223 protein-coding genes, 2 tRNA genes, 1 pseudogene and 1 riboswitch (2 of these 227 cut by a window edge) are annotated in these 223,468 nt (G+C 64.0%); of the genes and pseudogenes, 101 read left to right on the forward strand and 125 right to left on the reverse strand.

Going from position 1 to position 223,468, the window contains the following annotated elements; translation table 11 throughout:
* The 3 genes from pnp to truB form a co-directional block, all read right to left on the reverse strand.
* Positions 1–2,248: the 5' portion of a polyribonucleotide nucleotidyltransferase gene (pnp, locus tag LL253_RS01045; RefSeq protein WP_037543400.1), read on the reverse strand. Its footprint begins 68 nt before the window's first position; only the first 2,248 of its 2,316 coding nucleotides appear in the window; it begins with the start codon at positions 2,246–2,248; its stop codon lies beyond the left edge, outside the window.
* 213 nt (positions 2,249–2,461) lie between these two features.
* Positions 2,462–2,731 carry a 30S ribosomal protein S15 gene (rpsO, locus tag LL253_RS01050; protein ID WP_009822385.1) on the reverse strand — a complete coding sequence of 90 codons (270 nt, stop codon included), beginning with the start codon at positions 2,729–2,731 and terminating at the stop codon, positions 2,462–2,464.
* A 17-nt stretch (positions 2,732–2,748) separates the two neighbouring features.
* Positions 2,749–3,687 carry a tRNA pseudouridine(55) synthase TruB gene (gene truB, locus LL253_RS01055; protein WP_228225882.1) on the reverse strand — a complete coding sequence of 313 codons (939 nt, stop codon included), beginning with the start codon at positions 3,685–3,687 and terminating at the stop codon, positions 2,749–2,751.
* Positions 3,688–3,748: 61 nt separating this feature from the next.
* Between truB and LL253_RS01060 the strand changes: the two genes are divergently transcribed.
* On the forward strand, positions 3,749–4,444 hold the full coding sequence (locus tag LL253_RS01060; RefSeq protein WP_228225883.1) for an HAD family hydrolase: 696 nt from the start codon (positions 3,749–3,751) through the stop codon (positions 4,442–4,444).
* Positions 4,445–4,447: 3 nt separating this feature from the next.
* Here LL253_RS01060 and LL253_RS01065 read toward each other — a convergent pair whose 3' ends face one another.
* The 8 genes from LL253_RS01065 to rimP all read right to left on the reverse strand — a co-directional run bounded on the left by LL253_RS01065 (position 4,448) and on the right by rimP (position 12,235).
* On the reverse strand, positions 4,448–5,026 hold the full coding sequence (locus LL253_RS01065) for a thymidine kinase (RefSeq protein ID WP_228225884.1): 579 nt from the start codon (positions 5,024–5,026) through the stop codon (positions 4,448–4,450).
* Positions 5,027–5,036: 10 nt separating this feature from the next.
* Positions 5,037–5,906 carry an alpha/beta hydrolase family protein gene (locus LL253_RS01070; protein ID WP_228226086.1) on the reverse strand — a complete coding sequence of 290 codons (870 nt, stop codon included), beginning with the start codon at positions 5,904–5,906 and terminating at the stop codon, positions 5,037–5,039.
* A gap of 96 nt (positions 5,907–6,002) precedes the next feature.
* Positions 6,003–6,404, reverse strand: a complete 402-nt coding sequence (gene rbfA, locus LL253_RS01075) for a 30S ribosome-binding factor RbfA (protein ID WP_009822390.1) — start codon at positions 6,402–6,404, stop codon at positions 6,003–6,005.
* A gap of 122 nt (positions 6,405–6,526) precedes the next feature.
* Positions 6,527–9,097 (reverse strand): translation initiation factor IF-2, encoded by a 2,571-nt coding sequence (gene infB / locus LL253_RS01080; RefSeq protein ID WP_228225885.1) that lies wholly within the window; start codon positions 9,095–9,097, stop codon positions 6,527–6,529.
* Between the two features lie 68 nt (positions 9,098–9,165).
* A complete protein-coding gene (locus tag LL253_RS01085; protein WP_228225886.1) occupies positions 9,166–9,825 on the reverse strand; it encodes a DUF448 domain-containing protein in 660 nt (219 codons plus the stop codon).
* A 63-nt stretch (positions 9,826–9,888) separates the two neighbouring features.
* The gene (locus LL253_RS01090; protein ID WP_228220752.1) at positions 9,889–10,122 is read right to left on the reverse strand and encodes a tautomerase family protein; all 234 of its coding nucleotides are present in this window, start codon (positions 10,120–10,122) and stop codon (positions 9,889–9,891) included.
* A 5-nt stretch (positions 10,123–10,127) separates the two neighbouring features.
* Positions 10,128–11,696, reverse strand: a complete 1,569-nt coding sequence (gene nusA, locus LL253_RS01095; RefSeq protein WP_009822394.1) for a transcription termination factor NusA — start codon at positions 11,694–11,696, stop codon at positions 10,128–10,130.
* Positions 11,697–11,710: 14 nt separating this feature from the next.
* On the reverse strand, positions 11,711–12,235 hold the full coding sequence (gene rimP / locus LL253_RS01100; protein WP_228225887.1) for a ribosome maturation protein RimP: 525 nt from the start codon (positions 12,233–12,235) through the stop codon (positions 11,711–11,713).
* Positions 12,236–12,419: 184 nt separating this feature from the next.
* On the opposite strand from rimP, the gene LL253_RS01105 reads away from it, so the two are divergent.
* A complete protein-coding gene (locus LL253_RS01105; RefSeq protein WP_228226087.1) occupies positions 12,420–13,556 on the forward strand; it encodes a PQQ-dependent sugar dehydrogenase in 1,137 nt (378 codons plus the stop codon).
* A 63-nt stretch (positions 13,557–13,619) separates the two neighbouring features.
* Here the strand turns inward: LL253_RS01105 and LL253_RS01110 are convergent, their stop codons facing one another.
* The 3 genes from LL253_RS01110 to tpiA all read right to left on the reverse strand — a co-directional run bounded on the left by LL253_RS01110 (position 13,620) and on the right by tpiA (position 16,593).
* Positions 13,620–15,251, reverse strand: a complete 1,632-nt coding sequence (locus tag LL253_RS01110) for a CTP synthase (protein WP_228225888.1) — start codon at positions 15,249–15,251, stop codon at positions 13,620–13,622.
* 90 nt (positions 15,252–15,341) lie between these two features.
* Complete coding sequence (gene secG, locus LL253_RS01115) at positions 15,342–15,710, reverse strand: preprotein translocase subunit SecG (protein ID WP_009822399.1); 369 nt, start codon at positions 15,708–15,710, stop codon at positions 15,342–15,344.
* A gap of 121 nt (positions 15,711–15,831) precedes the next feature.
* Complete coding sequence (gene tpiA, locus LL253_RS01120) at positions 15,832–16,593, reverse strand: triose-phosphate isomerase (protein WP_228220750.1); 762 nt, start codon at positions 16,591–16,593, stop codon at positions 15,832–15,834.
* Positions 16,594–16,795: 202 nt separating this feature from the next.
* Between tpiA and LL253_RS01125 the strand changes: the two genes are divergently transcribed.
* On the forward strand, positions 16,796–18,748 hold the full coding sequence (locus tag LL253_RS01125; protein ID WP_228225889.1) for a peptidyl-prolyl cis-trans isomerase: 1,953 nt from the start codon (positions 16,796–16,798) through the stop codon (positions 18,746–18,748).
* A 2-nt stretch (positions 18,749–18,750) separates the two neighbouring features.
* Positions 18,751–20,268 carry an anthranilate synthase component I gene (gene trpE, locus LL253_RS01130; protein WP_228225890.1) on the forward strand — a complete coding sequence of 506 codons (1,518 nt, stop codon included), beginning with the start codon at positions 18,751–18,753 and terminating at the stop codon, positions 20,266–20,268.
* Positions 20,269–20,275: 7 nt separating this feature from the next.
* On the opposite strand, the gene LL253_RS01135 is transcribed toward trpE, so the two are convergent.
* The 3 genes from LL253_RS01135 to LL253_RS01145 all read right to left on the reverse strand — a co-directional run bounded on the left by LL253_RS01135 (position 20,276) and on the right by LL253_RS01145 (position 21,916).
* Entirely contained in the window at positions 20,276–21,001 is a 726-nt protein-coding gene (locus tag LL253_RS01135; protein WP_228225891.1) for an extensin-like domain-containing protein, read from the reverse strand.
* 3 nt (positions 21,002–21,004) lie between these two features.
* The gene (locus LL253_RS01140; protein WP_228225892.1) at positions 21,005–21,775 is read right to left on the reverse strand and encodes an NUDIX domain-containing protein; all 771 of its coding nucleotides are present in this window, start codon (positions 21,773–21,775) and stop codon (positions 21,005–21,007) included.
* Positions 21,776–21,840: 65 nt separating this feature from the next.
* Positions 21,841–21,916: transfer RNA gene (locus LL253_RS01145), tRNA-Ala, on the reverse strand.
* Positions 21,917–22,127: 211 nt separating this feature from the next.
* Between LL253_RS01145 and LL253_RS01150 the strand changes: the two genes are divergently transcribed.
* The 3 genes from LL253_RS01150 to LL253_RS01160 all read left to right on the forward strand — a co-directional run bounded on the left by LL253_RS01150 (position 22,128) and on the right by LL253_RS01160 (position 26,160).
* Positions 22,128–23,057, forward strand: coding sequence for a DUF2171 domain-containing protein (locus LL253_RS01150; RefSeq protein ID WP_228225893.1), 930 nt, complete (start codon positions 22,128–22,130; stop codon positions 23,055–23,057).
* A 129-nt stretch (positions 23,058–23,186) separates the two neighbouring features.
* Entirely contained in the window at positions 23,187–25,871 is a 2,685-nt protein-coding gene (locus LL253_RS01155; RefSeq protein ID WP_407696073.1) for a helicase-related protein, read from the forward strand.
* The gene (locus LL253_RS01160; RefSeq protein WP_009822407.1) at positions 25,864–26,160 is read left to right on the forward strand and encodes an RNA-binding S4 domain-containing protein; all 297 of its coding nucleotides are present in this window, start codon (positions 25,864–25,866) and stop codon (positions 26,158–26,160) included. The genes LL253_RS01155 and LL253_RS01160 overlap by 8 nt, the downstream gene beginning before the upstream one ends.
* An 18-nt stretch (positions 26,161–26,178) precedes the next feature.
* Here LL253_RS01160 and LL253_RS01165 read toward each other — a convergent pair whose 3' ends face one another.
* The 4 genes from LL253_RS01165 to LL253_RS01180 all read right to left on the reverse strand — a co-directional run bounded on the left by LL253_RS01165 (position 26,179) and on the right by LL253_RS01180 (position 28,007).
* On the reverse strand, positions 26,179–26,868 hold the full coding sequence (locus tag LL253_RS01165; RefSeq protein ID WP_228225895.1) for an aspartate/glutamate racemase family protein: 690 nt from the start codon (positions 26,866–26,868) through the stop codon (positions 26,179–26,181).
* 74 nt (positions 26,869–26,942) lie between these two features.
* Positions 26,943–27,566 (reverse strand): hypothetical protein, encoded by a 624-nt coding sequence (locus tag LL253_RS01170; RefSeq protein WP_228225896.1) that lies wholly within the window; start codon positions 27,564–27,566, stop codon positions 26,943–26,945.
* Positions 27,563–27,841, reverse strand: coding sequence for a hypothetical protein (locus LL253_RS01175; protein WP_228225897.1), 279 nt, complete (start codon positions 27,839–27,841; stop codon positions 27,563–27,565). The genes LL253_RS01170 and LL253_RS01175 overlap by 4 nt, the downstream gene beginning before the upstream one ends.
* A 40-nt stretch (positions 27,842–27,881) precedes the next feature.
* Positions 27,882–28,007: an aa3-type cytochrome c oxidase subunit IV gene (locus LL253_RS01180; RefSeq protein WP_009822411.1), complete on the reverse strand. Its 126-nt coding sequence runs from the start codon at positions 28,005–28,007 to the stop codon at positions 27,882–27,884.
* 160 nt (positions 28,008–28,167) lie between these two features.
* On the opposite strand from LL253_RS01180, the gene LL253_RS01185 reads away from it, so the two are divergent.
* Positions 28,168–29,616, forward strand: coding sequence for a sigma-54-dependent transcriptional regulator (locus LL253_RS01185; protein WP_228220741.1), 1,449 nt, complete (start codon positions 28,168–28,170; stop codon positions 29,614–29,616).
* Positions 29,617–29,682: 66 nt separating this feature from the next.
* Entirely contained in the window at positions 29,683–30,309 is a 627-nt protein-coding gene (locus LL253_RS01190) for a hypothetical protein (protein ID WP_228220740.1), read from the forward strand.
* Between the two features lie 6 nt (positions 30,310–30,315).
* On the opposite strand, the gene LL253_RS01195 is transcribed toward LL253_RS01190, so the two are convergent.
* Together LL253_RS01195 and LL253_RS01200 are read right to left on the reverse strand one after the other, a co-directional pair.
* On the reverse strand, positions 30,316–31,116 hold the full coding sequence (locus LL253_RS01195) for a hypothetical protein (protein ID WP_228225898.1): 801 nt from the start codon (positions 31,114–31,116) through the stop codon (positions 30,316–30,318).
* The gene (locus LL253_RS01200) at positions 31,113–32,141 is read right to left on the reverse strand and encodes a COX15/CtaA family protein (RefSeq protein WP_228225899.1); all 1,029 of its coding nucleotides are present in this window, start codon (positions 32,139–32,141) and stop codon (positions 31,113–31,115) included. Before LL253_RS01200 ends, LL253_RS01195 begins: the two co-directional genes overlap by 4 nt.
* Before the next feature lie 197 nt (positions 32,142–32,338).
* On the opposite strand from LL253_RS01200, the gene LL253_RS01205 reads away from it, so the two are divergent.
* From LL253_RS01205 to LL253_RS01260, 12 genes are all read left to right on the forward strand, one after another.
* Positions 32,339–34,141, forward strand: coding sequence for an IlvD/Edd family dehydratase (locus LL253_RS01205; RefSeq protein ID WP_228225900.1), 1,803 nt, complete (start codon positions 32,339–32,341; stop codon positions 34,139–34,141).
* A 122-nt stretch (positions 34,142–34,263) separates the two neighbouring features.
* Entirely contained in the window at positions 34,264–35,841 is a 1,578-nt protein-coding gene (locus tag LL253_RS01210; protein ID WP_228225901.1) for an aldehyde dehydrogenase (NADP(+)), read from the forward strand.
* The gene (locus LL253_RS01215) at positions 35,838–36,761 is read left to right on the forward strand and encodes a Gfo/Idh/MocA family protein (protein ID WP_037542983.1); all 924 of its coding nucleotides are present in this window, start codon (positions 35,838–35,840) and stop codon (positions 36,759–36,761) included. Before LL253_RS01210 ends, LL253_RS01215 begins: the two co-directional genes overlap by 4 nt.
* A 17-nt stretch (positions 36,762–36,778) precedes the next feature.
* Positions 36,779–37,513, forward strand: coding sequence for a FadR/GntR family transcriptional regulator (locus LL253_RS01220; RefSeq protein ID WP_228220736.1), 735 nt, complete (start codon positions 36,779–36,781; stop codon positions 37,511–37,513).
* An 87-nt stretch (positions 37,514–37,600) separates the two neighbouring features.
* On the forward strand, positions 37,601–38,512 hold the full coding sequence (locus LL253_RS01225) for a YihY/virulence factor BrkB family protein (protein ID WP_009822420.1): 912 nt from the start codon (positions 37,601–37,603) through the stop codon (positions 38,510–38,512).
* Positions 38,513–38,579: 67 nt separating this feature from the next.
* Positions 38,580–38,655 (forward strand) — tRNA-Trp (locus LL253_RS01230).
* A gap of 170 nt (positions 38,656–38,825) precedes the next feature.
* Positions 38,826–39,032, forward strand: a complete 207-nt coding sequence (gene secE, locus LL253_RS01235) for a preprotein translocase subunit SecE (RefSeq protein WP_009822421.1) — start codon at positions 38,826–38,828, stop codon at positions 39,030–39,032.
* A 21-nt stretch (positions 39,033–39,053) separates the two neighbouring features.
* Positions 39,054–39,590, forward strand: coding sequence for a transcription termination/antitermination protein NusG (gene nusG, locus LL253_RS01240; protein ID WP_009822422.1), 537 nt, complete (start codon positions 39,054–39,056; stop codon positions 39,588–39,590).
* A gap of 128 nt (positions 39,591–39,718) precedes the next feature.
* A complete protein-coding gene (gene rplK / locus LL253_RS01245) occupies positions 39,719–40,150 on the forward strand; it encodes a 50S ribosomal protein L11 (RefSeq protein ID WP_009822423.1) in 432 nt (143 codons plus the stop codon).
* 4 nt (positions 40,151–40,154) lie between these two features.
* Positions 40,155–40,853 (forward strand): 50S ribosomal protein L1, encoded by a 699-nt coding sequence (rplA, locus tag LL253_RS01250; protein WP_009822424.1) that lies wholly within the window; start codon positions 40,155–40,157, stop codon positions 40,851–40,853.
* Positions 40,854–41,141: 288 nt separating this feature from the next.
* Positions 41,142–42,884 carry a DEAD/DEAH box helicase gene (locus LL253_RS01255; protein WP_228225902.1) on the forward strand — a complete coding sequence of 581 codons (1,743 nt, stop codon included), beginning with the start codon at positions 41,142–41,144 and terminating at the stop codon, positions 42,882–42,884.
* Between the two features lie 66 nt (positions 42,885–42,950).
* A complete protein-coding gene (locus LL253_RS01260) occupies positions 42,951–44,486 on the forward strand; it encodes a cryptochrome/photolyase family protein (protein WP_228225903.1) in 1,536 nt (511 codons plus the stop codon).
* Between the two features lie 6 nt (positions 44,487–44,492).
* On the opposite strand, the gene ybaL is transcribed toward LL253_RS01260, so the two are convergent.
* The 3 genes from ybaL to LL253_RS01275 all read right to left on the reverse strand — a co-directional run bounded on the left by ybaL (position 44,493) and on the right by LL253_RS01275 (position 46,786).
* Positions 44,493–46,121 carry a YbaL family putative K(+) efflux transporter gene (ybaL, locus tag LL253_RS01265; protein WP_228225904.1) on the reverse strand — a complete coding sequence of 543 codons (1,629 nt, stop codon included), beginning with the start codon at positions 46,119–46,121 and terminating at the stop codon, positions 44,493–44,495.
* A gap of 67 nt (positions 46,122–46,188) precedes the next feature.
* Positions 46,189–46,326 (reverse strand): hypothetical protein, encoded by a 138-nt coding sequence (locus LL253_RS01270; protein WP_228225905.1) that lies wholly within the window; start codon positions 46,324–46,326, stop codon positions 46,189–46,191.
* A 61-nt stretch (positions 46,327–46,387) separates the two neighbouring features.
* A complete protein-coding gene (locus tag LL253_RS01275) occupies positions 46,388–46,786 on the reverse strand; it encodes a hypothetical protein (RefSeq protein ID WP_228226088.1) in 399 nt (132 codons plus the stop codon).
* Between the two features lie 186 nt (positions 46,787–46,972).
* Between LL253_RS01275 and rplU the strand changes: the two genes are divergently transcribed.
* From rplU to LL253_RS01290, 3 genes are all read left to right on the forward strand, one after another.
* Positions 46,973–47,272, forward strand: a complete 300-nt coding sequence (gene rplU / locus LL253_RS01280; protein WP_009822430.1) for a 50S ribosomal protein L21 — start codon at positions 46,973–46,975, stop codon at positions 47,270–47,272.
* A gap of 32 nt (positions 47,273–47,304) precedes the next feature.
* Entirely contained in the window at positions 47,305–47,574 is a 270-nt protein-coding gene (rpmA, locus tag LL253_RS01285) for a 50S ribosomal protein L27 (protein ID WP_009822431.1), read from the forward strand.
* Positions 47,575–47,847: 273 nt separating this feature from the next.
* Entirely contained in the window at positions 47,848–48,420 is a 573-nt protein-coding gene (locus tag LL253_RS01290) for a GNAT family N-acetyltransferase (RefSeq protein WP_009822432.1), read from the forward strand.
* Positions 48,421–48,472: 52 nt separating this feature from the next.
* Here LL253_RS01290 and LL253_RS01295 read toward each other — a convergent pair whose 3' ends face one another.
* Both LL253_RS01295 and LL253_RS01300 read right to left on the reverse strand, forming a co-directional pair.
* The gene (locus LL253_RS01295) at positions 48,473–49,006 is read right to left on the reverse strand and encodes a GNAT family N-acetyltransferase (RefSeq protein WP_228225906.1); all 534 of its coding nucleotides are present in this window, start codon (positions 49,004–49,006) and stop codon (positions 48,473–48,475) included.
* 32 nt (positions 49,007–49,038) lie between these two features.
* On the reverse strand, positions 49,039–49,902 hold the full coding sequence (locus LL253_RS01300; RefSeq protein ID WP_228225907.1) for a metal-dependent hydrolase: 864 nt from the start codon (positions 49,900–49,902) through the stop codon (positions 49,039–49,041).
* Positions 49,903–49,956: 54 nt separating this feature from the next.
* Between LL253_RS01300 and LL253_RS01305 the strand changes: the two genes are divergently transcribed.
* From LL253_RS01305 to LL253_RS01325, 5 genes are all read left to right on the forward strand, one after another.
* On the forward strand, positions 49,957–50,574 hold the full coding sequence (locus LL253_RS01305; protein WP_228225908.1) for a TetR/AcrR family transcriptional regulator: 618 nt from the start codon (positions 49,957–49,959) through the stop codon (positions 50,572–50,574).
* Positions 50,575–50,604: 30 nt separating this feature from the next.
* Positions 50,605–51,696, forward strand: a complete 1,092-nt coding sequence (obgE, locus tag LL253_RS01310; protein WP_009822436.1) for a GTPase ObgE — start codon at positions 50,605–50,607, stop codon at positions 51,694–51,696.
* Between the two features lie 99 nt (positions 51,697–51,795).
* Positions 51,796–52,923, forward strand: a complete 1,128-nt coding sequence (gene proB, locus LL253_RS01315; RefSeq protein ID WP_228225909.1) for a glutamate 5-kinase — start codon at positions 51,796–51,798, stop codon at positions 52,921–52,923.
* 24 nt (positions 52,924–52,947) lie between these two features.
* On the forward strand, positions 52,948–53,844 hold the full coding sequence (locus LL253_RS01320) for an NAD-dependent epimerase/dehydratase family protein (protein ID WP_228226089.1): 897 nt from the start codon (positions 52,948–52,950) through the stop codon (positions 53,842–53,844).
* 53 nt (positions 53,845–53,897) lie between these two features.
* Positions 53,898–54,098 (forward strand): hypothetical protein, encoded by a 201-nt coding sequence (locus LL253_RS01325; RefSeq protein ID WP_228220727.1) that lies wholly within the window; start codon positions 53,898–53,900, stop codon positions 54,096–54,098.
* Between the two features lie 4 nt (positions 54,099–54,102).
* On the opposite strand, the gene LL253_RS01330 is transcribed toward LL253_RS01325, so the two are convergent.
* Together LL253_RS01330 and radA are read right to left on the reverse strand one after the other, a co-directional pair.
* Positions 54,103–54,621 carry a CvpA family protein gene (locus LL253_RS01330; RefSeq protein WP_009822440.1) on the reverse strand — a complete coding sequence of 173 codons (519 nt, stop codon included), beginning with the start codon at positions 54,619–54,621 and terminating at the stop codon, positions 54,103–54,105.
* Between the two features lie 11 nt (positions 54,622–54,632).
* Positions 54,633–56,000: a DNA repair protein RadA gene (gene radA, locus LL253_RS01335; protein ID WP_009822441.1), complete on the reverse strand. Its 1,368-nt coding sequence runs from the start codon at positions 55,998–56,000 to the stop codon at positions 54,633–54,635.
* 87 nt (positions 56,001–56,087) lie between these two features.
* On the opposite strand from radA, the gene LL253_RS01340 reads away from it, so the two are divergent.
* The 3 genes from LL253_RS01340 to LL253_RS01350 all read left to right on the forward strand — a co-directional run bounded on the left by LL253_RS01340 (position 56,088) and on the right by LL253_RS01350 (position 59,722).
* Positions 56,088–56,786 (forward strand): endonuclease/exonuclease/phosphatase family protein, encoded by a 699-nt coding sequence (locus LL253_RS01340; RefSeq protein ID WP_228225910.1) that lies wholly within the window; start codon positions 56,088–56,090, stop codon positions 56,784–56,786.
* A gap of 69 nt (positions 56,787–56,855) precedes the next feature.
* On the forward strand, positions 56,856–59,189 hold the full coding sequence (locus LL253_RS01345) for a patatin-like protein (RefSeq protein ID WP_228225911.1): 2,334 nt from the start codon (positions 56,856–56,858) through the stop codon (positions 59,187–59,189).
* A 29-nt stretch (positions 59,190–59,218) separates the two neighbouring features.
* Positions 59,219–59,722 carry a hypothetical protein gene (locus tag LL253_RS01350; RefSeq protein WP_009822444.1) on the forward strand — a complete coding sequence of 168 codons (504 nt, stop codon included), beginning with the start codon at positions 59,219–59,221 and terminating at the stop codon, positions 59,720–59,722.
* On the opposite strand, the gene LL253_RS01355 is transcribed toward LL253_RS01350, so the two are convergent.
* Complete coding sequence (locus tag LL253_RS01355; RefSeq protein ID WP_228225912.1) at positions 59,723–60,013, reverse strand: 4a-hydroxytetrahydrobiopterin dehydratase; 291 nt, start codon at positions 60,011–60,013, stop codon at positions 59,723–59,725. It abuts the gene before it with no gap.
* A 41-nt stretch (positions 60,014–60,054) separates the two neighbouring features.
* On the opposite strand from LL253_RS01355, the gene LL253_RS01360 reads away from it, so the two are divergent.
* The 5 genes from LL253_RS01360 (at position 60,055) to LL253_RS01380 (ending at position 62,921) form a co-directional block, all read left to right on the forward strand.
* Positions 60,055–60,462 carry a metallopeptidase family protein gene (locus tag LL253_RS01360; RefSeq protein WP_228225913.1) on the forward strand — a complete coding sequence of 136 codons (408 nt, stop codon included), beginning with the start codon at positions 60,055–60,057 and terminating at the stop codon, positions 60,460–60,462.
* Positions 60,459–61,058: a heme ABC exporter ATP-binding protein CcmA gene (gene ccmA, locus LL253_RS01365; RefSeq protein ID WP_228225914.1), complete on the forward strand. Its 600-nt coding sequence runs from the start codon at positions 60,459–60,461 to the stop codon at positions 61,056–61,058. The genes LL253_RS01360 and ccmA overlap by 4 nt, the downstream gene beginning before the upstream one ends.
* Positions 61,055–61,702, forward strand: coding sequence for a heme exporter protein CcmB (locus LL253_RS01370; RefSeq protein ID WP_009822448.1), 648 nt, complete (start codon positions 61,055–61,057; stop codon positions 61,700–61,702). Before ccmA ends, LL253_RS01370 begins: the two co-directional genes overlap by 4 nt.
* A 115-nt stretch (positions 61,703–61,817) precedes the next feature.
* A complete protein-coding gene (fdxA, locus tag LL253_RS01375; protein WP_228220720.1) occupies positions 61,818–62,156 on the forward strand; it encodes a ferredoxin FdxA in 339 nt (112 codons plus the stop codon).
* 237 nt (positions 62,157–62,393) lie between these two features.
* Complete coding sequence (locus LL253_RS01380) at positions 62,394–62,921, forward strand: CarD family transcriptional regulator (RefSeq protein ID WP_009822450.1); 528 nt, start codon at positions 62,394–62,396, stop codon at positions 62,919–62,921.
* Positions 62,922–63,008: 87 nt separating this feature from the next.
* Here LL253_RS01380 and LL253_RS01385 read toward each other — a convergent pair whose 3' ends face one another.
* The 11 genes from LL253_RS01385 to LL253_RS01435 form a co-directional block, all read right to left on the reverse strand.
* Positions 63,009–63,263, reverse strand: coding sequence for a hypothetical protein (locus tag LL253_RS01385; RefSeq protein ID WP_009822451.1), 255 nt, complete (start codon positions 63,261–63,263; stop codon positions 63,009–63,011).
* Between the two features lie 79 nt (positions 63,264–63,342).
* Complete coding sequence (gene uraH, locus LL253_RS01390; protein ID WP_037543428.1) at positions 63,343–63,750, reverse strand: hydroxyisourate hydrolase; 408 nt, start codon at positions 63,748–63,750, stop codon at positions 63,343–63,345.
* 41 nt (positions 63,751–63,791) lie between these two features.
* Complete coding sequence (locus tag LL253_RS01395; RefSeq protein WP_228225915.1) at positions 63,792–64,304, reverse strand: asparaginase domain-containing protein; 513 nt, start codon at positions 64,302–64,304, stop codon at positions 63,792–63,794.
* 63 nt (positions 64,305–64,367) lie between these two features.
* Positions 64,368–65,180: a pyrroline-5-carboxylate reductase family protein gene (locus tag LL253_RS01400; protein WP_228225916.1), complete on the reverse strand. Its 813-nt coding sequence runs from the start codon at positions 65,178–65,180 to the stop codon at positions 64,368–64,370.
* A gap of 3 nt (positions 65,181–65,183) precedes the next feature.
* Positions 65,184–65,690: a type III secretion system chaperone family protein gene (locus LL253_RS01405; protein ID WP_009822455.1), complete on the reverse strand. Its 507-nt coding sequence runs from the start codon at positions 65,688–65,690 to the stop codon at positions 65,184–65,186.
* A 40-nt stretch (positions 65,691–65,730) separates the two neighbouring features.
* The gene (locus LL253_RS01410; RefSeq protein WP_009822456.1) at positions 65,731–66,075 is read right to left on the reverse strand and encodes an accessory factor UbiK family protein; all 345 of its coding nucleotides are present in this window, start codon (positions 66,073–66,075) and stop codon (positions 65,731–65,733) included.
* 38 nt (positions 66,076–66,113) lie between these two features.
* Complete coding sequence (locus LL253_RS01415; RefSeq protein ID WP_228220716.1) at positions 66,114–66,665, reverse strand: TspO/MBR family protein; 552 nt, start codon at positions 66,663–66,665, stop codon at positions 66,114–66,116.
* 27 nt (positions 66,666–66,692) lie between these two features.
* Positions 66,693–69,791 carry an efflux RND transporter permease subunit gene (locus LL253_RS01420; RefSeq protein ID WP_228225917.1) on the reverse strand — a complete coding sequence of 1,033 codons (3,099 nt, stop codon included), beginning with the start codon at positions 69,789–69,791 and terminating at the stop codon, positions 66,693–66,695.
* A 12-nt stretch (positions 69,792–69,803) separates the two neighbouring features.
* Positions 69,804–70,853, reverse strand: a complete 1,050-nt coding sequence (locus LL253_RS01425; protein ID WP_228225918.1) for an efflux RND transporter periplasmic adaptor subunit — start codon at positions 70,851–70,853, stop codon at positions 69,804–69,806.
* 96 nt (positions 70,854–70,949) lie between these two features.
* Positions 70,950–71,687, reverse strand: coding sequence for a TlyA family RNA methyltransferase (locus LL253_RS01430; RefSeq protein ID WP_228225919.1), 738 nt, complete (start codon positions 71,685–71,687; stop codon positions 70,950–70,952).
* Positions 71,687–73,714 carry a protein-disulfide reductase DsbD family protein gene (locus LL253_RS01435; protein ID WP_228225920.1) on the reverse strand — a complete coding sequence of 676 codons (2,028 nt, stop codon included), beginning with the start codon at positions 73,712–73,714 and terminating at the stop codon, positions 71,687–71,689. The genes LL253_RS01430 and LL253_RS01435 overlap by 1 nt, the downstream gene beginning before the upstream one ends.
* A gap of 77 nt (positions 73,715–73,791) precedes the next feature.
* Between LL253_RS01435 and LL253_RS01440 the strand changes: the two genes are divergently transcribed.
* Positions 73,792–75,453: an alkaline phosphatase family protein gene (locus tag LL253_RS01440; RefSeq protein WP_228225921.1), complete on the forward strand. Its 1,662-nt coding sequence runs from the start codon at positions 73,792–73,794 to the stop codon at positions 75,451–75,453.
* A 16-nt stretch (positions 75,454–75,469) separates the two neighbouring features.
* Here LL253_RS01440 and LL253_RS01445 read toward each other — a convergent pair whose 3' ends face one another.
* The 7 genes from LL253_RS01445 to LL253_RS01475 form a co-directional block, all read right to left on the reverse strand.
* On the reverse strand, positions 75,470–76,789 hold the full coding sequence (locus LL253_RS01445; protein WP_228220710.1) for an ATP-binding protein: 1,320 nt from the start codon (positions 76,787–76,789) through the stop codon (positions 75,470–75,472).
* A gap of 8 nt (positions 76,790–76,797) precedes the next feature.
* On the reverse strand, positions 76,798–77,508 hold the full coding sequence (locus tag LL253_RS01450; protein WP_009822464.1) for a response regulator: 711 nt from the start codon (positions 77,506–77,508) through the stop codon (positions 76,798–76,800).
* A 167-nt stretch (positions 77,509–77,675) separates the two neighbouring features.
* The gene (locus LL253_RS01455) at positions 77,676–78,509 is read right to left on the reverse strand and encodes a TorF family putative porin (protein WP_009822466.1); all 834 of its coding nucleotides are present in this window, start codon (positions 78,507–78,509) and stop codon (positions 77,676–77,678) included.
* Between the two features lie 254 nt (positions 78,510–78,763).
* Entirely contained in the window at positions 78,764–80,260 is a 1,497-nt protein-coding gene (locus LL253_RS01460; RefSeq protein WP_009822467.1) for a SulP family inorganic anion transporter, read from the reverse strand.
* A gap of 3 nt (positions 80,261–80,263) precedes the next feature.
* Positions 80,264–80,962 (reverse strand): carbonic anhydrase, encoded by a 699-nt coding sequence (locus LL253_RS01465; protein ID WP_009822468.1) that lies wholly within the window; start codon positions 80,960–80,962, stop codon positions 80,264–80,266.
* 122 nt (positions 80,963–81,084) lie between these two features.
* On the reverse strand, positions 81,085–81,792 hold the full coding sequence (locus LL253_RS01470; protein ID WP_228225922.1) for a winged helix-turn-helix domain-containing protein: 708 nt from the start codon (positions 81,790–81,792) through the stop codon (positions 81,085–81,087).
* A 122-nt stretch (positions 81,793–81,914) separates the two neighbouring features.
* Positions 81,915–82,451, reverse strand: coding sequence for a 3'-5' exonuclease family protein (locus LL253_RS01475; protein WP_228225923.1), 537 nt, complete (start codon positions 82,449–82,451; stop codon positions 81,915–81,917).
* A 204-nt stretch (positions 82,452–82,655) separates the two neighbouring features.
* Here LL253_RS01475 and LL253_RS01480 point away from each other — a divergent pair, with 204 nt between their 5' ends.
* From LL253_RS01480 to LL253_RS01490, 3 genes are all read left to right on the forward strand, one after another.
* Positions 82,656–83,624: a magnesium and cobalt transport protein CorA gene (locus tag LL253_RS01480; RefSeq protein WP_228225924.1), complete on the forward strand. Its 969-nt coding sequence runs from the start codon at positions 82,656–82,658 to the stop codon at positions 83,622–83,624.
* Between the two features lie 87 nt (positions 83,625–83,711).
* Positions 83,712–84,992: an oligogalacturonate lyase family protein gene (locus tag LL253_RS01485; RefSeq protein ID WP_228225925.1), complete on the forward strand. Its 1,281-nt coding sequence runs from the start codon at positions 83,712–83,714 to the stop codon at positions 84,990–84,992.
* Between the two features lie 57 nt (positions 84,993–85,049).
* Entirely contained in the window at positions 85,050–85,928 is an 879-nt protein-coding gene (locus tag LL253_RS01490; RefSeq protein WP_228225926.1) for a mechanosensitive ion channel family protein, read from the forward strand.
* Positions 85,929–85,993: 65 nt separating this feature from the next.
* Here the strand turns inward: LL253_RS01490 and LL253_RS01495 are convergent, their stop codons facing one another.
* A complete protein-coding gene (locus LL253_RS01495; RefSeq protein ID WP_228225927.1) occupies positions 85,994–86,731 on the reverse strand; it encodes an SDR family oxidoreductase in 738 nt (245 codons plus the stop codon).
* A gap of 98 nt (positions 86,732–86,829) precedes the next feature.
* Here LL253_RS01495 and LL253_RS01500 point away from each other — a divergent pair, with 98 nt between their 5' ends.
* Positions 86,830–87,264, forward strand: coding sequence for a winged helix-turn-helix transcriptional regulator (locus LL253_RS01500; protein ID WP_228225928.1), 435 nt, complete (start codon positions 86,830–86,832; stop codon positions 87,262–87,264).
* A gap of 5 nt (positions 87,265–87,269) precedes the next feature.
* On the opposite strand, the gene LL253_RS01505 is transcribed toward LL253_RS01500, so the two are convergent.
* From LL253_RS01505 to LL253_RS01515, 3 genes are all read right to left on the reverse strand, one after another.
* On the reverse strand, positions 87,270–88,250 hold the full coding sequence (locus LL253_RS01505; protein WP_228225929.1) for a hypothetical protein: 981 nt from the start codon (positions 88,248–88,250) through the stop codon (positions 87,270–87,272).
* Positions 88,251–88,336: 86 nt separating this feature from the next.
* Positions 88,337–89,350 (reverse strand): NAD(P)H-dependent flavin oxidoreductase, encoded by a 1,014-nt coding sequence (locus LL253_RS01510; protein WP_228225930.1) that lies wholly within the window; start codon positions 89,348–89,350, stop codon positions 88,337–88,339.
* Positions 89,351–89,476: 126 nt separating this feature from the next.
* On the reverse strand, positions 89,477–90,742 hold the full coding sequence (locus LL253_RS01515; RefSeq protein ID WP_009822478.1) for an aspartate kinase: 1,266 nt from the start codon (positions 90,740–90,742) through the stop codon (positions 89,477–89,479).
* Between the two features lie 220 nt (positions 90,743–90,962).
* On the opposite strand from LL253_RS01515, the gene ubiG reads away from it, so the two are divergent.
* Positions 90,963–91,697, forward strand: a complete 735-nt coding sequence (gene ubiG / locus LL253_RS01520) for a bifunctional 2-polyprenyl-6-hydroxyphenol methylase/3-demethylubiquinol 3-O-methyltransferase UbiG (protein WP_037543439.1) — start codon at positions 90,963–90,965, stop codon at positions 91,695–91,697.
* On the opposite strand, the gene LL253_RS01525 is transcribed toward ubiG, so the two are convergent.
* Together LL253_RS01525 and LL253_RS01530 are read right to left on the reverse strand one after the other, a co-directional pair.
* Positions 91,698–92,801 carry an NAD(P)/FAD-dependent oxidoreductase gene (locus LL253_RS01525; protein WP_228225931.1) on the reverse strand — a complete coding sequence of 368 codons (1,104 nt, stop codon included), beginning with the start codon at positions 92,799–92,801 and terminating at the stop codon, positions 91,698–91,700.
* The gene (locus LL253_RS01530) at positions 92,798–93,763 is read right to left on the reverse strand and encodes an alpha/beta fold hydrolase (protein ID WP_228226090.1); all 966 of its coding nucleotides are present in this window, start codon (positions 93,761–93,763) and stop codon (positions 92,798–92,800) included. Before LL253_RS01530 ends, LL253_RS01525 begins: the two co-directional genes overlap by 4 nt.
* Before the next feature lie 42 nt (positions 93,764–93,805).
* Between LL253_RS01530 and LL253_RS01535 the strand changes: the two genes are divergently transcribed.
* From LL253_RS01535 to LL253_RS01580, 10 genes are all read left to right on the forward strand, one after another.
* A complete protein-coding gene (locus LL253_RS01535; RefSeq protein WP_228225932.1) occupies positions 93,806–94,279 on the forward strand; it encodes an A24 family peptidase in 474 nt (157 codons plus the stop codon).
* 51 nt (positions 94,280–94,330) lie between these two features.
* Entirely contained in the window at positions 94,331–95,344 is a 1,014-nt protein-coding gene (cpaB, locus tag LL253_RS01540; RefSeq protein WP_228225933.1) for a Flp pilus assembly protein CpaB, read from the forward strand.
* A 10-nt stretch (positions 95,345–95,354) separates the two neighbouring features.
* Positions 95,355–96,827, forward strand: coding sequence for a type II and III secretion system protein family protein (locus LL253_RS01545; protein ID WP_228226091.1), 1,473 nt, complete (start codon positions 95,355–95,357; stop codon positions 96,825–96,827).
* Positions 96,828–96,843: 16 nt separating this feature from the next.
* Positions 96,844–97,491 carry a CpaD family pilus assembly protein gene (locus tag LL253_RS01550; protein ID WP_228225934.1) on the forward strand — a complete coding sequence of 216 codons (648 nt, stop codon included), beginning with the start codon at positions 96,844–96,846 and terminating at the stop codon, positions 97,489–97,491.
* A 1-nt stretch (position 97,492) separates the two neighbouring features.
* Positions 97,493–98,767 (forward strand): pilus assembly protein CpaE, encoded by a 1,275-nt coding sequence (locus LL253_RS01555; RefSeq protein WP_228225935.1) that lies wholly within the window; start codon positions 97,493–97,495, stop codon positions 98,765–98,767.
* A gap of 52 nt (positions 98,768–98,819) precedes the next feature.
* Positions 98,820–99,818 (forward strand): type II secretion system F family protein, encoded by a 999-nt coding sequence (locus LL253_RS01560; RefSeq protein WP_009822487.1) that lies wholly within the window; start codon positions 98,820–98,822, stop codon positions 99,816–99,818.
* Positions 99,819–99,835: 17 nt separating this feature from the next.
* Positions 99,836–100,825, forward strand: a complete 990-nt coding sequence (locus LL253_RS01565; protein WP_009822488.1) for a type II secretion system F family protein — start codon at positions 99,836–99,838, stop codon at positions 100,823–100,825.
* Positions 100,826–100,952: 127 nt separating this feature from the next.
* Positions 100,953–101,408, forward strand: a complete 456-nt coding sequence (locus tag LL253_RS01570) for a DUF2147 domain-containing protein (protein WP_228225936.1) — start codon at positions 100,953–100,955, stop codon at positions 101,406–101,408.
* A 60-nt stretch (positions 101,409–101,468) separates the two neighbouring features.
* Positions 101,469–102,377, forward strand: coding sequence for a DMT family transporter (locus tag LL253_RS01575; protein WP_228225937.1), 909 nt, complete (start codon positions 101,469–101,471; stop codon positions 102,375–102,377).
* A 60-nt stretch (positions 102,378–102,437) separates the two neighbouring features.
* On the forward strand, positions 102,438–103,415 hold the full coding sequence (locus LL253_RS01580) for a cupin-like domain-containing protein (protein WP_228225938.1): 978 nt from the start codon (positions 102,438–102,440) through the stop codon (positions 103,413–103,415).
* On the opposite strand, the gene LL253_RS01585 is transcribed toward LL253_RS01580, so the two are convergent.
* Positions 103,416–103,694, reverse strand: coding sequence for a chorismate mutase (locus LL253_RS01585; RefSeq protein WP_009822492.1), 279 nt, complete (start codon positions 103,692–103,694; stop codon positions 103,416–103,418).
* A 106-nt stretch (positions 103,695–103,800) separates the two neighbouring features.
* Here LL253_RS01585 and LL253_RS01590 point away from each other — a divergent pair, with 106 nt between their 5' ends.
* Positions 103,801–104,829: a polyprenyl synthetase family protein gene (locus LL253_RS01590; protein ID WP_037543445.1), complete on the forward strand. Its 1,029-nt coding sequence runs from the start codon at positions 103,801–103,803 to the stop codon at positions 104,827–104,829.
* A gap of 132 nt (positions 104,830–104,961) precedes the next feature.
* On the forward strand, positions 104,962–105,741 hold the full coding sequence (locus tag LL253_RS01595) for a TSUP family transporter (RefSeq protein ID WP_228225939.1): 780 nt from the start codon (positions 104,962–104,964) through the stop codon (positions 105,739–105,741).
* Positions 105,742–105,750: 9 nt separating this feature from the next.
* Here LL253_RS01595 and LL253_RS01600 read toward each other — a convergent pair whose 3' ends face one another.
* The gene (locus LL253_RS01600) at positions 105,751–107,361 is read right to left on the reverse strand and encodes an ATP-binding protein (protein ID WP_228220694.1); all 1,611 of its coding nucleotides are present in this window, start codon (positions 107,359–107,361) and stop codon (positions 105,751–105,753) included.
* Positions 107,362–107,517: 156 nt separating this feature from the next.
* Between LL253_RS01600 and hrpB the strand changes: the two genes are divergently transcribed.
* From hrpB to LL253_RS01625, 5 genes are all read left to right on the forward strand, one after another.
* Positions 107,518–110,010 carry an ATP-dependent helicase HrpB gene (gene hrpB / locus LL253_RS01605; RefSeq protein ID WP_228226092.1) on the forward strand — a complete coding sequence of 831 codons (2,493 nt, stop codon included), beginning with the start codon at positions 107,518–107,520 and terminating at the stop codon, positions 110,008–110,010.
* 55 nt (positions 110,011–110,065) lie between these two features.
* Complete coding sequence (locus LL253_RS01610) at positions 110,066–110,344, forward strand: ETC complex I subunit (RefSeq protein ID WP_228225940.1); 279 nt, start codon at positions 110,066–110,068, stop codon at positions 110,342–110,344.
* 119 nt (positions 110,345–110,463) lie between these two features.
* Positions 110,464–110,709, forward strand: coding sequence for an acyl carrier protein (locus tag LL253_RS01615; protein WP_021227036.1), 246 nt, complete (start codon positions 110,464–110,466; stop codon positions 110,707–110,709).
* A 137-nt stretch (positions 110,710–110,846) separates the two neighbouring features.
* Entirely contained in the window at positions 110,847–112,109 is a 1,263-nt protein-coding gene (gene spt / locus LL253_RS01620) for a serine palmitoyltransferase (protein ID WP_050763042.1), read from the forward strand.
* Between the two features lie 111 nt (positions 112,110–112,220).
* Positions 112,221–114,224 (forward strand): ATP-binding protein, encoded by a 2,004-nt coding sequence (locus LL253_RS01625; protein ID WP_228225941.1) that lies wholly within the window; start codon positions 112,221–112,223, stop codon positions 114,222–114,224.
* Here the strand turns inward: LL253_RS01625 and LL253_RS01630 are convergent.
* The 28 genes from LL253_RS01630 to LL253_RS01765 all read right to left on the reverse strand — a co-directional run bounded on the left by LL253_RS01630 (position 114,181) and on the right by LL253_RS01765 (position 145,580).
* Positions 114,181–115,104, reverse strand: coding sequence for a hypothetical protein (locus LL253_RS01630; RefSeq protein ID WP_228225942.1), 924 nt, complete (start codon positions 115,102–115,104; stop codon positions 114,181–114,183). The two genes, LL253_RS01625 and LL253_RS01630, sit on opposite strands and share 44 nt — an antisense overlap.
* Positions 115,105–115,270: 166 nt before the next feature.
* Complete coding sequence (locus tag LL253_RS01635) at positions 115,271–115,912, reverse strand: DUF938 domain-containing protein (RefSeq protein WP_228225943.1); 642 nt, start codon at positions 115,910–115,912, stop codon at positions 115,271–115,273.
* Positions 115,909–117,483, reverse strand: coding sequence for an aminomethyl-transferring glycine dehydrogenase subunit GcvPB (gene gcvPB, locus LL253_RS01640; protein ID WP_228220688.1), 1,575 nt, complete (start codon positions 117,481–117,483; stop codon positions 115,909–115,911). The genes LL253_RS01635 and gcvPB overlap by 4 nt, the downstream gene beginning before the upstream one ends.
* Positions 117,480–118,838 (reverse strand): aminomethyl-transferring glycine dehydrogenase subunit GcvPA, encoded by a 1,359-nt coding sequence (gcvPA, locus tag LL253_RS01645; RefSeq protein WP_228226093.1) that lies wholly within the window; start codon positions 118,836–118,838, stop codon positions 117,480–117,482. The genes gcvPB and gcvPA overlap by 4 nt, the downstream gene beginning before the upstream one ends.
* A 156-nt stretch (positions 118,839–118,994) precedes the next feature.
* Positions 118,995–119,366, reverse strand: coding sequence for a glycine cleavage system protein GcvH (gcvH, locus tag LL253_RS01650; protein ID WP_228225944.1), 372 nt, complete (start codon positions 119,364–119,366; stop codon positions 118,995–118,997).
* A gap of 31 nt (positions 119,367–119,397) precedes the next feature.
* Positions 119,398–120,549 carry a glycine cleavage system aminomethyltransferase GcvT gene (gene gcvT, locus LL253_RS01655; RefSeq protein ID WP_228225945.1) on the reverse strand — a complete coding sequence of 384 codons (1,152 nt, stop codon included), beginning with the start codon at positions 120,547–120,549 and terminating at the stop codon, positions 119,398–119,400.
* 175 nt (positions 120,550–120,724) lie between these two features.
* Positions 120,725–120,825: riboswitch (glycine riboswitch) on the reverse strand.
* Positions 120,826–120,879: 54 nt separating this feature from the next.
* Positions 120,880–122,040 (reverse strand): deoxyguanosinetriphosphate triphosphohydrolase, encoded by a 1,161-nt coding sequence (locus tag LL253_RS01660; protein WP_228225946.1) that lies wholly within the window; start codon positions 122,038–122,040, stop codon positions 120,880–120,882.
* A gap of 9 nt (positions 122,041–122,049) precedes the next feature.
* Positions 122,050–123,921 (reverse strand): tetratricopeptide repeat protein, encoded by a 1,872-nt coding sequence (locus LL253_RS01665; RefSeq protein WP_228225947.1) that lies wholly within the window; start codon positions 123,919–123,921, stop codon positions 122,050–122,052.
* A 124-nt stretch (positions 123,922–124,045) separates the two neighbouring features.
* A complete protein-coding gene (gene ftsZ / locus LL253_RS01670) occupies positions 124,046–125,515 on the reverse strand; it encodes a cell division protein FtsZ (RefSeq protein ID WP_228220683.1) in 1,470 nt (489 codons plus the stop codon).
* Between the two features lie 106 nt (positions 125,516–125,621).
* Positions 125,622–126,905, reverse strand: a complete 1,284-nt coding sequence (ftsA, locus tag LL253_RS01675) for a cell division protein FtsA (protein WP_009822518.1) — start codon at positions 126,903–126,905, stop codon at positions 125,622–125,624.
* Between the two features lie 5 nt (positions 126,906–126,910).
* Complete coding sequence (locus tag LL253_RS01680; RefSeq protein WP_228225948.1) at positions 126,911–127,852, reverse strand: cell division protein FtsQ/DivIB; 942 nt, start codon at positions 127,850–127,852, stop codon at positions 126,911–126,913.
* Positions 127,845–128,810: a D-alanine--D-alanine ligase gene (locus tag LL253_RS01685; protein WP_228225949.1), complete on the reverse strand. Its 966-nt coding sequence runs from the start codon at positions 128,808–128,810 to the stop codon at positions 127,845–127,847. The genes LL253_RS01680 and LL253_RS01685 overlap by 8 nt, the downstream gene beginning before the upstream one ends.
* Positions 128,807–129,733, reverse strand: coding sequence for a UDP-N-acetylmuramate dehydrogenase (murB, locus tag LL253_RS01690; RefSeq protein WP_228225950.1), 927 nt, complete (start codon positions 129,731–129,733; stop codon positions 128,807–128,809). The genes LL253_RS01685 and murB overlap by 4 nt, the downstream gene beginning before the upstream one ends.
* Positions 129,703–129,900 (reverse strand): hypothetical protein, encoded by a 198-nt coding sequence (locus tag LL253_RS01695; protein ID WP_228225951.1) that lies wholly within the window; start codon positions 129,898–129,900, stop codon positions 129,703–129,705. Before LL253_RS01695 ends, murB begins: the two co-directional genes overlap by 31 nt.
* On the reverse strand, positions 129,900–131,327 hold the full coding sequence (murC, locus tag LL253_RS01700; RefSeq protein WP_009822513.1) for a UDP-N-acetylmuramate--L-alanine ligase: 1,428 nt from the start codon (positions 131,325–131,327) through the stop codon (positions 129,900–129,902). Before murC ends, LL253_RS01695 begins: the two co-directional genes overlap by 1 nt.
* Complete coding sequence (murG, locus tag LL253_RS01705; protein ID WP_228220676.1) at positions 131,324–132,490, reverse strand: undecaprenyldiphospho-muramoylpentapeptide beta-N-acetylglucosaminyltransferase; 1,167 nt, start codon at positions 132,488–132,490, stop codon at positions 131,324–131,326. The genes murC and murG overlap by 4 nt, the downstream gene beginning before the upstream one ends.
* A complete protein-coding gene (locus LL253_RS01710) occupies positions 132,487–133,689 on the reverse strand; it encodes an FtsW/RodA/SpoVE family cell cycle protein (protein WP_228225952.1) in 1,203 nt (400 codons plus the stop codon). Before LL253_RS01710 ends, murG begins: the two co-directional genes overlap by 4 nt.
* 38 nt (positions 133,690–133,727) lie before the next feature.
* Positions 133,728–135,059, reverse strand: a complete 1,332-nt coding sequence (gene murD / locus LL253_RS01715; RefSeq protein ID WP_228225953.1) for a UDP-N-acetylmuramoyl-L-alanine--D-glutamate ligase — start codon at positions 135,057–135,059, stop codon at positions 133,728–133,730.
* A gap of 4 nt (positions 135,060–135,063) precedes the next feature.
* On the reverse strand, positions 135,064–136,137 hold the full coding sequence (mraY, locus tag LL253_RS01720) for a phospho-N-acetylmuramoyl-pentapeptide-transferase (protein ID WP_009822522.1): 1,074 nt from the start codon (positions 136,135–136,137) through the stop codon (positions 135,064–135,066).
* A complete protein-coding gene (locus LL253_RS01725; protein WP_228225954.1) occupies positions 136,137–137,528 on the reverse strand; it encodes a UDP-N-acetylmuramoyl-tripeptide--D-alanyl-D-alanine ligase in 1,392 nt (463 codons plus the stop codon). The genes mraY and LL253_RS01725 overlap by 1 nt, the downstream gene beginning before the upstream one ends.
* Positions 137,525–138,979: a UDP-N-acetylmuramoyl-L-alanyl-D-glutamate--2,6-diaminopimelate ligase gene (locus LL253_RS01730; RefSeq protein WP_228225955.1), complete on the reverse strand. Its 1,455-nt coding sequence runs from the start codon at positions 138,977–138,979 to the stop codon at positions 137,525–137,527. Before LL253_RS01730 ends, LL253_RS01725 begins: the two co-directional genes overlap by 4 nt.
* Entirely contained in the window at positions 138,979–140,682 is a 1,704-nt protein-coding gene (locus tag LL253_RS01735) for a peptidoglycan D,D-transpeptidase FtsI family protein (RefSeq protein WP_009822525.1), read from the reverse strand. The genes LL253_RS01730 and LL253_RS01735 overlap by 1 nt, the downstream gene beginning before the upstream one ends.
* Positions 140,682–141,332 carry a colicin transporter gene (locus tag LL253_RS01740; RefSeq protein WP_228225956.1) on the reverse strand — a complete coding sequence of 217 codons (651 nt, stop codon included), beginning with the start codon at positions 141,330–141,332 and terminating at the stop codon, positions 140,682–140,684. Before LL253_RS01740 ends, LL253_RS01735 begins: the two co-directional genes overlap by 1 nt.
* Positions 141,329–142,291 (reverse strand): 16S rRNA (cytosine(1402)-N(4))-methyltransferase RsmH, encoded by a 963-nt coding sequence (gene rsmH, locus LL253_RS01745; protein WP_228225957.1) that lies wholly within the window; start codon positions 142,289–142,291, stop codon positions 141,329–141,331. The genes LL253_RS01740 and rsmH overlap by 4 nt, the downstream gene beginning before the upstream one ends.
* Positions 142,288–142,785, reverse strand: coding sequence for a division/cell wall cluster transcriptional repressor MraZ (locus tag LL253_RS01750; RefSeq protein ID WP_228225958.1), 498 nt, complete (start codon positions 142,783–142,785; stop codon positions 142,288–142,290). Before LL253_RS01750 ends, rsmH begins: the two co-directional genes overlap by 4 nt.
* Positions 142,786–142,967: 182 nt before the next feature.
* Positions 142,968–144,137, reverse strand: coding sequence for a GldG family protein (locus LL253_RS01755; protein ID WP_228225959.1), 1,170 nt, complete (start codon positions 144,135–144,137; stop codon positions 142,968–142,970).
* 73 nt (positions 144,138–144,210) lie between these two features.
* Positions 144,211–144,540, reverse strand: coding sequence for a hypothetical protein (locus tag LL253_RS01760; RefSeq protein ID WP_050763043.1), 330 nt, complete (start codon positions 144,538–144,540; stop codon positions 144,211–144,213).
* 44 nt (positions 144,541–144,584) lie between these two features.
* Complete coding sequence (locus LL253_RS01765; protein ID WP_037543461.1) at positions 144,585–145,580, reverse strand: cysteine synthase A; 996 nt, start codon at positions 145,578–145,580, stop codon at positions 144,585–144,587.
* 195 nt (positions 145,581–145,775) lie between these two features.
* Here LL253_RS01765 and LL253_RS01770 point away from each other — a divergent pair, with 195 nt between their 5' ends.
* Together LL253_RS01770 and LL253_RS01775 are read left to right on the forward strand one after the other, a co-directional pair.
* Entirely contained in the window at positions 145,776–146,741 is a 966-nt protein-coding gene (locus LL253_RS01770; RefSeq protein WP_228225960.1) for a cell wall hydrolase, read from the forward strand.
* A gap of 337 nt (positions 146,742–147,078) precedes the next feature.
* Positions 147,079–147,207 carry an entericidin A/B family lipoprotein gene (locus LL253_RS01775; RefSeq protein WP_009822535.1) on the forward strand — a complete coding sequence of 43 codons (129 nt, stop codon included), beginning with the start codon at positions 147,079–147,081 and terminating at the stop codon, positions 147,205–147,207.
* Positions 147,208–147,351: 144 nt separating this feature from the next.
* Here the strand turns inward: LL253_RS01775 and LL253_RS01780 are convergent, their stop codons facing one another.
* Entirely contained in the window at positions 147,352–147,993 is a 642-nt protein-coding gene (locus LL253_RS01780; RefSeq protein WP_037543007.1) for a DUF4136 domain-containing protein, read from the reverse strand.
* A gap of 197 nt (positions 147,994–148,190) precedes the next feature.
* Here LL253_RS01780 and LL253_RS01785 point away from each other — a divergent pair, with 197 nt between their 5' ends.
* Positions 148,191–148,781 carry an energy transducer TonB gene (locus LL253_RS01785; RefSeq protein WP_228225961.1) on the forward strand — a complete coding sequence of 197 codons (591 nt, stop codon included), beginning with the start codon at positions 148,191–148,193 and terminating at the stop codon, positions 148,779–148,781.
* Between the two features lie 22 nt (positions 148,782–148,803).
* Here LL253_RS01785 and trpS read toward each other — a convergent pair whose 3' ends face one another.
* The 3 genes from trpS to secB all read right to left on the reverse strand — a co-directional run bounded on the left by trpS (position 148,804) and on the right by secB (position 152,028).
* Positions 148,804–149,808 (reverse strand): tryptophan--tRNA ligase, encoded by a 1,005-nt coding sequence (gene trpS, locus LL253_RS01790; protein ID WP_228225962.1) that lies wholly within the window; start codon positions 149,806–149,808, stop codon positions 148,804–148,806.
* Positions 149,809–149,827: 19 nt separating this feature from the next.
* Complete coding sequence (gene murJ / locus LL253_RS01795) at positions 149,828–151,402, reverse strand: murein biosynthesis integral membrane protein MurJ (protein WP_228225963.1); 1,575 nt, start codon at positions 151,400–151,402, stop codon at positions 149,828–149,830.
* Between the two features lie 119 nt (positions 151,403–151,521).
* Positions 151,522–152,028: a protein-export chaperone SecB gene (gene secB / locus LL253_RS01800; protein ID WP_009822540.1), complete on the reverse strand. Its 507-nt coding sequence runs from the start codon at positions 152,026–152,028 to the stop codon at positions 151,522–151,524.
* Between the two features lie 181 nt (positions 152,029–152,209).
* On the opposite strand from secB, the gene LL253_RS01805 reads away from it, so the two are divergent.
* The 4 genes from LL253_RS01805 (at position 152,210) to LL253_RS01820 (ending at position 156,479) form a co-directional block, all read left to right on the forward strand.
* Complete coding sequence (locus LL253_RS01805) at positions 152,210–152,863, forward strand: Tim44/TimA family putative adaptor protein (protein WP_009822541.1); 654 nt, start codon at positions 152,210–152,212, stop codon at positions 152,861–152,863.
* Between the two features lie 22 nt (positions 152,864–152,885).
* Positions 152,886–154,142 (forward strand): murein transglycosylase A, encoded by a 1,257-nt coding sequence (gene mltA / locus LL253_RS01810; protein WP_228226094.1) that lies wholly within the window; start codon positions 152,886–152,888, stop codon positions 154,140–154,142.
* A gap of 11 nt (positions 154,143–154,153) precedes the next feature.
* A complete protein-coding gene (locus LL253_RS01815; protein WP_228225964.1) occupies positions 154,154–154,693 on the forward strand; it encodes a Smr/MutS family protein in 540 nt (179 codons plus the stop codon).
* A 100-nt stretch (positions 154,694–154,793) separates the two neighbouring features.
* Positions 154,794–156,479, forward strand: a complete 1,686-nt coding sequence (locus tag LL253_RS01820) for a putative bifunctional diguanylate cyclase/phosphodiesterase (RefSeq protein WP_228225965.1) — start codon at positions 154,794–154,796, stop codon at positions 156,477–156,479.
* Positions 156,480–156,482: 3 nt separating this feature from the next.
* Here LL253_RS01820 and dapE read toward each other — a convergent pair whose 3' ends face one another.
* Entirely contained in the window at positions 156,483–157,628 is a 1,146-nt protein-coding gene (dapE, locus tag LL253_RS01825) for a succinyl-diaminopimelate desuccinylase (protein WP_228225966.1), read from the reverse strand.
* 57 nt (positions 157,629–157,685) lie between these two features.
* Between dapE and LL253_RS01830 the strand changes: the two genes are divergently transcribed.
* The gene (locus LL253_RS01830; protein ID WP_228225967.1) at positions 157,686–158,129 is read left to right on the forward strand and encodes a cupin domain-containing protein; all 444 of its coding nucleotides are present in this window, start codon (positions 157,686–157,688) and stop codon (positions 158,127–158,129) included.
* A gap of 47 nt (positions 158,130–158,176) precedes the next feature.
* Positions 158,177–159,172, forward strand: a complete 996-nt coding sequence (locus LL253_RS01835) for a S66 peptidase family protein (protein ID WP_228226095.1) — start codon at positions 158,177–158,179, stop codon at positions 159,170–159,172.
* Here LL253_RS01835 and LL253_RS01840 read toward each other — a convergent pair.
* The 4 genes from LL253_RS01840 to LL253_RS01855 form a co-directional block, all read right to left on the reverse strand.
* Positions 159,169–159,759 (reverse strand): histidine phosphatase family protein, encoded by a 591-nt coding sequence (locus LL253_RS01840; RefSeq protein ID WP_228225968.1) that lies wholly within the window; start codon positions 159,757–159,759, stop codon positions 159,169–159,171. The genes LL253_RS01835 and LL253_RS01840 overlap by 4 nt on opposite strands.
* A gap of 5 nt (positions 159,760–159,764) precedes the next feature.
* Positions 159,765–160,574, reverse strand: coding sequence for a 3-deoxy-manno-octulosonate cytidylyltransferase (locus tag LL253_RS01845; protein ID WP_228226096.1), 810 nt, complete (start codon positions 160,572–160,574; stop codon positions 159,765–159,767).
* Positions 160,571–161,647 (reverse strand): KpsF/GutQ family sugar-phosphate isomerase, encoded by a 1,077-nt coding sequence (locus tag LL253_RS01850; RefSeq protein ID WP_009822550.1) that lies wholly within the window; start codon positions 161,645–161,647, stop codon positions 160,571–160,573. The genes LL253_RS01845 and LL253_RS01850 overlap by 4 nt, the downstream gene beginning before the upstream one ends.
* A 224-nt stretch (positions 161,648–161,871) precedes the next feature.
* Entirely contained in the window at positions 161,872–162,873 is a 1,002-nt protein-coding gene (locus LL253_RS01855; RefSeq protein ID WP_228225969.1) for an NAD-dependent epimerase/dehydratase family protein, read from the reverse strand.
* A 132-nt stretch (positions 162,874–163,005) separates the two neighbouring features.
* On the opposite strand from LL253_RS01855, the gene LL253_RS01860 reads away from it, so the two are divergent.
* Together LL253_RS01860 and LL253_RS01865 are read left to right on the forward strand one after the other, a co-directional pair.
* Positions 163,006–164,136 (forward strand): GNAT family N-acetyltransferase, encoded by a 1,131-nt coding sequence (locus LL253_RS01860; protein ID WP_228225970.1) that lies wholly within the window; start codon positions 163,006–163,008, stop codon positions 164,134–164,136.
* Positions 164,133–164,987 carry a cupin-like domain-containing protein gene (locus tag LL253_RS01865; protein WP_228225971.1) on the forward strand — a complete coding sequence of 285 codons (855 nt, stop codon included), beginning with the start codon at positions 164,133–164,135 and terminating at the stop codon, positions 164,985–164,987. Before LL253_RS01860 ends, LL253_RS01865 begins: the two co-directional genes overlap by 4 nt.
* On the opposite strand, the gene LL253_RS01870 is transcribed toward LL253_RS01865, so the two are convergent.
* From LL253_RS01870 to bla, 3 genes are read right to left on the reverse strand one after another with little or no spacing between them, the layout of a single operon-like run.
* Positions 164,965–166,032, reverse strand: a complete 1,068-nt coding sequence (locus LL253_RS01870; RefSeq protein WP_228225972.1) for a GNAT family N-acetyltransferase — start codon at positions 166,030–166,032, stop codon at positions 164,965–164,967. The two genes, LL253_RS01865 and LL253_RS01870, sit on opposite strands and share 23 nt — an antisense overlap.
* Positions 166,033–166,075: 43 nt before the next feature.
* Positions 166,076–166,432 carry a DUF962 domain-containing protein gene (locus LL253_RS01875; RefSeq protein ID WP_228220651.1) on the reverse strand — a complete coding sequence of 119 codons (357 nt, stop codon included), beginning with the start codon at positions 166,430–166,432 and terminating at the stop codon, positions 166,076–166,078.
* Between the two features lie 53 nt (positions 166,433–166,485).
* Positions 166,486–167,634 carry a class A beta-lactamase gene (gene bla, locus LL253_RS01880; RefSeq protein WP_228226097.1) on the reverse strand — a complete coding sequence of 383 codons (1,149 nt, stop codon included), beginning with the start codon at positions 167,632–167,634 and terminating at the stop codon, positions 166,486–166,488.
* A gap of 64 nt (positions 167,635–167,698) precedes the next feature.
* On the opposite strand from bla, the gene ung reads away from it, so the two are divergent.
* Positions 167,699–168,409, forward strand: coding sequence for a uracil-DNA glycosylase (ung, locus tag LL253_RS01885; RefSeq protein ID WP_228225973.1), 711 nt, complete (start codon positions 167,699–167,701; stop codon positions 168,407–168,409).
* A gap of 563 nt (positions 168,410–168,972) precedes the next feature.
* Here ung and LL253_RS01890 read toward each other — a convergent pair.
* The 3 genes from LL253_RS01890 to LL253_RS01900 all read right to left on the reverse strand — a co-directional run bounded on the left by LL253_RS01890 (position 168,973) and on the right by LL253_RS01900 (position 172,105).
* Positions 168,973–169,413, reverse strand: coding sequence for a hypothetical protein (locus tag LL253_RS01890; RefSeq protein ID WP_228225974.1), 441 nt, complete (start codon positions 169,411–169,413; stop codon positions 168,973–168,975).
* 95 nt (positions 169,414–169,508) lie between these two features.
* The gene (locus LL253_RS01895; RefSeq protein WP_228225975.1) at positions 169,509–169,904 is read right to left on the reverse strand and encodes a hypothetical protein; all 396 of its coding nucleotides are present in this window, start codon (positions 169,902–169,904) and stop codon (positions 169,509–169,511) included.
* Positions 169,905–170,512: 608 nt separating this feature from the next.
* Positions 170,513–172,105: an isocitrate lyase gene (locus LL253_RS01900; protein WP_228225976.1), complete on the reverse strand. Its 1,593-nt coding sequence runs from the start codon at positions 172,103–172,105 to the stop codon at positions 170,513–170,515.
* 138 nt (positions 172,106–172,243) lie between these two features.
* On the opposite strand from LL253_RS01900, the gene LL253_RS01905 reads away from it, so the two are divergent.
* On the forward strand, positions 172,244–173,641 hold the full coding sequence (locus LL253_RS01905) for a helix-turn-helix domain-containing protein (RefSeq protein WP_228225977.1): 1,398 nt from the start codon (positions 172,244–172,246) through the stop codon (positions 173,639–173,641).
* Positions 173,642–173,653: 12 nt separating this feature from the next.
* Here LL253_RS01905 and LL253_RS01910 read toward each other — a convergent pair whose 3' ends face one another.
* From LL253_RS01910 to LL253_RS01925, 4 genes are all read right to left on the reverse strand, one after another.
* On the reverse strand, positions 173,654–174,298 hold the full coding sequence (locus LL253_RS01910; RefSeq protein WP_228225978.1) for a trimeric intracellular cation channel family protein: 645 nt from the start codon (positions 174,296–174,298) through the stop codon (positions 173,654–173,656).
* Between the two features lie 101 nt (positions 174,299–174,399).
* Positions 174,400–175,710: a M20/M25/M40 family metallo-hydrolase gene (locus tag LL253_RS01915; RefSeq protein WP_009822562.1), complete on the reverse strand. Its 1,311-nt coding sequence runs from the start codon at positions 175,708–175,710 to the stop codon at positions 174,400–174,402.
* Positions 175,707–176,252 (reverse strand): glutathione peroxidase, encoded by a 546-nt coding sequence (locus LL253_RS01920; protein ID WP_009822563.1) that lies wholly within the window; start codon positions 176,250–176,252, stop codon positions 175,707–175,709. Before LL253_RS01920 ends, LL253_RS01915 begins: the two co-directional genes overlap by 4 nt.
* Before the next feature lie 42 nt (positions 176,253–176,294).
* Complete coding sequence (locus LL253_RS01925; RefSeq protein ID WP_228220643.1) at positions 176,295–177,005, reverse strand: VIT1/CCC1 transporter family protein; 711 nt, start codon at positions 177,003–177,005, stop codon at positions 176,295–176,297.
* Between the two features lie 175 nt (positions 177,006–177,180).
* On the opposite strand from LL253_RS01925, the gene LL253_RS01930 reads away from it, so the two are divergent.
* Positions 177,181–177,960, forward strand: coding sequence for a ThuA domain-containing protein (locus LL253_RS01930; protein WP_228225979.1), 780 nt, complete (start codon positions 177,181–177,183; stop codon positions 177,958–177,960).
* Between the two features lie 10 nt (positions 177,961–177,970).
* Here the strand turns inward: LL253_RS01930 and LL253_RS01935 are convergent, their stop codons facing one another.
* On the reverse strand, positions 177,971–179,752 hold the full coding sequence (locus LL253_RS01935; protein WP_228225980.1) for an ABC-F family ATP-binding cassette domain-containing protein: 1,782 nt from the start codon (positions 179,750–179,752) through the stop codon (positions 177,971–177,973).
* Positions 179,753–179,894: 142 nt separating this feature from the next.
* Between LL253_RS01935 and LL253_RS01940 the strand changes: the two genes are divergently transcribed.
* Entirely contained in the window at positions 179,895–180,626 is a 732-nt protein-coding gene (locus LL253_RS01940; RefSeq protein WP_228225981.1) for an SIMPL domain-containing protein, read from the forward strand.
* Between the two features lie 16 nt (positions 180,627–180,642).
* Here the strand turns inward: LL253_RS01940 and LL253_RS01945 are convergent, their stop codons facing one another.
* Entirely contained in the window at positions 180,643–182,136 is a 1,494-nt protein-coding gene (locus LL253_RS01945; protein ID WP_228225982.1) for a DUF389 domain-containing protein, read from the reverse strand.
* A gap of 73 nt (positions 182,137–182,209) precedes the next feature.
* On the opposite strand from LL253_RS01945, the gene LL253_RS01950 reads away from it, so the two are divergent.
* From LL253_RS01950 to LL253_RS01970, 5 genes are all read left to right on the forward strand, one after another.
* On the forward strand, positions 182,210–182,548 hold the full coding sequence (locus LL253_RS01950; protein ID WP_228225983.1) for a hypothetical protein: 339 nt from the start codon (positions 182,210–182,212) through the stop codon (positions 182,546–182,548).
* A 45-nt stretch (positions 182,549–182,593) separates the two neighbouring features.
* Positions 182,594–183,259, forward strand: coding sequence for a response regulator transcription factor (locus LL253_RS01955; RefSeq protein WP_009822570.1), 666 nt, complete (start codon positions 182,594–182,596; stop codon positions 183,257–183,259).
* A 175-nt stretch (positions 183,260–183,434) separates the two neighbouring features.
* The gene (locus LL253_RS01960; RefSeq protein WP_228226098.1) at positions 183,435–184,739 is read left to right on the forward strand and encodes a sensor histidine kinase; all 1,305 of its coding nucleotides are present in this window, start codon (positions 183,435–183,437) and stop codon (positions 184,737–184,739) included.
* A gap of 89 nt (positions 184,740–184,828) precedes the next feature.
* A complete protein-coding gene (locus tag LL253_RS01965; protein WP_228225984.1) occupies positions 184,829–185,227 on the forward strand; it encodes an endonuclease domain-containing protein in 399 nt (132 codons plus the stop codon).
* A gap of 7 nt (positions 185,228–185,234) precedes the next feature.
* Positions 185,235–185,588, forward strand: a complete 354-nt coding sequence (locus tag LL253_RS01970) for a YbaN family protein (RefSeq protein ID WP_228225985.1) — start codon at positions 185,235–185,237, stop codon at positions 185,586–185,588.
* Positions 185,589–185,592: 4 nt separating this feature from the next.
* Here LL253_RS01970 and LL253_RS01975 read toward each other — a convergent pair whose 3' ends face one another.
* Positions 185,593–185,787 (reverse strand): hypothetical protein, encoded by a 195-nt coding sequence (locus tag LL253_RS01975; RefSeq protein WP_228225986.1) that lies wholly within the window; start codon positions 185,785–185,787, stop codon positions 185,593–185,595.
* A gap of 36 nt (positions 185,788–185,823) precedes the next feature.
* Positions 185,824–186,762, reverse strand: a complete 939-nt coding sequence (locus LL253_RS01980) for a right-handed parallel beta-helix repeat-containing protein (RefSeq protein WP_228225987.1) — start codon at positions 186,760–186,762, stop codon at positions 185,824–185,826.
* 164 nt (positions 186,763–186,926) lie between these two features.
* Between LL253_RS01980 and LL253_RS01985 the strand changes: the two genes are divergently transcribed.
* The 3 genes from LL253_RS01985 to LL253_RS01995 all read left to right on the forward strand — a co-directional run bounded on the left by LL253_RS01985 (position 186,927) and on the right by LL253_RS01995 (position 189,402).
* A complete protein-coding gene (locus tag LL253_RS01985) occupies positions 186,927–187,760 on the forward strand; it encodes a TIGR00266 family protein (RefSeq protein ID WP_228220633.1) in 834 nt (277 codons plus the stop codon).
* A 68-nt stretch (positions 187,761–187,828) separates the two neighbouring features.
* Entirely contained in the window at positions 187,829–188,707 is an 879-nt protein-coding gene (locus LL253_RS01990; protein WP_228225988.1) for an MBL fold metallo-hydrolase, read from the forward strand.
* Complete coding sequence (locus LL253_RS01995; protein WP_228225989.1) at positions 188,692–189,402, forward strand: DUF4230 domain-containing protein; 711 nt, start codon at positions 188,692–188,694, stop codon at positions 189,400–189,402. The genes LL253_RS01990 and LL253_RS01995 overlap by 16 nt, the downstream gene beginning before the upstream one ends.
* A 13-nt stretch (positions 189,403–189,415) precedes the next feature.
* On the opposite strand, the gene LL253_RS02000 is transcribed toward LL253_RS01995, so the two are convergent.
* A complete protein-coding gene (locus tag LL253_RS02000; protein ID WP_228225990.1) occupies positions 189,416–189,556 on the reverse strand; it encodes a hypothetical protein in 141 nt (46 codons plus the stop codon).
* Here LL253_RS02000 and LL253_RS02005 point away from each other — a divergent pair.
* The 5 genes from LL253_RS02005 to LL253_RS02025 all read left to right on the forward strand — a co-directional run bounded on the left by LL253_RS02005 (position 189,555) and on the right by LL253_RS02025 (position 194,322).
* Entirely contained in the window at positions 189,555–190,253 is a 699-nt protein-coding gene (locus LL253_RS02005) for a hypothetical protein (RefSeq protein WP_228225991.1), read from the forward strand. The two genes, LL253_RS02000 and LL253_RS02005, sit on opposite strands and share 2 nt — an antisense overlap.
* A 70-nt stretch (positions 190,254–190,323) precedes the next feature.
* Positions 190,324–191,322, forward strand: coding sequence for a quinolinate synthase NadA (nadA, locus tag LL253_RS02010; RefSeq protein WP_228220629.1), 999 nt, complete (start codon positions 190,324–190,326; stop codon positions 191,320–191,322).
* Positions 191,323–191,335: 13 nt separating this feature from the next.
* Positions 191,336–192,655 carry a DUF2254 domain-containing protein gene (locus LL253_RS02015; protein ID WP_228225992.1) on the forward strand — a complete coding sequence of 440 codons (1,320 nt, stop codon included), beginning with the start codon at positions 191,336–191,338 and terminating at the stop codon, positions 192,653–192,655.
* A complete protein-coding gene (nadC, locus tag LL253_RS02020) occupies positions 192,636–193,502 on the forward strand; it encodes a carboxylating nicotinate-nucleotide diphosphorylase (RefSeq protein WP_228225993.1) in 867 nt (288 codons plus the stop codon). The genes LL253_RS02015 and nadC overlap by 20 nt, the downstream gene beginning before the upstream one ends.
* Positions 193,495–194,322, forward strand: coding sequence for a ribonuclease T2 family protein (locus LL253_RS02025; protein WP_228225994.1), 828 nt, complete (start codon positions 193,495–193,497; stop codon positions 194,320–194,322). Before nadC ends, LL253_RS02025 begins: the two co-directional genes overlap by 8 nt.
* On the opposite strand, the gene LL253_RS02030 is transcribed toward LL253_RS02025, so the two are convergent.
* Together LL253_RS02030 and LL253_RS02035 are read right to left on the reverse strand one after the other, a co-directional pair.
* Complete coding sequence (locus LL253_RS02030; protein ID WP_009822584.1) at positions 194,323–194,745, reverse strand: DUF4112 domain-containing protein; 423 nt, start codon at positions 194,743–194,745, stop codon at positions 194,323–194,325. It lies immediately after the preceding gene.
* Between the two features lie 21 nt (positions 194,746–194,766).
* Positions 194,767–196,260, reverse strand: a complete 1,494-nt coding sequence (locus LL253_RS02035; RefSeq protein ID WP_228225995.1) for an ABC transporter substrate-binding protein — start codon at positions 196,258–196,260, stop codon at positions 194,767–194,769.
* A gap of 157 nt (positions 196,261–196,417) precedes the next feature.
* Between LL253_RS02035 and LL253_RS02040 the strand changes: the two genes are divergently transcribed.
* A complete protein-coding gene (locus LL253_RS02040) occupies positions 196,418–197,806 on the forward strand; it encodes an OprO/OprP family phosphate-selective porin (protein ID WP_228225996.1) in 1,389 nt (462 codons plus the stop codon).
* A gap of 45 nt (positions 197,807–197,851) precedes the next feature.
* Here the strand turns inward: LL253_RS02040 and metH are convergent, their stop codons facing one another.
* The 4 genes from metH to LL253_RS02060 all read right to left on the reverse strand — a co-directional run bounded on the left by metH (position 197,852) and on the right by LL253_RS02060 (position 203,550).
* Positions 197,852–200,551: a methionine synthase gene (gene metH, locus LL253_RS02045; RefSeq protein ID WP_228226099.1), complete on the reverse strand. Its 2,700-nt coding sequence runs from the start codon at positions 200,549–200,551 to the stop codon at positions 197,852–197,854.
* Entirely contained in the window at positions 200,538–201,584 is a 1,047-nt protein-coding gene (locus LL253_RS02050) for a homocysteine S-methyltransferase family protein (protein WP_228226100.1), read from the reverse strand. Before LL253_RS02050 ends, metH begins: the two co-directional genes overlap by 14 nt.
* A gap of 95 nt (positions 201,585–201,679) precedes the next feature.
* The gene (gene metF, locus LL253_RS02055; protein ID WP_228225997.1) at positions 201,680–202,582 is read right to left on the reverse strand and encodes a methylenetetrahydrofolate reductase; all 903 of its coding nucleotides are present in this window, start codon (positions 202,580–202,582) and stop codon (positions 201,680–201,682) included.
* Positions 202,579–203,550, reverse strand: coding sequence for an ArsR/SmtB family transcription factor (locus tag LL253_RS02060; RefSeq protein ID WP_009822590.1), 972 nt, complete (start codon positions 203,548–203,550; stop codon positions 202,579–202,581). Before LL253_RS02060 ends, metF begins: the two co-directional genes overlap by 4 nt.
* Positions 203,551–203,765: 215 nt before the next feature.
* Here LL253_RS02060 and LL253_RS02065 point away from each other — a divergent pair, with 215 nt between their 5' ends.
* Complete coding sequence (locus LL253_RS02065; RefSeq protein WP_009822591.1) at positions 203,766–203,984, forward strand: hypothetical protein; 219 nt, start codon at positions 203,766–203,768, stop codon at positions 203,982–203,984.
* A gap of 80 nt (positions 203,985–204,064) precedes the next feature.
* Entirely contained in the window at positions 204,065–204,301 is a 237-nt protein-coding gene (locus LL253_RS02070) for a hypothetical protein (RefSeq protein ID WP_228225998.1), read from the forward strand.
* Between the two features lie 46 nt (positions 204,302–204,347).
* On the opposite strand, the gene LL253_RS02075 is transcribed toward LL253_RS02070, so the two are convergent.
* A complete protein-coding gene (locus LL253_RS02075; protein WP_228225999.1) occupies positions 204,348–204,776 on the reverse strand; it encodes a glycine zipper 2TM domain-containing protein in 429 nt (142 codons plus the stop codon).
* A gap of 191 nt (positions 204,777–204,967) precedes the next feature.
* Here LL253_RS02075 and LL253_RS02080 point away from each other — a divergent pair, with 191 nt between their 5' ends.
* Positions 204,968–205,957 carry an esterase-like activity of phytase family protein gene (locus LL253_RS02080; protein WP_228226000.1) on the forward strand — a complete coding sequence of 330 codons (990 nt, stop codon included), beginning with the start codon at positions 204,968–204,970 and terminating at the stop codon, positions 205,955–205,957.
* Positions 205,958–206,035: 78 nt separating this feature from the next.
* Here LL253_RS02080 and rpmB read toward each other — a convergent pair whose 3' ends face one another.
* A complete protein-coding gene (gene rpmB, locus LL253_RS02085) occupies positions 206,036–206,329 on the reverse strand; it encodes a 50S ribosomal protein L28 (RefSeq protein ID WP_009822595.1) in 294 nt (97 codons plus the stop codon).
* A gap of 144 nt (positions 206,330–206,473) precedes the next feature.
* On the opposite strand from rpmB, the gene LL253_RS02090 reads away from it, so the two are divergent.
* Positions 206,474–206,695, forward strand: coding sequence for a hypothetical protein (locus tag LL253_RS02090; RefSeq protein WP_009822596.1), 222 nt, complete (start codon positions 206,474–206,476; stop codon positions 206,693–206,695).
* A 37-nt stretch (positions 206,696–206,732) separates the two neighbouring features.
* The gene (locus LL253_RS02095; RefSeq protein WP_228226001.1) at positions 206,733–207,191 is read left to right on the forward strand and encodes a nucleoside deaminase; all 459 of its coding nucleotides are present in this window, start codon (positions 206,733–206,735) and stop codon (positions 207,189–207,191) included.
* On the opposite strand, the gene LL253_RS02100 is transcribed toward LL253_RS02095, so the two are convergent.
* A complete protein-coding gene (locus LL253_RS02100; RefSeq protein ID WP_228226002.1) occupies positions 207,153–209,051 on the reverse strand; it encodes a Na+/H+ antiporter NhaC family protein in 1,899 nt (632 codons plus the stop codon). The two genes, LL253_RS02095 and LL253_RS02100, sit on opposite strands and share 39 nt — an antisense overlap.
* Positions 209,052–209,096: 45 nt before the next feature.
* On the opposite strand from LL253_RS02100, the gene LL253_RS02105 reads away from it, so the two are divergent.
* Positions 209,097–209,513 (forward strand): GtrA family protein, encoded by a 417-nt coding sequence (locus LL253_RS02105; protein ID WP_323133391.1) that lies wholly within the window; start codon positions 209,097–209,099, stop codon positions 209,511–209,513.
* Here the strand turns inward: LL253_RS02105 and fdhD are convergent.
* A complete protein-coding gene (gene fdhD / locus LL253_RS02110) occupies positions 209,510–210,310 on the reverse strand; it encodes a formate dehydrogenase accessory sulfurtransferase FdhD (RefSeq protein WP_228226004.1) in 801 nt (266 codons plus the stop codon). The two genes, LL253_RS02105 and fdhD, sit on opposite strands and share 4 nt — an antisense overlap.
* 99 nt (positions 210,311–210,409) lie before the next feature.
* On the opposite strand from fdhD, the gene mobA reads away from it, so the two are divergent.
* The 4 genes and pseudogenes from mobA to LL253_RS02130 form a co-directional block, all read left to right on the forward strand.
* Positions 210,410–210,940, forward strand: coding sequence for a molybdenum cofactor guanylyltransferase (mobA, locus tag LL253_RS02115; protein WP_228226005.1), 531 nt, complete (start codon positions 210,410–210,412; stop codon positions 210,938–210,940).
* Between the two features lie 40 nt (positions 210,941–210,980).
* On the forward strand, positions 210,981–211,517 hold the full coding sequence (locus tag LL253_RS02120) for a DUF192 domain-containing protein (protein WP_228226006.1): 537 nt from the start codon (positions 210,981–210,983) through the stop codon (positions 211,515–211,517).
* Between the two features lie 50 nt (positions 211,518–211,567).
* Positions 211,568–211,966: an NADH:ubiquinone oxidoreductase subunit NDUFA12 gene (locus tag LL253_RS02125; RefSeq protein ID WP_228226007.1), complete on the forward strand. Its 399-nt coding sequence runs from the start codon at positions 211,568–211,570 to the stop codon at positions 211,964–211,966.
* Between the two features lie 182 nt (positions 211,967–212,148).
* Positions 212,149–212,385: pseudogene (locus LL253_RS02130) on the forward strand (DUF2155 domain-containing protein); the annotation flags it as partial.
* 35 nt (positions 212,386–212,420) lie between these two features.
* Here LL253_RS02130 and aat read toward each other — a convergent pair.
* Positions 212,421–213,170 carry a leucyl/phenylalanyl-tRNA--protein transferase gene (gene aat / locus LL253_RS02135; protein ID WP_228226008.1) on the reverse strand — a complete coding sequence of 250 codons (750 nt, stop codon included), beginning with the start codon at positions 213,168–213,170 and terminating at the stop codon, positions 212,421–212,423.
* Positions 213,171–213,306: 136 nt separating this feature from the next.
* On the opposite strand from aat, the gene LL253_RS02140 reads away from it, so the two are divergent.
* Positions 213,307–214,581 carry a dipeptidase gene (locus LL253_RS02140; protein ID WP_228226009.1) on the forward strand — a complete coding sequence of 425 codons (1,275 nt, stop codon included), beginning with the start codon at positions 213,307–213,309 and terminating at the stop codon, positions 214,579–214,581.
* A 39-nt stretch (positions 214,582–214,620) separates the two neighbouring features.
* Here LL253_RS02140 and LL253_RS02145 read toward each other — a convergent pair whose 3' ends face one another.
* Positions 214,621–215,844 (reverse strand): dihydroorotase, encoded by a 1,224-nt coding sequence (locus tag LL253_RS02145; RefSeq protein WP_228226101.1) that lies wholly within the window; start codon positions 215,842–215,844, stop codon positions 214,621–214,623.
* A gap of 95 nt (positions 215,845–215,939) precedes the next feature.
* A complete protein-coding gene (locus tag LL253_RS02150; RefSeq protein ID WP_228226010.1) occupies positions 215,940–216,935 on the reverse strand; it encodes an aspartate carbamoyltransferase catalytic subunit in 996 nt (331 codons plus the stop codon).
* Between the two features lie 127 nt (positions 216,936–217,062).
* On the opposite strand from LL253_RS02150, the gene LL253_RS02155 reads away from it, so the two are divergent.
* Positions 217,063–218,418 carry a carboxylesterase/lipase family protein gene (locus LL253_RS02155; protein ID WP_228226011.1) on the forward strand — a complete coding sequence of 452 codons (1,356 nt, stop codon included), beginning with the start codon at positions 217,063–217,065 and terminating at the stop codon, positions 218,416–218,418.
* Between the two features lie 3 nt (positions 218,419–218,421).
* Here LL253_RS02155 and LL253_RS02160 read toward each other — a convergent pair whose 3' ends face one another.
* The 3 genes from LL253_RS02160 to LL253_RS02170 all read right to left on the reverse strand — a co-directional run.
* Positions 218,422–221,472, reverse strand: a complete 3,051-nt coding sequence (locus LL253_RS02160; RefSeq protein ID WP_228226012.1) for a galactose-binding domain-containing protein — start codon at positions 221,470–221,472, stop codon at positions 218,422–218,424.
* Positions 221,469–222,944 (reverse strand): glucoamylase family protein, encoded by a 1,476-nt coding sequence (locus LL253_RS02165; RefSeq protein ID WP_037543043.1) that lies wholly within the window; start codon positions 222,942–222,944, stop codon positions 221,469–221,471. Before LL253_RS02165 ends, LL253_RS02160 begins: the two co-directional genes overlap by 4 nt.
* 74 nt (positions 222,945–223,018) lie before the next feature.
* Positions 223,019–223,468, reverse strand: partial view of a TonB-dependent receptor gene (locus LL253_RS02170; RefSeq protein WP_228226013.1) — the end only. It continues 2,526 nt past the right edge of the window; the window shows 450 of its 2,976 coding nt (coding positions 2,527–2,976); the start codon falls outside the window, past its right edge — the gene reads right to left on this strand; its stop codon occupies positions 223,019–223,021.

Below are 223,468 nucleotides of genomic sequence, written 5' to 3' on the forward strand. Positions count from 1 at the left end.
CGCCACGGGGGCCACGGTCGCGACGGGGACCACGATCGCCACGACCGCCACGGTCGCCACCGCGATCACGACGGTTGCGGTCGCCACGGCCTTCCCCCCGGTCGCCGCGCGGTTCACGCGGTTCGCGGGCGGGACGGGTGTCCTCCAGTTCCTCGCCAGTTTCCTGATCGACGACGCGCATGGACAGGCGCACCTTGCCGCGCGGGTCGATTTCGAGAACCTTGACCTTCACTTCCTGGCCTTCCGACACGACGTCGGTCGGCTTTTCCACGCGCTCATTCTTCATTTCGGACACGTGGACAAGACCGTCCTTGCCGCCCATGAAGTTCACGAACGCGCCAAAGTCAACGATGTTGACTACCTTGCCGCTGTAGATCTTGCCGACTTCCGCTTCCTCGACGATGCCGAGAATCCACTTTTTCGCGGCTTCGATCTGGGCGGTATCGGACGAGGAAATCTTGATGATGCCTTCGTCGTCGATATCGACCTTCGCACCGGTTTCCGCGACGATCTCGCGGATGACCTTGCCGCCCGTGCCGATGACGTCGCGAATCTTCGACTTGTCGATCTGGATCGTTTCGATGCGCGGAGCATGCGCCGACAATTCGGTGCGGGTCGAGGACAGCGCCTTGCTCATCTCACCCAGGATATGCGCGCGGCCTTCCTTCGCCTGACGCAGGGCGACTTCGAAGATTTCCTGCGTGATGCCGGCGACCTTGATGTCCATCTGCATCGTGGTGATGCCGTTTTCCGTGCCCGCGACCTTGAAGTCCATGTCGCCCAGATGATCCTCATCACCCAGGATGTCGCTGATGACGGCATAGTCCTTGCCTTCCAGGATCAGGCCCATGGCGATGCCCGACACCGGACGCTTCAAGGGAACACCTGCGTCCATCATCGAAAGCGAACCGCCGCAGACGGTCGCCATCGACGACGAACCGTTGGACTCGGTGATGTCGGAGAGGACGCGGATGGTGTAGGGGAACTCATCCTTGCTTGGCAGCACGGGATGCAGCGCGCGCCAGGCGAGCTTGCCATGACCCACTTCACGACGACCCGGCGCACCGAAGCGGCCGACTTCACCGACCGAATAGGGCGGGAAGTTATAGTGCAGCATGAAGTTTTCATAATGCAGGCCAGTGAGGCCGTCGATCATCTGCTCGGCGTCCTTGGTGCCCAGCGTGGTGGTGCAGATCGCCTGCGTTTCACCGCGGGTGAACAAAGCCGAACCATGGGTGCGCGGCAGGAAGCCGACCATCGCCTCGATCGGACGGATCTGCGTCGTGGTGCGGCCATCGATGCGCTGGCCGTCCTTGAGGATCGCAGTGCGGACGATTTCGGCTTCCAGCTTCTTGGTCAGCTTGATCCCGGCCATGACGGTCTGGGCGTCCAGTTCTTCCTCAGCGAAGAAGGCCTTAGCCTTGGCGCGCGCTTCGTTGAGCGCATTGGAGCGCGCCGACTTGTCGGTCAGCTTGTAGGCGGCGGCGATATCCTTGCCGATCAGCTTGGTCAGCTTCTTTTTGAGGCCGCCAAGATCATCCTGCGCGGCCATTTCCCAAGGATCCTTGGCTGCCTGCTCGGCAAGGTCGATGATCGCATTGACGACCTTCTTGGCCGCGTCATGCGCAAACATGACAGCGCCCAGCATGACGTCTTCCGACAATTCCTTGGCTTCGGATTCGACCATCATCACGGCGTTACCCGTGGCGGCCACGACGAGGTCGAGGTCGCCTTCCTTCGCTTCTTCGAGCGAGGGATTCAGCTGATATTCGCCATCCTTGTAGCCCACGCGCGCAGCGCCGATCGGCCCCATGAAGGGCACGCCCGACAGGGTGAGCGCAGCCGAGGCAGCGATCATCGCCACGATGTCGGGTTCGCTTTCGCCGTCGAAGCTCAACACCTGAGCAATAACGTTGATTTCGTTGTAGAAACCTTCGGGGAACAGCGGGCGGATCGGACGGTCGATCAGACGGGAAACCAGTGTTTCCTTTTCCGTCGCGCCGCGCTCGCGCTTGAAGAAGCCGCCGGGGATGCGGCCGGCAGCGGAATATTTTTCCTGATAATGGACGGTGAGCGGGAAGAAATCCTGCCCGTCCTTCACCGACTTGGCGGCGGTCACGGCGCACAGGACCACCGTTTCGCCATAGGTCGCCAGCACGGCGGCGTCGGCCTGACGCGCAATGCGACCGGTTTCGAGAGTCAGGGTCTTGCCTGCCAGCTCGATCGAAACTTTCTTTACATCAAACATGCTTTTTCCTTCGCCCGCCATGGCCCTATTGCCCGGCGGGGCCTCATCTGCGGGCTAACCGGCCCGCTGCGGTGTCGGAGCATCGTGTGGCTCCGTATTCGGGGATCGCACCGGATTGCGCGATCTCCCTCTTGCATGTCCCCGCCACAGGCAGGGACGAAATCCCGGAATCGGAAACGGCCCCGTGGGGGGCCGTTCCTTTGTATAGCAGACTTACTTGCGCAGGCCCAGCTTGGCGATTAGGTCGCTGTAGCGGCCCTCATCCTTCTTCTTGAGATAATCCAGCAGCGAACGACGCTTGTTGACCAGCATCAGCAGGCCGCGACGGCTGTGGTTATCCTTGTGATGACCCTTGAAATGCTCGGTCAGGTTGGAAATGCGCTCCGACAGGATCGCAACCTGGACTTCGGGCGAACCGGTGTCGCCTTCGGCGCGGGCATGTTCCTTGATCAGCGCTTCCTTGCGCTCAGCAGTGATCGACATCGGGCTTCCTTTCGTATCTAGAGATTGAAGCCGCGCACCACCCGGATGTCCGGGCCACTGGACTCCACCAGCGCGATGGGCGTTTCGCCCAGCATAGCCAGCAGGAGACCGGTGTGCGGTTTCCCGATGAGCATCTTCCCCTGACGGAGAGCCAATGCTTCATCGGGGCTGACGGAAAGGGCCGGGATGTCGTCCAGCCCCGCCGTCAACGGCAGCATATACTGCGCGATGCCATGCCCCGTAGCAGCGTCATTCAAAATGTCCAGCGAAATTGCCGAGTCCAGCGTGAACGGCCCGGCCTTCACCCGGCGCAGCATGGTGACATGACCGACGGTGCCCAGCGCCAGCGCGATGTCGCGGGCCAGGGAGCGGATATAGGTGCCCTTGGAGACGTGGGCGGTGAGGGTAAGGGAGGCCAAAGCACCATCCTCCGTTCGGTTCGAACCTGTCGAGAACGATTCGCGAGGGCTCTCGACAGGATCGAACCTGACGGAAGTGAGGGAATGGATCGTCACCGCCCGCGTCTTCATCTCTACCGCCTCGCCCCGGCGAGCCAGATCATAGGCGCGCTGGCCGTCGATCAGGATGGCGCTATAGGCGGGCGGCACCTGCTCGATTGGGCCAGTGAAGCGTGGCAGGATCGCGTCCACCTGCGCCCGTGTTGGACGGTGGTCGCTGGTCGCGATCGGCTCCCCTTCCAGATCGAGCGTATCGGTCTGGACACCGAAAGCGACAGTGAACTCATAAACCTTGTCGCTGTCGAGCATGCGTCCGGCCAGCTTGGTCGCTTCGCCGATCGCAATCGGCAGCACGCCGGTCGCCAGCGGATCGAGCGTGCCGCCATGGCCGACCTTGACCTTGCCCGCCCCACTTTGGCGCAGGACGCGCTTGACCGCGCTGACCGCCTGGGTGGAGCCAAGACCATGGGGTTTATCGAGAATGATCCAGCCATGCATGGCGGCCGCCCTTATCTGCCTGATATTGTCCTGTCAGCCTTTAATCCGCTAACGCCCTGGCATGACGATAGACCTGATCTGCCTCGATGCCGACGACACGCTCTGGCATAATATGCGCCACTTCAACGCGACCGAAGACGCGCTGCTCGACATGCTGCGCCCCTTCGCGCAAGCGCAGGTCACGCGCGAGCGGCTGATCGCGTGCGAGACCCGCAACCTGCCGCTCTATGGCTATGGCGCAAAGGGCTTCACGCTCTCGATGATCGAAACCGCTGTAGACCTTGCCGGCGACGCGGTGACTGGCGCGATGATCGAAGAGATATTGGCGGCTGGCCGCGCGCTGCTGGCGCATCCGGTCGAATTGTTCGATGGGGTAGAGGATACGCTGCGCGCGCTGGCAGCTATGGCGCCTCTAGTGCTGGTGACGAAGGGCGACCTTCTGCATCAGGAAAGCAAGCTTGCCGCTTCAGGGCTGGGCGACCTGTTTTCCGGCATAGAAATCGTCAGCGACAAGAAAGCGGACACGTTCCGGGCGCTGTTCGAGCGGCACGGCATCGACGCGCATCGGACCGTCATGGCGGGCGATTCGATGCGATCCGATATCCTGCCCGCGCTGGAGGCAGGCGCATGGGCGGCGTTCATCCCGCAGGCAGGAGCCTGGTCGCATGAAGGCGCAGCGGCGCCGGAAGGTCATCCCCGGTTCGTGCAACTGGACCGACTTGGGCAGTTACCTGGCTGGATAGAGACGCTCGGCTGAAAATCAGCCGTTCAAAGCGGCGACAAAATGACGGCGACACAGCGCGACATAGCGGTCATTACCGCCGATGTCGGTCTGGTCGCCCTGCCGGACCGCCCTGCCCTGTGCATCGACACGCAGGTTCATCGTCGCCTTGCGTCCGCAGTCACACACCGTCTTGATCTCCGTCAGCGCGTCGGCGATGCCGAGCAAATGCGCGCTGCCGTCAAACAGGTTGCCCCGAAAGTCGGTGCGCAACCCATAACAGAGCACTGGAATGCCCAGGCTGTCGGCCACCGCCGCTAGCTGCCACACCTGATCACGGGTCAGGAACTGCGCCTCGTCCACAAGAACGCAGGATAGGGGCGTGGCGTCATGCTGCCGGGCGATCGCGGCGTACAGGTCGACACCCGGCTCGAACAAATGGGCCTGTGCCTCCAGCCCGATACGCGATGCGATGCGCCCGCTGCCGTAACGGGTATCGACAGCGGCGGTCCACAGCATCGTGTCCATGCCGCGCTCGCGATAGTTGAAATCGGATTGCAGCAGGGTAGTCGATTTCCCCGCATTCATCGAACTATAGTAGAAATAGAGCTTCGCCATCGCGCCGGATCTAGCGGATCGTGGGCGCAACGCCAGCCAGGAAGCGGACCAGCGCGTCGGCCAGCGCGATGCGTTTGTCGGAAAAGCTGTGGTCGGTGGGCCAGACCATCAGGCGCGCCGATGGATTGGCGCCTTGCGCGTCGGCGGTCGCCTTGCGCGCCATGTCGCCGATACCGCGTTCGGCGCCGATTATGCTGAGCGGCCGACGGCCATAGCCCGCCAGGCGACGGCCAAGGTCGAACTTGCCCGCATCCGCTTTGATCTCGCCGGTCAGGCTTTCATAGCTTGCCCCGGCAAGAGGCGGCAGGTCGCTTTCCACTTCGGCCTTCCAGGCTGCTTCGCCATCCGGGGTCGCCAACGCCGTGACCGTCTGTGCCGGATCCCATGGATCGATCAGGAACAGGCCCGCGACATGCGGTTCTGCTGCTGCCGCATCCGCCGCCATGAAGCCGCCCATGCTGTGGCCGGCCACGACGATCGCGCTGGTGTCGATGTGATAGCGGGCGACATTGGCGGGCTGTTGCAGGAATTGAAGCGCGGTGAAGGCATCTTCCGACGCATTGTTGAAGGAAAATACGCCGGGACTACCCCAACTGCCGCGGTAATGGAGGGTCAGCACGTTCCAGCCGGCCCGGCGCGCCGCCTGCGCCAGATCGAGATTCTGCTCGTTGCCGGGAAAGCCGTGCAACAGCAATAAGGTCGGGTGCAGCCCGCCGCCCTGGGCGGTGTACATCACCGCATTCATTGCGCCGTCCTGAGCGGGAATGACCAAGGCGCTCATGCCTGCGGGATGAGCCGCGTCAGGCTTGGGATCTGTCGTAACAGCAGAATGAATGGCGGCATCCCGCGCAAGGGCCTGACCCATGCCTGCAACCATCATGGCGGCGGCCGCCGCCCAAGCGATCTTCGTCACATGCCACCCCCTTATGCCTGCATTAAAAAATGATGCTAGCGACAGGAAGCCGTCCCGTCGAAGCTATTCCGCGTCCTCCTCCGGCGCATCCAAGTCACGCGCGACCTTGGGGTCGCGCAACAGCTTGTCGATATGACTGCCTTCGTCGAAACTTTCGTCGGAAAGGAATTTGAGCTTTGCGGCATATTTGAGGCGAATGCGATGCGCCACTTCGCGTTGAAGATAGGCCGTGTTAGTCCGCAGCGCTTTCAGCACCGCATCCTCATCCTGCCCCAGCAGCGACTTGATGAAGACTGTGGCGTGGCGCAGGTCCGGCGACATGCGCACCTCCGTCACGCTGACGACATGGCTGGAGAGCACGTCATCATGAACGTCGCCCCGTTGCAGGATTTCGGACAGGACATGACGCACTTGTTCACCGACGCGCAACAGGCGGACGGAGGGACCTTCGGGTTGGTTGGACATAAATCCTCCCCTCCCATTTGCGGGAGGGGCCGGGGGCGGGCTCGACCCACCGGCCGTTACACTTTCCGGAGAGGGCGAGCCCGCCCCCCTGCCCCTCCCATGTCCGGGAGGGGGAATGCGCGTTACAAGGTGCGCTGGCGCTCCTCGACCTCAAACAGTTCGAGCATGTCGCCCGGCTTGATGTCGTTGGTGTCCTGGAGCACCGCGCCACATTCCATACCGGCACGCACTTCGGACACATCGTCCTTGAAGCGACGCAGCGAGGCGATGTTGGTGCGCGATACGATAACATCGTCGCGGGTAAGGCGGGCGGCCAGACCCTTGCGAATGATGCCGTCGAGGACCAGCAGACCAGCCGCCTTGTCCTTCTTGCCTGCCGGGAACACCTGAAGCACTTCGGCGCGGCCAACGACCGTTTCGATGCGTTCCGGCGCCAACTGGCCCGCCATTTCTCCACGAACTTCCTCAAGAAGGTCATAGATCACGTCATAATAGCGCAGCGAGATTTTCTCGCGTTCCGCCAGCTGACGCGCCTTGGCATTGGGGCGGACGTTGAAGCCGATCAGCGGCGCGCGGCTGGCCGCGGCCAGCGTCACGTCGCTTTCAGTGATAGCGCCGACACCCGAATGCAGGATGCGAACCTTGATCTCGTCGGTCGAAATCTTGTTGAGCGACGAAACGATCGCTTCGACCGACCCCTGCACGTCGCCCTTCACCACCACCGGATATTCGATGACCTGCGTATTGAGCGCCGAGAACATATGCTCGAAGCTGGTCGGCGCGGCGGTCGTGCGCTTTTTGGTCGCCTGTTCCTGACGATAGGCAGCGACTTCGCGGGCGCGGGCTTCATTTTCGACGACCGTCATCTGGTCGCCGGCCATCGGAACGCCCGACAGGCCCAGCACTTCAACCGGGGTCGAGGGACCGGCCGATTTCACCTGCTGCCCCTGATCGTTGATCATCGCGCGGACCTTGCCGCTTTCAGCGCCGACGACGAACGTGTCGCCGACCTTGAGCGTGCCGCGACGGACGAGAATGGTCGCCACCGCGCCACGGCCCTTGTCGAGCTGTGCCTCGATCACATTGCCTTCGGCGGCGCGATCGGGGTTGGCGACAAGTTCGAGCAGTTCGGACTGCAACAGAATCTTGTCGATCAGCGTATCCAGGCCCTGCTTCTTGAGCGCGGACACTTCGACGTCCTGGGTTTCGCCACCCATATCCTCGACAATGACTTCATGCTCCAGCAGGCGCTCACGCACCTTCTGCGGATTGGCTTCGGGCTTGTCGCATTTGTTGATCGCAACGATCATCGGCACGCCGGCCGCCTTGGTATGATTGATCGCCTCGATCGTCTGCGGCATCAACCCGTCATCGGCCGCCACCACCAGGATGACGATGTCGGTGACGTTGGCGCCACGCGCGCGCATTTCCGAGAAAGCCTCGTGACCCGGCGTGTCAAGGAAGGTGATGAGGTCGCCGCCCTTCGTCTTGATCTGATAGGCGCCGATATGCTGCGTGATGCCGCCGCTTTCGCCCGACACCACGCTGGTGCCGCGCAGCGCGTCGAGCAGCGAGGTCTTGCCGTGATCGACATGGCCCATGATCGTAACGACCGGCGGACGTGCTTTCAGCGTTTCGGCCGCATCATCCTCGCCCTGCATGCCGATTTCGACGTCGGCATCGGACACGCGCTGAATGCGGTGGCCGAATTCCTCGACCAGCAGCTCTGCCGTATCCTGGTCGATCGGCTGGTTAAGCGTGACGGCGGTGCCCATCTTGAACAGGGCCTTGACCAGATCCGCGCCCTTTTCGGCCATGCGGTTGGCGAGTTCCTGGACCGTGATGCTTTCCGGCACGATGACATCGCGCGACTGTTTCTCGCGCGGCTGGCTGCCGCCCGAATAATGAGCGCGACGTTCCTTCTCCCGCGCGCGCTTCAGCGCGGCGAGGCTGCGGGCGCGGGCGCTGTCGTCGTCAGCGAGCGCGCGCGTAACGGTCAGCTTGCCAGACTGGCGCCGATTATCGTCGCCCCGCTTGGCACGCTCCGGCTTGGCTGGTTCGGGCCGCTTGGCCGGCGTCACCGGCGTGAAGCGGCGTGGCGGCGGCATCGCCGATGCAGGGGCGGCAGGCGTGGCAGGCGCAGCTGGCGCCGCTTCGGGAGCGGGCTCAGCAGCAGGCGCGGCTTCGGCCTTGGGCTCTTCGGCTGCCGGCTGGGCCGCAGGCGCGGACGCCTCCGCAGCTTCGCGCTCCGCCTCGGCTTCAGCGGCTTGGCGATTTTCCTCCGCCCTGCGCTTTTCTTCCTCACTCGCCGCCTGACGCGCAGCATCCTCACGGCGACGCGCGTCTTCCAGAGCGGTCATGCGGGCTTCTTCCGCCTCGCGCAGCAGCTTTTCCTGCAATTCCTTGCGGGACAGCATGGAGTTTTGCGCGACCGGACGGGGCGGCGGCGGAGGCGCGGGCCGCTGCGGCGCAGGCGCTGCGGGCTTGAGGTTCGCCTCGGGCGCAGCCGCAGGCGCAGCACCGGTCGTCTCACCAGGCTTGCCCATGGGGACGCGGCGCCGCTTCACTTCGACCACGACCGTATTCTTGCGGCCATGGCTGAACTGCTGCTGCACCTGACCGGATTCGACGGTCCGCTTGATGCCCAGCGGCTTGCGGCCCAGAACCGGCTTGTCTTCCTTGCTGTCACTCATATGTTCGAACTTAACCCTTCACTTCCGCTCCGGCCGGATAGGCCCGCCGGCGCCTTCAATCCCGATGCCTAACCGACGCCCGGCGCGTCGGTGGAGGCAGGCTCCCCATGCGCGGGCGCTTCGGTAGCGCAACCCAGATAGCTTTCCAAGCGGCCGATAGCGCCGCGAAGACGCGCCGCCGCACGCGAGTCGGTAATCGCGATGTGGACGACATTGTCGCGCCCCATTGCCATAGATAGTGCATCGCGGTCCACAGGCAAGGTGATACCCGCCAGATCCGTGCCTTCCGCATCCTGCCCCACCCGCAGCGCCTGGTCCAGTTTGCGATTGCCGTCTGCGGCCGCGTCGGACGCATGCAGCAGCAATTTGACGTCTCCCTTGCGACAGGCGACGTCGATCTTTTCCGAACCCGTCAGAAGCATGGACGCCCGCGCCTCCAGCCCCAGCCGGTCAAGCACCGCCTTGCGCAACCCCTGTTCGATGAGGTCGGGCAGCGTATCAGGGACCTGCAATTCGCCGGTCTTGAAAGCGCGCGCGAGGGCCGCCTTCAGCTTGCCCTTGGCCAAAGCGGATTCCAGTTCGGGTCGGCTGACGCCGATCCATGCGCCGCGCCCGGGCGCCTTGGCGCGCAGATCGGGCAAAATCTGTCCCTCCGGCCCGACGGCCAGACGGATCAGCATGGCGGGATCGGCGCGATCGCCGGTCAATATGCATTTGCGTTCAGTCATGCGCGCTCCTCCGTCAGAACGGAAAGCGGTGCAAGTCCAACGCTGTCGAGGGCGCTTATTCTCTCATCGGGGAGTGTCCGCGGCATTGGCGTCCTCCCTGGATGAAGGGGCCGCGCGGTCGGCGATCAACTGACCGCCGGCCGCATAATTTTCAGGCGACACTTCCGAAATGACGATCTGAACGGCAGCCGCCGGCTTACCCAGCCGCTCAACGAGCGACTGAGTGACGTCGGCAGCGATTGCGGCTTTCTGCTCGCGCGTAACGCTGCCGGCCAGGCGGATGTCGACAAATGGCATGGGTGTCAGGCTTCCTCTTCGAACCAATGCGCGCGGGCGGCCATGATGATCTCATTGCCCTGCTCTTCATTGAGGCCATAGGCCGACAGGATGCCGCCCTTGTCCTCGGTCGTTTCAGACTTGCGGCGACGCTGATCGACACGCTTCTTGGCGATCAGTTCGTCAGTGGCGAGATCGGCAAGATCGTCCAGCGTCTTGATGCCCGCCTTGCCCAGAGTGACGAGCATCGCCTCGGTCAAATGCGGCATATCGGCCAGCGCATCATCGACGCCGAGCGCCTGGCGCTCCTCGCGCGCGGCGGCTTCGCGGCGGTCCAGCGCTTCCTGCGCGCGGCTCTGCAACTCGGCGGCGAGATCCTCGTCAAAGCCCTCGATTCCGGCCAGTTCCTCGACGGTGACATAGGCGACCTCTTCCAGCTCGCCAAAGCCTTCGGCCACCAGCAGCTGCGAAAGCGTTTCGTCGACGTCCAGCTCGTTCTGGAACATTTCGGAACGGGCGACGAATTCCTTCTGGCGCTTTTCGGACGCGTCGGCTTCGGTCATGATGTCGATGGCCTTGCCGGTCAGCTGGCTGGCGAGGCGGACATTCTGGCCGCGACGACCAATGGCGAGCGAGAGCTGATCGTCGGGAACGACGACCTCGATACGTTCTTCTTCCTCATCGATCACCACGCGGGCGACCTGTGCGGGCTGGAGCGCGTTGACGACGAAGGTCGCGGTGTCTTCCGACCAGGGGATGATGTCGATCTTTTCACCCTGCATTTCCTGCACGACGGCCTGAACGCGGCTGCCCTTCATGCCGACGCAGGCGCCGACGGGATCGATGCTGCTGTCGCGGCTGATGACGCCAATCTTGGCGCGGCTGCCCGGATCGCGGGCGGCGGCCATGATGGTGATGACGCCATCGTAGATTTCGGGGACTTCCTGCGCGAACAGCTTCTTCATGAATTCGGGATGCGCGCGGCTGAGGAAAATCTGCGGCCCGCGATTTTCACGGCGGACGTTGAGCACGACCGAGCGGATGCGGTCGCCGACCCGGACGACTTCGCGCGGAATCTGCTGGTCGCGGCGGATCACGCCCTCGGCGCGGCCCAGATTGACGACGACATGGCCGAATTCGACGGATTTCACGACGCCGGTGATGATCTCACCCACGCGGTCCTTATATTCTTCATACTGACGCTCACGCTCAGCGTCGCGGACCTTCTGGAAGATGACCTGCTTGGCCGACTGGGCGTCGATGCGGCCAAGGTCGATCGCGGGTAGCGGATCAACGATGAAGTCGCCGATCACCGCGTCCTTCTTGAGCTTTTGCCCCTGCTTGAGATCGACCTGTTTAAAATAATCCTCGACCGTTTCGACGACTTCGACGACGCGCCACAGGCGCAGGTCACCGCTATCCGGGTCCAGCTTGGCGCGAATATCGTTTTCGGCACCATAACGAGCGCGCGCGGCGCGCTGAATCGCGTCCTCCATCGCCTCGATGACGATGGCCTTGTCGATCATCTTTTCGCTCGCCACCGAATTGGCGATGGCAATCAGTTCGGCCTTGTTGGCGGAAATGGCGTTGGCCATGACTTTATGAACCCTTATTCTTCGGTTTCAAATTCGTCCGCCCCATCAGAGGAGAGCGGCATACTAGCAGCAATCAGTGCGTCAGTCAGCAGCAGCTTGGCCTCGTCGACCAGCGCAAAAGGAATTCGGACGTCACCGGACTTGGCGTCGGTGAAGAGTATCTCATCACCGTCCACGCCGTTGACGACACCGCGGAAGCTCTTGCGGCCCGATACGATCTCGCTCGCGCTAATCTTCGCTTCATGGCCGGCCCATTCCTGGAAATCATGCAGGCGTGTCAACGGGCGGTCGATGCCAGGCGAGCTGACTTCCAGACGATAGGCCTCCTCGATCGGGTCGGCTTCATCCAGCACGTCCGACAGGCGGCGGGAAATGGTTGCGCAATCTTCGATGACCAGTTGCTTCGTCCTGGGATTTTCCGCCATGATCTGAAGCGTGTAGTCGTCACCCGATCCGAACAGCTTGATACGCACAAGATCAAAACCCAAGGCCTGGACCTCGGGTTCTATCAAAGCGGTCAGTGCGGCGATGTCCGCCATGCAATCTCCAGAAACTATCATGCGCGCTTCCGCGTCGCCGCGAGCATCTGCCCGCGACCCCGACATTTTTGACGATGTAAGGAAGCATTGCTGATATAGGCGGAGCGTCGAATATCTGCAACATTATTCGTGATGGCTCATTCTATCAGCCATATTGATTGCCCCGTCGACAATGGAGACGATGATGCGCCGCCTTCCGCTTGCCGCCCTGCCCTTCATCCTGATCGCCTGTTCGGCGGACAACGCCACGGGCCAGAATACGGCCAGTTCGGCCGACAAACCATTCAAGACATCGATCATCGCCGATTTCGATTCGCCCTGGGCGATGACCTTCCTGCCGGACGGACGCGCGCTGGTCACGGAAAAGGCGGGGGAAATGATCCTGTTCGATCCAAAAAACGGAACGAAAATTCCTGTGTCCGGCATTCCCGCGGTCGACAGCGCCGGGCAAGGCGGGCTGATGGATGTCGTCCTGTCGCCCGGCTTTGGGCAGGACAAAATCGTCTATTTCAGCTTTTCAGAAGCCCGTGACGGCGGCAAGGGCGTGGCATTGGCCAAGGGGAAATTCAATCAGGCTAGCGATGGGACGACCGCGCTCGATGATGTGGCGGTCATTTTCCGCGCCAGCCCTTATGTCGAAGGCAACGGCCATTATTCGGGGCGGATCGCCTTTTCACCCGACGGCAAATATCTGTTCTTCACCAATGGCGAACGGCAGAAATTCGATCCCGCCCAGGACCCCAAGGCTACGCTGGGCAAGGTGCTGCGCCTCAATCCGGACGGCACGCCGGCCGCCAGCAATCCGCTCGGCGCGCAGGGATTTGATCCCGCCATCTGGTCCTATGGCCATCGCAATCTCCTGGGGATCGCGTTCGACAAGGACGGGCGGCTGTGGGAACAGGAAATGGGGCCGAAGGGCGGCGACGAGGTTAACCTGATCAAGCCCGGCCTCAACTATGGCTATCCTAATGTGTCGAACGGCGACCATTATGACGGCAGGCCGATCCCCGATCATGCCCCCGGCGATGGTTTCGAAGCGCCGAAGGTCAGCTGGAACCCGGTCATTTCGCCGGCCGGATTACTCTATTATTCGGGCGATCTCTTCCCACAATGGAAGAACAGCCTGTTCATAGGCGGCCTGTCCAGCCAGAGCCTGGTCCGGGTCAGACTGGACGGCGAGAAGGCTTCAAAGGCCGACCAGTGGGACATGGGCGCACGCATTCGCGAAGTCGAACAGGGACCGGACGGCGCATTGTGGCTGCTGGAGGATGGCGGCCAGGGATCGCAGGGACGGATGCTGAAACTGACGCCGGCGGGATAAACCTGCTCGTTCGCGCTGGCCGTAACAAATGCTTCGACCAGCGCGAACGGAATTAGCGGTGCGTCATACCAATCGGCTCTGCTTGACCGCTGCTTCAATGAAGCTGGCGAACAGAGGATGCGGGTCGAAGGGCTTGGACTTGAGTTCCGGGTGGAACTGCACGCCGACGAACCAGGGATGATCCGGTCGCTCGACGATTTCGGGCAAAGTTCCATCGGGTGACATGCCCGAGAAGATGAGGCCGCCCTTTTCCAGCCGTTCGCGATAGCCGGCATTGACTTCATAGCGATGGCGATGCCGTTCGCTGATGTCATCGACGCCGTAAATGCCCGCGACGACGCTGTTGCCGGTCAGCTTGGCGGGATAGGCCCCCAGCCGCATCGTGCCACCCAGATCGGTCTCGGCGGTGCGCTTCTGCAAGCCTTCCGTGCTCATCCATTCGGTGATCAGGCCGACGACCGGTTCAGACGTCTCGCCAAATTCGGTGGTCGATGCGTCGGGAATGCCGGCCGTGTTCCGCGCCCCTTCGATGCAGGCCATCTGCATGCCAAGGCAAATGCCGAAGAATGGCACATTGCGTTCACGCGCGAACCTGACTGAGGCGATCTTGCCTTCCGATCCGCGTACGCCAAAGCCGCCGGGTACCAGGATACCGTGCATGGGCTCAAGACTGGCCGCAAGGTCGTCGCCCTTCTCGAACAACTCCGCGTCGATCCACTTGACGTTGACCTTCACCCGGTTGGCGAGGCCGCCATGGTTGAGCGCCTCATAGAGCGATTTGTAGGCGTCGAGCAGGCCGACATATTTGCCGACGACGCCGATTGTCACTTCCCCTTCGGGATTGAGCTGACGATCCATGATGTCCACCCAGCGGTCGAGCTTTGGCGGTGGCGCGTCGCCCATCCCAAAGGCGCGCAGGACTTCTCGGTCCAGCCCTTCGGCATGATATTGTTCAGGCACCGCATAGATGCTTTTGGCGTCGCGCGCGGGGATCACCGCCTCGGGGCGGACGTTGCAGAAGAGCGCGATCTTCCTGCGCTCGCTATCGGGCAGCGGATGCTCGCAGCGGCACAGCAATATATCGGGCTGAATGCCAAGCGAGGTGAGATCGCGCACGCTGCGCTGCGTCGGCTTGGTCTTCAATTCGCCTGCGGCGGCGATATAGGGCACCAGCGTTACGTGCACGAAGATCGACTGGCCGCGATCCAGATCATTATGCAGCTGGCGAATCGCTTCCATGAAGGGCAGCGATTCGATGTCGCCAACGGTGCCGCCAATCTCACACAGCACAAAGTCCAGGTCATCGGTGTCGGCCGTCGCGAACGCCTTGATCTCGTCAGTAACGTGCGGGATCACCTGCACCGTCGCGCCCAGATAATCGCCGCGCCGTTCGCGCTGGATGATCGTCTGATAGACGCGTCCCTGCGTCACATTGTCCGACTGGCGCGCCGACACGCCGGTGAAGCGCTCATAATGACCCAGGTCAAGATCGGTCTCGGCCCCGTCGTCGGTCACATAGACTTCGCCATGCTGGTAGGGGCTCATCGTGCCCGGATCGACGTTGAGATAGGGGTCGAATTTCCGGATTCGCACACGGAAACCTCGCGCTTGCAGAAGGGCTGCGAGCGAAGCGGCCATCAGGCCCTTGCCAAGCGAGGAGACCACGCCGCCGGTGATGAAAATATACCGCGTCATGGGAGGAGAGGCTTAGCCTTTCGGAACAACAAAGGGCAAGCGCGCGAATCCACGCGCGCTCAAAAAAAGATCAGAAGATCGGCGGAAGGTTTAGTTGGCGAGCGGAACCGCGTCGTTGGACGCGGGCGCGGACGCCGCATTGGCGGCAGCGCCAGCCAGCGGGTCAGTAGTCGCCGGCGCGCTCTGCGTTGCGGGCGCCTGCTTCACCAGCGAGGTGTCAATGTCGCTGGGCGCATGACGCACCGACGCGATCACCGCCATGACGATCGACAACAGGACGAAGACGCTGGCGAGGATCGTGGTCGATCGCGTCAGGAAATCCGCCGCACCGCGCGCCGACATGAAGCCGGCCGGGCTGCCGCCTACACCCAGACCGCCACCTTCCGATTTCTGCATGAGGATGACGGTGACCAGCAAGGCGGCGATGATCGCCTGCACGACGAGGAGGAAGGTGAACATGCGACAGGTGTCCGGGACAAGAAAAAAGCGTTGGCGCGCACATAGCGACGAAGGCGCGCGGGGGCAACCATGTCGGGCGCCCCCGCCCGGTCCTTTCCCGCCGAGCGCCTGCGCATGAGTTTTACGCCGCGGCTTTCATCCGCTGGTCGGCCGCTTCGATGATCGGCGCGAATTTGGCCGCAGAGAGGCTCGCGCCACCGACGAGGCCGCCATCGACATCCGCCAGCGCCATCAGGTCGGCCGCATTGTCGCCGTTCATCGATCCGCCATAAAGAATGCGCATCATGTCAGCTTCCGCGCCGATCCGGCTCGCCAGCGCCTTGCGCAGCGCCGCGTGCATGGTCGCAACCGCTTCCATGGTCGGGATTCGGCCGGTGCCGATCGCCCAGATCGGCTCATAGGCGACGGCGAGCCAATCCGCCGCCGCGCCTTCGGGCAGGGAGGCGAGCAGTTGATCCGCGACCACCTGTTCGGCGCGCCCGGCGTCTCGCACGGCCAGGGTTTCGCCGACGCAAAGAATGACGTTGATCCCCGCCTTGTGCGCCGCCACCGATTTGGCCGCGATATCGGCATTGGTTTCGCCCCGCGCCTCGCGTCGTTCGCTATGACCTGTGATGACCCAAGTCGCGCCGGCTTCGGCCAGCATGTCGGCCGATAGCGAACCGGTATAGGCCCCACTGATATCCATATGACAATTTTGCGCGCCGATGAAGGCCGCGCCGCGCCGTTCGGACCCCGCCATGATGAGCGTCGCGGGCAGGCATAGCCCCACTTCGACGTCTGGATGCGCCGCCGCGACCCGGCCGATCGCCTCCACTTCATCCAGATGCGCGCGCATCCCGTTCATCTTCCAGTTGCCGACAACCAGCTTGCGCCTGTTCATCCGCCAAGTCCCCTGTGATTATTGCTGCACGTAGCGCCCGCGCACGTCATCGCCGCTCCGGTAAGCGGCGCCTCCAAGACGCGCGTGGGTGCCAGGCAAATGCGATGGACGGGCATCGCGCATTTGTCCAGTCCAAGCCTTGCCGCCGCGCCGTTCCGCCCTTAAAGCGGGCCGCCATACCGCCTGTAGTTCGGACATTTTCATGCTTTCTGTCTTTCGCCGCATCATCCATTCCAAGTTCGGCGCGATCTTCGCGATCCTGTTCCTGGGCGTCATCGCCGCCGCCTTCATCCTGGGCGACGTGACCAGCGGTCAATTTGGCGGTGCAAGCCTGTCGGGCGGCGGCACTGCGGCCAAGGCGAAGGGATACAAGCTGACCGTCGCCGAATTGCAGGACCGGGTGCAGCGCGTGTTCGAAAATGCGCGCCGCTCAAGCCCCGAACTTCAGATCGGCGAATTTTTCGCACAGGGCGGCGGCGCGCAGGTGTTCGATCAACTGGTACAGTCGCTGACGCTGCGGGCCTATGCCGACGATCAGGGCATCCATATCTCCAAACGGCTGGTCGATGCGCAGATCGCGCAGATCCCGGCATTTCAGGATGCGGCGGGCAATTTCAGCAATGACAATTTCCGCGCCCTTCTGGCGCGCGAACGGCTGAGCGAACAGGCATTGCGCGACGATATCAGCCGCGAAATCCTGCAACGCCAGTTGCTGGCGCCTATCGGTATTGGCGCACGTCCATCGGAGAATCTGGTCCTGCCCTATGCCTCGCTGCTGCTGGAGGCGCGCCAGGGCCAGGTCGCCGCCATCCCGGCCGTCGCGTTCCTGGATGACAAGGACCCGACCGACGCCCAGCTCGCTGACTTCTACAAGAAGAACAGCGATCGCTTCACCATCCCCGAACAGCGTCGCATCCGCTACGCTGTCGTTGACGCTGAGCGCTTCGCGCAGGCGTCGATGCCAAGCGACGCGGAAATCAGCGCTTATTACAACCAGAACAAGGCGAACTACGCCGCCAGCGAAAACCGCAGCGTCGAACAGCTTGTGCTGCCGACCGAAGCGGGCGCCAAGGCGATCGCAGCGCAAGTGAAGGCCGGCAAGTCCTTGCCCCAGGCCGCGCAAGGCGCCGGCCTGTCAGTCTCCACGCTGGACGCGCAAAGCCGCGGCCAGCTGACCAGCGCGACGAGCAAGGCGGTGGCGGACGGGGTCTTCGCCGCCAGGCAAGGCGAACTGATCGGGCCGGTGCGCGGGCCGCTCGGCTGGCTGTTGCTGCGCGTCACCGCGGTGCAGGACAAGCCCGCCCGGCCGCTGGCCGCTGTGCGCGACGAGATCGTCAAGACGCTGCGCGTGCAGAAGGAAAAGCAGCTGCTCGGCGACTTTACCGCCAAGCTGGAGGACCAGATCGCCGATGGCGGGACGTTTGACGAAGTGGCAAAGGATAATGGCCTGAAGCTTGAGACCACGCCGCCGCTGCTGGCGACTGGCAAGCAGGTCAAGGACATGGCCTATGTCGCCCCTGCGGACGTTCAGCCGCTGCTGTCCCCGGCGTTCACCATGAGCGCGGATGATGACGCACAGCTGGTGCCGATCACGCCGGACAAGCGCTATGCGTTGATTGCGCCCGGGCAGATCATCGCCGCAGCCCCGCCTCCGCTGGCCGAGGTCAAGTCGCTGGTGCAGGCCCAGTATAAGTTGAACGCCGGCAACCAGAAGGCCAAGGCGCTGGCCGAGCAGATTCGCGCCAAGGTGGCGAAGGGCACTAAACTGGCGGACGCGATCAGCCAGGCGGGCGTCAAGCTGCCCGCGCCACAGACGCTGGGCGGCCGCCGTGCCGACATCATGCGGGCCGAACAGCGCCCGCCGGCCGAAGTGTCGATCCTGTTCGCCATGGCCGAAAACAGCGTCAAGACACTGCCGATCAGCGAAGGCCGCGGTTATTTCGTCGTCCAACTGACCAAGATCGAGCGCGGCGATGCCAAGGGCAATCCCCAATTGCTGGCACAGGTGCGCGACCAGATGGGTGAGGTGATCGGCCAGGAATATGGCGAGCAATTCGAACGTGCGGTCGAGAAGGAACTGGGCGTGACGCGCAACCCCAAGGCGGTGGAGCAGGTGCGCGCTGCGCTGGCTGCGAACAATAGCGGCGGCCAGTAAGCATGGCGGATGGGGGGAATGACGGTATCGCCGCTGCACGCGCGGCCCTGTCGCGCGGCGAATCAGCGCTGATCTGGCGGCGTCAGATTGCAGATACCGACACGCCAATTTCCGCCGCGCTCAAATTGTTCGAACCCGATCGCGGCGATTATCTACTGGAATCGGTCGAAGGCGGCGCGGTGCGTGGGCGGCACAGCCTGATCGGACTTGCCCCCGACCTCGTCTTCCGGGCCAATGGCCAGAAGGCAGAAATCAACCGGCACTGGGCAACGGACCGCAACGCCTTCCAAGCTGAAAGCGTCGGCGCGCTCGACGCGTTGCGAGCGTTGGTGGCCGAATGCCGGGCGGAGATGGACCCGGCCTTGCCCCCGGCGCTTGCCTGTCTGGTTGGGTATTTCGGCTATGAGACGGTGGGTCTGGTCGAAAAACTGCCCCGCCCGGCCCCGAACCCGATCGGCGTGCCTGACATGCTGTTCGTGCGGCCAACGGTAATCCTGGTCTTCGACCGGCTGGCTGACGCCCTTTATATCGTCGCGCCGGTTTGGAAGGGCAGCTTCACCGATATCGATCGCGCCATGTCCGACGCGTTGGAGCGGATTGACGCGACGGCCGCGCGGTTGGCGGGCCCGATCCCCGCAATGCCAGCCACGGACGAGATCGCGGACATCGCTGTAACCCCGGTGCTGGAGCCGGGACGCTATGCGCACATGGTGGAGACCGCGAAGGACTATATCGTGGCCGGCGACATCTTTCAGGTGGTCCTGGCGCAGCGCTTCACAAGTCCGTTCACACTGCCTCCGATCGCCCTGTATCGCGCGTTGCGGCGGATCAATCCGTCGCCTTTCCTCTATTATCTCGACCTCCCCGGATTTGCACTGATCGGGTCCAGCCCCGAAATATTGGTGCGCGCTCGGGACGGTGAAGTGACGATCCGGCCGATTGCCGGGACGCGCCCGCGCGGCAAAAATGCGGTCGAGGACGCGGCCAATCGGGAGAGCCTGCTCGCCGACCCCAAGGAGCGCGCCGAACATCTGATGCTGCTGGACCTGGGCCGCAACGATGTCGGTCGCGTGGCCGCCGCCGGGACAGTGACGGTGACAGAAAGCTACAGCGTCGAATTTTACAGCCATGTCATGCACATCGTCTCTAACGTCGTGGGCCGGCTGGCGGACGACAGGGATGCGATCGACGCGCTGTTCGCCGGATTCCCGGCAGGCACCGTATCGGGCGCGCCCAAGGTGCGCGCGTGCGAAATCATCGCGCAGCTGGAACCCGAAACGCGCGGCGCCTATGCCGGCGGGGTTGGTTATTTCGGGCCGGATGGCAATATGGACAGCTGTATCGTGCTGCGCACGGCCGTCCTGAGGGATGGCGTCATGCATGTGCAGGCGGGCGCTGGCATCGTCGCGGATTCTAACGCTGAATATGAGCAGCGCGAATGTGAAGCGAAAAGCGGGGCGTTGCTGGCGGCCGCGCGCGAAGCGGTCGCGCTGGCGCGTCAGCCGACCTTCGGCCAATGATCAATTGTCATCGGCAGGCGCGCCCGCCCATCGCGCCCCTTTCCGCCTGATCCAGATGAAAATGATCCTTGTGCGCGGCATTATAGTCGGGTGACAGCACGGTCGAAAAAAGATTGCAGGCGCCGTCCCGCACTTCGCGCAGGAAGAACGCATCTTTCCCCTCGCCTTTCCAGTCGCCCAGCACGCTGATCTGGCGGCCATCCTTCAATTGAAAAGCCGCAATATCAATCGCGTCGGCGGTTGCATGTTCGCTGAAATCCCCCTGGCTGCGCCCGTACAGCCGGCGGCAGCTATAGCTGCCAAAGTGCCGGATCGACCGGACCGGCTGGCCATAGATACGCTGCGCGGCAGGCTGCACCACCTGCCATTCCCACAGCTTCAAGGCCGCGACCACCGGGCAGGATGGCGCAACGGCGGCCGGGGCCAACAGGATTGCGTCCTCATCCGGGCGAAGCCGCACCGCATCGGCATAGGCGCACTGATCCGCGCCGCCCGGCTTCAGGGCGACATAATCGACACCCGCCCGATCCAGCAGAGCCTTGCAGGCGCCGGTGTCGCCGGTCAGCGCCGCCAGCTTCCTTCCAGTGAACAGGCCGATAGGCTGCGCAAGATCAAGGTCCGTCCAGGGCAGATCCTGCGGTCGCTGCCGCAGCCAGGCATAGGCCAGCAGCAACAAGGCAAGCAGCCCGCCGACGACAAGAAGGGAGCGCAGCGTCAGGTGAAGTTTTCGCATGCGCTAAGCACGCTGGACCGCAGCCATTGGTTCCGCCGTCACCGGATAGCCCAGATGGTCCGGGATGCACAGGTGCGGCACGCCGTCCCGATCCTCGCGCCAGGGTTGAATCTTCTCAATAGGAAAGGATGCCGCGTCAGCCACAAGGTCCGCGTGGCGATGATGGCGCGCGAGCCGTTCGAGATTTCGGCGGGTCGGGTAGATGACGCGCCCGTTTCCGCCATCGCACTGCGCGAGCGTATCTGTGGCGCTGCTCCAGAACAGGCGGACATTTTCGCTGCTGTCCACGGTCGCGACCTGCCCCTCGGGCGCGCGCGCCAGGTAGAAACGTGTGTCGAACACCCGTGTCGCATGATCGAACGGCGCTGGATGCCAGCGGGCGAAAGGCGTGAGCGCCTGGATATCGAGGGTCAAATTATGGCGTTCCAATAGATCGCCCAGCATCGCGCCATCATGCAACCCATCACGCAAGCGCAGGATCATGGCCTGATTCATTTCGCCCGTGATCGCGATGGCCAGACCCGCTTCCTCTATCGTCTCGCGAATGGCCGCGATACGCGCGGCCGCTTCGTCCAGTGGCAGGCCGGTATCGTACCGCGCGGCAAGCATTTTATCCGCTTCATCGACGGCCCCACCCGGAAAGACAAGCGCACCCGCCGCGAAGGACATGGTGGACGCACGCTCCATCATAAGCAGTTCGGCCGCCGCGCCTGGCCGATCACGCACGATCACGACGGTCGCCGCAGGCCGGGTCAGGCCATCATAGTCTCTCATGCGGATGCTCTAGGCCCATCGCCCGGCGCTAGTAAAGTCCTTCCAAAACAACCCGATTAAAGGGTTGGTGGAGCCTAGGGGGATCGAACCCCTGACCTCGTCATTGCGAACGACGCGCTCTCCCAGCTGAGCTAAGGCCCCTGAAGGAGCGCTGCCTATAAGCGAGCGATTTAAGCCGTGCAACGGTATTTTGTTTAAAACGACGGACCGGCCCAGCCGGCCTGCCCTGCGCCGGACCGCACTTGTTGCGGGACATTACCCGTCCGTAACGCCCGGAACATGGGTGTGGTCCATTCATTGATAGGATCGACGGCGCCCCACGCGTCGCCTGACACGCAAAAGGAGATGGACCATGGGTTACCAAGGCGGAGGCCGCTACGGTGATGATCGTTATTCCTCGAACTGGGACCGCGGCGAGCGCTATCGTGGACAGCGGGACTATCGCCGTGACGACAACAGCTATCGTTATGGCACGCGCGGCCAATTTGGCGGATCGGACATGCGCCGTCACCCCGACGATTATGACCCAGAGGAGCGGGGATTTTTCGACCGGGCGGGTGACGAGGTGCGCAGCTGGTTCGGCGATGAAGAGGCAGAGCGCCGGCGTGAATATGATGAATATTATAATCGCCCCTATGGCGATCCGCGCGACCAGTCGAGCCGGATCGGCTATGCGTCCGCCGGCCGGAGCGACTATTTGCCGGGCCGTGGCTATGCACCCTACACCAACGAACGCAGTGGCTTTGGCAGCGAAGATCATGGTTACCGCACGCGCGCCTTCGGGCCGCAACGCGACCAGAACGCCCATCATGACAGCAACTATCATGCCTGGCGTCAGCAGCGGATCGATGAGCTTGACCGCGATTATGCCGAATATCAGCGGGAGAATCGCGATCGCTTCAACAGCGAGTTCGGCACGTGGCGGACACGCAGGGGCGAGCAGCGTCAGGCGGTCACCCAGGTCAAGGAGCATATGGAAGTCGTCGGCAGCGACGGCGAGCATGTCGGCACTGTCGACAAATGCCGAGGTGACCGCATCATTCTGACCAAGAATGATGAAGACGCCGGTGGCGTGCATCATTCCATTCCGTCTAATTGGATCAAGTCCGTCGACGCGACCCGCGTGACGCTGGAAAAAACCGCTGAACAGGCGCAGGACGCATGGCGCACGGAACGCGAGCAAAGCGCGATGTTCAATGACCGACCGGAAGGTCGCGACGGCGGCTGGAGCAGTGAAGGCTTTGCCAGCAGCAATAGCAGCCATGGCAATCGCTATCGTTAAGCCACGATCCGTTTGAAGAAGGCCCGGTGTAATAGCCGGGCCTTTTTTTAGTCGGATCATCTCTGACATTGGAGCCAGAGAGGCTTAACCCTTGCCCCCAATGCCACGATGCCCGACATAGGCACCATCATGGTTTCCTTCGCCCGAGCGCCCGTCACTGCCGTCCTGGGGCCAACCAACACCGGCAAGACCCATCTGGCTGTAGAGCGGATGTGCGGCCATTCCAGCGGCATGATGGGTTTTCCCCTGCGTTTGCTGGCGCGCGAAGTTTATGATCGGGTGGTGGCCATCAAGGGCGAAAAGCTGGTCGCGCTGGTCACTGGCGAGGAAAAGATCATTCCGCCAGGCGCACGCTATTTTCTTTGCACCGCCGAATCCATGCCGATCTCCGGCAGCCGGGAAGCCGGCGCGAAAGAGGATTTTGCCTTCGTCGCGCTGGACGAGGCCCAATTGGGCGCCGATCCTGAACGCGGACATATTTTCACCGACAGGCTGCTGCGCGCGCGCGGCCGAGAAGAAACGATGATCCTTGGATCAGCCAGCATCAGCCGGATCGTAAAAGCCCTGATCCCGGACGTGGACATCATCAGCCGCCCGCGCTTTTCGACGTTGAGCTATGCCGGCGCGAAGAAACTGTCGCGCCTGCCCCGCCGGTCGGCGATCGTCGCTTTTTCAGCGGAAGAAGTCTACGCCGTTGCCGAAATGCTTCGTCGGTTCCGGGGCGGCGCGGCCGTCGTCATGGGCGCATTGTCGCCCCGCACCCGGAACGCGCAAGTGCAGATGTTCCTGAACGGCGACGTCGATTATCTGGTCGCGACCGATGCGATCGGCATGGGGCTTAACCTGGATGTGGCGCATGTGGCCTTTGCCTCTCTGCGCAAATTCGACGGACGGCGAAGCCGACGCCTGACCGTCAGCGAAATGGCGCAGATTGCCGGGCGTGCAGGCCGCCACCACAAGGACGGCACGTTCGGCAGCTTGGGCCATGAGGACGGCGATGCGGCCTTCACCCCGGAGGAAATTGAAGCGATCGAGGCGCATCGTTTCCCGCCGGTCGATCATCTATTCTGGCGCAACGGAACGCCGCGTACGGATCGCCTCGACCATCTGCTGAGCGATCTGGAGCAGAAGCCGGAACGACCGGAACTGCGCGCAGCCCCCGAGGCGGTGGACCTGGCGGTGCTCCGACGGCTGGCAGATGATCCGATCGTGATCGAACGCGTCCGGGGCAAGCGCCAGGTTGAACGGCTATGGGCGGCATGTGGCCTGCCTGATTTTCAGAAGCTGGGGGCGGACCATCACGCCCGGCTGGTGTCGCGGATATGGCGTTTCCTGTCGGAAGGCAGCGGCCACATCCCGCGCGACTGGTTTGCGCAACAGGTTGCGCGGCTCGATTCGGTGCAGGGGGACATCGACATATTGTCCGGCCGGATCGCGGCCGCACGGACCTGGTCCTATATCGCGCATCGCGCCGACTGGCTGACCCACCCGGGCGAAATGGCGGAACGCACGCGCGCCCTGGAGGAAAAGCTGTCCGATGCCCTGCATACGGCACTGACACAGCGTTTCGTCGATCGCCGCACGTCCGTCCTGTTGCGCGACATCGGCCAGAATGCGAGCAATCTGCCCGTCACGGTGGAAGCCGACGGCAGTGTCTGCGTCGATGGGGAAATGATCGGACGACTTGACGGCTTCCGATTCTCGGTCGATCCCGCTACGCGGCATCAGGACCGAAAGATGCTGTTGGCGGCCGCCGAGCGGCGCCTGGGAAAGGTATTGCGAGTGAAGGCTGACGAACTGATCGCTGCGACGGATGCGGATTTTGCCCTGCTGGACGAAGCGGGGCAGGCCCCCGGTATCGCCAGGGGCGAAACGCCGGTAGCGGTCCTGATGGCTGGCACCACATTGTTGACGCCGGAAATCCGGCTGGATCGCGCGCTGCTTGCCCTGGGCCAGGACGTACAGAAGCAGGTCATCGCGCGCCTGTCCGCATGGTTCGACGGGCAAAAACAGAAGCATCTTCTGCCACTGGTGAAAATGAACGAAAGCGCCGCCGACCCGCAGGTACCCGCCGTGGTGCGGGCGGTGTTCGCCCAGTTGGGAGACGCAGGCGGGGTTTTGGCGCGGACCGATCTCGATTCGGCGCTGGGCCACCTGGACAAGGAGCAACGGCACCTGTTGCGCAAGGCCGGCATCGATATCGGCGTACTCGACATCTATCATCCCGGCTTGCTGAAGCCGGGCGCGGCGCGTTGGCGGTCGGCGCTGCTGGCGGCACGAATCGCCAAGCCCTGCCTGCCTCTGCCGGGTCCCGGACTGACGCTGATCCCCGCTGGCGAACGCCCCGCGCAAATGGGCGCGCGCATAGCGGGATTTCGCGGCTTTGGCGATCAGATGCTGCGCATCGACATGGCCGAGCGCATGGCGCGCACCGCGCATGAAACCATCGCCAAGAATGAGGCATTTACCGCGCTCAGCCCCCAGGTCGTATCTCTGGGACTTAGCGAAGATGCCTTTCTACAATTGATGCGCGCGGCCGGCTTCCGGCCTGTGGATGTGCCTCCTCCACCGCCCGTCGAGGACGGGGCGGAGGCACCGGCCCCCGTCGCAGCGGCGAACTGGGCCTTCAAGGGCCGACAGAAGGCGCGGAGCGACAGGCCACAAGCCCAACGCGGTCGTGGAGGAAAGCCGGGTAGCGGCAAACCGCAACGCAGCGATGGCCAGCGCTCATCCAACACTGGCGGAAGCGCCAGTCCCGCGCCGGTCAATAACGCCTTTGCGGGCCTTGCGGACTTGCTGGGTCGCAATGGCTGACGCGGTCGCAGGCGCCGGTCATGGCCCAAGCTTGCGTATCGACAAATATCTCTGGTTCGCGCGTCTTTCGAAAAGCCGGTCGATTGCGCAGAAGCTGGCCGAAGAGGGGCATATCCGCCTTAACGGCAGGCGGATCGACCGCGCTCATGCCCCGGTGCGGGCTGGCGACCTGATCACCTTCCCGCACATAGAGAGCGTGCGCGTCGTTCGCGTACTCGCCCTGCCTGTCCGGCGCGGCCCTGCCCCCGAAGCGCAATCCTGTTATGAGGAACTGACCATAGGGAGCTAGGGCGTCAGCGCAGGCGCGCTATCCAAGGATGAAATCAACGCCAGCCAGGGCGTGGATGCTGGTGCAGTCGTAGATCGGCAGGACATTCGCCCTCACATCGACGATCATCTCCAGTTCGGTGCAGGCCAGCACGGCGGCCTGAACGTCCTGCTTGGCGATGTCGGTCAACGAAGACTTCATGAAGCGTTGCGATTCCCGGTTGACCTTGCCGAGCGTCAGTTCATCGTAAAAGATGCGATCTACCTGTTCCGCCAGTTCCATGTCCGGCGGCAGAAGCGACACGCCGTGCGCCACCAACCGCTGGCGATAGAATTTTTCGGTCATGACCCGGCGCGTGCCGATCAGGGCGGCTTTCTCGACCCCGTCGGCCTGCATCGCTTGTCCGACTTCGTCGGCAATGTGAAGGATCGGAATGGCGACCGCGCCCTGCACCTGATCATACACCCTGTGCATGGAATTGGCGCAAATCAGCAATGCGCCTGCCCCCGCCCGTTCCAGACGGCGGGCCGCTTCCATAAGCTGCGTTGCCGCGCAATCCCAGTCGTCATCGCTCACGCAACTGGCCACCGCCGCGAAATCAAGGCTTTCGATCAAGAGTTGCGCACTGTGCTGGCCACCCAGTCTGCGCTGAACCGTCTTGTTGATGATTTCGTAATAGCGAGCGGTCGATGTCCAGCTGAGACCGCCGATCAGGCCGAGCTTGCGCATGATATTCGCTTTAACCCCCAATTCGCATGTGACGGGTACAGGGTTAGGGGAAGCCGCCTCCTAGGGTCAAAGGCTTAATCGGCCTTGGCGTGTTGGGGCAGTGAACTCAGCGTCAGCCCGCTGGCGCCAACGATCGTGGCGATAACCGCCATAGCCGGCTCGTCCAGCAGCAGTGCGATCGCCAGACCACCCCAGCCGGCAAGCCCCCCGAGCGCGGCAAGCCATCGCTCAGCCCCTACCGCCCCCGCAGCCAAAGCCTTGCATAGCGGCAGAGCCGCTATCGCCATCAGGGCTCCGATCAGTTTCGCACCGGCGAGCAGCCACCAATTGGCCGGCGTCAGCGTGGCGTCATCAGGCTGAAGAATGTCGAAGGCAATGCGATTGCGATCAATCGCGAGCGCCGTCAGCAGCAGGCTCAGGCCGATGGGAAGCTGCAAGACGGCGAGGATCGGGAACACCGACCGAATGGCCGACGAGCGGACGACAAGATAGCCCAATGCCGACCCCAGCGCGGCCAGGCTGACCATTTCCGGCAGGTTGACCACATCATGGGTGTAGAGCGCGCCGCCGATCGCCAAGGCCATGCCCGCCGCCCCAAGGCGCGCCGCATATGGCGAGTCCGCCTTATGCAACCCGCACAACATCAGCAGCGCGGAACCAACCCAGGCGAGCGCGGCAACCCACGATACCGCCGTCAACGCGCATCCCCGGTTCTGGCGAATCGCTCCATCAGCCCGAAACCGGCGACCAGCGCGATGCCGCCCAGCAAAATCGCCAGCAGGCCAAGCAAGCGGGCGCTGGCACCGCCAACTTCCGCAGCGACGATCAGCGCGCCCAGGACCGGGAACGCAGCCAAAGCGCAAACCATCCCGATGACCGGGCGCGAATGACGACGCGCCGCAGCGCGCGTCACCAGCACGGCAACTAGCGTCAAGGGCGGTAACAGGGCGGCCAGCGCCGTCATATGGGCCATGATGTCGGCTCGTCCTCGCCGAAAAGACGGCCGGCAGGGATCACGTCGCGATCAGCAACACCACGACAGCTGCGACGGCCACGCTGGCGATCGTGCCCCATTTCATCAGCCCGACAAAGCTGTGATAGGTCTGGTTCGCGCTTTTCATATTGCCGTTCGACGCCATGCCATGTCCCCTTCCTGATATAGTGGTCCCGTCCTTATCCCGTCCCCGCGCAGCCCTCAACCTTCCAGACAGAAAATCGGCGCGGTTAAGTGAGCCTTTACCGCAGGCCGCTAGGGTCCAACGCCTGATCAAGAAATGCGGATCATGACAAGGGGTTGGAATGGCACGCGACGGCGTACCCATAATGATGCTGATCGATGACGAGCCGGCCCAGCGCCGCCTGGTATCCGCGCTCGCTTCACGCGCGGGATGGCGCACGATCTTCGCGGCCGATGCCGAAACGGCGCTGGCGATGCTGGGCACGCAGGACGGCATGCTGCTGGACGCTGTCATCCTGGATCAGTGGAGCCCGGACTATGAGCCGTCGGGACTGATTCGCGATTTGCGCGCAGAGCGCCCGGCCCTGCCAATCCTCGTCCTTACGGCGCACAACAACGTGGCTGTAGCGGTGGAGGCCATGCGGGCGGGCGCGAGCGACTATCTGTCAAAGCCGATCGCGCCCGAACGCTTGTTGGCCGCGCTCAACGCTACGCTGGCCGACGGCGCAGCCGCAGGCGAATTGCGGCCGCTGACCGAAAAGATCACCGCCCCCCTGTCGTTCGAGGATGTGGTCGGTTCCGCACCGCAATTCCGCGCCGCGCTGGCAATCGCGGCCAAGGCCGCGCGAGCGCGGGTGCCCGTTCTTATCGAAGGCGAAAGCGGGGTCGGCAAGGACGTTATCGCCCGCGCGGTGCATGCTGCGTCCCCGCGTCACAAACAGGCGATGGTAACGGTCAATTGCGGCGCCATTCCCGCCAATCTGGTCGAATCAGAACTGTTTGGGCATGAACGCGGCGCATTTACCGGGGCGTTTGACCGCCATGTCGGCAAGTTCGTTGCCGCCGACATGGGCACGATATTCCTGGATGAAGTCAGTGAAATGCCGCTCGACGCGCAGGTCAAGCTGCTGCGGGTGCTGCAGGATGGCGAGGTGCAGCCGATCGGCGCTCGCCGGCCCGTTCACGTCGATGTGCGCGTAATCGCAGCGACCAACAAGCGGCTGAGCGAAGAAATCGAAGCGGGGCGATTCCGCGAAGACCTTTATTATCGGCTCAACGTCGTCCAGTTGACCGTGCCGCCGTTGCGCGAACGGATGGGCGACATACCCGCGCTTTGCCGCCACTTGCTGGCGCGGATCGCCGGACAGCCGGGCCTTCGCAGTCTGGGGCTGACGGATGATGCGCTGTCTCTGCTGATGCAGCATCCCTGGCCCGGCAATGTGCGCCAGCTGCAAAACGCCCTCTTCCGCGCAGCGGTCTTGTGCGATGGCGACGCCTTGACGCCCCAGGATTTCCCGCAGATTGCGGCACAGATTCGCGCCGGCGGCATGATCGACCGGATGACGCCGCAGGTGCGTTCGATCAGCCAGCCGCATCGCGACGGGGCCGGCATCACCCTGTTCGAACTGGATGGCCATGTCCGCCAGCTCGCGGAGATCGAGGCGGACGTGATACGGCTGGCCATCGGCCATTATCGCGGACGCATGACGGAGGTTGCGCGTCGGCTGGGCATCGGCCGGTCGACCCTGTATCGCAAGCTCGCCGAACTGGGCATTGATAGCGCCGCCTGAACCAGCCATCGTCCGCTGCTTCCTTGCGGCGTTGAAATCCGCGCGTGGCTATGCTTTGGACGCAGGATGAAACATGCCCCGCTCATCGCCTGCCTGCCCATCCTCCTGCTCGCCGCCTGCGGCCGGACCGAGCCGGTCGCCGACATGCCGAGCCAGGAGGAATTAGCAGCAGCCGCCAATGCCGCAGCCGCCAACGCGCTCGAAAGCCAGCAGGCCGATGAAAGCGCGGACAGCCGCAATTATGTGAACCTGGATCGCGGCTTTTCCGTTACCCTTCCCGAAGGCTGGGTGATGGACAAGGGCGCGAGCAATGACGATGGCGTCGTTTATGAAGATCCGGGCGCGGGCGCTGACGTGCGCGTCTTCTGGCAGAAGAACGAGGGCGACGAGACGCTGCAGCAGACGGTCGAAGCGTTGAACAGCAGTGCCGAAGGCGTCGATGGCGATTTTGTCGGCGACAGTGAATATCGCGGCACGGCCAACGATGGCGAAGGCAATAATGTCGCTGTTCGCCTGTTGCGGCAACCAGACGGCGCGGTCGTAACGGCGACCTTCGTCTATCCCGAAATGCTGAGCGAACAATATCAGGGCATCGCGGAAAAACTGCTGGACAGTTTGCGCGTTTTTGCGCCGCGCGAAGCGAGCGATCAGACGCAAACCCCTGCGGCCGCCGCCAACGCCGCCCAACCCTGACAGGCGTCAGGGCGCGGGACGCAGCACCCTTTTCTCCGTTAATGTCCGGGTGCCGACCGTCAGTGTACGACCCTGTCGCGTGACGAGGCCGGTCACCGGCGACACATTATAGTCCATCTGAACGTCCACGCCCGGCCCGGCCAATGTTTCGGTCAGGGAAAGGCCATCGGCCACCCGACCCTGCAAGGTCAGGACGCCTTCGACTGGAACGGGCCGGCCCAATGGCGATCCCGCCATTGTCTTGACACCCCGGCCATGAGCGCCATCTTCGACCTCGCTCGCTGCGAACAGGAACAGCGGCTGATATTCGCCAGCCAGCAGGGCAAGCCGCCCGTCGCGAGCCAATCCGTCGAATAATGTCCTGACGCTTTGCGCGGCGCGATGGCGGGGCGTGTCAGGGGCGAACTGCGCCATCATCGTCTCCAGGCCATGCTCGACTGCGGACCACACCGCTTCATCATCGTCCAGGGCAATGATCTTTCCCTGTGAATCCAGGTGAAAGCGCATCTCGACCCCGATGAGCGGCGTCAGGGCGGCGCGGAAGGATGCAGCGGCGGCATCGCTCGCATCGCTGTCGAGTGAACGGAGAACGGCGTACAACTGATAGCCATCCCCCACCCGTTCAAATCGCACCGTGCGATGCGCGCTGAACCGGCTCTCCTGACCGGCGATGGGGCGATGCTGATCAATGTCATAGGCTAATTGCTGGCCGACAGGCGGCGCGAACGGGATCGCGATCCGCTCCGCCGCCACCGGCTGCGCCACTGCGGCCAGCAACAACGTCGCAAATCCGCGCGCCGGCGTCATGCGCGCGCCTGACCCGACGCGTGCGCAGCCCAGGCGGCCGCCGCCACGACCAGCGCGCCGACGGCCTGATGCAACACCGCGAGTGGCAGGGCTATGCCCGTCATCACCGTTGCAATTCCAAGCAAGATCTGCGTGCCGACGGCGGCATTGAGCGCCATCGAAGCGCCGCGCTGTCTCGCTAGCTTGGCGCGGCGCGCCAGCAGCATCAGCATAGCCGCGGCGATCCAGGCCCACCAGCGATGGATGAAATGGACAAGATAGGGATCAGACGACAGCGTCGCCCAAAGCGACCCTGACCAATTAATGCCCTGAGGCACCAGATGGTCATTCATAAGCGGCCAAGTGCTGGATACATAGCCCGCGTCGAGCCCGGCGGTGAAAGCGCCAAACATCAATTGCACGCCAAGCGTTACAAGAACCGCCAGCGCGAAAGGCCGCAGGCGCGCCGGCCGCGCCGCAGGACGCCGCGCCAGGACACGCAGGTCGAGCGCGGTCCAGATCAGCCCGCCCATGATGAAGAGGGCCGTCAGCAAATGCACTGCCAGCCGATAGTGGCTCACATCGGTGCGGACGGACAGGCCGGACTTCACCATCCACCAGCCAATCGCGCCCTGCAAACCGCCAAGCGCCAACAATGCGACCAGACGCCAGCCATAGCCTGTCGGGATCATCCGTTTCCAAGCGAACCACAGCAGCGGCAACGCAAAGGCAATGCCGATCAGCCGGCCGAGCAGACGATGCACCCATTCCCAGAAAAAAATGAACTGGAACTGCGACAGGGTCATGCCACGATTGATTTCCTGATATTCGGGAATTTGCTGATACAGGCGAAAAGCCTCCATCCATTGGTTGTGGGTCAGAGGCGGGATTGCCCCGGTGATCGGCTTCCATTGGGTGATGGACAAACCCGATTCGGTCAGGCGGGTAATTCCGCCCACCACCACCATGCAGAAGACCAGCGCCGCCACCATCAGCAGCCATCTGGCGATGGCGCGCGGCGCCGAACGGTGATCCATGATCGTCATGGCGCGATCCTTGCGCCCAACCCTTTTCCAATTCAAGACCGGTAGCAGAGACCGATCGTCCCAGGCGCCGTTGCCCAGCGATCCGCTGGCCCACATTTATCACCGTGTCGGGCGCGCCACCTTGATATTTAATTTGTATGAGTATATCAGGCAGCCAAGCGCGCGGAATGCGCCTCTTCTTTTTTCAGGATGCCCTCATGAGCGATTCGTTCAAGTCCGCCCCGAAGCTGCGTAGCCGCGCCTGGTTCGACAACCCCGACAATATCGACATGACCTCGCTCTATCTCGAGCGATACCTGAACTATGGTCTTTCCCTGGAGGAGTTGCGCAGCGGCAAGCCGATCATCGGCATCGCCCAGACCGGCAGCGACCTGTCACCGTGCAATCGCCATCATATCGTGCTGGCCGAACGCATGCGTGAGGGCATCCGCGAAATGGGGGGCATCGCCATCGAATTCCCGGTCCACCCCATTCAGGAAACGGGCAAGCGCCCTACGGCCGGGCTGGATCGCAACCTGACCTATCTGGGCCTGGTCGAAGCCCTCTATGGCTACCCCCTTGATGGCGTCATTTTGACCACCGGTTGCGACAAGACGACGCCGGCGCTGCTGATGGCTGCCGCTACCGTCAACATCCCCGCAATCGCCTTGTCCGTCGGGCCGATGCTCAATGGCTGGCACAAGGGCGAGCGTACCGGTTCGGGCACGATCGTCTGGCACGGCCGCCAGCTGCTTGCCGCCGGCAAGATTGACGATGAGGGCTTCATCAAGCTGGTCGCGTCTTCCGCCCCCTCAACGGGCTTTTGCAATACCATGGGCACGGCCAGCACGATGAACGCGCTGGCCGAGGCGCTGGGCATGATGCTGCCGGGCACGGCTGCAATCCCCGCGCCCTATCGCGATCGTCAGGAAGCGGCCTATCATACCGGCAAGCGCATCGTCGACATGGTGCATGAGGATCTCAAGCCCTCGGACATCATGACGCTGGACGCCTTCCATAACGCGATCGTCGCCAACTCGGCGATCGGCGGATCGACCAACGCGCCCATTCACCTGGCCGCGATCGCGCGGCACATGGGCGTCGACCTGCCGCTCAAGGATTGGGAGACAGTCGGGCACAAGGTGCCGTTGCTGGTCAACATGCAGCCGGCGGGCGAATATCTGGGCGAGGATTATTATCGCGCCGGTGGTTTGCCCGCGGTCATCAGCCAGCTGATCGACCAGGGGCTGATCCGGACAAACGCGATGACCGTCAACGGCAAGACCATGGGCGACAATTGCCGGGGCGTAGAGATTGAAGATGAGAAGGTCATCCGGCCTTTCCATCAGCCGCTTAAGGAAGAAGCCGGCTTCTTGGTCCTGACCGGCAATCTGTTCGACCAGGCCGTCATGAAGACCAGCGTCATCAGCGACGAATTCCGGGCGCGCTATCTTTCCAATCCCGACGATCCCGAAGCGTTTGAAGGCGCGGCGGTCGTGTTCGACGGCCCTGAGGATTATCATAACCGCATCGACGACCCGTCGCTCGGCATCACCGCCCAAACATTGTTGTTCATGCGCGGCGCAGGGCCGATCGGCTATCCGGGTGCTGCCGAAGTGGTGAACATGCGCCCCCCCTCCTATCTTATCACGGAAGGGATCAGCGCCTTGCCTTGTATCGGCGATGGCCGCCAGTCGGGCACGTCGGGCAGCCCATCCATCCTCAACGCCTCGCCCGAAGCCGCGGCGATGGGCGGCCTGGCATTGCTTGAAACGGGCGACCGCGTGCGCATGGACCTGAAGAGCGGCACCGTGAATGTCCTGATTTCCGATGAGGAACTGGAAGCGCGCCGCGCGAAATTGGTGGCGGCGGGCGGGTATAAATATCCCGCCTCGCAGACGCCCTGGCAGGAAATCCAGCGTTCTGTCGTGGGTCAGATGAACACCGGGGCCATATTGGAAGGCGCCGAAAAATATCAGCGGATCGCCCAGACCAAGGGCCTGCCGCGCGACAATCATTAAGCATTGAAAGCGGGGCGGCGGCTTTCCATCTGCGTCACCATCCCCCCGCCCCATCCGCATAACGGTCGCCGTCATATTCTGGCGGCGCAAAAGACCAGCAGCCCCTCTTTAAGGAGACAGCCATGTTCAACGGAGCCATCCTCATCGGCGCGAGCGAGCGCACCGGCGGCGAGCCCTTCCACGCCATCAATCCGGCGACCGGCGAAAAGGGCGATGTCGCCTTTTCCAGCGCCATGCCTGCCGACGTCGAGCAAGCCACCAAATTGGCCGACGAAGCCTTTGAAAGCTTTTCTACCCTGTCTCCTGACGCCCGCGCCACCTTCCTGGAAAGCGTGGCCGACAACATCATGGGTATCGGCGATCTGCTGATCGAAACCGCGATGGCCGAATCCGGCCTGCCGCGCGCGCGACTGGAGGGCGAACGCGGCCGGACGGTCGGCCAGTTGCGCCTGTTCGCCTCCTATGCCCGTCTGGGCGACTGGCTAGACGCCACGATCGACCGCGCCATGCCGGAACGGGCGCCGCTGCCCCGCGCCGACCTGCGCAGGGTCAATCATTCGGTCGGACCTGTTGCCGTCTTCGGCGCATCCAATTTCCCCCTGGCCTTTTCGGTCGCGGGTGGCGACACCGCAGCCGCCTTCGCGGCGGGTTCACCCGTCGTCGTCAAGGGGCATAGCGCGCATCCTGGCACCGGCGAACTGGTTGCCCGCGCCATCCAGGCGGCAGTGAAGAGCTGTGGCCTGCATGAAGGCGTCTTTTCCTACCTTCCGGGTGCTGATCGCGCCCTGGGCGGCGCTCTGGTCGCTGATCCGCGTATCAAGGCTGTCGGATTCACCGGTTCGCGCGGCGGCGGCACGGCGCTGATGAAGATCGCCGCCGAACGGCCCGAGCCGATCCCGGTCTACGCCGAAATGTCGTCGATCAACCCGGTGGTGCTGCTGCCCGGCGCGCTCGCCAGCCGCGGTGAAGCCATGGGCGCAGCCTTTGTTGGTTCGCTCACCATGGGTTCGGGCCAGTTCTGCACCAATCCCGGCCTTGTCATCGCGCTTGATGGCCCGGATCTCGATGCGTTCGTCGCGTCGGCCGCTGCCGCCATGTCGGGCGCGGCGCCGCAGGTGATGCTGACGCCGGGCATTCACGAAGCCTATGAGAAGGGCGTTGCCGCCCTGGCCGGCGCCGACGGCGTCACCACTGTTGCGCGCGGCACCGAACCCGAAGGCGTCAATCGTGGACAGGCTGCCTTTTTCTCGACCGACAGCGCGACGTTCACGTCGAACCCGGTTTTGGCGGAGGAAGTGTTCGGGTCTTCCTCGGTTCTCATCCGGTGCTCCAGCATCGATGAGGTCGTCGCGACGATCGCCGGTCTGGAAGGCCAGCTGACCGCCACGTTGCAAATTGGCGAGGGCGATCAGGATCACGCCGCCAAGCTGTTGCCGACGCTGTCGCGCAAGGTTGGGCGCATTCTCACCAATGGCTGGCCCACCGGCGTCGAAGTGACCCATGCCATGGTTCACGGCGGCCCCTTCCCTTCGACCGCCGATGGTCGTTCGACCTCGGTCGGCACGCTGGCGATGATGCGGTTCCTGCGCCCCGTCTGCTATCAGGACGTTCCTGATACGCTGCTGCCCGCCGCGTTGCAGGATGCCAATCCCTGGGGCCTTACGCGCCGCGTCGAAGGCAAGCTGGAGGTCGCAGCCTGATGATCCGGGCCGGTCTCGTCGGCCTTGGCAAGATTGCGCGCGACCAGCATTTGCCGGCGATCGATAAGGTCGACGGCATCGCGCTGGTCGCGGTCGCCAGCCGCAACGCGCAAGCGGAAGGGGTCCAGAATTATCCCGACCTCGGTGCGATGCTGGCAGGGGAACCTGATCTGGATGCCGTCATCCTGTGTCAGCCGCCACAGGTCCGCTACGCCACAGCCAGACAGGCGCTGCTGGCGGGCAAACATGTGTTCCTCGAAAAACCTCCCGGCGCGACCGTGTCCGAAGTGGAGGCGCTGACCGCGCTGGCCAGGCAAAAAAACGTCACGCTCTACGCCAGCTGGCATAGCCGCTATGCCGCTGCGGTGGCCCAGGCCAAGTCCTGGATAGCCGACCGCAAGGTGGAACGGATCGACATCCAATGGCGAGAGGATGTGCGCCATTGGCATCCGGGACAACCCTGGATCTGGGAGGCTGGCGGTTTCGGAGTCTTCGATCCTGGCATCAACGCCCTGTCGATCCTGACCGAAATCGTCGGGGAGCCGATCACCCTTTTGTCGGCGGAACTGGAAGTGCCGTCCAACAAGCAGGCACCGATCGGCGCGACGCTGGGCATGGCGACGGCATCGGGCGCGGCGATCGACACCGTGTTCGATTGGCGCCAAACCGGGCCGCAAACCTGGGACATAGCGGTCGAGACCGACAATGGCAGCCTTTTGCTATCAGAAGGTGGCAATACATTGCGGCTCGACGGCGAAGTCCAGATGAAGGCGCCGGATGAGGAATATCCCGCAATGTATCGGCGCTTCGTCGATTTGGTGGAACGGCGGGCCATCGACGTCGACACCGCGCCGTTGCGATTGGTGGCGGACGCCTTCCTTTGCGGGCGGCATTGTCCTACGGCAGCGTTCGAGGATTAATCTAAAAGGAAAACGCCATGGGGAGCGCGCGCAAGGAGGGCCATTTCGGAACCGACGAGGGCGCGCTCCGCATCCATCAGGCCATTGCCCGCGACCTGGGCACCGCCATTCTGACCGGCAAGCACAAGCCTGGCGATTTGTTCGAAGGCGAGATCGAGGCCGCCGAACGGCTTGGCGTATCGCGCACCGCCTATCGCGAAGCGGTCCGCATCCTCATCGCCAAGGGCATGCTTGAAAGCCGGCCGAAAGCGGGCACGCGCGTGCTTCCCCGCGCGCGCTGGAACGTGCTCGACCCCGAAATGCTCGCCTGGATGTTTGCAGGCGAACCCGATCGCGCCTTCATTCGCGACCTGTTTGAACTGCGTGGCGTGATCGAGCCGGCCGCCGCGGAATTCGCCGCCCGGCGGCGCACGGACGATCAACTCGCGGTCATGGATACGGCATTGGGCGAAATGCGCCGCTATGGCCTCTCCACGCCCGAAGGCCGCGCCGCCGACCAGCGCTTTCACCATGCCATATTGGCTGCGGCCCATAATGACGCCCTGGCTGCGCTTGCCAGTTCCGTCGGCGCGGCGGTCAGCTGGACCACCACGTTCAAGCATCGCAAAAAGCTGCTTCCGCGCGATCCGCTGCCCGATCACCAATCCGTGCATAAGGCCATAGCTGCACGCGACACCGCGGCGGCGCGCGATTCCATGGCTGAACTGCTTCGCCTCGCCTTGGCCGACATGGATATCGCGCTGTCGGAGTGACACCGACGCCCTGGGGCCCAGATCGACAGGGAACCCGCACTCCGGTTCGCGCGCTTGCTTCCCGATATCGGCAAGCAGGGGATTGGAATGACAGATATCGTAGCGCAGCAGGTCCATGCCCACGCACCATGGCAGATACCGGCGCGCGGCTGGTGGCAAATCCTCAAACGGGTTTACGGCAAATTGTCGACCAATCACATCAGCCTGTTGTCGGCGGGCGTCGCCTATTACGCCTTTTTGTCCATCGCTCCGCTGCTGCTGGCAGTGGTTCTGACCTATGGTCTGATCGGCGATCCTCAACTGGTGGCGGACAATGTCCGGTCGCTGATCACGGTCGTGCCACAGGAGGCCGCCAAGCTCATCTACGAACAGTTGATGGCCATTGTGACGACAACCAAGCCTGCCGTCGGCCTGGGCTTGATCTTTGCCCTCGCCTTTGCCGTTTATGGCGCCACCCGCGCGTCCTCGGCAACGATCGAGGCGCTCAATATCATTTATGAACAGACCGAAGCGCGGTCGATCTTCGCCTTTTACCGGGTGTCCCTGGGAATCACTTTCTCTGCGGTCCTCGTGGTCGTGGTGGGCGTGCTCACCGCGTCGGTGATCGGGTTTCTTGAAACATTGACCAATGGCTGGGGCCAGATCGCGATCTTCCTGACCAAGGCGATCACCTGGATCGTGGCGGGAATGTTCGCCAGCTTGATCTTCGCGCTCATCTACCGTTTCGGGCCGCATCGGCGCAAGGCGCGCTGGCGCTGGCTGACGGCGGGATCCGTCACCGCAACGGTGCTCTGGCTACTCTCGACGCTGGCCGTATCCTTCTACGTGTCGAAATTTGGCAATTACAACGAAACCTATGGCTCACTGGGCGCCGTGGTCGTCCTTCAACTGTGGCTTTATGTCTCCGCCTTCGTCGTTCTGCTGGGGGCACAGCTCAATCGGGAGGCCGAACGCCAGACAAGCGCCGACACGCAGATCGACGAGCCGCCGGCGCAATGACGGCGGCGCGATAATCGCGCTTGCCCTGCCCGCTTCGCCACGCTAAAGCGCCCTCCTTCGCCGGCACAGGAGTGTAGCTCAGCTGGTAGAGCGTCGGTCTCCAAAACCGAATGCCGGGGGTTCGAGTCCCTCCACTCCTGCCAAGCGAACTGGCCGCGATCCCTTGAATATCAATGGGCTCGCGGCTAAGTGCGCAGGCGAAACAAGGTCGCGGAGCAGGCGGCCGCACCCCCGGACGCTGGAACAGGCGGGATCGGGAGGGCGGACTGTTGCTTCGCGAATTGGCGTTGATACGAAGGTGAAAAGGCAGGCGATGGCGAAGGTTTCCCCCGGCGAATTCGTCAATCAGGTGAAGACCGAAGCGTCGAAAATCGTGTGGCCGACCGGTCGCGAAACGGTGATGACTGGCGTGATGGTCGTCATCATGACCACGCTGCTGGGGCTCTTCTTCTTCGGCATCGACACCTTCTTCGGCGCGATCGTCCAGTGGCTGCTCAGCCTCGCGGCCGGCCGGGCCTGATCGGGAGTATGAAAGAGTAACATGGCGCGCTGGTACATCATCCACGCCTATTCGGGCTTCGAAAGCAAGGTCAAGGAATCGATCCTGGCCGAAGCCGAGCGCATGGGCCTCTCCCAACTGGTCGAACAGGTCGAGGTGCCCACCGAAACGGTGACCGAAGTGAAGCGCGGCAAGAAGGTGCAGGTCGAGCGCAAGTTCATGCCCGGCTACGTCCTCGCCAAGCTCAGCATGAACGACGACATCTATCACCTGGTGAAGAATACGCCCAAGGTGACGGGCTTCCTTGGCTCGTCGGGCAAGCCCCAGGCGATCAGCGAGGGCGAGGCCGCCCGCTATTTCGGCGCCCAGAAGGAAGCCGAGGCCGCGCCCAAGCACAAGGTCAATGTCGATTACGAAATCGGCGACAGCGTCAAGGTGCTGGATGGCCCCTTTGCCAGCTTCAACGGCGTGGTCGAGGAACTGGATTTCGAAAAGAACCGGGTCAAGGTGTCGGTGTCGATCTTCGGCCGCGCGACCCCGGTCGAACTGGATTTCGAACAGGTCGAACTGTCAAAATAAAGACTATGCCCGTTCCCCAGGCGTAATCGCAGGGGGGCGAGCGACGTAATTTCCGGGCAACCGGAAATATCTGCGGGAGGGTTGCCTGGTGCAGCCTGCTTGACCGCTAAACTTGAAAGAGAGTGACAATGGCCAAGAAGATTACGGGCTATATCAAACTCCAGGTGCCCGCTGGAGCCGCCAACCCTTCACCGCCGATCGGCCCTGCCCTGGGTCAGCGCGGCGTGAACATCATGGAATTCTGCAAGGCGTTCAACGCCTCGACGGACAAGATGGACAAGGGCACGCCGCTGCCGACCATCATCACCGTCTATGCGGACCGTTCGTTCAGCTTCGTCACGAAGATGCCGCCGGCGACCTACCTGATCAAGAAGGCGATCAACCTGAAGTCGGGCTCGAAGGAGCCGGGCAAGGCCGTCGCTGGCAAGATCACCCGCGCACAGCTCGCCGAAATCGCGCAGGTCAAGATGCCTGATCTCAACGCGAACGACATCGACGCTGCAACGAAGATCATTGAAGGCTCCGCGCGCGCGATGGGCCTCGACGTGGTGGAGGGCTAAGACCATGGCAAAGCTGACCAAGAAGGCGAAGGCCCTGGCCGCTGCCGTTGACCGCGAAAAGCTGCACGGCGTCGATGAGGCGCTGGGCCTGATCAAGACCCACGCGACCGCCAAGTTCGACGAAAGCGTCGAAATCGCGATCAACCTGGGCGTCGATCCGCGTCACGCTGACCAGATGGTGCGCGGCGTCGTCACCCTGCCCGCTGGCACCGGCAAGGACGTGCGTGTCGCCGTGTTCGCCCGTGGCGACAAGGCCGAAGCCGCCAAGGCGGCCGGCGCCGAAGTCGTCGGCGCCGAAGACCTGCTGGAATCGATCCAGGGCGGCAACATCGATTTCGAACGCGTCATCGCCACCCCCGACATGATGGGCCTCGTCGGTCGTCTGGGTAAGGTGCTGGGTCCCAAGGGCCTGATGCCGAACCCGAAGCTGGGCACCGTGACCCCGAACGTCGCCGAAGCCGTGAAGGCCGCCAAGGGCGGACAGATCGAATTCCGCGTCGAAAAGGCGGGCATCATTCATGCCGGTCTTGGCAAGTCGAGCTTCTCGGCCGAAGACCTGCGCAAGAATTTCGACGCCTTCGTCGACGCGATCGTCAAGGCGAAGCCGTCGGGTTCGAAGGGCAAATATGTCCGCAAGATCGCCCTGTCGTCCTCGATGGGCCCGGGCGTGAAGGTCGATGTGGCGGAAGTCGCTTCCGTCTGATCGACTGAAAAGTGATAAAGGGGCCGCTTTCCCTCCCATGCGGGGGAAGGCGGCCTTCTTGTTTTCTTTGCCGCTGCTTCGACATCGAGGCGGCGTCGGACCGGAATGGTCCGCAAGAAGGGGGACACCCCTCCACCGGCATGGCCGGCCCCCCTCCCCAAATGCGGGAGGATTTGGAACCGAAGGACTGACCATCCTTCGGGCCTTCGCATCCCGCGAATGGCATGAACGGTCTTTCGTATCCGTCGGGAATGGCGGGTCGCTATTTTACCGATGGAACTTAGAAATATGGCTTTTGAAACTCTCCCCGCCCTGCTGTCTCAGGCGCTCGTCGCCAAGGGCTATGAAGCACTGACCCCCGTGCAGTCCGAAGTCACGCAGGAAGAAGCGCATGGCCGCGACCTGCTCGTTTCGGCGCAGACCGGATCGGGCAAGACGGTCGCTTTCGGGCTCGCCATGGCGGGCGAATTGCTGGGCGATGCGGAGCGCCTGCCGGTGGCCGGCCTGCCGCTGGCGCTGGTGATTGCACCGACGCGCGAACTGGCGTTGCAGGTCAGCCGCGAGCTGGAATGGCTCTACGGCGCGGCACGGGCGCGCATCGCGACCTGCGTCGGCGGGATGGACGCGGCCAAGGAGCGTCGGAACCTGAGCCATGGCGCACATATCGTGGTGGGTACGCCAGGGCGTCTGCGCGACCATCTGGAGCGTGGCGCGCTGGACCTGAGCGCGATGCGCACGGCCGTTCTGGACGAAGCCGACGAAATGCTGGACATGGGCTTTCGCGAGGATCTGGAGGCCATCCTCGACAGCGCGCCGCAGGAACGCCGCACGCTGCTGTTTTCGGCCACCATGCCCAAGCCGATCGTGACCATGGCCAAGCGCTACCAAAAGGACGCGCTGCGCATTTCGACCATGAGCGAGGAACGCGGCCATGGCGACATCAGCTATCAGGCGCTGACCGTCGCACCTTCCGACATTGAGAATGCAGTGGTGAACCTGCTGCGCTTTCATGAGGCGGAGACGGCGATCCTGTTTTGCGCCACCCGTGACAATGTGCGCCACCTTCACGCCAGCCTGACCGAGCGCGGCTTTGCCGTCGTGGCGCTGTCGGGCGAGCATAGCCAGAATGAGCGCAACCATGCGTTGCAGGCGCTGCGCGACAAACGGGCGCGGGTGTGCGTGGCGACCGATGTGGCCGCGCGCGGCATCGACCTGCCCTCGCTGTCCCTCGTCGTCCATGTCGAACTGCCCCGCGACGCCGAGACGATGCAGCATCGGTCGGGCCGCACGGGCCGCGCAGGCAAGAAGGGTACGGCCGTGCTGATCGTCCCCTATCCGCGCCGCCGTCGCGTCGAATCGATGCTGCGCGGGGCGAAGATTCCGGTGGAATGGGGCACCCCGCCGAGCAAGGAAGCGATTCTGGAGCAGGACAATGCTCGCCTGCGCGCCAGCCTGATGGAGCGCGCCGAACTGGACGAGGCGGACTGGGCGCTGGGCGCAGAAATCCTGGCCGAGAAGAGCGCCAAGGAAATCGCCGCGATGCTGGTGAAGAGCGCACGTGCCGCCTTGCCTGCGCCCGAGGAACTGCTCGACCGCAGCGAAGCGCCGACGCGCAATGACGGTCCGCGTCCAGGCTTTGAAGATACGCAATGGTTCCGCATGGACATTGGCCGCCGGCAGAATGCCGATCCGCGCTGGATCCTGCCGCTCATCTGCCGTCGGGGCCATGTGTCGCGTCAGGATATTGGTGCGATCCGCATCACCACCAACGAAACCATGTTCGAAATTCCCAAGACGATCGTCAGCCGCTTCACGTCCGCCTTGAAGCGCACGGGGGAAGCCAATGACGAGGGCGCCGATGTTGCCTTCGAGATGATCGAAGGCAGCCCGCGGGAGGAAGCGCGCCAGCACAAGCGCGCCGGTCGTCCCAATGATCGCGGACCGCGCGGCAATGATCGCGCCTCGCGTCCCGGCGGCCATGCACCGCGCCCCTTCAAAAGTGGGCGCAAGGGGCCACCGCGCGGTCGCTGAGCCGTTGGGCCACCTGCCCCTTCGGACAGGCTGGGATATTGAAGGGCCGTCGGTCATTCCATCGGGATGACCGACGGCCCTTTGCTCATTCCCGTGCTCGGCGACCAGTTGACCCCTGACATTGCCGCCCTGCGCGCTGCCCACAGGGATGACAGCATTGTCCTGATGATGGAGGTGGCGGACGAGACGGCCTATGTGAAGCATCACAAGGCCAAGATCGCGTTCATCCTGTCCGCCATGCGCCATCATGCCGAACGTCTGCACGCCCTGGGCTGGACGGTCGATTATGTGACTCTCGACGCGCCTGACAATAGGGGCTCTTTCACCAGCGAGGTTGCGCGGGCAGTTGAGCGGCATCAACCGCGCGCGATTCACGTGACCGAACCGGGCGAATGGCGCGTCCGGTCCATGATCGAAAGCTGGGAAACCCGGTTCGCCATCCCGGTCACCATCCATGAGGATGATCGCTTCCTCTGCTCCCATGCGGAGTTCGACAGCTGGGCAGCGGCGCGCAACCAGTTGCGCATGGAGTTTTTCTATCGCGACATGCGGCGCAAGACCGGCCTGCTGATGACGGACGCGGGCGAACCGGAGGGCGGGCAATGGAATTATGATGCCGACAATCGCAAGCCAGCCCCCGATCGCGACCTGCTGATGCCGCATCCGATCCGGTTTCGTCCCGATGACGTGACGCAGGCGGTGCTGGATATGGTTGCCGATCGCTTCGCCGACCATATTGGCAGCCTCGACTATTTTCATTTCGCGGTCACGCATGACGAAGCGCTGCGCCAGCGCAAGCGCTTCCTGGACGATGCCCTGCCACGCTTTGGCGATTATCAGGACGCAATGCTGACCGACGAGCCGTTCCTGTGGCACTCGATCCTGTCACCCTATATCAACGCCGGGCTGCTGGATCCGCTGGATCTGTGCCGGGAGGTCAAGGCGCGCTACCGGGCGGGCAAGGTGCCGCTCAATTGCGCCGAAGGCTTCATCCGCCAGATCATCGGCTGGCGCGAATATGTGCGCGGCGTCTATTGGCATGAAGGGCCTGATTATGGAAAGCGCAACGCGCTGGAGGCACAGCGGGACTTGCCCGACTTCTACTGGACCGGCGAGACAGACATGCATTGCCTGGCTCAGGCGATCGGCCAGACCATCGACCATGGCTATGCCCATCATATCCAGCGGTTGATGATCACCGGTAATTTCGCCCTGATCGCGGGGATCGACCCGCATCAGGTGCATGTCTGGTATCTGGAGGTCTATGCCGACGCCTATGAATGGGTGGAGATGCCCAACACCATCGGCATGGCGCTGTTCGCCGATGGCGGCTTGCTGGGCAGCAAGCCCTATGCGGCCGGGGGTGCCTATATCAATCGCATGTCAAACTATTGCGGCACATGCCGCTACGATGTGAAGAAGCGGGTGGGCGATGACGCCTGCCCTTTCAATGCGCTCTACTGGGACTTCATCGCGCGGAACGAGCGCAGGCTCGCACGCAACCCGCGCATGGCGATGCCCTATCGCAACTGGCAGAGGATGAAGGAAGAGGACCGCGCCGCCACCCGCAAGCAGGCAGCGCGATTCCTGGAGAGCCTCTGACTAACCCTATGCGCCGCAGAGCGTGAGCATGCGCGCCGCCAATTCGCGTTCCCCCATGACGATGTGTCCGACTCCCAAGGATTCCAGATGCGCAACTTCGGCGTCGCTGTGCGCGCGCGCGATGACATTGAGCGTCGGATTGAGATGGCGGGCATGTTCGTGGATTGCCCCACCCTCAAAGCCCTCCGGCACGGCGATCAGCATATGCCGCGCTTCCGCTATGCCCGCGGCGATAAGATAGCGATCATCCAATGCGTTGCCCCGAATGACATCATGCCCGTCCTCAGCCGCCTCGCCGGCCTTTTCGGAGTCATCCTCTATGACGACAAACTGGACTCCCCTGGTTGCAAGGTGAGCGGCGATCAGTTTGCCGACCCGGCCGTAGCCGACGACGATCATGTGGCCCATGGCCTGGGCGACCTGGCGGTCGGTTTCTGATGGCTCCTCCTCGTTCTGCCTATGCGCGCGGACGATCAGGGAGAAGAGGATGGGATTGAGGAAGATCGACGCCATCGCCCCTGCCAGGATCAAATCCCGCGCATCAGCAGGCAGGACGCCAAGACCCGTGCCCAGGGACGCGAGAATGAAGGAAAACTCTCCGATCTGCGCCAAACTGGCGGCGATGGTGATGGCCGTCACATTGGGATGGCCGAAGGCGCGAACAATGCCCCAGGCCGCGATGGATTTTCCGATGACGATGATCAGTATCGTCGCCAGCAACGGCAGCGGATGTTCGATCACCACGGCTGGATTGAACAACATGCCCACCGATACGAAGAACAACACCGCAAAGGCATCGCGCAGGGGAAGCGTCTCCTCGGTCGCGCGGCGGCTGAGCGGCGTTTCGCCCAGGATCATGCCGGCAAAGAAAGCGCCCAGCGCGAACGACACATCAAAGACATAGGCGGCGCCGAACGCAACGCCCAGCGCGATCGCCAGGACAGCCAGCCGGAACAGTTCGCGCGACCCGGTGTGCACGACCCAGTGCAGCGCCCAGGGGATGACGCGACGACCAACGACCAGCATCACGACAACGAAGCCGACAACTTTAAGCAGGGTGCCGAGCAAGGGCGCAAGCAAAGCTGACGCGCCCTCACCCTGGTCATTGTCCAGCACGGCGGCAAGCGCGGGCAACAGCACGAGGGCGAGCACCATCACCAGATCCTCCACGATCAGCCAGCCGACGGCGATGCGGCCTCTGCGCGTATCCACCAGATCAGCGCCCTGTAGCGCACGCAACAGAACCACGGTGCTGGCGACGGCAAGCGCGAGGCCAAAGACCAGGCCGCCCATCACCGTCCAGCCCATGACATGCGCCAGCCCCATGCCCAGTAGCGTGGCCACGGCAATCTGGACCAGGGCGCCTGGAACCGCGATGTGCCTGACCGACAGCAAATCCTTGAGCGAGAAATGCAGGCCGACGCCGAACATCAGCAGGATCACGCCGATTTCCGCCAATTCATTCGCCAGCCCTGCATCAGCGACAAAGCCGGGCGTGAACGGACCCACCAGAATGCCCGCGATCAGATATCCGACAAGTGGCGAAAGTTTCACGCGATGCGCGAGTGATCCCATGATGAATGCGACGACCAGTCCCGCGACGATCGTGCCAATCAACGGTGTATGATGCGGCATGTCTGCCTTTCCATTTTCTGCAAACCACCGGGCGTTGCACGAAGCGAGCGCCCGGCTTTGGTGGGGTTCAGTCCACTATGGTGATCATCACCCTGGACAGAATTGCGGCGGCAATGCCCAGACCGCCCATGGTCAGAGGCATAAACCACCAGGGTGGCCGCTGGCGACGCGAAGGGTCGCCCGACGGATCATCGAGACGCGACATATTCGCTCTCCCGCTGCTGTGGCGAAGCGTTCGTCACGAACGCCGTGGCATCCAAATGTCGTTACAGACCGGCCGGTGGCGCACGCGCACGATGTGCGCGGAGCAGATTGTGCCGACGCAGCACGGGGACTGCCGGCAAAGGCATCGCGGCCACACCTGCCGCCCCCGCAGCCAGGGTGAGCCATGCCGCCTTGCGGATGACCAGGAATGCATGTGACACCCCGTCCGCGTCCTTGCGCCGCGAAGGAGACATAGCCTGCATGGTGCTGGCGCGCGATTTCAGGACGACTTCGGTCGTGGCCGGATTGAATGCCGAACCCTTGAGGCGGGTGAGCGGCGCGCCTATGGGAGCAAGCGCCGACAGCAAGGTGATGAAAATAAGCGTCCAGAATGCCGCGCGCACCGACAGGCGCTCAACATGGCGCGCTGCCAATATGCTAATGCCGCTACCGGGCCGCATCGTCACTTCCGACTGCCATCACGGTCAAGATAGGCGGGCGCGAAGATGAAAGCCAGACCGGAAACAGCCCCGGATCGGTTGACAGCAGCGAGTCATTCCACTAACGGGCCACATTCCCGCGCGGGTCGACAGGATTTCCTCCTCGATGATCTGCGTAAAGCAGATTTGAACGAGAAGAGACAAGCCATGTTCGCTATCGTGCGCACGGGCGGCAAGCAGTATCGCGTCGCCGCCGGAGACAAGATCGTCGTTGAAAAGCTGGCTGGCGAAGCCGGCGACAAGGTCACGTTGGATGACGTGCTGCTGGCCGGTGACGGCGGCGACCTGAAGGACACCGCCAAGCTGACCGTCGCGGCCGAAATCATCGCGCAGGCGAAAGGCGAGAAGGTCATCGTCTTCAAGAAGCGCCGCCGCCACAATTATCGTCGCAAGAACGGCCACCGCCAGAATCACACGATCCTCAAGATCGTATCGATCGGCGCCTGAGCCACAGCGTAGAATTTCGAGGAGTTTAGGTCATGGCACATAAGAAAGCTGGCGGTTCGTCGCGCAACGGTCGCGATTCGGAGTCGAAGCGCCTTGGCGTGAAGAAGTTCGGCGGTCAGGACGTGATCGGCGGCAACATCATCATTCGCCAGCGCGGCACCCGCGTCTATCCCGGCCGCAATGTCGGCATGGGCAAGGATCACACCCTCTTCGCGCTCGGCGAAGGCAAGGTGGTATTCCACACCGGCAAGCTCGGCCGCAAATATGTGTCGGTTGACGCAATGGCCGAAGCGGCAGAATAACGGACGACTGATGACGGGTCGTCCTTGAACAAGGGGCGATCCTTCCGGTGTCGGGGCCATTGGTCTGACCCGGTGTCCAAGGGAATAAGGGGCGCTCCTCATAGGCAGGAAGCGCCCCTTTTCCGTGGGGCGAAACCTTCTTCAAAATTCCCTTAAACCTCTGGAACTCAACGCCTTCTCGCGCGTCATGCGGGCAAGGAAAATAACCGGAGGAGACCGTCGTCAAGCCGTCATCATCGCCGGCTAACGACGCGCACGAGAGGAGAGACAAGAATGTTCGCCCGCACCCCCCGGCTGTTGCTGCGGCCCGGCTGGATGGAAGATGCCCCGGCGTTGGCCGCGGCCATCAATGACCCTGCGGTCCTGCGCAATTTATCGCATGTGCCCAATCCGTATACGGCAGAGGATGCGCAGCGGTTTCTGGCCCTGCCCCATCATCCCCGGATGCCCCGGCTGCTCGCCTTTTCGCGCACGCGGGGTGCTCCGCGCTTGATCGGCGGTTGCGGCGTGCATCCTGGTGCTGATGGCGCGCCGGAACTGGGCTACTGGATTGCCCGCGCCTATTGGGGCCTGGGCTTCGCCACGGAAGCAGCCGGCGCCGTTATCGGCATGGCCCGCGCCAATGGCATACGCACCATCCGCGCCGCCCATTGCGCCGACAACCCGGCATCCGGCAATGTCCTGCGCAAACTTGGCTTCCGCTTCACCGGAGAAACGCAGAAGCGCCATAGCCTGGGCCGGAACGCAATCGTCGATTGCCTGATCTTCGAGGAAGGCGAAGGCGGCGGCATGAATGACGATCCAATGATGGACGCTTACGCAAACGACCTGCCGGTCGCCGCCTAACCCGGCCGATGCAGTCCTAAAGGGGTGGCGATTTCGACAGTCGCCATCCCGTTCAAGGGATCGCGCCCTTGGGACGATCAAAGACGCGCGTGGGGGTACCGGAAAGATCGGTATCAACCAGCGCGGAGAAGCCCAGTCTTTGCGCCACACTGATGGACGCAACATTGTCGGGATGAATGATGCAGCGAAGCGATGGCGACTCACCATGGGCGTCGGCCCATGTCAGCACCGCAGTCATTGCCTCAAGCGCGATCCCCTTGCCCCAGGCGTCGGGCGTCAGCACCCAGCCGGCTTCCGGCACGCCCTCCAGTTCAGGCAGTCCCCGCGCGGCACTGAGCAGTCCCGCTTCCCCCAGGAAGGCGCCGCTCTTTCGATCTTCGATCGCCCACATCCCATAGCCCAGTAACGACCACATGCCGGCGTAGCGTAGCAACCTGAACCACACCGCCTGCCCGTCCTGCGGCGCGCCACCAATATGCTTCACCACCCGCTCGTCCGCCCAAAGCGTCCGGCAGCTGGCATAGTCAGCCAGGCTATGCGGGCGAAGGATCAGGCGGGCGGTCTCCAATATCGGCGCGTTGGTCATCGCTCGATTAAAGAGCGGAGCCATTGGTCCGGTCAAGCCATTGAGGGCGACAATTCATCCTTCCGATCATCCGTCCGGGCCGCCGCATAGGGCGTGTCGGCACTGGCGATCAGATCCCGATCATCCACGGCCCAGGGATGGAAGTTGGGCCGGAAATAGCCGAGCCAAGGCAAAGCGACCCTCCGCAATATGCCGGGACGCAGTAGCGCATAGCGCAGCAGCCCGCCCCATGCAGCCGAGCCCGTCACCCCATCCTGCCGCAACAAATCCATCATGCCGCGGGCGCGATGGTGCATGAAATGGCGTGTCACGACCAGCATCATCATCGACCTGACCCACCAGCGTCGAAAGCGCGGCCAGTCGCGGGTTGCATGGACCCATGTGTCATGCGCCACCCCTTTATGCTCGATTTCCTCGACGGCGTGCCAGCGCCAGAGCGCGGCCACTTCGGGATCGGCCCCGTCCAGATACCGTGAATCGCGCAGCAACTGATGCGCAAGAATCGCGGTAAAATGCTCCAGCGCCATGGTGGCCGCCAGGCTGATGATCGGCGGCCGCTGCCTCGCGAGTTCCAGCACCATCGTCACGTCCGCATCCAAGCGCGACACGTCGTAACCGTGATCGGTCACTTGCCGGTTGAAGGCGACATGTTCGCGGCTATGCGCGACTTCCTGCCGCGTGAAGGCCGCAATCTCCCGCGCCAATTGGTCCGGCGCCCCATCGCGGAAGGCCCGTACGGACTCGATGAAAAAGGCTTCGCCGCGGGGAAAGGTGATCGACAGGGCATTGAAGAAAGCCGTGGCGGTCGGATCGCCATTCAGCCAATGTCGCTGTGCCCGGCGATCCCGACCGAAACGACGATCCCGGGGGATGATGGTGAGGTCGGTGGGGGTCATGAGGACGCCTCCGTTGCTTACTGACATTTATGTAAATAAGAGAAACTGACACCAATGTCAATAAAACGCGCACGCCTTAGCCCCGACCAGAGCCGCCTCGCCGCCATGGAGGCCGCGCGCGCGCTGTTGATCGAGGCGGGACCGCAGGCCGTGACGCTGAAGGCCGTGGCGAGCCGGATCGATCGTACCCATGCCAATCTTCTCCACCATTTCGGATCGGCGGCCGGGCTGCAAAAGGCGCTGGCGGCGCATTTGGCCGAAACCATCACCGCCAGCATCGGCGAGACGGTGGAGGCCGCCCGACGCGGCGAAGAGGGTCCGCGCGCTATCGTCGACATGACCTTCGACGCCTTTGACGCGCAGGGCGCGGGCGCGCTCGCCAGCTGGATGCTCGCATCAGGCAATGAGGATGCGCTCGACCCGGTGGTGGAAGCGATCCACCGCCTCGTCGATCGGCTCGCCGGCAGTGCGTTGAGCGCGGACCTTGCTGAACTGATCCGGGAAAATACGCTGATGCTGGTCCTGCTCGCACTGGGCGATTCGCAATTGGGTGGGCCGATGGCCGCCGCGATCGGATTGCCACGGGCCAAGGCGCGTGAAATCGCGACCCGCAGCCTCACCTTTGCCCTGATGCAGGAGGCCGCGACGATCGCCGCGCAAGCCGAGGTTTAACTTTGCCGTCAATGGGGCTATGGGCGCGCCATGCATTTCCTCGATCAAGCGAAAATCTTTATCAAGTCCGGCTGGGGCGGTCCTGGCGCGGTCAGCTTCCGGCGCGAAAAATATGTCGAATATGGCGGCCCGGACGGCGGCAATGGCGGCAAGGGCGGCGACATCATCTTTGAAGCGGTGGCCGGCCTCAACACACTGATCGATTTTCGCTACACCCAGCATTTCAAGGCGCAGCGCGGCCAGCCCGGCATGGGCAAGAATCGCTATGGCGCGGGCGGCGACGATCTGGTCGTCAAGGTGCCGGTCGGCACGCAGATTCTGTCCGATCCGACCCCGATTGAGGGGACGGAGGACGAAGACGGATCGATGGAATATGAGCAGGAACTACTTGCCGACTTCACCGAGGTAGGCCAGCGCATCGTCCTGCTGCGCGGCGGCGATGGCGGGCGGGGGAACCTCTCGTACAAGACGAGCACCAATCGCGCCCCGCGCCAGCATGGCACGGGCTGGCCGGGCCAGGAAATGTGGGTATGGCTGCGCCTCAAGCTGCTGGCTGATGTCGGCCTCGTCGGGATGCCCAATGCGGGCAAGTCGACGCTCATCAATCAAGTGACGAATACCAAGGCGAAGGTCGGCGCCTATGCCTTCACCACCACCAAACCGCAACTTGGCGTTGTACTGCACCGCGATCGCGAATTTGTGCTGGCGGACATTCCCGGCCTTATCGAAGGAGCCGCCGAGGGAGCAGGTATAGGCGATCGGTTCCTGGGGCATATCGAACGCTGCCGGGTGCTGTTGCACCTGATCGACGCGACCGGCGACGATCCGGTCGAAGCCTTTCGCATCGTGACCGACGAACTGGCGGCCTATGGCGGAGGGCTGGACGAAAAGCCCCAGCTGGTCGCTCTCAACAAGGGGGACTTGCTGGGTCAGGAACTGATGGAAGACATTGCCGACCAGTTACGCGAGGAAGCCGGCGTCGAGGATGTGTTCATCATTTCGGGCGCAACCGGCGAAGGCGTCGGCGCGCTGCTGGACGCGGTGCTGCCGATGCTGGACGCTCCGGCACCACGTGAGGAAGAGGACGCGCCTGAGGCCGAGAAGCCATGGTCGCCGATTTGACAACCCCATAGCCTGCCTCCGTTCGGTTCGAGCTTGTCGAGAACGATGCGCGAGGGTTCTCGACAAGCTCGAAGCGAACGGATTGTATTTTAGACCGCCATGAACCCCCTCTCCGGTTTCCCTCCTGCGCTCGTCCGCCGCCTCGTCATCAAGGTCGGCTCGGCCCTGCTGGTCGATCCTGCGGGAGAGGTGCGCGTTGACTGGCTGCGCACGCTGGTCGCGGACGTCGCTGCCCGCAAGGCGGCGGGACAGCAGGTCATCATCGTGTCTTCGGGCGCCATCGCGCTGGGGGCAAGGCGGCTCAAACTGCCCAAAGGCGGGCGAGGGTCGCTCGAAGATGCGCAGGCCGCCGCTGCCACCGGGCAGATCGCACTGTCGCAATGCTGGGCGGGCCTGCTCGATCAGCAAGGCATCACGGCCGCACAGATGCTGGTGACGCTGGACGATCTGGAAAACCGGCGGCGCTACCTCAACGCGTCGGCGACGCTCGAGCGGTTGATGACGCTCGACGTCGTGCCCGTCGTCAACGAAAATGACAGCGTAGCGACCGCTGAAATCCGGTTCGGCGACAATGATCGGCTGGCGGCGCGTATCGGACAGGCGGCACGGGCTGACGCGGTTGTCCTGCTTTCTGATGTTGACGGGCTTTACACCGCCAACCCGCAGGTCGATGCGACCGCGATGTTGATTGATACGATCGAGACGATCGACGCGCGGATCGCGGCGATGGCGGACGGCGGCTCCGCGTCGGGTATGGGGTCGGGGGGCATGGTGTCCAAGATACAGGCGGCCCGCATCGCCACCGGGGCAGGCGCGCATCTGGCGATTATATCTGGCAAGATTGACGCGCCGCTGTCGCATTGGGCCAATGGTGGGCGGGGCTCCATATTTCTGGCCGCGCAGGCCAAGGGCGCGCGCAAGGGCTGGCTCGCGGGTCGGTTGACGACTCAAGGGCGGATCATCGTGGACGCAGGCGCGGAACAGGCGCTGGCCAAGGGCAACAGCCTGTTACCCGCCGGTGTCGCCCGCGTCGAAGGTGTGTTCGATCGCGGCGATGTGATCGACATAGTGGCGCAGGACGGCCGCGTGATCGCGCGTGGCCTGATCGAATATGACAGCGTCGCCGCCGCCAGGATCGCAGGCCGCCGCAGCGAGGACATACCCGCCCTGCTGGGCGAAATGCCCCGGTCGGTATTGGTCCATCGCGACCATCTGGCAATGATCTGAGCCATGGCGCCGTTTCGCATCGCCATGACCGGCGCAACCGGTTTTGTGGGCACAGACGTGCTCGAACAGGCATTGGGAGAAGGTCTGCGCGTCAATGCGCTGACGCGGCGGGCGCAACCGCCCCGCGCCCGGCTGAAATGGGTGCCAGGGGCTCTGGAAGACGCCGCCGCGCTTGATACGCTGGTGCGCGACGCCGATGCCGTCATCCACATTGCCGGCGTCGTCAATGCGCCCGACCGCGCCGGTTTCGAGGCCGGCAATGCGCGCGGGACGGTGGCGGTCATCGACGCCATGCGCCGGCGCGGCATCCGTCGGCTGGTCCATGTCTCCTCGCTCGCCGCGCGCGAGCCCGAATTGTCGGATTATGGCTGGTCGAAGGCGCTGGCCGAACGCCACGTGAAGGCGAGCGCGCTTGATTGGACGATCGTGCGTCCCCCCGCCATTTACGGCCCCAATGATCGCGAAATGCTGGACCTGTTCCGCATGGCCAAGCGCGGGATCATGATGCTGCCCCCCGGCGGGCGGCTGTCGGTCATCCATGTCGGTGATCTTGCTCGGCTATTGCTGGCGGCGGCGAAGGAAACCGAAAATAGTCTCGCCCACACCTACGAAATTGATGACGGCACGCCGGGCGGCTGGGATCATCACGATTTCGGCGCCGCGATCGGCCGCGCCGTGGGGCGGCAGGTGCGAACATTGGCGACGCCGCGCTGGGCACTCGGCATGGCGGCGCGGGCAGACCGGATGATACGCGGCGGCAAGGCGAAGCTGACCCCCGACCGCGTGGACTATTTCTGCCATCCCGACTGGGTGGTCACGCCAGAGATGCAGCCGCCCCGGCGCTTGTGGATGCCCCAGATTCCGACCGAAGACGGTCTCAAAGCCACGGCGGCCGCCTATCGGGAAAAGGGCTGGATCTGATCCTGGGTTAGCGGATAACGGAACCCTTGTGGCCAGCCGGCGCTTGGGTTCCCATGACCGAACGCATGTCTCCTTCCGAACAGCCCAGCGCCCGCCGCCTGCAACGCGCAGGATGCTGGGTCGTTGGCCTTATTCTGGCGATCGTCATCGTCATCTTCCTGGCGCGCAACATCTGGCATGGCGAGGAATTGCAGGAGGATCAGGCCAGGGGCGGCGCCAATGTGACCCAGCATACCGGCAAAAGCTACGACTGAGCCCTCAGCGATCCTCGGGCGCGGGCTGCTTTGCCCGTTGCTCGGCCAGAAATGCGCTGATCGCCTGCCCGCTGGCATTGAGCAGCGGGTAGGTGCGTGCGTCGCTCAGCCAATCGGGCCGGCGTGCGCCGCTGCCGTAGAAAGTGTCGTAGACCAGGCTGAAGGCAAGGAAGATCAACGTCGCGCCGATCAGACCCTTCACCGCGCCAAAGCCCGCGCCCAAGACCCGGTCGACCGGTCCCAGGATCGACTGGCGCGTACGTCGGCCGATGGCATGGGCCAGCATCTTGCCCGCGCCGAATGTGACGCCGAACACAAGGACCAGCGCCAGCACCGCCGCACCGCTCGGCGAGCCGACAAAGGCGCTGAGCAGTTCGGCAGCCGATGCATGAAAGAGGCGGATGGCGAAGATCGCCAGCACCCAGGCGATGAGAGACAGGGTTTCCAGCACGAAACCGCGCAGCAGCCCCAGCACGGCACACCCGCCGATGGCGAGCAGAACGAGAATGTCGATGGCGTTCATCGCCTGCGTGGCTATCCGCGTCCCAGCATCTGGTCAACCAGCTGCGCGAGCGTGCGAAAACCACTCACCGCTATCCCGTTCACGCCATCGCTGGCGGACGCGGGCACGAAGGCCCGGTTGAAGCCCAATTTGGCCGCTTCCCGCAGCCGCAGCGGCGCATGCGCGACAGGCCGGATCTCGCTCGACAAGGCGACTTCGCCGAACAGCACGACGTCGGCGGGCACCGGCCGCTCCGATAACGCCGAGATCAGCGCGGCCGCGACGGCCAGATCGGCGGCGGGATCGGACAGGCGATACCCGCCCGCGACGTTGAGATATACCTCGGCCGTCGAAAAGCTGAGGCCACAGCGCGCCTCCAGCACGGCAAGGATCATCGCCAGCCGGCCATTGTCCCAGCCAACGACGGCCCGACGCGGCGTCGCGCCACTCGACAGGCGCACGACCAGCGCCTGTATCTCCACCAGCACGGGTCGCGTCCCTTCCAGCGCCGGGAAGACCGTTGCGCCTGTCACCGTCTCGTCCCGGTTGGTGAGGAACAAAGCCGACGGATTGGCGACCTCTTCCAACCCTTCGGCCACCATCGCGAAGACGCCGATCTCGTCGGTACCGCCAAAGCGGTTCTTGACCGCGCGCAGGATACGATATTGGTGGCTGCGTTCGCCTTCGAACGCCAGCACGGTATCGACCATATGTTCCAGCACGCGCGGCCCCGCGATGCTGCCATCCTTGGTGACGTGCCCCACGAGGATCAGCGCGGTGCCGCGCTGCTTGGCGAATTTGATGAGTTCCTGGGACGAGGCGCGCACCTGGCTGACGGTGCCGGGTGCGCCCTCGATCAGGTCGCTGTGCATCGTCTGGATCGAATCGATGATGAGCAGAGCAGGCGGTGGCCCCTCCCCCAGCGTGGTCAATATGTCGCGCACGGATGTCGCGCTCGCCAATTGCACCGGCGCGGTGCCAAGGCCCAGCCGCTGCGCCCGCAAACGCACTTGGTCGGCCGCCTCCTCACCGCTGATATAGGCGACTGAAAGGCCGCGCATCGCGATCCGCGCCGCCGCCTGGAGCAGCAGGGTCGATTTGCCGATACCCGGATCGCCGCCGATAAGGGTCGCCGAGCCATGAACGATGCCGCCCCCTAGCGCCCGGTCGAATTCGGCAATGCCGGTGCTCGTGCGCGGGGGCAGCTCGACCGCGCTGTCAAGACCCACCAGCGTGATCGCCCGGCCGCCATTTTGCAGGTCGTGCCGCGCGGAAAAGACCGTCTCCCCGGCTTCCTCGACAATGCTGTTCCATTCGCCGCAATCCTCACACTGCCCCTGCCATCGGCTGGTGACGGTGCCGCATTGCTGACAGACGAATTTTCGCTTTGCCTTGGCCATGACCTGTCATGGCGAAAGGCGAGGAACAATTCAAGAACGATCGCGGTCGCAGTGGAAACATCGTCCATGCTCGGGCATTGAAACGGCATGAAAACGATCCGCGTCGCCAGCTACAATATTCGCAAGGCCATCGGCACCGATCGGCGACGGATCCCGGAAAGGGTGCTAGAAGTCCTGGGGGAGGTCGACGCGGACATCATCGCCTTGCAGGAGGCAGACCGACGTTTCGGCGTACGCTCGGCCGCCATTCCGCCTCTGCTGCTCGACATGTTGAGCGGTTACAAGTCCGTGCCCCTCAATATCCAGACCGACTCGATGGGCTGGCATGGCAATGCGATCCTGGTTCGCAAGGAAGCCGAAATTGGCGTCCATGACGTGCTGCACCTGCCCTATCTGGAACCGCGCGGCGCGACCATGGCGGAAATCACGGCGAAGGACATCACTGTGCGCGTGTTTGGCATGCATCTTGACCTGTCGGGCCTGTGGCGTCGCCGGCAGGCGGCTGCGGTCATCCATGCTGCTGCGCAAGGCGAAAGCTTGCCCACCATCTTGATGGGCGATCTCAACGAATGGAGCGCAAATGGTGGGTGTCTGGCTGATTTTGGCCGTCATTACAGCTTTGCCCCCTGCGGCCGCAGCTTTCACGCTCGCCGGCCCGTCGCCCGGTTGGACCGTATCATGCATTGCAGCCAACTGACCCTGAAGGCCTGCGGCGTCCATGAAAGCGCCGCCGCGCGCAAGGCATCCGATCATCTGCCGATCTGGGCGGAATTCTCTGTTGATTGAGGTCGTCTTGCTGTTCGGCCACCTGTCATCGCCCTCGACAATGCGCTCTGCCTCTGCGACCCTGATACCATGAAGGAGCGGGAATTACGGCTCGCGCTGGTCTGCTACGGCGGCATCAGCCTGGCCATCTACATGCACGGCATCACCAAGGAAGTCTGGCGGCTCGCCCGCGCCAGCCGCGCCTATCATGACGATGCAGCGCCCAGCAGCAGCAGCGAAGCCGTCTATCGCGCGCTCATCGGCGCGATCGAGACGCAAAGCGGCATTCGCCTGCGCGTCATGCCCGACATCATCGCAGGAGCCAGCGCCGGCGGCATCAACGGCATCTTCCTGGCGCAAGCGATAGAAACCGGGCAATCTCTGGAACCACTGACCGACCTCTGGCTCGACAATGCCGATGTCGATCAATTGCTGGACCCCGACGCCCGACCAGCCCGCGCTTTCACCAAATTCTGGGCGACGCCGCTCGTCTGGATGGCGGCGCGCCATCCCGGCGATGCGGTGGAACGCACCGTGGCGCCCGGCACCCGGGAGGAGGTGCGGATGAAATTGTCGCGCTTCATCCGGTCGCGCTGGTTCGACCCGCCGTTCGGCGGAGAAATTTTCACCACCATGCTGCTCGACGCGTTCGATGCCATGGCGGCGGCCGACCGGGGACCGCCCTTGCTGCCTGAAGGCCATCCGCTCGACCTGTTCGTCACGGTCACGGATTTCGAAGGCCATCCCCAAAGCCTTAATCTCAACAGTCCGCCGCAGGTCATCGAAACCGAACATCGGCTCTCCATCGGCTTCCGCGCGCGCGGGCGGGGCGAAAGGCTGTTCGCTGACACTGCCGAACTGGTGTTCGCCGCCCGCGCGACGGCCAGTTTCCCCGGCGCCTTCCCGCCCTTTACCGCGCGGGAACTTGATAGGGTGCTGAAGCGAAAACACCGCAACTGGCCAACCCGCGACATTTTTCTCGCGCGTGCCCTGCCGCGTCATGCCGCGCGCGGCGCCGCCGAGGACGCTGTGCTGATCGACGGATCGGTCCTGGCCAACGCTCCCTTCGCCCAGGCGATCGGCGCGCTGCGTAACCGGCCATCCCGCCGCGAGGTGGACCGGCGCTTCGTCTACATCGATCCCAAGCCGGGGCACCGGTCCATCCGCCTTAACAAGGAGGGGCAGCAGGAAGATCTGCCGAGCGGAGCTACTCCGCCCCTTCCCGGCTTTTTCCGCACCATCTTCGGCGCGCTGTCCGACATTCCGCGCGAACAACCCATTCGCGACAATCTGGATGTCATCGACCGCCATTCCGCGCGAATCCGTCGCATGCGGCGGATTTTCGACGCGCTGCGCCCCGGCATTGAGGCGGATGTGGAGAGCGCGGTCGGCCGCATGCTGTTTCTGGACCGGCCAACGCCCGCGCGTCTGTCAGCCTGGCGCGCCAAGGCGCAGCAGCGCGCCGCCGGCGCTGCCGGCTTCGCCTATCCCGCTTATGGTCATCTCAAATTGTCGGGCATCGTCGAATCGCTTTGTGCGCTTCTGTTCCGGTTGAGCGGAGAGGATAGCGCCATGATGCGCGAAGCCTATCGCCAGGCAATATGGGCAGCGGTGCGCAATCAGGGCGCCGACCAATTAAGCGAAAGCAGCGGATCGGCCGCGGCACCCGTCGCCTTCTTCCGCGCCCATGATCTGGCGTTCCGCATCCGCCGTCTGCGATTTATGGCACGCCGTCTGGCCGAAACTCTGGAGATAGAGGCGCAAGCGGAGGATTCTGCGGTGCTCGCCATGCATGACGCGATTTATGGCGCGCTGTCTCTCTATGCCGAATGCGAAGACCATGACTTTTATGGCGACAGCGTCGTTGCCGCAGCCAAGGCCGTACCTGGCGACGCCGCTGCCGCGCTGGATGCGGTGGCGGCGGCGCGGGACCTCAAGGCCCGCGACGAGTCGGCCGACCGGATGCTGGCGGAGGCTCTGGCCGGGCTGCCCAAGGCAGGTCGCCGCACCATGTTGCTGGCCTATCTCGGCTTTCCCTTCACTGACATTGCCTCTCTACCGTTGCTCCAGGGCGACACTCTGGATGAATATGATCCGGTCAAGGTGGACCGGATTTCGCCGGAAGATTGCTCTGCCATTCGTCCGGGCGGCGCCGAAGCAACGCTGAAAGGGATAGAATTCAACAACTTCGGCGCATTTTTCAGCCGGGTCTATCGCGAGAATGATTATCTATGGGGGCGGCTGCACGGCATCGAACGGCTTCTAGACATCGTGAATTCGAGTGTTCCTGCGGCAAGTCGGCTTTCGCCAGACATGCTGGCCGACTATAGGCGGGCGGCGTTTCTGGCGATCCTCGACGAGGAAGAGTCGCGCTTGCCGCATGTTGCGGACTTGATCGCCAGCTTGCGGGAGGAAATCGGGTGAGCAGGCGTTTGGTGCTGGTTCCGATGGCTATGATGCTGGCGCTGACCGCCGGCTGCCGTGCGTCCGACGACAGCGCGCAGACGGACGATGTTGCCCAGCCGCTTCAGCCGGCAGCCGCTCAGGCTACCGCCCCGGAACCGCCCGCGCCTCAGCCCGCTGCGCCAACGAAGCCTACGCCGGCAGCAGCGGCCGCCGCTCCGACGCCCGCCAGTCCTGTCGTCACCGTGCGTACGCAACCCGCCCCTTACTTCCCGCTCGACTTACCCCCATCCGACGTCGCTGCCAGCGCCGCGCCCTTTCCGCGCGAGGTGACGGAATTCATGGTTTCGCGCGATGGCTGCGACCATTTTCGCGGCGAGGACCCCTATGACGCTGAACGCCGCGCCTTCATTCAGGAAAATATCGACGAGCTTTGCCGGGGCACGGACGCGCGCCTGGCTATGCTGCGGCGGCGCTATGCCGGCGACCCGTCGGTGATCGCCGCCCTGAAAGGCTATGACGACCGGATCGAAACGCAACTCAGCTATCGCTGATCACTCCAGCAAGGCATCGATCGCCCGCGCCAGGTCTACATCCCGCTGGGACAGGCCGCCTGCGTCATGCGTTGTCAGCACAATGTCGACGCGATTATAGACGTTGGACCATTCTGGATGATGGTCGGCCTTCTCCGCCAAAATGGCGACCCGCGTCATAAAACCGAAGGCGGCGTTAAAGTCGGCGAAGGTGAAGCGGCGGGACAGTCCGTCCGGGTCGGTAATCGCAGTCCAGTTCGATAGGTGCGCGAGCGCCTTGGCGCGTTCGTCTTCGTTCAACCTGGCGATCATGTCTCTATCCCTTGGCGGCGCTTTGCGCTTATGTGGCAGTCATGTCGCAGACCCGTCAACCGCCGCGCTTCGCGCCTACAGCGCAGGACATCGAAACGCTCGCGCTTGAAGCTCTGAGCCGCCTGCCCGATCCCTTTCGGGAACATCTGTTCAACGTCGTGCTGTTTGTCGAAGACTTCGCCGATTCCGACACGCTGCGGGCGATGGACATTGACGACCCCTTCGGCCTCACTGGGCTTTATACCGGGCGCCCGGTCGGGCAAGACGCGCAGACGGGCGATACGCCCCCTATGATCCACCTGTTTCGCCGTCCCCTGCTCGACGAATGGGTCGAAACCGGGGTGCCCCTCGACGCCCTCATCACCCATGTCGTCGTGCATGAGATTGGCCATCATTTCGGCCTGTCCGACATCGATATGCACGTGCTGGAGGATATGGTCGGATCATGATCGATGCGGCGCTGCGGCTCGACGACGTCGCCTGCGTGCGCGGCGGGCGGATGTTGTTCCGCGGCGTGCACCTGACATTGGCTCCAGGGAACGGCGCGATGCTCACCGGTCCCAATGGCGTGGGCAAATCCAGCCTATTGCGGCTTTGCGCCGGGCTGCTTCCGGCTTTCACCGGATCGGTAGCCCGGAGCGGGGGCGTGGCGCTATGCGACGAGAAGCTGGCGCTGGACAGCGATGCGACGCTTCATAAGGCGCTGTCCTTCTGGGCCGCGATCGACAAGGCGGACCCGGCGCAGGTCGATGCCGCAATCGACGTCATGGCCTTGGGCCCGCTTGCCTGCGTGCCGGTGCGAATGCTTTCGACGGGGCAACGAAAGCGCGCCATGCTTGCGCGGACCATCGCGAGCGGCGCAGCCATATGGCTGCTGGACGAGCCGGGCAATGGCCTCGACGCCGCCTCGCTCGAACTTCTGGGCTACGCCGTTGAGCGTCATCTGGCCAATGGGGGAATCTCCCTCGTCGCGTCCCACCAACCTCTTTCCATACCCGCGCCGGTGACGATCCACCTGCCAGACCATCAGGTCGCGCCGGAATGAGGCTGGTGTGGCTTCTCGTCCGCCGGGACTTGCGGCAAGCCTGGATATCGGCCGGGCTCTGGCTGCCTGTGGCGTTCCTGCTGCTCGTCGCCAGCCTCTACCCTTTCGCGGTCGGGCCCGACGCCCGGCTGCTCGCGCGTACCGGAGGAGGCATGCTCTGGATCGCCGCGCTGCTCGCCAGCCTGCTGCCGGTGGATCGCCTGATCGCCCCGGATGCGCAGGCCGGCGTGCTTGATCAGATGGCCGCGCGCGGCATTGGCGAAGAAATGATCGTTCTGGCCCGCCTGGTGGCGCACTGGATCGGCTTTGGACCGCCCTTGATGCTTGCGGCCCTGCCCGCGGCCGCCTTGCTGAAGCTAGACAGCGCGATGTTGGTCCGCCTCGAAATCGGCCTGCTCATCGGTACGCCGGCACTTGCTGCCCTTGGCCTGCTCGTAGCTACGCTCACTGCCGGTTTGCGCTCCAGCGGTGCGCTGGCGGGGCTCCTTGCGCTGCCGCTTGCCGTGCCGCTGCTGATTTTCGGCGCCGGCACATTGGGGGATGGCAGCGGAGCCGCGCTCAAATTTCTCGCGGCCGCGTCGCTGTTGCTAGTCGCGATCACGCCTTTCGCAGGCGGGGCAGCGCTGCGCGCCGGGCGCGAATAGCGACAGGCGGCCGCCAAACCGGCTCTAAACGCCGGTCAATAATATCCTCATTGACCTTCGCGCGCGGCGGGCATAGCAGGGCGGCGCTTTTCCCAAGGACAAGAGTGCCCGAACAATGACCTATGTCGTGACCGACAATTGCATCCGCTGCAAATTCATGGATTGCGTCGAGGTCTGCCCCGTGGATTGTTTCTACGAGGGGGAAAATATGCTGGTTATCAACCCTAGCGAGTGCATCGATTGCGGTGTGTGCGAGCCGGAATGTCCTGCCGAGGCGATCCTGCCCGACACCGAGAACGGCCTGGAAAAATGGCTGGAGCTCAACACCAAATATTCCGCCGAATGGCCCAACATCACGGTCAAGGGCGATGCGCCGGCTGATGCCGAAGCCATGAATGGCGTCGAGAACAAGCTTGACCAGTTCTTTTCTCCCGAACCGGGCAAGGGCGACTAAGCCAGCCTCGATCGCGTTGACGTCTCATATCGAGCCACGCTCCCAGCGATTATGTCTGGGGGTGGTAATTTTGTTACGAATCTGCTAAAAGCGGCCGCAACGGTCGGATTCCCCTAGATGCGGCCCTGGAGAATGAACTTCATGTCTTGACGGGTCGCGCCGGGCACATTGTGGCATTCCGCTTTGTTTCGCTGCTCCGCGACGGCCCGCCTCCCGCTAGAATTGGAAAGGTATCAAATGGCTGCCAAGGCGCTGTCCTTTGACGTTGGTGATTATGTCGTTTACCCCAAGCATGGCGTTGGCCGTGTGATCGAGCTTCAGAAGGAGCAGATTGCGGGCATGGAATTGGAGCTCTATGTGCTCCGGTTCGAAAAGGAGCGCATGACGCTCCGCGTGCCGACCAACAAGGCCGAAGGCGTAGGTATGCGCAAGCTCTCTTCCAACAAGACGTTGGAAGAGGCCATGGAAACGCTCAAGGGCAAGCCCAAGGTCAAGCGCACCATGTGGTCGCGCCGTGCGCAGGAATATGAAGCGAAAATCAATTCGGGCGATCTGGTGTCGATCGCCGAAGTGACCCGCGACTTGTTCCGCGCCGACGATCAGCCGGAACAAAGCTATTCGGAGCGTCAGATTTTCGAAGCCGCTTCGAGCCGCCTGGCGCGCGAACTGGCCGCTATGGAAGAGACGGACGAACCAAGTGCTCTGCAGAAAATCCTGCGCATCCTGAATGAGGCTGCGCCCAAATATGCGAAGGTCGAGGGCTGATCATTCGTCGTTTTTGAGACATAAAAAAGGAGCGCTTCGACCCTGTCGATGCGCTCCTTTTTTCGACCTTGTCGCGGCGACCAGAGCTTACTGATCCTTTACGGCGCCCGCGGCGTCCTGGGCCGCATCACCCACGCTGCTAGCTGCTTCGCCGACCTGAGAAGCCGCGCTGGACACGGCATTGTCCTTGCTGGTTTCACTGCTGATCAGGAAGAAGGCAGCGACCGCCACCACGACGACCAGCAACAAGATCGCCAGCGTCATGCCGCCGCCACTGCGACGCTCAATCACCGTGGTCGTCGTAGTTGCCGGTCGTTCCTGTTCGACCTGGTAATCGGCCATGATCTCGTCCTCCTCCTCATTGTTGTGCCACCCGGCAGGATCAATGCCGAATAGGATACGGAGGTTCCCGATCGGCCCTCTAATTGCCTCGATAGCTGCTATAGCCATAGGGGCTCATGACAACCGGCACATGATAGTGGGCGCTGTCGTCATCAGCGCGAAAAACAATGTCGATTTCAGGAAAAAAGGGCTTGGCCCCCGCGCCCGCATAGCGGCTGATGTCGAAGCGAATCCGGTAGATGCCCGGCGGCGTCACCACCTCCGACCCGAAGTTGCGCACACGGCCATTGGCATCGGTCGCCGCGCTGCCCACCGCAACCCAGTCGCCAGCGTCATTTTTCCGCTCCAGCGTGGCAGGGATGCCCGCGCCGCCGGTGCCCGTCGCCAAGTCCAGTACATGGGTCGAAATCTCCGATGCTGCCGCGGGCATCGGCAGGGCGGCAAGAGCGCCAAGGATTGAAATAGAAAATGCGTAAACGGCCTTCATGACGGCACCTTCCAACTTTGGACGATATGTAAAACGCATGTTCAGGCCGTCCCGTCCTCGACCGGGACGAAAGCACCCTTGGCGCGATCCTTTACCACCTTGTCCGCGCGGAAGACCGATCCGCTCATGGTGATATAGACGCCCGGCTCGGCCACCTGCGCCGTGGCGAATGCCATGCCCAGATTGAAGCTTGCGTCGCTCTCGCCGAAACGCGCAGGGGCCAGGGCGCCGACAAGCACGATCGTCTTGCCCTCTATGTCTTTCAGAACCTTCGCCGTTTCGGTCATGGTGTCGGTGCCATGGGTGATGACGATGTGCCGTTCCCGCGCCGCTGCGACCCGGGCCGCGACCAGCGCACGGTCCTTGTCGTCCAGTTCCAGACTGTCCTTGCGGGTGACTTCCTCGATCCGGAAAGGCCGCTTGACGCGGGCTACGTCGAGCAGCTTCGCCATCACGGTTTCACCAACCTGATAATCGGACAGGGCATCGAAATAGATTTTGTCGATGGTGCCGCCAGTCGTCAGCAGCAGAATCGGGGCGTCGGGGGACAGCATGGCATACTCCGAAGGATGTTTGCGGGGCCTCTAGCCTAACGCTTTTCGAAGGGGAACCGCCCATCAGTCCCCGCGCGCCATCGCCTCTCCGCGATCCCGCGCGGCTTCCAGCGTTTCGGTCATAAGCGTCAGCAGCCGATCGTCCGCGTCCAGGACGTTCAGGCCCTCACGCGTCATCCCGCCGGGGCTCGCCACCTGATCGGCCAATGTCGCCGGCGTCACCTGCGCCGCCGCCGCCATATTGGCCGCGCCCTGCACTGTCGCCATCGCCATTCGCGCGGCCTGATCTGCTGGAATACCGATCGCCTCCCCTGCTCGCGACAGCGCGTCGACAAAGCGGAAGAGAAAGGCCGGTCCACAACCCGACAGCGCCGTCACCCGGTTGAACAGCGCCTCGTCCGCCATCCATTCGGAAAGGCCCAGCGGTCCCAGCAAAGCTTCCATATTCGCCCTGCCGGACGGGGAAGTATGTGCATCGGTGTAGAGGGCTACAACGCCCTGCCCCATGCCGACTGGCAGGTTCGGCATCGCGCGCACGATGTCGCCCGTCGCCGGGAAACGCGCACGCAGGTCCCCCAACGTCGTCCCCGCCAGGATCGACAGCATCGAGACTTCGGCATGGCAAAGCGGTGCCAGTTGCGCTGCGACGTCGGCGACCTGATAGGGCTTCATGCCCAGAATCACGGTCGTACCGTGCGCCAGCGCCTGCGGATAGGTCGTCACCACATCGACCCCGTCCGCTACGGGCCCACCGCTTGGCCGCAGGACTGTGACGCGGCTGGGGTCAAGACCGCAGTCCAACCAACGGTTCAACATCTGTCCGGCCATATTGCCGCAACCGACGAGGAAGAGATGCTCGGGCCAGCCTTTGGCCATGGATCAGGCCTCGCCGCGGGTTTCGATCAGGCTGGCCGAAATCGCCTCTGACGGCGACTTGCCGCCCCACAGGACGAACTGGAATACCGGATAGAAGCGCTCGCATTCGTCAATCGCGGTTTCGACCAGCAATTGCGCCTGATCGAGCGTCAGCGTGCCGCCCGCACCCAGCAGGGCTCCATGGCGGAACAAAACTATGCCGCTGGACGACCATAATTCGAAATGGCCGATCCATAGCTGCTCGTTGATGAGGCCCAGCGTTTCATAGATCGCCGAACGCTTGTCTTCCGCCACGCGCACGTCAGGCAGCACCAGCAGTTGAAGCACCTGATCTTCGTCACGCCAGATGCCTCGCAATTCATATTGCGCCCAGGACCCTTGCGTATTGCCGACGATCTCATCCTCGCCGACCTGGTCGAAGCTCCAGCCATGCGCCTCAAAATAAGCGGCCAGCATGTCAATCGGCGCAGCTTCCTGCCCGCCCTGTTCAAATTCGTCGCTATCCATCATCGGCGCGCCTTAACACCGTAGGACGGCAAAGGACAGTCGTTCAGTTGGCGTCGTCCGGCAGCGGGGCAACGCCTTCGATGCTGCGATCGAGCGCTTCGTTCGCCTTGGGCTTGACGGTCTTGACGCTCTTGGCGACTGGTTCACCAGCCTTGCCTTCCAGCGCGTCGATGCGGGCTTTCAACGATTCCACCTCTTCACGCGCGGCCTGGGCCATCGCCTTGACCGTATCGAATTCCTCGCGCGATACGAAGTCTACACCGCCGATCCATTCCTTGGCACGTTCCCGCGCGTTGGATTCAAATTCGCGAGTCATCCCGGCCATGGTGCCGGCCGCGCCGTTGACCAGCTTGGCCAGATCGTCGAAAAAGCGATTCTCGCTCTGCATTGCTCTTGTCCTTCCTGCGGCGCGACCGGCGCCTTCCTTTATCTTACTTGGGCCCTGAGCGCCGGGGCCACAAGGGTTTCCGCATCAGGATTAAGGCGGCCGATCTCGTAATTGAGAACTGCGGCGAAACATAGCCAGGCCAAATAGGGCAGCATCAATATGCCAGCCAGTCGGCGAATGCGCCAGAAATAGCGGATGGTGAGCCCCACGGCGACGATCAGCGCCACAATCAGGATCAGCGCCGCGTCCACCTGATGCATTCGAAAGAAAAGCGGCGACCAGGCCAGGTTCATCACCAGTTGCAACAGGAATAGGCCGACCGCCACGCCGCGCGCTTGCGCCCCCCGCGCATGCAGCACGATCGCGAACGCCAGCGCCATCAGCACATACAGGATCGTCCAGGCGACGCCGAATGCCCAGCCCGGCGGCATCAATGCGGGCTTGTCCAGCGCGGCGAACCAGCGATTGCCGTAGCCGCTATTGGCGAGTTGGCCAGACAGGAAGCCCAGAAACACGATGGCGGGCACGGTCACGAGCGCCCACCGGAGATAGGACAGGCGCAACTGCCCCCGCGACGCGATTCCATTCATCGGCAACAACACCCCCGCGCTTGTCCCTCATTCGGCTGGTTCGGGCGAATCCTTGAGCGCCGATTCCAGCTTGCGGCTGACGGTTTGCGGAGAAACCGTGCGCTTGGCAACGCGCGAATAGAAGATGGGGATGAGGAACAGCGTGATCAGCGTCGCCAGGCTGACGCCGAACACCACGACGACGCCGATCGACTGGCGCGCCGCCGCCCCCGCACCGCCGCGGATCACCAGCGGCAGCGCGCCGATGACCGTGGCGATCGATGTCATGAGGATCGGGCGCAACCGGCGCTTCGCCGCTTCCCGGATGGCGCGGCCTATTTCCAGCCCTTCATCACGCAGCTGGTTGGCGAACTCGACGATCAGAATGCCGTTCTTCGCCGCCAGGCCGACCAGCATGACGATGCCGATCTGGCTGTAGAGGTTGACCGATCCGCCGGTCAACGCCAGCCCCAGCACGCCGCCCGCGACCGCAAGCGGCACGGTCGCGATGATGACGCCGGGATGGATGAAGCTTTCGAATTGCGCCGCCAGCAACAGGAACACCACCACGATGGTGAGGCCGAACACCAGCCAGATCGCACCGCCGGTTTCCCGCAGCGACTGGCTTTCGCCACGATAGCCCAGCGCGATGACTTCGGGCGACTGGCGCGCCTGCCCTTCCAGCCAGGTCAGCGCATCGCCCAGCGACGTGCCCGGCGCCAGCGCGGCGGTCAGCGTGATTGCCCGCAATTTGTTGAAGCGGTTGAGCTGGCGCGGGCCTGCCACTTCCTTGACCGTCACCAGCGATGACAGGGGCACCAGTGCGCCGGTCCGGCTGCGCACGTTGATCCGCTCCAGGTCAGCGACGGTTTCGCGCCCTTCATCCTCCGCCTGCACCAAAACGCGATATTCCTCGCCCCGGTCGACATAGGTGGTGACACGGCGGGACCCCAGCAGGCTTTGCAGCGCCTGGCTGACGTCATTGACCGATACGCCGAGGTCCCCCGCCCGTTGCAAATTGGTTTCGATCCGCATCTGCGGCTTGGATTCCTTGTAATCGCTGTCGAGGTTGATGAGGCCGGGATAGTTGGCCGCGGCCGCCATGATCCTGTCCCGCGCCGCCGCAAGACCCTCATAGGTCGCGCCCGCCAGCACCAGATTGACCGGCAGCCCCCGGCCCCGGCCCAGCCCCGATCGCGGCGCCGCATTGCCGCGCACGCCGGGCTGATCGGCAATCACCTTGTTGATGATGGTCGCCACTTCCGCGGTGGTGATGCTGCGATCTTCCCACGGGCGCAGGAAGGCGATGACATTGCCACTGTTGAAATCGTCGGTGGTCCCGAAACCACCGGGGGCGCGAACCACCAGATTTTGCAGCGTGCCATCCTTGCGCAGGAAATTGAGGTCCTTCTCGATCTTGAGCATATAGGCCAGCATCTGGTCATAGCCGGTGCCTTCGGGCGCGCTGATGCTGGATTCAACGACGCCGGTATCTTCGGCCGGCGCCAGTTCGGTCGGCAGGCGGGTGAAGAAGAGCCCGGCGACGCCCAGAAAAATCACCACTGCCAGAACCGGCAGCAAGGGCTTGCGCAGCACATGGTCGAGCCAGCGGGCATAGCCACTCTCGATCCGCTGGAACCGGTTATCGACCCACCGCGCCAATCGCCCGCGCTCGGCGGTCTTGAGCAGTTTGGAACAGAGCATCGGCGCAAGGCTGAGCGAGATGAAGCCGGAAAAGCCAATCGCCGCGATCATCGCGATGGCGAGTTCCCGGAACAGCAGGCCCGTCTGTCCGGCCAGGAACATGATCGGTACGAAGACCGCGCACACCACCAACGTCGTGGAGATGATCGCGAAGCCCACCTGCCGCGAGCCAAGATACGCCGCGACCAGCGGATCATCACCCTGCTCGACCCTGTGATAGACATTTTCGAGGACGACGATCGCGTCGTCGACCACAAGACCGATCGCCAGCACGAACGCCAGCAGCGTCAGCAGATTGATCGACAGGCCCAGCAACCACATCACGGCGCAAGTGGCGAGCAAACAGATCGGCACGGTGACAGCCGGAACCAGCGTCGCACGGACCGACCCCAGGAATAGGAAGATTACCATGATGACGAGCAGCGCCGCTTCCAGCAGCGTATCGTAGACATTCTCGATCGCGCGCTCGATAAACAGGCTTTCGTCAGTGCCGATGGCGATAGACATGCCCGCAGGCAGCTCCAGCTCCTTGATCAGCGCCTTGGCCTTTTGCGCAACTTCCAGCGTGTTGGCGCCCGACTGGCGAATGATGCCCAGGCCGATCGCGGTGCCGCCATTGGAGCGGAAACTGCTATAGGGATTTTCCGGCCCTTCCTCGATCCGCGCGACATCGCCCAGCTTCACCTGATAGCCGTCCGCCCCGCGTCCGATGACCAGATCGGCAAATTGTTGCGGCGTGGCGAAAGGGCGCTCGACGCGCAGGGTCTGGTTCTGCTGCTTTGATTCAAACCTGCCGGCGGGCAGTTCGACATTCTGCGTGCGCAGCGCATTTTCGACATCCGCCGGCGTCAGCCCGAACGCGGCCAGCTTCTCAGCGTTGAACCAGATACGGGTCGATGGCCGCGCCTCACCGCCAATGAACACGCGGGCAACCCCGTCGATCGCGGAGAAGCGGTCTACGATATTGCGGTCGACATAGTCGCTGATCTGGATGGAGCTCCAGCCCGGCCGCGATACGGAAAGGAACAGGATGGATCGGGCATCGGAATCCACCTTGCGAATTTCAGGCGCCAATGCGTCTTCGGGCAGATCCTCGACCACCGACCCGACCCGGTCGCGCACGTCATTGGCGGCGCTGTCGATATCGCGCGAGGGGTCGAATTCGATGTTGATGTCCGACTGGCCATCCTCCGACGTCGATGTGATCGTCTGAATGCCCTGCACGCCTGCGACTGCATCCTCGATCAACTGGGTGATGCGGGTTTCCACGACAGACGCTGCCGCGCCGGTATAGATGGTTTCCACCGAAACGATCGGCGGATCGGTGTCGGGATATTCGCGCACCGAAAGGCTGAGATAACCGACCACGCCGACGATGCAGAGCAGCACAGCGACAACCGCAGCGAATACGGGGCGGCGGACGGACAGGTCGGACAGCTGCATGGCGACGCGTCCTCAGCCCTTGGCCTTGGCGGCGCCGGATTGTGGCTTGTCGCCGGCCAGCCGCACCGTTGCGCCGTCGCTCAATTTGACGACACCTTCGGTCACGATCGGCTGGCCGGCCTTGAGGCCGCCCACAATTTCGACCATGCCATTCTGGCGCATGCCGGTATCGACCTTCACCCGCTTGGCGGTGCGCCCGTCCAGCGCGAAGACATAACGATCCTCGCCATCGCCCACCACCGCCAGTTCCGGCACCGCCAGCGACTCGCGCTGGCTCGCCTGAACGCTGACGGTCAGCAACATGCCGGGTTTCAGCGCCTTGTCCCCATTGGGCAGGATGGCGCGGACCCTGACGGCGCGCGTCGCCGGATCGATCACCGGGTCGATGGTCGCGATCGTCCCCTTGAACGGCCGATCGGGCCAGGCGGCAGATACCGCGTCGATCGGCATGCCTTCGCGGATCATCGACAGCTGGGTTTCGGGAATGGCGAAATCCAGCTTGATGCGACTGATGTCGCTCACTGTGGCGATCGCGGTCCCGGCCGGGATGATCGCGCCCGGCGATATGGTGCGCAGGCTGACCCAGCCGCCAAAGGTTGCACGGATCACCCGGTCGCTGATCGCGGCGCGCGACTGGTCAGCCGCCGCCTTGGCCGCGTTTGCAAGCGCAAGCTGCTGGTCGAGCGACGCGGCGGTGGCAAAGCCGCGCGTCTTGAGCGCTTGAATACGCTCCAGCTGCTGGCCGGCCTGCCGCGCCTGCGCCTGTGCGGCGGCGAGTTCCGCCTTTTCCTGCGCGACAGCCATGGTGGCGATCACCTGGCCCCGGCTGACGAAGCCGCCATCGGCGAAGTTCACGGTATCAATGCGCTCGGTCACGGGCGCGGACAACACGACCTGTTCATTGGCGAGCGCCGTGCCGACCGCTTCGACCCGGTCGGTAAAGGTCGCCGTCCCGATCGGCTTGACCGTCACCAGCGGCGCGGCGCGTTGCGGTTTCTGTTCCTCGCCGCTGCAACCGGCAAGACAAAGGGCGCTGAGAAATAGGGGCAAAATAAGGCGCATGATGAGGGGCTATCGGGCCTTTCCTCGCGACACAAGCTGACCCTTGGTCGCGGTCTGTATCATTATGTATCGACGGCGGGAACGAAGCTGGCGCGATTATCCGCCAAGCCGGGCGTGCAGAAGAAATTCGATATTGCCCTGCGGACCGGTAATGGGACTTTGCGTCAGTCCCGCGACGGTCCATCCCTGCGCCGCTACCCAGTCCTGCACCTCCATGCAGACGCGGTCATGGATGGCGGGATCGCGCACGACTCCATTTTTGCCAACCTCCTCCCGGCGCGCTTCGAACTGCGGCTTGATGAGCGCGACGAGGTGCGCGCCGGGTCGGGCGAAGCCGATCGGCTTTTCCAGCACCTTGGCCAGGCTGATGAAGCTGGCATCGCACACGATGATATCGACTGGCTCTGGTATATGGGCATCGGTCAGGATGCGGGCGCTGGTCTGTTCATGGACGATGACGCGGTCGTCGCTGCGCAACTTCCAGGCGAGCTGGTTGGTCCCGCTGTCGACGGCATAGACCTTCGCGGCGCCGTGCGTCAGCAGAACGTCGGTAAAGCCGCCGGTAGACGATCCGACATCCATGGCCACAAAGCCGGTAACGTCGATGGCGAACGCCTCCAGCGCGTGGGCCAATTTGATGCCGCCGCGCGATACCCAGGGATGATCGCGCCCGCGAAGGTCAAGCGCCGCGTCGGCCGGCACCTGCTGCCCCGCCTTTTCAACCTTGCGATCGCCCAGATAGACCAGGCCAGCCAGAATCAGCGCCTGCGCGCGCGCGCGGCTCTCGGCGAGCCCCGCATCCACAAGTAGCTGATCGGCCCGAACCTTGGCCATCAGCGCACCAGCGCGGTAAGCGTGGCGGGCGTCAGCAGCTGCGGCAGCACAACGGCCTCCTTGCCCGGCGCATACCAGAGATAGAGCGGCACGCCCGACCGCCCCTGGCTTTCCAGGAAGCGGGTGATGGCTGGATCAGCATTGGTCCAGTCGCCAACCATGACAGTGACGCCGGCCTTGTCGAACGCCGCGCGCACCTCCGCCCTGTCGATGGCGGCGGCCTCATTGGCCTTGCAGGTCAGGCACCAGTCGGCGGTGAAATAGAGGAAGACAGGCTTGTTCGCGGCCCGCAGCCCATCCAGTTTCTCGACAGCGAAAGCGACAGAAGTTGCGTTGTTTTCAGCCCGTACCGGGGCGGCTGAGGGCAAGGCGATCGCGGCCCCGGCCAGCAATGCCAGCGCGCCGATCCCGGCGATCAGACCGCCGCCCTTCCCGCCATGCTGGCGCGCGCCCAGCCACCAGAGCAGCAACGCCAGCAGCAACGCCGCGCCAAGGCCGATGGTCATGCCCGACACGCCGCGTTGCTGGCCCAGTAGCCAGGCAAGGCCCAGCGCCGTCAGGAACATCGGCACCGACAACAGCTTCTGGAACCGCCCCATCCAGGCGCCGGGGCGCGGCAGGCGGCTGCGCAGTGCCGGGATGTAGGCCAGCAGCAGGAAGGGGAGCGCAAGGCCGAGGCCAAGGCCTGCAAAGATGGCGAGCGCGGCGGCCAGCGGCAGCAGCAGAGCCGCGCCCATCGCAGCCGCCATGAATGGCCCGGTGCAAGGCGTCGCGACAAAGGCGACCAGCGCGCCGGTCCAGAACGCGCCCATCGTTCCGCCCTTGCCCGCCAGACCGTCTCCGCCGCCAAAAGGCCGCAGCTCGAAAAGGCCAGCAAGGTTGAAGGCAATGGCGCTGACGAGCAGTAGCAACGTCAGGATGATGCGCGGATCCTGTAACTGGAAGGCCCAGCCCACGGCATTGCCCGCAGCGCGCAGGGCCAGCAGCAGCCCTCCCAGCGCTAGACAGGTCAGGATTACACCCGCCGCATAGGCCAACGCCTCCCGCCGGACGCTGCGTTCGTCCCCGCCCGCCTTGGCCAAGCTCATCGCTTTGAGGCCCAGGATCGGGAAGACGCAAGGCATGATGTTGAGCAGCAGGCCGCCGAGCAAGGCGCCTCCCAAGGCCGCCAATATGGCGCCGGCTTGCCCTTCAGGTTGCGGTTCTTCGACTGGCCCTGGAACAGCCGTCAGCAGGAAACCGACATGGTCGCCCGTCCGCAGCACCGCCTGCACTGGACCATCCTTGACGCCTTCACCCGCCGTCGTATCGATAACCATCTGGTTATCCTTTCGGGTCACGCGTTGGTCGGCCGCATAGCGGATCAGTCCTTCGGTCAGCGCGAAGAGATGGACGTCCCGTGCCTCCGCCTCCATGGGCAAGGGGATTGCCATGCGCAGCCGGCCGTCCTTGACCGTATAGCGCGCCTGCGATCCCAGCGGCCGCGGCAAGTGCATCCGCCAGGCGTCGAACCGCGTCCGCGACGCTGGCGCGACCGCGCCGTTGCCCGCGACCAGATCGAGCCGCAACGTTCCGCTTTCGGGCACGCACACCTTGTCTGTGCAGGCCAGCCATTGCGCCTTTGCCACCACCGGCAGGCGCGTGCCCGGCGCCACATCGCCCGCGACCTTGAGGTTGGCGAGGATGGCATAAGGCCCTTCATAAACATGGTTCATCAGGCCCGAAATCAGCAGCGTTTCAGGCACCGGATAGCGCAGCGGGCCAACCGTCACACCCCTGGGCAAGGTCCATTCCACGCTCATGCCAAGGCCCGCGTCGCCGGGATTTTCCCAATAGCCATGCCACCCCGATTCGGGGGTCATGGCAAAGGCGATGGTCGTTGCCCCACCGGGCGCGGGGCTGTCGCTTTCACTGTCCAGTTGCGCCGCGATATGGGCCGGACCGCCGCCGAACGCCCCCTGCGCCCATGCGACAGGATGGAGCGCCAGCAGCGCGAGCGTCATGACGATGACTTGAAAAATCCGCATCGGGCCTCTGGTCGGGTGGATGCTTGGGGGCTAGGTCGCTCCCCATCCGCCGTCAAGGCAAGAGAAGGTTCTAGCATATGTTCAAAAGAGTCGCCGCCGCTTTGTTGCTCGCCACCGCCATGCCCGTGATGGCCCAAAGCCCTGCTCCGGCACCGGCAAGCACAGCCCCCGCGACTCCGCCCAAGCTGATCGTCGCCATATCCGTCGATCAGTTTTCTGCCGACCTGTTCAGCGAATATCGCCAATATTATGTCGGCGGCCTCAAGCGGCTGACCGAAGGCGCGGTTTTCCCGCGCGGCTATCAGAGCCATGCCGCGACAGAGACCTGCCCCGGCCATTCGACCATCCTGACCGGCAGCCGGCCTTCGCGCACCGGGATCATCGCCAATAATTGGATCGACCTGGGCACGGCGCGCGCCGACAAAACCGTCTATTGCGCGGAGGATGAAAGCCAGCCGGGCAGCAGCAGCGACAAATATGTCGCCTCGCCCATACACCTCAAGGTGCCGACACTGGGCGGCCGCATGAAGCTGGCCAATCCCGCGACCCGCGTCGTATCGATCGCCGGCAAGGATCGGGCCGCGATCATGATGGGCGGCCCGACGGCCGATCAGGTCTGGTGGCTGGGCGGTCCGCAGGGCTATGTCAGCTACAAGGGCATCGCGACGCCGCCGCTGGTCGCCAAGGTCAATGGCGCCATGGCGCAGCGGCTGGCGCAGGCCAATCCCGGCTTCGAATTGCCGCAACAATGCGTGTCGAAGGATTTCGCGGTCCGGGCCGGCGACCGCAGCGTGGGCACCGGCCGATTTGCGCGCGACGCCGGCGATTATAATGCATTCCGCATTTCGCCCGAACAGGACGCGATGACGCTGGCCTTTGCCGCCGCCGCAATCGAAAATATGGATCTTGGCAAGCAGGCGCAGACCGACATCATTTCGATCGGCCTGTCGGCGACCGACTATATCGGCCACAGCTATGGCACCGAGGGCACCGAAAGCTGCATCCAGGTGGCTCGGCTCGATCAGGAACTGGGCGCCTTCTTCGACCGGCTGGACAAGGACGGAATCGACTATGCGGTCGTGCTGACCGCCGATCATGGTGGCCACGACCTGCCAGAACGGCATCGGATGAACGCCATGCCGATGGAAAGCCGTGTCGATATCGCGCTGACTCCCAAGGCGCTGAATGCCACGATCGCGCAGCAGGTCGGCATGCCCGGTCGCACGCTGATCTGGGCCGATGGCGCGGCAGGCGACCTCTATTTCGACCGGGGACTGTCCGCTGCCGAGCGCGCTAAGGTCGAAGCCGCGACGCTGAGGCTGCTGCGCGCCCATCCGCAGGTGCAGGCGGTCTTCACCAAGGCCGAGATCGCCGCCACACCGTCACCCACCGGCCGCCCCGAAAATTGGAGCCTGATCCAGGAGGCGCGCGCCAGCTTTTATCCAGAGCGTTCCGGCGACCTGCTTGTGCTGCTCAAGCCCAATATCATGTCGATCCCCGAACGGGCGGTAATGGGCGCGGTGGCGACCCATGGATCGCCCTGGGACATGGACCGCCGCGTGCCAATCCTGTTCTGGCGCAAGGGGATGCGGCATTTCGAACAGCCGCTGGGCGTGGAGACGGTGGACATCATGCCCAGCCTTGCCGCGCTGATCGGCCTGCCCGTGCCGAAGACCGAAATTGACGGTCGATGCCTCGATCTGATCGCTGGCGACGGCGACAGCTGCGCGGCACACTGATTGATCTGTGGCCCGGTCAGCCGCCGCGCGCGGTCGACCGGGGCAGATGCAGGCAAATTTCCGCGCGCAGACCGCCGTCCGGCCGGTTCGCCAGCGTCAAATGGCCGCCCTCGACCGCCACCGCTTTCTGCACGATTGCCAGGCCCAGCCCCAGTCCACGCGTATTGCGCTGGCGCGCGTCATCCAGCCGGGAAAAAGGCCGCAACACTTCCTCCAGCCGCTCGCGCGGAATGCCCGGACCGTCATCATCGACGCGGATCAGAACCTCCTGCCCCTTGCGTAGCAGCGAAACGCGGGCGCGATCGCCATAATGGAGCGCGTTCTCGACAAGGTTGCGCACCGCCCGGCGCAAGGACAAGCCGCGCACCTCCATTTCCAGATGATCGGGGCCATCATAGCTGACGTCCTGACCATGGTCCTGAAAGGCATCGACCACCGTCGCGATGCTGACTGCGATGTCGGTGCGCACGACCGGTTCGGGGTCCTTTTCGCCCCCGAGGAACGCGAGCAGCGATTCCAGCATCGCTCCCATCTCCTCCAAGTCGTCGGCCATGGCATCGCGCGTCTCGTCATCCCGCACCCCTTCAAGCCGCAATTGCAGGCGCGCCAAGGGCGTGCGCAAGTCATGCCCAACCGCTGCCAGCGTTTCCGTCCGCTCGTTAATCAGGCGATGCATGCGCGCCTGCATGGCGTTGAACGCGCTGATGAGATTACGCACATCGGCGGTGCCCGCTTCCGGCACGATGACTTCGGACCCAAGGCCAATGCGATGAGTCGCATGCGTCAGGTCGCGCAGCGGTGCCAGCGTCCGGCGAATGAGGACCCATCCGGCAAGCAGCAGCGCCAGCACCGGGATCAGCGCCAGCCCCATGCGCCCAATGGTGAACGCCCATTTTCCGCCGCCATGCGGCATGCCGAAATAGAGCCAGCTGCCGTCGGCCAGCCGCAGCCCGCCATTAATTTCGGAATGGCGACCGGGAGTCAGGCGCAACCAGAGCTGCGATCGTTCCAGACTGGGTTCCCAGGCAATGATCTGCCGGCGCATCCGTTCCAGCTCGGGCGACAGTGGCGGCGGAGGCGGCGCAGCGGGCGACCAGTGGACGTCGTAGCGATCAGTCGTCAGCTGGATGCCCAGCAGGCGGCGATCCTCCGGCGGCTGTTCGGTCAGCAGCTTGCGCGCGATGACCAGATGTTCCGCCAGGCGTCGCGCTTCGTCGTCCTGGAGATAAAGCTGGCTGGTCCGTTCGTAGATCAGCGTGCCGACGGCAAATTCCAGCAGCACGGTCAGCAGCAGGATCGCAAAGAGCCGTCCCAGCAGCCCGAGCGATCCGCGCATATGGAGTTTCAAGCGCGGCTGACTTCGGCGTTGAACATATAGCCGACGCCGCGAACGGTGGTGATCGGCGCGCCCTTGTCCTGCGTGCTGAGCTTGCGCCGGAGCCGGCTGACCAGCACGTCGATGCTGCGGTCGCTGCTGTCGCCCATGCGGGTGCGCGACAGTTCGATCAGCCGTTCGCGCGCGATGACGCGCTGCGGATGGCTGAGAAAGCTGCACAGAAGGTCGAATTCAGCGCCGGTCAGGTCGACGATCGCCCCGGTCGGGGATCGCAGTTCGCGGCGGGGAAAGTTGACGGCCCAGCCGTCAAAATGCGCCTCGCTTTCGCGATGTTCGTCCGGCCCCCGCTCCACGCCCACGCGGCGCAGAATGGCGCGGATGCGCGCGATCAGTTCGCGGGTGCCAAAGGGCTTGGGCAGATAATCGTCAGCGCCCAGTTCAAGGCCGACGATACGGTCGGTTTCGCTGCCCCGGGCGCTGATGAAGATGATCGGCACGTCGCTCTTGCGCCGGATCTGGCGGCACAGGTCTATCCCGTTTGTGCCCGGCAACATGACGTCCAGCACGACGAGGTCTACCGGGCCGGCGTCGAACGCCACCCACATTTCAGGGCCGGACGAGGCCGGGCGCACCTGATAGCCATGTTCCTGAAGCGCGCGGGCGGTGAGCGTCCGCAGCGGCGGATCGTCCTCGACCAGGATGATCGACGGAGCGGTCATGGATGCGGCTGCTTGGGCAAGGACATGACCGGGAAATAAGCGGCGGCGGATCGGCGGTCAACTGGCCCAAAGGGCAAGCCATGGACGATCATGGCGGCAGCAACAATTTGTCACGTCCCGCACACCGCAAAGACCGGACCCGGCTGACCGGGCCCGGTCTTTTTACGTTAGAAGGCCGCCGTCAAGGAAAAGACGATCTTGCCACGGGCGATGGAGGACCCATCGGCGTCCTGGAAATTGGGACGCAGATAATTTTCCTCGACACGCGCGATGTCGGTATCGACATAGGCGACACCGGCGGTCAGCGGCGTGCCGGGAATGGCGACATCAGCACCCACCAGCCAGTCGAGATATTTGCCGGTCGGCGCAATCGACGTGCCATTGGGACCCAGGCCGCTATTGCCCTTCGACCAGCCCAGATGCGCCTTGAGCGTGACCGGCGTATTGGGAAGCGAGCCACTCACGTCGCCCCAGACGTAGAAATTGTCATTCTTCTTGCCGGGGCGGAAGACCGTGCAGGCCGCATCGCTGCAGACTTTGCCCAAAGCCTGCTGCTTGGGCGCATAGGCGACCCCGACCAGGCCCTTGATCGGCCCGATCTGATGCGACAGCTTCACATAGGGTTCGGCGAAATCGGTGTCGTCGGCGCCCGACGGATACATGTACCAGGTCAGCCCGACGTCAAGCGTCGTGCCTTCGCCCAGCGGCACGGCATATCCTGCAAACAGGTCAAGTTCCATGTTCGCGCCGCCAAAGGTGCCCCATCCCGAAAGGTTGGATGCCCATGTGCCGGCGTAAGCGCCGCTTTCGTGCGAGACCGTGATCCCGCCCTGTACCGCCATGCTCTTGTCGGTCTGCGACACGCCACGGAAGCGATAATCGGAAACCAGGCCGACGCTGCCGGATACGGTGACGGGGCTGGTGGGCTCTTCCTGCGCGAAAGCCGGGGCGCTGGAAAGGAGCGCGAGGGCGGCACAGGCGATCTTGTAATTCATGAACATTCCCCTTTTACGTTGGAATGTTCCGTCCTGCATCCGCCGGTCCGGGGGTCTGTTTGGCGCCCCCGATATCAGCGGATGACGCTTCCCATACGCAATGCTGCTAAAATATTAAACCCATTTTTGCCGCATCTGCGAAAGGAATGGTATTGCTGTTGCGCCGCTGCAACATTTTTAACGGCGCGCTCAACCAAAAAAGTCGCCGCGTTCGGGGAAGAACGCGGCGACCCGGGAGCGTCGCCTGAGGGGGTTCAAGCTCAGGCGGCGAACTGGCGCATCTTGCCGGTGGCGCCGAACAGTTCGACCGGCTCGCCGGCCTTGCGACGACGCTCGACCCATTCGCGCACCATTTCCGCGCAGGTATGGTCGATATGGGCCAGACGTTCGACATTGAGGATGATGAGGCCCGCGGCCGGCAGCGATTCCAGCCTGGCCGAAAGCCTGGGCAGGTTGAGGAAGGTCGCCGTACCGCGCAGGGCGATTTCATGCGCCTCGCCCCGACTTTCCTCTTCGACCTTGAGGCCCAGCTTGCGCGCCTGGGGCAGAAGTTCCAGCAACGACAGGCCGATGCCGACCAGAACGCCGGTGAGCAGGTCGGTCGCCACCACGCAGATCAGCGTCGCGGCCCACACGATGGCCGGCAGCGGGCCATACAGGTGGAAGAGATGCTTCACATGCGCGACGCTGACGAGCCTGACGCCGGTGATGACGAGGATGCCCGCCAGTGCCGCCATCGGAATTTCCCGCAGCAGCCAGGGCAGCAACGCAACGAAGGCCAGGATCCAGATGCCGTGCAAAATGGTCGACAGGCGAGTCTTGGCTCCGGCCTGCACATTGGCGGACGACCGAACGATCACGCCGGTCATCGGCAGCGCGCCGGCAAAACCGCAAAGCAAATTGCCAACGCCCTGCGCGCTCAGTTCCTTGTTATAATTGGTGCGCACGCCATCATGCATGCGGTCTACGGCGGCAGCTGACAGCAATGTTTCGGCGCTGGCGATGAAGGCGATGGCGATGGCCGTGGTGATTACGGCGGGGTTGAGCAGCTGCGCCATCAGCCCGGCTTCAGGCGGGGTGATGGCGGAAAGGATCGATTCGGGCACGACGACGCGGGCGACAGGAAGGCCGAGCGCAAAGGCCACCAGCGTCCCCAACACGACGCCGACCAGCGCGCCGGGCACCAGCTTCATCGACGCGGGGCGGAATTTTTCCCACCCGAGCATACCCAGGATAGTCACAAGACCTACAGCGAAGGCAGTGGCGGCATCCTGATTGGTGAGGCCCAGCAACTGGCCGGGCATCGCCATCAGGTTGGACAGACCGCTCGACAGCGGCTTGTCATCGAACAGGACATGGAACTGGCCAACAACGATGAGAACGCCGATGCCCGCCAGCATGCCATGGACGACAGCCGGCGAAATGGCCCGAAACCAGCCGCCGACCCGCGCGACGCCAGCGATAACCTGAATAGCGCCGGCCAGGATCAGGATCGGGCCGAGCGCGGACAGGCCTTGTTCGCGCACAATTTCGAACACGATGACGGCAAGGCCCGCCGCAGGCCCGCTGACCTGAAGTGGCGACCCGGCAAACAGGCCGACGATGATGCCGCCGATGATACCAGTGATCAGGCCCTTTTCCGGAGGCACGCCCGACGCGACGGCAATGCCCATGCAAAGCGGCATCGCCACGAGGAATACCACGATGGAAGCGGTGAAGTCGCGACTGAAAGAGCCGCCGGATAGAGCCTTGAGCATGGGTTACTCCGCAGCTTGCGCGAGGGGTTCGCCGCCGGCGAGGCGACGACCGTGCGGCAGCGCCACAGGCATTTTCTGCCCTTCGCGCAGCGGCATGAAGCGGTTGGTTTCGCCGTCAAGGCCGAGCACCTGGCCGGCATGGATGTCGACATACCAGCCATGCAGCGCGATATCGCCGCGCGCAATGCCCGACGCGACCGAAGGATGCGTGCGCAGATGGGCGAGTTGAACGATGACATTTTCCAGCGCCATGTTGCGCAGCTTTTCCGCATCGCTGATGTCGCCGGGATAGCTGTCGCGACAGACCTTCTGCGCGGCGTGGCTGTGACGCAGCCAAGCAGCCACATTGGGCATCGACGTCAGATCGGCGTCGGTCGCCAGCGCCTTCATCGCGCCGCAATCGCTATGGCCACAGACGATGATGTCGCGAACACCCAGCACCATCACGGCAAATTCGACAGTGGCGGTAACGCCGCCCAACTGGCTGGCATGGGGCGGGACAATGTTGCCGGCGTTGCGGCAAACGAACAGATCGCCGGGCTGCGCCTGCATGATATGTTCGGGAACGATGCGCGAATCAGCGCAGGAAATCATCAGCGCCTTGGGGCTTTGCCCATGGCTCGCCAGTTGATTATACAGCGCGCTTTCGTTGGGAAACACATGCGTTTCGAAGCTGAAAACGCGACCGATAAGCTCATTCATGGCGCTATCCTCTTATATTTCATGGGGCCGGCGGGGGACGGACCGGGATAGTGTGCAAAATAAAGACAGGATTTTGCTGCGTCGCAGCGGCTTTGTAAAAAACTGTGTCTGCCCTTTGCAGGTCAGTGCCGCTCGACGCTTGCGGCGAACATGTAGCCGACGCCCCGAACCGTGATGATCGGCGCGGGACGCCCGCCAATGCCGAGTTTGCGCCGCAATCGGCTGACCAGAACGTCGACGCTGCGATCCGAGGATGCACCATCGCGCACGCCAGCCAGTTCCATCAGGCGCCCGCGCGCGACAACGGTGCGGGGATGATCGAGGAAAATCGAGAGCAATGCGAATTCCGCAGCGGTCAACATAACCGGCTGCCCCCCAGGTTCCGTCACTTCGCGACGGGCAAAATCGATCATCCAGCCGTCGAATGTCGCCTGACTGTGACGACGCATGCCGCTGGTCCGTTCGCCTCCGCGCCGAAGCACCGCACGCAGGCGTGCCGCCAGTTCGCGTGCGGAATAGGGTTTGGCCATATAATCGTCCGCGCCCAGTTCCAGGCCGACGACGCGGTCCACTTCCGAACTATTGTCCCCGACCAGGATGATGGGAACATGGCTGCGTTCGCGCACGTCACGACACAGATCCAGCCCGTCGGGGCCGCGCAAGGCCGAATCGAGCACGACCGCACGCACCGGCGTGGTCGTCAGCGCGCTGAAAATGTCGTTGGCGGTCAGCGCGGGCAGTACCCGGAAGCCGCTATGTTCCAGATGATCGCGCGTCGCGCTCCGCAGATCCTGCCGGGTTTCGGCGATCAGGATGAGTGGTGAATTCATTCGTCCTGCACGGTCAGTTCGTCCGGCCCTACGGGCATCGATAACAATGAAGGCGGGCCTTACGTGCCGCGAATGTCTGTGTCGTGGGCCAGATGTGACAAAATGTTGCTGCGTTGCAAAAATTATGAAGGCGCCGCAAGCAGGGTAAGCGGTTGCGGCGGGCAACTGCGGATCCGCATCAGATCATCCGTCAGCGCCGCCAGCCACAGGGCATCCCCTGCGGCGCGATGCCGCGGGAGGCCGAACGAGTCAGCATAAGCGACAGCCGCCGCAATTCGGGCATCATCCGCCCGCTGCTCATCGAACAGCATCGCGATATGGTCTATGACAAAAGGCGTGGGCGCACTCGCGGCCGCCGCGAGCTCGTCAAGCCAATATTGGTCAAGAAGGCTGTCCGCGACGACCCGCCTGCCCTGGACATGATCGACCAGTTCGGCAAACACCCGGGCAGCGGGCAATCCTTCACGCGCGATCTGTTCAAGCGTGAGCCCATGCAAGGCCTCCGCCTCAATCGTCCAGTCCCAACCGGTCCAGCGATCGTGCGGCTGAATCACCCAGCTTCGGTACTGATCGCCCGCAGCCACGCCCACCTCGATCGGAAAAGACCGCCCATGGCGCGGCAGGCAGGATGCTTCAAAATCGATCGTCAGGATGGTCAAGGCACGGCTCCGTCATCAGTGTGCGACCCACCCCACCCCAAGCGAAGGGCCGCATCTTGCGGCCCTTTTCCACGTCTCTATGTCAGGCAAAAGTCAGCGGCGCATGCGACAGCGGCAGAAAGTGAGAAATGGCGGCCCGATGGCCGCACGGGACGCAGGTCCTGCTTTCTGCTAGGCGCGGGACAAAAGAGGAAACAGACGCCCATGACCGTGATAGCCGCCTTTCTCTACCGCAATGGTCAGCGCGTGCGCCCCGTGGCAATCGACGAACGGATCAATTGCGCCGCCGACAAGTCCGAATTTGTCTGGATTGGCGTAGCCGACCCCACGGTCGAAGAAATGCAGACGCTGGCGCGCACATATAATCTTCATCCGCTGGCGGTGGAGGACGCCATCAAGGCGAACCAACTGCCCAAGGTCGACCTGTATGGCGACCAGCTGTTCGTGGTCGCGCGCACGGCGCATCTGGAGGATGAGACGATCTGTTATGGCGAAACGGCGCTGTTCGTGGGGCATGATCATATCATCAGTGTGCGGCATGGCTCCACGCGGGGCCATGTCATGCTGCGCCAGGAGCTGGAGGCTGTGCCGCAACGGCTGGCGCAGGGCACCGACTATGTGCTGCACGCGATCCTCGACTTCATTGTCGATGGCTATCTGCCGATCATCGAGGGGATAGAGGACGAAGTGCTGACCATGGAGCAGCAGATGATCGACCATTTCCTGGGCCGCGATGACGTCACCCGCATCTTCAGCCTGCGCCGCCAATTGATCCGGTTCCAGCGTATATTGGTGCCTATGCAGGAAGTGGCGACCAAGTTCGTCAAGATCGACCTGCCTTGCATCGACGCGGATGCCCGCCCCTATTTCAGCGACGTGCGCGACCATGTCCGCCGCGTGCAGGTGATGGTGGAGGATTTGCGGGAGATATTGAGCAGCGTGTTCGAATCCTCCAACCTGCTGGAACAACAGCGCACCGGCGACATCACGCGCCAGCTTGCCGCGTGGGCCGCGATCCTGGCCGTACCGACCGCGATCGCGGGCATATATGGCATGAATTTCGAGCATATGCCCGAATTGCGCACTCGCTATGGCTATCCCGTCGTGCTGGTCGTGATCGCGTCGCTCTGTACCTTGCTCTATGCGCGGTTCAAGAAATTGAAATGGCTGTAAAGAGGCGTCGGCCGTCCGCCATTTAGCCTTGCGTTATTCCCTGTATATGATCCATCGTCCCGCCTGATGATAATCGAGGAGAGCGGGATGCAGAGAATATGGATGACGGGGCTAGCGCTGCTGATAGCAGGCACGCCGATCGCAGCCTCTGCCCTGCCAGCGCAATGGACCGACGCCACGACCGGGCACCGCATCGTGCGGGTGGATGACCGGCCGGGCAATTATGGCCTTTATTTCAATTACAACCCCTTCACGCCCGATGGCAGGCGGATGGTCTATTTGACGCCGGAAGGCATCCGCGTCGCCAGCGTCAGCGACTGGCGCACGAAGCTGGTGCTGAAGGAGAAGGTCGATCGGCTGTTGTTCGTGGGGAATCGCGAGCCGGTCGCATATTACACCACCAATCCGATGGGCGGGACCGAAAATGAAGGTCCTTCCATCGTCTGGTCCGTCAATCTCGACACCGGAAAGCGGAAGCGCATTGCCGACCTGCCGGGCGGGCGGATCGAATCGATCAACGCGAACGACACGCTTCTTGCCGGTCATGTCGAGCTGGAACCGCCGCCACCCGCCATCGCTCAGCAGGGGCGGCGCGACCCCAGAACCGGGTCGCCGAGCTACAGCGGCACGGGCCCTGATGGTCGTCCCCTCACCTTTGCCCAGGCTAAATCACAGTGGATGGCGGCGCGGCTTGCCGCCGGCGTGCCCATGGAAATCTTCACCATCGACATTCGCACGGGGGAGCGCCGCAGCGTCACCCGATCGAAGGACTGGCTCAACCATGTGCAATTTTCACCCAAGGATCCCAGCTTGCTGATGTATTGTCACGAAGGACCATGGGAAAAGGTGGATCGCATCTGGACCATTCGCACCGATGGCAGCGCAAAGACCAAGGTGCATCAGCGCCGCTTTCAGGGAGAGATCGCCGGGCACGAATATTGGGCGCCGGACGGCGGCACCATCTGGTACGACCTCATACAGCCGCAGGGTATACAATGGCTCGCAGGCCATGACGTGGTCAGCGGTGCGCGTCGCTGGCTGCGGATCGGCCCGGGACAGGGCAGTTATCACTATAGTTCGTCGCCCGATGGCGCCAGCTTTTCAGGCGACGGCAATGACCAGGGTAAATATATCAGCCTCTTCCATCCCCGAATGGATGATAGCGCGCGTGCTCGCGGGACGCTGGACGGCGCAGCGCTGATCGCCACGGGCGCGCTGGAAACCGAACGGCTCGCCGACCTGTCGCGACATGACTATACGCTGGAACCCAACCAGCATTTCACGCCCGACGGCAAATGGCTGGTCTACCGCAGCAACATGGAGGGAAGTCCGGCCATTTATGCGGTGGAGGTGGCCAAGCCCCGTTAAGGGATCAAAACCGCGCCTGACCCGTTCGCTCTCGATACGGGCCATTGGGGAAGCGAAATGACCGCCATCGATATCCTTGCCAAACAGCTATGGGGCATGTGGGCGGGCTTTGTCGCGCTGGTCCCCAATATGGTCATCGCGCTCGTCATTCTGGGCATAACCTGGGTGGTGTCGCGTGTAGCCCGCCGGATTGTGGATCGCGTCACTGGCAAGGCATCCATACGCGAAAGCCTGAAACAACTGATCCATACCGTCGTGTCGATCGGCGTCTGGGTGGTCGGCCTTGTCATTGCCGCAACCGTTGTGCTGCCCGGTCTGACGCCCGCCAGCCTGGTGGCGGGTCTGGGCGTCGGGACCATTGCGATCGGCTTTGCCTTCCAGGATTTCTTCCAGAATTTCCTGGCCGGCATCCTGATCATGGTCCGCAAGAAGATGCGCATTGGCGACATCATCGAATGCGAAGGAATTATCGGCAGGGTCGAGCATGTGTCGCTGCGTGAAACCCATGTCCGGAAATTGTCGAACGAATTGACCATCGTCCCCAACTCCACCCTGTTCAAAAATCCGGTGGAAATATTGACCGACGGCGCCCAGCGACGGCACGAAATTATCGTCGGCGTATCCTACGACACGGATCTGGAGCAGGCGCGCGACGTCATTCGCGCCGCCATGGAAGGCATAGACGTTATCGACCAGGATCGTCGCATCGATATTTTCGCCCGCGAATTCAACGCCAGCTCGATCGATTTTCTGGTGCGCTGGTGGGCAGGGTCAAAGCCCTACGACATGCACGATAGCCGCGATCGCGTCGTGCGTGCGATCAAGGCCGCGCTGGACGAGGCGGGAATCGAAATCCCCTTCCCTTATGTGACCAACATATTCAAAGGGCCCGTCCCGCTGCAAGGCCAGGTCAAAGACGACGTCGCCCAGGCATAAGCCCAGGCGACACGCCATATCGGCATTTGCCGCAGCAGGATGCGGCAGGCCCGGATATCTGACGATCAGTGAGGATTGAGCGTCCGAAACACGGACTCGAACTCGCCGCGTTGCGCCGCTTCGCTCAAATATTTGACCCGTTCGACATGGATTTCCGGCGGGGTGGGCTGTTGCCGCAGCAGCGCCATGGTTTCAGCGATATAGTCCGCCAGCGGCAGCGCGTTGGGGTTTTCCGCATGGCCGGGCATAAGGTCGGTCTGAACTGCCGGGGGCACGATTTCGATCACCTCGACGTTGCTGTCGTGCAGTTGCGCACGCAGAGACAGGGACCAGCTGTGAATGGCTGCCTTTGTGGCGCTATAGGTCGGGGTCGCCGCAAGAGGGACGAAGGCAAGGCCCGAAGATACCGTCAGAATCGCAGACGCAGGCTGGGCTTGCAGATGGGGCAGCAATGCGTGGGCAAGCCGGATCGGACCCAGCAGATTGGTGGCTATAGTCGCTTCCGCTATTTTGAGGTCGATGCGCTCCTCGACCACCATGATGCCCGCATTCAACACCACCGCGTTCAGTCCCGGGAAATCCGCAATCAGTTTTTGCGCAAAGGTGGGAATCGTCGCCGCATCTTCCACGTCCAGCGTCACCGCCGCCATGCCCGGATGATCGGCAACCACGGCATCGAGCGCGGCCTGACGACGACCGGCGATGATGACCTGATTGCCTGCCTCGTGAAATGCGTGCGCCAAGGCTGCGCCGATGCCCGATCCTCCGCCGGTGATCAGAATTGTGTTCCCTGTAGGTTGCATGACTGGCTCCTTCCGATTGGTGTGAAAACAGATTTAGCGCTATGCTCTCCTTTCGGAAGAGGGCACCGAAAAGTGAGGTAGTCACCGGAAGGTTAGAAATGGCAAAAGCGTTGGAAAATCGATTTGGCGCTGAAAATATTTCCGAAGCGGAGCAGTATCTGAATGCCGTGCCGCCCAGCGATATCGATCCGCGCGTGGAGCGACTCGTCAACGAATTAATCGGCCGGGTCGCCGACAAATGGACGATGCTGATCCTGGAACTGCTGGAAGAAAAAGGCACGTTGCGCTTCACGCAGATCGGACGGCAAGTGGAAGGCATCAGCCAGAAGATGCTCACCCAGACGCTGCGCCAGATGGAACGGGACGGACTGCTCACCCGCACCGTTCACCCGGTGGTGCCGCCGCGCGTCGATTATGCGCTAACGCCGCTCGGCAACAGCCTGAGCGCCGCCTTTTGCGGCGTGTGGGTCTGGGCCGAGCGCAACCTCGAAATAGTGGAAGCCGCGCGCGCCAGGTTCGACGCGCGCGGCTGACGGCCCTATTCGCCGGTCGTCGGCAGCGGCTGGACTTCCAGGCGCGGCGGCGCGCTATTGTCCGGCAATGTGCGGGCGGGTGCAGGCGGCCCGACGATCGCACCGGTCGAGGACGGCGGCAAAGGCTGTACGGTCGCAGAGGACGGGACGTTCGCGCCCATATCGCCCGGCAGCGATTGTACGGTCGTAGACGACGATGAGGTGGCGGTGCCTGCGGCATCTCCGGGCGGCGGAGCGTTTGCCTCCAAAGCACTGGAATAGCTTGGCTGCCATCCCGGCGGCGGCGCTTCGCCCGGCGGCTTTGGCGGCGGCGGCAAGGGCGTCGGCGACACGATGACCGTCACGGTCGCGCCGAAACGCGACTGCCATTCCGCCAGGCGGCGCAGATAATCTTCATAAGCGGCGTAAAATTCCTGGAACGGCTTTTCCAGTTCCTCAAGCCATTCCGGAGCCATCAGCAGCAATTGCGACGAGGGCGTGGAAAGCATCTTTGCGCCGACGGCGACGGCAACCGGACAGAAATGCTTGATGACCGGTGGCAAGGCGAAGAAATTATACACCACCGTATTCAGCCGTTCACGCGATCCGATAGCCGCATTGCCATAAGCGACCTTGTAGTTGCGATCGACGGCCGCGTTGGCGGCCTTGAGAACCGGACCATGGACTGCCAATAACTGGTTATACTGGTTGCGCGCGGTCGCGCCATATTTGTCGCAATTGAGTGCCGCGACGTTGAGCGCCATGCGCACATGCCACAGCGCGGTGTTGGACGTGACGCCCCGATTAGCGGTCAGATATTTGCCATCTTCATCCTTGGTCGGGATGGACATGCCTTCAGCGGCATTGTCCGGCGGCACAGGCCGTACGGTCGGCACCACGACAGGAGGCGGGGTGGGCGGCGGCGGTGGCGGCGGTGTCGAACAGGCAGCAAGAACCGCCAGCGAAACCAGGGAAATCCGGCCAGATAGTCGGCGCGAGACGAACATCAAATTCTCCGAGAGGATGATAGGCCGGTCATGCCGGGCAGTGGGCTCGAGGGGAATATGCCCAACACTCGGTTTACCGCAAGGTTTCAGGCGGCTCGCCGCGCCAACGCCTGCGCGGCCTCCTCCATCAGTTGTGCGATGATGGTGGCGACCGGCTCCTCCTTCGTCACCATGCCGACCGATTGACCGGCCATCAGCGAGCCGCCTTCGACATCGCCATCGATCACCGCGCGGCGCAAAGCGCCCGCCCAATAATGTTCGATCTGCAATTGCGCCTCCATCATTTCGATGGTTCCGCCATCAAGCAGAGTGGCAACCTCGCGCTGCTTGGCGGTAAAGCTTTCGGTCCCGGCATTTTTAAGTGCGCGGACCGGAATGACCGGCAATCGCGCGTCGATCTGCACGCTCGCCACCGCGTCGCGGGCCGAAGCACGGAAAAACGCCTTCTTGAAATTGGGGTGGGCGATGCTTTCGGTCGCGCAGGCGAAACGGGTGCCAAGCTGCACCCCGGCCGCGCCCATTTCCAGATAGGCCGCGATCGCTTCGCCCCGGCCGATGCCGCCCGCGACGAAGACGGGTACTTGCTCCGCCATGTCTGGCAGGATTTCCTGCGCCAGCACACTGGTGGAAACCGGGCCGATATGGCCGCCAGCCTCCATCCCTTCGACCACCAGCGCGTCGACGCCCGAGCGCACCAACTTCTTGGCCAGGCTGAGCGCGGGCGCAAAGCAGATCAGCTTGGCACCCTTCTGCTTGATCGCCTCGATGCTGCCCTTGGGCGGCAGGCCGCCGGCCAGCACGACATGCCCGACCTCATGGCGCGCGCACACGTCGATCAGGTCGAACAGCTGCGGGTGCATGGTGATGAGGTTGACGCCGAAGGGCCGGTCGGTCAGCGCTTTAGTCGCCGCGATCTCCCTATCCAGAAGTTCCGGCGTCATCGCCCCGCAGGCGATCACGCCAAAGCCGCCGGCGTTGGATATCGCCGCGACCAGATTGCGTTCGCTGACCCAGCTCATCGCGCCGCACAGGATCGCGGTTTCGCACCCTAGAAAATCCGTGCCGCGAGCCATGAGGGAGGCGAGTTTAGCGGTAGTCATGTATATGTACTTCTTGTCGTCATCCCCGCGCAGGCGGGGATCCACCTACCGGCGCTGCGACCGGCGATGGGGTGTGAGATGGATTCCCGCCTTCGCGGGAATGACGCGTTTAGTAAAGAGGGAAGATCAGACCGCCGGCGCATCGAGCCCATAGGCGGTGTGCAGGACACGCACCGCCAGTTCGGTTTCATCCTCGTCGATCAGCACGCTGACCTTGATCTCGCTGGTGGAGATCGCCTCGATATTGATGCCGCGATCGGCCAGCGTCTTGAACATGGTCGCCGCGACGCCCGCATGGCTGCGCATGCCCACGCCCACGACGCTGATCTTGGCGACTTCGGTATCCGTGATGATGCGGCGAAAACCGATCTCTTCCTGGCGCGCTTCCAAAATGTCGACGCTGCGCGCCAGGTCGGCGCGCGGCACGGTGAAGGTCACGTCCGTTTCTTCCGTGTCCTTGCTGTCATTCTGGATGATCATGTCGACGTTGATCGCCGCATCCGCCAGCGGCGTGAAGATGCTGGCCACCGCGCCCGGCTTGTCAGGAACGCGCGTGACGATGATCTTCGCCTCATTCTTGTCATGGGCGATGCCGGTGATGAGCTGACGTTCCATCTTCGTTTCCTTGAGCTTGGCTTCCAGGTCTCCGTCGCTCACGATCAGCGTGCCGGGAAGGTCATCCTGGGTGGGTTCATCGAAGGAAGAAAGCACCTGCACGACCACGCCTTCCTTCATGGCGAGGCCGACCGAGCGTGTTTGCAGCACCTTGGCGCCGACCGAGGCCAGTTCGAGCATCTCTTCATAGGTGACGAGGTCGAGCTTGCGGGCGCGTGCAACGATGCGCGGATCGGTGGTATAGACGCCGTCAACGTCGGTGTAGATGTCGCAGCGGTCGGCCTTGATCGCCGCCGCCACGGCGACCGCCGACGTGTCGGATCCGCCGCGTCCCAGCGTGGACACGCGGCCATCGTCCATCATGCCCTGAAAACCCGGGATGACCGCGACCTGCCCCGCCTGCATCGCGGCAACCAGCGTGTCGGTTTCAATCGTTGAAATGCGCGCCTTGGCATGGGCCTCAATCGTGCGGATCGGCAATTGCCAACCCAGCCAGCTGCGCGCGTTTACACCCATCGACTTCAATGTCATGGCGAGCAGACCGCTCGTCACCTGCTCCCCGGATGCGACGACGACGTCATATTCGGCCGGGTCGTAAAGGGCAGAGGCTTCCTTGCAAAAACCGACCAGCCGATCGGTTTCGCCAGCCATGGCGGAGACGACGACAGCGACTTCATGCCCTTGTCCCACGACATATTTGACGCGCGCGGCCACGTTGCGAATTCGCTCCATCCCCGCCATGGAGGTGCCGCCGAATTTCATCACGATGCGCGCCATTTCTGTGCCGAACCTTGCCGTTATTATGAAAGAATATGTCCCCAAGGGGCGAAACGGCGCTTCTATTAGCAGCCGCGGTGGATATGGCAAGCAATCCGGAACCATGTGCGCCCATGATGGATGCACCTGTTGAGGTGCTGCACGACGCTCTTGCTGAACCGTCTCTTTGCCCGTGGCATATCGGCTGCTAGAAGCGTGGAACCCACCGATGAAGGCACATATGGCTGATAACGCTCAAGCGACGATCGATCCCAAGGAAGCCGCGCATTTCGGCGCTATGGCCGCCGACTGGTGGGACCCGCAGGGGTCGAGCGCGATGCTGCACAAGCTCAACCCGGTGCGGCTGCGCTATATCCGCGCCGCCATCGACCAGCAGTGGCCGGGTCGGGAAAAGGCATTCCGGCCGCTGGAGGGCCGGCGCGCGCTGGATGTCGGGTGCGGCGCCGGGTTGCTGACGGAACCGCTCGCAAGACTGGGCGCGTCTGTCACCGGACTGGACGCCGCGCCGGAAAATATCGCTGCCGCGCTCAGCCACGCCGAAAGTCAGGGCCTCACCATAGACTATCGCGCAACCCCGGTGGAAGAAATGGCGGAAGGCGGCTTTGACCTGGTGACGTCGATGGAAGTGATCGAACATGTCGTCGATCCGGCGACCTTCGTGCGCGCGCTGGCAAGCAAAGTCTCGCCTGACGGCCTGCTGATCCTGTCCACGCCCAACCGGACGCCATTGTCGCGTATCGCGATGATCACCGTGGGCGAAAGCATTGGCGGCATTCCCAAAGGCACGCATGACTGGGGCAAATTCCTGACCCCCGAAGAACTCACGGCGTTGCTGGATGCGGCGGGAATGGACGTCATCGACAGCAGCGGGCTCAGTTTCGATCCCGCGCGCGGCTTTTGCCTGTCCGCGAACAAGGCGATCAACTATCTTCTGACCGCGCGGCCCAAGAGCTGATCAGCGCAATCGCTGCGGCCGATAGCAGTCGATTGGCAGGGCGGCAATCGCAGTCGGCAATGGCGATCGCGTGATCAGCGCGTGTCCCAGAAGCGCGGCGGCCGGCGCGGTCTGAATGCCAAAGCCCCCCTGCCCGGCAAACCAGAAGAAGCCCGGCTGCACAGGATCATGGCCATAGATGGGGGCGCGATCGGGCGCAAAGCTGCGCAGCCCCGCCCAGCGATGCTCGATCCGCTCGACCGGCCAATCCACCACGGCTTCAAACCGGGCGACCGCTTCCGCCACCGCCAGTTCCTCCGGGGCGGCATCACAGGGCGGCGATGGCGCTTCGTCATGCGGTGTCAACCAGACGCGCCCCGGCCCTTCCGGCTTGAAATAGAAGCCCGCACGCAGGTCCATGACCAGCGGCAGATCGGCCGACGGCAAAGTGGGAACGCGCAATTGCACCACGGTGCGCCGCAAAGGCGTGATGCCGATAGGTGCGACGCCGCTGCGGCGGGCAATTTCATCGGCCCATGCGCCCGCTGCATTGACCAGCAGGCCACACTGCACGGCGCCCTGGGACGTCTGGATATGCCAGTTGCCTGCATCCGCTCGCGCTGACTCGAGGCGCGCATTCACCCATATCTCCCCGCCTTTCGCGGCGAAGCGACGGAGATAGGCCTGATGCAGCGCCGCCACGTCGATGTCGCGACAGCTTTCCTCCATCACGCCGATGGTCCAGTCCGACCGGAGGCCCGGCACCAACGGCGCCGGATCCACGGGTTCGAGCGTCACGGTTCCCGCGAATCGCTGCAACAAGGCGTCGCGCAGCGGCGCATCGCCGCTACGCCCGACATGCAATGTGCGACGCGGCGAAAGGAACGTGCGATCGTGGAAATCAGGGTCGGGGGAGGCGAGCAGCGGCCCCGAGGCTGTCGTCAGCGGCTGCACCGCCGGGCCCCCATAGGTTTCTTCCCAGAATGCGACCGAACGACCCGTAGCGTGATAGCCCGGCTGTGGTTCCATTTCCAATATCAGGACCGAGGCATCGGCCGCGAGATGCGCGCCCAAACTAGCGCCCGCCATACCGCCGCCCACGATGACGATATCAAAAGTCTTCAACGGGCGGCCTCGTCCAGAAACGCTTCGATCCGGCCAAACGCATCACGCCGCACCGGATCGAGTTCGCGCAGTATCTCGTGCGCGGCCTCGCGACCATAGACATGCAGGCGCGCGTTCGGCAGGCGCGCTGCGACGCGGCGAATGGCCGCGGTCGAAACAAGCTGATCGGCCTGCGCCGCCAGGATCAGGATCGGGCATCGGACGCGCGACAGGTCGTCATCCTGTTGCAACGCATGCGTCGATTCGAGCGCCTGATTGACCCAGGCCCAGCTTGGTGGCCCCAGCGCAATCTCGCGGCTATGGTCGCGCCACCAGATTTCGTCGGCATAGCGTTCGGGGTCATGGGTCAATCGCTTCTGACGAATTCGGCGCTGACGCTCCGATTCCTCCTTTTGCGTCCAGGCGCGCCTGTCCCCCAGCCCCCGCCAGAGCATCATCCGCGCCACGGCGACCGCCAGCCAGCGCGGCATAGGCCCGGTGTGCACCCCCAGCATCGGCGCTGTCAGAATCGCAGCATCGGGCTGCGTCATGCCTTCGCTGAGCGCACGCAGCAGCATATGCCCGCCCATCGAATGTCCAAGCATCGCGGTCGGCCCTTCACCATCCGCGCGCCAGTCCCGTGCAAGGTCGCGCAAGTCCTTGATATAATTGGTAAAGTCCGGAATGTGCCCGCACAAAGGATCATCTGTCAGCCGTCCCGACCCGCCCTGCCCGCGCCAGTCGAACGCCGTGACGGCCCAGCCACGCCGCGCCATATGGTCGATCAGTTCAAGATATTTCTCGATCATGTCGCCGCGACCGTTGATGACCAGCAGTCGGCCCCGCGCGCCGTCGCCCAGACGATAGCGGCGGATTGGCCAGCCGTCCCGCGCCTGCCAGAAGTCCAGCCGCCCGTTCATCGGCCAGGCGCGCCGGTCGAACGGCTGGGAGGCGGGGAATAGCGGCGAATCCATCGCGCGCATGGTTACGGTTTGGTAAGCCATGCGGTCTAGGGAATAGTGCGCATGTCGGGGCAATATTTCCAGTGGGCGCTGATGATCGCTCTGTGCGCGCTGCTGATCGCCGCGGCGATTACCGACATGCGTTCCAGGATCATTTCCAACCGCCTGAATATGACCGTCGCCTTGCTGGCGCCGCTGTGGTGGCTGGCCTGCGGACTGGATGTCTGGCCGGCCATGGCGACGCAGCTGTTACTCGGCGCGATCGTCTTCGTGCTTTTCGCCGCCCTGTTCGCGCTGGGCATGATGGGCGGAGGCGACGTCAAGCTGCTTGGCGCACTGGCATTGTGGTTTCCCTGGCAGGTGCTGATGGTGCTGGTCATGCTGATGGCAGTGCTGGGAGGAGCGGTGACGCTGGTCGTCCTGATCCACCACCGAATCGCCAAAAAAGCCGGACAACCCGAGATTCCTTATGGTGTCGCCATCTCGCTCGCCGCTCTGTGGGTGATTGGCGAACGATATCTTAACCAATTTGCGTGATGAGTGGGGCAATGGGGGTATGGCACCCGCTCGAGGGAGGCGTTTTTCGTCATGGATGCTAAGAAGATCGTGCTGCTTGTTGGCGCGCTGATCATAGCCGTTACAACAGCGCTGCTCGCGCGCAACATGCTAAGTTCGTCGAGCACGCCATCTGTTAATGCCGCCAATATGCCGATCGAGGCTGACCAGCCGCATGTGCTGGTGGCCGTCAAGGCGTTGCCGGTCGGGACCATCCTCGATGCGGAAAGCTTCCGCTTCCAGCCCTGGCCCAAGGATCTTGTCGAGCAGGCCTATTATCTGCGCGGTCAGGCCGATCCGGCCAGACTGGCGGGCAGCGTCATCCGCACTGCCATCACGGCGGGGCAGCCGCTGACGCAAGGCTCTCTCGTGAAGCCCGGTGATCGCGGCTTCCTGGCGGCCGCACTGGCGCCGGGCATGCGCGCCGTGACGGTGCCCGTGTCGGCCCAGACGTCCGTTGCCGGCTTCGTCTTTCCGGGCGACCGCATCGACCTGGTCCTGACGCAAAGCGTCGCGGGCGGCGGCGATGGCGAACCGCTCAAGGTGTCGGAAACCATCCTGCGCAACCTGCGCGTGCTGGCGACCGATCAGCGGATGGATGCGCTTGGCCCCGACGGAAAGCCGGTCGTCCAGACCTATTCCAACGTCACCTTGGAAGTGACGCCCAAGATTGCCGAAAAGATCGCGGTGGCGCAGACCGTCGGATCACTGTCGATGTCGCTGCGGTCGATGGCGGACACGCCGTCTGACCTCGACGCCGCCATTGCCGGCGCTGACGTCGACCTGCCCGAAGGCGCAAGCCCGGCGGCGGAAAAGGCGATCCTCGCCAAGCTCGCCGCGCGGCCGGTCGACCGGGGCAGCACTTATTCCACCGGAGCGGACGTGTCGCGCTACCAGCGCAGCTCGGTCCCGGCCAAGGCAGAGGCACCCGTGCCGCCCGCCATGGCCGCCAACGGCGCGCCGGTCGGCACTGTCGCGTTCAAGGGGCCGACGATCCGGGTGGCGCGCGGCACCACTGTGACCGAAGTTCCGGTCGGGGGGAAGTAAGATGAAGCCTATGCACAAGCTTGCCGGTCCCGCGATTGCGATCGGCCTGGCGGTCGCCTGCGCCGCCGCACCCACCAGCGCGCTTAACGCCGCGACCTCCAGCATGCAGGACAATGCGATCCTGCTGTCCGTGGGCGGCAGCCGCGTCATCAACCTGCCGGCCAAGATGTCGGACGTGGTGATCGCCGACCCCGAAGTGGTCGACGTCCATGTCCGCTCGCAGAACCAGCTGTACCTGATTGCCAAGAAGGCGGGCGAAACCACGGTCTTCGCCACCGCCCCCAACGGCAAGGTGCTGTTTTCGGGCACGGTCCGGGTCGGCAACAATATCACCAGCATCGACGACATGCTGCGCATCGCCATGCCGGGCGCGAATATCGCCGTGAACACGATGAATGGGATGGTGCTACTGACCGGCACGATCCAGGCGCCCGAAGACGCGGCGGAGGTCGAACGGCTGACCCAGGCCTTTGTCGGCAAGGATGTGACCGTCGTCAGCCGCCTGCGCATGGCGACGCCCTTGCAAGTCATGCTGCAGGTCAAGATCGCCGAAGTCGCTAAGGATGTTGGCCACAAGATCGGCACTAATTTTGCGAGCGTCGACGGCAGCGGCGGGAAAGTCTTGGGCAATGTCGGTGGCGGCCTGCGCAACTTTGCAGACTATACGCGCGGCGACGCGACGACGCCGGGTTACTGGACGTTCAATAATCCGACCGATGGCACTTATTCGCTTGGCGGCGTAGCCCGCATTTTGGGCATGGACATTGCCGGGGCGCTGGACCTTGCCGAATCGAGCGGGCTTGCTTCCACGCTGGCGCAGCCGAATCTGACCGCATTGTCGGGCGAAACCGCCAGCTTCCTGGCGGGCGGCGAATATCCCTACACCGTTTCCAACGGGCTTCAGGGCAACAGCATCGAATTCAAGCAATATGGTGTGCAGCTGGCCTTCACGCCCACCGTGTTGGCCGATGGCCGCATTTCGCTGCGCGTCCGGCCAACGGTGTCCAGCCTCGACTTCTCGATCAACGCCAATGTGCCTGCGCTCAAGAGCCGCACCGCCGAAACGACGGTGGAACTGGGTTCGGGTCAGGCCTTCATGATCGCGGGCCTGCTGAACAATGAGGCATCGAACAACGTCAACAAGGTCCCGGGCCTTGGCAACCTGCCGATCCTGGGCAGCTTGTTCAAGTCGCGCCAGTTCCAACGCAATGAAACCGAACTGGTCATCGTCGTCACCCCCTATCTGGTGAAGCCGATGAATGCGTCTGACGTGCGCCTGCCCACAGATGGCTTCCGCAACGCCGATCTGGGCGAGGGCCTGTTCCTGCAACGCAGCCATAGCGGCACCAGCGGCGCGCGCCGCCCGATGCCCAGCCGCGCGCCAGGTGCGCCCATGCCGACACCCGGCCCCGAAGCATCAGCCGCATTGCCGCCGGTCGTCGCCCGCAAGGATGGCGATGCCGCTCCCGGCTTCAGTTTCTGACGGAAGGACCAAGGAAATGACCTCTCTGTCCCTCAAGACCCTGAGTGCTCTGGCCATGCTGGCCTTGCCTCTGGCAGCCTGCACGTCCGACAGCCCCAATCGGGGCGTCGAATCGGTGCATCAGCCGGTCGTGAGCCACGCCGCCTACACATTCGACGTGATGGCAGGCGCCGGCGACACGCTGCCGCCGGCCGAAGCCGCGCGGCTCAACGACTGGTTCGTGTCGATCGGCCTTGGCTATGGCGATCAGGTCGCCATTGTGAATGACGGCTATTATGGCCCCGCGCTGCGCGAAGGCATCGCCAATGTCGTGGCGCGTCACGGCCTGCTGGTCGCCGAAGACAGCTCGGCCGTCGCTGGCGCTGCGCCACAGGGCAGCGTCCGTCTGATCGTGCGCCGCGCCACCGCCAGCGTGCCGGGCTGCCCCGACTGGAGCGCCAAGCAGGAAAGCGAAATGACGCTGGGCACTTCATCCAACTTCGGGTGCGGCGTGAACAGCAACCTGGCCGCCATGGTCGCCAATCCGGAAGATCTGGTGCGTGGCCAGTCCAGCGACAGCGATCTGCGCACCGCGACGTCCAACCGCGCCATTTCCACCTATCGCGAAAAGGCGCCCACGGGCGCGGGTGATCTCAAGCAGCTTCAGGCGGGAGGCCAGCAATAACATGAACGCACCCTGGAAACCGGGCGGCGCCCTGCGCGATCCGTTTCATGCCTTTGTCTGCGACGATCACAGCTTCGACGTGCTGCGCGCCGTCGCTGCCGAAATGGGCTGGGCGCCTGAAAAGGTGAACAAGGGCGGGATGCGCAATGCCGTCCAGACATTGTCCATCACGGCCTCGCCGCAAATCCTGTTCGTCGATATGTCCGAAAGCGGCGACCCGCTCAACGACATCAACAGCCTGGCGGAAGTGTGCGAACCCGGCACGGTGGTTATCGCCGCCGGCCAGGTCAATGACGTCCGCCTCTACCGCGACCTCGTCGCCAGCGGCATTCAGGATTATCTGCTGAAACCCTTTGGCGCGGACCAGCTGCGCGATGCGCTGGCGCAGGCGCAGGCGGTGTTCATGGCGCCGCGCGACGCGGGGCCTGAACGGCCGCACTGCACGATGGCGGTCATCGGCACGCGCGGCGGCGTCGGCGCATCCAGCATCGCCACCTCGCTTGCCTGGATGCTGTCGGACAAGAAGAAGCGGGCGACCGCCCTGCTGGACCTTGACGTGCATTTCGGCACCAACGCGCTGGCGCTGGACCTGGAACCGGGCCGTGGCCTGACCGACGCGATCGAAAATCCCAGCCGCATCGACGGCCTGTTCATTGAACGCGCAATGGTGCGCGCCAGCGACACGCTGGCGATCCTGTCGGCCGAAGCGCCGATCAGCCAGCCGATGCTCACCGATGGCGGCGCTTTCTATCAGTTGTTGGAGGAATTCCACACCGCCTTCGAATGCAGCGTCATCGACCTGCCGCGCGGCATGTTGATCCAGCATCCGCATCTGATGGGGGACGTGAACACGGCGCTGGTCGTGACCGAACTCACACTGGCGGCCGCGCGCGACACCATTCGCATCCTGTCCTGGCTCAAGACCAATGCACCCCAGGCGCGCGCCATCGTCGTCGCCAACAAGGTGCAGACCGGCTCCCCGGAAATCAGCCGCAAGGATTTCGAGCAGTCGATCGAGCGCAAGGTCGATATCCTGATCCCGTTCGACCTGCGCGTCGCTTCGCAGGCGGCGAAGCTGGGCAAGACGCTGGCCGAAGTCGCAAAAGGCAGCAAGGTGGGCGCTGCCTGCGCCGCGCTGCTGAACGAGGCGCTGGGTTCCGAGGACAAGGACGGGGACGTGCGCCCATCAGGCAAGGGCGAATCCCTGCTCAACAAGATCGACCTCAAGGGCATGCTGGCGGCGCGCCGCAAGGACAAGGTCGCGAGCGAAGACTGAGGAATGCGCGCCGCCCATTGGACGGGCGGCCGATAGCGGACGGGGCGAATGCATGGACGGCAATGTCATCTTGATCGCAGTGCTATTGGCGGCGATGTTGGGGATGGTGGCGATGGCCTTTGCCGGTCCGTCGCCCGAAAAGGCGCGCAAGCGCCGCGTCGCCACGATCCGCGGCCGTCATGGCGAATCGGCCGAGGCCTTACTGGAAGCGCGCATGCGCCGGGCGATTTCCAATCGTCCCACCGGAGCCGAGGCCAAGATGCTGGTGTCTCTGGTGCCAAACCCGGACAATCTGACCAAGCGCATCAAGATGACCGGCAAGAAATGGACGCTCAGTCAGTATATGACGGCGTGCGCAATCATCTTTCTGCTGATCACCGCCTTGTTGGCCCTGCGCGGATTTCCATTTTTCTTTGCCATGCTGGTCGGCGCGGCGGCTGGCCTTGGCCTGCCGCACTGGTGGGTCGGGCGCCTGATCACGAAGCGGGTCAGCCAGTTCAATGCGAAATTTCCCGATGCGCTGGAATTGCTTACGCGCGGCCTGCGTTCGGGCCTGCCGATCGCCGAGACGCTGGGCGTGGTATCGAATGAGATTCCCGGCCCCGTGGGCGAGGAGTTCAAGCTCATCACTGAACGGATCAAGATCGGCCGGACGATGGAGCAAGCATTGCAGGAAACCGCCGACCGGCTGGGCACGGCGGAATTCCAGTTCTTCGTCATCACGCTGTCGATCCAGCGCGAAACAGGCGGCAACCTGGCCGAAACCTTGTCGAACCTGGCCACAGTGCTGCGCCAGCGATCGCAGATGAAGCTCAAGATTCGCGCCATGTCGTCGGAATCAAAAGCGTCGGCCTACATTATCGGCGTGCTGCCGTTCCTGGTGTTCGGCATGATCTGCTACATCAATTTCGACTATATGAAGCCCTTTTTCACGCCCGATCCAGTCGGGATTTTCGGGCTGAGCACGATGCAGGTCATTGGCATCGGCGGCATGTGCTGGATGGGCATTGGCGCATTCATCATGGCCCAGATGATCAATTTCGAAATTTGATGGCGAGGCATTAGGATATGGAAGCCCCTACCCCCGCCGGCACCTTGTTCGGCATGACCGCCACCGATTTCGGCACGCTGCTGGCTGGCCTTGCGACACTTGCCGTCCTGTTCGCGCTCTACGCCGTCATGACGGTGCGCGATCCCATGGCGAAGCGCGTGAAGGCGCTGAACGAACGGCGCGAACAACTGAAGGCCGGCATCACCGCCTCCACCGCCAAGCGCCGCGCCAAGCTGGTCAAGTCCAACCAGACGACGGACCAGATGCGGTCCTTCCTCTCCAGCCTCAAGGTGCTGCAGGACGACCAGCTCAAGGATGTGCAGGTGCGCCTGGCGCAGGCCGGCATTCGATCGAAGGATCTGGCGGTTGCGGTCATTTTCGGCCGCATGATCCTGCCGATCGCGATCGGCGGCATGGCCGCGATCCTGCTCTACGGCGTGGGCATCCTGCCTGAATGGGGTCCGATGAAGCGCTTCTTCGCCTTCGCGGTGGCTCTGCTCCTGTCCTACAAGGCGCCCGACCTGTTCATCGACAACAAGGTGCAGAAGCGATCGGCTGCGATCCGCAAGGGGTTGCCGGACGCGCTCGACCTGCTGGTCATCTGCGCCGAGGCGGGCTTGACCGTGGACGCCGCCTTTGCGCGTGTCGCCCGCGAACTGGGCAAGGCCTATCCCGAACTGGGCGACGAATTTCACCTGACTGCAATTGAGCTGAGCTTTCTGACCGAACGGCGCATGGCGTTCGAAAATCTTGCCTCTCGCGTGAAGCTGGATGCGGTCAAAGGCGTGGTCACGACCATGATCCAGACCGAGAAATATGGCACGCCCCTGGCGTCGGCGCTACGCGTCCTCTCCGCCGAATTTCGCCACGAACGCATGATGCGGGCAGAAGAAAAGGCCGCGCGCCTGCCGGCCATCATGACCGTTCCGCTGATTCTCTTCATTCTGCCGACCCTGTTCGTCGTCATCCTGGGTCCGGCAGCCTGTTCGATCAGCGCGGCTTTCTAAGGCGCCTGTCATGGGGCGGTTGCCGTAGCGTCGGTCGCGGCATCGCCCTCCCAAGGATAAAGCGCTGGCTCAAAGGGCTTTCCTTCTCTATTTTACGCTAACGTAAAAGGAAAGAAGAGAGGATCGCATGTCCATCATCCGCACCATTGCCCCTGTCGCTGCGCTGGCGTTCGGCGCTCTTGCCGCGCTCCCAGCGCAGGCGGCGCAGCCGGTAACGGGCCGCTGGGCCACCGTCGATGGCAAGGCGATCGTCAACATCGCGCCCTGCGGCAAGCATATGTGCGGCCGGATCGAAAAAATCGTGAAGCCCACGCCCGGCCGTCCGCAGACCGACATCAAGAATCCCGATCCGGCGCTGCGGTCCAAGCCATTGGTGGGTCTGGCACTGTTGTCGGGCTTCAAGGACGAGGGCGATCTCTGGAAGGGCACGATCTACGATCCGGAAAGCGGCAAGAGCTACAGCAGCAAGATCAGCCGCAACAAGGACGGGACGCTCAAGGTGCAGGGCTGCATCGCCTTTTTCTGCAAGACGCAGACCTGGACGCCGGTACGCTACCAGCGGACATCGGCAAAAGGGGATTAGACACGCGCGTCGAGGCCAGTGCGCCTCGACATAATCGGACAGTTGGGCCAAGGGCGAGCGATGATCGGCCTCGTCGCTTCGCTTTTATTCGTTCTCATCTGGTCGACCGGCTTCATCGTGGCGCGGGCGGTCGTGCCCCATGGCGCGCCAGAGCTGGTGCTGGCGATTCGGCTGGGCGCCACGACAGGTTTGCTCGCAGGCGCGGCCGCCTTTGCCGGACAAAGCTGGCCGCGTGGCCATCGGCTGGGATTGCATCTGGCGGCCGGTGCCATGCTGCACGGCCTTTATCTGACAGTCAGTTGGTGGTCAGTCAGCCGGGGCATGCCGGCGGGGATCATGTCGCTGTTGGGCGCGACGCAGCCGCTGATGGTGGCAGTGGCCAGTGTGGCGTTTCTGGGCGATCGTCTGCCCGGGCGGAGCTGGCTGGGCCTGTTCATCGCGATCACCGGCGTTGTTTGCGTCCTGATGCCCGCGATCGAAAGCAGCGGCACTACCGCAGTGTCAGTCATCCCGGTGCTGGCCGGCATCTTCGCCATCATCGCCATGACGGGAGGCACGCTCATCCAGCGCGGCCAGATTGCCAGCGACCCGATCCTGATGTCAGGCGCGGCGCAGAACCTGGGCGGCACCATCGTCGCGGTTTCAGCAACGCTGATCGTTGGCGAATGGCGGTGGGACAATGACCCGATTTTATGGATCGGCCTTGGCTGGTCCGTGCTGGGCCTGTCTGCCGGCGGTCTCAGCCTGTTGGTCTGGCTGGTACGGCATCAGGGGCCGACGGCCATGTCGATGCTGTTGCTGCTCGTGCCGCCGCTGGCCGCGATCGAGGCCTGGGCGCTGTTCGGCGAACAGCTGGGGCCGGTGCAGCTCATCGGCTTCGCCTTGGCGCTGGGCGGCGTGCTGCTCGGTCGCTCGCAGGGCCGCGCCAAGGTTCGCGACGCCGCTGCCGAACTGGTCGAGCCGGCTTGATCGTCACATAAACGTCATCACCTGCAACATCGTCGTCATGATCGCGCGCTATGCGGCGGCATGAGCAAGCGTCCGCCCTCCCTTCCCGCCCAGTCCGCCGACCTGGCGATGCAGATGGCGCTTCGCCAGATCGACTTCAGTCGCGCGCCGGCGTCGCGCCCGGCCGCGCCCGTCGCCAAGCAGGCTGCGCCCGCGCCCCTGTCCTCGCCCCCTTCCGACGAGCATCGGCTGGCGCTGCGCCGGCGCGACTGGCTGGCCGACGTGCAGGAGGCGCAGCGCGCACTGTCGCCCTATGCATCGGGCCTGCTGACGGCCGAAAACCTGTCGGGTGAGGAATTTCTCCACAGCTTCTACGCGCCGGGCCGCCCGGTACTGATCAAGGGCGCGATGACCGGCTGGCCGGCGCTGGAACGCTGGACGCCGGACTATCTCGCCGACCGGATCGGCGACGCGCAGATCGAATATCAGGGCGGTCGCTCCAATGCTGCCGACTATGAGTTGAAGAAGGAACGACACCGCAAGCTGGCGACCTTCCGCCACTTCATCGACCTGGTGCGGGCGGGCGGCAACGACGCCTATCTGACCGCGTCGAACAGCGCCACCAATGCGCCCGCGCTGGCGCCCCTGGATGAGGATCTCGGCCATCTCGACGCCTATCTGCGCCAGCCGCAGGGCATGTTGTGGATCGGCGGCGCGGGCGCCTTCACCCCGCTGCATTTCGACCTCACCAACAATTTGCTGGCGCAAGTCACCGGCACCAAGCGGCTGATCCTGATCCCGCCTTCGCAAACGCGGCGGCTCGCGCATCGCAGGCATGTGTTCAGCGACGTACGCGACGTAACGGACGAGGCCCAGCTAAAGCGGTTTCCGCAAGCGCGCGACGTGCTGCGTTATGAGGTGCAGCTGACGCCGGGCGACCTGCTCTTCATCCCGATCGGCTGGTGGCACCAGGTGCGGTCGGAAAGCTTCTCGACGATGCTCACCTATACCAGTTTTCACTGGCCCAATGCGGGCCATGAAAATTATCCCGCCGGCTGATCAGGCCTCGCGCAGTCGCTCATGATGGCGGATCACTTCATCGATGATGAAACGCAGAAACTTCTCGGTGAAGTCGGGGTCCAGCTTCGCGTCCGCCGCCAATTGCCGCAATCGCGCAATCTGTCGCTCTTCTCGGCCCGGATCGGCCGGCGGCAGATCATGGGTCGCCTTATATTCGCCGACCGCCTGCGTGACCTTGAACCGTTCGGCGAGCATGAACACCAGCGCCGCGTCGATATTGTCGATGCTTTCGCGGTAGCGTTTCAACGTCTCGTCCATGGGCCGGCTCCTTGGGTTGGTCGCGGCGCTTTTTGCTGCTCGCGGGCCGGCGTGCAAGCTATTCCCGCTTGCCTTTGCGCTTTTGCACCGCCACATGATCGCGGTCATGACAGCACCTGCACCCGGTAACGTCCATCCTATTGGCCGCGCTTCGAGCGCGCCGTCGCTTGACCCCATCATGAACCTGGTTGCCGACGGCATGAATCAGGTCAATGCCGTGATCCTGGATCGGATGCAGTCCCGCATCCCGCTGATCCCGGAACTGGCGGGACATCTTATCGCTGGCGGCGGCAAGAGGCTGCGGCCGATGCTGACGCTCGCCTGCGCCGACCTGGTCGGCTATGCAGGCGCGCGCCACTACAAGCTGGCCGCGGCTGTCGAGTTCATCCATACCGCGACGCTTCTTCATGACGATGTCGTCGATGGATCGGGCATGCGGCGTGGCCGCAAGACCGCCAACATCATCTGGGGCAACAGCGCCAGCGTCCTGGTCGGCGATTTTCTCTTTTCCCGCTCTTTCGAACTGATGGTCGAGGCGGAATCGCTCAAGGTGCTCAAGATCCTGTCCGGCGCGTCAGCCGTGATCGCCGAAGGAGAAGTCAACCAGCTGACCGCCCAGCGCAAGATCGACACGAGCGAGGAACAATATCTCGATATTATCGGCGCCAAGACCGCTGCCTTGTTCGCTGCTGCCTGCCGCATTTCCGCTGTCGTCGCCGATCGCAGCGAGGCTGAAGAACAGGCGCTCGACGTCTATGGCCGTAATTTGGGCATCGCCTTCCAGTTGATCGACGATGCGATCGACTATGAATCGGACGAAGCGACGATGGGTAAGGATGCGGGCGACGATTTCCGCGACGGCAAGGTGACGCTGCCTGTCATCCTCGCCTATGCGCGGGGAAGCGAGGCGGACCGCGCTTTCTGGAAGGCGGCGATTGCCGGCCACCGCGTCAGCGATGCGGACCTGGCCCACGCCACCGGCCTGCTGCGCCAGACCGGTGCTATTGCCGATACGCTGGCGCGCGCGCGTCATTATGGCCAGCGGGCGATCGATGCGCTGGGGATGTTTGATGCCGGCCGGGCCAAAGCGGCCCTTACCGAAGCGGTCGAATTTGCGATAGCGCGGGCCTATTGAGGGGAACGGCATCGCCGTTCTCCTCCCCAACCATCCACGCGGATTTGCCCATCATCGCGGGCCTTTTCCGTCCACGAATTTGCCCTTCGACATGCTTGACCCCAACGGGCGTTACGCTGAACCGGACATGCCATGATCCTTTCCCCCGAAACGCTCGCCTTCCTGGTCGCCGCTGCATTGATGGCGGGGTGCATCGACGCCATGGCGGGCGGCGGCGGGCTCATCACCTTGCCCGCGCTGATGGCGGCCGGCATTCCCCCTGTGCAGGCCGTGGCGGCGAACAAGCTGCAAAGCTGCTTTGGCACGTTCGGCGCATGCGTCGCCTATGCGCGGCGTGGGCATATGGATCTTAAAACCTATAAGGGGCCGGTAATGGCAGCCTTCATCGGGTCCGTGGCCGGCGCATGGTTGTTGCAACGGGTCGATCCGTCCATCCTCGCCGGCCTCATGCCCGCGCTGCTGATTGCAATGGCGGCATATTTCACCTTTTCGCCCAAGCTGGGCGACGCTGACCGCCATGCCCGGATCGGCATAGCAGGGCTATCCGGCCTGATCGGCGTCGTCGGCTTTTACGACGGCTTTTTCGGCCCCGGAGCGGGCGCTTTCTATACCACCATCTTCCTGGCGCTGGGCGGGCTTTCGATCCTGCGCGCAACAGCGCAGACCAAGGCGGCTAATTTCGCAAGCAATATCGCTGGCCTGCTGACGATGCTCGCGGGCGGCCATGTGATTTGGGTTGCGGGCCTGGCCATGGCCTGCGGTAGCATTATCGGCGGCCAGATCGGATCGCATCTGGCGATGCGCTTTGGATCGCGGCTCATCAAACCGCTACTGATCCTGATGTCGCTGGCGCTTACCGCCAAGATGTTGATCGATCCGAAAAACCCTATCCACCTTTATTTGTTCGGATAAAGCTGGCCCTCACTGCGACTGCAAAAGGGTCGCGACGCGCCGACGCAAGTCATCAACCGCGAAAGGCTTGGTCAGCACTTCCATGCCTGGTTCGATATGGCCATGGTTGAGCACGGCATTTTCCGCATAGCCCGTGATGAACAGAATACGCAAATCCGCCCGCAATCCGCGCGCCGCTTCCGCCACCTGACGGCCATTGAGGCCGCCAGGAAGGCCCACGTCCGTCACCAGCAGGTCGATCCGCGCCTCCGATTCCAGCAGGCGCAGTCCCGCTGGGCCGTCGCCCGCCTCCAGGCAGCGAAACCCCAGATCCGTCAGCGCGTCACTCACCAGCATCCGCACAGACGGTTCATCGTCAATGATCAGCACCGTTTCGCCGGCATCGACTGTCGCTGGCATATCGCCCGGCAGGATAATATCCTGTTCTTCCTCCCCGCGATGGCGCGGCAGGTAAATGCAGACCATCGTGCCCTGCCCGACCTCGGAATAAATACGGACATGGCCGTTACTCTGCCGCGCGAAGCCATAGACCATCGACAGGCCAAGCCCCGTCCCCTGCCCGATCGGCTTTGTCGTAAAGAAGGGATCGAACACCCGGTCCAGCATAGCCTTGTCGATGCCGGTGCCGGTATCGCTGACGCAGATGGTCACATATTGTCCAGCGGTCAGATTATGGTCCCGTGCGGTGCGATCGTCCAGCCAGCGATTGGCGGTTTCGATCGTGATCGTGCCGCCATCGGGCATCGCGTCCCGGGCGTTGATGCACAGATTGAGCAGCGCATTTTCAAGTTGGTTGACATCGACCATCGCCGGCCACAGGCCGGCTGCGGCGACGGTTTCTACATTGATTTGCGGTCCGACGGTACGCCGCACCAGTTCGGACAAATCTCCCAGCATACGGTTCACGACGACCGGCTTGGGCGTTAGCGTCTGCCGCCGTGAAAAGGCGAGCAGCCGATGCGTCAGTGCGGCGGCGCGGCGGGCCGCGCCCTGGCCTGCGGCCAGATATTTCTCCACATCGCCCACGCGCCCCTGCGCCAGACGCACACCGATCATCTCGAACGCGCCGGTAATACCGGCCAAAAGATTGTTGAAATCATGCGCAAGGCCGCCGGTCAGCTGACCCACCGCCTCCATCTTTTGCGCTTGGCGCAGCGCGAGTTCCACTTCCTCCCGCTCGGCCAATGCTTCGGTGATGCGCGCTTCCAGCGTCTCCTGAAGTTCGCGCTGGGCGCGCTCCGCCTGCACGCGGTCAGTTATGTCCTTGAACAGGACGGCGACCTGCCGGTCCTCGAAGGGGCCAACCCGGAAACTATGAACCTCCAGATGATGGCCGGTCGCCACCAGTTCGCGCTGGAACCGGATCGGATTTCCACTGTGAAGAACGCCGCCGTACAGCTCGACCCAGCCATCCGCCTCATCTGGCACCATCTCGCGGACTTTCTGACCTACGACGTTGGCAATGCCAGCGTGCCGTTCATAGGCGGCATTGGCCTCGACATGAATGTAATCGCTCAAGGGGCCATGTGGACTGTCCAGAAATTCGATGATGCAAAAGCCTTCATCCATCGATTCGAACAGGGTGCGATAGCGCTCCGCATTCCCCGTCAAATTGGGCATCGTCTCCACCACCTGTTCAATGTCACATATTGGCCGACCGCAGGTTCGAAAGAACCGCGTGCCGCAGCAACGATTGCGGGCGCAACTCTTTCCTTGGCCTCCAGAATTTTTGCGTGGCTTGCGCTGGCGCAATTTCGGCGCAACAGGGTGAGCGCAATGACAATGCTGCCGATCCACGCCGTGCTGCCTGACCTGCTCACCACCCTGCGCGCCAGCAGCAGCGCGGTGCTGGTGGCGCCCCCTGGCGCCGGCAAGACGACAGCCGTCGCCCCGGCGCTGCTGGCCGAACCATGGTGCACTGGCCAGGTGCTTTTATTGTCGCCGCGTCGGCTGGCGGCACGGGCAGCGGCAGAGCGGATCGCCGAAATGATAGGCGACGAGCCGGGCGGCATGGTCGGCTATGCCACGCGCATGGACAGTCGGCAGTCGACACGCACGCGCCTGCTGGTGCTGACCGAGGGGATATTCGTCCGCCGCATTCAGGACGATCCGGAACTGACGGGCATATCGGCGGTCCTGTTCGACGAGGTTCATGAACGCGGCCTCGACAGCGATTTTGGGCTTGCGCTAGCGCTGGATGCGCAGGCCGCGCTGCGACCCGACCTGCGCATCGTGCCGATGTCGGCGACGCTGGACGGCGCGCGCTTTGCCGCCTTGCTGGGCGACGCGCCGGTGATCGAAAGCGAAGGGCGCATTCAGCCGCTCGACCTGCGCCATATCGGCCGCGCGTCGGAAAAACGCATCGAGGACGACATGGCCGCTGCCATCCGCCGCGCGCTGACCGAGGAGGCGGAGGGCGACCTGCTCGCCTTCCTGCCGGGAGTGGCGGAAATCGATCGCACGGCCGAGCGCGTTGAGGGCCTGCCGGCAGAGATCCACAGGCTGCACGGCTCGCTCGATCCGGCAGCGCAACGCGCCGCCATCCGCCCGTCGCGCGAGGGGCGGCGCAAGGTCATCCTGGCGACGTCCATCGCCGAGACCAGCCTCACCATCGACGGGGTGCGCATCGTCGTGGACTCAGGATTGGCGCGCCGCCCCCGCTACGACCGGGCGGCGGGCGTGACCCGCCTTGTGACGGAAAGGGCCAGCCAGACTTCAGCGACCCAGCGCGCCGGCCGCGCGGCGCGACAGCGACCGGGCGTTGCCTATCGTTTGTGGGAGGCGGCCGCGACCGCCGGCATGCCGCCGTTCGATCCGCCTGAAATATTAGAGAGCGACCTATCCAGCCTGATGCTCGATTGCGCGCTATGGGGTGTCAGTGATCCAGCGACTTTGCGATGGCTCGATCCGCCGCCAGCCTCGGCGGTTGACGAAGCCCGCCGGCGTCTGATCGCGCTCGAAGCGCTGGACGACGATGGCCGCATCACCGCGCATGGCAAGGCACTGGCGAAATTGCCGCTGTCGCCGCGGATCGCCCATATGCTCGTGCGCGGGGGCGACATGGGGCTGGCCGATATCGCCGCCGACGTGGCCGTGCTTCTGGGCGAGCGCGGAATTGGCGGGCAGGACACCGACCTGACACTGCGACGACAACGCTGGCGCCGGGAAAGCGGCAAGCGAGCAGATGCCGCCCGCGCCATGGCACGCCGCTGGGCCAGGCTCGTCCCCGCCATCCATGGCGGAGGAGGTTCCAGCACGCGCCCAGCGGAGAGTCAGCGCTCCACCCTAGTCGCCGCGTCCGAACATCAGGTCGGCCTGTGCCTGGCCCTCGCCTTCCCCGACCGCGTGGCGAAACGCCGCTCCGCCGATGGCGCAGACTGGGTCAGCGTGGGCGGACGCGGCTTTCGGCTTGACCCGCTCTCCCCGCTTGCGCGCGAGGAATGGCTGGCGGTGGGCGAAGTGCAGGGCAGCGCCGCAGGCGCGCGCATCCTGTCGGCCGCGCCGATCGCGGAAGCCGATATTCTCTCCCTGTTCGGTCATCGCGTGCAGGAACATCGCACCGTGCGCTTTCGCAGCGCCAATGGCGGTATCGAGGCGCTGCGTGAACGGCGTCTGGGCGCAGTGCGCCTGTCATCCGGGTCCGATGATCGGCCCGATCCCGGCGCTGTCGCTGCCGCGCTGCGCGATGGCGTCAGGCAAGGCGGTCTGTCGCTGCTCCCCTGGTCGGACGCCGCAATATCGTTGCGGATGCGCGCCGCCTTTGCCGGCATCGAAGCCCTGTCGGACGAGGCGCTGATGGTGACGCTGGATGACTGGCTGCCGCCACTCCTTCAGGGCAAGCGCCGCTTGTCGGACATAGACCGGTCTTTATTGTCCGGCGTGCTGGAAGGGCTGATCGGCTGGGATGGCAAGCAGCAGCTGGACAGGCTCGCCCCTGCCGACTTCCGATCCCCCGCCGGCTCGTCCCATGCCATCGACTATGCGGCGGAGGGCGGCCCGCGCGTCGAATTGCGGGTGCAGGCGCTCTTTGGTCTCGCTGCCCATCCCACGATCGGCAACCAGCATATTCCGCTCGTGCTTTCGCTTACGTCGCCAGCGGGCCGGCCCATACAGACGACCCGCGACCTTCCCGGTTTCTGGGCGGGCAACTGGCGTGACGTGGCCAAAGAGATGCGCGGCCGTTACCCCCGCCACCCCTGGCCCGAAGATCCGGCCGCCGCCAGTGCGACTTTGCGCACCAAAAGGGCCGATGCCCGCGCCAAGTCTTGACTTGAACCGCGCGGCTGGTGCAACGCAGCAAGGTCTTGAACGGAGTTTCTACGCGATGAGCGCGCGCATCTATCAAATCCAGAAAAACGCTATGCAGTCGGGCAAGGCGCTGACCCATAAATGGGTGCTGGAATTCGCGCAGGTCGAAGCCAAGATGCCCGATCCGCTGACCGGCTGGGCAGGGTCAGGCGACACGCAGAGCCAGGTCAAGCTGACCTTCGCCACGCAGGATGCCGCGATCGCCTATGCCGACAAATATGGCATAGCCTACACGCTCATCCCCACACCGCCCAAGACGCTGAAAATTCAGGCCTACGCCGACAATTTCCGCTAAGCGATCGCATGTCGCTTGCACAATCGGGCGTGATGCTGCCCGATTGACGCCTTATTCGCTTGCCAAGGGGCGGACATAGGCGGCACAAGCCGCGTTTTGACGGAAAGATTTTCACGATAATGACGGATCGCACCGCAATCTTCGACAGCGTCGCCGCGCAGATCGAACCCTTCAACAAAAAGGGTATCGCGCTGACCGAGACCACCAGCTTTGCCGGCGATCTGGAGTGGGACAGCCTGACGGTTATGGATTTCGTCGCGGCGATCGAAGATGAATTCGACATCATCATCACCATGAACATGCAGGCCGAGATCGAAACCGTGGGCCAGCTGGTCGACGCGGTGCAGAAACTCAAGGCCGCCTGACGACAAAAGCAAGTCCGTTCGTTTCGAGCGTAGGTTCGAGCTCGTCGAGAACCGAAGTCGAGAGGGCGGCGAACCAGTTCTCGACCGACGCATCTCGACTTTGCTCGATGCTGCTCGAACCGAACGGAAGATTTGACATGACCGACGCAGCCGCTACCGCGAACGACGCGCGCACCCCTGTGGAAACACTCGCCGCACGCGACCTGTTTTCAAAATTCGATCCCCTGATCGCCGAGCGCGAGGCGCTGCTGGCGACAGGCGTGCGCGATCCGTTCGCGATCGTGATGGACGAAGTGAAGTCGCCGACCCAGGCCGTCATCAAGGGCAAGGACACGATCCTGCTGGGCACCTATAATTATATGGGCATGACGTTCGATCCCGATGTGGTGGCAGCGGGCAAGAAGGCGCTGGACGATTTCGGCGCTGGCACGACCGGCAGTCGCGTGCTCAACGGCACCTATCAGGGCCACAAGGAAGTCGAAGAGGCCCTCAAGGATTTCTACGGCACCAGCGGCGCCATGGTCTTTTCGACGGGCTACCAGGCCAATCTCGGCATTATTTCGACGCTCGCGGGCAAGGGCGACTATGTCGTGCTCGATGCCGACAGCCACGCGTCCATCTATGATGGCTGTTTTCTGGGTGACGCGGACATTGTCCGGTTCCGCCACAACAGTGTGGACGATCTGGACAAGCGCCTGGGTCGCCTGCCCGCCGACGCGCTGAAGCTCGTTGTGCTGGAAGGCGTATATTCGATGCTGGGCGACATCGCCCCCCTGCCCGACATGGTCGCCGCGATCCGCAAGCATCCCAATTGCATGATCCTGGTCGACGAAGCGCATGGCATGGGCTTTTTCGGCCCCAATGGCCGTGGCGTGTACGAGGAGCAGGGCGTTGAGAAGGACGTCGATTTCGTCGTCGGCACCTTTTCCAAGTCGGTCGGTACGGTCGGGGGCTTCTGCGTATCCAACCATCCCAAGTTCGAGGTGCTGCGCCTTGTGTGCCGCCCCTATGTCTTCACCGCCTCGCTGCCCCCCAGCGTCGTCGCCACCGCCGCCACCAGCATCCGCAAACTGATGCATGCGGGCGAGAAGCGCGCCCATCTGTGGAAAAACAGCAAGCGGCTGCATCAAGGGCTGACCGATCTTGGCTTCACGCTAGGCACGAAGACGCCGCAGTCGGCGATCATCGCGGTCATCCTGACCGATCAGACCCAGGCCGTCGCCATGTGGCAGGCGCTTTTGGAACTGGGCCTCTACGTCAACATGGCCCGCCCGCCGGCAACACCGGCAGGAACCTTCCTGCTGCGCTGTTCACTCTGCGCGGACCATAGCGACGATCAGGTCGAACAGATCATCACCATGTTCGAGGCGGCGGGCAAGGCAACTGGCGCCATCGGCTGACAAGGCCTTCCCCCCGGCGCCATATGTTCTTGCCGTGCGCAAAACGCTACGGTTGGAAGATGTAGCGCAGGATATTTCGCCTTCGACTCTGTTGGGCTAAGGTCGACCGCCATGGCGGATGGTGACATTCAGAACCAGCGATCGGATCAGCGCGGCATGATATGGCTTGCCGCGCTGCGTCGGGTCGTCCCGTGGCTGCTTATCGCGCTGCTCGTCGGCTCTTTGGGCACGTTGCTCTACACTGCCCGAACAGCATCGCGCGATCACGCGCAAGCGTTGGCGGAACAGCAACGCAGCTTCGAAATCATCGCCCTTGCACGCGGGTTCGAAGCACGGATCGCCCGGGCGGAAGTGACGCTCGCCCGTTATGTCATCAGCCTTGAGCCTGATACGGGGCGTCTGTTTCAGGATCAATGGCGCAGCGCCAATAGCCAGCTCCGCGCGCTCTTCTACGCCACGCGCGGCGCGGATTGGCAGCGCGGCAATGTCGAGGCGTTGCAGCACGCCTTTGCCGAACGGGGCAAGCGACTGAGCGAGATCGGGCTGCGCACCACCTATGACCAGAAGATGACGGCGCTCGCCAAATTCCATGAGGCTGGCAAGAGCGAGGATTTACAACAGATATCCGATCTGCTTGCCCGGGTGATCGCTGCGGAAAATGCGCGATTGCGCGAACGCAGCCTCGCAGTGTCGCTGGCCGGCGATCGCACGGAATGGATCGGAAAGACTTGGCGCCTGTTTGGCCTCGTCCTGCTGGTCTGCGTGTTGTTCGCCGCCTGGTTCGCCCATGTCGCCATTGCGGATCGACGCAATGCCAGGCGTCAGGCCGAACTGGAATCCGAACGGGCCGATTCGCTCGACGCGGCCGTGCGCGCCCGCACCGCCGAACTGTCCGCCGCCTATGACCAATTGAAGCTGGAGGCAACCGAACGTGCGGCCGCCGAGGACAGCCTGCGCCAGATGCAGAAGATGGACGCCATTGGTCAGCTGACAGGCGGCATCGCCCATGATTTCAACAATATGCTGGCGGTCGTCGTGGGCGGTCTGGAACTGGCGCGGCGCAAGATGCGACTGAAGCCAGAGGAGGCGCTGCGCCATATCGACAATGCGACGGAGGGCGCCAACCGTGCCGCCGCGCTGACCCGCCGCCTGCTGGCCTTCGCCCGGTCAGAGCCGCTGCTGCCCAGCGCCGTCGATCCAGACGTCCTGATCGCCGGGATGGCGGATCTCATCGATCGCACGATCGGCGATCAGATCACCGTCACCTTTCAGCATGAAGCGCAGGGCTGGCAGATTTTCGTCGACCAGCATCAGATGGAAAATGCGATCCTGAACCTGTGTGTCAATGCCCGCGACGCCATGGAGGGGCGCGGGCGGCTGATCCTTGCCACCGCGCGCGCCACCCTGGCGCAGGGCGAGGTCGCCGAATGCGCAGCGGGCGATTATGTCCGCATGAGCGTGACGGACGATGGCTGCGGCATGACGCCCGAAATATTGGCGCGCGTGTTCGAACCCTTTTTCACGACGAAGCCCGTGGGCAAGGGCACGGGCCTAGGCCTCAGCCAGATATTCGGCCTGGTCCGCCAGAGCGAAGGCGATATTCGCATCGAGTCCGAACCCGGAGGTGGCAGCACCGTGACCCTTTATCTGCCGCGCTGCATCACGGAAGCGGAACCGCTGGCCGAAGACAGCCTGTCGCTGTCCCGCGCACCGGTCGAGCACCCGCCCACCCGCATATTGGTGGTGGAGGATGATCCGCGCGTCCTGCGGCAAACGATGGCGGCGCTTAGCGAATTGGGGCATTTGCCGATCGCGTGCGATCACCCGGCAAAGGCCGCACGGTTGCTCGGCAACAACGGCGATGTCGGTCTGATCCTGAGCGATGTTCTGATGCCTGACATGACCGGGCCCGAAATGGTACGCGCGCTGCCGGCCGCCTTCCACCATTTGCCCATTCTGTTCGTCACCGGCTTTACTGGCGACGGCAATGATCAGGCGGATTTTGGCGGCCATCCCGTGCTGCGCAAGCCCTACACGCTCGCGGCCCTCGCCCAGGCCGTCGGCACGACGCTCAACGGATCGCGCCGCCCCGCAACAGCCGCGGCAGCAGAGTGATCGCGCCCAGCAGCGGCCAGCGCCGCTGCCAGGGCCTGATCATGATCTGCGTGCCGGCGTGGCGATTGATCTTCCAAGCTAGATAGTCGATGCCCCCGGCATAGGTGAAGCTCGCCTTGGCAAGCCGGATGACGGACAGGCGCTTGCCACGGCGCCGGAGCATGCGCCAATGCGCGGCGGCCTGCTCCGGTGACAAGGCGTTGGGCACCTCGCCCGCCTTCCCTGTCCCGCGCTGCTCGGCAATCTGCGTAAGGGCAGCGCGGCCGAACCGTTCATATCGATCGGGATCGACATCGACGATCGACAACGACCGACCCTTTTTCTCAGCGCGTAGCTCGGCATTGTAAGTCAGGGTGAAACCGGTCTTCCAAATGTCCAGCACGCCAATATCCGTGTCTGATGGCAGCATAGGCATGGTGAGCGCAAACAATGTCGGTGCAGCCTGCGCCACCGCCGCGATGGCGCGCTGCCGCGCCAGATCGTCCAAAGCCCAGAGCAGCCGCGCAGGCTGGGCAAAACGCGCCCACACCGATACATTGTCCGCGGCCGGGCTGTTCAGACGGGCAAAATCGGCTTCCGACAGCACGGCATATTTGGCGATCAGGCCATTATGTTCGAATGGAAAGACGTTAGGCGGAACGAGCGCATTTGCGCGGCCGAGCCAGCTTTTCCCATAGGTCGCCCGATAGTCGGACACGATGAGATAGAAATCGAGCATCAGCCCATCGAGATTGGCCTCCCGCAGGCAGGAACCGTAAAAAAGGACGGCGCGGGCAGTGTCGGGATACCGGGCCGCCAGCGCGCCCGCCATGGCGGCAGCGCGCGGATCAGCCGGGGCGGCGAGTTCGGCCGTGACGAGGGAAAGAAGTTGGCTGGGCATCGCGCACGGCCTAGACGATTATCCGGCGGGATGGAAAGTGGCTTCGAGCCACCCGCGGGTGCCGTCTGGCAGGAGGTGGCGGATGCCTCCTGCTTATCCTGCGCCGCGGGCGAACCGCCCCGCGCGGCCGCTCCCTGCGGATCGTAGGATGTGAGAGAGCCGGCAATCAGACGCGCCGGAACAAGAGCGATATGTTGTTGGCCGGCATTTCGATCAGCTTTTCGAAAGCCAGACCCTGCGCCTTTGCCGCCACGATCACTTCATCCACCGCGCGCAGACCCCAACGCGGATCACGGCCTTTGAGCGACGCGTCAAAGGCAAGGTTGCTCGGCGCGGTTTCGACGCCGTCCTTTGTATAGGGACCATAAAGATAGAGCAGGCCGCCGGATGACAGCGTGCCCCCTGCCCCTTTCATCAGGCCAAGCGTGGCTTCCCATGGCGATATATGCACCATGTTGATGCACAGGATCGCTGCGGCCTCCATTGCAGGCCAGTCGCCGACGGCATCCAGGCGAACGGGCTGCCGGAGGTTTGGGAGGCCTGCCTCGGCCCGCCACGCAGCGATCGAGGCGAGCGCGGCTGGATCGGGATCGCTGGGTTGCCAGCCAAGAGTGGGGAAAGCCCCGGCGAAGTGGACGGCATGCTCGCCGCTGCCGCTCGCCACTTCCAGCACGAGCCCGCAGGTCGGCAGCGCATCGCGCAGTACCGCCACGATGGCGTCACGGTTGCGTAAAGTGGCGGGAGCATGACGCTTATCCGCATCGCGGGCTCCGGAACCGGGTTCCCACGGTTCCGGCTCATTCGTCATTCGGCTGCTTCCGCCAGGTCCGGATCAATCCAGCTCAACACCGGCTTACGAGCAGCCAGCGTCTCGTCCAGGCGCCGGCGCGGCGCATGATAGGGTGCACCCTTCAGCGCCTCGTCCCCCGCCTTCGCCCGCTCGGCCAGGCTGCGCAGCGCCAGGATGAACTGGTCGAGGGCCGCCTTGCTTTCGGTTTCGGTGGGTTCGACCAGCATCGCGCCATGGACGACCAGAGGGAAATACATGGTCATCGGGTGGAAGCCTTCGTCGATCAGCCCCTTGGCGATGTCGAGCGTGGTGAAGCCTTCGGCCAACCCCTTGTCGCTGAACAGAGCCTCATGCATGCACGGGCCGCTTGCCCCGAAAGGCGCGTCGAGCACATCGTCGAGGCTGCGCAGCACATAATTGGCGTTGAGGACCGCGTCTTCCGCCACCTGCCGCAGCCCGTCCGCGCCGTGGGACAGGATATAGGCGAGCGCGCGGGTGAACATGCCCATCTGGCCATGGAAGGCGGACATGCGGCCAAAGCTCTGTGGCATTTCCGCGCCGACATTCTCCTCCTCGATCAGGTGGATCGATCCGTCCTCCATCCGAGCGGTGTAGGGGAGCGGGCCGAAGGGCGCGAGCGCTTCGGACAGGACCACCGGACCCGAGCCGGGACCGCCACCGCCATGGGGCGTGGAAAATGTCTTGTGCAGGTTGATGTGCATCGCGTCCACGCCCAGGTCGCCGGGGCGGACGCGGCCGACGATGGCGTTGAAGTTTGCGCCGTCGCAATAGACGAAGGCGCCGGCGGCATGGACCGCGTCGGAAATCACCTTCATGTCGCGCTCGAACAGGCCGCAGGTGTTGGGGTTGGTGATCATCACCGCCGCAACATCGGGACCGAGCCGTGCTTTCAATGCCTCAAGGTCGACGCGGCCATCTGGAGTCGCGGGGATATCTTCCACCTTGTAGCCGCAGAAGGCGGCGGTGGCCGGGTTGGTGCCATGGGCGCTTTCGGGCACAAGCACCACCTGCCGTGCATCGCCGCGTGCTTCGAGCGCCGCGCGGATGCAGAGCAGGCCGCACAGTTCGCCATGCGCGCCGGCCTTGGGCGTCATGGCGACGCCATGCATGCCCGTCAGCTTGATGAGCCAGACAGCGAGTTCATTGATGACGCCAAGCGCGCCCTGAACGGTCGATTGCGGCTGGAGCGGGTGGATATCGGCGAAACCGGGCATCCGCGCGACCTTTTCATTGAGGCGCGGGTTGTGCTTCATCGTGCAGGAGCCAAGCGGGAACAGGCCCAGGTCGATGGCGTAATTCTGTCGGCTAAGGCGCGTATAGTGGCGCACCGTTTCCTGTTCGGACAAGCCCGGCAGTCCGATCGCGTCGGTGCGGGCGAGGTTGCCAAGACGGCTGTCGACCGCTGGTGAGACAGCGAAGTCGACACCTGTCGTGTCGGTCGAGCCGATCTCGAAGATCAGCTTTTCCTCCAGCATCAGGGCGCGGTTTCCGGTGGCGGTGGCGGGGGCCATATGGGCTTCCTCGACGGGCGTGGGGGCGGTTGGGCGGCCTTCCTTGAGCATCGTCATGCCAGTTCCTCCGTGAGCGCAGCGGCAAAGGCTTCGATGTCCTCGGCCGTGACGGTTTCAGTGACGGCGACGACCAGCCCCTGCCCAAGCTGCGGCGCGTGGGGGAAGAGGCGGCCGAGCGAGACGCCGCCCAGCACGCCCTTGTCGGCCAGCGAACGGGTCACGTCGCGCGCGTCCTTCGACAGGACCAGCGTAAATTCGTTGAAGAATGCATCGTTGACCAGGGTCACGCCCGGCACATTCGCCAAACGATTGGCCGCCTGAACCGCAAGCGCGTGGTTGAGCGTGGCCAAGTCGCGCAGCCCCTTTTCGCCCAGCAATGTCATATGGATGCTGAACGCCAGCGCACACAGGCCTGAGTTGGTGCAGATGTTTGACGTCGCCTTTTCGCGACGGATATGCTGTTCGCGGGTGGAAAGCGTCAGCACGAAGCCGCGCTTCCCCGCAGCGTCCACCGTTTCGCCGCACAGGCGTCCCGGCATCTGGCGCACATATTTCTGCTTGCACGCGAACAGGCCGAGATAGGGGCCGCCAAATTGCAGGCCGACGCCGATCGACTGGCCTTCGCCCACGACGATGTCCGCCCCCATGGCGCCGGGCGACTTGATCGCGCCGAGCGCAACGGGTTCCGTCACTACCGCGACCAGCAGCGCGCCAACGGCATGCGCGGCGTCCGCCAACGCAGTAAGGTCTTCAATTCGACCGAGAATATCGGGATATTGGACAACAACGCAGCTTGTGTCCTTGTCGATCGCCGCGATCAGCTTCTGGCTGTCGGTTTTGCTGTCGAGTTCAGGCGTTTCATAGGCCAGATCGTCGCCAGTGAACTTGGCCATCGTCTGCGCGACCGAGACATAATGGGGGTGGAGCCCCGACGAAAGCAGCGCCTTGCCCCGCTTGGTGATACGCCGCGCCATGACGATCGCTTCCCAGCAGGCAGTCGATCCATCATACATGGACGCATTGGCGACGTCGCAGCCCAGCAGCCGCGCGACCTGCGTCTGGAATTCGAACAACACCTGGAGCGTGCCCTGCGCGATTTCCGGCTGATAAGGCGTATAGGCAGTCAGGAACTCGCCGCGCTGGATCAGATGATCGACGCTGGCGGGCACATGATGCTTGTACGCGCCCGCACCCAGAAAGAAGGGCGCTTCCCCTGCTGACAGATTTTTCCGGGCCAGCGCGGCCATGTGCCGCTCGACCGCCATTTCGCTGGCATGATCGGGCAGATCAGGGATCGTTCCGGCCAACCGAGCTTCGGCGGGCACATCGACAAACAGGTCGTCAATCGAAGTGACGCCAATCGTCGCCAGCATCGCCTGCCGGTCGCTGTCGGTAAGGGGTAGGTAGCGCAATTTCATTCTCCACTCCCCTCCCAGTCAGGGAGGGGCCGGGGGTGGGTGCGATTGCCCGGCAATCGCTGGCAATGCCTGTAAGGTCAGGTCGCAAGGCTTGCCTCGCTTGCCACCCACCCCTTCCCCCTCCCTGACTGGGAGGGGCTTATCCAGGCATCAAAGGCTGGCCACGAACTTCTTGTAGGCGGCTTCGTTCATCAGGCCTTCCAGTTCGCTGGCGTCGGTCAGCCGCAGCTTGAAGAACCAGCCATCTTCTTCGGCGTCGCTGTTGACCAGCGCAGGCTCGTCTTCCAGCGCGCTGTTGGTTTCGACAACTTCGCCGGAGATCGGCGCATAGACGTCGGACGCGGCCTTGACCGATTCGACGACGGCGGCATCATCGCCCTTTTCGAAGGTCGTGCCTTCGGCTGGCAGTTCGACGAAAACGATGTCGCCCAGCTGTTCTTGCGCATAGTCGGTGATGCCGACCGTGGCGATGTCGCCTTCGACATCGATCCATTCATGTTCGTCGGTGAAATAACGGCTCATATGCATGTTCCCCTTCGCAAAGATGATGAAATCAGGGCTTGCGGCGATACCGATGCGGAACGAACGGCATCGGCGCGACCACAGCGGCAATACGCTTGCCGCGCACATCTATTTCCAAAGCCGTGTCGATCGCCGAATAAGGTGTGCTAACCCAGCCCATGGCGATCGGCGCGCCAAGCGTCGGGGCAAAGCCGCCCGATGTGACTTCACCGACCTCGACCGATCCGGCGAAGATCTTGGCGCCTTCACGCGCGGGCCGACGCCCCTCGACCCGCAACCCGACCCGGCGCGCACCCGGCCCATCGGCCAGTTCCTTCATCACGCGTGCATGGCCGATAAAGCCGCCTTCCTCACGCCGGCGCTTCTGGATGGCAAAGCCCAGGTCCGCTGCGATGGTGCTGACGGCGTGCGTCAGATCATGACCGTAGAGCGGCAATCCCGCCTCCAGCCGCAGTGAATCACGCGCGCCTAGACCGATCGGCTTCACCTGCGGCAGCGCGCAGAGCGCGTCGGCCAACAGCCTCGCATCATCGCCCGGCAGGCTGATTTCAAAACCGTCCTCGCCAGTATAGCCCGACCGGCTGATCCACAGCGACACGCCGCGCCAGGTGAACAGGCCCGATTGCATGAACAGCAGATCGGCCGTTTCCGGGATCAGGCTGGCCAGCGCAGCGCCGGCTTCAGGCCCCTGAAGCGCCAGCAGGGCCTGCTCATCCATATGGTTCATGGTGACTTCGTCAGGGAGATGCTCGATCATCCAGCCAATATCGTCATATTTGGTCGCGCCATTGACGACCATGTAGATGTCTGCCCCGTCGAACGCGCCGTCACCCAGGCGCGACACCATCAGGTCGTCCAATATGCCGCCTTCGTCGTCCAGCAGCATCGAATAACGCTGGCGAAAGGGCTTCAATCCCCTGATGTCGCTGGGGAGCAGATGCTCCAGCGCGGCGTCGACGCCGTCGCCCGTAAAGGTCAACTGGCCCATGTGGCTGACATCGAACAGGCCGGCATGTTCGCGGGTCCAGCCATGTTCGGCCATGATGCCTTCATATTGGATCGGCATGTGGTAGCCGGCAAAGCCGACCATGCGCGCGCCCCTGTCGCGATGCCAGGCATCGAGCGGCAATGTCTGCAACGGCAGCTCTTCTTCGATATGGGTGACGTCGTCAGTGCCGGACATGGATGCGGCCTCCGTGCATGAGGATATGGCGACAGCGTCATCCTGCCTGATCGGCCGGATTGCTGCCACCCCCTCTGTCACGGAACCTGAGAGCTTTGACCAGCGGCCTTGTGGCCGACCAGCTTACCCCTTCGGTGGGACGGGCGAGAAGCGCGTCCGCTTTCCAGAGTGCCTTGCGCACGATGCGGTCCTTTGGCCTGAGAGATTCCGGGGCGGTTGCTCCTTCGGCGACGGGCTGTGCCTCAAAGGCCGCCCATGCTCTCCCGCATCATGCCCGGCGGACGAATCCGCCGGAGACAAACAGCGCATTGCGACAAAGGACGGGGCGCGTCAATCGATGAGCGCGAGCGCGCCGTAGATTTCCCGGTGCCGCTTTTCCGCGTAACGATCGGTCATGCCCGCGATGAAGTCGGCGATATGGCGGCTGCGGGTGGGTTCCTCCAGCGCGCACTCGTCGCGCCATTCGGCCGGCATCAACGCGGGGTCATCCTGATAGGCGCGAAACAGGCCGGTCACGATCACCCGCGCCCGATCCGCCGCCGCCAATTGGTCGGGATGATGATAGAGGGTCGCGTACATGAACCGCTTGAGCGCCCGTTCCTGCGCGGCGAGGTCAGGCGAGAAGCAGACCAGCGTGCGGCCGAGCGCGCGCACATCGTCGATGGTTTCGACACGTGCATCCGCGATATTATGCCGGGTCGTTTCCAGCAGATCGTTGGCCATCACGCCAATTTGTTCACGCACCAGTTCGCGCAGCAGCCGGTCCTGCGGGACGTCGGGATAGCGGGCACGGACCCTGTCCCAGCAGTCGTGCACGAACGGCACTTCGAGCAGTTGCTCCAGTGTCAGCAGGCCGGCGCGCAAGCCATCATCAATGTCGTGATTGTCATAGGCGATGTCGTCCGAAATCGCCGCGAGCTGCGCCTCGAGCGAGGCATGGCTTGTCAGGTCGAGCGGAAAGAGCGCGTCAAGATCCCGCATTGCCCATCCCGGGCGGGCGACCGGACCATTATGCTTGGCCAGACCCTCGAGCATTTCCCAGCTGAGGTTCAGCCCGCGAAAACGCGGATAGGGGCTTTCGAGGAGCATGAGCGTGCGCAGTGTATGAGCATTATGGTCGAACCCGCCATGCTGGTCCAATGCCGCCTCGAGCGCGTCCTCCCCGGCATGGCCGAAGGGCGGATGGCCGATGTCGTGCGCCAGGCACAAGGCTTCGGTCAGGTCTTCGTTAAGGCCCAGCGTTCGCGCGGTGGTACGCCCGATTTGCGCCACCTCCAAACTGTGCGTCAGGCGGACGCGATAATGGTCGCCATCGGGGGAGACGAACACCTGTGTCTTGTGGCGTAGGCGACGAAAGGCGATTGAATGGATGATGCGGTCGCGATCGCGCTGGAATACGTCGCGCGGTCCACGCATCTCCCCGCCCGGCTCGGCATGAAGGCGGCCGCGGCTTGCGGCGGGATGGCAGGCATAGGGGGCGAGCAGCGTCATGCCCGCCCCTTACTCGCCAGCCAGCTTCTCGACTACCTCTCCCGCATCGCTTTTCCACGCGAACACGTCAGCGCCGGCAGCCTTGAGCTTGGTTTCCAGTTCCCTGGCGCGGGTAAAGCTGGGGAATGGCCCGACCAGCAGGCGGTTGGTCTGACCCCAGCTGGCCGTCCAGGCATCCTGCGGCGCGATGCTGTCATATTTACCGCGCAACCGCTTCATCGTGAAGGCGAGCGCAGATTTGCTCTGCCCTACGCCGACTTGCAGCCAGTTGCGTGAGGGATTGGCGGCGAGGCGCTTTTTCTCCTCCGCCTCCTTCTTGGCCTTGGCATCGGCTTCGGCCTTTGCCTTGGCGGCCGCCTCCTTCTTGGCTTTTGCCGCAGCAGCCGCAGCGGCGGCCTGGCGTTCAGCGCGGCGCGCTGCCTGCATGGCGGCAATCTCGTTCAGATCCACGGCCGCGACGGTCGCCTGCCGCTCGGCCTCAGGCACGTCAATCGCGCGAATGATGTCGGCCAGGGTGCGCGTGGCTTGCGGGTCGGGTGCCGGGGGCGCGGGCTGGCTGGCGGCCGGCGTGGGCGCAGCAACTGACGGCTGCGTAACGGTCGGCGGCGATGCGGCCCCATCGACGGCAGTATCCTGCACGCCGGGCGTAGCGGCAGGCGCGGCGGCTGCGGGTGTCTTGTCTTCGATCGATGCGAACCCCGGCGCAGGCGGTCCCTGCACGCTGGGCGCGGCAGCGCGCGCCATCGACGGGGATTCGGAAGGAGAAGCGGCACTGGGCGTCCGAGGCAAGGGCTGCACGACAGGCTGGGCCGCACGGGCAGGCAGCGATTGGACGGTCTGCGCCTGCGCCACTTGGGTCGCAGCGCCAGAGTTGGCGGGACTCGCGGTCGGGGTCGGCGCAGGCTGGCTTGAAGCCGACGGACGAGGCGCAGGCATGGGCGTCTGACGCCCCTCGGCACGCGCCAGGCGCGCAGCCTCTCGCCGCTGCCGCCGCTGTTCCGCACGGCTGAGCGGACGGGACCGCGATGGCGCGGATTGCGTCGGGGCCTGCGCGATCTGCGTGGCAGGCGCAGATGCAGGCGTTGCCGACGTTGCTGCTGGGGGCGGCGTGGTCGGGGTGACTGCCGCAACGGTGGTGCCGACCTGCGAGGGGAATTGGCCAAAATGCACCGCCGCCGCCTTTTGCTGTGCGGTCAGATAGGGCATTTTCTGCATATAGGGGGTGATCGCCGCGGCAAGCCGCGCTGGCATCGCCTGCTCCGCCACTTTCTTGGCATCGGCCTGACGATTGTTCATGGCATAAATGAACGCCCGATACCGCCATGCAGCCCGATCGCTCTTGTAGAGCAGCGGCTCCAGCATGCTTTCCGCTGCGTCCACCTGACCCGATATGCCGAGCGAAGCGGCATAGCGGCGGCGCAGTTCGGCGTTGTCGGGAGAACGCGCCAAGGCGGCTTGATAATCACGCTGCGCACCCGCCTGGTCGCCCGTCAAGTCGCGCGCAAGGCCGCGTTCCATCAGGATGCTCGTATCAGGGAAACCCAGCCGCTGCGCCTGGTCGAACAATCGCACAGCTTCGGCGGGATTTTGCAGCTTGAGCATGACCCGCGCCAGCCCCGCCTTGATACGGCCATTGCCGCTGGCGATCGCATCGGCGCGGGCGAAGAATCCAGCGGCACCGTGCGGATCATCCAGCGCAAGCGCAGCTTCGCCAGCGCCGATCATCGCGTCGACATCGCGCGGGTTGGAGGCCAGCCGCGCAAGGTTGCGATTAAGGTCGGCAGCGCCCAGCGGCGGGACAAGATCGGCCTGATCGGTCTGGGCAAAAGCGGGAGGCGCAAGGAAGAGCGCGGCGAGAATCCAGGGAAGAGACTTAGTCACATTCCCCCCTTAGCCCATGCCATGGCGAATGGGAAATCAGCCGGACCAAAAAGCGCGCCGGGCCGATCCGGATGGCCGACGACGCGCTTTATGACATGAGGCGCGGCCATCGCCGCACCGGGCCTTATTGGTTATTCTGACGATTGAGGAACCGAGGGATATCAACACCCGGAGCGGCATCGTCGGAGCCTGCACCAGCCGTTTTTTCCGACCCACGCGTCAGGCCCGCCATCCGTTCGAACAGCGTACCTCCCGTGGCGACCCGCGGAGCAGGTTGCGCAGGGGCGGGAGCGGGCGCCGGAGCCGGTGCGGGAGGTTCCGCATTATCGGCGCCCAGAACCAGTTCGTCCTCGTCCGGACTTTCATCCGAGAATACCGCAGCCGGCTTGGGCGGCGAGAAAGGCGTCGCTGCCGGCGTCGGTGCGGCTTGGGGGGTTACGGACGCAGAGGGCGGGGCCGCCGGCACGTCCAGTTCCAGCGTTTCCGGCTCGCTCGGCGGCGTAGGTGCGGCCTGCGGCGCAGAGGCAGGAGCAGCGGCTGCCGGGCGCGCCGTCTGCTGGGGGACCGACACGGACGGGCGGCTGGCGAAACTGAAAGGCTGGGTCAGCGGTGCGGCCTGGCTGCCGACCTCATTATCAATGCCGGTCGCCACCACCGACACGCGGATCTTGCCGTTGAGATTGTCGTTGAAGGCGCTGCCCCAGATGATGTTCGCGTCGGGATCCACAAGCTCACGGATATGGTTCGCGGCCTCGTCCACTTCCATCAGGCGCATGTCGTCGCCGCCGACGATCGAGACGATGACGCCCTTGGCCCCGCGCATCGAAACGCCGTCAAGAAGCGGGTTGGCGATCGCCTTTTCGGCCGCCTGGAGCGCGCGGCCGTCACCCTCGGCTTCGCCGGTGCCCATCATGGCCTTGCCCATTTCACCCATCACCGACCGCACGTCTGCAAAGTCGAGGTTGATGAGGCCGGGCATGATCATGAGGTCGGTGATCGAACGCACGCCCTGTTGCAGCACTTCGTCTGCCATCTGGAACGCTTCCTTAAAGGTCGTGTTCGGATTGGCGATCAGGAACAGATTCTGGTTCGGAATGACGATCAGCGTATCGACATGCTTCTGCAATTCCTCGATACCGCTTTCCGCAGACTTCATCCGACGATTGCCTTCGAAGGTGAAGGGCTTGGTCACGACACCAACGGTCAGGATGCCGCGATCGCGCGCGGCCTTGGCGATAACTGGGGCAGCGCCCGTGCCGGTGCCGCCGCCCATGCCAGCGGTGATGAAGCACATATGCGCGCCATTGAGCGCCTCTTCGACCGAGGCGATGGTCTCTTCGGCCGCGGCCTTGCCGATTTCAGGGCGCGACCCCGCGCCCAGCCCTTCGGTGATCTGCGGGCCAAGCTGAATGCGGCGTTCGGCGGGTGAGCTGTTGAGCGCCTGCGCATCGGTATTGGCGACGATGAAATCGACCCCCTCGACCGACGCGGCAATCATGTTGGCGATGGCATTGCCACCCGCACCGCCGACACCGATCACCGCAATGCGCGGCTTCAGTTCGTCCACATGGGGCGGGCTGATTTCAATGCTCATATATTCTGCTCCCTCAGCTTCCTCGTCAGGAAGCGACACCGTCATCATTCGTTAACACCAGAAAATAGGGGATTCACCACCTAATTTCGTCTTTGCCAAAAATCGTTCAATAGTTCGCCTTGATCGCGCGCATCATGCGCTGCCACCAGAGCGGCGTTCCCAGCCGATGCACGGTCTGCGGCGCGGGCGCCATCGTGCGGAGATCAACCGGGTTGGAAGCACCGTAAAGCGCCAGGCCGGCCAAAGTTGCAAAGGCCGGGCCGCTATGTGCTTCGGGCATGGCGGACAGGCCCCGGGGTCGGCCGATCCGTACCGCGCGACCGAGCGCGCCCTGCGCGTAATCGGCGATGCCCTTCATTTCCGCGCCACCGCCGGTCAGCACCACCTGGCGGCCGGTCGAATTAAAGCCCATCCCGGCAAGCGCCGCATTCACTTCGGTCATGATCTGGTTCAGCCGCTCGCAAATCACGCCGACCAGCGCCGCGCGCGTGATCTTGCCGCCTTCCGCATTAGGGCCGGCCGCCTGTCCTGGCACCGCGACGTCGCCATGGGGCGGCGCGATCTCGATCATCTCGCGAAAATCACGCGGATTCTGCATCGCAGATCCGTAGAAGCATTTGATCCGTTCCGCCTGGCTGCGGCGAATGCCGAAGGAGGATGCAATGTCGTCAGTGATGTCGGACGCGCCCATCGGGATCGAATGCAAGCCCACCAGCATGCCCCCGGCATAGAGCGACACATTGGTCACGCCCGCGCCCATTTCCACCAGCGCGACGCCCAGGTCGCGCTCTTCCTCCGACAGGCAGGCAAGGCCCGTCGCGATGGGAGAGGCGACGATGGAATTGACGTTGAGATACGCCCCGCGCACGCACAGGTCGAGATTAGCGAGCGGTGCCCCGTCGGCCAGGACGACATGGATATCGACGCCCAGCAGGTCGGCATGCATGCCCAGCGGCTTTTTGACCGGCACCTTGCCATTGATGGTGAAGCAGGTCGGCTGCGCATGAAGAACGATGCGGCCATCGGGGTCGATGCCCTGTTGTCCGGTCGTCAGCAGATCGTCGATATCGGGTTGCTCGATGCGATAGCCGCCCATGTCGCGTTCAACCGTAACGACATCGCTGACCAGGCTGCCGCCCGAAAAGCTGACCCACACATCCTCGATATTGGTGCCCGCCACGCGCTCGGCCTGCTCGACGGTTTCCCGCACGGCCAGTTCGGTGCGCTCCATGTCGGCGATGAAGCCGCGGCGCACGCCGCGGCTTTCCCGCTGGCCTGTGCCCAGGATCGCCAGTTCACCCGTATCGGTGCGCCCGGCGATCAGCGCGGACACCTTCCAGGAGCCTATGTCGACGGCCGTGATGAGCTTTTCGACCTTGGGCTGCGGCATGGCTGTCAGCCTTCCTCACCGATAGGCTGCGCGGCAGCGCTCGTGGCGGCCTCGATCGGCTTTTCCTCCACGCGTCCCTGCGGCAGGCGCAGGACAAACCGATCAGGGTCGCGCATGTCGAAGCGAACGATGCCGCGTCCAAGCAGTCGGTTGACCCCGTCCATTCGTGCGAAATTCACCAGCGCGGACGCCGATTGTGTGTCGCCTTCCGGCAGGGACAGCGTCTCACCCGATTGGAAACGCAAATCCCAGCGCCGGTTGCCGACCCAGGTCGCCCCAGCCAGCATGGGTTTGAGCGCAGGCGCATTTTCCATCAGCTTGTTGAGGCCCGCAGTCTGCCGGTTCGCATTGGGGCCAACCACAAGCGGCAGGTCCGGCATGGCGCTGGCCGATACCGATTGCAGCACCACGCCCGACACGTCGATCAGGTGCAGTTGTCCGTCATGCTGCCACACGGCGACCGGGTCCCGCTCAACGATATCGACGACCAGCGTATCGGGCAGGCGACGGGAAATGCGCGCATCCTTGACCCAACCCAGTTTCAGCATTTGCTGGCGCACATGCGGAAGGTCAAGCGAGAGCATCGACCGGTCCACCTGTCCCAGCGCGATATTGTAGACCGGCAGTTCGTCCATGCGCTCGACACCGCGCACTTCGACCTTTTCAACTTCGAAACCGGCGCGCGCGGCCATGTCGGCCGCCTGCTGACGCGCGACCTCCGGCAGGCCCAGATAGATGGCGATGGCGACCAGGATCGCGCCGAAAATGCCCACGATGGTCCAGCTCGCCATGCGCTGGAGTGTCGCTTCGCTGACCGGAAGATGCTCGATCAGCTTGTCGACCCAGCTCTGCCGCTTGAGCGATCGTCCCCGACCGCCACGGCCGGCGGCATTGTCCTTGCTGCTCATGCGGGTAGTGCCGCCGCGCCTTATCCGTGCTTCAGCCATGCCCCTGCCCCGTCCTGTGTGCCGCCCCGGCGCGGTTCAGCGCCTCCTCCACGATCGTTTCGACCAGGCTCGCATAGTCGATGCCCAGCTTGGCCGCCTGTTCAGGCACCAGGCTGAGCGGCGTCATCCCCGGCTGCGTATTCACTTCCAGCAGAAAGAGGCCGTCCAGCCCGCGCGCATCATCCCAGCGGAAATCCGCGCGCGATGCGCCCTTGCAGCCTAGCAGCTGATGGGCGTGCAGCGCGATCACCTTGCAGGCTTCGCTGATCTCGATCGGAATATCGGCCGGGCAGACATGCTCTGTCATGCCATCGGTATATTTGGCGTCGAAGTCGTAAAAGCCGCTTTTGGGCCGTAGTTCGGTCACGAGCAGCGCTTCATCGCCCAGCACGGCGGTCGTCAGTTCGCGGCCGCGAATATAGGGTTCGGCCAGCAGTTCGGGGAAATCCTGCCACGGGCCGACGGCATCGCGGGCGATCGGATTACCGTAATTGCCCTCCGCCGTGACGATGGCCACACCGACCGAACTGCCTTCATTGACGGGTTTGAGCACATAGGGGCGCGGCAGTGGATCGGCGGTGAAAAGGCTTTCGCTTTCCACGACATGACCACCGGGCATGGGAATGCCGTGCGGGACCAGCGCCTGCTTGGTCAGTTGCTTGTCGATCGCGATGACGGAGGTGGCAAGGCCACTATGGGTATAGGTCAAGCCCATCAGGTCCATCATGCCCTGCACCGTGCCATCTTCGCCGGGGACGCCGTGCAGCGCGTTGAAGATGACGTCTGCCTTCGTTTCGGCAAGGCGCTGCGCCACGTTGCGGTCCATGTCGATGCGGGTGACTTTGTGGCCGCGCGACTCCAGCGCCTTGGCCACACCCTCCCCGCTTGACAGCGACACCGGCCGCTCCGCCGACCAGCCACCCATCAGGACGGCGACATGCCAGGGGCCGCGCGTCATTGGGCCATCCCCACGCGCTGAATTTCCCATTCCAGGTCTATCCCGCTCTTTTCCCGAACGCGGCGGCGAACCTCTTCGCCCAGCGCTTCGATGTCAGTGCTGGTCGCGCCACCGGTATTGAGCAGGAAATTGGTGTGTTTCTCGCTCACCTGCGCGCCGCCGATCTGGAGCCCGCGACAGCCGGCCTCGTCCACCAATTGCCAGGCCTTGTGACCATCCGGGTTCTTGAAGGTAGAACCGCCGGTTTTGCTGCGTAGTGGCTGGCTTTCCTCCCGCGCGGCTGCAATGCGGTCCATTTCGGCCTGGATCGCGGCCGATTCACCGGGATGCCCCCGAAAAGTCGCGCTGACCACGATCGCGCCGTCGGTGAGATTGGAGTGGCGATAGCTGTAGGCAAGGTCGCGGTTGAGCAAAGTGACCTGCTCGCCCGATCGCAGCACCAGCTCACACTCCAACAGGATATCCGCTGTCTCGCGGCCGTAAGCGCCGCCGTTCATGCGAACAAAGCCACCAACGGTGCCGGGAATGGAGCGCAGGAATTCGAGCCCGGCGATGCCCGCATCGCGCGCTGTCGATGAGACGAGAATGCCGGACGCGCCAGCGCCGCAAACCAGCGTAGTTTCGTCCTGCCGTTCGACCTTTGCGAACGGCTTGCCGAGCCGAACGACCACCCCCGGCACGCCGCCATCGCGCACGATCAGGTTGGAGCCAAGGCCAAGCGCCATGACCGGCATGTCGGGGTCAAGCTGCGCCAAAAAGTCAGACAGATCGTCCGCATCCTGCGGCTCGAACAGCCATTGCGCCGGACCGCCCGTCTTGAACCAGACAAGCGGAGCCAGCGACGCAGCGGGCTTGAGCACACCCCGAACGGCGGGAAGAGCATGCGTCCTTGTCAAGAGCGCAAGCCCCACAGGCTCATCCATTTTTGCATCGCGCTCATGCCGGACTCGTTCGCTTGAACAGCCGACATGCCGCCTTCAACCTGGCGTTGCGCGGCCTCGACCATGTCGCGCGCTGCTTCCACGCCGCGCATCTGAACGTCGATCATGCGCTTCTGCATTTCCAGGCCTACGGCAAAAAGCTCGAACATCAGGCGGTCTCCTTGCTCTTGGCCGAAATGGCGGCAGCCAGGCCGGCGGCCCATTTGGTGATGTCGCCCGCCCCGAGGCAGACGATCATGTCATCGGGCTGAAGATCGGCGGCGATCTGGGCGGCGAGATCGGCGGCATCGGCGACGGTCGCGGCATGGCGGTGGCCGCGCCGCTTCAAGCCCGCGACCAGCGCGGCGCTGTCGACGCCTTCGATGGGTTGTTCGCCCGCGGCATAGACGGGCGCGGCATAGACGATGTCGGCGTCGTTGAACGCCTGCTGGAATTCATCCATCAGGTCGCGCAGGCGGGTGAAACGGTGCGGCTGGACTATGGCGACGACGCGTCCGAGCGCCCCTTCGCGCGCGGCGGCGAGCACGGCCCTGATCTCGACCGGATGGTGACCATAATCGTCGATGACGGTTGCGACGCCGCCCTCAAGTTGAACCTCACCTACCTTCGTGAAGCGGCGTTTCACGCCGCCGAATTTTTCAAATCCCGTACAGATGACATCATGGGTGATGCCCAGTTGCAAGGCAACGCCGATGGCGGCGAGGCTGTTCGACACATTATGCCGGCCAGGCATCGGCAGCAGGATATCGCTGATCTTCTCGACATGGCCGTCACGATCGCGGATCAGCACGTCGAAGAGATTCCCGCCCGGCACTGGCCGGACATTTTCGCCCCTAATATCGGCCTGCGCCGAAAAACCGTAGGTGACAATGCGGCGGTCCTGCACGCGCGGCAGGATCGCCTGCACTTCGGGATGATCGAGACACAGCAGCGCCGCGCCATAGAAGGGCACATTGCCGACAAATTCGACGAAGGCGTCCTTCACCCTGTCGAAACTGCCATAATGGTCGAGATGCTCAGGATCGATATTGGTGACGACCGCGATGGTGCCGTCGAGCCGCAGGAAGCTGCCGTCGCTTTCGTCCGCTTCCACAACCATCCAGTCGCTATTGCCCAGACGTGCGTTGGAGCCATAGCTGTTGATGATGCCGCCGTTGATGACCGTCGGATCGACCCCGCCCGCATCGAGGAGCGCTGCGATCATCGACGTGGTCGTGGTCTTGCCATGCGTACCGGCTACCGCGACGGTCGATTTCAGCCGCATCAATTCGGCCAGCATCTCAGCGCGGCGGATCACAGGCACGCGGGTTTCGAGCGCCAGTTCCACTTCGGGATTGCCGCGCTTGATCGCGGTCGAGGTCACGACCACGGCGGCATCGCCCAGATTTTCGGCCTTGTGACCGATCATCACCTTGATGCCCTTGGCCCGCAGCCCTTCCACGACATAGCCTTCGGCCACGTCCGAGCCCTGCACGCTATAGCCCAGATTATGCATGACTTCGGCAATACCGGACATGCCGATGCCGCCGATGCCGATGAAATGGATCGTGCCGATGTCGGTGCCGACACCCTTCATGCGGGAACTCCCTGGAGATTAAGCGTTGTGGGCGTCGGACCGACCTTGACCGGATCATTCATGATCGGCGCACGGCCGATGCTTTCCAGCAGGTCTGCCATATCGCGCGCGGCATCCGGGCGACCGCAGTTCCAGGCACGCTTGGCCGCATTCTGGAGCGCGCCTGGCTCCATCGCCATCTTCTGCATCTGCTTGGCCAGTTCAACCGCGGTGAAGCGGCTTTGCGGGATCGTGCGCGCGCCACCGGACTGCGTCATTTCACGAGCATTGGCGGTCTGATGATCGTCCATCGCGCTGGGCAGCGGGACAAGGATGGCGGGGCGGCCAGCGCACGTCAGTTCCGCCAGCGTCGATGCGCCGGCTCGCGCGATCACCAGATGCGACCAGCCCAGCTTTTCGGGCACGTCGTTGAAATAGGTGGCAAGGTCAGCAGGGATTTCCATCTCCGCATAGGTTTTGCGCACGCGATCAATATCCTCGGCGCGGCACTGCTGCGTCACTTGCAGGCGACGGCGAAGCGCGACGGGCAGCATCGACAGGCCTTCGGGCACCACATTAGACAGAATGGATGCGCCCTGGCTGCCGCCGATGACGAGCAGGCGGAACACGCTTTCATCAGTGAGCGCCGGGAATTCCTCCTCGCGCAACTGCTTCACTTCCTCGCGCACGGGATTGCCGATCAGGTGCACCTTGCCGGCGTGGCGGGATTTCAGGCGCTCGACATCGGGATAGGCGGTGACGATTGCATCGACCCGGCCGGCGAGCAGGCGATTGACCCGTCCCAGCACGGCATTTTGTTCGTGGATCGCAGTCGGAATGCCGTCCGCCAAGGCTCCCAGCAGCGCCGGCATAGCGGGATAACCGCCAAAGCCGACCACGGCGGTCGGGCGAAAGGTTTCGTTGAGGCGGCGAGCCATGGCGCGCCCGGCAAGGATCGCCTTGACCGCACCCGGCCAGCTTGCCGGGTTCCTGGTCATGCGGCCCGCCGGCATGACATGGACCTGCGCGCTTTCGAAAATACCGGGAATCTTGGCGCCACGCTCATCGGTGACGAGCGCGACATGATGGCCGCGCGCCATCAGTTCCTGCGCCACCGCATGGGCGGGAATCATATGACCCCCCGTCCCGCCGGCGGCGAGGACGAAGTGACGGGAAATGCTCATCGACCACTCCATTTGACCACCGTATGCCGGCCCATGAAGGGATTGCGCCGCGTGAAGGCGAGCAGCAGGCCGACCCCGGTGCAAAGCGCCAGCATAGAGGAGCCGCCATAGCTGATAAAGGGGAGCGTCATGCCCTTGGACGGAAATATCTGCGCATTGACGCCCATGTTGATGATCGCCTGAAGCCCGAACTGGGTTGTGAGGCCGGCGGCCGCCAAAATGGTGAAGACATCTTCTTCATCAAGGAGGCGCAACAGCACGCGCACGATGATCGCGAGGTAGACGCACGCAATGGCGATGCAGGCGAGCAGGCCGAATTCTTCGCCGATTACGGAAAAAATATAGTCGGTATGGGCTTCGGGCAGGCGGAACTTGTTGAGGCCCCCGCCCGGCCCCACGCCGGTAAAGCCGCCATGGGTGATGGTGCGGAAGGCAAGATCGGTCTGATCCGGGCCCGCGTCCATCTGAACGCCGATGCCCAGGAAATCGTTGATACGTTGGCGGCCATTTTCATAGAACATGTAGACGGCGACCAAGCCCGCGAGGCCCGCGCCGCCCAGCATCGCGATCCAGCGCATCTCCAGGCCAGATAGCAACAGCAGCGCGCCCCAGCAGGCCATGAAGATCACAGTCTGCCCGAAGTCGGGCTGGCGCATCAGCACTGCCGAAATCAGCAGGGTCAGGGCGCCGGTCAGCTGGATGACGGGGAGGTTCTGCTCCTTCGTGCGCAGCGACAGCAGCCAGGCGAGCGTGACGACATAAGCGGGCTTCAGGAATTCCGAAGGCTGGAACCGGAAACCGGGCAGGTCTATCCAGCGCCGCGCGCCGTTCACGGTAGAACCCAATATGGGCACGAACAGCAGCATCAAGAAGAAGAAAGCGCACAGGAAGATGGCCAGCCGCCGCGCCTGCAGCCGGGGCAGCATGGAGATGATCAGCATGATCGGCAGGCCGATCATCACCCACATCAGCTGGCGATAGAAATAGATGAGTGGATTGACGGCGATGTCTGCGGTCGATCGGTCGATCGCCGCCACGGGGGACGCGGCGGCGACCGCCACCAGCCCGATCGCCATCAGCGCGACGATCAGCGACAGGAGAACGCGGTCGATTTCCCAGAACCAGATGGCGAGCGCGGTGCGCTCGCGCGGAACCGTGCGGGTGCGGAAACCCTTCACCAGTTCACCGGCCTTCGACATCCCTGTTCCCCTCTTGCTCATCGCCCCTGGGTCTTTCCCTATTCCAGCGCCGCGACCGCTGCGGCAAAGGCATCGCCACGTGCCTCGAAATCGCGAAACTGGTCGAAACTGGCGCACGCGGGCGACAACAGCACGACGTCGCCCGGTTGCGCGATACGCGCCGCGCGGCGGACGGCGGCGCTTAGCATTTCGCTGTCATCCACCGCCATATGCGGGCGCAGCAGATCGGCGAACATATGCCCCGCTTCGCCGATGGTGTAGGCGTGGGCGACATTGCCGAAATGCGGGGCGCATTCGTCCAGATTGTCGGACTTGGCGACGCCGCCTAATATCCAGTGGATGCGCGGCTTGCCGTCCTTGGCGGGCCAGGCGGCGAGCGCGGGCGCGGTGGACGCGGCGTTGGTCGCCTTGCTGTCATTGACGTAGAGGACGCCGTTAAGGGTGCGGACGGTCTGCATCCGGTGGGGGAGCGAGGCATAGCTGGCGAGGGCGGCTTTGGTCGTGACGGGATCGATGTCCAATACGGCGGCCGTTACCATTGCGACGGCGACATTTTGCGCATTGTGCGGCCCTTGGAGGGCGGGCCATGCAAGCTGCTCGGTGGTATCGACCTGGGTCGATGCTACCTCCACCACATCCTCTCCACTTCCCTTGGTGTCGCAGATTTGGGTCGATACAGACCGGCTCGGCTCATCCTCGGTCGCGATCACCGCCTTGTGCCCGGCCGATTGCATCGCAAACAGCCGCGCTTTCGACGCCACATAGCCCTCGAACCCGTCATAACGGTCCAGATGATCGGGCGTGATGTTGAGCAGCACCGCGACGTCGCAATCGAGGCTGTGAGTCAGGTCGATCTGGTAGCTGGACAGTTCCAGCACATAGACGCCAGCGCCTTTGAGGTTCGGCTCAAGAGGCGGCTGGGAGAGAATCGGGAGGCCGATATTGCCGCCCATCACCGTGGGATAGCCCGCCTGTTCGATGATATGATGGATCAGCGCCGTGGTGGTGGACTTGCCATTGGTGCCGGTGATGCCGACGACCTTATGCGGTGGCAGGGTCGGGCGGGCGAGCGCGAACAGTTCGATGTCACCGATGATCGGTACGCCAGCCAGCTTCGCGCGCATGTTGATGGGATGGCGATTGAGTGGCACGCCCGGCGACACGACGATACCGTCGAAGCCGGCAAGGTCGATCTCCATCGGATCGCCCAGCTCCGCCTTGCCAGCGACTTGGCTACGCGCTTCCTCCCGGCTGTCCCATGCGACGACCCGCGCGCCGCTTGCCACCAGCGTTTCGACTGTGGCGAGACCTGAACGGGCGAGGCCAAGAACCGCGTAGGTTTTCCCTGCAAAGGCGCTGGATACGATCATGCGCTTACCGCAGCTTCAGGGTGGCGAGGCCGGCGAGCGCCAGCACGAAGGCGATGATCCAGAAGCGGATCACCACGGTCGGCTCTGCCCAGCCCAGTTGCTCGAAATGATGGTGGATCGGCGCCATGCGAAAAATGCGCTTTCCGGTGCGCTTGTAGAAGAAGACCTGGATGATGACGCTAAGCGCTTCCACGACGAACAGCCCGCCGATGATGCCGAGCACGATTTCATGATGTGCGGTGACAGCGATCACGCCGATCGTGCCGCCCAGCGCCAGGCTGCCGGTGTCGCCCATGAATACGGCGGCCGGTGGCGCGTTGAACCAGAGGAAGGCGAGGCCCGCGCCGATGATCGCGCCGCACAGGATGGTAAGGTTGCCCGCACCCGGAACATGGGGGATGCCCAGATATTCGGCGAAGTCCGCGCGGCCGACCAGATAGACGATCAACAGGAAGGCCAGGCACGCGATGATGACCGGCATCGTCGCCAGGCCATCCAGGCCATCGGTCAGGTTCACCGCATTGCCGAACGCCACAATGACGAAGGCGGCAAAGCAGAAATAGAAAGGACCAAGCTCGATCGCGGGGCCATTGTAGAAAGGCACATAGAGCGCGGTATTGCCGTGCTGGTTGACGATCATCCAAGCCGCGACGCCCGCGATAAGGAATTCGAAGATCAGGCGCATCTTGCCCGACAGCCCCTTGTGGCTGGCCTTCGTCACCTTGTCATAATCGTCCAGAAAACCGATCGCGCCAAAACCCAGCGTCACGAACAGGCAGGCCCAGACATAGATGGACGACAGATCCATCCACAGCAGCACAGACGCCACCATGGAGGTCAGGATCATGAGGCCGCCCATGGTCGGCGTCCCCCGCTTGGCGAGGTGCGTCTGCGGCCCGTCGTCGCGGATCGGCTGTCCCTTGCCCTGGCGGACGCGCAGCCAGCCGATGAATTTGGGGCCGATCACCAGTCCGATGACAAGCGCGGTCGCAATCGCCGCGCCCGCACGGAAGGAGAGATAGCGGATGAGGTTGAACACGCCCGCGAAATCTAGGGTCTGGGCCAGCCAGTACAGCATCAGTTCGTTTCTCCGTCGCGGGCGGCCTGACCCAGGGCGGCGACCAGGCGCGACAGCCCGATGCCATTGGACCCTTTGACCAATATCGCGTCGCCCGCGCGCATTTCTTTTTCGATGAGGGGGATGGCGCTCGCGGCGTCGGGCACATGCGCATAGGCCATGGTGCCTTCGAGTGCGTCGGCCAGCGGCGCCATTTCAGCGCCAACCAGCACCGCGAAATCGATTGCGCCATCGGCCAGAGGCTTGGCCAGCCCGGCATGAAGATCAGCGCTCGCGCTGCCCAGTTCGCGCATGCCACCCAGCACCGCGATCCGGCGGTCGGCATGTTCACGGCCAAGCTGCTTCAATGTCGCGGCCATGGAAAGCGGATTGGCGTTATAGCTTTCGTCGATCAGCAAGGCTTCGCCACCCGCGACCGGCAGGATGCGGCGCTCCCCCCGGCCCGGCAGCCCCGGCATCTCGGCGAGCGCAAGCCCGGCCGCCGCCAGATCGCCGCCCACCGCCTCGACCGCCGCCAGCACGGCAAGCGCATTGGACACCCAATGATCGCCCGGCGCCGCGACAGTGAAGCAAAGTTCCGCATCGGGCAGCCGCGCTGTCACCAATGTGCCGCCATTTGGTGCTGGCACGGTTTCGAGCGCGTGGACATCAGCCTCCGCGCTCATGCCGAAAGTCAGGATGCGCGCCGCGTGGCGCTCCGCCTTGTTATAGAGCGTCGCGACATGCGGGCTGTCATAGGGAATGATCGCGGCGCCGCCCGGCTCCAGCCCCTCGAAAATCTCCGCCTTGGCCTCAGCAATCTTCGCCTCGGTCCCGAAAAATTCGATATGGGCAGGCGCGATCGCCGTGACGATCGCGGCATGGGGCCGTACCTGCCGAGTCAGCGCGGACAATTCGCCGGCATGGTTCATGCCCATTTCGAAAATGCCATAGGCGCTGTCGCGTGGCATGCGCGCCAGGCTGAGCGGCACGCCGACATGATTATTATAGCTTTTGACCGACCGATGCGCCTGCCCCGGCGCGGCGCGATCCAGCGCCAGATACAGCGCCTCCTTCGTGCCGGTCTTGCCGACCGATCCGGTGACGCCGATGACCTTGCCGCCCATGCGCCGGCGCGACGCGATGCCCAGCGCCTGGAGCGCGGCCGCGCTGTCGGTCACGCGAATATGGGGATGATCGACCGCGTCGCTGACGATCGCGCCCGCCGCCCCTTGCGCGAACGCCTGATCGACGAAGCGATGGCCGTCGGTCGCCTCCCCCTTCATCGCGACGAACACGTCGCCCGGTTTCACTTCGCGGCTGTCGAACGCAACGCCAGAAACGGCGAACGGCGCCGACGCGGCGCCGCCTGTGGCTTCAGCGATTTCAGCAGAGGTCCAAAGGTCGTTCACCCCGCACACTCCCGCGCGACGGTGACGTCATCGAACGGCAGGACGCGGTCGCCGATAATCTGGCCCTGCTCATGGCCCTTGCCGGCTAGCAGGACGATGTCGTCCGCGCCCGCCTGCGCGATGGCGGCGGCGATGGCGTCACGTCGGCCGCCAATTTCCTGCGCGTCGGGTGCGCCCGCTAGCACGGCGGCGCGAATGGCGCTGGGTTCTTCGGACCGGGGATTGTCGTCGGTCACGATCACATGATCGGACAGGTCCGCCGCGACCTTTCCCATTTGCGGCCGCTTGCCCGCATCGCGATCACCGCCCGCGCCGAACAGGGTGATGAGCCGGCCTTTTGTATGCGGACGCAGCGCTTCGATCGCAGCGCGCAGGCCATCGGGCGTGTGCGCATAGTCGACATAGACAGGGGCGCCCGTCTGGCTGATGACGGCGCGTTCCAGCCGGCCGCGCACGGGCTGCACCCGGCCAAGCAATTCCATAACCCGGGCGGCATCGCCGCCCGTCGCGATGACGAGACCCGCGGCGGTCAGAGCATTGGCGGCCTGATAAGCGCCAATCAGCGGAAGATTCACCTTGTAGCGTGTTCCCTCCGCCTCGATCTCCAGTGTCTGGCCCAACTGGGTCGGAGTGCGGTTGGCAAGCTGCAAAGCCCGCCCCTGCACCCCGACGCTCAGCACACGAAGCCCCCGCTTCGTAGCCCGCGCGATCGCCTTTTCCGACAAGCTGTCGTCCGCCCAGATGACAGCACTACCGTCCGGCGCGACGACTTCGTCGAACAGCCGCATCTTGGCGTCGAAATAGCTGTCCATGTCGCCATGATAATCGAGATGGTCGCGCGACAGATTGGTGAAGGCGCCGGCCACAACCGGCAGGCCCTCGGTGCGATACTGGTCGAGACCATGGCTCGACGCCTCGAACGCGGCATGGGTAATGCCTTCGCGGCGCAGGCCTGCCATATTGGCGAGGAAGGTGACGATATCGGGCGTGGTGAGGCCGGTCGACACCTGATCGACCGCGGTGGTGACGCCCAACGTCCCGATCGAGGCTGCATTATGGCCGAGCATGCGCCAGATCTGACGCGCAAGTTCGACCGTGCTGGTCTTTCCGTTGGTGCCGGTGACGGCGACCGTCACATCAGGGAACGGCGCAAAGAAACGCGCGGCAAGCTGCGCGAAAAGCTGGCGCGGATTGACGGCGGCGATGTGGATCGCTCCATCCACTTGAGCTTCAGGACGGGCAACGATAGCAATGGCACCGGCCCGCACCGCTTCGGGAATATAGTCTTCGCCGTTGACGCGCAGACCCTGAAAGGCGCCGAAAACGGTGCCCGGCGCGACCTTGCGATTGTCGATGGCAAAACCCGTGACGGACGTGTCGAGGCCGCCAGCGGCGCTTACCGCTTTGGCGACCTCGGCATCCAGCTCCTCGATTAGCGACCCGAGGCGCATTATTCTTTCTCCTTCTCGCCGTGCAGCAGCGGCATCAGATCGGAAATATCGACGTCGCGCCGCTCGTCCGGCATGATTCCCAGCATTGGCCCCGTTCGCTCGATCACCCGCTTTACCACGGGCGCGGCGGTCCAGGCGGCGGTGCGCAGGCCGAACTGGCCCGTCGCCTCATCCATGATGGCGACGACGACATAACGGGGATTGTCCATCGGGAAAGCAGAAGCGAAAGTCGTCACCAGCGAAGTCTTGTTATAGCGGCCTTCCTGGGGCTTTTCGGCCGAACCCGTCTTGCCGCCCACCCGGAATCCCTTGGCGTCGGCGCTTCGCCCCGTACCTGCTGACACGATCATCCGCAACAGTTGCCGCATCCGGGCGCTGGTTGCGGCGGAAAAGACGCGGCGGCCCTGCGGCACGTCCTGCGGGCGCAGCTTGCGCACGGTGGCGGGGCGCCACATGCCGCCATTGACCAGCGCTGCATAGGCGGTGGCGAGATGAAGCGGCGTCACGGCGATACCGTGGCCATAGGACACCGTCATGCTCGTGATGCGGCCCCAGCTGGAAGGCCAGAGCCCACCTGCGCGTTCGTTGAATTCGATCGGCGCGCGCTGATCGAAGTCGAGGCTGCGGAACAGTTTCTGAAGTGGCTCCGCACCCATCTCATCCGCGATCCGCGCGGTGCCGATGTTCGAGCTGTGCACCAGAATTTCAGGCACGTTGATCCAGCGGCCAAGCGAATGGTCATCCTTGATCCGGAACCCGGCAACGGCGAGCGGCGCGGTCGCGTCATAGCGCTTGCTCATCGACGTAACGACGCCTGCGTCCATAGCGGCGGCGATGGAGAGCGGCTTGAATGCAGAACCCAGTTCGTAGCGCGCCTGCACCATATGGTTGCAGAGCGGCGATTCCGAACAGCGCTTGCCAGCATAATTCTGAAGCTTGTTGGGATCGAAGACCGGGATCGACGCCATCGCGATGACTTCGCCGGTATTGACGTCCAGGATGATTCCCCCCGCCCCCTTGGCGCGGGTCTGCACCAATTGGGTGTAAAGCTCGCTTTCAAGCGCGCCCTGAACCCGGCTGTCGATGGAAAGGGCAAAGGGCTTGCCCCGCAGCGCAGGGTCGATCAACCGGTCGTTGAAGGCAGCCTCCGCACCCATGCCGCCCACACCTTTGCTGTTGGGGGCAAAACCCAGGACGTGGGCAGCCAGCGTGCGCTGCGGATAAAGACGTTCCTTCTCGCGCGGAAATTCGATCCCGATCTCGCCCAGCGCGTTGACCGCCGCCACCTGCTCGGGAAGAGCACGGCGACGCAGATAGGCCCAGCCCTTGCCGGTCAGCTTCTTGTAAAAGGTCGCCTCGGCTTCGTCGGGAAAGATTTCGTGTAATTTGCGGGCGAGTTCGGCGGGTTCGCCGATCAGCTTCGATGGGCGCACCGATACGGAGTAGGCGTCCATAGTGCGCGCCAGCGGCACGCCATTGCGATCGACGATATCGGCGCGCGCGGGAACGAAGGGTCCCAGCGGCCCATCGCCGCCCGTCCCATGCGCAAAAACGCCGACCCAAAAGAGCCGGCCGATCAGAATCGCTGTGATAGCAAGAAACAGGATGAGCAGGAGCATCAACCGGTTGTGCGCCATGGCGGTGAGGTTGACCCTCTGCCGCCCGGCGCGCGGGCCACCGGGCTGGACGATGATCGTGGCCATCAGCGCGCGCCGTTGCGTTTTTCGCGGTCAGCCCGCGCGGTCAGATCGCCCAATGTGCTGTCGTCCAGCAACTTTGCGTCGAGCATCGCCATCCGCTCCGCCTTGCGCGCGATCGGATTGGGCTTCGACACATCAGCGTCCGCCTTGGCCTGAACGACTGGTGGCTTGGGCGCAGGCTTGGGCAGCTTGTCGACATTATCGGCGGCGTGGGCTTCGCGAATAATCGCAATGTCGCTGCGAATCTGGGTCGCCGCTGGACTTTCCGGCGCCTTTTGCGGCGCGGAGGGAAGATCGGCGGGCGTTTCGACCATCGCCACCATCACGGGCGGTGCGACATAGTCCGGCCCGTTGGGCTGCACGCCGTCCAGCTGCGCCAGCGCCCGCTCGCCCTCCAGATATTGCTGCGCGGTCGGCGTCGCGTAGAGGAAGTCATGCTGGTTCCAGCTTTCCAGCTGACGCATGGAGGCGCGCGCGCTGAATTCCGTTTCCAGATAGCGAATATCGGCCTTCGTCGCGGCGATCTGCGATCGCACGCGCATCAACTCGTTCCGCTCGGTCGCGACCTTGAGAGAAACCATATAGGCGCCCAGGGCGCCCAGCGCGACGAGGATCACCCAGATCAAGCTTTGCAATCTCTTGACGGCGATCATGCACGGCTACTCCGGGGCAACGAGGGGGCAAGCGAAAGCCGCGACGGTGCTGCGGTGCGAACCGCGCTGCGCAGGGTGGCAGAGCGGGCGCGGGGGTTGCGCGCCAATTCTGCGTCGCCGGCGCGCACTGCCTTGGCGGGCCTGGCGAAGGTAGGCTGCGGCCCGGCCGTGCGTTCAGGCAGATGCCGCGAGCCCCCGCCCTCACCGCCGCTGCGATTGCGCAGGAACTGCTTGACGATGCGGTCCTCAAGACTGTGGAAGGTCACGATGGCAAGGCGCCCGCCCTCTTCCAGCAGCGCTTCGGCCGCCTCGAGCCCGCGCTCCAACTCTTCAAGTTCGCGATTCACATGGATGCGGATCGCCTGGAACGTGCGGGTGGCCGGGTCCTTTTTGTCATGCGGCTTGTATCCCAGCGCCTTGCGAACGACCGCCGCCAGTTGCGCGGTGCGCTCCAGCGGACGTGCATCCACGATAGCGCGTGCAACGCGCCGCGACCGAGGTTCTTCGCCATAACGATAGATGACGTCCGCGATATCCTCCTCCGGGGCGGAGTTGAGGAAATCGGCAGCGCTCATGCCGCCCTGACTCATCGTCATGTCCAGCGGGCCATCGGACTGAAACGAAAAACCGCGCTCGGGCCGATCAAGCTGCATCGAGGACACACCAATGTCGAGCGTGACGCCCGCCACGCGATCGACGCCTCGCTCCGCGAGGAGTTGCGCCATCCGTGAAAACTCGCCGGGGATAAGCGTGATGCCGTTCGCTTCGGCCACGGCCTCTCCTTCGCGGATCGCGTCGGGGTCGCGATCGAAGGCGAAGACGCGCGCGCCGGCCTGGGCCATGGCGCTGCTATAGCCACCCGCGCCGAAGGTGCCGTCGACATGAATTTCACCCGGCGCAATCGCCAAGGCGTCCAACACCTCGTCGAGCAGCACGGGGATATGAGGCGCGGCGCTCACTTGCCGCCTCCGGCCGCGCGCTGGTCCACCCAGCGACGGACCTTGTTGCGGATCAGCGCCGGACGATCGGGACTTTCGACAAGGGCTTCAGGCTTCCAGATCTGGAAATAGCGACCCACGCCGTAGAAAAACACCGCGTCCGTGATGCCGGCCTCTTCCTTGATATCGGGGTGCAGGAAGAATCGGCCGCCATCGTCGAAATTCACGTCCTCGATCGTGCCGAGTCGGTTTTCGCGCTCCAGGTCGGCATTGAAATCGCGGCCAGCCTCATAGGCCTGACGCTCCAGCTTCTCGACCTCATCGAACAGGAACTGCTTGTGGGACAGGCCAAAGCCGGTTGCACAGCCATTGTCGAAATGAACGGACAGGCACAGACGATTCTGGCCGCCGCTGGCCTGGGCCACCAGCTTGCGCATCTCCAGGGGCAGCACGAAACGGCCTTTGCCGTCCGCGACGCTGAACGCGTTGCCCGAATAGAGAATGACGTCCGACACCCTGAAAATGGCCCCTTTTCACCGGGACGCAGGCCGCCCTTTGCCGGAATCGCGAACCGACAATCCGACACATAGGACTGCACAAAGCCTGACGAACCCCAATGCTGGTTTTCCTACCAAGCATAGAGCCGACTGAAAAGGGAAAAGTCGGGAGGTGATGGGAAAAGCTGGTCAAAAGTGGGTCAGACTGATTTTCCTCGCGTTCCTTTGCTGGTTTTCACCTTTTGTTCTTCATCTCTATCCGTAAATCGAGCCCAGAGCAATGCCCCACCCACCATCGCCCAGCTCGTCCCAACCAGAATCGCCCATCGCAGCGCGAGCATCACATCTGCAGGCGTGCGCATCCATGGCCGCGGCGCCGGAGCGGCAGCGCCGAGCCAAAGGAGCAAAGCTGCCGGCGTATCGGCGATCCATGACCGCGGATTGAGCGGTTGCGCCGGGTCGGCAAGCCAGAGCCGATCGTCGATCAGGTCGGCATCTCCTATCAATAACAATGTCCCGCGCCCAATCGTCCGCGCCGTCATCGTCCGGCCATGCGACAGCCATGCGCCCGAGAGCGTAAGAAGCCGGCCATCGGCCAGGAATTGGCGAACTTCCCGCGATTCAAACCGGTCTGGCGCAACGCCCCAATGGGTCAGCAAGGGCTGAAGCAAGCTTGAAGTTGGTGCCCGGCGGCGATCCCCCAGCGCCAGGTCGGACGGCCAGCGAAGCAGGGGATCGGCAAGAACCAGAGCCGTGCCGCCGGCCCGCACCCATGTATCGATGGCGACAAGCTGCTCAGGCGCAAGCGCGCGCGGCTGCGCGATCAAAAGACGCCGTGCGCCCGTCCCGGGCAAGTCGCGCGGATCATCCAGCGGCAGAACCGTAAAGCGCGTACGAAGGACAGTGATGATGGGCGCATCGCGCGGGCCTGTCCCAGCCGGGCCCATTTCGTCCCAGAACAGAGGCAACCCTGTAAGCACGGCAAGCTTTGGACGGGCATCGGCAGCGGCCAGGGATGATGCGGGGCCGAAATAGAGAATTGCCCCTGCAGCAACGATCATCCCCATGGCCGCCATGCGCCCTCGCAATATGGGCGGGTGGCGCAACCAGGCGGCAGCGACGAGGGGCAACAGCGCCGTGAGCGCCAGACCCAAGCTCGGCAACAGCCGCAGCTGTCCTGAGGCCATCGCACAAAAGACGAGCACAGGCGCGACGACGCCAAGCGCGATCCAGATCAGCATGACGATAGTGCGATTCGCCAACAGAAAGCCGATCAGCGCCATCAATCCGGCGACAGCAATGCTCCAGTCCCACGGATCGGCTTGCCCGGTCTGCCACGCGCGCCACAATCCTGCCAACAGGACGGCCATAGCAGGCAGCCATAGCCCAAGAAACGCCTTCGCCCTCGCCATGGCACGACCTGCGCTGCCGCCGGGCATGGGATCAGTTGGGCTGACCGTCGGAGTCCGAATTGAGCGGCTGCGCAGGATCCTGATCCATTGGCTTTTTCAGATTGGGATCGGGCTGGAGGTCCGGAACGATCGGAGCCTGCTCCGCAGCAGGCTGAACCCCCAGTTCGGCAAGCGGCTCCTTGGGCGCGACTGCGTTGGTTTCCAGCGTTGGCACGGTGGGCGGCGCCAGGGCAGCATCGTCGACCCGCGCCTTTTCGATGACGATGTTGGCCAGTCCGACAAGCAGCACGACACCTGCCAGGCCGGTCAGTCCGATCTGGACACGCTGCAACCCTTCCTGGCGGCGGGGCGTATCGGCCATGTTCGCGCTCTTGTTCCCGTCATCGCCGCGACCCGTGTCGGCGATCATGCAGTGTGCGCGAGCCAGGGGAAGACCGTCAAGCCCTTCGATTCCAGCCACTGGCGGTTATAAAGCGTCGACAGATAGCGGAAGCCGGTGTCGCACAATATGGTAACGACGCGCTTTCCCGGCCCCAATTCCCTTGCCAGGGCCACTGCGCCGGCCACGTTAATGCCGGACGACAAGCCCAGACACAGGCCTTCCTCGCTAAGCAAGCGTCGAACCCAATAGAGCCCGTCCTCATCCGAGATGCGAAATTGCGTGTCGATCGGCGCACCATCCAGATTGGCGGTGATGCGCCCTTGTCCGATGCCTTCGGCGACCGACGACCCTTCCGCCTTTAGCTCACCATGGGCATAATAATTATATAGTGCCGCACCATGGGGGTCGCTGAGCGCGATGGTGATAGTCTCATCCCGCGCCTTCAACCCGAGGCCAACGCCAGCAATCGTGCCGCCCGTGCCCGCCGCGCAAGTGAAGCCGTCGACCCGGCCGTCCATCTGCGCCCAGATTTCTTCGGCCGTTCCAACGATATGCGCCTTGCGATTGGCGATATTATCGAACTGGTTTGCCCATATCGCATTGTTGGTCTCTTCCGCGATCCGGCGCGAGGTGTGGACGAAATGGCCAGGGTTCGAATAGGGCGCGGCCGGCACCGTCACCAGGTCCGCGCCCAATGCGCGCAGCGTGTCCATCTTCTCCCGGCTCTGCGTTTCAGGCATGACGATGATCGTTTTGTAGCCTTTCGCATTCGCCACGAGCGCAAGGCCGATGCCGGTGTTGCCCGCCGTCCCCTCGACGATCGTGCCGCCGGGTTTCAGCAGCCCTTTTTCCTCGGCATCATTGACGATGAACAGCGCCGCCCGGTCCTTGACCGAGGCGCCCGGATTGGCAAATTCGCATTTGGCGAAAATATCGCAGCCCGTTTCTTCAGAAGGGCCGGCAAGGCGCACGAGCGGCGTGTTGCCGATCAGCGCGAGACTGTTGGGGGAAAGCAGCATGGCGCCACGCATAGCGGAGCCTGCGCGACTTTGCCAAGCAAGCGAATGATGCGCGCGACAAAGGTCGGGTTTTGCCGCGCTGTTAACGTCTCCATCGCGCCCCGTCTCATTACGGCACGCGCCAAAATGGTGGAAGCCAAGCGCGGCGATTTCGCGTATGGGCGCGTCGTCGCGGCATCAGACGCGCGTTGAGGAATGAACAACATGCGGGCAGTGGGCAGAAAGGCGAAGGGCGGCATGGCGCTGCTGGCGCTATGCGCGCTGGTTGCTCCGCACCTGATCACGGCCGCTCCGCTCGACCTATTGGAGGGCAGCGCTGCGCCCGTCGATCCGGCCGAACAGCCTAGCGACAATTTCCCCGGCTCCGCCTTTTTCTATGCCGAGGGCGCGTTCGATCCGGTACCCGGGGTCGAGATCGTGCAAAGCAAGCACGTGCTGGGCCTCGATGCGGTCAAGGCGGCCCCGGCCGCCGTCTTTCGCGGTCTTACGGCTGTGGACGGATATCGGGCAGCCAATTGCCTCACCAACGCGATTTATTATGAGGCGGGCAACGAACCCGAGGAGGGCCAGCGTGCCGTCGCGCAGGTCGTCTTGAACCGCGTGCGCAGCCGTTTGTGGCCCGACAGCGTATGCGGCGTCGTCTATCAGGGGTCCGAGCGCGTCGACGCCAAGTGCCAGTTCACCTTCAGTTGCGATGGGTCCATGATGCGGGCGCCGGTCGCGATTGCCTGGGCCCGCGCGCGCCGCATCGCGCAGGAGGCGCTCGCCGGCGCGGTTTACGCGCCTGTGGGCCTTGCCACCCATTATCATACGCTGGCGGTGCGACCGGATTGGTCGGCATCCTTGCAGGCGGTCGCGGTCGTGGGCGCGCATATTTTCTATCGCAATCCCGGATTCAACGGCACGGTCGCAGCCTTCAATGTCCCTTATGCCGGTCGCGAACTGATATCTGGCCCGGCGCGCACGAGTTGGGCTGCAAAGCCGGTCACGGGTGCCGAGATGCAGGGGATATCTGTGCCCTTGGCAACAGGCGCCGTCGCGCCTCCCGACACGCCGTCCTGGCCGCCGCACGCGGCGCAGAGCGCCACGTCAGCCAACGATAGGTTGCCGCAATCGACCGTCAGGCCTGAATATCGCAACAGCGGCCGCCCGCTTATCTGATCTTTTTTAAGGTTAAGGCTCAAGCCACCATTCAGCCGCTTGAATTGTCGCGGAAATAAAAATTGCCTGCTGCGATAAAGCGCGGGAACCGAATGGCATTTTTGATGGTTCTGTATTCCGGATAGCAAATCTTTTGCCCCCCGCTCTTGCTATCCACAAAATATGAGCCCGGAACGTTTCTCCCCCCGACGCGTTCCGGGCTCTACTTTTCTGAGCCGTCGTTCCGCCTGAAATCTTTATTGTTTGGCCCCCGGAACGGATTTTCGGACTACGGGTTTTTCCCATCGTCGCCGCCCTGAACGATCAGGCGGCAACCGTTTTTTGAGGAGATTTTTCGATGGCGAAGAAAATCATTACCGCCTTGCTGCTCACCGGTTCGCTGATGGTCGCTGCGTGCAACACCGTCGAAGGCGCAGGCCGCGACGTGCAGAGCGCCGGTAAGGCCGTGGAAGATGCCGCTGATTAAAGTCTTCGCAACCTGATTGCCCCCTCCCTAGCATGGGCTCGCCGGGCAGACGGCGGGCCCCCTTTTTTTTTCGGGGCATGCGCAAACACAAAAAACCCGGCGCTCCCTTGGGAATGCCGGGTTTTTTTAGTTGTGAGCGATGGGTCAGCCCCGTCCCTCGGGCGGCAATGTGATCTTCACATTCTCACCATTCTGCCCGGGAAAATTGGTGAACATCGCATCGATCAGATTGGGCACAAGATAGGTCAGCTTATTCGAAAGCGACTGTGCACTAGCTGTTCCTTCGAACAGGCGGCGATTATCGGCCGCGCGATCAATCTTGAGCTTCAGATCGCTGGTATAGACTGTGTAACTCGACACGTCGGTATAGCCGCGCGGTCCGAACAGCCATGGGTCATAGAAGCCATAGCCCCAAGGACGGCCCCAGCGGCCACGCCAGCCCCATCCACCGTAAAAGGGATCGCCAAAGCCCGTCGATCGCACCTTTTCCCGACCATTGTCGACATCATAAGCGACGCGGACGATGAGATCGGCGCTCGCGGGGTCATTAGCGCGCACATAGCCGGTTTGCGCCATTCGCTGCCCGACCAGGTCGGCATAATGTGCAAATTCCAGGCCACCGGCGAGTCTTGGATCATCAGCGACAATCGTGAAACTCTGCCCAGCAGGCGCGGGCAATTGCTGGAAACGGGCGACATCGGCCTTGAACGATGTGGCGCAGCCCGACAGCGCCACCAGCGCCAGCGCGGGCGCCGCGAACAGACCGAACTTCTTGATACGGGTCATTTTTCTGCGTCCTGTGACAGGCACGAAGCCTGGGTTCATTCTTGCGCCCTGCATTAGCAAAAGGCAACTGAACATCGTTTGAACGCTTGAAGAGACCGAATGGGCGCAAACCATGTTCTCATCGCTTTGGACGGCAAGGGAGGCGTAAACCCGTCATCGCACTGGCAAATATCTGGAGCTTACGGCAAGGATGACCGATGATCCGTTTCTTCTGCATGTTCGCTTCGCTTGCCATTCCGGTGGCAGCCAGCGCCTCCGAGCCAGCACAGCCGGCAACGCCCGTGGGCAACCCCGGAACCTGGGTGACCAGCGACGATTATCCGATGGAGGCGATGCGTCAGGAAATCGAGGGGGCTACAAGTTTTCGATTGGACATCGATCGCGACGGCATACCCACGAATTGCAAGACAACATCCAGCAGCGGCGCGGCCATATTGGACGAAACGGCCTGTGCGAAGGCGATGGAGCGTGCTCGCTTCAGTCCGGCCAAGGATGCCAGCGGAAGCGCCGTCAGCGGCACCTTCACAGCACGGATCAACTGGCGTTTGCCCGACACCTCAGCTCTATTCTCATCTCCCAGCACCTCGGAGACGACGTTCACAATCAATCCGGACGGAACCCCGTCCGACTGCCGCACGATGATCGACGGAAATATAGCGCCCGACCAGTCAAGTTGCCTGCCGATAATGGGTAAGCGTTTTCCGATTCAGAAGGACGCATCAGGCAATCCTATCCGGCAGAAAATGCGCATCACAACGAAATTTGAAAGGGTCGAAGAAGGCGACTGAGGGCCGCCTCTTCCTAATCTTCTCAACGCATCAAGCCCATTGCGTCATAGGCGGCGCGCAGGGTTGGCTCGGCCGCCGCGGCCGCCCGCATCGCGCCCTTGTCCAATATCGCGTCGAGCGCGGCATCGTCCGTGCGCAACTCCAGAAAGCGCTCGCGGATCGGGCGTAGCGTTTCAACCAGCACTTCGCCCAGCGCGGGCTTGAAGGCGCCAAAACCCTTGCCGGCAAAGTCGGCGCAGACAGCATCGGGCGTCCTGCCGGTCAGCGTCGCGAATATGCCGACCAGATTGTTTGCTTCCGGGCGGCCCGCGAGACCCTCCGCCATTTCGGGCAGCGGTTCGGGATCAGTCTTTGCCTTCTTCACCTTCTGCATGATGGCATCGTCGTCGTCGGTCAGGTTGATCCGGCTCATGTCAGACGGGTCGGACTTGGACATTTTCGCGCTGCCATCGCGCAGCGACATGATCCGCGCCGATTCCTTGGGGATGATCGGCGCGGGCATGGTGAAAAGGTCGATGCCGAAATCGGTATTGAACTTGGTCGCGATGTCGCGCGCCAGCTCCAGATGCTGTTTTTGGTCCTCGCCCACCGGGACATGTGTCGCATTGTAGAGCAGGATATCGGCCGCCTGGAGCACGGGATAGACGAAAAGGCCGATTGAGGCACCCTCGCGATCCTTGCCGACCTTGTCCTTGAACTGAGTCATGCGGTTCAGCCAGCCGATCCGGGCTGTGCCGTTCAGCAACCAGCACAGCTCGGCATGGGCCGGCACGCGCGCCTGGTTGAACAGGACGGACCGATCCGGATCAATGCCAGCCGCGACCAGGGCGGCGGCCATGTCGCGAACATTGCGGATGCGCGCCTCCCGCCCTTCATGGACGGTGATGGAATGCATGTCGGCCAGGAAAAAGAAGCACTGGCTCTCACTGTCCATCTCATCCTGCATCCGCACCCAGTTGCGGATCGCGCCAAGATAATTGCCAAGATGCAGATTGCCGGTGGGCTGGATACCGGAAAGGACGCGCATTGTTGATCCGTTCTTGTCTTCAGTTTGCGTTTTTACGGCGCATCAGCGCCTTGATGTCGGACAGCCGATAGGCCCCTGTAACGAAGGACGCCAGCCCGTAAAGCGCCACGCCCGCGCCAACCAGCAGCGCCAGTGCGAGGTAACGTTGGAACATCGTGCCGGTCAGCCATGGGTCGAGCAGGTCCTCCCCCGCCCACAGCGCCGCGCCCATGATTAGCGCGGCCAGGGCAAGGCGCGGGATACGCCGGCGCAAACCCGCGTCCGCGGCGAAATGCCCGCGCTTGACCAGCGTGGTGTAAAGCATGGCGACATTGACGGTCGAGGACAGCGCGGTGGCGAGCGGCGGACCGATATGGCCCAGCGTCGGGATCATCGCCAGATTGCCCGCGATGTTGATAAGGATCGACAGCATGGCATAACGCACCGGCGTCTTCGTGTCGCCGCGCGCATAATAGCCGGGCGTCAGCACCTTCACCAGCACATAGCTCGGCAGGCCGATCGAGAAGGCCGACAGCGCCCATCCGCACCGCATCGCATCTTCGGCGGTGAAGCGGCCATATTGAAATAGGCCGCGCACGATCGGTTCCGCCACGACCAGGAAGGCGACAGTGGCCGGCAGGGTCAGGAACAGAGCCAGCTCGATGCCGCGATTCTGTGTCTCCATCGCCTGCGCGTCCTGCCCGTTCGAGAGCATGCGTGAAATGGTGGGCAGCAGGATAGTGCCAAGGCCGATTCCGATCAGGCCCAAAGGCAGTTGGTTCAGCCGATCAGCATAATAGATATAGGTGATCGATCCGGAGGCGAGCAGCCAACCCGACAAGGCGGTGGAAATGAGCAGATTGATCTGCGATGCGCCCGCGCCCGCAGCCGCAGGGATGACCCGGCGCAACAATTCGCGCACGTCGCTGTCGAAACGCGGACGCCTGAGCCGGATCGTGACGCCAGCCCGGCGGCAGGCAAGGACTAGCCACAGCAATTGCAGCGCACCGCCGATCGTCACGGAGATGGCCTGCACACGCGCGGTTTCATATTCATCGGCACCGTGGAAGAACCATAAGCCGACGATCATCGCGAGATTGAGGAGGATCGGCGCGGCCGCGTTGACCCAGAATTTGTCTAGCGAATTGAGGATGCCGCCCAGCAGGGAAGCGAGCGATATCAGCGCCAGATAGGGAATGGTGATCCGCGACAGCGCCACGGCATAGGCGAACTGGTCCGGAGTCGGATTCTGCCGCGCAAAACCGCCTGACAACGCCCATGTGATCGGCCATGCCGCCGCTATCAGGACCAGAGTGAAGAGGATGAGCACCGGCAGCAGGATGGCCAGCGCACGCTCGGCAAAATCATAGCCCGCCGGGAGCCCCCCCTCCCCCGCGGTCTTCTTGTTGAAGAGCGGGATGAAGGCCGCCGAAAAAGCCCCTTCGGCAAAGAGCGCGCGAAACATGTTGGGCAGGCGAAAGGCGACGCCATTGAAAGCATCGGACGCGAAACCAGCGCCGACATAGCGCGCCGCCAGCGAATCGCGCACCAACGCGAGCACCCGGCTGGCGAGCGTCAGCCCGCCAACCGATCCCAGAGCGCGGACAAGCCTCATATCATGCCGCCCCGTCCCGCCGGAAAGCCCCCTTCGCCCGCCCATCCCCGCCTGCGGCAGACAGGGGCAGGACTGCAAGCGGCTCAGCCCGAACGGGAGCGAGGCTCATCGACGGATGGTCAGGCGTGACCGGCCGGCTCGCCCGCGGTCGCCTGCATCTGCTGGGCCTGCTGCATATAGAGCGAACCGAAATCGATCGGATCCAGCAGCAGCGGCGGGAAACCGCCGTCGCGAATGGCGTCGGCCAACACGCGGCGCGCGAAGGGGAAGATGAGGCGCGGTGCTTCGGCCAGCATGAAAGGTTGAATCTGGTCTTCGGGAACATTGCGCATGCCGAAGATAGCCGCATAAAGCAGTTCGACGGCAAATGCCGTGCCCTGCGGGGCGGTCGCCTTCACCTCGATCTTGAGCGAGACTTCCAGCACTTCCTCACCCACCTTGTCGGCGCCGATGTTGAACTGAACGTCGATCTGCGGCTGGTCCGGCCATTGATACACGGCCGGCGCGTTAGGGTTTTCGAAGGACAGGTCCTTCACATATTGACTGATGAGCGCGATCTGCGGCCCTGTGTCGGCGCCGTTGGGCTGGACGTTGATGGTGCTGTTGAAGTCGGCTTCGTCGGCCATATCCCTACCTTGACTTTCCCAGTTGGCCGGCGGCCGCTGGCCCCCGGAATATCAGTGCCCGCGCGCTTAGCAGGGCCGCGGAACAAGGGCAATGGCGGGTCGGGCACAGTCTATTTGAAGTTGGGGGGAAACATGCCTATGTTGTCGGGAACATCGTCCCGAACAAAGGGTATTTGCTTCCGTGTATGTGATCGTCATCCTCGCCATGATCGCCGGCTTTCTGGCGCTTCGGCTCTACTCCGTGCTCGGCAAGCGCACGGGCCACGAGCAGGAGCCCGCGCTGCGTCCTGCCGAGGATCGCGCGAAGGTCACGGTGTTGCAGCCCGGTCCTACCAACCATGGCGGAGGCGATACCGTTCGCCTGGCCGAAGGGCTGATTGCCCCCGGCGCGGAAACCGGCGTTCGGACGCTGATTGCAACCGATCGCAATTTCGATGTTCCCCAGTTCGTCGAAGGTGCCCGGAGCGCCTATAAGATGGTGCTGGAGGCGTTCTGGCGTGGCGACCGGGAAGAATTGGCGTGGCTTTGCGATGCCGATGTCTTGGCATCTTTCGAAGACGCCATCGCCGCACGCGAAGCGGACGGCCATGTGCTCGACAACCGTCTGGTGCGCATCGAAAAGGCGCAAATCATCGAAGCGACCGTCCGCGATGGCACCGCGGAAATCGCCATGCGCTTCGAAGCAGACATCGCTGCCGTTACGCGCGATCGCGACGGCAATGTCATCGCCGGATCGATGACCGACGCAATCGACACGAAGGATATCTGGACCTTCACGCGTGATATTCGCAGCGCCGATCCCAACTGGAAGCTCAGCGAAACCGACGAAGCGTGATCGCGGATCTGTTCGTAGCATGATGGGGCATCGCAAGGGGGGCGCTCTGCTGGCGGCGTTGTTGCTGTCGGCCTGCGCTGGCAGTGTCATTCCGCCATCACCAGGTGGCCCGGCGTCAGATCGCCCCAGCCCCACAGCGGCTGGCGATACCGCCGCCCGTCCCACGCCAGCCACTCCGCGTCCCACTCTTTCGGTAGACATGCCTGCGCAGCCCGGCATCGACACGACCACGGCGGCGGGTCTGGGCATCACCCGCGGGCCAGCAATCGCCGACCTGCTGCCTTCAGGCGAACGGTCGCGTCGGGCGCTACTTGCCTTTCGCTTGTCCTGCCCCGGCTTGATGCGGCGCGCGGACCAGAGCGGCCTGACGCGGGGATCGGATTGGAACAACGCCTGCGCGGCCGCCTCCAGTTGGCCGGAATCTTCGGCGAGCGAGTTTTTTTCCCGCTATTTCGAAGCGGTTCAGATCGGTGACGGCGCGGCCTTCGTCACTGGCTATTATGAACCCGAAATCGCAGGATCCCGAAGCCGTCAGCCGGGCTATGACGTGCCGATTTACCGCCGCCCGTCTGACCTGATCGACGTCGATTTGGGCCAGTTCAGCGACAGCCTGAAAGGCCGTTCGATTCGCGGCAAGGTGCAAGGCACCAAATTCGTCCCTTATGATGCCCGCAGCCAGATCGTGGCGGGATCGTTAGCGGGCCGGGGACTGGAACTGGCATGGGCTGCGGACCCGGTGGAATTTTTCTTTCTTCAGATTCAGGGAAGCGGCCGCCTGCTGCTGCCCGATGGCGGCGTGATGCGTATCGGCTATGATGGGCAGAATGGGCGCGACTATACCGGTATCGGCAAGCTGATGAAGGATCGCGGACTGATTCAGGCCGGGTCGATGCAGGACATCATGCGTTATTTGCGCGCCAACCCGGCCGAGGGCGCGGCCATCATGAATGAAAATAAGAGTTTCGTGTTCTTCCGCGAGATCACGGGGCCGGGACCGCTGGGGGCGATGGGCGTGCCGGTGACGCCTGAAGCCTCCGTGGCCGCCGATCCTAAATATATTCCTATGGGCGCTCCGGTTCTACTGTCGCTTGATCGCGCCGAGCCCAACGGCATCTGGATCGCGCAGGATACAGGTGGAGCCATCAAGGGCGCGAACCGCTTTGACAGTTTCTGGGGTGCAGGCGCACAAGCGCGCGCAATCGCCGGGGGCATGTCCGCGCGCGGGAGTGCCCTTATCCTGCTGCCGATCGGGTCGACGGCCCGCCTCATTGGGCGCTGATTGGCCCCGCCATGATCCGGCGGCGGCTGAATGCAGAGGATGAAGCGCTCTGGGTGGCACTGATACGGTCGGTTCGGCCTTTGCGACCGCAACCAGCCCCGCCCGCGCGTCCCGCCGCGCCAACAACGGTCGAGCATCGTCCTCCAAGCCGTTCAGGGCCGCTTCCATCCCCTGTGCCACCAGCTTCATCGCAACCTTCACCAGCTGCAAAATTGGACGGGACCTGGGAAAAGCGCATTCGCGGAGGCAACATCAGCCCGGACATGAGCATCGATTTGCACGGGCACAGCCTAGCGTCGGCGCATGCGCGGTTGAATCAGGCCATGGCCTCCGCCGTGACGAACAATGCGCGCATATTGTTGGTCGTGACGGGAAAACCCCCAAAAATGACGGAAAAAGCCGGCGCGTCGCGCCGCGGGGCAATCCGCGGCGAAATCGGTCATTGGCTGGAAACCGGGCCGCACGCGCATCAGATAGCCAGCGTGCGGATCGCCCATCCGCGCCATGGCGGCGACGGCGCGCTCTATGTGATTTTGCGTCGCAAAAAATAATCGAACTGCGCTTGCGAATGCTGACCGTTTCTTAACCACCGTCCGTCATATGCAACGGATTGGTGCTCCTTGACCGGAGCGTAAAGCGGGCGGGAGATATATGCGGGGGGTGACGTTGAAAAGCCGCGCCACAGCCTTCGCCTGCGCCGCAGGGGCTTTGGTGTTCACGCTGTCGCTGGTGCTGGGTTACTCGCCGGACCAGCAGGACGACCTGAACCAGGTCGGCCGCGCATTGATCATCGCTATTCTGTGCGGGACATTGAGCTGGGCCTCGACCAGCCGATCCATGGCAGCGACCGCAGCCGCCGTGGATACCGCGACCGAGCGGCTGTTATCTGCGGCTCATGGCGATCTGCAATCTCCCGTGTCACCCAATATCAGCGCCGAACTGCCGGACCTGTCCGTCGCGATGCAAAGCCTGTTCAGCCAGGTGCGCACCAATCTGGATCATGTGCAGAGTCTGGCGCTGTTCGACCAGGTTACTGGCCTCGCCAACCGAACCAGCTTTTGTCGGCAGGTCGAGCGGCACCTGACCGGTCGAAATACGGACGCCATGGCCGCCCTGTTCTTCATCGATCTTGACGGGTTCAAGGGCGTGAACGACAGTCTGGGCCATGCGGCGGGCGATCAGCTGCTTGCCCGCGTCGCAGGGCGGTTACGCGAAGTTGTTATGGCACAGGTCAGCGCCGGCACAGGCGACGCCGTGATCGGTCGTCTGGCCGGCGACGAATTCACCATGTTCTTCCCCTTCCTGCCGGGCCCCAGCGCCGCAGCCCGCATCGCGCGCGCCGTGCAGTTTGCGCTCAGCGAACGATTCGATCTTGGCAGCCAGCATGTCGAACTTGGCGCATCAATCGGCATCGCCTGCTATCCCGACCACGGCGACACCTTGTCGGCCCTGCTGCGCGCGGCCGACGTCGCTATGTATCACGCCAAGCATCAGGGGCGGGGACGAGCGGAAATCTACAGCTCTGAGCTGGCGCTGGAGGCGGCCGATCGCGCCGAGCTGGAGCGAGACCTGTTGCTTGCGCTGCAACGCGACGAGTTTTTGCTGGAGTTTCAACCTCAGATAGACGTCATCAGCGGTCAGGCGGTCGCGGCTGAGGCATTGGTAAGATGGGCGCACCCGGAGCGCGATCTGGTCATGCCCGGCACGTTCGTCCCGGTCGCCGAGGAAAGCGGCACCATCGTCGCGCTGGGCGACTGGGTGATGAGCCGCGTTTGCGAGACGGCCGCGCGCTGGGCAGAGGCCGGGCAACGACAGCGAATCGCCATCAACATCAGCACCCGCGAACTGGCTCAGGCGGATTTCTTCCTGCGATTGCGTCACGCGATGGCGACACACCGGACGCCGGCGTCAATGCTGGCACTGGAAATTACCGAATCTGTCGCGATGAATATGGAGCCCCGCATCCTCGACCAATTGGCCGCCATGCGGACCGAAGGCCTGCACATCGCCATAGACGATTTCGGGACCGGCTATTCCAACCTTGCCCGCCTGCGCGAACTGCCTGTCGACCGTGTCAAGATCGACCGTAGTCTGGTGCGCGACATCGCCAGTTCCGCAGAAGCCCGCACCATCTGCTCCGCGGTGGTCGGCCTGATCCAGGGATTGGGCATGGAGGTGGTGATCGAAGGCGTGGAAAATGAAGCCCAAATGGATGTGCTGCGCGTTATCGGATGCACTCTGTTCCAGGGCTATCATCTTGCCCGGCCAATGGATGAGCAGAGCTATCTGACCCGCTTTGCCGTCCCCTTGATCGTGCAAGAACGCCATATCGGCTGAAGATCAGGAAAGCCGCAGCGCCCGTTCCACGATGTGCGCATAGATGCTTTGAAGATCACGCAAATCCTGCAGCGCGACGGCTTCGTCCAGCTTGTGCATGGTCGCATTGTTAAGGCCGAATTCGACGACCGGGCATAGGCGCGACAGGAAACGGGCGTCGGACGTGCCGCCCGTGGTCGACAGTTCAGCGTCGACGCCAGTCACATCCCTGATCGCCGCGCCGACGATGTCCGACAGCACGCCCGGCGCGGTCAGAAAGGATTCGCCACTGATCCGCGCGTCCACCGTTCCGCCCTCCTGCGCCGCCAGCCCCGTGATCCGATCAATCAGCGATGCGCCGCTATGCTGATCATTGAATCGGATCGAGATACGCGCGGTGGCTCTTCCGGGAATGACATTATGAGCGGCGTTTCCGACTTCGATGTCGGTGATTTCGATATTGCTGGGCTGAAACCATTCCGTGCCCTCGTCCAATATCTCCGCCTCCACCGCCGTCAGGATGCGGACCAATCGCGGGATGGGGTTATCAGCCAGATGCGGATAGGCGACATGCCCTTGCGACCCGGCAACGCTGATCCACATATTGACCGAACCCCGCCGGCCAATCTTCATCACGTCACCCAGGCGTTGTGACGAGGTGGGCTCTCCAACCAGGCACAGGTCCGGCCGCAGGCCGCGGGTCGCCATCCGCTCCATCAGGGCCAGCGTCCCAAAAATGGCAGGGCCTTCCTCATCGCCCGTGATGATCAGACTGATCGTTCCGGGCAAATCGTCTGGCAGATCGGCGAGCGCGGCAACAAACGCTGCAATCGCGCCCTTCATGTCGACCGCTCCGCGCCCATAAAGCAGGTCGCCGCGAATGTCCGGAGCGAAGGGATCGCTGCTCCATCCCGCGCCCGGAGGAACGACATCGAGATGACCAGCGAAGGCAAAATGCGGCCCAGCCCCGGTCGTGCGCCACGCCAGCAGATTTTCCACAGGTCCGTCGGGCGCCTCCCCCACGATAAATCGATCGACGGTAAAACCCAGCGGGGCCAGCATCGCTTCCAGCTCGGCAAACACCGCGCCGGTTGCGGGAGTCACCGATGGACAGGCCAGCAAGCGCTGGGCCAGGGCCACGACATCATCATTGGTGCTGGTCATGCTCATGGCGACGCGTTAGCGAATGCCCCGGCCCTTGGCCAGCCGCACGGAAAGGAGGACGCCATGCCCCGCATCGATCTGGAGGATATCGTCCAGAGCAATGGCACAGGCTATCCGGCTGATCATGCCGCCCTCGTCCAGCAACGATGGGTGCGGCGGATCGCGCCGGCGGTGGGCCTTGCCGATTTTGGCGTCAGTCACGTCGTGCTGAAGCCCGGGGCCGCGTCGTCCCAGCGGCATTGGCATGAGGACGAGGATGAATTTATCGTGATGCTGGCCGGGGAGGCCGTGCTCGTGGAAGACGAGGGGCGAACGCTGTTGCACGCTGGCGACCTGGCTGCATTCGTCAAAGGAGAGCCCAATGGCCATCAGCTGGTAAATGAAAGCGATGCCGACTGCGCTTTCATGGCGTTTGGACGACCTCCGTCGGGCGACTGCCATTATCCCGACATAGACCTGCTGTGGTCGAACGGGGCATACCGTCACAAGGATGGGAGACGATATTGACGATCGAGATTAACCGCCGCGCCTTGGTCACCGGCGCGGGAAGCCTGATGCTTGCCGCACATACCCCCTCCGCCATGGCGGCGACCGCTCCAGGCCCGATCAAGCCACGCCGGCTGCGGGAAGGCGACACGGTAGGCCTGATCGAACCCGCCGGTTTTACAGACGACGCATTCGACCTCGATCTCGTCGAAGACACGATCAGGGCCATGGGCCTGAAGCCCAAGCGCGCGCCACATCTCATTGATCGCTACGGCTATCTGGCCGGAAAGGATGCGGACCGAGCGTCGGACGTGAACGCGATGTTCGCCGACCCTGCGATCAGCGCGATATTTGCCGTGCGCGGAGGCTGGGGGTGCGCGCGTATCCTGCCATTGCTCGACTGGAAGAAGATTCGGAGCAACCCCAAGCTGCTGATCGGCTTTTCCGACATTACCGCCTTGCATCTGGCCTTTGCCGCCAAGGCCGGCTTCACAACGATCCACGGCCCTAATGCATCGAGCAGCTGGGGCCAGTATAGCTGGGATGCGTTCCGGGCGGTCGCGTTCGACGCGGGCACGCCGACGCTGACCAATCCACAGGGGCATGAAGACCGGCTGGCGCAACGGATCGGCCGCGTTCGCTCCTTTGGCACGGGCGTAGCGCGCGGGCGGCTGCTGGGCGGCAATCTGACCGTCCTGGCTGCATTGATGGGCACGCCCTGGCTGCCCGATTTTGCAGGCGCGATCCTCTTCATCGAGGATATCGGCGAAGCGCCATATCGGATCGATCGGATGCTGACACAGCTTAAGCTTGGCGGAATTCTGGATAAGCTGGCTGGCGTCGCATTTGGCCAGTGCACCGATTGCGGGGCGGCAGGTCCGAGCTATGGCGGCTTCACCGTGTCGGAAGTGCTGCAACAGCATCTTGCGCCCTTGGGCATCCCTGCTTTCCAGGGCGGGCAATTTGGCCATGTCGCCAATCAATATAGCCTGCCGCTAGGCATACAGGCGGAAATGGACGCGACGACGGGAACGATCCGGCTGCTGGAGCCAGCGGTCAGTTAGCCGCCAGCGTGCGGGCGCACGTTCCAGCGCGCGCATCGCACCGAGCCATCGGCATCGACGGCGAATTCACCGAACGCGCCGGTGCGCAGTTTTGCGGGGGGAAGGCCAAGCGCAATCAGCGCGAAGCGGGCGGCCCCATTGCTGGTGATCAGCAGATCCGCCCCTTCCCCCGCATCGGCGAAAAAAGCGCGCCACGCCGCGATCCGGGCGGGCGCGTCTATCCGCCAGCCGTCTGGTGCGACGGCCTCGTCCTCCCATCGCGCGAGGGCCGCGGCGCCGATGCGCGCGACGACGGCATCCTCAGTCTTGCCTTCATCCGGGCCGTGGTCGATTTCGCCCAGCCATTCTCGTGTTCCGTCCAGTTCGTGGCCGGTCGCGACCGCAATTGGCGCTACGGTCTGACGCGCACGCAGGAGCGGGCTCGTTAGCAAAAGGCGAACGTTGGTTCCCGCGAACCATTGTCCAAGTGCGGCCGCCTGGGCATGGCCGCTGTCGACCAGCGGAATATCAGTGGCAGAGCCTATCCGCCGGGGCGCTTCGTTGCTGGCGAATGTATTGCCGTGGCGGATGACAAAGATGCGGCGCACAGATGTCAAAGCGCCGGCGTCGGGTCGCCATGTTCAGCGATCAGGCGCTCAACCTTGCTGATGTCGGCTTCGGTATCGATGCCTGAACTGTCGAAACGCGGCGCATCGACGGCAACAGTCATGATCTCGATACCCAGTTCGATTAGGCGCAGTTGCTCCAGCCCTTCCAGGCGCTCCAGCATCGTGGGCGCGCAGGCCTCAAACCGCCGCAGCGCTTCCAGTTGATAGCCGTACAGCCCCACATGCCGCCAAACGGGGGAAAGCCGATCGGTAGCACGCAAACGGTCTTCATCGCGGATTGCGGGCAAAATTGCCTTGGAAAACCAAAGAGCCCGCCCGTCGGGTGCTCTGACACAGGTCGTGCCGCTGAATGGCGATAGCAGCTTGTGCTCCCGCAAGGCATCAAGCGACTCCCAGTCCAGCGCAATCACCGGAGTCGCAACTTCCGCCCCGCTTTCCAATGCGGCCAGTACGGCACCAAGAGCGCCTTCGGGTTGGAAAGGCGAATCGCCCTGAAGATTGACGACGAAGCGCGGCCCCTCGGCGAACGACAGAGCCGCGGCCAATGCGCGGCCCGAACCGGTTGCAAGTGCGCTGTCGGTCATTACGGCCGGACATCCCGCCTCGCGGGCATGGGCCGCAATATCCTCATCGTCGGTCGCGACGACAAGAGCCACGTCATCCCTGTCCGAGATCGCCGCGCGCGCCATTGCGATCGTGCGATGCAACAGGGTCCGCCCTGCGATCAGCCGCAGCGGCTTGCGCGGTAACCGGGTGGACCCGGCACGCGCAGGAATGACGACAAGATGATTCAGGCGACCCCTGCGTGCAGCAGATCATGCATGTGCAGCGCCCCGGTCAGCCGGCCATTTTCGCACACGAACAACAGCATGATATTGCGCTCATGCATCATATGCAGCGCCTCGGACGCCAATTCATCGGGTCCGACCGCTTGCGGCGTGACCGTCATGAAACGGCCGACCGGTTCCGTCAGATTCTGCTTGCCGGTCACGGTACGCCGCAGATCGCCGTCCGTGAACGCGCCGATCAGACGACCATTACGATCAACCACCGCCGTGCCGCCCAGCCGGGCGCGCGTCATTTCAATCGTTGCGTCGAGTAGCGATGCGTCCTCCCGCACCATGGGAACCTGATCATCGCTTGCCATGAGTTCCCGGACCTTGAGCAACTGCGCGCCCAACCGGCCATTGGGGTGGAACTTGTGGAAATCATCGGCGGAAAAGCCGCGCATTTCCATCAAAGACACCGCCAGCGCGTCGCCGAAGGCCATCTGGACCGTGGTCGAAGTTGTGGGCGCAAGCGCATTCGGGCAAGCTTCCTGGACATCCGGCATCAATATGCAAACGTCCGCAGCCTGAGCGACGGTGCTTTGCGGCTGGGCCGTCATGCCCATCAGAGGCACCGCGAACCGCTTGCAATATTGAATGATCGGACCAAGCTCGGTCGATTCACCGGAATGCGAGAGCATCAGCACGACATCGTCCGGCGTGACCATACCCAGATCGCCATGGCCAGCGTCCGCCGGGTGCAGGAAGATGGCAGGCGTTCCGGTCGATGTCAGCGTCGCCGTCATCTTCCGCGCAACAATACCGCTCTTGCCAATCCCCGTCACGATGACACGGCCCCGCACCTTCATAAGCATGCCAACCATGCGCAGGAAGGTGGCGGCAAATTCCCGGTCGCTGAACTGCGCTTCGAGCGCCTGCAAACCACCAGCGGCGATGGACAGGGTTCGGCAAGCAGTATCCACGATACGGCTACCCGAGCCAAATGGCACAATCTTGGATGCTAATGTCGACACGCGCTCGCCCTTTAGTTTCGCCCGATGCCGCGAGCCCTGTCCCGCCGGCACAAAGACGCCGATCATCCGCCGATTTCGGTCAGTGATCTTTCCTCGTTCCGCGACCCTTTTGCCGATCAGCTATCGGCATGACACGACTGTCTACGCCGTTTCAGCGACTTATGGCAATCTATTTTGCAGCTGCGAAGAGATTAGAGGAAAGAAAAATATCGGTATCAAAATGATTGGTGAGACAAGACGAAGATAAATAGCGACGAACAGCGCAACCTTTTCAGGATCCTTGCGTGCACTTAATCTAGATCATTGTAACGCCGATACCAGTTCACGAATCGGGGCACGCCAGTTTCGATCGCGGTGCGGGGAAAGAAGCCGATATCCTGGACGATGGCGCTGATGTCGGCAAATGTGGCATGAACGTCACCCGGCTGCATCGGTTGGAAGTCGACCTGTGCTTTCATGCCGATCGCATCTTCCAGCACAGCGATCAGGTGCATCAGTTCCTCAGGCCGGTTGTTGCCGATATTGTACAGCCGGTGCGGCGCCCGGCTGCCGCCCGCCTTCAACGCGCCATCATCTGTGGGGGGATGATCGAGACAGCCTATGACGCCGTCTACGATATCGTCGATATAGGTGAAATCGCGCTGCATTCTGCCATGGTTGAACACCGGGATCGGCTCACCCGCCAATATCCTGGACGTGAATATCCACATCGCCATATCCGGCCGGCCCCAAGGCCCATAGACCGTGAAAAAGCGCAGCCCGGTCATCGGAATGCGAAACAGATGAGCGTAGGTTTCGCTCATCAGCTCGTCCGCCCGCTTGGTCGCGGCGTAGAGAGATACCGGATGATCCACCCTGTCCTCCACCCTAAACGGCAAGCTTTCATTGCCGCCATAGACGGAGGAAGAGGATGCGTAGACGAGGTGACGGACATGGCGTTCGCGCGCCAGCTCCAGCATGTTGACATGCCCTGACAGATTGGACCGAACATAGGCATGGGGATTGACCAGCGAGTAGCGAACTCCCGCCTGAGCGCCGAGATGAACGATCGCCTCGATCACTTGGTCGGCCAGCGCCGCCTGAACCGCCGCCATGTCGGCGAAATCCAGTTCGTGAAAGGTGAAAAGCTTGCCATGGCGTTCGCGCAGACGGTTCAATCGCGCCTGCTTCAAGGCGACCGGGTAATAGTCGTTGAGATTGTCGATGCCGACCACGGCATGGCCCTGCCCCATCAGCCGGTCCGCAACATGCATGCCGATGAACCCCGCTGCGCCAGTGACCAATATCGTCATGCCATTTTCTCCGCCAAGGGCATCTACGACCCCCGTTTTTGCCCTGCAGGCTGCTTTACAGCGCCGCGCCGCCCCTGCCCATAGAAGATCGGGTTTAGCCATTCCCTAATGATTCGCCGCTATCGCACCATCATGCCCATGGCTTTCCATCCCAGCGGTCCCGATGCCAACGGACAATGCTCGGCGCAGCGCGCGCGGTGGGCGGCGCTGGCATTGGATGCGGCCGAGCCCAATGCCTTCTATGCGCCGGATATGCTGACGACGGCGCTTAATCATCTCGACGGCAACGGTCGGGTGCAGTTGATCGAAGCGGAAGCAAATGGAAACCTGATCGGCCTGTTGCCGGTCGTGACCCATGCGCGCCACGGACGACTGCCGGTCGCGTGCGTCGGCAACTGGATGCATGACCATTGCTTCATGGGCGCGGCGCTCATCCGGCGGGGCGCGGAACAAGCCGCATGGCGGGCCTTTCTGGCACAATTGGATGACGCCCCATGGGCGCCAGGATTTCTGCATCTTCAGGGGATCGACGCTGCGGGGGCCAATGCCGCGGCCATCGCAGCGATTTGCACAGAACAGCATCGGGACTGGCGCGAGGTGCATCGTTATGACCGAGCCATGCTGCATTCCGACCTTGGGGCGGACAGCTATTGGGATACCCATGTGCGAGCCAAGAAGCGCAAGGAATTGCGCCGTCTTCAAAAGAGGCTGGGGGATCTTGGCGCGGTCGCCCAACGTTTGCTGACGGAGGCGTCGCAACTTTCCGAATGGGTCGAATCCTTTCTCGCGCTCGAAGCGGCGGGGTGGAAAGGCAAGCAAGGGACGGCGCTCGCCTGTTCGCACGCCGACAGCGCCTTTTTCCGTGCGGCTTGCGCCAGCGCGTTTCAAGCCGGCCGGCTGCATATGCTGCGGCTCGACCTCAATGGTCGGCCGATCGCGATGCTGGTCAATTTCCGCCATGGCGAGGGCGCCTTTTCCTTCAAGATTGCAATCGACGAGGAATTTGGCCGCTTTTCGCCGGGTGTGCTGATCGAAATCGCCAATCTGCACGCGGTGCAAGGCGATCCGGACATCGCCTGGATGGACAGCTGCGCGGCCCCCGGTCATCCCATGATCGACAGCCTCTGGGTGGAGCGGCGGACGATCGTCCAATATCGGATCGCGCTGCGCGGGGCGGGCACCAGACGGCTGCAACGAAGCGCGGCATTTGCGATCGCCAATGCAAGCGAGGCGATCGCCAGAAAGTTGAAAGGACGGGCATGACCATCGTGGACACCGCCGCCATATTCGCCGAATCTGCGCGCAGGGCTTTTGCCGCCGCCTATCCCGATCGGCCCGCGAAGCTGGACCATGGGCTGGTCGGCCACAGCTTGCTGACGCTGGACGCATTGGCGGCACTGGCGGAGCGGATGCCGGCTGGGTCGGTGGAATATAATCTGGGGAAGCTTCCGCTGGGCGTCCGGCCGGAAGATACGCCGACAAACGGGCTGACGCTGGGCGAAACGATCCGAACGATCGAAACCAATGGCAGCTGGGCGGTGCTCAAGAATGTCGAGCGCGACCCGGCCTATGACGCGCTGCTTGACGCGGCGCTGGCGGAGCTGGAGCCGGTCGTGACGGCACGGACCGGGCCGATGCTGCACCGGGAAGCCTTCATCTTTTTGAGTTCACCGGGCAGCGTCACGCCGTTCCATATGGACCCGGAGCATAATATCCTGCTTCAGATCATCGGCACCAAGACGATGACGGTCTTTCCGGCGCGGGACGAAGAGTTGGTCCCAGCACAGAAGAGCGAGGATTTCCACGGCGGCGGTCATCGCAACCTGGAATGGCAAGATGGGTTTCAAACACGGGGCAAGGCCTTTCCGCTGGCGCCGGGCGAAGCCGTGCATGTGCCGGTAAAGGCGCCGCATTTCGTGGAAAATGGCCCGGCGGTATCTGTCAGCCTGTCGGTGACCTGGCGGTCGGACCGGTCGGTGGCAGAGGGCGAATTGCACAGTTTCAATGCGCTGCTGCGCAAGCGGGGATTGCCCATTGGCGCGGTTAGCGAACGGCCCGAGCGGCAGGGCATGCGCCGGCTGGTCTATCGCATCATGCGGAAGCTGGGCGCCTGAGCAGACGGCGCAGCAACGCTTCGAGTTCCAGTCGGGGCGAGAAACGCTCGACCATCCACCATTCCAGCCGTTCCTCGCAGGTGGCGAGGCTTTGCTTGTAGCGATCCTTGCCGGCGAGGAAAGAATAGCGGGACAGCGCGCGCGCGGCATAATGATCGACCGCTGCGGCGTGGCAGAGAAGGCCGGGCTTGTCCTTGGCCCCACGCGGCGGAGCGAAGGCGGACTGGTAGTTCATCGCGACGCCGGCGTGGACGAAGGTCACAAGCAGGCCGACAAGGTCCGGACCGTCGGTAAGGCGCAGCAGCTCCACCTCCCCGCCGGCAAGGCCCCGCGCCGTCAGCGTCTCGACAAAGGCCCGGAAAGCGGGATCGTCCCAGGCATTGTCGGCATGGCGGCCCTGATTATGGCGGGCCATCTCACCAATCCAGGGGCCGATATCGTCCAGCGTGGCGAGCGCGACCTGGGGCAGCGCACCGCCGCGATCCTTGAGCGCGCGGCGGATCTGGCTACGGCTGTTGGCGCTGAGCAGCGACAGATAATCGCCGTCAGCAGCGCGGACCGCGTTTAGATCGACTTGGTAGACCGGCGAGGCGTCGCGGCACATGCGGCGGCGGGCGGGGAGATCGAGCAGCGGGCTGCCCGGTTCCATGCCGCTGAGGCGCAGCGCCCGCCAGTCCCGGCGGGAAGCGAGCGCGGCGATGGCGGCAATGGTGGCTTCGGGGGCGAAATCCCGGTCGGTCAGCAGGCCGTTATATTCGATATAGGGCCGGTCAGCGGCAGGATCGCCGGACTGGTTGAGGCTGAGCGTCGCGACCGGTCCCAGCAGACGCGGCTGCATGGCATGGCCCACCAGCGCCAGCGCAATGTCTCGGCCCTCATCATCGACCACGGCCAGCAATTCAGGTTCAACCCTGTAGCTGTCGAGCCAGGCGCCGATCCAGGTCCAGCGCAGGAAGAAGGATGCGTCCGAGCGCGCCTCCAGCGCCTGCCAGCGCCGGGCCAGCGCAGCCCGGTCGGGCCGGGAAAAACTCGCTTGATAGGACATGGCGCTCCTTGTGGCAGAGCGCGCCCCTGGGTCAAGCGGCCGATCAGGCCGTGATGCGGCGGGCGGGATCGACGGTCCCGTCGCTGCGCACGCCCGCGCGGGCAAGGTCGCCGCGCATATGGCCGGTAAGGAAGCGCACCCACATCAGGAAATCGGCGCGTAGCGACCAGAGCGGATAGCGAAAGGTCGCAGGACGGTTGCGTTCGACGAGGCCATGGCCTGCCCAGGCAAAGCCATAGCCCGCAACCGGCAATGCCAGCGCCAGCCACCAGCCCCCGATAAGCGGCGCGCTGGCCACCATGGCGACGACCAGGCTGGTGCCCGCATAATGGAGCGCGCGCGTGCCCGGACGCGCATGCTCCTGAAGATAATAGGGCCAGAAATCGCGAAAATGACGCATCACTCTCCCCCGAATTTTATCCGTTCCCCTGTAACGTGCGGGGGCGCGCGCGATTAAGTCTTTTGCGCCGATCCGTGCGCCCTTTCCGGGGCATAGAGAAAATAATCATAGGCCGCGCGCGCGGCTTCGGCGATAATACGGTCGCGCGACTTGTGCCCCTTGCTGTCCTTCATGACGAAGGCGACGACGGCGAAGCGGCGGCCATCGGGCAGGCGCACGACGCCGACATCATTGCCGGTGCCGTTGAGCGAGCCGGTCTTGTGCGCGACGGCGGTGCCGGGCGGCAACATGCCGATGATCCGCCCCTTGCCGGTTTCGCAATGCGCCATGATGGTGAAGAGCCGCTGAGTGCTGTCGGCCGACAGCGCCTTGCCCGATTCATAGGCGGTGAGCAGGTCGAGCATCGCCCGCGGGGTGGAGGTATCCTCAATTTCCGTCGCGAAAGCGAGATTGGGAAGGTCGCGCAGGTCGCGGCTGACAAGCATGGGATCGGCGCGGCGGGCGGCGTCGGCATTCTGGCGGAAACGGCCCGACAGTGGATGGATGCCCATGGCACGATAGAGAAGATGCGCGGTATCGCTGTCGACACGCAACCCGTCGACGCCAAGCCCCTTGACGAAATGCGTGATCGCGGCCGGCCCGCCGGCGCGCGCGACAAGCACGTCGGTGGCGTTGTTGTCGCTTTTTTGCAGCATCAGTTCGAGTAGCCGCTGGACCGACAGTGACGCGCCGGGGCGGGAAAACATCCACGCGATACCGCCCTCGCTCGCCAGCGCGGGGTCCAGCGCCAGTTGATCGTCCAGCCGCACATCGCCCGCGTCGATCAGTGCGAAGATGCGGCCGGCGACCGCCACCTTGTAGGCGCTGGCCATGGGAAAGAGCGTGTCGCCATTGATCGCCTGCGTTTCGCCGGTCTGAAGATCGCGCACGGCAATACCAACTGTCCCGTCCGACAAGGTGGCGAAGCGTTCAAATTCGCCCAGCAGCTTGGCCTGCGCCGACTGTTCGACCAGCTTGCGCGGCGGCGGGCCAAAAGCGTCGGCGCTGGGCAAAGGCGCGAAGAAGAGGCCAAGGCCCGCGAGCGCCGCGCCGCAGCGGGCAAGATGGGCGCGCGAAACCTGCGCGCGGACGGCGGTGAGGCCGGAGAGCGAAAAGCGGGAGGCGGAGGGCATGACCCTGTCCTTGCGCAAGCCGGCGCGCATGGCAAGCCCCTGCACAGCCTCCAGCGGTTGACGCGCCGCAATTGGCCGACCATCACCCCACGACATGAGCCCCCCTCTCCTGCTGCCCGGCGCCTGGGCCACCGCCCTGTCCGGCCGGATCGACGACACCGACCTGACCGCAATCGCGCAATTTGTGGAGGACGAAATGGCGGCGGGAAAGCGCGTCTTTCCAGCGCAGGACGATATCTTTCGCGCCCTTACCCTTACCCCGCCGGAGGCCGTCAAGGTCGTGATATTGGGCCAGGACCCCTATCATGGCGAGGGACAGGCGCATGGATTGTCCTTTTCCGTGCAGCCGGGCGTGCGCACGCCGCCGTCGCTGCGCAACATCTACAAGGAGTTGCACGCGGACCTGGGGATCGCACCGGCCGGTCACGGGCATCTGGACCATTGGGCGCGGCAGGGCGTACTCCTGCTCAACAGCGTGCTGACGGTGGAGATGGGCAAGGCCGCGTCGCACCAAGGCAAGGGCTGGGAAAAGCTGACCGACGCGATCGTGGCGCAGGTGGCGGAGCGGGTGGTTCCGAGCGTGTTCCTGCTGTGGGGCGCCCATGCGCAGCGCAAGGCTGGCGCGATCGACGAAGCGCGCCATCTGGTGATCCGGTCCGCCCACCCTTCCCCTTTGTCGGCGCACGGAGGCTTTCTGGGATCGCGGCCCTTTTCGCAGGCCAACGCCTTTCTGGAGGTGCAGGGGCGTGGCGGCATCGACTGGGCGCTGCCGCCAATGGAAACGGACATGCCCCGATTACTGTGACACCGGGCCGGCGGGAGCGAACGGCGAACCGGCAGGGCGACAGGAGCGAAGTTCACAATGTCGTGGGGCTTTTTCGGCCCGAAGCGACCACTACGCGCCTGCGAAGCGACCACGAAGCGACACCCAAGCGACAGGGCTGAAAGCGCCGAGGCCCTGTGCGATTGGCCGATATCGGGCGGATTGGTGCTGATGCCGAGGATGGCCGCGACTTCCCTATCGAAGGCGCGAGCCGGAGATGAATCCCCGCCTGCGCGGGAATGACGGGATGAGACGCGTTGGTTCACCGCAAAGGATAGATCAGACGAAATCCTATATGGGAAGGCTTTTTATCGGCGCGGCGAAGAGACCAGCGCGCGGGAAGCGAGAATGTGGCAGGTAACAGCGACCGTTCCTTATCATCGTCCTCGCGAGGGCGGATAGCCGCCTCTCCTGCGCCGCATTTGCGCTAACGTTCGCCGATGGGTTTTCGCTTTGTCCTGCCGCCGTTCTTAAGGTGGTGGAAATGACGGAAAGGGTGGGTTGCGGACCGTCTGCTATCAGCGAAAAAGTCAGCGTAGCCGCCGCTACCGTCCGATCAAGATCGCTTCTTCGACCTCTCGGTCCATTAAGCGAGCGATGCTGATACGGAATAGGTCAAGGTCGGGGTAGTTCGTAGTGAACCACCCGCGTGTGCGACAGTTAGGCTTATCTTCGTCAGCAATCTCATATCGAACCGCGAGGTCGCCGCGATTGTTCGCAGGCGCAATCTCAAGGCGCAGGATCAAGTCCTCGCCTTCCTGCATTTCATAGCCCCATTGCGCTGCGATTGGATTTTCTACCGTAATGGGGAAGGCACTCAGAGCCTCGCCAAACTCCCTCACGTCCTGCCATTGAACCCAAAAGCCCCCTTTGCCTGAAAAGTGATCAGTTTCCACGTCTATGGACAGGCGGCCGAAATCATCTGTCGGCTTCTTGGAATTGAAGAAGCTGGAATCATATTGATAGCGAAGAGAGAGCTTGCTCATGGAACTATACTTCGCACTTCACCGCAACGTCTGCAATCGGGCGTGGAGAAACTCCAGAGGAACGGCGATGTTTGGTCGCCTTCAGACCAGTAGCTTCATTCTGAGTGCCAATGGATGAAAGCCCAACCTGATAAGAAGAGGCCGAACGATAATATCGCAAGGCCCCACCATTCCAGAGTTTCAGGAACGACATGAAATGAGAGCGCCATCAGTGGTGCTTCAATCAAAAGAAGGGCGGCGATGGTCAACCACGCCGTCAGATTAAGAGGCAGGTAATTATATCCGAGCCAACGCCGAAAGCGGGGTTTGTTCATGGGTGTATAGTAGCAGCACATCCAACGTCCGCAATCGGGGCGCTGCGTCGAGCAACTGAACGGCAAAAACTGGTCGTTAGCGCTAGCCCCCCGCCAATTGAGCAATGCCCCCAACGGCAAGGCCAGCCAGAACCGCTCCAACAAAAACAGCGTATCCGACCATAGCTTTTCGGCCATACCCTTCGTGTTGTGGCTTCCTTCTAAAGCCCGAAGCCCACATTGGTAAGAAATAACGGCTGGCATAAAGGTGGGCTGATACCCCCACGAACCAAAAGGCTATGAACAGCCATTCCAAAATCTGCACCAGTGCGCTCATTGTGGGCCTGTATCATGAAATTCAATGTCCGCTAACAGGCCGATATCAAGGCTGGCTGAGAGGCAAGAATTGGTCGAAACGCGAACGTCACGTTCACTCCGAGATCAGGTAACGCATTGGACCGCGGCATTCGCACAAAGAGGAAGAGTGGCGCACGCTCAGCCGGCGACGGGGGAAAGCCGCCATCTGGCCTTTGGCCGACCATCTTCCCTTCCGGGGGCGGAAGCCGTGATGGTGGCGGCATCGGATGGCGAAAAAAACGGCCCGGCATGGTGGCCGGGCCGTCCAGTGCTTCCACCCACGCGCGCGGAGGAAGTATATGTGTCTCCGCGCGATGGCTGTTGTCGCGGGCCAGCGGCCGCGAATGGGGGGGCCTGTCGATCGGGGCATCCACCGTCCCGCCATGCCATCGGGAACAGACAGGGCGAAACGGTGGACGCCGGCGCGGCTTGTCCGCGCCGGGGACGAATCAGGCCGCGAACTGGTTCATCGTATTGTGCGCGCCGCCGGCCTTGAGCGCGGCTTCGCCGGCGAAATAATCCTTGTGATCATCGCCAATGTCGGAACCGGCCATATTCTGGTGCTTGACGCAGGCGATGCCCTGCCGGATTTCCTCGCGCTGGACCTGCTTGACATAGCCCAGCATGCCTTCCTCCCCGAAATAACGCCGGGCCAGATTATCGGTGCTGAGCGCGGCGGTGTGATAGGTTGGCAGGGTGATGAGGTGATGGAAGATGCCCGCTTCGCGCGCGGCATCCCGCTGGAAGGTGCGGATGCGCTCGTCCGCTTCGCGGCCAAGATCGGTGTCGTCATAGTCGATGCTCATCAGGCGCGCGCGATCATAGGCGGTCATATCGCGCCCATCCTGCGCCCAGGCGTCATAGACCTGCTGGCGGAAATTCAACGTCCAGTTGAAGCTGGGCGAGTTGTTGTAGACCAGCTTGGCGTTGGGGATGACCTCCCTTATGCGGCTGACCATGCCGCCGATCTGGCCGATATGCGGCTTTTCGGTCTCGATCCACAGCAGGTCCGCGCCATTTTGCAGGGCTGTGATGCAGTCGAGCACGCAGCGGTCCTCGCCCGTGCCGGGGCGGAACTGGTAGAGGTTGCTGGGCAGGCGCTTGGGCCGCAGCAGCTGGCCGTCGCGGGTGATGAGCACGTCGCCATGGCCCAGCGTGGCGGCATCGACCGGTTCGCAGTCGAGGAAGCCATTATACTGGTCGGCAATGTCGCCGGCTTCGCGGACATAGGCGATTTGCTTGGTGAGGCCCGCGCCCAGACTGTCGGTGCGCGCGACGATGATGCCGTCATCGACGCCCAGTTCCAGGAAGGCGTAGCGGACCGCGCGAATCTTCGCGAGGAAGTCCTCATGCGGAACGGTGACCTTCCCGTCCTGATGCCCGCACTGCTTTTCGTCCGAAACCTGATTTTCGATCTGGATGCAGCAGGCGCCCGCTTCGATGAATTTCTTGGCCAGCAGATAGGTCGCCTCTGCATTGCCGAAACCCGCGTCAATATCGGCGATGATGGGGACGACGTGGGTTTCATAGGCGTCGATGTCATGGCTGATCTTGGCCGCACGGACTTCATCGCCGGCATCGCGCGCGGCGTCGAGATCGCGGAACATCATGCCCAGCTCGCGCGCATCGGCTTGCTTGAGGAAGGTGTAGAGTTCCTCGATCAGCGCGGGGACGCTGGTTTTTTCGTGCATGGACTGGTCGGGCAGCGGGCCGAATTCGGACCGCAGCGCGGCGACCATCCAGCCCGACAGGTAGAGGTAACGGCCCTTGGTGCTGCCGAAATGCTTCTTGATGGAGATCATCTTCTGTTGGCCGATGAAGCCGTGCCAGCAGCCCAGCGACTGGGTGTAGGCGGCCGGGTCCGCGTCATAGGCGGCCATGTCGCGCCGCATGATCCCCGCCGTGTAGCGGGCGATGTCGAGCCCGGTGTTGAACCGGTTTTGCAGTCGCATGCGCGCGACGGATTCGGGGGCGATGCCATCCCACCCCGCCTGGCCGCTGATCAGGCCGTCCGCTTTCGCAATCTCGCTTTGATAGGTCATGTCCGCATCCCTCTGTCTGAACGATATGGACGACGACTTAGACAGGTGCGCGAGTGTGAGGGATGGGGCATGGCGTTCAGTTGTCGATCTTTACAGATTTTCGATGTAAAGTTGTAAGGTCTGTTATGAGGAGGCCTTATGGCGAAGGACAGGCCCGTCTATATGGGGCCGCGATTGCGGCGGTTGCGCCGTGAACTGGGGCTGACCCAGGCCGACATGGCGGCCGACCTGGAGATCAGCGCCTCCTATGTCGCGCTCCTGGAGCGCAACCAGCGGCCATTGACCGCCGACATGCTGCTGCGGCTGGCGCGCACCTACAAGCTCGACATGGCGCAGGTGGCGGGCGATGGCGGCGCGGAACAGACGGCGCGGCTGGGCGCGGTGCTCAAAGACCCGATGTTCGCGGACATCGACCTGCCGCCGCTCGCCAGCGAGGATGTGGCGGTCAATTATCCCGGCGTTACCGAGGCCCTGCTGCGGCTCTACACCGCCTATCGCGAGGAGCATCTGGCGCTGGCCGACCGCAGCGTGGCGCGGGCGGATGCGGCCGAGGCGCCCGACCCGGTTGCGGAATCGCGCCGGTTTCTGGCGGCGCGGCGCAACAGCTTTCCGCCGCTGGACGATGCGAGCGAGCGGCTGGCGGGCGAGGCGGAGGCGGAAGGCGGTCTGGCGGCCTGGCTGAAGGCGCGGCATGGTTTGCGCGTGCGGCGGCTGCCGTCGGACGTGATGGCGGGATCGGTCCGGCGGCTGGACCGGCATCGCGACGCGGTGCTGCTGGACGATGCGCTGGACGGGGCGAGCGCGCAGTTCCAGTTGGCGTTGCAGATCGCCTATCTGGAAATGCGCAAGAGTTTCGACGCATTGTTGAAGGACGGCCAGTTCAGCGGGGACAGCGGGCGGCGGCTGGCGCGGCGGGCGCTGGCGAGCTACGGCGCGGCGGCAATATTGATGCCCTACAGCGCGTTCGCCAAGGCGGCGGAGGCGCGCGCCTATGATGTCGAGGCGCTCGGCCGCCAGTTCGGCACCAGTTTCGAGCAGACCGCGCATCGGCTCACAACCTTGCAGAAGCCGGGGCAGGAGCGCGTGCCCTTCTTCTTCCTGCGGGTCGATCCGGCGGGCAATGTCAGCAAAAGGCTGGACGGGGCGGGGTTTCCCTTCGCGCGGCATGGTGGGTCCTGCCCGCTCTGGTCGGTGCATCGCGCCTTCGAGCGGCCGCGCGAGGTGATCACCCAATGGCTGGAACTGCCCGACGGGCAGCGCTTCTTTTCGATCGCACGGACGGTCACGGCGGGCGGGGGCGGCTGGGGTGCGCCCAAGGCCGAACGTGCGATCGCGCTGGCCTGCGCGGCCGAGCATGCGCATCGGCTGGTTTATGCGCGGGACATGGGAAGCAGCGATCCCACGCCGATCGGCGTCACCTGCCGCCTGTGCCACCGCACCCAATGCATGGCGCGATCCGCCCCGCCGATCGGGCGCGAGATGATGCCTGACGATTATCGCCGCACCCGCGCGCCATTTGGGTTTGGTGAGGGGTGAGGTTCTGCGCGTTCAGTCGGCTGGCTGGCGGTAGATGGGGAGGCCGAGGCCGCGGGCGATCGCCATGGCGCGCAGGGCGAAGCCCAGCGTCGCGGCGATGAGGCCGGCGACCGGCACGTCGAGGCCGATCCAGCGCAAGGCCACGAACAGGCCCGAAGCGAAAGCGGCGGCGGTGACATAGAGTTCGGGACGCAGCAGGATGGACGGCTCGCCCGCCAGCAGGTCGCGCATGATGCCGCCGACGCAGCCAGTGACGACGCCCATCATGCCCGCAACGAAGGGTGGAACGCCGAAGCTCAACGCCTTGGCCGCGCCGAACACGGCAAAGGCGGCGAGGCCGATGGCGTCGAGCCAGTCGAGCGCGCGGTCGCTCCACCAGCGGCGCGGCGTGAACCAGACGATGACCGCCGCGCTCATGCAGGCCATGGCCGGCACCGCGTCCACGACCCAGAAGACGGGCGCGCCGATCAGGAAGTCGCGCACCGTGCCGCCCCCTACCCCCGTCACCAGTGCGAAGAAGGCGAAGGTGACGAGCGTCTGTTGCAGCCGCGCGGCCGCCAACGCGCCGGACGCGCCGAAGACGAAGGTGCCGACGATGCTGAGCGTTTCGAGCACCGGGCCGATGGACGTGGCGAGCGAGGGGGTTGGCGGGAGCATGGATGCTTTCAACTAGGTCCGGTCGGGCTGATGGCTTGGCTGGTGCCCGTTTCAAAGAGAGGCAGGGCTTCGACCTCGATCAGCCCGATCGGGAATGGCGTTTATCGTCCGCCCTTTTCGCTCGCCAGCCGGCTCATCAGGATGGCGGCGCGCTTGGCCTGGCGTTTCATGCTGGCAAGGTCGACACGCTCGGCCGGGCTGTGATCGCCAGTGGAGGCGGGGCCAAGGCCGACAAGGCCGTCCACATCCTGCGCGACGAAGGCGATGTCGCCTGCGCCACGTTTCAGCGGATCGAGCGCAGGCATTTCGGCAAGGCCAAGATCGCGGTTGACGGCGTTCAGCCGGTCGAGCAGCGCGCGATTGCCCGGCGTCGGCGCCATGGAGGGATAGCCAAGGTCAAAGGCGATGGTGGCCGACGTCCCGGGCAGATGATCCTGCCCGACAATCTGCTGCATCCTGGCCTGCACGCGTTTCGTCTGCTCTTCGCTCAAGGTGCGGAAATCCCCCTTGGCGACGGCGATGGGCGGGATGATGTTGGTCTTGCCGGTGACGGCGATGCGCACCCCGTCCTTGTCGACCTCCGCGCTCTGGCCGCCGCCGATCAGACCGACATTGAAAGTCAGATTGGGTTCGGGCAAATCCTGGCGAAAGCGGGTGATGATGCGAGCGATTTCATAGATCGCGCCATCGCCCGCCTTTTCCGAAAAAATGCCGGAACTGTGACCCGATTTGCCGGTGGCGGTCAGCGTCCAGCTGTTCGAGGAGCGGCGGGCGATGGCGCCCATATCCTTGCCATCCTCCTGCGAGAGGCCTTCGAAATCGAGCGCGACATCGGCGCGCTTGCCCGCTGCGATGAGGTCGGCGCGGGCGACCGAGAGAGGTTCGCCCGAATCCTCCTCGTCGCCGGTGAGCACCACCTCTATATTCGCATTTTTGAGCGTCCCTGCGGCTTGCATCGCCTGGAGCGCGAGCAGCATGGTGGCGACCCCGCCCTTATTGTCGGCCGCGCCGGGGCCAGTGGCGAAATCGCCATCGCGCGTGAAGCGCTGAAACGGCGAATCGGGTTCGAACACGGTGTCGAGATGGCCGATCAACAGCATCTTCGTCGTGCCCGGCCGCCCCTTGTGCGTGGCGATGAAATGGCCGGCGCGCTTGGCCGCATCCATGGGCTTCCACGCGACGGTGAAGCCCAGCGCTTCAAATTGCGGGCGGAGCATGTCGGCCACGGCCTTCACGCCCGCCATGTTCATCGATCCGCTATTCTGGTTGACCAGCTTTTCGAGCAAGGCGACGGTCGGCTCATAGCCCGCTTCGACACTCTCCCCCATCCTGCGTTCGGCGGGGCTGAGCGCGGCATGGGCGATCGGCGCGCCGCCCAGCAGCAGGGCGGCGCAGACGAGCGTGCGAATCATTTCGCCAGTTCCGCCTCGATCGCGGCGACCAGGGCGGGATCGTCGGGATTGGTGGTCGGCGCGAAGCGGGCGGCGACGCTGCCATCCTTTGCGATCAGGAATTTCTCGAAATTCCAGAGGACCTCAGGCGCGTCGCCGGGCGTGATGCCATAGCCGACCAGCTTTTCGCGGAACGCGTCCCCTTCCCCCTGGGCGGCCGGCTGCGCGCTGGTGAGCGCGGCATAGAGCGGATGCTTGTCCGGCCCGGTGACGACGATCTTTTCGAACATCGGGAAATCGACGCCGAAATTGGTGGTGCAGAAGGTCACGATCTCGTCATTGCTGCCCGGTTCCTGGGCGCCGAAATCATTGGCGGGAAAGCCGGTGACAACCAGCCCCTTGTCCTTGTAATCGCGATAGAGTTTCTCCAGCCCCTCATATTGCGGGGTAAGGCCGCATTTGGAGGCGACGTTGACCACCAGCACCACCTTGCCCGCATAGTCGGCGAGGCTGGCGTCATCGCCCTTGATGGTCTTGAGCGGAATTTGCTGGATATCGGCCATGTCGTGTCTCCCTGAAAAATCGCGATGGGCGCGACCTTGGCATCAAATGGCCGCGCCGAACAGATGCCCCGCGCCCGCGGTGACGGCCATGGCGAGCGCGCCCCACAGAAGCGTACGCAGCACCGAGCGCGGCGGACTGGCCCCGCCCAGCCGCGCGCCGACGAAGCCGAGCAGCGCCAGGCAAGCGAGGCAGATGGCGACGATGGCGGGAATCGCGGTGGCGGCGGGCGTCAGGGCGGCGGCGACCACCGGCGGAGTCGCGCCCGCGGCAAAGCTGGCGGCGGAAGCGAGCGCGGCCTGGACCGGACGCGCGGTCGCCAGGTCGGAAATGCCCAGTTCATCGCGGGCATGGGCGCCGAGCGCATCGGCATCCATCAATTGCTGCGCCACCTGCCCCGCGAGATCGGGGGTCAGGCCGCGGTCGACATAGATGTCGCGCAGTTCGATCCATTCGGCATGCGGCTGGATGCGCAGCGCCTTTTCTTCCTTGGCCAGGTCGGCGCGTTCGGTGTCCGACTGGGCGCTGACCGAGACATATTCGCCAGCCGCCATCGACATGGCGCCCGCGACCAGCGCGGCGATGCCCGACAACAGCACGGACTGGCCGGAGGCGCCCGACGCGGCGATGCCGGTCATCAGGCTGGCGGTCGAGACGATCCCGTCATTGGCCCCCAGCACGGCCGCCCGCAACCAACCGACGCGGTTGACATAGTGGACGGCATGATGTGGCGGGGCGGTGATGCTGCTTTCCATCGGCTTCCTTCCGGTTCCGATGGCACAGTGGCGCGACACGGTCGCGAAGTCGATCCCCGCGATGGCATGGGGCGCAAAGAGCATCCGACCATAGTCGTAGAAGAGGCCCGGGCCGATTGCGCGGGGCCGATGGGGCGCGATAAGCCCCGGACTTCGGGCAAAAGGGAGGACGGCGATGAGGATGATGATGCGGCTCCTGCTGGCAATCGCCGCCCTGTTCGTCGCGCCGGCCGCGATGGCCGAAAGCCAGTTCAAGCTGCTCGTCTTCGCCAAGGCGAACACCTACCATTATGAATATATCCCGATCGCGCGCGACAGCCTGGAGCAGATGGCGCGGCTGCACAGTTTCGAGCTGGTCTGGACGCGTCACCCGGAAAGTTTCGACGAAGACCTGAGCCAATATGCGGCGGTCATGTTCCTCAATTCGCCCGGTGAGGAATTGAATGCCGGGCAGCGCGCGAAGTTCGAAGCCTATATGCGCGCCGGCGGCAATGCGATGATCGTCCACCGCGCGGCGATCACTCCGCCGGGCGAATGGCCCTGGTATGAAAAGCTGGTCGGCCGGCGCGTCGGGGTGCATCCGATGGTGCAGACCGGCGTCGTGACCGTGGAGGACCGCAATTTCCCGGCGGCCTTCGCCCTGCCGGATCGGTGGGTATGGAGCGACGAATTCTACGTCACGGCCAATCCCTTTGACGTGCGGATCAACACCGTGCTGGGGGTGGATGAAAGCAGTTACGACCCGACCAAGATCTGGCCCGGCCAGGTGTCACGCCCGATGGGCAAGGACCATCCGATCGCCTGGTATCATATGTACGAAAAGGGACGCGTATTCGTGACCACGTTGGGGCATGAAGGGGCGATGTATCGCGATTACACCTATCTGACGCATTTGATGGGCGGCATCTACTGGACGGCGACCGGGCGCGGCCAGGCGGCGACCAGCAAGCCCTGAACAGGTTGCGTCAGCCCGCCAGCCCCTCCGCCTTTTCCGCGAGGTCGAGCCAGCGTTCCTCCGCCGCATCCTTGTCGGCGCGGGCCTGTTCTATGGCTTTGGTCAGCGCGGCGAATTTGTCGGGATCGCGGGTGTAGAGCGCCGGATCAGCGAGCGCGGCCTCATCGCGGGCGATCGCGGCTTCCAGTTCCTCGATCCGCCCCGGCAGCAGATCAAGATCACGCTGGTCCTTGTAGCTGAGCTTGGCGGAGACGGGCTTGGGCGGGGGCGGCGGCGCAGCCTCCTTCTTTTCCGCCTTCGCGGCCTTGCGCGGATCGCGCTTGGCAATCCAGTCGGCATAGCCGCCGACAATGACGTCGACCGTTCCCGACCCGTCGAGGCCGAGCGTCACCGTGACGGTGCGGTCGAGGAAATCGCGGTCGTGGCTGACGATCAGGACGGTGCCGTCATAATCGGCGATGACTTCCTGGAGCAGGTCGAGCGTTTCGAGGTCGAGGTCGTTGGTCGGCTCGTCAAGCACGAGCAGGTTCGATTCGCGGGCGAATTCGCGCGCGAACAGGAGCCGCGAGCGTTCGCCGCCCGACAGGGTGCCGACCTTCGCTTCGGCCAGACCGGGGTCGAACAGGAAGTCCTTCAAATAGCCATGGACGTGCTTTCGCACCCCGCGCACGTCGATCCAGTCGCCCCCTTCGGCCAGCACGTCGCGGACGGTCTTGTCGCCTTGCATCAGGCTGCGCTGCTGGTCGATGAAGATCATGTCGAGCGTCTTGGCGAGCGTCACCTCGCCGCTGTCGGGCGCAAGCTGGCCGGTCAGCAGCTTGAGCAATGTCGATTTGCCAGCGCCATTGCCGCCGACGATGCCGATGCGGTCGCCGCGCTGCACGCGCAGGGTGAAGTCGTTGATGATGGTGCGATCGCCGAACGCCTTCGTGACATGCTCGGCCTTGATGACGCTCTTGGTCTTGCTGTCGTCGCTGGCGACGGCGATCTTGGCGGTGCCCTGCGGCCCCTGCATCGCGGCGCGCTGGGCGCGCATCTCCCATAGCTTGGCGAGGCGGCCCTGGTTACGCTTGCGCCGGGCGGTGACGCCGCGTTCCAGCCAGTGCGCCTCGATCTTGAGCTTGGCGTCCAGCTTTTCGGCCGCCCGCGCCTCCTCGGCGTAGACCGCCTCCATCCATTGTTCAAAACCGCCAAAGCCGATCTCGTTGCGGCGCATCGACCCGCGGTCGAGCCAGAGCGTCTGGCGGGTAAGGCGCGTCAGGAAAGCGCGGTCGTGGCTGATGACGATGAAGGCGCCATTGTAGCGCGCCATCCAGTTTTCGATCCAGTCGATCGCCGCGATGTCGAGATGGTTGGTCGGTTCGTCGAGCAGCAGCAGGTCGGGTTCGCTGGCGAGCGCGCGGGCGATGGCGGCGCGGCGGCGCTCACCTCCACTCGCGGTCTTCGCTTCGCGCGACAGGTCGATGCCGAGCTGATCGGCAATCGCCTCCACCTCATGCGCGGGGGGCGCATAATCGCCGGCCAATGCGAAATCATGCAGCGTCGCAAAGGGCGTGACGTCAGGGTCCTGTTCCAGCGTGATGACGCGCGCGCCCGGCTGGACCGAGCGGGTGCCTTCGTCCGGTTCGATCTGACCGCCGATGAGCTTGAGCAGCGTCGTCTTGCCCGCGCCGTTGCGGCCGATGAGCGCCAGCCGGTCGCGCTGGCCGACATGAATGTCGATATTGCGGAACAGCCAGTGCGTACCCTGGCTGAGGCCGAGATTTTCGAAGGAGAGGATGGGAGCCGCCATGGCGGTGCAGCTAGGGGGTAAGGCGCGGCAGGGCAAGTGGGGAACCGGAAAGCTGTCGCACGGCTTTCAACGCTGCACAGCGTCCGTTCATCGCATCCCCGCCAATTGCGGATGCAGCGATTTCTGCAGAGGAGACCCATAGATGAAATCCGCCCTCGCCCTGATGGCGCTTGGCGCCGCCGCGATTCCCGCAGCCGGCTTCGCGCAGACCAGCGTCACCATCGCGGAGACCGCGCCGGTCGTGACGCTGAACGTCACCGAAAGCGTCGAAGCCGCGCCCGATATCGCGACCGTGGGCACCGGCGTCCAGACTCGCGCGCCGACCGCGCAGGCGGCGATGCAACAAAATGCCGCGCAAACGGAAAAGCTGATCGCGGCGCTGGCCAAGGCCGGGATCGCCAAGAAGGATATCCAGACCAGCGGCATCAATCTGAGCGCGCAATATGATTATAATAATCAGGATGGCCAGCCGCAGGGACCGCGCTTCATCGGTTATGAGGCGTCGAACCAGCTGACGGTAAAGCTGCGTGACATCAAGCGCGTGGGCGCATCGCTGGACGCCATGGTGGCGGCGGGCGCGACCAATATCAGCGGGCCGAACTTCTCGATCGACGACCCTTCGCCCATGCTGGTGCAGGCGCGCGGAGCAGCGCTCAAGAGCGCGAAGGCGCAGGCGGATTATTATGCGCAGGCGGCTGGCTATCGTTCCGCGCGGCTGGTGTCGATCAGCGAGAGCAACAACGGCGGGCAGCCGCCCATGCCGATGATGCAGAGTGCCCGGTTCAAGGCTGATGCCGCGCCGGTGACGCCGGTGGAGCCGGGACAGGTTAGCGCGTCCGTGACGCTGACCGTCCAATATGCGCTGGACAAATGACGCGCTGAACCCGCCGTCATTCCGCGATGCGCCAGCGCAGGGCCGCCCGGTCCGCGCTGGCGCCTTGGGTCAGGCGCACATCAATGCCGCGATCGGCGAAGGGTTGCGTCAGGGCGGCATGATCATCGCCGCCTATGGCCATGTCTATCGGCAGGCCGATACGCTGCGCGGCCCATAAAGCGAGCGCCAGCGTTTCGGCATTGGCCGGCGCGCCATCTTCGTTGAGCGCGATGCTAGGCAGCGGCAGCACGGGCGGTTCGACCTCTATCGTCCAGCCCGGCGCCATGGCGGCGGCGCGCTGTTCGAGCACGCGGTAGGTGGCAAGGCCCGCTTCAGGGAGTGGCCGCGCGCGCACCAGCGCCCGCTTGCGCCCGGTGTCGATGGTGACGGCGTCGGGATCGACCCCGGCGATGAGCGCAAGCCGGTCGGTCAGGCGATCGACCTGGCCCTGCACTTCGCGCCGCGCGGTCTGGACGGCGAGCAGCTGGGCGTTTTCGGTGTCGGTCCCTTCGCCAACGCGAATCTGTTCGATGTCGAGCGCGACCGGCTGGCCCAGCATGTCGCTGAGCACCCGGCTGGCGCGCGAGGTCGCGTTGCGTTCATAGCGGCTGGTCAGGACGCTGGCGGTAACGGACAGCGGCCGGGCGTCGAAATCTATGTCGAGCTGCGAGATACGGGCGTCATCGGCAAATTCGCGGCGGATGACGTCGCGCGCTTCGCGAGCGGCATTGGATTCCCAGGCGATCTGGCGCAGCGACAGGCCGAGCGGCACCGCGAGCGCGAAGAAGATCACGCCGATGAAGACGCTTTGCATCCAGCTTTGCCGGGGCGAGAGTTCCCGGCCAAAGCCATAGAGCCGCGCCATGATGCCCGCCGCCAGTGCAATCGTCACGAAGTTGGTGAAGAAGAGCAGAAACGCGCCGCCCGCCACGGTGGCGTTGAGCGTCGCGACACCAAAGCCGACGGTTGCGAGCGGCGGCATCAACGCGGTGGCGATGGCGACGCCGACGATCGTCCCCGCCTTGCCCCGGATCATCGCATAGGCGCCGGCGAGCGCGGAAAAGAGCGCGACCATGAGGTCGAACAGGTTGGGCCGGGTGCGCGCGGCGATTTCGGTCGTCACCGTCTGAAGCGGGGAGAGAAGAACGATGAAGGCGGTGAAAAGGATGGCGATGAGCGCGCCGACTGCGAGCGTGAAGAGGGTACGGCGAATTTCGCGCGAATCGACGGTGGCGAGCGCGAAGCCAAGGCCCACGATCGGCCCCATCAACGGTGAAATGAGCATCGCGCCGATGACGACGGCCGGCGAGGAGAGCAGCAGCCCCAGCACCGCGATGCCCGCCGACATGAGGATCATGAACGCGTAGCGCGGGCTCCACCCGTCATCCTCGCGCACCCGGTCCACCACCGCCTGATGGTCGATTTCGCGGATCACATGGCCGCGCCACCAGCGGGGCACGGCGCGCCAGAGTGGCGGATCGGCGACGGGCCTTTCGTCCTGCATCATCATGAGACAAGGCCATAATCGAGCATGGCGCGGCTTTCCAGCCACCTCCGCGCAGCCATCATTCACCACCTGTTCAATGGACCGCACCTATGGCATGCCCATGACGATGAAGTGGAAAAGCCTGACAGCCGGCACCGGCATGCTGGTGGCCGCCATTGTGACGATCCCCGCCGCCGACGCGGGCGGACGCCGGGACGAACAGGATGCCGCCCGCCGCGCGATGCTGGACGGGCATGTCATGCCCTTTTCCATGATCAAGCGCCGCGTCGACGCCGCGGTGGGGGGCGCGACCTATGTCGGGAGCGAGTTCAATCCGTCATCCAACCGCTATCGCCTCAAATATGTGAAGAACGGCAAGGTCATGTGGGTTGATGCCGACGGCCGGACGGGCGATATTATCGCGATGGCGCGCTGACCCCGCGCTGCACCCTGGTTATAACAGAAACGGAAATACACGCCCATGCGCCTGCTGATCGTCGAGGATGAACCGAGCCTGGGCCATCAGCTCAGAACCACGCTGGAAGGCGCGGGCTATGCCGTCGATCTGGCGACGGATGGCGAGGATGGGCATTTCCTGGGATCGACCGAAAGCTATGACGCGGTCGTGCTGGACCTGGGCCTGCCCACGATCGACGGGCTGACCGTGCTCGACCGGTGGCGCAAGGAAGGCAAGACCTTCCCGGTGCTTGTGCTGACCGCGCGCGACAGCTGGTCCGACAAGGTCGCGGGGCTGGACGCGGGAGCGGACGATTATCTGGCCAAGCCCTTCCAGAGCGAGGAACTGATCGCCCGGCTGCGCGCGCTTATCCGCCGGGCGTCGGGCAATGCGTCGAGCGAACTGACGGCGGGCGACGTGCGGCTGGACACGCGGTCGGGCAAGGTGACGCTGAAGGGCGATCCGGTAAAGCTGACGGCGCAGGAATATAAGCTGCTGAGCTACCTCCTCCACCACAAGGGCAAGGTGGTGAGCCGCACCGAGCTGATCGAGCATATCTACGATCAGGATTTCGACCGCGATTCCAATACGATCGAAGTGTTTGTGACGCGCATCCGCAAGAAGCTGGGCGCCGACGTCATCACCACCATCCGGGGTCTGGGGTACAGCCTGGACGAGCCGGGGCGGTAAAAATCACCGCCGCTCCAGCCCGTTCGGTTCGAGCTTGTCGAGAACAGGTCCTGGCGCTCTTGTTCTCGACGGGCGCTTTTCGGCTTCGCTCGAAGCTGCTCGAACCGAACGGTAGATAGTGACCGACGCGACAGCCCCTCCCCCCGTCCGGTCGACCGGCTCCATCAGCCGGCGCATGATCGGCATTGCCGCACTGTGGATCAGTGTGCTGCTGATCGGCGGCGGCGTGGCGCTGGACCGCGTGCTGTCGGACGCGATCACGCGCAATTTCGACGACGGCATGAATTATGTGCTGACCGCGATGATCGCCGCATCGGAAATCGGCCCGGACGGCGAGGTGCTGTTCAACCGGGAACTGGCCGACCAGCGATTCCTGGAGCCCAATAGCGGGCTCTATTACCAGATCAGTGCCAAGGGGCGTGAGGATTGGCGGTCGCGGTCCTTGTGGGACCGGGCGCTCAAGGCGCCGGCCGAACATAATGATCGCCAGCTGCACGTCTATAACAGCAAGCAGTTCCCCGGCGAGGACTTGCGCATCATGGAGCGCACGGTGGTGCTGCCCGGATCGGACACGCACTGGTTGTTCATGGTGGCGCAGGCGCGGTCGGGACTGGACGCGCAGATCAAGACATTGCGATCCACCCTGTTCAAGAGTTTCGCGCTGCTAGCGCTCGGGCTGTTCGTGCTGGCGACGTTGCAGACGATCTACGGTCTGCGCCCGCTGCGCAAGGTCCGGCTGGAAATCATCCGGATGCGGGCGGGCGAGAAAAGCCGGGTGACAGAACCGATGCCGGCCGAAGTATTGCCGATGGTGGAGGAATTGAACGCCCTCCTTGCCCATAATGAGCGGCAGGCGGAAGAAGCGCGCACTCATGCCGGCAACCTGGCCCACGCGCTCAAGACGCCGCTGACCGTCATCATGAACGCAGCGACCGCCAAGGCGCCGGACCTTGACGACGCGGTGATCCGCGAGGCGACGACGATGCGGCGGCAGGTCGATCATCATCTGGCCCGCGCCCGCGCGGTCGGCCGGCGCGGCGCGGCGCAGAGCCGGGCGGATGTGTGGAAAAGCCTGGGCGCGGTGGAGCGCGCCGTCCAGCGCCTCTATCCCGACGCGCGGATCGACATGGACGGCGACAAGACGGCCGCAGTCCGGGTGGAACGGCAGGACCTGGACGAGATGCTGGGCAACCTGATCGAGAATGCCGCGAAATATGGCGGCGGCAGCGTGTTCGCGACGGTGGGCCGCGCGGCCGGCATGATCGAGATAGCGGTCGAGGATGACGGCATGGGCATTCCCGAAGAGGAACGGGTGCGCATCTTCGACCGGGGCGTGCGGCTCGATTCGGGGAAGCCCGGGACCGGCCTTGGCCTGGCCATCGTGCGCGATGTGGCAGAGATTTACGGCGGCGCCGTCGCGCTGGAGGAAAGCGAGGATCTGGGCGGGCTGCTGGTGCGGTTGCGGCTGCCCGCGGCGTGATGCGGATGAGCAACAACCGTCCTCCCCTCCCTGAAAGGGAGGGGCCGGGGGTGGGTGGAGGCGCCAGACACGCGCGGCCATCCTGAAAGATGCGTCGCGTTCCTGATCATATGACCCGCCACGCCCGAGTTTTACGCAATGAGGCGATGGAGGCCGAACGCATGGTCTGGCGGCGCTTGTCCCGTTATCGCCCGCGGTTCACACGCCAACTGGTCATCGGCCCTTACATCGTCGACATCGCGTGTCGATCTGCCAAACTGGCGCTGGAGTTCGACGGCGCACAGCATCAGGATACAGTGGTTTACGATGCGGTGCGCACCGCTTTTCTGAAGGATAGAGGCTGGACCGTGCTACGTTTCTGGAATGGCGAGGTGTTCAGCAATCTGGAAGGCGTTTTGACGGTGATTCTCAATGCGACCGCCGAGTGCCTCGGCGGCACCCACCCCCAGCCCATCCCTTCCAGGGAGGGGAGAAGGAAGGCCCCATAAAAATCCCATGCGGCGGCATCTCTATCTTATCGCGGGGTTTCTTTCGATCGGTTTGGGCGCGATCGGGGCGTTTCTGCCGCTGTTGCCGACGGTGCCGTTCATGATCCTGGCCGCCTTCTGCTTTGCACGATCAAGTCCGCGGCTGGAGGCCAAGCTGCTCAATCATAGGCAGTTCGGTCCGCATATCCGCCGCTGGCGCGAACATGGGGCAATCAGCCGGCGGGGCAAGGTCGCGGCGGTGGCGGCGTTCGGGTTCAGCATCGCGCTGGCGCTGATCCTGTCGCCCTGGCCCTGGTTCCTGATCCCGGTCGCCGCCGCGCTGATCAGCGGGAGCTGGATCTGGACGCGGCCCGAAGCGTGACGCGCTATTCCGCGATCAGGTCGAGATAGGCGACGACGTCATTGTCGGTGGCGATGAAGAGGCCGTCCTGCATCTCGGCAGGCTGTTGGTCGGCGACGTGCAGCGCTTCGGTCAAGGGGCCATAGAGCAAGGTGGTGACGCCGCCGTCATCGCCCAGATGATAGAGGCGCACGGTCGCGCCGTCATAGGTGGTGCGCATCAGCGGCTTATCGCGCCAGAGCGACGACGGCGCAAGTCAGCGCCGGTCACTGACCTTCATCGAGGGCGCAAGCTGGTTGCGGCCGATGCGCACGGCATCGTCGGTGAAGTTGGCGACGAAGGTAGAGCCGCGCTCCAGCCCCGGCACGAAGCCAGCGCGATTGCCGTCGACGACAAGGCCCGCGCTGCTGTTCTCGCGGCCTTCGGGCGCGACGGTGATGAAGGCGGACCAGTTGTCCTTGTCCTTGCCCTGCACCATTTCATTGCCGCTGATCGTGCCGGTCGCGCCATTGGACAGGTCGATCATGTAATTGGTCAGGTGCCCGGCGCTGTCGTCGAAACTGTTGCCGGTGATGGTAACGCGCGGCGTGCGGGTTTTAAGATAATGACCGCCATTGCCTTCATCGAAGCGGCTGTTGGTGACGGAGAGGCTGGCGAGGCGGCCGATATAGATGCCATGGGCGCAATCGAGATCGCGGTCGCACCGGCCGAGCTTGCGGAAAGTGGACTTGTCGATGCTGACGCGGCCGCCGGCATAGTCGCCGGTCAAAATGCCTTCCTCGCTATTGCGAAACAGGCTGTTGGTGACGGTGAGGTCGCCCTTTTCGAGGCGGATGCCAGCGCCATTGCCGTCGGGCACGCGAATATTCTGGAAGACGATGCCATCGACGGTGGTGGCGCGGCCGCGCGCGACGAGCGCGCCCTTGCCTTCGCACGGCACGCCGTCGAAGATCGCGGTGCCGGGCTTTGCGGCGCGAACGGTGACGACGCCGGCCTGCTGCACCGCGCATTGGCGATAGGTGCCGGGTGCGACGATGATGGTGCCCTGCCCGTCGCCGATCGCGTTCAGGGCCTCGGACAGGGTGGCATAGCCACGCCCCGAGTCGCTGAGTGTGAAAGGCGCGGACTGGCCCTGTGCGAGCGCGGTCGCGGCGACGGCGACGGACAGGAGCAGGGCTGTGGACAGGATGCGCATGGCGCGCTGCATAGAGGCTTGCAGGCGTGCCGCCAAGCGCGCGCGAACACCCAGCGACGCACTGGCCTGAAATGGCACAGGCGCATGGGCAAGAGTGAACGGTTTTCGGGCATGACGCGATCCGGTAAGGAGGGGCATCCTTTGATCCGCAGGAGTGCATGTCCATGCCCAATTCCCCCTGGAGCCATCATCGCAGCGCCAGCCTGTCCGATGACATTGATTTCGAAATCAAGGGCCAGGAATTGCAGTTTCTGGAGATCGAACTGGATCCGGGCGAAAGCGCGGTCGCCGAAGCGGGCGCAATGGTGTGGAAGGACGGCGCGATCAGCATGACCACGGTGTTCGGCGACGGCAGCGGCGGCGCGGATGGCGGTTTCATGGGCAAGCTGCTGGGTGCGGGCAAGCGGCTGGTGACGGGCGAGAGCCTGTTCACCACGGTCTTCACCCATCAGGGCCACGGCAAGGCGCGGGTCGCCTTTGCATCGCCCACGCCGGGATCCATCCTGCCGCTCAAGCTGGACCAATATGGCGGCGCGCTGATTTGCCAGAAGGACAGTTTCCTGGCCGCCGCCAAGGGCGTGGCGATCGGCGTGCATTTCCAGAAGCGGATCATGACCGGGCTGTTCGGCGGCGAAGGCTTCATCATGCAGCGGCTGTCGGGCGATGGATGGGTGTTCGTGCAGATGGGCGGCACGCTGGTTGAAAAGGAACTGGCGCCGGGCGAGGAACTGCATGTGGACACCGGCTGCCTGGCGGCAATGACGCCCGGCGTCGATTTCGATCTGGTGGCGGCGGGCGGCGTCAAATCCATGATCTTCGGCGGCGAAGGCGCGTTCTTCGCGCGGTTGCGCGGGCCGGGCCATGTGTGGATCCAGTCCCTGCCCTTTTCGCGCCTTGCGGGACGAATGCTGGCGGCAGCCGGCAGCCGTGGCGGGCAAAACAGGGGCGAAGGTTCGGTGCTGGGCGAATTTGGCGACCTGATCGGGGGCAATCGCTGACGCGGGCACTGACAGTGGGGAAGGACAGGCGCTCTTGAAATTCGGGGCGAAAGAGGCACATGGGACATATGGCATCCCCTTTCGATCCGGCCGACCTGCCGACCGGCATCATGATGACGCTGTCGCCGCTGGTGCGCCGCGTGCTGGCGCCCAACCCTTCGCCCTTCACCTATACCGGTACGCAGACCTATGTCGTGGGCGGCGAGGCGGTGGCGGTGATCGATCCGGGGCCGGACCAGCCCGATCATCTGTCCGCGATCACGCGGGCGATTGGCGGGCGGCCGGTCGTCGCGATCCTGTGCACCCATACCCATCGCGACCATAGTCCCGGCGCGCGGCCATTGAGTGCGGCGACAGGCGCGCCGGTCATCGGCTGCGCGCCACTGACGCTGGAGGATGACGGACCACGCGCGGATGCAGCGTTCGACGCAGACTATCGGCCCGATAAGGTGCTGGCAGATGGCGAGACTGTCGAAGGGCCGGGCTGGACGCTGGAAGCGGTGGCGACTCCGGGCCACACGTCCAATCATCTGTGCTTTGCTCTGCGCGAAGAAAAGGCGCTGTTCACCGGCGATCATGTCATGGGCTGGTCGACCAGCGTGATTTCGCCCCCCGATGGCGACATGACCGCCTATATGCGGTCGATGCAGCGTCTGGCCGAGCGGGACGACGGGATCTACTACCCCGCCCATGGCGATCCGGTTGAAAACCCGCAGCGGTTGGTGCGCGGCATGATGGGGCACCGCAAGCAGCGCGAGGGCCAGATTTTGCGGTTCCTGGCGCGCCATGGCGACAGCGCTATCCCCGACATGGTCGCGGAGATGTACAAGGGCGTCGACCCGCGGCTTTATGGCGCGGCGGGCCGGTCGGTGCTGGCGCATCTGATCGACCTCAATGGCCGGGGGCTGGCCCATCCGGCGGAGGACGGGCTGTGGCGCGCGACCTGAAAGCCTATGTCGGGCCGGTCGCCGCTGCGTTGCTGATCCTGATCGTGGGGGCGGCGATGCTGGTGGGCTGGCAACGCTATAATCGCGACTATGTGGTGAGCGTCGAGGATGACGGATCGGCGGTGACGAAGATCATCGCCGAGCGGATCGCCGGCAGCAGCAGCCTGCGCGTGTCGCGCCTCAATGGCACGATCCAGAGCACCGCGCGCGATGTGCGCGGCTTTGGCTGGCTGAAGTCCGATCAGGTGGTGAAGATGCCCTATACGGTGGATTATTTCGTCGACCTGTCGGGCCTGTCCGCCAATGACCTGGAATGGGACGAGCAACGCCGCACGCTGATCGTCAACGCGCCCGATGTGAAGGCCGACACGCCCAATCTGGACGAGGCGCGCCGCACGCTGGTGCGCACCAGCGGCCTGTTCGTTACGCGCGAGGCGGGCGAGGCGCTCAGCCGCCGGGCGTCGGCCCATGCCGAAGCGCGGGCGAAAGCGTCGGCGCGGTCGCCCGAACGCATGGCGCAGGCGCGCGAATATGGGCGCACCGCGCTCGCCAAGCTGATGGGCGCGCCGCTCGCTGCCATGGGCTATGGCGATGCGCGCGTGATCGTCACCTTCCCGCCCGAAAGAAAGGGCGACAATCGCGAGCGATGGGACGTTACCACGCCGATCAACGAGGTGCTGGCCCGGAATCGATAGGACGATGATCGGGTCAAATTGACCGATCCCCCTCGGCAATGATATCATCACGTCCGTCAGGCATGTGTGGGGGCATCATGGCGACGAAGACAGTATCGGCTGCAACCGTTTTAAAGCGAGAGCATCGTTTTTTCTTCATCAGCGCCTGCATCATGGCTTTCGTGCTGGTCGCGGGTTTTTCCACCAACATCCTGTTCCAACGATCCAGCTTCGCGTCGCCGATCCTGTATCATGTCCATGCCGTCGCCTTTTTCGGCTGGGTTGTGCTCTACCTGCTTCAGACGGGATTGGTGGCGACCGGATCGACCAGGCTTCACAAGCAATTGGGCTGGCTGGCCCTGGCCTGGGTGCCTGCGATGGTCGTGCTGGGGATGGCGATCACGATTCACGTCATTCGCGCATATGGCGGCCCCTTCTTCTTTGCCCGTGACGAATTTCTGATCGGCAATCCGATCGGCATCCTTACCTTTGCCGCGATCGTCCTGTGGGCGATCCGCATGCGGCGCCGTACCGACTGGCACAGCCGGCTGATGCTGTGCGCGATGGCGTCGATCACGGGGCCGGGGTTCGGCCGACTATTGCCTCTACCGCTCATGATGCCGATGGCCTGGGTGATTTCCGCGGTGGTCTTTCCTGCGCTGTTCATCATTGCAGGGATGTGGCGGGACAAAGGGCGGGTCGGCGTGATCCATCCTGCCTATATTTGGGGCCTTGCCCTCCTCTTTGGCACGCAGATCGTTGCGGAGGTCATAGCCTTCAGCCCCATCGGCCGGGCGATCGGCGACGCCGTGACCGCAGGGACGCCGGGCGCGGCGCGGCCTTTATACGCCGACTGGCCCCGGCATCCCTGATCGCCGTCCTTGATCCTCCGCGCTTGCCCGCTTATCTGCCCGTCCAAATGCTTTAGACGGAGATGACAGGGTGGACGCACGCGGCGGCATAGGCGGATCATTGCAGGGACTGGACCTGCGCGCGGAAATCGACCGGCTGCGCAAGGAGCGCAACGCCGTCATCCTGGGACATTACTACCAGTCGCCCGAGATTCAGGACCTGTCCGATTTCGTCGGGGATTCGCTAGAGTTGTCGCGCAAGGCGGCGGAGACGGACGCGGATGTCATCGCCTTTTGCGGCGTGCGCTTCATGGCGGAAACGGCGAAAATTCTGTCCCCGGACAAGATCGTCGTGCTGCCGGACATGGACGCGGGATGCAGCCTGGAGGACAGCTGCCCCCCTGCCCAGTTCAAGGCGTTCCGCGAGGCGCATCCCGATCATATTGCGCTGAGCTACATCAACTGTTCGGCCGAGGTGAAGGCGCTGTCCGACATCATCGTGACGTCGTCCTCCGCCGAAAAGATACTGGCGCAGATCCCGGCCGATCAGAAGATCATCTTTGGCCCGGACAAGCATCTGGGCGGATATTTGAAGCGCAAGCTGGGCCGCGACATGCTGCTGTGGCCGGGCGTGTGCATCGTGCATGAGGCGTTCAGCGAAACCGAATTGCTCAAGCTCAAGGCGCAGCACCCCGACGCGCCCATCGCCGCGCATCCAGAATGCCCGCCCTATATCGTCGACCATGCCGATTATGTCGGATCCACCAGCGGCATCCTGGATTTCGCCAAGACGATGCCGGGCGACACGCTGATCGTCGCGACCGAACCGCATATCATCCACCAGATGGAAAAGGCGGTGCCGGACAAGAACTTCATCGGCGCACCGGGCGCGGACGGCAACTGCAACTGCAATATCTGCCCCTATATGGCGCTCAATACGATGGAGAAGCTGTATCTGGCCCTGCGCGACTTGCAGCCACGCATCGAAATGGACGAGACATTGCGGTTGCAGGCGAAAAAAAGCCTGGACCGGATGCTGGACATGGCGAGCGGCACGGTGGGCCAAGGCGATGTCGGCCCGCGTGGCTGAGGCCTGATCCGCGATGATCGCACGGCTGCGCGCGCTGTGGCAGGGGACGCGGGCCAGCTACTGGTTCTATCCCGCGCTGTTTACCACCAGCGCGGCGCTGTTGGCGATCCTGACCGTCTGGCTGGACCGCCATGGCGCGGCGCAATGGCTGACCAGCCATGAATGGGTGGACGAAGCCCGGCCCGAAGGCGCGCGCAACGTCCTGAACGTCATATCCGGGTCGATGATCGGCGTCGCGTCGACCGTGTTTTCGATCACCATCGCCGCGGTCGTCTATGCGTCGGGCAGCTATGGCCCGCGCCTGCTCGCCAATTTCATGGAGGATCGCGGCAACCAGCTGTCGCTTGCGACCTTCATCGCCACGTTCGTCTATTCGGTGCTGGTGCTGCGCGTGGTGCGCGACGCCTATGAAACGGCGGGCGACCCCGGCTTTGTGCCGCAGCTGTCGCTGCTGATCGCCACTGGCCTGATGGCGGCCTCCATCGTGGTGCTGGTCTATTTCCTGAACCATGTTCCCGCCTCCATCCGCATCAACGCCGTGCTGGAAGGGATTGGCGAGCGACTGCTTCGCAGCGTGCGCGATCGCTTTCCCAAAGAGTGCGCCGCCGAGCAGCAGGATCAGCCGCCGCAGGGGGCGCCGGTGGCGGCGACCGGCACGGGCTATATCCAGATCATCGATTTTGCCGGGCTGGACCGGATCGCGCGGGATGTGGAATGTCGGATCGAGTTGCGGCTGCGGCCGGGCGATTTCGTCCATCCCGACGTGGTGCTGCTGGCGGTCGTGGGCGCGGAGACGGATGCGGCGATGGCCGACCGGCTGCGCGGCTGTTTCTCGCTGGGGGCGATGCGATCGCCCTCGCAGGATATCGAATTCCTGATCGATGAACTGGTGGAAATCGCGCTGCGGGCGCTGTCGCCAGGCATCAATGATCCCTTCACCGCCGTCACCGCGCTGCACTGGCTGGGGGCGGCGACAGCGCAGATCGGGGCACGGGACTTGAGGGGCGGGCCGGACCGGGGCGATTATGACTGGAACCGGATCGTGCCCATGAACGATGATTTCGATCATTTCGTGCGGCGCGGCTTTGGCGGCATCCGCGCGGCGGCGGCGACCAGCCCGATCGCGGCGGCGCAGTTCCTCGATTGTTTGCTGGGCGCAGGATCGACCATCAGCCTGACCGGTCGGCGCGCGCGACTGCGCGAGGAGGGCGCATTGCTGATGGCGCAGGCGCGGCTGGAGCTGGCCGGGCCGTCGCTCGATGAAGTGGAGGCGCGCTATTGCGATTTCCTGGCAGCCATGAAAGACGGCACCCATGAACGGCTTTCTTCCTGACGCATTCGCGCTTCCCGGCTTCGACCTTGACGCCTTCGTCGCCGCCACCCTGGCCGAAGACCTTGGCCCCGATGGCCGGGACGTCACCAGCGAGGCGGTGATCCCCGCCGAGGCCATGTTCGACGGCGTGATGGACAGCCGCGACGCAGTGACGCTGGCGGGCCTGCCGATCGCGGTCGCCTTCTTCCGCGCGCTCGACCCGCAGGTGAAGATCGAGATGCTGCACCGGGACGGCGACCGGGTCGCGGCGGGCACTGACCTGATGCGCATCCGTGGCAAGGCGCGCGCGATGCTGACGGCCGAGCGGTCGGCGCTCAACACGGTGCAGCATCTGACCGGGATCGCGACGATGACCCGCGCCTATGTCGATGCGATCATGGGAACGGGCGCGACCTTGCTCGACACGCGCAAGACGATTCCGGGGCTGCGCGTCCTGGAGAAATATGCGACGCGGATGGGCGGCGCGACCAATCACCGCATGGGCCTGTGGGACGCGGCGATGATCAAGGACAATCATGTCGCGGTCGCCGGGTCGGTGGAGGAAGCGGTGCGTCGCGCCGTCACCGCCGGGGTGGAGCGCATCATCGTCGAAGTCGACCGGATCGACCAGATCGAACCGGCGCTGAGCGCCGGCGCCACGCATCTGCTGCTCGACAATATGGCCGCGCCCGTACTGCGCGGAGCGGTGACGCTGGTGGGCGGCCGGGTGCCGACCGAAGCGTCGGGCGGCGTGACGCTGGACACGATCCGCGCCAAGGCGGAGACGGGCGTTACTTATATCAGCGTCGGGCGGCTGACCCAGTCGGCGCCGGCGGCAGACATCGGACTGGATTTCGACTATGCCTAGGCTGATCCTTGCCCTACTGCTCATGCTCGCGCCTTCGGCGGCGCTGGCCCAGTCGGCGCAATGCCGGATGCCCGCCACCCTGCCCCGGCCCAAGGCCGAAGGGCCGACCGCCAAGGAGCCCAAGCGCGTGCTGCCGATCGGCAGCTACACGCTGGCGATCAGCTGGACGCCACAATATTGTTCGACCGCGCGGGATCGGGGCAGCCTGCAATGCGGCGGGCGCAACGGCAAATTCGGCTTCACCCTGCATGGCCTGTGGCCCGATGGCGTTGGCAAGGAATGGCCACAATATTGCCGGCCGGCCGACCTGGTGCCGCGCGATGTGGTGCGGGACAATCTCTGCGCGACGCCCTCAGTGCAATTGATCCAGCATGAATGGGCCAAACATGGCACCTGCATGACGACCAAGCCGGAGCTGTATTTCAACCTGTCGCGCGCCTTCTACCAGTCGCTGCGCTATCCCGACATGGCCGCGCTCGCCCAGCGCAAGACGCTGACGGTCGCGCAGTTCGCCGCCGCCTTCGCCGCCGCGAACAAGCGGCTGGAGCCGGAGATGCTGCGCGTCACCACGGTGCGCGGCAACTGGCTGAGCGAAGTGTGGATCTGCATGGACCGGGCGATGGAATATACGCGCTGTCCGGCGCATCAGGGCGGGGCGCCGGGACCCAGCTATTTGCGGATCGAGCCGGGGCCAAGCATCCCTGTCGCCCGGCCAGCGCGGCGCGGCGCATCCGGCTTGGCCCCCGCCCGCAAGCCCGGCCTTATCCTCGACCTTGACCCCAAGGTGCAGCCGCTCGCCAAGGATGGCAAAAAGGACTGATTACTGGTCGATCACCGCCGTCGCGGGATGATGGCGGTCCAGATGCTTGCGGATGATGCGCAGATTCTTGGTGTTGGACTTGTAGAGAAAGTCGAAGATATCGCCGGCGAACGGGATTGCGCCGACCAGCGTGTCGATCCCGACATTGGCGGCCATGCGCGTTAGATGCCATTTCGACATGCCAAGGCTGCGCGCTTCCCACACGATCCACGCCCCCATCGCGGCGGTGGCGATGTCACCCACCACGGGCACCAGGCCGACCAAACTGTCCAGCCCGACGCGGCGGTTGGTGCCGGGGATCACGAACAGCCCCTCCAGCATCGCCTCCATCGCCTCGATCCGGCGGCGGACCGAGGCCGGATCCCGGCCAAAGCCCGGCATGTCCCGCACGATATGGTCGAACTGGTCCTGCGATAACGCCATCAATTGTCTCCTCCACCTTCTCTAATTGGGGGAGGCGAGGAGATGGTTCAATGGGTGGCGCGCGCGCTGCGAAGGCATGAAGCCGCCGAGGCGGCGCGATACGAGCGACCAGCGCACCGGCGCGCCGAGCGCGATATAGCCATTATGCGCCTGAATCAGCGCTTCGGCTTCGGCGATGCGGGCCAGCCGCTCCTCCGTAGTGCTGGCAAGGCTGGCCGACTGCATCGCGGCGTCGGCGGCGGGGTTGCAATGCACTTTGCGCGCGCAGCCGACACGGCCGAGATACCATAGCGCGCTGTCATAGGGTGCGACTTCGTCGATCAGGCGCAGGTCGGCCGGATCGGTCATGGCGACTCGTTCGGCGGCAAGGCCGATCGCCCCCAGGTCCCGGCGCAGCATCCCGAACAGCAATGTCGCCCCGGGGCCTTCGGGCAGGGCGATGCGCAGCGCGGGCACATCCTCATGATCGGCGCGCCAGCGCGTGATGGTCGCGCTCGCCCGCGCCCGGCGATCGTCCATAGACTGGCTGGCCCAGACCGGCGCGGTCGGGGCGCGGCCAAGGTCGAGGTCGGACGGGACAATGCGATCGGTCGTGGTCCAGCCGCCGAGCGGGAAGAGATTGGGCAACTGACTGCGGTCGATCGCCATGTTGATCGCGGCGCGGACATTGTCATCGTCCAGCATCGCGCCGGTGCCGACCACGGCAAGGCCGAGCAGGCCCTGCACCGGATCAATCCGCACCGCGTCCCGGTCTATGCCGGCGGGCACGAGCAGCGGCACGTCCGCGAACCGACCGCCCAACATGAGCGCCGAGAGTCCTTCGCGAAAACGCACGATGCCCAGCGCCGCCCGCTCGGCACGCAGGACGCGCAGCATCGAGGGCGGAATCGGTTCTTCCTCTGCGTCATCGTCGCCCGTCGACCGGTCCACCGGCGTCAGCATCAACGCGCCGCCCTGCCGCCGCGCCCGGTAAGGCCCGGTGCCGCCATCGCGCGACAGGATACCCATTTGCGGCTGCGCCAGCATCTGGAGCATATAGGGGCGCGCGGCGACCATGCGGATTTCGATGACCTCACCTGTCATGGGCACGACCGCCTGAACCGCATCGAGCGGGCCATCGGGGTCAAGCTGGCGCAGGCTGGTGATGCGCGCCATCAGCATCCGCGCGACTGCGGTGGCGGTGACGCGCGACCCATCAGCCCAGAATGCGCGCCGCAGTCGGAAGATGTAGCTGCGTCCATCATCCTCGACGATCCAGCGCTGGGCGAGCCCCGGCACGATGTCCCCGCGCGCATCGAAAGCGACAAGGCCCTGCGCCGTGCTTTCCAGCAACAGCTTTGCGGCCGGGTCCGGCAATTGCTGCAATGGCTTTTTCAGGTCGTCCCGATCGCCAACGACACTGACGACGATCAGTCCGCTATCTTCTTTCGAACAGGCCGACAGCCCGAGCAGCATCGCGCCAAGCGGCGGCATTGCGAGGCGCAGGGCGCGCGGGAGGGAAAAGGCGATGCGCATGGGTCGGCAGGAGTAGCGAATGGACGCCCAATCACCAACCCCGGTTCCATCTGAACCACTGTCATATTTTAGCAATATTAAAGACCCTTATATGCAATAAATAGTTCATATTGGCTCCGCCCAGAGAAAGGGCGTGTCCATGCCAGCTTTGAAACCGATGACCGCGATCGCGCTGATCCTGACAACGGCGCACGTCCCTGCCGCGGCGCAGGCGATCAGCCAGCAGGAGGCCGCGGCGTTGCGGGCCGAAATCGCCGCGCTCAAGGCCCAGATAAACCGGCTGGAAGCGCGCATCGGCGGTGGTGATTCGGCGGCTGTGATGGCCGCGACGCAGGGCGGCACCCCTGCCCCGCCACCACTGGCGGCCGCCACCGAGCCCGCCCCGCCAGCCCAAACGCCCACGGCGGTTCGCTGGAAGGGAGGCCCGGTCTTTTCCCAGGGAGAGATGACCTTCCACCCCAAGGGTCGCATCCAATATGACGCCGGACTGCTGATGACGCCTGACAGCGTCGCGGACCGGGCGCGGGGCTATTCCAACGAATTGCGGCGACTGCGGCTAGGCGGCGAAGGCAGGATCGGCGGCGGCTTTGGCTACAAGCTGGAACTGGAACTGTCCGACAACAGCGTCGATCTGGTCGATTCCTTCATCACTTATGAAAAGGGCCCGTGGCTGGTGACGCTGGGCAATCATAATGGCTTCCAGTCGCTGGACGAACTGATCAGCGATACCGGCGGCGCGGTGATGGAGCGCGCGGCCTTTACCGACGCCTTCAATTTCGAGCGGCGGCTGGGGCTGTCCGTGCAATATCGCAAGGGCATAGTGCTGGCGCAGGCGGGCCTGTTTTCCGACAGTGCCGATTCGCTGACCAATGATGCGGACGGCGCCGATGGCGGGGACGAGAATAACAGCTACTCCCTCGACGGGCGCATCGTGCTGGCACCCAAATGGGGCGACACGCAATTGCATGTCGCGGCGTCGGGCCATTGGCGCGATTTCCAGCGGCTCTCGTCGGTCGGCCAACGCTATCGCCAGCGCGCCTATCTCCATTCCGCCAACAGCCGCTTCCTGGCGACGCCGCAGATCGTCGGGAAAAGCGAAAGCCATTATGGGCTGGAATTTGCGGGCGAACGCGGCCCCTTCTGGTGGGCAAGCGAGGCGCATTGGTTGCGGGTGTCGCAAGCTGGCGTTGCCGATCCGCTCTTTTTCGGCGGCTATGGCGAAGTCGGCTATGTGCTCACCGGCGAACAGCGGGGGTATAAGAACGGCATTTTCGGCACGGTGACGCCTGACAGCCCGGTCGGCAGCGGCGGATGGGGCGCGTTGCAGGCGACGCTGCGCTACGATTATCTGGACTTGAATGACAAGGGGATCGTGGGCGGCACGCAAAAGGCGGTGATCGCCGCGATGGTGTGGACGCCGGTCGACTTCCTGCGCTTCAACGTAAATTACGCCCATCTGCGCTTTGGCGACGCGGCGATATTGGCCGGGGACGACCGGGACTACAGCGTCGATGTCATTGGCTGGCGCGCCGAATTGGATTTCTGACCGGGGCGGGCGACGCGCGATGACGCGTCGCCCTGGAAGTCCGCCTCAGTCGAGATTGGGGCGCAAATAACGCTCGGCCGTTTCCAGGTCGATGCCGCGCCGCGCGGCATAATCCTCCAGCTGATCGCGGCCGACGCGGGCGACGCCGAAATATTCGGCCTGATCGTGGCCGAAATAGAAGCCGCTGACCGCCGCCGTCGGCAGCATGGCGAAGCTTTCGGTCAGCGAAACCCCGGTGGCGTGATGCGCGTCGAGCATGTCGAACAGCAGGGGTTTGAGGCTATGTTCCGGGCAGGCGGGATAGCCGGGCGCAGGGCGGATGCCGCGATATTGCTCCTTGATCAGCGCCTCGTTGGTCAGCTGCTCCCCTTCGGCATAGCCCCAAAGCGCGGTGCGGACATAATGGTGCAATCGCTCGGCAAAGGCTTCGGCCAGACGATCGGCCAGCGCTTTCAGAAGAATGTCCGAATAGTCATCGATCGCCGCCTTGAAGCGGGCAAGATGCGGTTCGATGCCGTGTATCGACACGGCAAAGCCGCCCATCCAGTCGCCATGGGGACTGATGAAGTCGGCCAGGCACATATTGGCCCGCCCTTCGCGCTTGGCGATCTGCTGCCGCAGCATGGGGAGGCGGACATGGCGTTCATCCTCCACATGCACGACGATGTCGTCGCCCACCCGGCGGCAGGGCCACAGGCCACATACGCCGCGCGCGGTCAGCCATTTTTCACTGACGATCCGGTCCAGCATCTTCTGCGCGTCGGCAAACAGGCTGCGCGCGCTTTCGCCGACAATCTCGTCGTCCAGAATCGCGGGATAATTGCCCGCCAGTTCCCATGCGCGGAAGAAAGGGGTCCAGTCGATATATTGGACCAGATCCTTCAAATCCCAGTCGGGAAAGCGATGCACGCCGGGCAGGCGCGGACGCGGGGCTTTCAAAGCCTCGTCCATCTCGAACCCGTTGGCGCGCGCGTCCTCGATCGAGAGAAGCTGGCTTTGCCCCTTCCCTTCCCGCGCCTTGCGGACATGATCATAATCGGCCTTCGTCCTGGCAACGAAATCGGTCTTTTGCGTGTCCGACACCAATGCGGTCGCGACGCCGACGGCGCGGCTGGCGTCGAGCACATGGACGACCGGGCCAGTGAAGGCTGGATCGATGCGCAGCGCGGTGTGGACCTTGGATGTGGTCGCGCCGCCGATCAGCAACGGCATCGTCATGTTGGCGCGCTGCATTTCGGCCGCCACCGTCACCATCTCGTCGAGCGAAGGGGTGATGAGGCCCGACAGGCCGATCATGTCGGCGTCATTCTCGTTCGCGGCCTTGAGAATGTCCTGCCAGGGCACCATCACGCCCATGTCGATGACGTCGAAGCCGTTGCACTGGAGCACGACGCCGACGATATTCTTGCCGATGTCGTGGACGTCGCCCTTGACCGTGGCCATGACGATCTTGCCCTTGCCCTTCGCGCCCGGCTCCTTCGCCGCCTCGATATAGGGCAGCAGATGCGCGACCGCCTTCTTCATGACGCGGGCGGACTTGACGACCTGGGGCAGGAACATCTTGCCCGCGCCGAACAGGTCGCCCACGACATTCATGCCGTCCATCAGCGGGCCTTCGATCACTTCAATGGGCCGGGCGGCGGCCAGGCGGGCTTCCTCCGTATCCTCGACCACATACATGTCGATGCCCTTGACCAGAGCATGTTCCAGCCGCTTGGCGACCGGCCAGCCACGCCATTCCTGCGCAGCTTTCTCCGACGCGGCATCCTTGCCCTTGAAGGATTCGGCGAGCGCGACGAGGCGGTCGCCCGCTTCGGGGTCGGTGTTGAGGAGGACGTCCTCGCACGCCTTGCGCAGCGCCGGGTCGATCGCGTCATAGACGTCGAGCTGCCCCGCATTGACGATCGCCATGTCCAGCCCCGCCGGAATGGCGTGGTAGAGGAAGACGCTGTGCATCGCCCGGCGTACCGGCTCGTTGCCCCGGAAGGAGAAGGAGAAGTTCGACAGGCCACCCGAAATATGGACATGCGGGCAGCGGGCCTTGATCTCCTTGCACGCCTCAATGAAGTCGACGCCGTAATTATTATGCTCCTCGATGCCGGTGGCGACCGCGAAGATATTGGGATCGAAGATGATGTCTTCCGGCGGGAAGCCGATGGTCATCAGCAGCTTGTAGGCGCGCTCGCAAATCTCGACCTTGCGCTCTTTCGTGTCGGCCTGCCCGGTTTCGTCGAAGGCCATGACCACCACGGCGGCGCCATAGGCCATGCAAAGCTTCGCATGGTGAAGGAACGCTTCCTCGCCCTCCTTCATGCTGATCGAGTTCACCACCGGCTTGCCGCTGACGCATTTGAGCCCAGCCTCGATCACCTCCCATTTGGAACTGTCGATCATGACGGGGACGCGGCTGATGTCCGGTTCGGCAGTCATCAGCTTGAGGAAGGTGGTCATCGCCTCGACCGCGTCGAGCAGCCCTTCGTCCATGTTCACGTCGACGATCTGCGCGCCGTTTTCGACCTGATCGCGCGCGATGTCGATGGCGGCGGCATAATCGCCGGCCATGATCAGCTTCTTGAATTTGGCGGAACCGGTGACGTTGGTGCGTTCGCCGATGTTGACGAAGTTGGCGGTGGATTGGGTGGTCATCTTATCAATATCCGTTCGCTTCGAGCGAAGTCGAGAAGCATCCGCGCCCGGTTCTCGACAAGCTCGAACCGAACGGATGTGGGTTTCAGGCCGCGATATGCATGGGTTCGAGGCCCGCGAGCCGCGTCACGACCGGCAGATCGGGCACCAGACGCGGCTTGTGACCGGCCAGCGCCTTCGCCACCGCGCCAATATGCGCAGGCGTCGTGCCACAGCAGCCGCCGACCATGTTGACGAGGCCTTCATCCACCCAGTCGCGGATCAGCTTCGCGGTGGTTTCGGGCAATTCGTCATATTGGCCCAGTTCGTTGGGCAGTCCGGCATTGGGATAGGCCAGGATCAGCGTGTCGGCATTTTTCGACAGTTCGCTGAGGTAAGGCCGCAGCAGATCCGCACCGAAGGCGCAGTTCACCCCTATAGTGAGCGGCTTCAAATGGCGCAACGAATACCAGAAGGCGTTGATCGTGTGGCCCGACAGGTTGCGGCCCGACATGTCGGTGATGGTGAAGCTGAGCATCAGCGGCACGGAGCGTCCGGCCGCCGCTTCCGCTTCGCGCGCGGCCATGCCCGCAGCCTTGGCATTGAGCGTATCAAAACAGGTTTCAACCAGCAGGAAATCCACCCCGCCCGCGATCAACGCGTCGCATTGCTCGCGATAATCGGCCTTGAGCGTATCATAGTCGACCTCACGATAGGCGGGGTCGTTGACGTCGGGCGAGATGGAGAGCGTCTTGTTGGTCGGCCCGATCGAACCGCAGACGAAGCGCGGCTTGCCGTCCTTCGCGCTTGCCTTCTCGCACGCCGAGCGGGCCAGCCTGGCCGCCGCGAGATTAATGTCCCAGACCAGATGTTCGCAGCCATAATCGGCCATGGCGATCTTGGTCGAACTAAACGTGTTGGTTTCGACCATGTCCGCGCCAGCGTCGAGATAGGCCGTGTGGATGCCCTCTACAATGTCGGGGCGGGTCAGACAGAGCAGGTCGTTATTGCCCTTCTGATCCTTCACCAGGTCGAGGTCGCCGCGATAATCGGCTTCGGTCAGGCCATGTTTCTGGATCGACGTGCCATAGCCGCCGTCAAAGATCAGGATCTTTTCGGCAGCCAGTTGGCGGAATTTCTGTTCGGCGGTCATTTGCTCCCTCTCCCCGTTCGGTTCGAGCTTGTCGAGAACCCCGCGCGTGATGGTTCTCGACAAGCTCGAACCGAACGGAGGGGGTTGATTGCGTGTCAGGCTTCCACCGTCACCCTGGGCCTTAAACCCAGCAGATGGCAGATCGCATAGCTATGTTCCGCCCGGTTGAGCGTGTAGAAATGAAAGTCGCGCACGCCCCCTTCATAGAGTTTGCGGCAGAGTTCGGCCGCGAGCGTCGCGGATATAAGCTGGCGAGCGGCGGGGTGGTCGTCCAGACCTTCGAACAGGCGCCCCATCCAGGCCGGGACATCGGTGTTGCACATCGCCGCCATGCGCTGAACCGCGGCGAAATTGCCGACCGGCATGATGCCGGGCACGATTTCCGCATCGATGCCGGCGGCACGCACCTTGTCCATGAAGCGGAAATAGGTGTCGGCCTCAAAGAAGAATTGCGTGATGGCTCGGGTCGCCCCTGCGTCAAGCTTGCGCTTGAGATTGTCGAGATCGCTTTGCGGATCACGGGCGTCGGGATGAACCTCGGGATAGGCGGACACGGAAATTTCGAACGGGTGGCGCTTCATCAGCCCTTCGACCAGATCGGCCGCGCCGGCATAGCCATCGGGATGCGCTTCGAACCGTCCACCCTGCTCAGGCGGATCGCCGCGTAGCGCGACGATGTGGCGCACGCCGGCCTGCCAATAGGCGTCGGCAATCTCGTCAATCTCGTCCGTGCTGGCAGCGACGCAGGTGAGGTGCGCGGCGGCGGCAAGCGGGGTTTCCCGCGCTATGCGAGCGACCGTATTGTGCGTGCGCTCGCGCGTCGAACCGCCCGCGCCATAGGTGACCGACACGAAACGAGGCGCAAGCGGCGCGAGCGTTTCGATCGCCGACCAGAGCTGCGCCTCCATCTTTTCGGTCTTAGGCGGAAAAAATTCGAAGCTGACGCGCGCGTCGCCAGCCAGATCCGCATAAAGAGGTACGCGATCATCAATGGTCATGCGGATATCCGTCGTTCGAGCGGCAGGACGTCAGCGCCTTTGCGCCGCCCCAGCCAGAGTTGCACCGTCAATTCCTGCCCCGGCAGGCTTTCGACCTGTTCGAGAACCAGGCCCGCATCCGCGAACCAGCCTTCGATCTGGGCATCGGCAAAGCCAAGCCGCGCATGCTGGTCGCGCATGCGCAGTTCTTCCCGCTGATGCGGGGCGAAATCAGCGATCAATACGCGGCCGTTCCGCGCGGTCACGCGCGCCGCTTCGGCAATGACGCTTTCGGGCGCCTGCGCATAATGGAGTACCTGATGGCACAGCACCGTGTCGATGCTGCCCGATTCCATCGGCAGGGACAGGAAATCGCCCAGCAGCAGCGCATATTTGTCGCCCGCATCCTGCGGCAGCTTGGCGCGGGCGAGGCGTAGCATGTCGGGGCTGCGGTCAAGCGCGGTAACCTGGCGCGCGTCGCAGCCGAACAATTCGATCATCCGGCCAGTGCCAGTGCCAATGTCGAGCATATGGCCGATCGGTTCGCGCGCCAGCAGCGCGGTCATCGCGGCTTCCACCTGCGCTTCGGGCACATGGAGCGAGCGGATCGCGTCCCATTCATTGGCATGATCGGCGAAATAGGCTTCGGCCGCGCGCGCCCGTTCGGCCCGGACCGCCGACAAGCGGGCCAGATCGGCCGCCTGCCACAGCACTTCAGACTGCGAAGGTTCGAGCCGATCGAACAACGTGAGGAAAGGCGCGATCCCCTGCCCGCGTGCCAGGCGAAGGAACACCCAGTTGCCCTCCTTGCGCCGTTCGACAAGGCCCGCTTCGGCAAGGATGCGCACATGGCGCGAGACGCGGGGCTGGCTTTGCCCGACGACCTGGGCGATTTCGCCCACAGCCAGTTCCATTGCGCGCAAAAGATGCACGATCCGCAGTCGCGTCGGGTCGCCAAGCGCCCGGAAAATGTCGAGAGCGGAGTGCATGAAGACGTCATATAAAGAAATCTTTATATACGTCAATGCCCGTCAATTCTGCGACGAACCAAGCGTAACGACCCCCACAAAGCCTTGCTTTGCGACGAATGGGATTGCCTTGCCTTGATCAAGGCATTACGAATCGCGGCGCAGGCGCAATGGGGGGTGAGCTTTTCTCCGAGAGTGGTCTGCATCTTTTTTTTCTCAGAGAGGGGTTGTTGCCCATGACCAAGTCGATTGCTCTTTCGCTCGTTCTCGCCGCTTCGCTCGGCCTGGCTGCCTGCAGTGGCAACCATGAAGACAATGCGGCCAACATGGCTGCCAATGCTGCCGAGAATGCGTCGAACGCTGCCGACAACGCCATGAACGCTGCGATGAACGCCGCTGACGACGCCGCCAATGCCGCGTCCAACGCGACGAACAACGTTGCGAACGCGATGTAATTGTCCCTGACCAGGGAAGATTTTGCGAAAGGGGTCGCTCCGGCAAACGGGGCGACCCCTTTTCTGTTGGGAGAGTGCCGATGCGGTATCTGTCGGGCCTGGTCGTTCTGGCGCTGCTGAATGCCTGCGGATCGTCAGATAGCGACGGCGTGGGCGGCGTGAGCGCCAGCGAAGCGGGCGCCCTCAATGAAGCGGCCGCCACGCTGGACGCACGCGTCGGCGTGACGGAGGATGGGGCGTCAGGGCTTAATCCCGCTGCGCGGATGGCGGCCGACCGTCAGCGTGGCGCTGCGCCAGCGGGCGAAACGACACGATAAGGGCCGCCCCAGCGGGACGGCCCTATGTGCATCCAGACGATGCGATTTAGCAGTTGCGATCGATCGCGCGCCCGGCCAGAGCGCCGACGCCTGCGCCGATGATCGCGCCGGCGGTGCCGTCGCCACGGCCGTAACGACCTGAATTGCGACCGACCTCATTACCGAGCAGGCCACCGGCGATCGCACCGATGATGGTGCCGCCCGTGCCATTGTCGCGGCAACGATAACCGCCGCGGTAGCCACCGCGATAACCACGGTAGGTGTTGCGATAATAGCGTTCGCCGCGATAGCCACGATGATGGTCGCCGCGATAGCCGCGATAGCCGCGATAGCCCCGGTTATATCCACGATAATGATCGCCACGATCATAGCCGCGATAATGATCGCGGGCCATGGCGGGCGTGGCGGTGACAGCAAGGGAGGCTGCGCCCATCGCAAGAGCGGCTCCCATATTTACAAGAAACTTCATCTTCATGGTGGTTGCTCCTCCAGAAAAACTGACTTTCATCGGCGAAGCGCGAAGACGGGATTCGCCATTGATGAATGCCTTTATGCCTTATCGGGCTTGAGCCATCGCTGAATGATGCTGTCAGGCGGCGTTCACCTGATGGCGGCCCGTCACTGCTTTGCTGCGTCCTGCCGCATATTGTCCTAAGCGGGGCGGCGATGACCCGAATCCTGATCGTCCTGACGCTGGCGATATTGTTATTGCCCGCGCCGCACCCCGGAAAGCCCGAGGCCGTGCGCGCCGGCACATTGCTGGTCAGCGCGCGAGCACTGCCGCTCGACCCCGCCGATCCGGCACGGCGCAGCATCGGCGCGCTCACATATCTCGGCGGGTGGGAATTGCAGAGCGCCAATCCGGGCTTCGGCGGCATCTCCGCGCTGCTGGCGGCAGGCCCCGGGGAAATGCTGGCGCTAAGCGATTCGGGCATTTTGATGGGGTTTCATGTCGGCGACGGGCCGCATCTGCGCCGTCCCTTTATCGCCCCCCTGCCCATTCGTCCGCAGGACCGGCATCGCCCATGGTGGGCGTGGGATTCAGAGTCGCTGACGCATGACCCAGCCACCGACCGATATTGGGTAGGCTTCGAGCTTCAACAGTCCATCTGCCGTTACGGCCCCGGTTTCGCGCGGGTGGAAGCGTGCCGAACCTGGCCGCAGATCGCCGCATGGCCCAAGACCGGATCGATCGAATCGCTTGCCCGGTTGCCCGGCGGACGCTTCATCGCCATCGGCGAAATGGGGATGACAGCGGAGGGACGGCACGAGGCGCTGCTCTTCCCCGGAGATCCGGCCGATGCCGCGACCGGCGATCCCGTCCCGCTGCGCTACACACCGCCCCGGGGATATAGGCCGACCGATGCAGTCGCGCTGGACGCACATCACCTGCTGGTACTTCATCGCCGCCTGACGTTGCAGGACCTGTTTACAGCAACGATCGCGATCGTCGACCTGCCCCCGGCCATGACCGCGGGCACGATCCTGAAAAGCCGCACGCTCGCCCGGCTCGCGCCGCCGCTGCTGGCCGACAATTTTGAGGGTATGACAGTAACGCGCGAAGAAGGACGACCCGTCATCTGGATCATATCCGACGACAATCACGAATTTTTCCAGCGCACCCTGCTGCTGAAATTCGCGCTGCCCGCGATGTGACCGCTGGCCCCCGCAAAAGGCAACGCAAAAAAGCGGCCTGTTTCCAGGCCGCTCATTCACCGAAACGAATCGGAAAGATCAGGCCGCCGCTGCGGCCTTCTTCTTGACGATGTCGCGCTTGAGGCGACGGGCCTTGAGCGACAGCTTGTCATCGCTGGTCTTGACCAGCCAGTTGTCCAGGCCGCCATTATGTTCGACCGAACGCAGGCCATGGGTCGACACGCGCAGCTTCACGGTCGTTTCCAGCGCTTCGGAGATCAGCGAGACGTTCTGCAGGTTGGGCAGGAACACACGCTTGGTCTTGTTATTGGCGTGGGAAACATTGTGACCCACCTGGCGGCCCTTGCCGGTCAGCTCGCAAATGCGCGACATAGTCTGTTCAACCTTTGAATTCGGGTTCGTTCGGAAAGCCGCGCCGATAACGGGATTCCCTGCGGCCGTCAACCCGGATGGGACGGCACGCAACCCTTTCCCACAGCGCGGCGTTTGACATGGGTTATATCAAAGGAGGGCGAAATGCGACTCATTGGTGGATTGTTGGTCATTATCCTGCTGGTTCTGGCGGGCGGAATCGCCACCGGCTTCATCGACCTGCAACGCACGCAGTCGGGTAGCCTGCCTGAAGTATCGGTGCGCGGCGGATCCCTGCCCAAATATGAAGCCAATGTGGCCAAGGTCGAAGTCGGGACCCGCAACGAGACGGTCGAAGTGCCGACCGTGGATGTGCGCAAACCCTGATATTCCGATCCTGACCAAGGTGCAGTAAGGGCTTGGCATGGCCACGCCCTTTCCCCTGCCAGCGCCTATGCGCCGCGCCCTTGAACTGGCGCGCGCGGCGCAGGCGGCGGACGAGGTGCCGATCGGCGCGGTGGTGACACGCAACGGCGTCATCATTGGCGAGGGCGAGAATCGCAATCGCCGCGATTGCGACCCTACCGCCCATGCGGAAATGGTTGCGATGCGCGCCGCTGCGGCGCGCCTTCATGACTTTCGGCTGATGGGATGCGACCTGTGGGTGACGCTGGAGCCCTGCGCCATGTGTGCGGGCGCGATTTCCCACGCGCGGATCGCGCGGCTCTATTATGGGGCGGCAGACCCCAAGGGTGGCGCGATCGAGCAGGGGCCGCGCCTTTTCATGCAGCCCCAATGCCTGCATCGGCCGGAGGTCTATGCGGGACTGGCCGAGGCGGAAGCGTCAGCGCTGCTGCGGGATTTCTTCGCTGCCCGCCGGTGAATAAAGGATGCGATACAGCTGATAGGGTAAGGTCATGTCGGTGTTGAGCCGCACCGGGACAAGCCAGTCAGGCCGCTGCCCGCGCATCAGGTCTGCGTAAAAGCCGCCAGGGCTGCGCGACTGATAGATGGTGCCTTCGGGGAAATTCGGACAGATCAGCAGATAGGTCGCATGATGCCTGGCGGCGATGGCGCGGAAGCCGGCCGCCTTGCCATCGAAGGCGTGATGGGTATCCAGGATGGTCACGCCATTGCGGTGATAGGGGCCGGCCAGGGCGCTGTGATGCGTCGTCGCCAGGATGCGCGGGCCAAGGTCGACCATGGTGAAAATCGTCGCAGGCGGCAACTGGTCCAGCACGGCCAGCGCCGGCAGGGTGCGGCACCGGCCATTTGCTTTCTTGATCGCATCGGTGCGGGCGAGCGCGGCCGGGCGCCAGGCCTTGGGCTTTTGCCCGGTCATGTCCTGATAGAGCTTCACCGCTTGTGGATAGAGCGGATAGGCAAAGGCGATCGCGCCGAGCACCACGACCCCGGCCACGCCAGCGATGCGGGCGCGGCGCGATCCGGCCAGCACCGCCGCAACCAGCCGGTGCGCGGCCCATGCGGCAGGCGGGATGGCGAGCAATTGCGCCGCCGGGCCAGCGCGCAGCTGCCAGAATAGCAAGGCGGTCGAAAAGACCATCATCGCCCCCACGGTCGCCCAGGCCCAAAGGCGTTCACCGTCGCGCCGCGCATCCCACAGCGCCCAGAGCAGGCCGATGAGGCCAGCGGCGGGGATAGCGAGCAACGGCACGACCAGGCTTTGCGCCTGCGCGGTGATGGGTTTCGCCTCACGGATGTTGGCGAGCCACAGGCGCTGGAGCTCAGGCGAAATCTGATAGGGGCTAAGGCATTGCGGCCAATTGAGCCAGACGAAGAGGCCAAGCGCCCCGCCGACCAGCGCGCCTGCGGCAAGACGCATGGGCCAGCCGCGCAGCGGCGCGAGCGCCAGCAGCACCATCCCCGCCCCGGCCGCGCCGAACACCGCCACCCAGATGGGCGAAAGCGCATCGCAGACCATGGCGCGATTGGCATAGCTGGCAAAGAGCAGGTACAGGAGCGAGGTCGCGCCCGACAGGCTGAGCGCATAGGCGAGCATCCGGCTTTCCGCGCCGGGGCGGAATACCCAGCGCAGCGCGATAAGCGCGCCGCCCGCCGCCAGATAGACGATCATTTCCATGCCGATGGCGATGGACAGCGCGCTGCTGACGCCGGCCATGATGCCGCCGCGCAGCCGGTTGGTGTCAATCACCCCGGCCAGCATGGTGAGCGCCAGCGCCAGTTGCCAGCCATGATGGTCGATGCGCATCGGCGCATACATGCCCAGTCCCATCTGCGCGGCGAAGGGCGCGACGACCGCAAGCAGCCAGCCATGCGGTCCGGCCAGCCGCCGGCCGATGAAGCCGAGGGAGAGCATCAGCAGCAGCAGCGGCAACAGGGGCGCGATGCCGCAGGCCAGGCGATCGGCCATGCCCTGATCGACAAAGGCGCGGAAGAACAGCATCAGCCCGGCAATGGGCAGATCGACGATGCGCGACCAATGGATATTCGCGCCACCCGGCGGATCGAGCCGATATTGGCGCAGGTCGAACCAGGCCTGCCCCGCCAGCCAGTCCTTCACCTGGACATAGCGAATATTATCGTCGGTATCGCCGAGCACGAGCCAGTAGATGGCCGGCCAGCGCGTCGCCACCATGGCAACGGCGGCGACAACCCAGATGAGGAAGGTCAGCCATTTCCAGTGACGGCTGGACCAGCGGGCCAGATGACCCGCCAGGACCATCGATTTCGCGCGCATGTCGTGCCGGCTTTGCAAGTTCATGTCGGTCGATTAGACGACCCGCTTCAAAGCGCAACGGGGGCCATGATGATTTTCGCCGAACGGTTGAGCCCGCAGCGGCGCGCGCTGTTCTGGCAGATCGTCCGCTATGGCGTGACCGGCCTGTTCGTGACGGCGTGCCAGGCGGCGATCTACTGGTGTCTGGCGACGCTGGGCGGGCTGCATGTTCAGATCGCCAACCTGATCGGCTATGGCGGGGCGGTGTGCGTGGGCTATGTGGCGCACAGCCTGTTCACCTTTCGGGACCAAGCGCGCAGCGATGGGCATGGCGCACGCGGCGTGCGGTTCGTGGTGGCGTCGCTGGTCAGCTATGGCTTGAACGCGCTGTGGGTGTGGCTGTGCGTCACGCATATGGGCTGGCCCGAATGGTCGCCCATCCCCGCGATGCTGTTCGTGACGCCGGGCATCATGTTCGTGCTCAACCGGCAATGGGTGTTCCGCTAAAGCGCGTTGCCATAGGCCAGCAGCGCGTCGGGCCGCGCAAGCACGACCAGCGGCAGGCCGGCGGCCGCCGCGCGGTCTACCGCAAGGCTGGTCGGCGCGGAAATGGTGACGAGCAGTGGGCAGTCGGCCAGCACCGCCTTTTCCACCAGTTCATAGGAACAGCGCGAGGAGAGCAGCGCAAAGCCGCCATCCCAGCCAAGGCCGGCACGGGCCATCGCGCCGATCAGCTTGTCAAAGGCATTGTGGCGGCCGACATCCTCCCGCGCCAAACGGATGCTCCCCTGCGGATCGACCAAGGCTGCGCAATGCGCCGCGCCGGTCGCGGCGTTCAACGGCTGATGATCGCGCAGGGCAGAAAGCGCGCGGAAGATGGCGGCGCGATCCGCGCGGGACATGGCGGTCACGGTCGGCAGCGGCCGCAAGGCCTGTTCCAGCGTCTCGACGCCGCACAGGCCGCAAGCCGAATCGGAAGTGCGATGGCGCACGCGCTGGAGCAGATCATCGGTGCGGTGCGGCGGCAAGGTCGCCCGCGCGATGACACCCGCGCCGGTGGCATGCACGTCGATATCAAGCAGCGCATCGTCGCGCGATACCAGCCGTTCGGCGAGGCTGAACCCCTGGACCAGATCGACGATATTGTCCGGCGTCGCCATCAGCACGGCATAGCCCGCGCCATTATATTCGATCGCGACGGGCATTTCCCGCGCCAGCGGCCGGTCGACCGGCGCGGTCGCACCATCGGGGGTCAGGCGCAGGAAAGGCTGGAGGTCTGGAACGGGATCGGGCGGCACTGTCATGATGGGCGACCCTAGGCCCCGCCCGGCAGGCTGGCAATGTCGCGGCTAGCGGCGCGCGCCTGTCCTGCCTATGACGAAAGCCGGCCTTGAGGAGACGCCATGTCGACGCAGATAGTGCTAGGGGCGGTGCTGGCGGGTGGGCGGTCCAGCCGGTTCGGCAGCGACAAGGCGCTGGCGCTGCTGAACGGGCGCACCTTGCTGGATCACGCCATCGCCGCGATCAGCCCCCATGTGGGGCAGGTGGTGGTGTGTGGACGCGCGGGCGGGCTGGCGGACCGGCCGCAGCCTGATATGGGACCGCTGGGCGGCCTCAACGCGGCGTTGTATCATGCGGTCGACCATGGCTTTGCCGGGGTTCTCACCACGGGATGCGACATGCCGGTCTATCCTGCGCAACTGCCCGCCTTGCTGATCGGCGAGCGGGCGGCGGTGGTGGAGGGGCAGCCACTGTTGGGATGGTGGCCCGCTCCGCTCGCGCCGATGCTGGACGCCCATCTGGCCGGCGAGAACAACCGGTCGATTCGTGGTTGCCTCGAGGCAGCGGGCGGGCGTGCGGTGCCGCTGGAGGGCATCGCACTGCCTAATATCAACCGGCCGCAGGATCTGGCGGCGCTGCAAAAGGCGCAATAGCCCCTTCCCCTTGGCGCGGGTTTCGCTCTAGGCAGTTGGCATGATCCGCATCGCCAGCCTGTTCGCCCTTGCCCTGCTCACCGCGTGCCAAGGCGGCACGGCGGACAGGGAACAGGACGCAAACAACGCCTCTGCCGCCAAGGCCCCTGCCCTGTTGCCCGTCATGATCAAAACTGCCAGCGGCGCGCACCGGTTTGATGTCGAGGTCGCCCGTACTCCGCAGGAGCAGGACAAGGGGCTGATGTTCCGCAAGGTGATCGCGGCGGACGGGGGCATGCTGTTCCCGATGGACCCGCCGCGCACCGCGAGCTTCTGGATGAAGGATACGCTGGTGCCGCTCGACATGCTGTTCATCCATAGCGACGGGACGATCGCGTTTATCCAGGCACAGGCCGAACCTTATTCGCGCACGCCGGTGTCAGCCGGAGTGCCGGTGGCGGCGGTGCTGGAACTGCGCGGCGGGCGCGCGGCGGAGCTGGGCATCGGTGAAGGCGACAGGGTGAGTTGGGGCGGCTGCGCGGTGCCGACGGAAGGGCTGGCGACCGATCTCAATTTCTGCCCGGTCCCGGCGCGCTGACGCCATATCCGGCTTGCCCGCGTCCCTCGCAGCGGCTAAGCGCTTGGGCCATGGGTATCCTGGCAAACATCTTCACCTGGTGGAATGGCGCCACCTTTGGCACCTGGCTCTTTACCAAGCGCAAGGGCAGCAAGGTCGGCGAGGATCATCAGGGCAATGTCTATTTCGAAGGCGGCAAGGACCCCAATGGGCTGACCCGCCGCTGGGTGATCTACAGCGGCGCGAATGACGCCAGCCGCGTGCCCGCCGAATGGCATGGCTGGCTGCATCATTCCATCGAGGGCGCGCCCGAAAGCTTCCTGCCGCCGCCGCGCATCTGGGAAAAGGAATATACGCCCAACGCAACCGGCACGCCCCAGGCCTACCGCCCGTCGGGCGCGCTGGAAAAGGGCGGCCTGCGCCAGAAGGCGACCGGCGATTATGAGGCGTGGAGCCCCGACGCGGCATGAGCGGACGCCCGGCGGGATCGTTCCCGCCGATCCTTTCGTACCTGGTCATGTTGCCCTGCGTCCTGACGCTGGCCGCGTGCGGCGACGATGACGCCCTGCCTCCCGCGAATCGGTCTGGCCCGGTCAAGGTGGAGGGCACGCCGATCCGCCCCGCCGACAATGGCGTCATGCCCGGCACGCCGATGGCCGAGCGATCCGCCGTGCTGGGCCTGCTGAACAAGCGCAACGGCCTGACCCGTGACCTGACGTTGAAGCCGGGCGAAGCGGTCCGGGTGGGCGATGCGATCGTGCGGTTGCAGGCGTGCGAAACCACCGCGCCATGGGAAAATATCCAGGACACCGGCGCGTTCGTTCAGCTGGACGTGCGCAGCAGCGCCGACAATAAGTGGCGCCGCGCCTTTTCCGGTTGGCTGTTTCGCGACCGGCCCGACCGCAATGTGGTGCAGCACCCGATCTATGACGTCTGGGTCAGAAGCTGCGCGATGGAATGGCCCGAAAGCGGTCCCGACACGGTCAAGCTGGGCGCCAAGGGCGAGCCGGTGTCGGCGCGTCCGGCCAGCGGCGCGAACGCCAGCTCCGCCGCCGCGCCCGACCCGGCGGCGAGCACGTCCGACCCCGCCCCCAGCGACAGCGAACCCACGGCCGCGCCCAGCAATTGAAGATAGTCGCGCTGGCGGATTTCGATGGCCCCCATCGTGCGCAGATGATCGGTCATGAACTGGCAGTCGAGCAGGGTGAAGCCGGCAAAACGCATCCGCGCCACCAGCCAGGCCAGCGCGACCTTTGACGCGTCGGTGCGGCGCGACACCATGGATTCGCCGAAGAAGGCGGTGCCCAGCGCCACGCCATACAGGCCGCCGACCAGTTCCTCTCCGTCCCACACCTCGATCGAATGGGCGAACCGCCGGGCATGCAGGTCGACATAGGCGCGCTCGATCGCATGATTGATCCAGGTCGACGGGCGGTCGGGCGCGGCCTGCGCGCACAGCGCCAATATGTCCCCGAAGGCGCGGTTGGCGGTGACGCGGAAGCGATCGCGGCGCAGCACCCGGGTCAGCGAGTGCGACAGGTGGAACTGCTCGAGCGGCAAGATCGCGCGATATTTGGGTTCGACCCAGTAGACATCGCGCGCATCACGATCATCCGACATGGGGAAGACGCCGATGGAATAGGCCTGCAACAGGATCAACGGATCGATCAGCATGTGGGCCTTAGGATAGCAGAGGAAACGCCGACAGGGCCAGTGCGTTCATGAGCGCAAGTTATGGCTTTGCGATCACCGGGAACCGGGCGTCGGAAGCGATTGACTTGCGTCCTGCCCCCCTTAGCCTGCCTTTCCCATGAAGATGCTGTCCCTGGCGCTGGTGCCGTTACTGTTCGCCTCCCCTGCCCTCCATGCCGCCGATGATCCCGCCACGGGTCCCTATGCCGCGCGCATCGCAAAGGTGCTGAAGGCGACGCCGCTGATCGACGGCCATAATGACTGGCCCGAGGCGTTGGCGGAAAAGGCGAAGGATGCGCGCTGGACCATGGATTTGAGGCGGCTGGACCCAGCCACCTATCACACCGATGTCGAACGGCTTCGGGCTGGCGGCCTGGGCGGGCAATTCTGGTCCGTCTGGGTGTCGGCCGACCTGCCGCAGGTGCAGCAGGTCAAGGATACGCTGGACGCCATCGGCATGGTGCACAGCCTGGCGGCCCGCTATCCGCAGGATTTCCGGCTGGTGCGCACGGCCGCCGAGATGCGCGCAGCGCACAAGGCCGGGCGGATCGGATCGCTGATGGGCGTGGAGGGCGGCGGCCAGATCGATGGCAGCCTGGCGGTGCTGCGCGCCTATCACCAGCTGGGCGCGGGCTATCTGACGCTGACCCACAGCCGCACGATCGGCTGGGCCGACAGCGCGACCGACAATCCGCAGCATGACGGCCTGACCTCCTTTGGCGAGGCGGTGGTGCATGAACTCAACCGGCTGGGCATGCTGGTGGACCTGAGCCACGTCAGCGAGGCGACGATGCTGGACGCGCTGCGCGTGACGAAGGCGCCGGTGATCTTTTCCCACAGCAATGCGCGGGCGCTGTGCGACACGCCGCGCAATGTGTCGGACGCGGTGCTGAAGCAGGTGGCGGCCAATGGCGGCATCGTCATGGTCAATTTCGCCGCGCAATATGTGTCGGAGGCGCGCCGCGTCTGGGGGGCGGATCACAGCGCGGAGATCGCGCGCAACAATGCGCCGCCCTTTGGCGGGCTGTATATCGGCGATCCCGAAGGCGCGGCTAGGGCACTGGCGGCATGGGAGGCGGCGCATCCCAAGCCCCAAGCGACCATCAGCCAGGTCGCCGACCATGTCGAGCATATCGTCAAGGTGGCGGGGATCGACCATGTCGGCATCGGCAGCGATTTTGACGGTGTCGGCGACCTGCCCGAAGGATTGGGCGGGGTGCAGACCTATCCCGCGCTGCTGGCCGAACTGATGCGGCGCGGCTGGAGCGACGCGGACATCGCCAAGCTGGCGGGCGAGAATATCCTGCGCGTCATGGCGGCGGCGGAAAAGACGGCCGCTGCGATGAAGGACGAACCCGAAGGCAGCGCGATCCCGCCTGCTGATCCAGCCTGACCATTGGCCTTCGACAAGCCCGCAAGGCTCAGCGGCTAATCAGAGGAACGCCCCACCCTTCATCACGCGGCGGGCGCGGCCCTGCACCGGCACCTTGTCGAACGGCGTGTTGCCCGCCGACGCCGCCATGCGCGATGAATCGACGATCCAGGGCGCGTCAGGGTCGATCAGGATGAGGTCGGCGGCGCTGCCGGGCGCAAAGCTGCCCGCGTCGACGCCCAGGATTTTTGCGGGGTTGGCGCAGAGCAGGGTCATCAGCCGGTTGATCGAGACATGGCCTTCGCGCACCAGATTGAGCGAGAGCGCCAACAGCGTTTCCGCGCCCGCCATGCCCGGCGCGGCGTCGGCGAAGGGCAGGCGCTTGTCCTCCGGCCCGCGCGGATCATGGCCCGATGTGATGACATCGACCGTGCCGTCGGCGACGGCGGCGATGCTGGCGAGGCGATCGGCCTCATGGCGCAGCGGCGGCGACAAGCGCGCGAAGGTGCGGAAATCGGTCGCAGCCTGATCGTTGAGGAACAGATAGGCGGGTGTGATGCCGCAGGTGACGCGCAGCCCTTCCGCCTTGGCCGCGCGGATGAGGTCAAAGCCAGCGCGGGTGGTGACAAGCCGGAAATGAATGGCCGCGCCGGTTTCGCGCACGAGCATCAGGTCGCGGGCGATCGCCATGGCTTCGGCGCAGGCCGGCGCATGCGGCAAACCCAGGCGGGTCGCGGTTTCGCCGCTGGTGGCGACGGCGCGGGCGGTCAGGCCGCCATCTTCAGCATGGGTGATGAGCGTCAGGCCAAGCCCATTGGCATAGGCCAGCACGCGCAGCATCACGCCGGAATCGGCGATCCACTGGCGACCGGTGCCGACCGCCTTTGCCCCTGCCGCCTGCATCAGGCCCATTTCCGCCATTTCGCTGCCCATCAGGCCGCGGGTCGCGGCGGCGATGGGATGGACCCAGAAATCGGGCTTGCCCGCGCGCGTCGCCTGGCGGATCAGGCCGACATCGTCGAGCGGGGCGCGCTGGTCGGGCATCAGCGCGGCGCGCGTGATACCGCCGAAATGGAAGGCCGGCTTGTCGGTGGCAAAAACGCCCAGGTCAACCAAGCCCGGCGCGACGACCAGGCCGCGCGCGTCGATCCGATCCGCATCGGCCGGCACGTCGACCTGTCCCGCCGCGACGATCCGGTCGCCCTCGATCAGGATGACACCGTCACGCAGCGCGTCGGCGGCAGGATCGGCGAGCTTGCCATTGACGATGGCGCGCAGGGTCATGCCCATCCCTTCCTTGTTGCTCGGGATGGTCAAGTCCATCCCCTCTTTGTCGGTCGGGATGTTCAAGTCCATCCCCTCTTTGTCGGTCGGGATGTTCAAGTCCATCCCTCCGCCTTACGCGCGCTGCGCGTCAGCACGTCAAGGCAAGCCATACGGACAGCGACACCCATGGCGACCTGTTCGGTAATGGCAGACCGTTCGGGGTGATCGGCGACGCTGCTGGTGATTTCCACGCCCCGGTTCATGGGACCAGGATGCATGACCAGCGCATCGGGCTTCGCGATCGCCAGCCGTTCGGGGGTCAGACCATAGAGCGCATGATATTCGCGCGCCGAAGGAATGAACGCGCCGTCCATCCGTTCATTCTGAAGCCGCAGCATCATCACCACATCGGCCCCATCCAGCCCTTCGTCCATGCGCGTGTAAGGCGTGGCGCCCAGCATCTCCACCTCTGGCGGCAGCAATGTGGGCGGTGCCACGGCGCGGACCTGCGCCCCCAGCGCGGCGAGGCAAAGCATGTTGGAGCGGGCGACGCGGCTGTGCAGCACATCGCCGCAAATCGCGACCACAAGGCCCTCAAACCCGCCCTTGCGCCGCCGGATGGTGAGCGCGTCGAGCAGCGCCTGCGTCGGATGCTGATGCCAGCCGTCGCCGGCATTGAGCACCGGGCAGTCGACCTTGTCCGCGATCAGCGCCACCGCGCCCGAACTGGCATGGCGGATGACGATGACATCGGCGGCCATGGCGTTGAGCGTCATCGCCGTGTCGATCAGCGTCTCGCCCTTCTTCACGCTGGAGGTCGCGGCCGCCATGTTCACGACATCCGCGCCCAACCGCTTGCCCGCGATTTCGAAGGACAGCAGGGTGCGGGTGCTGTTTTCGAAAAAGGCGTTGATCTGGGTCATGCCGGCCAGGCGATCATCATGCTTGCGCGCCTGGCCCTTGTTCGCCTGCGCCCAATGGTCCGCTTCGTCCAGCAGGAAGCGGATTTCCCAGGGTTTGAGATCGGCGATCGACAAGAGATGCCGATGCGGGAACAGCGCGCGACCGGTAAGGTCGGACGAGACGGACGCGGCGGGCATGGGAGGCATGAGCGCCCCTTTAGGCGAGCGCCGGGAACAGGGCAAGAGAGGTGGCCCGACATACGACGTCTGCGCCATTGGCAACGCTGTCCGGGGCAGGCATAGTGGGTCCCAAGGGAGCAGGACAGGACGAGATATGACGCAACCCAAGGGATTTTTCGCCGCCATGCTGGGCGTGGCGATGGTGATGCCAGCCAATGCGGACGCCGCCGCGCCGGCCGCGTCGGTGGCGACGACCGAATATGGCAAGGTGGAGGGCAGCATCGTAGATGGCGTCGAAAGCTGGAAGGGCATTCCCTTTGCTGCGCCCCCGGTCGATGCGCTGCGCTGGCAGCCGCCCAAACCCGCCGCGCGTTGGAGCGGAGTGCGCGAAACGACGGCCTATCGCAATGATTGCATGCAGGAACCCTTCCCGAGCGATGCCGCGCCGCTGGGCACCACGCCGTCGGAAGATTGCCTGTACCTCAATATCTGGAAGCCGGCGGGCGCGGCGGGAAAGCTGCCCGTGATGGTGTGGATCTATGGCGGCGGTTTTGTGAATGGCGGATCGTCACCGCCCACCTATAGCGGCGCGCCCATCGCCAGACAGGGCGTGATGGTGGTGAGCTTCAACTACAGGCTGGGGCGCTTTGGCACATTCCGCCACCCCGCGCTAGGCAAGGACCAGGGCGTCAATTACGGACTGCTGGATCAGATCGCGGCGCTTAAGTGGGTCCAGCGGAACATTGCAGGCTTTGGCGGCGACCCGGATCAGGTGACGATCGTGGGCGAAAGCGCGGGCGGCCGGTCCGTCCATGCGCTGATGACGACGCCGCTGGCCAAAGGGCTGTTCGACCGGGCCGTCATCATGTCCGGCGGCGATGGCAATCCGGGCGCGCTATCGACGCCCGCCGATGCGGAGCGGCTGGCGGCGGCGTTCGGGCAAAGCCAGGGGATTGCGCCCGATGCGCCGGACGCCGCGGCAAAGCTGCGCGCCCTGCCCGCCCGCGCCGTGGTGGGCGACCTCAACCTGGCGAAGATGGAGAATTTCTTCAGTCCCGTTACGGATGGACGCAGCGGCGTGGACGTGATCGCCGCGCATGAAAGCGGTCGCGCACCAGTGATCCCGGTGATGATCGGCGCGACCAGCGCGGACATTGGCGGGCCGGATGGACCGATGGTCGCAGGCGCGCGCGATCTGGCCGCGCGGTTCGCCGGGCGCGGCATGCCGACCTATGCCTACCGCTTTTCCTATGTGGCGAGTTCGGTAGGCGGCACCAACGCCTATCATGCGACCGACATCCCCTTCTTCTTCGACACGCAGGCCATCAAATATGGCGCGGCGACCACGCCGCGCGACAATCGCATGGGCGACATCATGAGCGGCTATCTGGCCAATTTTGTGAAGACGGGCGATCCCAATGGCGCAGACCTGCCGCAATGGCCGCGCTACCGCGCAGATGGGGGCAAGCAGATGGACTTTGCCACCAGCGGCGAGGCTGTGGTCGAGTAATTTTCAGCGACCTATGTCGATGCGCTGCGGCTGACCGGTGGCGGGCAGGTGTAGCGCACCGTCCCGCCACTGCGCCGCGCGGCCATTGATCCGCGTCGCGGGCGGGGTGCCGGCGAAGGGCCAGCGCAGCACGAAGCCGCCGGTCGGGCGCGCGTCGCCGCCGATCGTCACCGTCATCCGATCGGCGCTGCCGGCCATCGCCAGATTGAGGGCGCCATGGGGCGTGCGCAGCCCTTCGATGCGAACCCCCTGCCCCGACAACCAGTCGCCGGTCATGCCAGCACCCAGCACGAGGGTTTCGGCCGCCTTGTCCTCATAGGCGAAGAGGTCGAGCGCGGCGCGGATATAGTCGGACGCGACCCAGGCATGGGGCAGATCGCCCAGAAAGCGGATAGCGCGCGGCTCGCGGCCCACGACTTCGGCCCAGGCGTTCCAGCCCGCCGGGCGGCGATCGCGCATGTAGATGGCCAACAGGTCATTGGCGCGTTGCGGTTGACCCAGGCGCAGCATGGCGGACACATTGCGCAGTTCATAGGGGGTGTAATCGTCCCAGTCGGTCGATGTGGCGCGGCTGGTCACGCGCCGCCACTGACGGTCGAACGTGTTTTGGAGCAGTCGCTGGTCGAGCCGGGGTTGCAGCGCCGTAATCTCCAGCGCCATGGTGGTGGACGTGGCGTCGAAATCGCCCAGGCTGGTCGCGCCGGGGATGAAATCGATCGACCAATGTTTGGCCGCAGCATCGATGGCATTCAGTATGTCGCCAGCAAACTGGTCGCGCTGCGCGGCGATGGCGGATGCTTGCGGCTTGCCCAGCACCTGCGCGGCGTAGAGTGCGCCGTCATAGCCGGCCAGACCCCAAAAATCGTCCCAGAGGCTATATTGGGCCTTCGCCGAATAGGCTTCGTGACTGATCGAGGGGGGCAGCAGCCCGTAGAGCATCTGGCGGTCGGGCGCCTGGTTGGCGGCGGTGCGTTCCGACAGCCGCAACTCGTCCATATAGCGGCGCGCGGCGTCCAGCCGGTCCCAATGGCGCGCCAGCAGGGCGGTGTCGCCGGTGTAGCGGTGCAGTTGCGCCAGCAGATGGATATATTCGCCATGCGAGTCATTTTCCGGCACCGGGTCCGCGCCCCGGAAATCGACGCAGCATGGCACTTTGCCATTGGCGAAGAGATGGCCGCCATACCAGTCGGCAAAGGCGATCGCTGGATCATTGACGCCAAGGCGCAACAGCGCGTCCGACATCATCGCGCCGTCCCGGATCCAGCTGCGATTATAGGAGCGGGTGCCGGGCTTGAGCGCGGGGCCGTCGCGGCTGATGAGAATGTCGGCCAGCGCGGTGCGCAGCGTGTCGACCACTTCCCGCTTGGCGGGCGGCACCTGGATCAGGACGCTGCCCAGCCGCTGCCGCCACTGGTCCGCCGTGCGCCCCAGCGCTGCGTCGAAATCGGAGGGCGCTGAGCCGGCAAAGGCGACCGGCACGTCCAGCGTTTCGCCCGGCGGCAGGCGCATCGTCCAGCTGAGGCGCGCCTGCGCCATATGCGCCTCGTCCTGCACGTGAGTGGCCGATGGCAATGTTTCGGGCGTGGCGAGCGCGCCCTGGTCGAAGCCACCCATGCCCACTGACTGGGGTGTCACCATGGGGGTGAGCAGGCGATCGACCGGCGGGTCGCCGGCGACCGGGCCGGGCTGTCGAATATGCAGGCGCGATCCGTCCCAGCGGATCGCGGAAATCGGGCTGACGCCGCCGCGCTGGGCCAGGAATTGGGCGGGCGGGTTTACCTGAAAGGGCCGCACGGCCAGCGTAAGGGTGAAGGTGCGCGGCTGATCACTGTCGTTGCGGATGCGCCAACGGCCGAGCAGGCGGGGTTCGTCGCCCTCCGCCTGCGCGAAGGCGGTGCCGTCCAGCGTCCAGCCCTGTCCCTGCCAGCTTGTGGTGGCGATGGGGAGATTGCCGTCGATGAGGCTCTGGCTGGTGGTGACGTCGGCCCAGTCGACCGAGGCGCCATTGACGGTGAGGAAGGGTTCAACCGAATAGCTGCCCTTGGCCGGCTCGATCGCGCCATCTTCGCCGATCAGGCCCGCAATTGCGCCGCCGTCCGTGCCAACGAGCGTCCAATAGGGTTGTTCTGTAAAGCCGCGCGGATAGCGGCCGCGCGGCGCTTGGCTGGCGAGGCGGCTGATGAAATCATTGGACGTGGGCGCCCAGTCGATATCCTTGACCGCGACTTCGGCCAGAGCGCCTTCGCCGATCAGGCGGATGCGCAGATAGCGCGATTCCGCGCCGTGGAGCGCAATCGGATCTTGGCCGCCATCGCCGGCATCCACGGTGCGCAACGTCTGCCAGGCGCGCTTGTCCAGCGATCCTTCGACGCGGTAGGCCGCCTTGCCCTGCCAGTCGAGCAGCAGGGCGGAGAGCCGTTGTGGCGCGCCGAGGTCCAGGTCAAGCACCTGCCCAGGTCGGCCATGCCAGACGGTCGATTTGTCGCCATCCAGCACGGCCGGGGCGCTGGCCTTGGGGGGCAAAGGCGGCGGCGCTGGCGGGAGCGGTTCCAGCGTCAGATCGTCGATCTCGACATGCCCCTTGCCACCGTCGCGGCCGCGCACCAGCACGATTTCCATGCGCCCGGTGTGGCGCAGGCTCTTATCCGTGGTCGGCCCCCAGGCGAATTCCAGATCGCGCGGGCGGATGCGCACTTCCTGCCATTGTGCCGATGGGCGAAAATGGAGCTTTTGCACCCACCAGACATTATCGCCCGACGCATCGGTGAATTTGAGCTGGAGGTCGTTGACGCCCCCCTCGCCCCGTAGCTTGACCCGCAGGACGTAATTGTCCGGCCAGTCGATCGGCAAGGTGCGCGCGGCAAAGGCATAACCCGACACAGACCCGAAATCATAATCCAGCCGCAGCGCCCGGCCTGCGTCGCCCGGCACGTCCGACACCTTTGAGGCAACGCCATCAGAGGCGGAGGCGGTCCACCGGTCGGGCTGTTCGAAACCGTCGGCCGCGACAGGCTGCGCAGCGGCGAGCAGGAAGGCGAGCGTCGCCAGCGTCATCCCAGCCAGCCACCGGTAAAGCCCGCCCGTTGCAAACCGCGCCGGATATGCGGGTTCTTTCGCATCGTGTTCCAGACAAGGCCGGTGCGGTGATTTTCGATCATCGCGACGATCGGCCCCTGATCAATGCCCAGATAATCCTTGTCGACCCAGCCGACCCCCAGGCGGAATTCGCCATGGCGGAAAGGCTGCGCAGGACGGCGGACGATGGTGGGGTTGAAACTGTCGAGGAAGCCATATTTGTCGTAAAGCTGGTCGCCATAGCGGAAATACATGGCCTGCACGGTCGGCTCGACGATTTCCGGCGCGAAGGGCAGCGACCCCAGCAGCGCGGTGGGGGCCAGCGTGCCGTCATCGCGCTCGCCCGGTCCGCGCGCGGAATAGCTGTAGAATTCGCGTTCCTTGCCGCCCAGCATCATCTTGAAATCGCCCGGTCCGTCGCAGGCGGTCAGGCCCCAGCAGTCCGGCCCATAGCCCGCCCAGTTGCCCGGATTTTCGATCGCATAGTTGCGCTGGCAATAGGTCGCGCGGCGGCTGTTTTCGAAATAGTCGATGCCCTTCTGCGTCATGAACCGGTCCCGGATGCCGCGGAAATCGACCCAGACATGGCTATATTGATGGCCGAACATCGGCGCGAAATGCAAATGCGGCTCGCCCCAGCGCGACGACCAACTGCTGTCGAACTGGGTGCTCCATACATTCCATGTGTCGTCGCGCAGCGGATGCGTCGGCGACCCCATGCCCAAAATATAGAGGATCATCCCTTCATTGTAGATTTCCCAGTCGGAACGGATGAAGCCGCTTTCGGGATGCCAGCCCATCGACACGAAGGGCGCGCGCGGCGTGATCCAAGTCCATTCGACCGCACGATAGAGCTGTTCGGCCAGATCGCGGATGCGCGCTTCGTCGGCATCGATCGGGTCGTCGAACCAGCTTTGCGCGAACAGGACCCCCGCCATCAACAGCGCGGTGTCGATGGTCGAGAGTTCTGCCAGCGAGAAGCGATAGCCCTTGGTCGAGCCCAGAAAGTGATAGAAGAAGCCGCGGTAGCCGCTGACGCCCGATCGCTGGTTCCCCATCGGCGCGGCGGCGAGGAACTGCAGCGTAGTGAGCGTGCGCTCGCGCGCTTCGGCGCGAGTGATCCAGCCATGGGTGACGCCGATCGGATAGGCGGTCAGCGCAAAACCCATGGCGGCAATGGACACGAACGAGGGCGTGGGCCAACGGTCGGGGGACATGCCGGTCTTTTCGTCCGTCACTTCCCAGAAATAGCGAAAGGCGAGCTTCTGGATGTCATCGATCAACGGACTGACTTCAACGTCCAGCGCCGGGCGCTGGTCGAGCCGGGTCCAGCCATCGACCGCGACCGGCGCGGTCGATATCGGCGCTTGAGGCGCGCGCGTCGCGCATCCCGACACGAGCCCGGCCAGCCCTACCCCGGCCGAGCCCATGAATGTCCGTCTATCGAGCAATCATCACCTCCAAATCGTAAATACAGGGACGGACGCTGTCCTGGAACGCGCGTCCGCCCCGATGATGGGCATCGTCAGAAGCGATAACCCACCCGGAACTGGATGCGCCGGGGCAATGTGAGCAGGTTCGCCGCGTTCGCGCCGTTGGCGGGCAGCAGCGGATCCGTCACTTCGCCGGTTTCAGGGTTAATCGTGTTGTTGAAGAAGCCGTCAAAGTCGCGGAAATTCTTGTTGTTGAAGAGGTTGAGGACATCGACCGCGAAGCTGACCTGATCGTCCCGACCGAACAGCGGGAAATTTTTGGCCAGCGTCACATTGACTTCGCAGAAGGCGAACAGCCCCTTGATGCAGTTCTTTTCCGGATAGCGCGCGGTAAAGTCGTTGAAGCCCGACGATGCACCGTTGGTGCCGTCCGTTACCTGATAGGCCTGGCCCGACCCCAGCGTGGTCAGCGTCGACAGCTGGAAACCCAGCGGCAGGTCGACAATGCCGGAAAAGACGACGCGATGGCGTTCGTCGCCCGG

This window comes from Sphingobium soli (genome assembly GCF_020782245.1).
GTDB classification, from domain to species: Bacteria; Pseudomonadota; Alphaproteobacteria; order Sphingomonadales; family Sphingomonadaceae; genus Sphingobium; species Sphingobium soli.

What these genes read in the sequence shown, in the direction of transcription:
- rpsO (WP_009822385.1), bottom strand. Translation starts at nt 2,731, where the DNA reads ATGTCGATCACTGCTGAGCGCAAGGAAGCGCTGATCAAGGAACATGCC.
- truB (WP_228225882.1), bottom strand. Translation starts at nt 3,687, where the DNA reads ATGCATGGCTGGATCATTCTCGATAAACCCCATGGTCTTGGCTCCACC.
- LL253_RS01060 (WP_228225883.1), top strand. Translation starts at nt 3,749, where the DNA reads ATGACGATAGACCTGATCTGCCTCGATGCCGACGACACGCTCTGGCAT.
- LL253_RS01065 (WP_228225884.1), bottom strand. Translation starts at nt 5,026, where the DNA reads ATGGCGAAGCTCTATTTCTACTATAGTTCGATGAATGCGGGGAAATCG.
- LL253_RS01070 (WP_228226086.1), bottom strand. Translation starts at nt 5,906, where the DNA reads ATGATGGTTGCAGGCATGGGTCAGGCCCTTGCGCGGGATGCCGCCATT.
- rbfA (WP_009822390.1), bottom strand. Translation starts at nt 6,404, where the DNA reads ATGTCCAACCAACCCGAAGGTCCCTCCGTCCGCCTGTTGCGCGTCGGT.
- infB (WP_228225885.1), bottom strand. Translation starts at nt 9,097, where the DNA reads ATGAGTGACAGCAAGGAAGACAAGCCGGTTCTGGGCCGCAAGCCGCTG.
- LL253_RS01085 (WP_228225886.1), bottom strand. Translation starts at nt 9,825, where the DNA reads ATGACTGAACGCAAATGCATATTGACCGGCGATCGCGCCGATCCCGCC.
- LL253_RS01090 (WP_228220752.1), bottom strand. Translation starts at nt 10,122, where the DNA reads ATGCCATTTGTCGACATCCGCCTGGCCGGCAGCGTTACGCGCGAGCAG.
- nusA (WP_009822394.1), bottom strand. Translation starts at nt 11,696, where the DNA reads ATGGCCAACGCCATTTCCGCCAACAAGGCCGAACTGATTGCCATCGCC.
- rimP (WP_228225887.1), bottom strand. Translation starts at nt 12,235, where the DNA reads ATGGCGGACATCGCCGCACTGACCGCTTTGATAGAACCCGAGGTCCAG.
- LL253_RS01105 (WP_228226087.1), top strand. Translation starts at nt 12,420, where the DNA reads ATGCGCCGCCTTCCGCTTGCCGCCCTGCCCTTCATCCTGATCGCCTGT.
- LL253_RS01110 (WP_228225888.1), bottom strand. Translation starts at nt 15,251, where the DNA reads ATGACGCGGTATATTTTCATCACCGGCGGCGTGGTCTCCTCGCTTGGC.
- secG (WP_009822399.1), bottom strand. Translation starts at nt 15,710, where the DNA reads ATGTTCACCTTCCTCCTCGTCGTGCAGGCGATCATCGCCGCCTTGCTG.
- tpiA (WP_228220750.1), bottom strand. Translation starts at nt 16,593, where the DNA reads ATGAACAGGCGCAAGCTGGTTGTCGGCAACTGGAAGATGAACGGGATG.
- LL253_RS01125 (WP_228225889.1), top strand. Translation starts at nt 16,796, where the DNA reads ATGCTTTCTGTCTTTCGCCGCATCATCCATTCCAAGTTCGGCGCGATC.
- trpE (WP_228225890.1), top strand. Translation starts at nt 18,751, where the DNA reads ATGGCGGATGGGGGGAATGACGGTATCGCCGCTGCACGCGCGGCCCTG.
- LL253_RS01135 (WP_228225891.1), bottom strand. Translation starts at nt 21,001, where the DNA reads ATGCGAAAACTTCACCTGACGCTGCGCTCCCTTCTTGTCGTCGGCGGG.
- LL253_RS01140 (WP_228225892.1), bottom strand. Translation starts at nt 21,775, where the DNA reads ATGAGAGACTATGATGGCCTGACCCGGCCTGCGGCGACCGTCGTGATC.
- LL253_RS01150 (WP_228225893.1), top strand. Translation starts at nt 22,128, where the DNA reads ATGGGTTACCAAGGCGGAGGCCGCTACGGTGATGATCGTTATTCCTCG.
- LL253_RS01155 (WP_407696073.1), top strand. Translation starts at nt 23,187, where the DNA reads ATGGTTTCCTTCGCCCGAGCGCCCGTCACTGCCGTCCTGGGGCCAACC.
- LL253_RS01160 (WP_009822407.1), top strand. Translation starts at nt 25,864, where the DNA reads ATGGCTGACGCGGTCGCAGGCGCCGGTCATGGCCCAAGCTTGCGTATC.
- LL253_RS01165 (WP_228225895.1), bottom strand. Translation starts at nt 26,868, where the DNA reads ATGCGCAAGCTCGGCCTGATCGGCGGTCTCAGCTGGACATCGACCGCT.
- LL253_RS01175 (WP_228225897.1), bottom strand. Translation starts at nt 27,841, where the DNA reads ATGGCCCATATGACGGCGCTGGCCGCCCTGTTACCGCCCTTGACGCTA.
- LL253_RS01180 (WP_009822411.1), bottom strand. Translation starts at nt 28,007, where the DNA reads ATGGCGTCGAACGGCAATATGAAAAGCGCGAACCAGACCTATCACAGC.
- LL253_RS01185 (WP_228220741.1), top strand. Translation starts at nt 28,168, where the DNA reads ATGGCACGCGACGGCGTACCCATAATGATGCTGATCGATGACGAGCCG.
- LL253_RS01190 (WP_228220740.1), top strand. Translation starts at nt 29,683, where the DNA reads ATGAAACATGCCCCGCTCATCGCCTGCCTGCCCATCCTCCTGCTCGCC.
- LL253_RS01195 (WP_228225898.1), bottom strand. Translation starts at nt 31,116, where the DNA reads ATGACGCCGGCGCGCGGATTTGCGACGTTGTTGCTGGCCGCAGTGGCG.
- LL253_RS01200 (WP_228225899.1), bottom strand. Translation starts at nt 32,141, where the DNA reads ATGACGATCATGGATCACCGTTCGGCGCCGCGCGCCATCGCCAGATGG.
- LL253_RS01205 (WP_228225900.1), top strand. Translation starts at nt 32,339, where the DNA reads ATGAGCGATTCGTTCAAGTCCGCCCCGAAGCTGCGTAGCCGCGCCTGG.
- LL253_RS01210 (WP_228225901.1), top strand. Translation starts at nt 34,264, where the DNA reads ATGTTCAACGGAGCCATCCTCATCGGCGCGAGCGAGCGCACCGGCGGC.
- LL253_RS01220 (WP_228220736.1), top strand. Translation starts at nt 36,779, where the DNA reads ATGGGGAGCGCGCGCAAGGAGGGCCATTTCGGAACCGACGAGGGCGCG.
- LL253_RS01225 (WP_009822420.1), top strand. Translation starts at nt 37,601, where the DNA reads ATGACAGATATCGTAGCGCAGCAGGTCCATGCCCACGCACCATGGCAG.
- secE (WP_009822421.1), top strand. Translation starts at nt 38,826, where the DNA reads ATGGCGAAGGTTTCCCCCGGCGAATTCGTCAATCAGGTGAAGACCGAA.
- nusG (WP_009822422.1), top strand. Translation starts at nt 39,054, where the DNA reads ATGGCGCGCTGGTACATCATCCACGCCTATTCGGGCTTCGAAAGCAAG.
- rplK (WP_009822423.1), top strand. Translation starts at nt 39,719, where the DNA reads ATGGCCAAGAAGATTACGGGCTATATCAAACTCCAGGTGCCCGCTGGA.
- rplA (WP_009822424.1), top strand. Translation starts at nt 40,155, where the DNA reads ATGGCAAAGCTGACCAAGAAGGCGAAGGCCCTGGCCGCTGCCGTTGAC.
- LL253_RS01255 (WP_228225902.1), top strand. Translation starts at nt 41,142, where the DNA reads ATGGCTTTTGAAACTCTCCCCGCCCTGCTGTCTCAGGCGCTCGTCGCC.
- LL253_RS01260 (WP_228225903.1), top strand. Translation starts at nt 42,951, where the DNA reads ATGACCGACGGCCCTTTGCTCATTCCCGTGCTCGGCGACCAGTTGACC.
- ybaL (WP_228225904.1), bottom strand. Translation starts at nt 46,121, where the DNA reads ATGCCGCATCATACACCGTTGATTGGCACGATCGTCGCGGGACTGGTC.
- LL253_RS01270 (WP_228225905.1), bottom strand. Translation starts at nt 46,326, where the DNA reads ATGTCGCGTCTCGATGATCCGTCGGGCGACCCTTCGCGTCGCCAGCGG.
- LL253_RS01275 (WP_228226088.1), bottom strand. Translation starts at nt 46,786, where the DNA reads ATGCGGCCCGGTAGCGGCATTAGCATATTGGCAGCGCGCCATGTTGAG.
- rplU (WP_009822430.1), top strand. Translation starts at nt 46,973, where the DNA reads ATGTTCGCTATCGTGCGCACGGGCGGCAAGCAGTATCGCGTCGCCGCC.
- rpmA (WP_009822431.1), top strand. Translation starts at nt 47,305, where the DNA reads ATGGCACATAAGAAAGCTGGCGGTTCGTCGCGCAACGGTCGCGATTCG.
- LL253_RS01290 (WP_009822432.1), top strand. Translation starts at nt 47,848, where the DNA reads ATGTTCGCCCGCACCCCCCGGCTGTTGCTGCGGCCCGGCTGGATGGAA.
- LL253_RS01295 (WP_228225906.1), bottom strand. Translation starts at nt 49,006, where the DNA reads ATGACCAACGCGCCGATATTGGAGACCGCCCGCCTGATCCTTCGCCCG.
- LL253_RS01300 (WP_228225907.1), bottom strand. Translation starts at nt 49,902, where the DNA reads ATGACCCCCACCGACCTCACCATCATCCCCCGGGATCGTCGTTTCGGT.
- LL253_RS01305 (WP_228225908.1), top strand. Translation starts at nt 49,957, where the DNA reads ATGTCAATAAAACGCGCACGCCTTAGCCCCGACCAGAGCCGCCTCGCC.
- obgE (WP_009822436.1), top strand. Translation starts at nt 50,605, where the DNA reads ATGCATTTCCTCGATCAAGCGAAAATCTTTATCAAGTCCGGCTGGGGC.
- proB (WP_228225909.1), top strand. Translation starts at nt 51,796, where the DNA reads ATGAACCCCCTCTCCGGTTTCCCTCCTGCGCTCGTCCGCCGCCTCGTC.
- LL253_RS01320 (WP_228226089.1), top strand. Translation starts at nt 52,948, where the DNA reads ATGACCGGCGCAACCGGTTTTGTGGGCACAGACGTGCTCGAACAGGCA.
- LL253_RS01325 (WP_228220727.1), top strand. Translation starts at nt 53,898, where the DNA reads ATGACCGAACGCATGTCTCCTTCCGAACAGCCCAGCGCCCGCCGCCTG.
- LL253_RS01330 (WP_009822440.1), bottom strand. Translation starts at nt 54,621, where the DNA reads ATGAACGCCATCGACATTCTCGTTCTGCTCGCCATCGGCGGGTGTGCC.
- radA (WP_009822441.1), bottom strand. Translation starts at nt 56,000, where the DNA reads ATGGCCAAGGCAAAGCGAAAATTCGTCTGTCAGCAATGCGGCACCGTC.
- LL253_RS01340 (WP_228225910.1), top strand. Translation starts at nt 56,088, where the DNA reads ATGAAAACGATCCGCGTCGCCAGCTACAATATTCGCAAGGCCATCGGC.
- LL253_RS01345 (WP_228225911.1), top strand. Translation starts at nt 56,856, where the DNA reads ATGAAGGAGCGGGAATTACGGCTCGCGCTGGTCTGCTACGGCGGCATC.
- LL253_RS01350 (WP_009822444.1), top strand. Translation starts at nt 59,219, where the DNA reads ATGATGCTGGCGCTGACCGCCGGCTGCCGTGCGTCCGACGACAGCGCG.
- LL253_RS01355 (WP_228225912.1), bottom strand. Translation starts at nt 60,013, where the DNA reads ATGATCGCCAGGTTGAACGAAGACGAACGCGCCAAGGCGCTCGCGCAC.
- LL253_RS01360 (WP_228225913.1), top strand. Translation starts at nt 60,055, where the DNA reads ATGTCGCAGACCCGTCAACCGCCGCGCTTCGCGCCTACAGCGCAGGAC.
- ccmA (WP_228225914.1), top strand. Translation starts at nt 60,459, where the DNA reads ATGATCGATGCGGCGCTGCGGCTCGACGACGTCGCCTGCGTGCGCGGC.
- LL253_RS01370 (WP_009822448.1), top strand. Translation starts at nt 61,055, where the DNA reads ATGAGGCTGGTGTGGCTTCTCGTCCGCCGGGACTTGCGGCAAGCCTGG.
- fdxA (WP_228220720.1), top strand. Translation starts at nt 61,818, where the DNA reads ATGACCTATGTCGTGACCGACAATTGCATCCGCTGCAAATTCATGGAT.
- LL253_RS01380 (WP_009822450.1), top strand. Translation starts at nt 62,394, where the DNA reads ATGGCTGCCAAGGCGCTGTCCTTTGACGTTGGTGATTATGTCGTTTAC.
- LL253_RS01385 (WP_009822451.1), bottom strand. Translation starts at nt 63,263, where the DNA reads ATGGCCGATTACCAGGTCGAACAGGAACGACCGGCAACTACGACGACC.
- uraH (WP_037543428.1), bottom strand. Translation starts at nt 63,750, where the DNA reads ATGAAGGCCGTTTACGCATTTTCTATTTCAATCCTTGGCGCTCTTGCC.
- LL253_RS01395 (WP_228225915.1), bottom strand. Translation starts at nt 64,304, where the DNA reads ATGCTGTCCCCCGACGCCCCGATTCTGCTGCTGACGACTGGCGGCACC.
- LL253_RS01400 (WP_228225916.1), bottom strand. Translation starts at nt 65,180, where the DNA reads ATGGCCAAAGGCTGGCCCGAGCATCTCTTCCTCGTCGGTTGCGGCAAT.
- LL253_RS01405 (WP_009822455.1), bottom strand. Translation starts at nt 65,690, where the DNA reads ATGATGGATAGCGACGAATTTGAACAGGGCGGGCAGGAAGCTGCGCCG.
- LL253_RS01410 (WP_009822456.1), bottom strand. Translation starts at nt 66,075, where the DNA reads ATGCAGAGCGAGAATCGCTTTTTCGACGATCTGGCCAAGCTGGTCAAC.
- LL253_RS01415 (WP_228220716.1), bottom strand. Translation starts at nt 66,665, where the DNA reads ATGAATGGAATCGCGTCGCGGGGGCAGTTGCGCCTGTCCTATCTCCGG.
- LL253_RS01420 (WP_228225917.1), bottom strand. Translation starts at nt 69,791, where the DNA reads ATGCAGCTGTCCGACCTGTCCGTCCGCCGCCCCGTATTCGCTGCGGTT.
- LL253_RS01425 (WP_228225918.1), bottom strand. Translation starts at nt 70,853, where the DNA reads ATGCGCCTTATTTTGCCCCTATTTCTCAGCGCCCTTTGTCTTGCCGGT.
- LL253_RS01430 (WP_228225919.1), bottom strand. Translation starts at nt 71,687, where the DNA reads ATGGCCAAGGTTCGGGCCGATCAGCTACTTGTGGATGCGGGGCTCGCC.
- LL253_RS01435 (WP_228225920.1), bottom strand. Translation starts at nt 73,714, where the DNA reads ATGCGGATTTTTCAAGTCATCGTCATGACGCTCGCGCTGCTGGCGCTC.
- LL253_RS01440 (WP_228225921.1), top strand. Translation starts at nt 73,792, where the DNA reads ATGTTCAAAAGAGTCGCCGCCGCTTTGTTGCTCGCCACCGCCATGCCC.
- LL253_RS01445 (WP_228220710.1), bottom strand. Translation starts at nt 76,789, where the DNA reads ATGCGCGGATCGCTCGGGCTGCTGGGACGGCTCTTTGCGATCCTGCTG.
- LL253_RS01450 (WP_009822464.1), bottom strand. Translation starts at nt 77,508, where the DNA reads ATGACCGCTCCGTCGATCATCCTGGTCGAGGACGATCCGCCGCTGCGG.
- LL253_RS01455 (WP_009822466.1), bottom strand. Translation starts at nt 78,509, where the DNA reads ATGTTCATGAATTACAAGATCGCCTGTGCCGCCCTCGCGCTCCTTTCC.
- LL253_RS01460 (WP_009822467.1), bottom strand. Translation starts at nt 80,260, where the DNA reads ATGCTCAAGGCTCTATCCGGCGGCTCTTTCAGTCGCGACTTCACCGCT.
- LL253_RS01465 (WP_009822468.1), bottom strand. Translation starts at nt 80,962, where the DNA reads ATGAATGAGCTTATCGGTCGCGTTTTCAGCTTCGAAACGCATGTGTTT.
- LL253_RS01470 (WP_228225922.1), bottom strand. Translation starts at nt 81,792, where the DNA reads ATGAATTCACCACTCATCCTGATCGCCGAAACCCGGCAGGATCTGCGG.
- LL253_RS01480 (WP_228225924.1), top strand. Translation starts at nt 82,656, where the DNA reads ATGACCGTGATAGCCGCCTTTCTCTACCGCAATGGTCAGCGCGTGCGC.
- LL253_RS01485 (WP_228225925.1), top strand. Translation starts at nt 83,712, where the DNA reads ATGCAGAGAATATGGATGACGGGGCTAGCGCTGCTGATAGCAGGCACG.
- LL253_RS01490 (WP_228225926.1), top strand. Translation starts at nt 85,050, where the DNA reads ATGACCGCCATCGATATCCTTGCCAAACAGCTATGGGGCATGTGGGCG.
- LL253_RS01495 (WP_228225927.1), bottom strand. Translation starts at nt 86,731, where the DNA reads ATGCAACCTACAGGGAACACAATTCTGATCACCGGCGGAGGATCGGGC.
- LL253_RS01500 (WP_228225928.1), top strand. Translation starts at nt 86,830, where the DNA reads ATGGCAAAAGCGTTGGAAAATCGATTTGGCGCTGAAAATATTTCCGAA.
- LL253_RS01505 (WP_228225929.1), bottom strand. Translation starts at nt 88,250, where the DNA reads ATGTTCGTCTCGCGCCGACTATCTGGCCGGATTTCCCTGGTTTCGCTG.
- LL253_RS01510 (WP_228225930.1), bottom strand. Translation starts at nt 89,350, where the DNA reads ATGACTACCGCTAAACTCGCCTCCCTCATGGCTCGCGGCACGGATTTT.
- LL253_RS01515 (WP_009822478.1), bottom strand. Translation starts at nt 90,742, where the DNA reads ATGGCGCGCATCGTGATGAAATTCGGCGGCACCTCCATGGCGGGGATG.
- ubiG (WP_037543439.1), top strand. Translation starts at nt 90,963, where the DNA reads ATGGCTGATAACGCTCAAGCGACGATCGATCCCAAGGAAGCCGCGCAT.
- LL253_RS01530 (WP_228226090.1), bottom strand. Translation starts at nt 93,763, where the DNA reads ATGCGCGCGATGGATTCGCCGCTATTCCCCGCCTCCCAGCCGTTCGAC.
- LL253_RS01535 (WP_228225932.1), top strand. Translation starts at nt 93,806, where the DNA reads ATGTCGGGGCAATATTTCCAGTGGGCGCTGATGATCGCTCTGTGCGCG.
- cpaB (WP_228225933.1), top strand. Translation starts at nt 94,331, where the DNA reads ATGGATGCTAAGAAGATCGTGCTGCTTGTTGGCGCGCTGATCATAGCC.
- LL253_RS01545 (WP_228226091.1), top strand. Translation starts at nt 95,355, where the DNA reads ATGCACAAGCTTGCCGGTCCCGCGATTGCGATCGGCCTGGCGGTCGCC.
- LL253_RS01550 (WP_228225934.1), top strand. Translation starts at nt 96,844, where the DNA reads ATGACCTCTCTGTCCCTCAAGACCCTGAGTGCTCTGGCCATGCTGGCC.
- LL253_RS01555 (WP_228225935.1), top strand. Translation starts at nt 97,493, where the DNA reads ATGAACGCACCCTGGAAACCGGGCGGCGCCCTGCGCGATCCGTTTCAT.
- LL253_RS01560 (WP_009822487.1), top strand. Translation starts at nt 98,820, where the DNA reads ATGGACGGCAATGTCATCTTGATCGCAGTGCTATTGGCGGCGATGTTG.
- LL253_RS01565 (WP_009822488.1), top strand. Translation starts at nt 99,836, where the DNA reads ATGGAAGCCCCTACCCCCGCCGGCACCTTGTTCGGCATGACCGCCACC.
- LL253_RS01570 (WP_228225936.1), top strand. Translation starts at nt 100,953, where the DNA reads ATGTCCATCATCCGCACCATTGCCCCTGTCGCTGCGCTGGCGTTCGGC.
- LL253_RS01575 (WP_228225937.1), top strand. Translation starts at nt 101,469, where the DNA reads ATGATCGGCCTCGTCGCTTCGCTTTTATTCGTTCTCATCTGGTCGACC.
- LL253_RS01580 (WP_228225938.1), top strand. Translation starts at nt 102,438, where the DNA reads ATGAGCAAGCGTCCGCCCTCCCTTCCCGCCCAGTCCGCCGACCTGGCG.
- LL253_RS01585 (WP_009822492.1), bottom strand. Translation starts at nt 103,694, where the DNA reads ATGGACGAGACGTTGAAACGCTACCGCGAAAGCATCGACAATATCGAC.
- LL253_RS01590 (WP_037543445.1), top strand. Translation starts at nt 103,801, where the DNA reads ATGACAGCACCTGCACCCGGTAACGTCCATCCTATTGGCCGCGCTTCG.
- LL253_RS01595 (WP_228225939.1), top strand. Translation starts at nt 104,962, where the DNA reads ATGATCCTTTCCCCCGAAACGCTCGCCTTCCTGGTCGCCGCTGCATTG.
- LL253_RS01600 (WP_228220694.1), bottom strand. Translation starts at nt 107,361, where the DNA reads ATGCCCAATTTGACGGGGAATGCGGAGCGCTATCGCACCCTGTTCGAA.
- hrpB (WP_228226092.1), top strand. Translation starts at nt 107,518, where the DNA reads ATGACAATGCTGCCGATCCACGCCGTGCTGCCTGACCTGCTCACCACC.
- LL253_RS01610 (WP_228225940.1), top strand. Translation starts at nt 110,066, where the DNA reads ATGAGCGCGCGCATCTATCAAATCCAGAAAAACGCTATGCAGTCGGGC.
- LL253_RS01615 (WP_021227036.1), top strand. Translation starts at nt 110,464, where the DNA reads ATGACGGATCGCACCGCAATCTTCGACAGCGTCGCCGCGCAGATCGAA.
- spt (WP_050763042.1), top strand. Translation starts at nt 110,847, where the DNA reads ATGACCGACGCAGCCGCTACCGCGAACGACGCGCGCACCCCTGTGGAA.
- LL253_RS01625 (WP_228225941.1), top strand. Translation starts at nt 112,221, where the DNA reads ATGGCGGATGGTGACATTCAGAACCAGCGATCGGATCAGCGCGGCATG.
- LL253_RS01630 (WP_228225942.1), bottom strand. Translation starts at nt 115,104, where the DNA reads ATGCCCAGCCAACTTCTTTCCCTCGTCACGGCCGAACTCGCCGCCCCG.
- LL253_RS01635 (WP_228225943.1), bottom strand. Translation starts at nt 115,912, where the DNA reads ATGACGAATGAGCCGGAACCGTGGGAACCCGGTTCCGGAGCCCGCGAT.
- gcvPB (WP_228220688.1), bottom strand. Translation starts at nt 117,483, where the DNA reads ATGACGATGCTCAAGGAAGGCCGCCCAACCGCCCCCACGCCCGTCGAG.
- gcvH (WP_228225944.1), bottom strand. Translation starts at nt 119,366, where the DNA reads ATGAGCCGTTATTTCACCGACGAACATGAATGGATCGATGTCGAAGGC.
- gcvT (WP_228225945.1), bottom strand. Translation starts at nt 120,549, where the DNA reads ATGTCCGGCACTGACGACGTCACCCATATCGAAGAAGAGCTGCCGTTG.
- LL253_RS01660 (WP_228225946.1), bottom strand. Translation starts at nt 122,040, where the DNA reads ATGACGCTGCTCGCCCCCTATGCCTGCCATCCCGCCGCAAGCCGCGGC.
- ftsZ (WP_228220683.1), bottom strand. Translation starts at nt 125,515, where the DNA reads ATGAGCATTGAAATCAGCCCGCCCCATGTGGACGAACTGAAGCCGCGC.
- ftsA (WP_009822518.1), bottom strand. Translation starts at nt 126,905, where the DNA reads ATGCCGCAGCCCAAGGTCGAAAAGCTCATCACGGCCGTCGACATAGGC.
- LL253_RS01680 (WP_228225948.1), bottom strand. Translation starts at nt 127,852, where the DNA reads ATGGCTGAAGCACGGATAAGGCGCGGCGGCACTACCCGCATGAGCAGC.
- LL253_RS01685 (WP_228225949.1), bottom strand. Translation starts at nt 128,810, where the DNA reads ATGACGCGCGGCCCCTGGCATGTCGCCGTCCTGATGGGTGGCTGGTCG.
- murB (WP_228225950.1), bottom strand. Translation starts at nt 129,733, where the DNA reads ATGGATGAGCCTGTGGGGCTTGCGCTCTTGACAAGGACGCATGCTCTT.
- LL253_RS01695 (WP_228225951.1), bottom strand. Translation starts at nt 129,900, where the DNA reads ATGTTCGAGCTTTTTGCCGTAGGCCTGGAAATGCAGAAGCGCATGATC.
- murC (WP_009822513.1), bottom strand. Translation starts at nt 131,327, where the DNA reads ATGAAGGGTGTCGGCACCGACATCGGCACGATCCATTTCATCGGCATC.
- murG (WP_228220676.1), bottom strand. Translation starts at nt 132,490, where the DNA reads ATGAGCATTTCCCGTCACTTCGTCCTCGCCGCCGGCGGGACGGGGGGT.
- LL253_RS01710 (WP_228225952.1), bottom strand. Translation starts at nt 133,689, where the DNA reads ATGTCGAAGGCCGGTGAACTGGTGAAGGGTTTCCGCACCCGCACGGTT.
- murD (WP_228225953.1), bottom strand. Translation starts at nt 135,059, where the DNA reads ATGATCGTATCCAGCGCCTTTGCAGGGAAAACCTACGCGGTTCTTGGC.
- mraY (WP_009822522.1), bottom strand. Translation starts at nt 136,137, where the DNA reads ATGCTGTACTGGCTGGCCCAGACCCTAGATTTCGCGGGCGTGTTCAAC.
- LL253_RS01730 (WP_228225955.1), bottom strand. Translation starts at nt 138,979, where the DNA reads ATGCGCCTCGGGTCGCTAATCGAGGAGCTGGATGCCGAGGTCGCCAAA.
- LL253_RS01735 (WP_009822525.1), bottom strand. Translation starts at nt 140,682, where the DNA reads ATGGCCACGATCATCGTCCAGCCCGGTGGCCCGCGCGCCGGGCGGCAG.
- LL253_RS01740 (WP_228225956.1), bottom strand. Translation starts at nt 141,332, where the DNA reads ATGATCGCCGTCAAGAGATTGCAAAGCTTGATCTGGGTGATCCTCGTC.
- LL253_RS01755 (WP_228225959.1), bottom strand. Translation starts at nt 144,137, where the DNA reads ATGGCCGTCCTGTTGGCAGGATTGTGGCGCGCGTGGCAGACCGGGCAA.
- LL253_RS01760 (WP_050763043.1), bottom strand. Translation starts at nt 144,540, where the DNA reads ATGGCCGATACGCCCCGCCGCCAGGAAGGGTTGCAGCGTGTCCAGATC.
- LL253_RS01765 (WP_037543461.1), bottom strand. Translation starts at nt 145,580, where the DNA reads ATGCTGCTTTCCCCCAACAGTCTCGCGCTGATCGGCAACACGCCGCTC.
- LL253_RS01770 (WP_228225960.1), top strand. Translation starts at nt 145,776, where the DNA reads ATGAACAACATGCGGGCAGTGGGCAGAAAGGCGAAGGGCGGCATGGCG.
- LL253_RS01775 (WP_009822535.1), top strand. Translation starts at nt 147,079, where the DNA reads ATGGCGAAGAAAATCATTACCGCCTTGCTGCTCACCGGTTCGCTGATG.
- LL253_RS01780 (WP_037543007.1), bottom strand. Translation starts at nt 147,993, where the DNA reads ATGACCCGTATCAAGAAGTTCGGTCTGTTCGCGGCGCCCGCGCTGGCG.
- LL253_RS01785 (WP_228225961.1), top strand. Translation starts at nt 148,191, where the DNA reads ATGATCCGTTTCTTCTGCATGTTCGCTTCGCTTGCCATTCCGGTGGCA.
- trpS (WP_228225962.1), bottom strand. Translation starts at nt 149,808, where the DNA reads ATGCGCGTCCTTTCCGGTATCCAGCCCACCGGCAATCTGCATCTTGGC.
- murJ (WP_228225963.1), bottom strand. Translation starts at nt 151,402, where the DNA reads ATGAGGCTTGTCCGCGCTCTGGGATCGGTTGGCGGGCTGACGCTCGCC.
- secB (WP_009822540.1), bottom strand. Translation starts at nt 152,028, where the DNA reads ATGGCCGACGAAGCCGACTTCAACAGCACCATCAACGTCCAGCCCAAC.
- mltA (WP_228226094.1), top strand. Translation starts at nt 152,886, where the DNA reads ATGGGGCATCGCAAGGGGGGCGCTCTGCTGGCGGCGTTGTTGCTGTCG.
- LL253_RS01815 (WP_228225964.1), top strand. Translation starts at nt 154,154, where the DNA reads ATGATCCGGCGGCGGCTGAATGCAGAGGATGAAGCGCTCTGGGTGGCA.
- LL253_RS01820 (WP_228225965.1), top strand. Translation starts at nt 154,794, where the DNA reads ATGCGGGGGGTGACGTTGAAAAGCCGCGCCACAGCCTTCGCCTGCGCC.
- dapE (WP_228225966.1), bottom strand. Translation starts at nt 157,628, where the DNA reads ATGAGCATGACCAGCACCAATGATGATGTCGTGGCCCTGGCCCAGCGC.
- LL253_RS01830 (WP_228225967.1), top strand. Translation starts at nt 157,686, where the DNA reads ATGCCCCGCATCGATCTGGAGGATATCGTCCAGAGCAATGGCACAGGC.
- LL253_RS01835 (WP_228226095.1), top strand. Translation starts at nt 158,177, where the DNA reads ATGCTTGCCGCACATACCCCCTCCGCCATGGCGGCGACCGCTCCAGGC.
- LL253_RS01850 (WP_009822550.1), bottom strand. Translation starts at nt 161,647, where the DNA reads ATGATCGGCGTCTTTGTGCCGGCGGGACAGGGCTCGCGGCATCGGGCG.
- LL253_RS01855 (WP_228225969.1), bottom strand. Translation starts at nt 162,873, where the DNA reads ATGACGATATTGGTCACTGGCGCAGCGGGGTTCATCGGCATGCATGTT.
- LL253_RS01860 (WP_228225970.1), top strand. Translation starts at nt 163,006, where the DNA reads ATGCCCATGGCTTTCCATCCCAGCGGTCCCGATGCCAACGGACAATGC.
- LL253_RS01865 (WP_228225971.1), top strand. Translation starts at nt 164,133, where the DNA reads ATGACCATCGTGGACACCGCCGCCATATTCGCCGAATCTGCGCGCAGG.
- LL253_RS01870 (WP_228225972.1), bottom strand. Translation starts at nt 166,032, where the DNA reads ATGTCCTATCAAGCGAGTTTTTCCCGGCCCGACCGGGCTGCGCTGGCC.
- LL253_RS01875 (WP_228220651.1), bottom strand. Translation starts at nt 166,432, where the DNA reads ATGCGTCATTTTCGCGATTTCTGGCCCTATTATCTTCAGGAGCATGCG.
- bla (WP_228226097.1), bottom strand. Translation starts at nt 167,634, where the DNA reads ATGCGCGCCGGCTTGCGCAAGGACAGGGTCATGCCCTCCGCCTCCCGC.
- ung (WP_228225973.1), top strand. Translation starts at nt 167,699, where the DNA reads ATGAGCCCCCCTCTCCTGCTGCCCGGCGCCTGGGCCACCGCCCTGTCC.
- LL253_RS01890 (WP_228225974.1), bottom strand. Translation starts at nt 169,413, where the DNA reads ATGAGCAAGCTCTCTCTTCGCTATCAATATGATTCCAGCTTCTTCAAT.
- LL253_RS01895 (WP_228225975.1), bottom strand. Translation starts at nt 169,904, where the DNA reads ATGGCCGAAAAGCTATGGTCGGATACGCTGTTTTTGTTGGAGCGGTTC.
- LL253_RS01900 (WP_228225976.1), bottom strand. Translation starts at nt 172,105, where the DNA reads ATGACCTATCAAAGCGAGATTGCGAAAGCGGACGGCCTGATCAGCGGC.
- LL253_RS01905 (WP_228225977.1), top strand. Translation starts at nt 172,244, where the DNA reads ATGGCGAAGGACAGGCCCGTCTATATGGGGCCGCGATTGCGGCGGTTG.
- LL253_RS01910 (WP_228225978.1), bottom strand. Translation starts at nt 174,298, where the DNA reads ATGCTCCCGCCAACCCCCTCGCTCGCCACGTCCATCGGCCCGGTGCTC.
- LL253_RS01915 (WP_009822562.1), bottom strand. Translation starts at nt 175,710, where the DNA reads ATGATTCGCACGCTCGTCTGCGCCGCCCTGCTGCTGGGCGGCGCGCCG.
- LL253_RS01920 (WP_009822563.1), bottom strand. Translation starts at nt 176,252, where the DNA reads ATGGCCGATATCCAGCAAATTCCGCTCAAGACCATCAAGGGCGATGAC.
- LL253_RS01925 (WP_228220643.1), bottom strand. Translation starts at nt 177,005, where the DNA reads ATGGAAAGCAGCATCACCGCCCCGCCACATCATGCCGTCCACTATGTC.
- LL253_RS01930 (WP_228225979.1), top strand. Translation starts at nt 177,181, where the DNA reads ATGAGGATGATGATGCGGCTCCTGCTGGCAATCGCCGCCCTGTTCGTC.
- LL253_RS01935 (WP_228225980.1), bottom strand. Translation starts at nt 179,752, where the DNA reads ATGGCGGCTCCCATCCTCTCCTTCGAAAATCTCGGCCTCAGCCAGGGT.
- LL253_RS01940 (WP_228225981.1), top strand. Translation starts at nt 179,895, where the DNA reads ATGAAATCCGCCCTCGCCCTGATGGCGCTTGGCGCCGCCGCGATTCCC.
- LL253_RS01945 (WP_228225982.1), bottom strand. Translation starts at nt 182,136, where the DNA reads ATGATGATGCAGGACGAAAGGCCCGTCGCCGATCCGCCACTCTGGCGC.
- LL253_RS01950 (WP_228225983.1), top strand. Translation starts at nt 182,210, where the DNA reads ATGGACCGCACCTATGGCATGCCCATGACGATGAAGTGGAAAAGCCTG.
- LL253_RS01955 (WP_009822570.1), top strand. Translation starts at nt 182,594, where the DNA reads ATGCGCCTGCTGATCGTCGAGGATGAACCGAGCCTGGGCCATCAGCTC.
- LL253_RS01960 (WP_228226098.1), top strand. Translation starts at nt 183,435, where the DNA reads ATGATCGGCATTGCCGCACTGTGGATCAGTGTGCTGCTGATCGGCGGC.
- LL253_RS01965 (WP_228225984.1), top strand. Translation starts at nt 184,829, where the DNA reads ATGCGTCGCGTTCCTGATCATATGACCCGCCACGCCCGAGTTTTACGC.
- LL253_RS01970 (WP_228225985.1), top strand. Translation starts at nt 185,235, where the DNA reads ATGCGGCGGCATCTCTATCTTATCGCGGGGTTTCTTTCGATCGGTTTG.
- LL253_RS01975 (WP_228225986.1), bottom strand. Translation starts at nt 185,787, where the DNA reads ATGCGCACCACCTATGACGGCGCGACCGTGCGCCTCTATCATCTGGGC.
- LL253_RS01980 (WP_228225987.1), bottom strand. Translation starts at nt 186,762, where the DNA reads ATGCGCATCCTGTCCACAGCCCTGCTCCTGTCCGTCGCCGTCGCCGCG.
- LL253_RS01985 (WP_228220633.1), top strand. Translation starts at nt 186,927, where the DNA reads ATGCCCAATTCCCCCTGGAGCCATCATCGCAGCGCCAGCCTGTCCGAT.
- LL253_RS01990 (WP_228225988.1), top strand. Translation starts at nt 187,829, where the DNA reads ATGGCATCCCCTTTCGATCCGGCCGACCTGCCGACCGGCATCATGATG.
- LL253_RS02005 (WP_228225991.1), top strand. Translation starts at nt 189,555, where the DNA reads ATGGCTTTCGTGCTGGTCGCGGGTTTTTCCACCAACATCCTGTTCCAA.
- LL253_RS02000 (WP_228225990.1), bottom strand. Translation starts at nt 189,556, where the DNA reads ATGATGCAGGCGCTGATGAAGAAAAAACGATGCTCTCGCTTTAAAACG.
- LL253_RS02015 (WP_228225992.1), top strand. Translation starts at nt 191,336, where the DNA reads ATGATCGCACGGCTGCGCGCGCTGTGGCAGGGGACGCGGGCCAGCTAC.
- nadC (WP_228225993.1), top strand. Translation starts at nt 192,636, where the DNA reads ATGAACGGCTTTCTTCCTGACGCATTCGCGCTTCCCGGCTTCGACCTT.
- LL253_RS02025 (WP_228225994.1), top strand. Translation starts at nt 193,495, where the DNA reads ATGCCTAGGCTGATCCTTGCCCTACTGCTCATGCTCGCGCCTTCGGCG.
- LL253_RS02030 (WP_009822584.1), bottom strand. Translation starts at nt 194,745, where the DNA reads ATGGCGTTATCGCAGGACCAGTTCGACCATATCGTGCGGGACATGCCG.
- LL253_RS02035 (WP_228225995.1), bottom strand. Translation starts at nt 196,260, where the DNA reads ATGCGCATCGCCTTTTCCCTCCCGCGCGCCCTGCGCCTCGCAATGCCG.
- LL253_RS02040 (WP_228225996.1), top strand. Translation starts at nt 196,418, where the DNA reads ATGACCGCGATCGCGCTGATCCTGACAACGGCGCACGTCCCTGCCGCG.
- LL253_RS02050 (WP_228226100.1), bottom strand. Translation starts at nt 201,584, where the DNA reads ATGACCGCCGAACAGAAATTCCGCCAACTGGCTGCCGAAAAGATCCTG.
- metF (WP_228225997.1), bottom strand. Translation starts at nt 202,582, where the DNA reads ATGACCATTGATGATCGCGTACCTCTTTATGCGGATCTGGCTGGCGAC.
- LL253_RS02060 (WP_009822590.1), bottom strand. Translation starts at nt 203,550, where the DNA reads ATGCACTCCGCTCTCGACATTTTCCGGGCGCTTGGCGACCCGACGCGA.
- LL253_RS02065 (WP_009822591.1), top strand. Translation starts at nt 203,766, where the DNA reads ATGACCAAGTCGATTGCTCTTTCGCTCGTTCTCGCCGCTTCGCTCGGC.
- LL253_RS02070 (WP_228225998.1), top strand. Translation starts at nt 204,065, where the DNA reads ATGCGGTATCTGTCGGGCCTGGTCGTTCTGGCGCTGCTGAATGCCTGC.
- LL253_RS02075 (WP_228225999.1), bottom strand. Translation starts at nt 204,776, where the DNA reads ATGAAGATGAAGTTTCTTGTAAATATGGGAGCCGCTCTTGCGATGGGC.
- LL253_RS02080 (WP_228226000.1), top strand. Translation starts at nt 204,968, where the DNA reads ATGACCCGAATCCTGATCGTCCTGACGCTGGCGATATTGTTATTGCCC.
- rpmB (WP_009822595.1), bottom strand. Translation starts at nt 206,329, where the DNA reads ATGTCGCGCATTTGCGAGCTGACCGGCAAGGGCCGCCAGGTGGGTCAC.
- LL253_RS02090 (WP_009822596.1), top strand. Translation starts at nt 206,474, where the DNA reads ATGCGACTCATTGGTGGATTGTTGGTCATTATCCTGCTGGTTCTGGCG.
- LL253_RS02095 (WP_228226001.1), top strand. Translation starts at nt 206,733, where the DNA reads ATGGCCACGCCCTTTCCCCTGCCAGCGCCTATGCGCCGCGCCCTTGAA.
- LL253_RS02100 (WP_228226002.1), bottom strand. Translation starts at nt 209,051, where the DNA reads ATGAACTTGCAAAGCCGGCACGACATGCGCGCGAAATCGATGGTCCTG.
- LL253_RS02105 (WP_323133391.1), top strand. Translation starts at nt 209,097, where the DNA reads ATGATTTTCGCCGAACGGTTGAGCCCGCAGCGGCGCGCGCTGTTCTGG.
- fdhD (WP_228226004.1), bottom strand. Translation starts at nt 210,310, where the DNA reads ATGACAGTGCCGCCCGATCCCGTTCCAGACCTCCAGCCTTTCCTGCGC.
- mobA (WP_228226005.1), top strand. Translation starts at nt 210,410, where the DNA reads ATGTCGACGCAGATAGTGCTAGGGGCGGTGCTGGCGGGTGGGCGGTCC.
- LL253_RS02120 (WP_228226006.1), top strand. Translation starts at nt 210,981, where the DNA reads ATGATCCGCATCGCCAGCCTGTTCGCCCTTGCCCTGCTCACCGCGTGC.
- LL253_RS02125 (WP_228226007.1), top strand. Translation starts at nt 211,568, where the DNA reads ATGGGTATCCTGGCAAACATCTTCACCTGGTGGAATGGCGCCACCTTT.
- aat (WP_228226008.1), bottom strand. Translation starts at nt 213,170, where the DNA reads ATGCTGATCGATCCGTTGATCCTGTTGCAGGCCTATTCCATCGGCGTC.
- LL253_RS02140 (WP_228226009.1), top strand. Translation starts at nt 213,307, where the DNA reads ATGAAGATGCTGTCCCTGGCGCTGGTGCCGTTACTGTTCGCCTCCCCT.
- LL253_RS02145 (WP_228226101.1), bottom strand. Translation starts at nt 215,844, where the DNA reads ATGACCCTGCGCGCCATCGTCAATGGCAAGCTCGCCGATCCTGCCGCC.
- LL253_RS02150 (WP_228226010.1), bottom strand. Translation starts at nt 216,935, where the DNA reads ATGCCTCCCATGCCCGCCGCGTCCGTCTCGTCCGACCTTACCGGTCGC.
- LL253_RS02155 (WP_228226011.1), top strand. Translation starts at nt 217,063, where the DNA reads ATGACGCAACCCAAGGGATTTTTCGCCGCCATGCTGGGCGTGGCGATG.
- LL253_RS02160 (WP_228226012.1), bottom strand. Translation starts at nt 221,472, where the DNA reads ATGACGCTGGCGACGCTCGCCTTCCTGCTCGCCGCTGCGCAGCCTGTC.